Here is a 168,527-nt window from a genome sequence, read left to right as displayed (position 1 = left end):
TCAATCCTTCAAATCTATGAGCCTTAAGCCATCTATATTCAATTGGTAGTTTCATATTAATTGCCCATAACGAATTTGCTAAACTGCGAGCGAGGACGTGTCGGCCGAGACTTGCTGTTTTAGCTGGTGTTGCCCACTGTTTAGGTGTTTTGTGATTTAATATGAAAGATAATATTTTATTAAAAGTTTATCTTCATCTCTCCATTTAATCCATGCTCTGAAATTTTTATTTTCTTGGACTTCCATATCTTTATCAAAGGGTGAATATTTTACTTTAATCCAATTTCCTTTAAAATCTAAGACTACCCAGCACATTTCTTCCTCAAAGACAATATTTGCTGAAGAATCAGCTAACGCTCTAGCAGGATTATTTTTTATACTAAGTTGACTTACACATATTGTGCTTTTCAAATATTCCGTCCATGTTTCAAAAACAAATTTATCAGATTCCTTTATCCATAAAGTTTTGTGTGATTTTTCATTTACAACAACTTCATAAAAACCATTTTGATAACCAAGACAATTAAAATGAATTATGTAATCTGGTTCATCAATATAGTAATCAGTGATTTTTATAAATTTGTTACCTTTTACTTGAACATAACCTCTGTTCTCTTCATTCCAATTTAACTCTAACTTTTCTGATGGTTCAGTAGTAGAATTAGGAGATTCATAAAATTCTAAGTGATAACTATTCCCTCTATGAAGATCGCCATCATAACTTAGTAATACCTTTCCAATTCCGTAATTTGATGTTACAAAATTTGAAGTATCTACTTCAGTAAGTATATTATCTTCTTTTGATAAATCTGTATGATTTTGTCCAATAGTTTCATTTATTTCTCTAGTCTCTTGTTCATCGTTTTTAGATACACAAGAAATTATAATAAAGGACAAAAATAAATATTTTATCAAATTCATTTTATTAGTAGATCGACTTTAATAGTGGGCAACGTAAATGCTAAACTACGACCAGCGGGCGTGTCGACCGATGGATGGAGGTTAGCTATTGTTAGCTTGCGTTTATTCTAAGTTTAATTATCTTTTTGTCTATTACTAGGTTTAGTTCCAAGTTTTGAAGTATTTGAGTCTTGAAAATCAGATGAAACTTGTTTAACCATTTTATAAATAGACAATACTTCTTTTATAGAACTCCATTCATCATAGAGTTTTGTTGTATTACCTTCATCACTCTTCGTCCTACCACTAAAAAATCTTATTGTTCCAACTTTAAAAATATTATCAATAAAATTAGTTTTAGTTTCTAATTCTAAAATTTTATCCAAATCTATTGTCTTGAAATCAACAAAAGAATATCCTGAACTAAACATTACTCTTTTATTTGTCAAAGCAAATGATGTATTAGAGTAATTGAATATGTTATAGAAGATTTGATATAAACCAGAAATTATTGGAGCAATAAAAACAACCATTAAAAACCAATAACCAGAATCCATATTTCTATCAAAGTCCCCAAAATAATTAATAATCAAAATAACTCCAGGAATAATCAATCCAGATAAAATCTGATACAAACCAACTAATATAAAAGGTATAAATTCAGGTTTATTTTCCCATAAAATTTGTTCATCATTATCTTTTACTAAATCAAATTTGCTTTTAGAGTTTTGTCTATTCATTTGGTTTTTATTCTATTGAAGATTTTTTTGGTTATAAAGCCATATGCAAGCTAACATTATGTAAGAACAATATTACATAATATCGTAATATTTTATGTTATTGTGTTATTGCATTTATGCAATCTTATGCCTGATGGGTCTTAGTCCAAAAAACTAAACTCCCATCATACACATATTTAAAAGTCATCCAATGGACTTTTAATATCACTAACTACCTTGGTACTCACATGAGTATATATTTGAGTAGTTTGTGGAGAATTATGTCCAAGAAGAGTTTGTATATACCTTAAGTCTACCCCATTCTCTAATAGATGTGTGGCAAAGCTGTGTCTTAATGTATGGACTGTAACCTTCTTCATAATTCTGGATTTATTTATTGCTCGTTTATAGATTCTCTGAATACTCGTTCTGCTATATTTCCCTCCTTTATCTCCTTCGAAAAGATATTTCTTCGGTTTGTATTGCTTAAAATATTCTCGTAGTATCTCTAAGTTCTTTTTAGAAAGTAGTGTATTTCTATCTTTATTGCCTTTTCCTCCTTCTACCCTAATTAACATACGCTGTGAGTCTATGTCTTTTAACTCCAAATTGATAACTTCTCCTATTCTTAATCCAGCAGAGTAGATTGTCATTAATATAGCTCTATGTTTTAGGTTTTGAATATTTAAGAAGATGCTTTTTACTTCTTCAGTGCTTAAAACAACAGGAAGTTTTTCTCTTGGTTTGGGACGTTGGATATTATAGAAGCAATAGTCTCTTTCCAACACTTTTTCCAAATAAAACTTTACTGCATTTAATGCTTGGTTTTGATAAGAATCCGAACAATTTTTGACTGAAACTATATGAAATAGAAACTGCTCTAATAAATTTTTCGATTTCTGACCTTCAGTAATAGTCCGTATATCTTCACAGCCATTTTTTCGAGCATATTCAAGAAACCTTAAAAGCATTGAAGTATATACATTTGCTGTGTTTAATGAATATCGAAAAACTTCTAGTTTTTTAACTAGAGCAACTAAATGTACTGCATCTTCTTTGGCATATTGTTTTTGTATTTTTTTATACAAACTCTGATAATTATTTTCCTCATGGATTGTAAGTACTTCTTTATTGCTGCTTTGAAAAAGTGCTTTAGTATCCACCCATGCTATACCTTTAAAAGTAGTGAATACTGAATCTATGTTACTTCGATCATTCGGTATATAAATACATTCTAAGTTACTATCCCATTTTACATTGGGCAGTGTTTTTATCAACTTCTTAATCCCGTCTGTCATGGGAAAACTTAGCTTAATTACCTTTTTATTCTGAATCTTTATCGGATTTAGCCGAATAGTAGCTTCTGTTTTAATCATTTTGAAAATTTTGATTTTGTGTTTGTCAAATCTTCAAAAAAAATTACCTTTAGCCGTATATTAAACGTTTAGAAACGTTTATATACACATAAATTAGAAACTGACTTAACGATTAACGATGAACTCTTCAAATAATAGGTTATGCAAAGAATGTAACCAGCCCATACTATATGGTCGAAAGGATAGGAAATTTTGTTCAGCTGAATGTAAATCTGCTTATCACAATAAAAATTATCAGATTAAATTTAGAAATAAAGCAATACATGAAAAGATCATTCAAAATAATTATCATATACTAAAGTCCTTCTTTAAAGAAGGTAAAACTGTTATCAGAAAATCATCATTTGATGAATTAAACTTTGAGTTTAATTACTTTACGACAATCTATAGATCTAAAAAAAGTATTTATTTCTTTGTTTATGATATTGGATATGCACCAATAATAGATCACAACGGCATCAGAAAATTACTAATCGTTGAATATCAAGAATACATGAAAACTTATCGTTTTGATGCTTGGCGAAATATCAAATAATCTTCACTGATTAAATGTATAATTGTAATACGAATAAATATTTCAATTCACCGTAATTTAAGTATATCAGAAGAAAACCAACTAATACGAAATAAGTCCTACATGACTTAAATAGTATATGGAATCTATCTGAGTAAAACGTTTACTTTTTGAAATTAGGAACGGACTTGTAGTTTTTGTTCCAAAGTGTAGATATCAGGGTAATTGTTACGTATACAATCACACCTGAAAAAGAACATTGGTATTAGATTTCAATATTCTGTTAGTGTATACTTCTTATTTGCTTCTATAACGCCTTTTTCATATTTAAAGCTAGTCCTTCAACTAGAATAACAAAATTCTATAGTTGCACTTTAAATTAAGTAATCTGTTGAGAGTAATAGTTTGTTGAATAGCTTGATGAGAATTGGTAATCAGCATGATAGATTAGTTTATTACTATTTTTTGAAGTATACAAAAAAGTTTGCGTTTGTAATTTTGATAAAATAATCAGTTTGCTTTTGACACAGCTTCGCCATGTCAGTCACACAAGGTATAAATTTTTTGACTTTTATTAAGAAGTATTTTCAACTTTTTGATAAAATGAAACTTTATCATAGAAAAAATTAAGTTTCAATTTCAATCAACTCTACCTTTATATCATTAACTATACAGTTTCAACTGCTAATAATAAATACTTTCTATTACTTCTTAAATTAAATATGCTAACTCAAAACAATTTCTTTTGCTACCTTTTATTTGTTTGTTGTTTGGGGTGTACCTCCAAAATTGACCAACAACCTTTTGATTTTGATGAAACGAGTGTAGAAGAAGCATTTACGTTAAGTGCACCCAATTACCATGACAATAAGTTCTATAAAAAACCACAATACTTTATTGATGAACGTAACCAAGAAAAATACCCAACTGTACAAATAAAAAATTCGATTTGGCTCGCCGAAAACATACGGTACCCGTTAAAAGGGTCGATTGAAGTTGAAATAGAAAATCAGAAGGATAAGGAAGTATTGTATTTTAACCATCATATAGAAAAAGTCTGCCCGAAAGGATGGCATGTTCCTACGGATGAAGATTGGGATTCTTTGGAAATCTTTTTGGGATTAGAACAAAATATTGTGGAAGAAACTGGTTGGAGAGGTCATCATTCTATAGCATTAAAGGCCGCTCAATATTGGCCAGTTAAGAAAGAGAGAAATAAGTTTTCTTTTAATGCCATCCCTACTGGTTTTTACTTACAAAATAATGGACATTTGGGTCGACAGCATTGTACTGGTTATTTTGCTATAGATTTAGAGGGCAATGTTTGGGAAAGGTGGATTATGAAAAATGTTAGCGGAGTATCCAAAGTAGCTGTAAACGAAAATAATACTACGGCATTACCCTGCCGATGCGTCAAAAATAAAGAAAAAACGGGTGTATGACATAAAACCATACACCCGTTTTATTATTTTAATTTATTGCTTAACCCAAATCATTAAAGATGTTGATGGAAGGGTAAATGAGGTAGTTTGACCTCCTTTTAACTTCATCATAGACTTTTTGTCTTTGACACCTTTTTTGATGTTCACTTCATTTGTATTGGCAATTAATTTCCAATTTCCTTCTGGTAAAGTAATATCATTAAATGATCCTTCTTTTTCTCCAGAATTCAGAAGTACAAATACTTTATTATCGACAATATACCCTAATAAATTATCTTCTTTCGGTGTGATAAACTGGTAATATCCTTCTGCAACTTCACCTCCTGTTCTAAAAACTTTACCATATTCTGACAGGCGGAATTCGTTCATGCCTTTCCAGAATTTATACATGTTTTTATAATCATTTGTATTGCCCTCTTTAGGCATCTGCCCTACGGTCTCCCACTTATATTGGTTGGCAGTTCTGTGGTTATAAGTATCTCTATATCCATGCATATACACCTTATATCCTTTATTTGTAGTTTTTACTACTTCTTTTAAAGGAGCATCCGCTTTAGAACGCATAATTTCTGAACCACCGTTAGTAACGATTGGTCCTAATGATGTATATAATAAAGTAACGGCTATCTTATAATTATCTTGATCTACACTTGTACGACCGTCAAATTTTTCGCCACCAAATTGGTCAGATAATGCAAAGTTATCATGAATATCCAAGTAGGTGATACCTGAGTTAGGAGTTTTATCTTCTTTGTTTGAATTTTCAAGACCTCTCATTACAGCAGCTCTTTCATCAAACTTACCTCCAGCCCATCCTCTATCTGTAGCTCGATCCGTTAGTTTAAAGACTGGTCCTTTGTATGCTCCTCTAGAGTCATCTTGGAAGAATGTTATTGGTGAATCTTCTTTGTACCAATCCCAATCTGGGTTTGCTTCAAACTCAGGGTCATTAGAACCAATCCAAGGCTCACCATATACGATTTTGTCTTCACCAATAGCATTCTTTAATGCGATTAATGTTTGCTGATCTACTTGACCCGCTAAGTCAATTCTAAAACCATCAATACCAAATTCTTTGATATAATATTGGCATTGATCAATCAACCAACGTTGTGTCATCGGACGATTTTCTGTTTTCACCTCGTTACCATAATCCCCGATATGTTCCAAGTCTTTTGTTCTGTAATAATACTGTTTATCGATACCATTGAAGTTGAAAATCCATGAATTCCCATCCATATTTTCTGCAGTATGGTTCGGTACAATATCAATAATTACAGCAATATCTTTGTCATGGAAAGCTTGAACCAAATCTCTGAATTCATTACGCTCCTCACCTGCTTCTTTACCTAAAGAACGGTAACGAGTTTCTACGGCCATGGCATGAGATGTTCTATACCCCCACTGGTAGTTTTCTTCGCTTACTCCTTGAGAAATCATGTACTCATCATCTTTAAAAGAAGCTTTCCAATCGTCTGTTGGGTAATGAATATATTCTTGGATTGGCATTAAGTGAACGGTGTTAATTCCTAAATCAACTAAGTAATCAAAACCAATTTTTTCACCTTTCTTATTTTTCAAACCTGCTTTATGCATCGCTGGTAATCTACCTTTAATGCTTTCGTCAACCGGTAAATTATCGGTAAAGTCCTGAACATGTACTTCATAAGCAATTACATCTTCCATTGCTGGAATACCCTGAGCTAATGGAGTTGCAGGTACTGTACGGTGCCAAATTCTACATTTTCCCCAAGTATCATCACTTACTCTAGCATATGGGTCTGATACGTGAACATTTGTAGTCTCATAGAATAGGTTACCTGGATCTTTGTGTCCATGGATAGTAAAATCGTACCACACACCATGTAAATCCTTATCAAAAAAGGCTTCCCAAACACCGTTGATATCCTCTTTCATTTCAATGGTTTCGTAGGCCTTTTTATCGTCTTTTCCTTTATATAAGTATAACTTCACCATAGTTGCTCTTGGAGCAAAAAGACGAACCGTTGTTTTTCCATTATCAATATTTGCACCTAACTCTTTCGTTGAGAAAGTCTCTCTGAACCAACCATCAAATGAACATAGTGCCGATAATTCTTGCGATGGGATGTGCAGGTAATAAACTCTCTTTTTATTAAGGGGAGTCTCTGGCGTAATTAAAGTTGTTGTAGAACCGTTGGGTAAAACTCCTGCTACTTTTATTGTATCTCCTGCAGCACTAGTAATAATATAATCAGAAGGATTTAATGGACGGTCGCCCACAACATCAGCCCAGATCAGGTTTTCACTTTTTAATTCTGCTTTTAAACCGGGAAGTACGGCATCTTGCATAAATACAAGGTTACCACCTTTCTGATTGGGTGAAACGGATGCAGGTGATAACCATTCTCCATCATTAATTCTGAATTTAAATTCGGCCTGAGGAGAAATAACCTCAAAATCTTTGTTATTGAGTGTAAGAATCCACTGACCACCAATTTTTTTAAGTTGCCACTGCGAATCGTCCATGTCACTGCTCCATCCTCTAAATGAACCTGTAACGGTCACCTGAGTTGGATGCTTATCATAAATTTTCTCATCGAAAATAAAGGTGACATCATCACTAAATATTGCATATCCTTGGTTGATTTGTTGACCAGTAAACGACTGACCAAAAGACACAGTAGATATCAATAAGAATGTAAAAAGTAGGACTTTTCTTATATCCATTTTCATATACTATAATTGAATTGAAAGGTTATTTTCACTCAAATATAATTTAATTTTGGCAATGAATAGGGTAATTTAAATCACTCAAACCACATCAAAAAATATCATTTTTGTACTATTCTAAGAATAAATTTTCAATGTATTAAAATCTTATGTTTTTCAATCGGTTGTGATATTTCTTCTACCATGTTTTTTTGAAGACGAAAAAAATTTAATCTTACATAAAATTTTATTTTTTTATAATTTTTTAATCTGTAAAACATGCTTCGGTGAAAGGATGACGTCACAAAATAAAAGAAGCCACCTTTCTAGAAATTATTCCAAAAAAGTGGCTGGATTCATTTTTAATTTAATCCGTTAGATTACACGGTAGTAGTTTGAAGTTAGTTCGTTGTTAAATGTCCGATTGCGCGTAAGTAATAAGTATATTGTATTTTCGTTTTCAATTTACTTTGGATGTACTCAATGACAGCTTGTTCTAAGTATAACTGTGCATCGATTACTTCTAAAATATCAATTAACCCTTCATCAAACCTTTCTTCTAATGTAGCTGCATTTTCTCTTGCCTTCGCAACAGATGTTTGAGCAATTTCTGTTTCCTTAATACTATTTTCCCAGGCTACTCTTTTTTGTGCTATTTCCAAATCATGAATTTCTCTGGTTCTCTGTAGTTGCAACTCCTGATTACTTCTTTTCAACTTAGAAGCTGTCACCATTTGTTGTTTTTTCCCTGCATGATAAATAGGAATACTCAACATTAAACCTGCTTGTACATTGGGAACTGCACCTGGCTGAAAGTTATACCCTGGAGAAGAAAAAGAACCTGTTCCGACTGCAGAAAGTTGTGGTCGATATAACCCTTTGGTGATATTGATATCAGATTCTGTCGATAACAACCTTTTTTCTTCTAAATGATATTCTGGTCTATCGATAGCAAGAATTACGTTACTTATTGGTGGCTCATGAACGATCGAATCACTAAGCTCCAACATCGACTCAAATTCTCTACCTAATAGTCTATTCAGTGACATGGTAAAGACTTTTAAATCGTTTTCAGATTGTATCACTGCAAGATTTGCTCTGTTCACTCGTACTTCGGTCATTAAAAGATCACTGCGGTTTACAGTACCTACTTCAACTTTGTGAGCGACCAACTTCTCTATTCTAGTAAGATCATCTCTGTAGCTATACATAGCATGAACAAGTTCTTTCTGTGCTACAGATTTCCAATACTGGAGATCGGTCATTTGTACCACATCCAATTGAGTAATTTTCAATTGATCCAATGACATCTCTTGTTTTATTGCTGCCTTATCCTTTCTTTCTTTTAATACTCCACCTCTATAAATAGGTTGAGTAACGGAAGTATACAAACCATATTGATGATTAGCGCCTTGTCCAAGTTCTGCTCCTGCAAGATCCCCTAATTGTTCAATATCTGGCAATGTCATCATCATTGGGTTTTGAACATACCAATAATCGGCAGAAGCATTTACCTTAGGCATTAAATCTGCCACACTCATTTTATATTGTCGGTAGCTGATTTCAACATTGTTTTCAGCCATTTTTATATGCTGTTCATGATCCAATGCTTCTTTTCTGTATTCATTTAGAAATGGATCTTGGAAGTTCTGAGCAAAACCAACACTCGCTATCATCAGCAAGTGAATTATTAGATAATTCTTATTCGATAACATGCTTATTTGATTTTGATTTGATAGAATAATGCGTAGAAAACTGGAACGGCTAATAAGGTTAAGAATGTTGCAAAGCCTAGACCGAAAATAATGGTTACAGACATGGCTCCAAAGACACTATCTGGCAGTAATGGGAACATTCCAAACATAGTTGTAATCGCTGCCATTAATACCGGTCTTGTTCTTGAAATCGTTGCATAAATAATAGATTCCAAATGCGATTGCCCCTCTTTTCTTTGAATGTTTACCTCATCGAGTAAAACGATAATGTTTTTGATCACCATTCCAAGTAAACCAATCCAACCAATAAAAGACATAAAGTCAAATGCTTTACCCAACCCTACTAATCCGAAGATTACTCCAATAAGAGATAAGGGTAACAATAAGATGACAATCATTGGTTGTTTGTAGTTTCCAAATAAAGCGATCAGGATGGCAATAATTAGCATAAATGCTAATGGGAAGAAAGTAACAATCGCAGACACTGCTTCAGATTGGTTTTTCTTTTCTGCATCCCACATTAAACTATAGCCGTCTGGCAATTCGATGGCTTCGATTTTAGATACAATATCATTCTGTAGTTCAGCTGTAGTTATCCCATCTTTTGGATCACATAACGCTGAAATGGCTCTTTGTCTATTGTATGTTTGAATAATAGGGTATTCATAATCTACCTGCATTCCTGTTGTAATCTGCTGAAGTGGAACGGTTTTATTTCCAGATAAAACACCCATATTTTCCACCTTAGTGATATCAGCTACTGTCCCCTCATTCGTTTTTAACATGATCGGCATCAGCTCATTTTCTTCTCGGTAAGTACCTACCGGGATACCATCACCCATAATTCTAAATGAATTGGCAATATCAGTTCTTGTTACCCCTGCCCTTGCTGCTTTATTGTTAGAATACATTGCATTCCAATTGGGAGACATATTAAACCAAGAACTATGAACATGTCTTGATAAAGGACTTTCCCTCATAATATCCATCGCTACATGGTGCAGAGAGTCTAATACCTGAATGTCTTTACCCATAAACCTCGCTTCAACTTTACCATCTAATGGAGACATCACAGAATATAATTCAGGACGTACAAAAAGCTCTGGGAAAAGGTCGTATTTCTCTTCTTCTAATCGTTGAAAGACTTTTGATACATTATCAAAATCATCACATTCAACAATAAAACTTAAAACATTGGATTGAGGACCATAAGCAGAAGATGCTAAGAAATATCTCGGTGGAGTCATACCAATGGTCATAGTCACGTCATTAACTTCCTCCTGAGCTTTTAACCAATGGTATACTTTGTCACCTTGTTCTTCAGTATATAAAATATACGATCCTTCGGGAGCAAATGCATTGATTTTAAATAACCGTTTCTCTAATTCGGGCATAAATACAATTTTCATGTATTTCGCGGTAAATAAAGAAGATGCAAATAACCCAATGATAATGGCTAATGAAGCGTATTTATATTTGATTGAAGTTCTTAGAACCGATCGGAAAATATCATAGAATTTTCCTTGGTATAAACTCCCCTCTACCTGTGCATTATTATCATCTTTGATAAAATCATCACACACTAAAGCCGATTGAGTTAATGCGAAGATCCAACTTAGTGATAACGATATGGCCAATACTGAAAATAAAGATGATAGATATTCACCAGTTGCATCTGGTGAAATACGTATTGGTAGGAAAGTCAGAATTGCAATTATAGTCGCCCCTAATAATGGCCAAGCAGAAGATTGTGCCGCTTCTAAAATGGCTTGACGCTTAGGTACTCCTTGCTTGATTTTCATTAAGATTGATTCTATCACAACTATAGAATTATCTACCAACATACCCATTGCGATAATCAAGGCGGCCAGTGATACTCTTTCCATATTGATTCCGAACACTAACATAAAAATAAGTGTACCGAGGATGGAGAATACCAACCCAGAACCTACCAATATGCCATTTTTTAAACCAATAAAGAACAGTAAAATAAGTACCACTGTACCGACTGAAGCGATCAAATTAAATATAAACCCATCATTTGCCTCCTTTGATTCAGCTCCTTGATTATAGATATTCTTTAAAAGAACTCCTGCGGGTAAATCCTGCTGTAATTTTTCCAATCTTTGTTCTACCGCAGCACCCACTTCTACCACATTAGCACCGGCTGAGGCAGAAACGGCAAACCCAACTGCTGGTAAACCTTGAATCTTCATTTTAGAAGTATAGGGAGTAACATAGCTTTCTTCTACAGTTGCAATATCTTTTAACTTTATCTGTTCTCCATTCTCAGTACTTACCAAGAAACTTCCTATTTCATTTACTGTGGAGAAGTCCCCACCGATTTTAACTCTTAAGCGTTGTTTTTCTGTATTGATGAACCCTGCATTCACCAATTTATTTTGTTTATTTAAGGCATTCATCACTTGTTCTAATGAAATGCCCAATTGGTTCATTGCTGTGTAGGACAGTTTAATATCGATGCTTTCTTGTGCCTTTCCAAAAAGGGTTACTTTCGCAACATTTGGCACTTTTAATAATTCTTTCTTAAAATCATCAGCGATATCATTCAGTTCTCTGTAAGAATATCCTTCCCCATAAATACCATAGAATAATCCCAGTACATCTGCAAAGTCATCATTTACAATTGATGGGTGTGCACCTGTGGGCAATTGAGGTTGAATGTCGCCTACTTTTCTTCTTAAAACATCCCACATTTGTGGAATTTCATCTCCTGGAACAGTTTTTTTGAGTACTACCAGAATTCTTGATACTCCCGGTCTGCTATCAGAATCCAAGTAGTCTAAACCATCCATTGCCTGAATCGCTTCTTCCAACTTGTCTGTTACCTGTTGTTCTACTTCTTCAGCAGAAGCACCCGGATATTGAGTTAATACTACAGCCTGTTTAATGGTAAAAGGTGCATCCTCTAACTTTCCTACTTTTTCGTAAGAAATGATACCTCCTAACACCACCAAGGCTAATACAAACCAACTAAATGGTTTGTTCTCTATGGTGAATTTCGTAAGGTTCATATTTGATTAATTGGCTGTAATGATAGAATTGTCTTGTATAGTTCTTACTTTCTGTCCATCTGATAAGAAAGTTGCTCCAGCGGAAACAATAAAATCTGCAGGTTCTTCTATTTGAACCATCATCTTATTATCGTTGAGTAGCTTTTCGATTTTTACTTGAACTGGAGATAATGTCTGATGATCAGGATGCACCCCCCAAACGAAACGTTGTCCATTCGGGGAAGCCATCACTGCGTTAGTCGGTAGTATAGCAGTATTGAAATTGATAGTAGTTAGATTAAAATATAACTCAGCAGTCATACCCGATAAAAGTGATGTTTCATGATTATCCACCTCTAATATCATTGGATATGCGTAATTAATATTTTCTGTATCGTTTGAAATTTCGATAATTTTCGCCTGGAAAGTTTTCTTCGGCATACCATCAAAAACGACTTGAATATGGTCTATTTGTTCTTTGTTCAGCACCATCTCTTCTGGCACATTACACAATACTCTTACCTTAGAAAAATCTTGCAGAGTAATTATCCTTTGTGATGCTCTAACATGTTCGCCTTGTTCTACAGATGTTGTCTTCACATAACCCGAAAATGGGCTAACCAAACGCGTATCCTTCAATGCATTTTCCGCATTATTAAGATTTACCTTTGCCGTTTCGAAATTTAGGATAGCTTGGTCGTAATGCTGTTTTGATATATTATTGCTTAGAAAAAGCTTTTTTGCTCTTTTCTTTTCAAGCTTAGCCATCTGAAACGAAGCCTCTGCTTTTTGTACTGCTAACTGAAAATCTCTTTGGTCTATTTGCCCGATAAAGTCGCCCTTTCTAATGTATTGACCTTCTTCCAATGTAAATTTTGACAAAGGGCCACTGACTCTAAAAGATAAGTTAACTTCTTTATTTGGTGCGGAAACACCTGTTACAATTTTTGTTTTGTATTGGTTGGATTCGTTGAGTTGAACCACTTTTACCAATTGTGGTTTTTTGTTCTGTTCTTCTTCCTTTTTGGAAGTACAGCCCACGAGAAATGTTATCAAAAGTAAGATAATGCTGTAGTAATTGTTCATCTGAGATGGAAAATAAGGTCATTGATTATGTACATTTTGTTATACACCAATATGTTCATCAATGATGCTGATTCTTACTCAATCCACTTTTTTGGGCTTTGAAGCCGACAATCTTACAGATGAAGCCGTATCATTTTGGTATAAACTTCAGGTTAAAAAGCGTTTAATTTTCTTCAACTTCATCCAATTCGGCTATCTTGTAGTACAATTTAAATATTTAAATCAACCATAACGACTTCCAATGAAACTAATTTCAACTTTATTCATTCTATTGTCCGTCTCTCTTTCTACTTTCGCACAAGGTATCCAATTCTTCGAAGGAACTTGGGAAGAAGCCAAAGCCGAAGCAAAGAAACAAAACAAGCACATCTTTATGGATGCTTACACTACATGGTGTGGTCCTTGTAAAATGCTAAAGAAAAAGATATTCCCTCAAGATGAAGTTGGGAAGTTTTACAATGAAACTTTTATCAGTGTTGCCTTTGATATGGAAAAAGGTGAAGGTATTGAGTTGGCCAAAGCTTTTGATGTTAAAGCCTACCCTACACTTTTATTCTTTTCAGCAGAAGGAGAATTAGTCCATAAATCTGTTGGAGCCCCAGAAGCAGCGAAATTTATCGAAATAGGAAAAGATGCTGTAGATCCTTCAAAACAGCTTTATGCATTAGAGAAAAAAGCCTTAAAAGAGAATGCAAAACAGGAAGATTTACAAAACTATATCAAGGCTGCAGGCCAGGCATTTACGTCTAATGATGTGATCTTGAATAAATGGCTGAAAACATTGTCTGATGATGACTATAAAAATGAGGAGATCTCAAAACTTATATTAGTAAGTAGCTATGATGCTGATTTGAACTCTGCTATCATTGATGTCTTACCAAAACTAACAATTGATACAGATGAAGCTTATCAATCGATGGCATACAATACCATGAGACCATTGATAAAAGGTGAAGCTTCTAGAAAAGAATGGGAAGCTTCTTTTGATGTGATCAGAAAGAAAGTACCAAGCCACCTTTCAGAGAAAATTATCTCAAATTTCAATATCAATTATTATTTCAAAGCTGAAGATTATCAGAATGCAAGTATTGAAATTGATAAAGCTGCTGCTGCTCTTAAAGTAAAAGAACCACTAATGGCGAGTAATATGCTCAATTCTTTTGCATGGAGATATTATGAACTAGGTCTCGACACAAAGTACATCAAAAAGGCACTTACATGGGTCAACCAATCGGTAATGATTGAAGAAAATTATTACAATCTAGATACCCAAGCTCATATTTGTTTTTCACTTGGAAAATATGATAAAGCACTAGTAGCTTGTGAAAAGGCCATTGAAGCCGGAAAAAAGAAAGGTGATGATGTAAGTGGTACCGAAAGTTTATTAGCAAAAATCAAAAAAGAGATGAAGTAATTTCTCTTATATACCATAATTAAAATAGGAATCTAGTAGTATTATTGGATTCCTATTTTTTTTCAATCGATTGCGGCAACGGTTTTTTCATTTCTCATTTTTACATTAACTGCAAATCTATTTACTTGTAGTCATAAATAAGCCAGAAAACAGAGCACTTTATTAATCGCGTTATTATCAATGAAAAGATTATTATTACTACTCCTTTGCGTTTGTAGTTTATCCGCTTTTGCACAAACGTTTAAGAACCCTATTTTACAAGGTGGTTACCCAGATCCATCTATTACCACGGATGGTGAATATTATTATATCGTCAATTCTTCTTTTGAGTACTTCCCGGGACTACCCATTCATAGAAGTAAAGATCTCGTTAATTGGGAGTTTGCAGGCTATGGCCTACATCGTATCGACCAATGTAATGGTAAGATGAATCTAGTGGACGTTCAGCAAAATGGTGGTATACATGCTCCAACGATTCGTTATCATAAAGGTAAATTCTATATTATCACTACCAATGTGTATTTACCGAATAAAGAAGGTGCTCCAGCAGAAATGATTAATTTTATTATTACAGCTGACAATATTGCTGGTCCTTGGTCTGAGCCACATATTATAGAGGGAGCTCCTGGAATTGATCCCGATATTTTCTTTGATGAAGATGGTACTGTTTGGTTTACGGGTACTCATTCTCCAGAAAACCCTAACTATGAAGGAGAAGGAGAAATATGGACTCAACAATTGGATATCGTCAATTGGAAATTAAAGGGAGAAAGACATTACCTCTACAGAGGTGCTTGTGGTGGCGTCTGGGTTGAAGGGCCTCACCTTTATAAACATGATGGCCGCTATTACCTAATGGTTGCAGAAGGTGGTACTAGTTACAACCATGCCATGATGATTGCTGTTAGTGATCATATTACTGGACCGTATGTATCCAACGAGAGAAACCCTATTCTTACAACAAGAAATCTTTCCTACGACAATTGGGTAAATTCTACTGGACATGCTGATATTATTCAGTTAAAAGATGGTCGTTGGTATATGGTGGCTTTAGGTATCCGAGGAGATGAAGAAAGAGCATCAAATATGGGTAGAGAGACATTTCTGATACCTGTTCAATGGGAAAAAGAAACTTTTTGGTGGAAAGAACCTAAATATGAATGGCCTGTTGTTGCTCCTGCCACTGGTAGAGTAATGAAAGAAGAAGCCTTACCTTTTGCGGATCAACCACAGATGAGAAATGATGCGTATGAAGACAACTTTGATCAAGCAATTTTAAGTTATGAATGGAACTTCAGAAGAGTACCAAGAGAGAAAACGTATTCCTTAGATACTCGAAAGGGATATTTACGTTTATATGCCCATCCACAAAAGATCGCGCTAAGAGAAAGAGCTTCTTTAATGGGTATTCGCCAAAAAGAAACAAAGTTTGAATATTCTGCCAAAATGAATTTCAAACCTAAAAAACAAGGTGTTGAAGCAGGTTTAAGTATTTTCCAAAAAGATGATAACTATATCAATTTTACTATCGTCAAGAAAGACGGTGTTTCTATGATCCAGTTAACTGTTGCTGAGAAAAAGCAGGCACCAAAAGTAATCAAAACTACGGCACTTGATAGTTATGAAGGAGATGTAATTCTAAAGATAAATGCTAGAGGAAATGAATATCAATACTTATATTCATTAGACCAAGGTGCTACATATCACCTTCTAGGTACTACACCTACGAATATACTTCTCAGCTATGGTTGGAATAGTGGCTATACAGGAGCATATGTAGGCATTTATGCTACTTCTAATGGTGGTAACGCAAAAGAATATGCTGATTTCGATTGGGTTAATTACAAAGGGTTTGAGCAGGAATGAGTTCTGTCATAAATCTGATGATCACAGCTTTTGTCTATTGATGAAGGCTGTGATTGTTTCAAGAAATATGTGACAAAAAGTACTTGAACATAAGTACTTTTTAGTGGGTAAAGAATCATGATAACAGTCACATATATTTATCTTTTTAAACTACTTTATTCTTTTCTCCAAATATATCATAATAATGTATTTGAGAGTATCCCCCTTTTTGGTGATTTTGTATAAATCATACAGTTATCTAAAAGTAAAAGCCTCAATATGAGGCTCTACTAAGCTAAATAACTTTATTAGAATTAAGGATACAGCTAAATAGGTGTATCAATAACTCAGATAACTAAAATTATACTGTGTATTCAGAGTAAAGAAGTCATAACTAAGTATAACGGTCATTTATGTTTTATTTTAAGAGAAGATATCAGAGAGAGCCGATTTACTAATACAACTTAAATCCGTATGATTTGGATAGAAAAATGATTAAACTTTTATCAGATGAATAGATCCCTGAAATAGGAACAGACATACTACAACATTAAGAACTCACTTTCAAAGTGCAGTATGCTGTTCGCTACTTAGGTTATTAAGCAGTGTTACGATAAAATAAAATTTATCGATTTTGTCAGTTGAATATTTCTGAAATCTCCTGTTGTTAATCTCCGCTATTTTTGTTCATTTCAATTTTACTTGTAAGACAAATTTAGAAGTAACACTAGGAAAGATCAATGCAATGGTTTGCACAACTATTATCGTTTTAGAACCTGATTTAACAGCTTTCTCTCAGTACTAATGATGTTTTTGTTTTAATTGTCTGATACTCTATTGGTTTTTTGTTTTTCAGACATGAAATTTCATTTAATAATAGGTCTACAGCACTTTTACCCATATCCCCCGAAGATTGATCAACACTACTTAGTTTAGGAGTGGTATACTGACACATGGGAGCATCTGAGAAACCAATAACGGCTACTTCAATAGGAACCGGTATATTCCGCTGTTGTGCAAATTCAAGGTATTCAAAAGCGTAATAATCATTAAAGCAGAAAACAGCATCATAATGATGTTCCAATGCTATTAATTTATCTTTTACCACCTTTTCTGATTTACACTGAATGATATAATTTTCTTGAATCGGTATTCCTTCACTTCTTAGGGCTTCTTCATACCCCTGCCTTCGGAAAAAAGCTGTTGATACTTCTTCTGGACCTTCTAGATGTATGATATTTTTTCTTCCAGAGGCTATAAGATGCTTAACAGCATTAAACGCACCTATGTAGTCGTCGGATATCACAAAGTTGGCATCTACAGATTCTAATACTCTATCTAAGAACAACATAGGAATCCCTTCATCATTAATATCATTGATAAAAGAGATGTTTTCATGATCAAAACTTATGGCAGCAATTATTCCATCCACATGACTTTTTGCCAGTTCCCAACAGGCTTTTTTTTCCTGTTCAGCTGTTTTACCAGACCGGACAATAATCATTTTATAGCCTCTAACGAAAAGCTCTTCCTCTATACTTTCCAGTGTTTTAGAAAAAAAGACATCTCCGAAAGTGGGTATAAGGACACCGATGGTTTTTGTCTGTTTCTGAAGTAAACCTTTCGCAAAAGGATTCGGATGATACGATAGGTCTTTGGCCAAAGCCTTTACCTTCTTTTTTGTTTCTGTAGGAATTCTAGGGTGATCGTTTAAAGCCCTAGATATGGTTGATGTGCTCAAATTGAGCATAGACGCAAGGTCCGATAATTTAATTCGTTGGTTAGGTTTCATTTAGCTTAGTATAGAATCGATTGACAGAGTCTGATTTAATATTCGAAGTAAAGATACCAAATTCCGTTATTCCTCTATAATCCTCCTTCTTAATGATTTCCAATAAAAAAGAAACTTCTCCCTTTTAAGAAAAAGGAGAAGTCTATCAAATCTAATCTATTTATCAAGAATACTATCTTAGTATTGATATGATATTCAGTAATAAAAAAATGGTAGTGGGTTAATAAATTATTTTATTCTCTCTCTATAAATTATGCTACAAATGTAGGAGGTTAAAATTCAGTGGGCAATGCAATGGTTTGCACAAAAAATTCGGCTGTAAATAATGATTCCCTATATTTGTAGGAACTTTCACAAACTAAGATTACGACAATACTTCTTTTCAAAATGAAGAACTTTCTGTACATTTTTTTTACTGTCTCCCTATTTTTTATCCATATCACATCAAAAGCTCAGATTCTGAATGTTGAGAAGTCACGTTTAGATGTTGGTGATTCTTCTAGATGGGTTGGTAATATTAATGTCAACTTCGAACTGATCAACCAACAAATTGAGACTTATGGTGGAGGTATTAAAGGAAACTTTGCCCATGTCGGTCAAAAACATGATTTTATCGTTCTAGCTGACTTGTCATTATTAAATTCAGAAGGTTTTGACCTTTTACAGAATGGTTTTATTCATATTAGATCAAAGTTTAGAAAACATAAGCGTCTATCATTTGAAGCTTTCACACAAGCTCAGTATGACCAAGTAAAAGGTATGAATGAAAGGCTGTTATTAGGAGGAAATGCCCGATGGAGATTCTTCAGAAAAGAACATACTGTACTAATTTTTGGCGTAGGTACCTTTTATGAAATAGAAGATTGGCGATGGGAAGAAGTGACAGATACCGAGACGATCATAACAACTGCCAGTCCTAAATTATTCCGTTCTAATCTATATCTAAAGTATAGACTAGACTATAATGAAACAGTCTATTTAAACTTTATCGTTTACCATCAGAGTAGCTTTACTGATGCTCAGAATTACAGAATTAGTGGAGAGACAAATATCAACTTTAAGATATCTTCTTCACTTACCTTCAACAATAAATTTACATTATGGTATGATAATCAACCCTATGTACCCATCGACCAACTCAATTATACTATGAAAAACGGTATCATTTATAAGTTTTAAGGTAAAATTCAGCACCTCATCATTTTGCCTGTTTTATACCAATCGAATCTTGGAATATAACAGTAATTCACTTGTCTTGTAAGCTACATTTGTACTATCAACAAAAACAAAAAGTATGTTTACAAGAAGATTACGAAAAAGTATTAGTGCAATTGTATTAGCTGCTGCTTTGCCACTTACTTCAACAGCTCAAGAAGTAAAAGGACTTACAGTACATGAATCCAAAGATTCTGCACCAACACAATTAAACTTTAGAGAAAATAACTTAGGTGAAGCTCCTAACATTGTTCTTATTTTATTAGATGATGTAGGTTATGCCCAAATGGGACATATGGGTGGACAGATTGAAACACCTGCTTTCGATGAAATTGCAGAAAACGGTTTAACCTATTCTCGTTTTCACACCACTGCTTTATGTTCGCCAACAAGAGCCTCTTTATTAACAGGTAGAAATCATCATAGAGCCGAAACAGGTGCTATTATGGAAATTGGTACCGGTAACGATGGCTATACTATGAAACTACCAAAAGAAGTTGGTTCTTTTGCTAGAGTTCTTCAACAGAAAGGATATTCTACCTCTTGGTATGGTAAAAACCATAATGTACCCGATTGGGAGGCTTCTTTTACTGGCCCTTTTGATCGTTGGCCCAATGATCTAGGTTTCGATTATTTTTATGGATTCTTAGGTGGTGACACTGACCAATTCCACCCTGCCTTAGTGGAGGATAGAAAAAGAATTGAAGCTCCTGAAACTAATGTTGACGGTTCTCCTTATCACTTAACCACTGATATGGCTGATAAGGCGATCAACTATATTCAATCGGTCAATGCTGTAGCTCCAGACAAACCCTTTTTCGTTTACTTTTCACCTGGTGCAGTTCATGCTCCACACCAAGCACCTGCAGAATATATTGAAAAATATAAAGGTAAATTCGATGCCGGTTGGGATGTTTACAGAGAGCAAGCTTTTAACAATATGAAAGCAAAAGGTATTATTCCAGCAGATACTCAATTGACTCCACGTCCTGAATCGTTGCCTGCTTGGGACTCTTTAACGGATGAACAACGTATGGTTTATGCTCGAATGATGGAAGTTTTCGCTGGGTTTACTGAGCATACCGATACCCAAATCAGAAGGTTATACGATGCTGTAGAAGATATGGGCAAGATGGACAATACTATCTTTGTTTACATTGCTGGCGATAACGGTGCTTCTGCAGAAGGTGGAATTGAAGGCTTATTGAATGAGATGGCTTTCTTTAATGGTGTTCCCGAAAAATGGGAAGATAAAGTGGAGGCTGTAAAAAGTAATCGATTAGGATCTGAAGATTATTTTAACCATATGCCTGCTGCTTGGGCTTGGGCAGTCAACTCACCTTATCAATGGACCAAACAAATTGCTTCTCACTTAGGTGGTGTACGTAATGCTATGGCTATTTCTTATCCGAATGGTATTGACGAAAGAGGTGAAGTAAGAACTCAGTTTGCTCATGTTACTGATATTGCTCCTACTCTATTAGAAGTAGCTGGTATTGAAATGCCAAAAGAAATTGACGGTGCTCCACAAGAACCAATTGATGGAACATCTTTAGTGTATTCATTTAATGATGAAGATGCCGCTGAAACACATACCACTCAATATTTTGAAATCCTTGGTAACTTAGGTATCTACCATGATGGATGGTGGGCAGGTGCAATGCGTAATATCCCTTGGGAGTCGAATTCAACGGGTCAAGTGAATATCACAGATATGGAATGGGAGTTATATGACCTTTCTAAAGATTTTTCACAATCCGAAAACATGGCTGAGAAAATGCCAGAAAAGCTTGAGTACATGAAATACTTGTTCTTCGCAGAAGCAGCCAAAGGTAATGCCTTACCAATTGATGATAGAAGAACTGAGCGTTTCCGTTCATCATTTAGACCATCGCTAACGGCAGGGTTAAATGAGTTTAGATATCCAAATGGCTTACGTATTCCTGAAGGAGCTACTCCATTTACGAAATTCCAATCACATACTTTAGAAGCGAATTTAGATGGTTACAAAAAAGGAGATCAAGGTGTATTAATCACTCAAGGAGGTCGATTTGCAGGATTTGTATTAAGAGTAGATAAGTCGGGTTATGTATACTATGAGTATTGCAATAGTGTAGACAAATTCTCCATCAAATCTAAAGTAAAAGTACCTTCTGGTGTAACAAGTATAAAGGCGGAAATAGTAATGGATGAAAAGAAACCATATACTCCAGCTTCAATTAAATTGTTTGCAGATGGTAAAGAGATAGGAATCGGTAGAGTTGATAAAACTGTTCCTAACCTATACTCACTGGATGAAACATTAGATGTAGGTAAAGATTCTGGTACAGCAGTAACAGATAATTATAAAGTAAAAGGGTCACAGTATTCAGGTATTCTGAACTATGTTCAGTTGAATATTATTGATAAGTACGGTAATACTTTAAGCAAATAAGTAGAACATATCAATTTATTAAAGGTCAAACTCGCAGTGGTATTCTATCGCTGTGAGTTTTTTTATTTGAATAACACCTCTTCTCTCAATTTTAAAAGTCCTTTCTGAAATAATGGAACCTGATAATACCCTGATTTATTTTCTCCAACATTGATCTCTCCTTCTACTGTATTATCTGAGTAAATGAAAATTCTTAGTTGATGGTCTACAATTGCAGCAGATTCTACATTGTGATTTAATTTTAAATGAGATTGTTGCACTCCATTCTTATCAATCACATAGATATTGTTATCTACTACTCCTGTAAACAGTTCATGTTGGCTATTGTAGTTTAAAGTCGTAAATGCTACATTTTCATTGATATAACTCAGCTTTTGCTCTTTTGAATAGTCAAAAAAGAAAGATGATTTTTTATTTTGTAATACTATTAAATTATCACTCTTATATACTACCTTTAAAACATCTTCTTGGTTATTTAATGGTAAGGTAATTTCCTTCAGTACAGAATCTTTAAAGATCCACTGATAGCCAAAAGAAGAGTTTTGGGAATTTCTTCGGTAATATTCCTTGACTAATTCCACCGTATTTCCCCTAACTTTCAATTTAAATTTATTGAGTTTGGTTAGACTAGTTTCTTGTTCGATCGGTAATAATTTCTGATTTTCAATATCTAATTCATAGAGGTAATGATTTGTTTTTAGTAAATATCTTTTACCATCATATATTAGATCTTGCAATGAAGGAGAATACTGTTTTGTTCTTCCCTTACTGTAATAATAGACCTCTTTCTCGGGTTGAATCAAGGCTACTTCTTCTAATGAGTTGATAGTATTCACCTGTATAAAATCTTGGTCAGTTTTATGAGCAATCAATTCATGATCAAAAATAATATTACTCGCAGAATAATTAACTTCCAATTTATTGTAATTAGTCAGGTTGATAAAGATTGATTTCTTACCACTTCTCCAACTAGTAAGGAACAAAATGTTATTGGCTACATCATAATTAAATTTGAATTCATCCGGATGGTATTGATCCTTAAATGTATATATTTTCTGGGCTGTATTGATGTTATAGATCTCAACTGTACTCTTTTGTAGCTGAGGTTTAGATGAATTGAATAGAATAATTAGGCTATCATTAATATGAATATAATGTTCAATGGGAGTATAAACATTAGTCTTTTTTCTATTATATGCTTTTACTTCATCTGAAAGAAGAATTGGAATATACTCTAAGTTGTTTTGTATAACATTAGACTTTTGGATGGGTACTTCTGAAACTCTAGAAAACTTTTCTTCAATACTATCCCGTTGAACAACATTCATAGCAAATTCGTCTTTATTACTTCCATAAAAAATCGAATCACTGATTGTATTGAGGAAAGCTGTTGATGGTGTACCATCTAATGATAAAAACTGAATAGTCTGACTATCTTTTAAAAAAATTTTCTTGATATAGGGCCCTTTTGATTGACCATCTTTATTCAACAGATAGATAAAATGAGAATTACTGTTCCAAGCATCTAACTGAAAAGAGGTTTCTATGTTTTTGGTTGTCAATAAAGAATCAGAATTGATGAGTTGAATGTTTGTGATATCTATCCAATGTTCACCACTCCAATGATAAATTTTTGTTGTATTCTGATCACTGTAAACAAAACTTGTTTCATCTAACTTATAGATATAATGTTCCATCTGATCTGTATACTCAGGCATGGCAAACTGGTGGGTAATATCTCCCTTTTTATTGATTTCATAAAGTAAAGGTGACTGTTTTTCACTATCAAACGCTGCAATTATACAGTGGTTTGATTTTATACTTTCAATGGCATTTATATACTCTGTGGTTATAAACACCTCTCCTTTTAATCTTTTAACTATCTGACCTTTATGATTAAAAATTCTCGGACTTCGATTGAGCATTTCAGAAGACTCTATACCTATATCACCATAAATAAGATAAGTATCTTCAGTCAGAAATTTCACTTCTCTTACAATATGAGAGCCATTTAAAATGGGGTCTGATTGGAACAAATATGCCTCATAGATAAAATCATTATTTATTACTGAGAAATAGTAATTTTCATAGGCAATTATCAGGTGCTTGTCATTAGGGCTAGCAAATAAATAAAGGGACTCATTCAGGGGAGTTTTGATTTGATGAAGTACCTCTCCTTGGCTAGAAATCTGCTGTAGAAATCCTTTGGTTAATAGGAAGAACGACTTCTCATCTTTACCAGCCAACATTTTCACATAGTCTGTGCAACGAAAACGCTTTATTATTTTATTTGAATATAGGTTTGTGAGTGTAATATCATTCTCATGAGCAATAACAACAATACTATCCTCTAGCACTATATAGTCTTTTGGGTATTTATTTTCGGTAGTAATAATTATCCCTTTAGAATTGCTTTCTACCTTTTCTACTCCTGTGGTATCGTTTTTTAGGTGTTCCCTTACAAGTTCGTTAGATGAGTTGGTATAAAATATATCACACAACGTATCTGAATTGATAATAATATGAGCCTCCTTATCACTATTTTTCACTTCAAATACTTCTTGACCAAAATTGTTATAAATAGTTTGGTGAGACAAACGATAGTTTTGAAGTGTATTGTATTCGTTGGTTGTTTGCTGTCCTTTTAAATTATAGCTTTTGAAATAAATGGGTGGGTCTGATGGGTAAGTACTCAGGTCATCTTTATAGTATTCGAAAGTGATATGATTCTTATTAGTAAAATCAATGGAACGAAGAGCCGTTATATCACCTATCTGAATTTCAGTAACTAACTTTTTTCCTTTGTAGAGTGTATGGTGATTTAAAGAAGAGGGAAGCAGGACATATTCATTATCTTTTGCTACTTTAAAATTTAAATGAGAAGGTAAATTTAAACTTGATTTCTGCTTCAACGGTATTGAATATTTCTCATCTAAATTTCCATCCAAAACAATAAAACTACTGCCTTTATGAATATAAATTTGGTTGTTTTGAAACGTAACCTGTAGTATTTTCTCCGCTTGTGTATCTGTTCTTGATGTAAGTAGATTTCCATCAAAATCAATAATCTGAATTTGTTGATTACTGATTAATACAATTTTTTGATTATCATAATCGACATCAAATAATCTAATTGGTAAATCATTAATGACAGCAGACGACTCACTGACTAACCGTTCCTTTTTTAAGGGTAGCTTACTTAATACTTGCTCAAAATAAAGGGAATCATTTTCGAGCATCATTTTGTAATAAATATCCTGTACGACAGTATTACTAGAATCTAATTGGTATGCGTCATCTAGGTATTGAACGACCTTACTATAATTTTTATGGAAATAAGCTTCTCTGGCTTTCTGAACAAGTACCAAACTTCTTGATTCTCTCTCTTTCTTTTCTGCTTTTTGTTTAAGGTTTTTCTCTTCCAGGATTTTATTTACTAGTGACGAATTGTCTTCACTTTTAATACCGCCTATGATAAATTCACTTCCGGGTTGGTTATCGCCGAAATATCCATAAAGTGATTCTGTGATATTTAGTTGTGCCTGCTGATGTAGCCAAGATAAAGTAATAGGGTGCCCTTTATTATCTCCATGTTCCAAAGCATCTAGTAATAGATAACAAAACGGTGAATGCTTTTCAGCGTATCCATCAGGAACGGGTTCTAATGCCCCTGAAGTCAAGAATAATCTAGATTTTTTAGCTAGTTTTTGTCGGGCAAAATCTTGACTGCTTTTCCCTTGATATACTTGAGTATTACCAGACCGATAAGACCCCACCTTACTATTAAAAGTCCCTCCAAAACAAACATCCAATATAATACCGACATGTTTTGATGGTAAAGCATTCAAGATATTATTCAGTTGTTGATACCCAAGATAAGTACTTCTAGTTAAGTCTTCAGAAGGAATTTTTGAATCTTGAAACACCAAAAATCCATCATCATAAATTGTTTTATCATAATCTCCATGGCCAGCAATAAACAGAAGAAACCTATCATTACTTTTTAGCTTTTTATGGTAAGAGATTAATGCTTTGAAAACGTCATTCTTAGTTGGAGATAATAATAACTGGGTCGTAAAACCATACTTTACATTTAGAATCTCTTTGATACTTTCGGCATCATATTCAGCATTTTTTAAATCTCCCCAAACTGGTTTTCCTTTGTACTCGTCTGTTCCGATTACCAAGGCATATTTTTTACTATCGATATCAACGGATTGTGAAGTCGATTTCAGTTTAATACCTCGATCAGGGATGGGCATTTCCTGAGCAAAAGTAAGTAGTGTAAAAAAGGTAAATATATAAGTTAAAGCGTAGTTTCGAAAGTCCATTCTCAGCGTTCATTTTGGAACTTTAAATGTATAAAAACTAATCGTCACTTAAAATAGTTACTTGTTAACTCATTAGTTTATCTTCCGATGGTCGAACTCCAAATTGCTTTTTATACACTTTACTGAAATGAGAAAGGTCTGAAAAACCTAACTCTAGTGCAATCTGTGTAAGGTCTTTGGTGTTTTGTTTCACCATCTTTCTTCCTTCTGTGATTCTTTGTGTGTTAAAAAACTGAAGGATTGGTTTCTGGAAAACTTTTTTGAATGTCCGCTGTAATTTCGATTCGCTAATACCAAACTTCTTACATAACTGATCCAAATTAGGTTGATGACTGTAGTCCTTTAGAATTTCATCCTTTACCTCAATCATTAACTTCAGATCATCAGAATGTATATTGTAGACGATGTTTTTAAACTGATTTTTATCCCCATGTAATCTTAATTGAGTAATCAGTTCTATGGACTTTGACAGGAAAATAGCTCTACGGATACTCTTATCTTCTAAACATAAATAGATGTCTTTTAATAAAGTTTCAATCTGTGGAAGAATAGGGCTGTAGTAAAACCAAGGTTCATCATTAGAAATCAACTCATATAATTTGGATTGAGAATCTTCCGAAAAGAGGTCATAAAAAGCCAAAGGAAAACGGATAAATAACCATCTCATATTGGTATTTGCAGGGTAACTTATTTCGAATTCCTGGAGATTATTATAGATATAAATACTATCTCTTAGTAAAGCCGTTTTGTTGTCAAAATTACCTGCTTGACCAATTCTGATACTTACATATTTATGATCATGCAATGGTTTATTTTTAAATGTAAGATCCTTATTTAGATTTATATCCGTTACGCCAATAAATAAGGCATCCATGTACTTATATAGAATAGAATGGATTTCTCCTATCTCTTCATTTTTCAGATGGAATTCATCATTTATTCTCTCTCCTCCCACTTCTTCTCCAAATCGATCGAAGAAATTAAAGGGGTTATATTCATCACCTAAAAAAGAATCATCCTTTAACATATTATTCTGTAATGCTTATTTTATTTCTGTTTTCCTCTACGGCTTCATTTTGACCATTTAATTTCAAAATAATAAGTTTATTAAAAAATAATGCACTTAAAGAGAAAATGACGACGGTTGAGATCGTTCTTACCATCATAATAGGGTCTTCAAAATCAAATTCATTGGTCTGTGGAGCTCCATTTAGTTTTAATAATTGTATAAACGTTATCCCATTCTGAAATATATGGAGGATTATTGTATAGGAAAGATTCCTTGTTTTATAATAAATCCAACCCCAAAAAAGCCCATAAACAGCCGTAAATATAAATTGAACAACTGAACCATTAATAATATGACAAAGACCAAAAGCTAACCCTGAAACTGTAATAGCTATCCATGGAGAATAGTTTTTTAATAGGCCTCTTTGAATAATTCCTCGAAATAAGACTTCCTCCAAAAAAGGTGCAATGAATACTACAATTGCTGCTTTTAGTGGAATATTCGTTTCTAAAGGTACTGCGATTTCTTTTAACGCTTCATTAAACCAAGGAATCAATGTAAGTGGACCAATAGCTATTATTATACAGAAGTGAGCATATATAGAAAAAAGTACGATCATCGCATTAACTTTACTTATCTCAAGCTTTGTATTGCTATTTCTATACTGCTGATATCGATAAACAAGATAAGTGATCAAAGAGAGAAGAAGGATATTCTTCATCGTCAAAATTAAAAATTCAGGAACATCACTTGATTTAAGAAAATCACCCAATTGTTTACTCAGGTATACTTCACCTAAAAGAAAAATAGTGAACAATAGCGTTTCCCATATATTGGGAAAGAAAGTCTTTTTCAATAGTTGCATTACTTAATTAGAAGTTAGTTTTTGCGGTTTTAATTACCTAACAAATCTAGTAATATTTCTATTGAAACCAACTCTCCGCTGTTACTTTAATTCTCCTTGATGTGACTCTGGTAAGAGGTTATAATCAAGAAATAATAGTTCTTTTTCATCCTCAGTAACAATACCTTTCCCTCGTTTTTGATCATTTTCCATTTCTAAGAATACATCATAATTAAACTTTGTCAGAGGTCCTCTTATTGCATTATAGTATTCTTTCTCATATTTTTCTCTATTACTCTTATAGGTACTAGAATTGATATCATGTTGTAATAGATTCTTACGTTTTTGGACTGTGTATGTAAATAAAGCATCGTACCACATCGCCGTTTCCTCACTGCTTAATAAGAATCTACTTTTTTGGTTTTGAATATAATTATTGATAATTGACTGGGTATATTCCTTCCATAATTTTTCATCAGCTGTCGAAGATGAAAAATAGATCGTATCTGAAAACTCCCTTTTGGGAATTTGTACTAGTTTTTGTTCGAAAACTTTAGTAGCACCTCTTCTAACTGAGTATTTTTTTGCTTTTGCTATTTCTGATGGATAATCAATTACAGTTAACCCTGATTGCAATACTTGATAAAATTGACCATTGATATATAAATCAGCCGGTGAATTAAGCAATGTCACCAACTCAAAAGCAATCTTATCTGCAACCTCATCTACTGTTCCTAAATTATATGTTGACGTAGTAGAGTATTGATTGATATGGCATTGTTCTGTTACTTTTGTAAGTTCGTTTCTCCAATCAGAAAGTTTGAATTTTAGAATCTCACTCAAAGAAAACTGTAGATGCATTTCTGGAGCTATGTGTGATCCTTCATCATAATTATTCCATGATGTTAAGTCGATAAAGTCTGCATCTCTTCTGATTGCTTGATCTAATGTTTTTACAAAATTCTTACTAAAGTCTTTAGGGTTTGGATTGAGATAAACATCATTTGGATCAAGCTCTTCTTTGTATGCTTTGCCCACATATTTGTTATTCGATTTCCATTTTAATCTATTATTGTGAACTTGGTTGTACACTGGTTGAATAAAAGGAATCATCTTGCGTTTACAGAAAACTGAAATATTATCCATCTCTTTTTCCCTGAACTGTTTTAAAGGAGGGTAATACATCAGTGAAAAGTAATTCGATACTTTCTTTGCATAGTTCAAATCCTTGATATAATTATTGTAATACACAATACTACAAGAAGCATTCACTTTAGAAAGTACTTTATTAAATTGCAAAGAAATATCTTCCAACAAACCTTTTATTTCTTTAGCATTCTGTTGATGTTTTTTAGTGTAGAAATACTCTTCTATATATTCTGGATTTCTGACAAAAAGCATAATATTTCCTTCCTTATCCCTTAACCATGAAGTAGAGTTTTGTCTGCCTTCAAAGATTTTCCCCAATCGGTCCGTCAACATCTTTTGATAAAATTGATGACTGATCTGTTTGTTATTATTCCTCAGAATCACTTCGATTGAAAACTGAAATTCTAGTCCTTTCTCCTGTGCTGTAGTAAAGTATTGGTTGAGTACTTCTAAAAAGGCTTCATCATAACTAGGATTAGCCATGATATAGTAAGGAAAACGAAATGCATTAATCCCCATTTTACTTGCAGATTCCATCTCGAACAATACCGCATCTTGTAAATTTAATGGATAGGATACTTGAGAAATTAGTGGTACAAAAGTCCTTAGTTTACCTGCATTTAACTGATTGACTTTATAGCCATTAGATAGACAGTTCATGCTTTTTAGATAAGCACTATTCTGACTATAATTATTAAATGGATTACATTCAGCAATGACTATTTTTTTCGTCTGTCCAAGAAGTAAATAAGTATTCAGTAATAGTAAAGTTAATAGTTGTAATTTCATCTCTAAATCAGTTATTTAATATCATTCATACGGTAAAATTAGGTTTTAGATCAATGAAAAAATGAGAGAAATATTAAAATTATAGGGGGATATATCTACTATTTGGGATTCATTGTAGTATAAAAAAAGCTGCTCCAAAAAAGAATTGAAACAGCTCCTATTATATTAAAAGAGTATAAGTATTTCTACCAAGTTTCGAACACTATATTTCTATCCGCAAAGATTAAAGTGTCTGTCGATTCATAGACCAAAGTGTCTCTTTGAAAAGAATACGATAAATAAATTTCCTTCTTGTCATTGGACAATGAGGCACTTTTAGATATAAAGTTCTCTTCGTCGGTTGCTGTAACAAAAAGTGAATGGTCATCATTTAAGTCAATCTGTAAGCTTCCTTCCAAATAGCCAATACCATTACTTTCTACTTTTGTTGATGTAAGGGAATTCAATACCCAAGTATGGTTTTTCTCCAATGTGGAATGAGTATATGTTCTTACCCAAGTGGAATCGGAATTTAGGTTTAAACCTTTTGTTATTCCTTTATGGTACCAAGTTCCATCAAGATTTGCGATATACTTGATGGCTATAATAGTACTATTCTTTGTTTCATGAATTCTGTCTAAAGAAGTAGATGTAATTGTTACAGGCAATGCATATTCTGTAACAGGTTCATCCAAAGAAGCCAGTTGTTCCATATTAAAAGAAACCGTGATATCTCCTTGCATTTCACCTTTAGGTATAATAATCTCATGGTCATTCTCAAGAGTATATACTTCACTTGGCAAAATTTTATAGGGTGTCCCTGCCAATAATTCAGGTGTTATTTCAAAATGTGCCCATTCATCTACTTTATTTTCTCTCTTGCCACCCATGGCAATCCCTAACTTGATGGCCTCATATTCACCAACAATTAATGTACGAATAGGAGTTTGGAAAGAGAAATACACTGTTGTGTAATCATAGTCATTTATGTATTCTTCATACTTACAGCTCGTCACTGTAAGAAGTACTAATACGATTAAAATATATTTTTTCATTTCTGTTATATTATTTACCAACCATCATTTTGTCTTAAGCCTAAAGTCACCTGTTTTAAGGGAATAGGACCAAATCTCATATGTTCTGAATAGTTTCTTTGTTCAACCATTGGGTAATCATATTGGAATTCATCCTCTCCCATTTTTGTAATTCTTACTCCTGATATGGTTGTACTTAGAGGATCGTTCCATCTTCGAATATCCCAGAATCTATGTCCTTCAAAACAAAGTTCTATTCTTCTCTCTCTATGAATCAATTTTCTAAATTCACTTTGTCCCATTGCAGCTACCTCATCGACGTACTCTGTGCTTTTAATTCCTGCCCTTCTTCTTACTTCAATGATTGCTTCTTTTGCACTCATCGATAGTCCTCCAAAAGATACTTTGACATCGGGGCCAACCCATTCATTTATACTCTCAGCAAGGTTTAGAAAAACTTCTCCATACCTGAAAAGACCATAATAATGTAAACCAATACTAGAATCCACTTCATCTGTTCCCGCTCTGGAAGTCATCCATTTCCTTAAATAATACCCTGTTCTAGTCGTAAATATATGTTCACCTTCTGCGTCAAAAGCACCAATATAAGTTTCGATAGTACCTCTGAAATTTGATCCATTGTATGCGATTGTACCATTGAAACGGTTCGACCTGTTCTTGTATGGATTGTCTGGATCATAATTACTTAATGGGTGGTCGATCGGGTAACCATCACTTCCAAAAAATATATTGACAAGGTTTTGTGATGGAGATGTTCGACCTTCTCCATTTAAAGATGGAGGATAGTTTTGTTTAAAGAAGTTATTATTACGATCAAACTTTCTCATAATGATTTCATTATGATTTTGTGTGTTGTAATAAGAATCCAGGTTATCCCAATTTATTTTTGGTAGTGATGTTCTGGTTTTACTTAATAGCTCTAAAGAAACTCTAGCCACTTCACTCCAATCTGATTTTGAAAAGGCAGGGCTTGCTGCATACAATAACACTCTTGATTTTAATGCCATCGCAGCAATTGCATTTGCTCTACCCACATGAGTTTCACCAACAACATGGTCATTACCATCATAATCTTCAGGAAGTTTTTCAATAGCAATATTACAGTCCTCTAGGATAAATTCCAAGACTTCTTCATAGGTAGATCTTTTGATTTTATTGGCCTTATCAATATTCCCTTCTAAAGGAAAACGGTATAAGGGAACTCCCATCATTTCTCCATCAACTATACCTGCAAACGACTGTAGTAATTTAAAATAATACCATGCTCTTAGGAAATGAGCCTCACCTGTCAACCTCTTTTTGATTTGCTCATTTAAATGGCCATCAGATAGGTAATAATTGGCTTGGTCACCATATTTTAACCAAAGATTGATGTATTCGACTTGCATATACCAATTTTCCCATTGTCCCAGGTTATTGTTGTCACTTCTCCAACCTCCATTGGCATTCTGATAGATCAGGCTACCATAGTCGTTAGTAACTGCATTATCTGTTGCACAATCCATAAAGGTTCCATTCTCTACACTGTAGTTATCTGGTATTGCTTCATAGGCATTTAACAACACACCTTCAGCGTATACCGGGTTGGTCCAAACGTTTTCATCAGAAACAGAACCATCAAAGTTTGTTTCCAAATAGTTACTACATGAACCCAGCATGAGGCTAACAATTATCCAATATATATTCTTTTTCATCATACTAAGTTCTGTTTATAGTGTTACATGAACTCCTACAACATAGGATGTTAGAAGTGGGAAATTGGTATAACCCGAATTCAGATTAGATGGGTCTACATTTTCTAGTTTTGACCAAGTGAAAAGGTTGTTTCCTCTTGCATATACCTTCATTCCACTGACCACATTATTTGTCCATTTCTTAGTTGGCAATCGATAAGTCAGTTGTAAGTTGTCTAAGCGGAGGTAGTTACCATTTTCTATCCAATAACTATTGTTCTGAAAGTTATTTTGGTATTCTTTGGTGGTTAATCTTGGGTATGTACCATTAGGGTTAGATTCTGACCATCGATCTAAGGCAACATCAGAATATTTTCCTTCGCCATAATTCCAGTAGTAAGCATTATTCAATACTACTTCCCTTCCTATCACCCCTGAAAATTGAGCAAATAACTCAAAGTTTTTATAATTCAGTTTAATGGAACTGTTCAATACAAAATCGGGAAAACTATCTCCAATCAATACCTGATCTTGTTCGTTGATTACGCCGTCACCATTTTGGTCTATGTATTTGATATCTCCTGGGCGAACTGTTCCATACATTTGTTGAGGGTGACTCTGTATTTCTTCATAAGACTGAAATAAACCGTCTGCCTGTAGGCCATAAATCCCATTTACAGGTTTACCTATTTTATTCATTCCGTCTTCTTCATAACGAATAACATTACCATCCATAAGAATGGCTTGAGAGTACATTCCCCCAACACCAATAGCATATCTAAAATGCTTGATTTTGTTTTGGTAATTTAATGCTACTTCTACTCCTTGGTTTTTCACCTCTCCATAATTTTCATACTGAGCATAAGGCATACCATTGATCATTTTATTATCCACTTGTTCAGGAATATCGTAACGGTAGTTATAAAAATAATTACCAAAGAAGCTTAATCTTCTAAATATTCTACCTTCGATGCCAACATTTAATTCCTTTTGCTTTTCCCAGTCTAAAAGCTCTGTTCCTGTATGCTCTAGTTCAGTAGGCTTTAGTGTCGTATTGTTGTTACTCCCAAAGTATACATTGCCCGATTGACTCCAAACATTTTGATGTAACCTATGATTCATAAAATTCCTATCAGTAGCCATTAAACCATAGTTAGCTTTTACCTTTAGATAGTCAAAAATGCTATTGTACATAAAGTTTTCTTCCGATAATACCCATCCCAAACTTGCTACATAGTTTAAATGACCCGAGTTCTTATCCAATCTGTTTGTACCATAATGACTTACCACCCCCTCAATAATGTACTTGTCTTTAAACCTGTACGACGCCAAAAAGGAAGCTGTCATATTCTGAGGTTCCTGCACCGAAGATTTGTATTCCTCTCTAACAAAACTGTACATTCCTTGTAGGTAGATATTATGTAGATCGTTCCAAGATTTATCATATTTAATTCTACTGTACATGGCATATCCTCTAAAAACATCGTCAGAGGTCTTGCTTTGTTTACTTAGTTCTGTTTTTCTTCCTTTTTGAATAAACTGGTTTAAAGTATCTCCTTTATATACCGGTAAGTAGGCATTATAACTTGCATTTTGACCATATGTAACGCTATTATAAGTATCCAAAGCAACATTTACATCAGCTGATAGTCCTTCAGTAATCTGCTTTAAATTAAAATCTAATCCCATATTGGTTTGCCCAATAATACGTTGCTCCCTTTGATACCCTCGTTCTGTCACTTCAGCATAAAGGTTTTTATTGGACAGCCTTGACACCCCAAAACCTGCCGCTTCTCCTTCCTTGATCATATTTTCTTCGACATAGATTGGGTAATCCATAGGTCTATGGGTCGACATCATATCAAAGAAGTCTCTTCCTGTTAATGTACTGGTATTGATAATTTCGGTTCTTGCTGAAATGTTCGCATTCAATGTAATCACTTGATTCATTCTTGCTTTTAGATTGGCTCTGATATTAAACCTATCTAAACCATTTTTTGGACCTTCTGTAACCATTCCTTCTTGATTTTGGTAACCAAGGTTCACAGAATACTTACTATTTCTTGTCGCTCCAGTTAATGTTACATAGGCCTTTTGATATTGTGTCTGATCTTTAAGTAGTAATGCTGAAAAGTCATTGTTTGGATATCTAAAAGGGTCTGAACCATCTTTGAACTTCTGTAACGCATCTTCAGAATAAAAGGGAGAAAGTCCATCATTAGCTCTTGCCTCATTGTACAATAAAGCAGAGTTGTAGCTATCTAAATAATGGTGTGATGTTGTAGGTGTTTGAATCCCACTTTCGTAACCAACATCGATTTTTCTCTTCACAGCCTGCCCTTGTTTCGTTGTAATCCAAATGACGCCATTTACAGCAGCAGGTCCTACTAAGATCTTAGCTCTAATATCCTTTAAGTATTCAATAGATTCTACCTCTTCAATATTCAGTTGATAAATACTTCTTTCGAAACCATCGATAAATACTGCCGGTGCATTATCACCTGTTGTACTTAGACCTCTGATAGTGATATTGGAAACATCCCAACCAGGATTACTTGTTAATTGCTCAACCAATACACTTGGGTCTGTTCCCGTTAAGGAAGTTCCTACATTGATACCATAAGTATGACTTAAATATTGGTCATCAATTTTTGTCGAGAAAGTCGTTGCATCTTCTCTTTTTTGGATTTGATACCCTCCTTCTAATACTACCTTTTCGAATGGTAATTTTAATGGCTTCATAAAGAACCCCTTTTTCTTTTCAGTAGTTTTCAGAATATATTTTAGCGATTTCATCCCTTCTGCTTCAATGGATACTTCATCACCTTCTAAGCCACTTACTACTACTTGGCCATCACTATCCGAATAGAAAACATCTTCTGTTCCGTCTAATAAAGTTACCGTTAATATAGCTCCTCGAATCGGGAAGTGTCGTTCATCTAATACTCTACATTTTACTTCAACATATGATTTACTTTGAGCAACACTTGTCAAAGAAGTAATCAATGTTATCAGCACCCCAATTATGAAGCTATAAAGCGGGTATTTTTGAATTGCTTTTCTCATCATTCAATATTTTTACCAACCAGGGTTTTGTTTAAATTTTTCAGTCATAAAAATCACATCTCTAGAGAAAGGGTACCAATAGTGTTTCTCTTCAAAAACTCTTGTTGTACCCGTGACATCAACTACTGTGAATGTTTCTTTTCCAGTAGTATTATCCCTAACAATGTGCATTCCTTTTATCTCTTTATTTTCTCTTAGGTGGGCAATGTGCCACCTTCTCATGTCGAACCAACGTTGGAACTCTCCATTTAACTCAACATTCCTCTCATTCCAGATTCTTTTTCTGAAAGTGGCTTTATCTGTAAGATACATTGCATTAACCGCTGGCATACCCACCCTTTCTCTTACAATATTAATAGCATCTACTGCTGTTAATGAGTAACCGTCAGCTGTACCATAAGGGCCATACGCTTCATTGACTGCTTCGGCATAATCCAAGTACACCTGCGTTAGTCGCATGTAATTCCAATTCATATAATAGTTACCATCCTGTTGCCAAGGGTTAGCAGTTTCTGGCCAGAATTTTCGCATATAATATCCTGTGACGATATCGGGCCCAGCCCCCCTAATATCAATGCCATTTAAGTCTGAGTTTCCTTCACTATCATAAGAAAAGTCTAATACTCTAGGCTCTCCTTTACCATCTATACCATGTGAGTGACCATGGTATAATACAGAATAGCTTAGTCGAGGATCTCTATTTTCATATGGATTTTGAGGATCATATTCCGGATCATCTTCGATCGCCAATCCATTAGTAGTCTCGAATGATCTCACTAAATTGTGAGTCGCTAGCGTATACCTATTGTTACTTAAGCCAAAAGATCTTGGGATATATAATTGCTTCAGTGTACTTCCGTATGTAATGAAATTTTTCTGAATTAATGGGAAAATACATTCCCTAGAAGCTACATTATTTCTACTATAAAAAATCTCTCTGTACTTTTCAAAAGTGGTTCCGTTCACTAATGATAAACCTGCTTCATCAGCCATTTGTAGTGTGTTTGCAATCTCAATGGCTGCAACTCTACATTTTTCTTCATTGTATTCTTCACCGTACCCATTGGCAATATTCATGGTAGGGCTAGCATCATATAATAGTGCCATCCCTTTTAGAAACTGAGCCATTGTAGCTGTTGCTCTCCCATAATTTGGTCCAGATCTGCTCTTTGATAAAAGTCCAATTGCTATATCACAATCCTGAATTATTCTTTGTGTAGTTTCTTCGTATGAGAGTCTTTCAAAATCAAGATCTTCATCTACTTCATACACCCTATCGATATAGTGAATACCACCATACCTTTTAATCAATTCAAAATGGAAGAACGCTCTTAAGAAATAAGCTTGTCCGGAGAGGTCCTTTTTTTGTGATTCAGTAATCGCTGTAGATACTTCAGCTTGCTCAATAACATTATTTACAACTCTCAAAGCAGTCATGGCATTGTAAAAAGTGGATGCTTCACCATAACCATTTCCTTTTTCCCAACCAACTTCAAAAGCTCCAGCAGAGTTATCGTAGTTTCCAGTATTTACGTACTGAGCATAGTCTTGCCAAGCAGTATTACTTGGACATTGAAACTGATCAGAAACAGTACTTACCGCTGTATTTTGCTTATATAAATGATAGTTGAAAAGTCCTTTATAACCATAATCTAAATGGGCTCTAAAGTCGTTATAGTTAGAGAAAATATCTTCGTCTGTTACTATCGATTCTTCAACACCATCGAGATAAGATTCACAAGAGCTAAATCCTATCATGCTTATCAAAATTAGTAATAATCTCTTTTTCATATCATTTAGAATTTAACCGTTAAACCAGTATTGTAGCTTCTAATTAATGGATAGGAAGACAGTGTAGCTGCCTCAGGGTCAAACCTTTTATCCATTTTAGTGAGCGTAAATAAGTTGTTTCCACCAACATACACTAGGATACTACCTATACCCATGGTCTTCTTCATTCGTTTAGAACGGATCATATAACTCAATTCCACTCTCTGCAAGCGTAAATAATTAGCATTCTGAAATTGATAATCACTGTACTGTTGGTTGTGTAACCTTGTTGTATTATTTGATCTTAAAATAGGTACATTCGTATCCGTATTGGTTGGTGTCCAAGCATTTAAATTATGAGGATTGGCTTGTTCATAATCTGCACTTGTAAATTCATAAAGTAGTGCATCTGGTACTGATTTTTGAACTCCTGAAGCTCCTGTAAATAAACTAGTCAACATGATTCCTTTATAAGTGAACCCCAGTTGTAGTGAATAAGAAAGCATAGGGTAATCTTGATATTCTGCTACCACTTTATCTAAATCATCGATGATACCATCCCCATTATAATCGACATATTTCTGATCTCCCGGAATACGGTTTTCTTGTCCCCAAATAGAACCTGGAGAATTGTAAACATCATCCCAGTCTTGATACAAACCATCCGTTTTTAATGTATAATCAGACCCAATAGGTTTACCTGCATCTTTTAGGTAATCGGGTGTTTTTGCAGGATCATCTCTGAATACAACTCTGTTTTGTGAGAAACTGGTAATTGCTTTTGCATTGATGTTGAAATCTTTTCGGATATTTTGATTCCAACCCATTGTCATTTCAAAACCTCTCGATTTTGTCTCACCAATATTTTCATAAGGGTTATCCAAACCAAACCATGGTGGAATTGTCTTACGTTCCATTAGTATGCTTGAGCGATGCTCATTAAATACATCCACAATTAATGTCAGATGAGAGAACATCTCTAATTCGACCCCAATATTAGCTTTTAAAGCTCTCTCCCAAGTTGCGTTAGGGTTCGCCGCTCTTCCTTCTTTATTGGTATAGAATTTTGATGGTGGTGTACCGAAGTAAACATCACTTCCTCTTTCATATAGCTCTAGGTATGTCCATCTATTAACCCCTTTATCATAACCTACTTCTCCGTATGAAGCTCTAATCTTAAAAAGATTGATTTGATCACTTAGACTAGAGTTTTTAAAGAATTTCTCATTGGATACCATCCATCCCCCTGCAAATGAGGGAAAGAAACCAAAACGTAAACCTGGAGCAAATTTTTCAGAACCATTGTAGGCTCCATTCATTTCTATGAAATAACGTTGGTCATAATCATAGGTAGCTCTACCGATCCAGCTTTCTTCATAAGCAGGCCAACTAATTCTGCTGATATTCTCACTTCTCATGAAAAGCCCCAAACCCGATACGGTATGTTTTCCAAACTTTCTGCTATATCGAAGTGCTGCCTCATAATACAAGTTTCTTTTATAGGCACCTAAGGATTCGTTTCCTACCGTAACAGGCCCCACTACATAATTGTCTGAAGGAAAACGTAAAGTATCTGTTGGAGTATAGAGATATGTAGGCACATTAAATCCTGTGTTTCTACCACTCTTGTTTGAAATCGTCTGCTTATAATCAAAAGACGTATTGTAAGAAAGCTTACCTGTGAGTGATAAACCTTTTGTAATAAAATCTAACTTTTGCTCTAACTGAATATCTGATGCCTGAGTGTTTTTTCTGTTTTTATGTGCACCACTATAATTTAATAAGAGATATGGGTTAGACCCACCACCATCATCACCTAAATTACCATCTGAATATTGGATTGGATAGACATAAGTAGGTGCTTTGTAATACACTAATTTAAAGAAATCTGATTTTGCCCAATCATCATCACTGCTACTACCATATGCTGCCTGATTTTTAAATGACATACTACCAGCAAGACCAATTTTGATGTTGGTAGAATTGGTTAGTTTCACTTTAAAATTGGTTCTGTAGTTGTATTTCTCATAGCTAAAGCTAGGATCATAATATGGGTTAGGCTCTGTCTTAAAAATATCTCCATCGTTAGAGTAACCTAATGAAACGAAGTAGTTTATTCTTTTACTACCACCACTTACATTAAAGTTATAGTTTGAAGTAACACCATAATCTTTTACTAACTCATTATACCAATCTACATCAGGGTATAAATCTGGATTTACTTGATGCGCCCAGTTATTAATATCTTGTTGAGAATAGTAGGCATTCGGATCATAGATCTTATCATTTCTTAATGCCTGGTTTTTCATTTCCATCACTTCAACTCGATCTGCCATATAAAAATCTGAGATCGGTTGTTTGAATGAAAAATTCGTTGAGAAACTAAATTTTGGTTTCCCTTCTTCACCTTGTTTTGTAGTAATTAGAATAACACCATTGGCTCCTTTTGTACCAAAAACGGCTGTCGCTGATGCATCTTTTAATACCGAAATACTTTCGATTTCATTTGGGTCAATATCCTCGTAATCTCTTTCAATACCATCTACCAAAAATAACGGTGAGTTATCCACCCAAGAGGCTTTACCACGAATAAAAATTTCTGCTGCATTCTCTCCAGGCTGACCCGATGTCTGAATGGAAGATAAACCAGAGACCAAACCTACTAAAGAGTTCGTTAAACTAGTAGAACCCCTATTCATTAATAATTCATCGCCATTTGTTTGTACAATGGCACCAACTACACTTTCCTTTTTCTGCGTATCATACCCTACTACTACTACTTCATCCATAACCGTATTCTCGGCCTTTAATGAAATATGTAAATTAGTTTTGTGGGTAATATTCACCTCTTTCTTTTTATACCCTAAATAGCTAATTACTAGTATTTTTGAAGAAATGGGTGTCATTAATTTGAACTTACCGTCAATATCAGTTGTCGTACCAATACTGCTGCCTTTTACTAAGACACTGGCTCCTATTAAAGTCTCTCCTGTTAGCTCATCTTTAACTACACCAGTAATTATAGATTCATGCTCTTGTGCCAGAGATGGTATCACAAAACCCAACAATAAAACACTTAATAAGAGTATTTTTATTGAAAAGGATGTGAGTATTTTATTTATCGTTAGTTTCTTATTGTCATTCATTTCATTATAAAATCAGAAGTCCAATATTTATTTCTTTATGGAATCACTATGATATCCGTTTGATGATCAGATGAAGCTTTTATTTTGATAATAAATTCCCCGGAGGGCAGGTCATGCAAGTCTATGATGGGATCTTGTTGAGGAACATCTTCAGCTTGAAACATCCTACCTTCGTAGGTCATGACCTGATAAGTATATTTTCCGCTTATTTCGACCTTATATTTCTTATCGTAAAGTCTGATTAGTCTTTTTTTTTTCTTCTTTTTCTTGAATTTATCTATAGATGTGACTTGATCTCTTGCTTTAGTGTATTCGTAATAAGACTTAAGAATACTAGCATTAAATGCTCTTTTGTTACTCCCTACATCTAATAGGTTGAAGTAATGACTTCCAATGTAAAAAATATCACCTTGACCTAGTGTCTGAATACCAATAGCAATTCCTCCGTTATCCCAAGTGGCTAAAACTTCTAAATCATCTGTTGGCGATAGTGATATCTGATCATTTTTAGGTGTATAAGAACTCTTTGCTCTAATGGAATAAAAGTCTTTTTGGAAGGTCAATTTATGTTTATTTGTTCCCTCTACTAATGTCTGGAAAGCCAAACCTAAATTGCTATCTAATCTTCTTACACCTTTGTTTTGGACCTCTTGTTGATTACTAAATGTATACTGATTGAACCTACCCGCTACAAAAACATGTAAGCCATCGTTCTTGATATGTTTTTTTAATGTGTTTCCTACTTTTTTGTGCGTCATCGGCATCGGAGGAACTAAAAGTGGCAGGGACTTATCATAATCTCCATTAATTAATTGCTTTTCAGTAATGACATTAACAGGTAAATCGTTATCTATATTTCCATAGTTAAACGCCGAAACATAAAGGTTTAAGTTAAAATCTTCCTGTAAGTAAGTATATATTTTATTCATCTGAGGCCACAAGACGTTTAACATCGGTTCGGGTAATGGAGCATTTAATATTTCATCCTCATTCCCTTCGACTTCAGTCTTCATATAGTTTTGTAGCTCATAGAAAGCATCTTTCTTTTTTCTATTTCGGTCCAATACTCCGTAATGCTCAATACCATATTCTTCTCCACCTTTTTCTGCCTGCCCATTATAAGTAAAATAGACAAAACCAGTACACCCTACTTCAAAGGCACCACTCAACATATCCGATAAATCCTCCTCTGTTGGGTTACCACTTTTGATACTAAATTCACCTAACCAAACAGGTTTCTCATTTTGAAACATTGAACGAATAAAATTGACAGAAGCTCCTACTTTGTAAGCATTTTTAGGATAAGGATAAACATTGATTCCAATGATATCGGCATAATCATAATTGATCTCGGGATCTAAGGCTACATTTACACCATATTTTCCAGACCATTTCCACATCATGTTCTGGGTGAATAAATGGTTCTTATCAATCTTTTTACAGTCTGAGATTAGTCCACTGATAAAGTCCGCTTTTGCTACACAATTCCATAAATTCCAATCGGCAAAATGTTTTCTTTCACTATCTGGCATTTGGGTCCAGTCACTTTCTGGAGTTTTTTTGTAAGGCTCTACTTTATCAAAACTCCCAAAAGTGGTATTCCAAGCTTCATTTAACTGATCAATCGACTCATATCTTGTTTTTATCCAAGTTCTAAAACCTTGTCTATTGTATTTATTATAATCCAACCATTGTTCTTTATCAGCAAAGTGTGGTTCAGTATAAACAGAGTACGCAATTATAGAAGAACGGTTTTTGACATGGGCAACCGTATTACGAACATAATTATAATAGTGCTTTTTATAAGGAACAGATGAGAAAGACAACCTTCCGTATTGATGTTTACCAACAACATCCTTTACTAGTAATTCTTTGCTTGAATATTTTTGTTCAAACCAACTTGGTTTCCACTCATGTGCTGATTGGTTAAACTGAAGTACAACAGTTAAATCATTCTTTTCTAAAAGATCTAGAAGTCCATCCAATTGATCAAAAGTGAATACCCCTTCTTGAGCTTCAATATGATCCCAAGCAATGTTTAAACGGACACCATTTAAACCCAGCTTCTTGATATTTTTGATATCTTCCTCCCAATACCCAGTATTCCAATCGTCTAATCCCCAATATTGTATTCCTTTAAAAAGAATAGGATCACCATCCCTTAACACCACTGGTTTGTCTCCAATTTTCCCAATGGTTGTAGGTCGTACTTGAGCTTGTAGGAAGTTAGATAGAATTAAAAAAATTAGTAGATAAAATAACTTCATTTCATTTACATTAGATAGTTTTGATACCTCCCCAAATTCAAAACGAATACATGGGGAGGTGTACAATGATCCTTATTTCAATTGTTTTTTCTGGCCTATCCCTTTACCCTTTCCTTTCTTTTTCTTCTTCTTTTTGGTAAAGTCTCCAGGCTTCTTTAGTTCTTCAACTTTAGCTTTCAAGAAATCGTATTGTTTCTGCTCCTTTGAGGACAAAGCCAACACATCTAATTTTTTCTTTTCTGCAGGATCTTTCTTTGTGTTATAGAATTCGCCAGTCGAGTAGTATTTATATTTTGTATTGAAAGCGTATTGCTTTACAGGATATGTTTTCTTTCCGAAATAACTGATAAAAACAAAGTCTCTTATTTCTGTAGGCTCTTTACCAATCAACTGATCATGGAAGCTAATTCCATTTAATTTAGTATCTGGCATTTTTGCTCCAGTGATGTCCATTAATGTAGGATAGAAATCTGTTAGATCTACAAGATTGGTATTGACATTAGGTTGGATATACCCTGGGCAATTGGCAACAAATGGAACATGAGACCCTGTCGTTAACGACTTTCCTTTCCCTCCTTTGATTTGTTGGCCTTGCCAATTAGTCACTACTTTTGAAGACGTACCGTTATCTCCAATCAACATGATGACCGTATTTTCTCTGATCTTGTTCTTTTCCAAGTTCTTTACAATCTGACCAATCATTTTATCCATGTATTCTACATTACTTTGGAAGTACTTTGGATCGTTTAGTGAAAGATCTTTTAATGTATCGTACTCAGCCATTCCTGGAACTGGTTGGAATGGATCATGTGTTAACATCATAGTGTAGTAAACAAAGAATGGTTTTTTCTTATTCTTTTTCACAAAACTATTGACGAACCCATTGATTACATCAGGACCATAGATATCCTTATTTGGAAGTTGTTTCCCATTTTGTGTTAAGACCGCATTTTTAAATCTTGCTTGTCCTTTTTCCACAACATTCCAAAGACAATATTCATCAAATCCGAAATGATATGGATCTTGTAAGGCTTGCTCTTTATCTCTGTTGTAGCTCAGTTGCCACTTACCAGCGATCGCCGTCGTATAGCCTTCTTTCTTTACTGCATTGGCAAATGTTTCAACATGCTGCGGTAGGTAACCAAATCTCTCGTAATTGTGAGAATTGTATTTTCCAGACATAATTTTCACTCTCGAAGGAGTACAAATTGGTGTCGCATGTGCATTTTCGAATTTAATCCCAGATGCTGCAAGTTGATCGATGTTCGGTGTTTTATAGTCATCAGTACCGTAACAACCAACGGCCTCAGCACCAATATCATCTATTAGAATAAGTATAACGTTCTTTTTCTCCTGTGCTTTTACGCCAAAAGCTAAGATGCACAACGAGATCGAAATGAATATTTTGAGAAGTTTTTTCATCGTTGCTTATTATTTAGTCTCTTTGAGTTCTGGTTCGAACTTGTTAGTATTTAATTTCTTGTTAAAGGATTTCATTCTCTTCAGATATTTCTGATAAGTTTCTTCCTTTTTATTTATAATGTTTTCTTTTTCAGAAGGATCTTTATCCAAATTAAAAACTGACGCTTCCAATTCTTTTTTAAATACCTTCAATTTACCTGATTCACCATTTATCACCACATTTTCAGGGTATGAACTTCTGTATTTATGAAGTTTGTGAATCTTAATATTTCCTTTTCTATACGCTTCTACCGTCTTACCCTGAAAATAAAAGAACTCCCTTCTAGGTGAAGTCTCGCCTTCCTTCAAGGTGGACAACATATTTACACCATCAATTTTATACTCTGGTAGTTCCGCTTGTACCATTGCTGCAATTGTTGGAAAGATGTCAATCTGAGAAGTCATATCTGTTACAATCTGCTGTTTAACAGTACCAGGCATGTAAAAAATTCCGGGGACTCTATGTCCTCCTTCAAAGGTAGTTCCTTTACCTTCTCTAAAAATTCCTGCGTTACCAGCATGATTGCCTTGCTTCAAAGATGGACCGTTATCCGAAGATACTATTATTAGCGTATTTTCTTCAAGCCCTTGTTTTTTCACTTCTTCAAGTACCTGATTAACAGACCAGTCAATTTCCATGATCACATCACCATATAGTCCATTTTCTGACTTACCTTCAAATTTAGAAGATACTGCTAATGGGGTGTGAGGCATGTTGTGTGCAAGATACAAAAAGAATGGTTTATCTTTATTTTTTTTGATATATTCTACAGCTTTTTCCGTATATCGAGTTGTTAATTGTGCCGGATCAGGATTACGTTCAATGATTTTCTCATTTTCATAGAACGGAAGTTCACCATTTACCTTCAGGTCATGAGAGTGAGGTAAACCATAGAAGGTATCAAACCCATGATTTAATGGAAGAAATTCATCATGATACCCCAAGTGCCATTTCCCGATTAATGCTGTTGCATAATCTTTTGTCTTTAATAATTCTGCCAGTGTTGTTAGCTCATAATTTATCCCTTTTGGTGTATCTAAGTATACTCTAGGAACACTTGCTCTTGGTGGGTACATCCCTGTAAGAAGCGCAGCTCTTGAGGGAGAACAGATGTTTGAACCCGCATAAAAACTAGTAAAAATAGTTCCTTCTGAAGCCATTTTATCAATAGCTGGAGTAGCATTTAGGGAGCCTTCATAGCAACCTAAATCTGCATAACCCATATCATCCATATAAATGATAATGATATTTGGTGTTTTTGATCGGTCTTGTGCCTGGATTGAGAACAAGCTCCCAATTATAAGGCCTAAGACAAGTAATAATTTTGTTTTCATTTCTTTCATTTATGATTGTTGTGTGCTATTGACCACTAGTTCTTTAAGTCTAAAATTATTTGAAGGGTTAATCTCGTTATTGACTCTTACCTTCACTTTATATTTTCCTTTCTTTAAGAATAATTTACCCATTTGCATCGTTCCCCAAGTAAACTCATGCACTTCTGTTCTTGCTTCTCTATCAGGGCTTACCAACTGTTTTGTTTCAAATGGTTTTGACATCTTTTTGGTAATGACTTTTTCACCCACTTCAATCATAATGTTAAAGCCAATATATTCTTCAGAACAGCTATATAACATGTCAAAGTTATACTCACCATCTTCTACTATTTTCACATCCCATTGGATGACACCTTTTTTATTCTTGAAGTTCTTTGCCCATTCATTAGACCAGCCTTTACCTTCATATCTCACCTTATTTTTAGTATTCCCATCCACTGCTGTTAATACCGTTTTTGGTGCTTCTTTGTGTCCTATTTGAATACGCTCGGCGGCTGGTTCTTTCCCTCCGTTCGTAATATCCATAAACCATCGGTGATAATCTGATGTCATTTTATTGACTACTTCAGCGTTAGATGCACTAAGGTCATGGAGTTGAGAAGGATCGACATTCATGTCATATAAAGTAGTGTCGTTTTCCTTGCTCATCACTAATCTATATTGTTCCGATCTTACTGCTGCAGCTGGAGTCTCTTCAAATTTCCAAGGTTGGTTATGAGTATAAATAACTCTGTCTTCCCATTGCTTATTTTTTCCATCTAATAATGGCAAAATGCTTTTACCATGCAGTTGGATTGAATCAGGAACTTCTATATCACATAGTTCAGCTAAAGTAGGGAAAATATCAATATGAGCTGTTAATTCTTCTACTTTAGTCACATGATAATTTGGTGCTTTAATGAACATAGGAACTCTTACTCCTCCTTCGTGAACTGTCGCCTTTTTTCCTTTCATCTGTGCATTATAACGCTCTCCATTAGGTCCGTTATCTGATGAATAAATGAAAATCGTATTGTCCCATAAACCTTCTTCTTTTAATGTCGCAATCAATCTACCGACATTATCATCAATATTTTCACACATTCCGTAGACTGCAGCAGTTCTTTCATCAAGTCCCATCTTTTCATACTTTTCATAGTACTCATCACCTACTTGGAATGGTGCGTGAGGTGCATTATATGGTACAAAACAGAAGAAGTTCTCGTCTTTGTTTTCTTTAATAAAATCGATGGCATGGTCTGTTAAAACATCTGTGATATAACCTTCTGTCTTGACAAACTCACCCTTTTCATTTTCTAATTCTGTATCAAAATAATTGTTCCAATGACCTGCACAGAACCCAAAAAACGTCTCAAAACCTTGTCCTACAGGATTATGTGGATAAGTAGACCCATTGTGCCATTTTCCAAATAGGCCTGTTTTGTAGTTATTACTTTTAAATAATTCAGCTAATGTTACTTCATCAGCGTTCATTACCTCTTTTCTTCTCGTTACCCAATTTACGCCAGTAGCTAAATTGTACCTACCTGTAAGTAAACTTGCTCTAGTTGGAGCACATACAGCATTCACTAAGAAATGATCTAAAGTGATATTCTCATTGGCCAACTTATCAATGTTAGGTGTAGAGATATGAGGGTTCCCTGTTACACCAAGATCACCATAACCTTGGTCGTCTGTAAGAATGAATACTACATTTGGTCTACTTTGACCAAATACAGCAAAGGAGGAAAGAATTAAATAAAAAGCTAATAATCGTTTCATTTTCTTGAAGTTTAAAGAGATATGGGCAGCATTAATATATAAGTAGTCACTTGCTGCCCTATATCGCTTATGCTTAAAATTAAAGTTGACTTAATACTTCAGCAGGTTGATCTTTAAGTACCTTGTTTAACGTCTGTACTTTAAAGTTCACCTTATCCATATTTTTGTCCACAGGTTGCCACACAATCACTTTTTTATTTCCTGGTAATAGATCAAAGTAATTATCAGTCCATTTTCCACCTTCTACTGAGGCAGAAATTTTAACACCTCTAAGTACTTTGTCTGTTGTTAACTCAATGATATAAGAACCATCTTTCTGAGCTATAACATTTTTTGTCAACTGATAATCGGTTGATAAAGTAAGGTCTTTGTTTTTAGCTAAGAAGAATTCGTTTTGATCAATTACTTCATTCTTAGCAATAATCGTTGTTACTACCACTAAGTTATTTTGCTCTACCTTGATATCTGAAGCCGCAATTTTTGCATAAATATCAGATGTGTTTGGAGCCACTTTTATATTTTCTGTTGATGTTTTTACTACCTGACCACTCAGATCCATTACTTCCACTTTCAAAGTTGCTTTCATCTCTTTTAGAAGATCTGAAACTACGTATACATTGAAAGTTTCATCATCAAAAGATACTGAACTAATCACCGGTTGATAAGCTTCTTGAATTCTATAATGTGATGCCTTCCAGTTACCTAGATAATCGATACTTGCCCATGAAGCTACTGGCCAACAGTCATTTACCTGCCAGTATAGAGAACCCATACAGTGAGGCATTTTTCTTCGGTGTGTTTCAATCGCAAACTTTAGATCATATGCTTGATACAGTTGAGATGCATAAACTACTTTTTCAAAGTTCTTTCCGTTGACATCAAATTCTTTGGTTACGTTTTTCATAATTCTCTTATTACCAAACTTCGCTTTCTGATGATTTCTCATCCCTTTCGACCAAAGATTTAGCTCGTCTTTTGCAACATATTTTGCCATCACTTCTACTTCAGGATAAGATTGGTATCCGTATTCACTCATAAATCTTGGTACATGCGATTTATAGTAGTCCCATGATTTTGGTCCTTTCCATACATCCCAAAGGTGACGGTCACCTTTTGTCTCTAAATGATCTCCATACTTTCTAAAGTAAGGTGAAGAAGCCCAGTAATCTTTGTCATCAAATTGATGTAAGACATCTGGAATTTCTTTGGTAAACAATCTAAAGTAATCATTGATGATTTTTGTTGAATCTGCTTCAGACCAGTTCATTTGCTTTTGGATACCCCAACCGAACCAAGCCCATTCAATTTCATTATTACCACACCACATCGCTAACGAAGGGTGATTTCTTAAGCGGATAACGTTATCTTTTACCTCTGCCTTTACGTTTTCCACAAACTTCTCATCGCCTGGATATAAACTACAAGCGAACATGAAGTCTTGCCATACCAATAAGCCGTACTTATCACATAGATCATAGAATAAGTCTTTTTCGTAAGTTCCTCCACCCCAAACACGAATCATGTTCATGTTTGCTTCTGCACATGCTTTGATCGTTTCTTCCATTTTTTCATCAGAAACTCGGTCTAAGAACATATCTCCAGGAATGTAATTTGTTCCTTTCATAAATACATCATGGCCGTTTAATCTGATTTTGAAACTTTCACCGATATCGTCTTTTTCAGTGATTAGGTTTACAGTACGAATACCAATGTTTTGAACGTTCTCATCTAAAATTTTATCCCCTTGTTTGATCACAACTTTCATAGGGTATAAATGCTGATCACCCAAACCATTTGTCCACCATAACTTTGGCTTTTTGATATTGAAAGCTAACTCTTGAGCAGCATCTCCTTTCTTAACTTTCACTACTTTAGAAGTATACTTTTTACCTGATTGAGCATCTAACACATCAATAGTAACATTAGTATTTTCTAATACATTAAGTTGAACCGTAGTAAGGATATCTACATTTTTTTCAGAAATATTCTTTTGCTGATAACGGATATTATCTACTGATACCGTATTCCATGTTTTTAGGTAAATTGGACGGTAGATACCAGAAGTTACCAAACGAGGGCCCCAATCCCATCCATAGTGGTAACCTGCCTTTCTTGTCATCACAGACAATTTTCTTTCTCCTGTATTTCCAGTCTTTGCATCATCATTGATAGCATAAAGTGGATATCCTACAGCATCCCAAAGTGGTTCAGCGGTTTTGATTGGACTGTGGAAATAAACTTTTAGTTCGTTTGCTCCCTTTTTAAGTTTTCCAGTTACGTCTACTGTCCAAGATCTGAACATATTGTCTGCTGTCAATATCTTCTTATCATTTAAGTAAACATCAGCATAAGTATCTAACCCTTCAAACACTAGTTGCTGCTTTTGGTCTTCGATAGAATTTACTGTGAAAGTTGTCTTGTACTCCCAATCTTTCTTATCGATCCATTGTACTTTCTTTTCGTTTTCACCAAAGTAGGGATCCTTGATCAATTGGTGGTTCAATAAATCTGTGTGTACACACCCAGGAACATAAGCTGCTCTCCAATCTTGTTTATCTGATTGTTTGAACTCCCATCCTTTATTTAAAATATATTTGTTGACTTGTGCTGATGTCTTGCCGTAGAATCCAACGACAAGAATACTAAAAAATAAAAGCCTTTTGATTGAATTGCTCATATACCTTTCTATTAATACTTGCAAAAAATTTCATTTCAGTTCTTTGATCAATAATGGGTATCATTTCTTTACCTCCCCATTGAAGACACTTCAAATTTACAGTGAAAATTCCCACCTCAGAGGGGGGATATATTAAAATGAGAAGGGGATATATCTTTGAAAACCTTTATTTTTGATATCACTAGGGTATATTATTGATATGTACCCCGAATACAACTCTTGAAGTGAAGTAATGAAATAATTTTAACTCAGATCGATCTAGAATGAGATAATTTATAATTAAGTGATTACTCAGTCGTTATCCTGATTCAAAAATAACTAAAAGTAGATTGTGATTGATTATAGTTCTCCAATAGCACATCATTCTATTATATCAATGATTCATTTTTAACAAAAAAAACCTTGAAAGGATAAAATCCAATCAAGGTATGCTTTGAGTAAAACTATTATTGTAAACTAATCTGTAAGTAGGTTTTGCCAGGATACACCTCCTGAATTGACAATGTGTTTTCTTAGTATCTTATCAAAATTCTTTTTCTTTTTCGGTAGATCTGAAGCAGGAATTGGATGCATCTCTTCTTTATCTTTACTCATGTTATAGAAGACATAAGGTTGGCAAGCTGAATTCTGCATATATTTCCAGCCGTTTTTTTGTACACTGTAGAAGATAGTTCCATCAACACAATCACTACGATTTCCTCTACGGACACCAATATCCACTCGGTCTTCTTTGGCTACTTCTCCGTTTAACAAATAATTTTTCTGATCGATCCCTGATAAATCTTCAACTACTTCAGCACCAATGATCGACGCCATTGTAGGAAAAATATCAGTTACTGACATATACATATCGGTCTTTTGAGGTTTTATATTTTTACCCCATCTAACGATAAAGGGAACCCTTGTACCCCCTTCATACAGATCGCCTTTCTGTCCTTTAAATACTCCGTTGTCTGCACCATGGTTTTCTGCTCCCCCATTATCTGATAAGAACATGATCACAGTGTTATCCAATTGTCCATTCTCTTTAAGTTTCTGAACTACCCTTGCAATTTGATCGTCCATATGTTCTACTAACCCAGCATATTTTGCTCGCTTTTCTGAGATACCTTTCTCTCTGGCTATAACTTTATCATAGTATTCAGCCGGTGGTTGTAAAGGAGAATGTGGTGCAGTATAGGTTAAGAATAAACAGAAAGGTTGGTTGTTTTGATCTAAATATTTTAAAGTCCAATCTGTAAATAGATCTGTACAATGTCCTTCTGGTTCAATTTTTTGATCATTTTTTCTCATCCAATTTTCATTGTATCGGACGTGTTTATAATAGTCCGTCATACCTACTAGCCAACCTTGGAAGAAGTCAAACCCTCTTTCATTGGGTAGGTTTGGTGATGCGTGGCCTAAATGCCATTTCCCAATTAATGCCGTAGTATAATCAGATTGTTCTTTAAAGACATTCATTATGGTTTTGCCTTGTGGAGCAAAAAATCCAAAACTATTAGATTGATTTACTCTTACCACTCCAGGTACTCCTACTAAGTCTGGATATTTACCCGTATACATCGATGCTCTAGATGGAGAACAAACGGAAGATGTCGTATGGAAATTGGTAAATAAAGCTCCTTCACTCGCTAGTTGATCAATGTTAGGTGTTTTAATATCTTTCGCTCCATAACAGGAGAGATCCCCATATCCTAAATCATCTGCCACAATGATCAGAAAATTTGGTTTCTTTTGGGCATATGTACCCCATGACATCATTAAAAAAATGCCTATAAGTAGTGCTTTCATTATTTTTTCTGAATTTTAACCGGTTTGCTTTCCGAAGACTTAATAATATAAATTCCTCTAGGTAATGAGGTTAAGGATAGTACTGTTTTATTCTCTGTCAGTTCTTGTTGATATACCACTTGTCCCGTTAAATTAATAATCTGAATAGACTGTGGTTTTGTAACAAGGATATTCACTTCAGACGTAAATGGATTGGGATAAACATTGATCCATTCATCCGTAGGGTCTAAAGAAGAAATGGTACTCTTTTTAAATGTAGCCGAGATGGAATAGTTGTTCCATACATTCTCAAAGGTATGAGCATATGCAGTTTTATCTGTTTCTAATGTATCAATACTGTTGTCATCTCCTACAAAAACCAGATCAATTTCGTAACCCGGGTCAGGAATAATATCAAAAGTAATATCCTCACCTTCACTCACTTCTCCTAAAAGTGGAGTAATGCTTCCGTTTTCTCCTGCAATAGCTGGAATGATAAAAATAGTAGGTTCATACTCTTTAAACCTAGCTGAAAAACTATAGGATTGCGTTACCGCTTTAAAAGTATATTCTGTAGTAGCTAAAATGGTATCCTGATCCACAAGCAGGTAATCTACTTCATAACCATCATCTGGAACGATCTGAAATGTAAAATCATCATTGTGGAAAACAGTTGATGTACCTGGAGTAATTGTACCGTTATCGGATTGACTTACTTCAATGATATACTCATCTGCTCCAAGGATAGCTTTGTATTCATCATTATGATTAGCAACTACAATTTCTACTGATGATTCTGTTGATAGAAATTCGCCATTTTTTTGCCATTCAATAAAATAATGACCTGCAAGTGTTAACGCTTTGATCTTTACTTTTTCTCCTTCAAGGTATCTACCATTACCGGTCAGTACACCCCAGTCTCTTCTATTGGCTGTCACATTAATCCAATGTTTTTGTAACTCAAAGGGATAAGGTCTCTCCACTTGATCATATTTTGTGTTTATTAAAATAGACCAATTGACTTCTGATGATGCCCAACCTACAAAGTTATCCAAATCACTAAATGCTGAAGTCGACAAACCAAATGTATCCTCTTGTAAATGTGAAGACGTAAGTCCAGTAGTTTCATGATCCCAATACGCATTAGTAACACTCACAACATCTTCTTTGTGTCCATTACCAATTAATCCACCTGAATTTGATGCATTCTCCACACTCCCTACAGCATAAACTTCGTTTACTGATGATCTATTGTAGATTGTACCTACTAAACCCCCAAGGTTTTTCCCGCCTTCAATCACACTTACATCAACGAAAGAGGCCGATTGAGATAAGTGACTTCCTTTATTCAATTCACCAACTGCTCCACCTATTAATCTTTCTGCTTCTACTTTACCTGAAACGACGATATTTTCAATATTTGTACTGTCAGCTTTACCAAGGAGTGCACCTACATATCTATCCCCTTTGAAGTCTACATTTAAGATCTGTAAATTCCTTATTGATGCACTATCTTTACTATAACCGAACAATCCAATATATCTTTCTTGTTCTCTTTGTGATACTAGATCATGAATCTCATAATGTTGTCCATTAAAATGGCCTCTAAATGGTTTGGATTCAGTACCAATTGGGAAAAAACCTAATCCTGCATTCCAATGTTGAGTTTCTTCTGCATAAATATTAGCATCCAATATCACATGACTTCTCCAACGCGTACCTTGTCCAATACCTGTGGTTGTATCTCCTTCTGAAAACCATCTTAGTTCTTCTAATGTTCGAATAACATATGGGCTTTCTGCAGTCCCCTCTCCCTCAGGTAATTGATAGTCAATACTTTTATATTTCACTTCAATAACTATATCTTCGGAAACTCCCGATAATGTGATATATGGTACTGTTCCGATTGAATTTCCATTTAGAAATACTTCCTCAATTTCGTAGGCTGTCTTTGGAGAGATGGGTAATTGTACTGTTTCAAATGAGGTAACCTTTAATGTATCATCTCCGATTACCTTTCCTCTTGGAGAACTTATTTCGGTAATTAGATATTCGGCAGGTTCAAATGATGCTTCAAATACCATATGTTCTTCCACAGTAACGTTAACTTCTGGTTGATCAGAATATACCTCATTGTTGAGTTCCCATTGTACAAATTCTACATTTTGATTGGGAACTGCTTTCAATGAAATCTGCTCTCCAATCGAATAATATCCTTCCCCTTGGACTGCTCCCCAATCTTCATTTTCATTTTTCACTTGAACGAATACACCGCCAATCCATGAAAGATAAGGTCTACTTGTTTCCGAAAAATCACTATTTGTATCCATCTTCCAAATGTTTTCAAAATCAAGATCCAAAAAGCTATCTTCTGTTTTAAATTCTTCCGTTGTTAAACCATAGGAATCTGCAATACCTTCATTAGAGTTTAGTCCTGTAATATCCTTGTCCCAATAACTTTCTTTGATTGACACCAATTTGTCTTCACTACTGGCAAAGTGACCAGCGCCTACTAATGGTCCTACACTTGATGATCCTGTAACATCTGCTGCTACATAAGACTGTGAAATTGATGATTTATTGTATATAACTCCTGCAATACCACCCACATTTTTCTCTCCATCAATTACTGATGTTGCTACAAATGATTGTATATATGATACTTCAGACTTGTTATTGATCTCACCAATAATACCTCCAATACCTCTTTCACCATGTACAGTACCCTTCGCAATGATATGATGAATGATGGTGCTTTCATCAATTTTTCCTGCCAAAGCCCCAATAAACCTTTCTCCTGAAACATTAACATTATTCAGTTGCAAATGATGCACTGTTCCCGATAAAATAACACCAAACAAACCCAAGTATCTAGATGAAGACTGGTCAATACTTAAACTTGAAATTGTATATCCTCTTCCATCAAAAGTTCCTTTGAAAGGCGTTTCTGTTGAACCAATAGGCACAAAGTCCACATTGGTTAAATCAATATCTGCCATTAAAATGTAATGATGTTCAAGTCTATTGAGTACATCATCTGTATCCCCTTCTGCTTTGGAAAGCCATAACAGGTGAGACACATTTTCAATTTGATATGGATTACTTATTGAACCATCTCCTTCCAATGGTTTTTCTTGTGAAAATCCAGTTTGAAAAAAGAAGAGAATACATATGATAAGTATTAAATGCTTAATCATTTTAATTTCTTTGTTAGTTGCTAGGGCAAACAATTCCCTAGTTTTTATTTAAAAGTATGCTTCTATTTTCTACTCTTTGTGATAAAAAATAGAAGCATATGTATTAAAAAGTTTCCTTATTTAGTTTATTCCTTAATGATCTTAAAATTACCAATATTTTCAATGTGGATCACATATATCCCAGAGTTTAACAAACTCATATCTATGGTTTCTTTTGAAAACTGAGTAGTGTTAGAATAAACTATGTTTCCTATTAAATTATAGATGACCACTTTTGTATTTATTGGAACACCTGCTAACGTAATTTTGTCTGATGTTGGGTTAGGTCCCACTTTTACCTTGGCTAATAATGATGGATCTAACGAGGTTGGAAGCTCTTCTTTGATGAAAATCACTTCCAATGAATTTGAAGCACTTACCTCTTTGAAAGTGTAACTTTCCAGACTTCCCATATCCTCACCATTTACAAGTATTTCAGATACTATATAGCCTTCATTTGGAGTAAATACAAAGGTTTGGTTTTGCCCTTCGACTACATACATTGAAGATGGAGTAATTTCACCATTAGTTGGTTCAATAACAGTAATATAATGTACCTTATTATAGATCGCCTCTATACTATGGTTGCTTTCAACATTCTCAAAGGTATAAGTAGTCACACTTCCTTTTGATTCACCGTCTACTTGAACATCAACTAGCATATACCCTTCATTTTCTTCAATGCTATAAGTAATTGATTCCCCTTTAGAAACTTCAGTTGTACCTGGTGTTATGTTACCTCCTTCGTTCTCTATTACTTGAATAGTAAAAAGTACTGCCTCTTCTTTAAAGCTTGCTGTTATCGTATGATCACTCATCACATCAGTAAATGTATATTCATCAATCACACCTTGAGATTCTCCATCCACCAATACTTCACTAATCTCGAAACCTTCGGATGCTTCGATTATAAAGGTCTGATCACTTCCTTCATCTACTACGGTCGTTGATGGAGTAATCGTACCATTGGAAACCTGAACTACTGTTAATGTGTATGTTGGGACAACAACTTCTGTAAAGCTTGCTGTTATCGTATGATCACTCATCACATCAGTAAATGTATATTCGGCGATTACGCCTTGAGATTCTCCATCCACCAAAACCTCACTAATCTCGTAACCTTCTGAAGCTACTATTGTAAAGGTCTGATCGCTTCCTTCATCCACTACTGTAGTTGAAGGAGTGATCGTACCATTGGAAACCTGAACTACTGTTAATGTGTAGGTTGGGACAACAACTTCAGTAAAGCTTGCTGTTATCGTATGATCGCTCATCACATCTGTAAATGTATATTCGGCCATTACGCCTTGAGATTCTCCGTCTACCAATACATCACTAATCTCGTAACCTTCTGAAGCTACTATTGTAAAGATCTGAGAACTACCAGAATCAACAACAGTAGTTGATGGAGTGATCGTTCCATTAGTTCCTTGAGTAACCGTTATTGTATATTTCTTAAGCTCAAAAACAGCCTGATAATCTACATCGTTTGTAATTTCAAATGAATACTCAGCATCTGTAGAAACGATCGTTTCGCCATTTAACCAATGTATAAAGTTATATTCATTTGCAGGTGTAGCAGTTATGGTAGCATTATTTCCTGCATGATAAACACCATCTCCTTCAACACTACCAAATGAATCATCATTTGTTGACAAACTAACTGTTCTTGCACTTAGACGCTGTAAATAAGGTCTGAATTGGTTATCATATGCTGTTAATTTGGCAATTGCCCAAGTGGCATCAAAATCCCAAAGATTAAAGTTATTGGAATCACCAAACTCTGCTGTGGTTAAACCTTTGATATCAGGAAATTTATTTTCAGAATCAGCAATATCGATACCTGAAATTTCTGTATCCCAATATGAGTTTTCGATAACAATGGAAGTTTGTGATAAAGCCACTAATCCTCCTTTGTTAAGGCTAACATTAAAGTTATTGACAGCATATGAGTTTCTTATCACCGATTTATCATAAAATCTTCCTGCAATACCACCCGCTGCTCTATTGTCATTATTCGATGCTTCGCCTGTACCTGTAAGTGTTACAAAAGTAATTGTATTTTCAATCACAGAACTCACATTACCTTCACCAACAACTCCTCCAAAAAACCTTCTTGCTGTAACGTTTCCCGTTAATAAAATATTGGATAATGTACTGGCATCATTTAAATAGCCTGATAAACCACCTACATAACGGTCACCTGTAATATCCATATCAGTCACCTGAAGATTCTTAACTACACCATTCTTGTCTATGTAACCGAAGAGACCTACATAATCTACAATTCTATTGATATATAAATTTGAGATAGTAAAGCCACTCCCATCATAATTACCTTTAAATTTTTTGTTGGTATTACCCATTGGTCTAAAGCCTTCACCTGTATTCCAATTCTTAGTATCTGCAGCATCAATATCGGCAGTCTGTTTATAATATAACTGCCACCTTGAGCCGTCACCCAGACTACTTCCATCTCCACCTTCAGAGATCCATCTTAAATGATCTAAAGATGAAACTAGATAAGGATGATCTACTGTACCATCACCCTCCGTTGGCATTATTTGAGCAGATGATATAGAATAAATGCAAAAAAATAACAGGTAAAAAAGTAGATGTTTTTTCATTTCAAATCAAAATTAGTTGCTGTTCTTGTATTACTTCAAAATTAGAGAGTGTTACCTTTACTTAAGGTGTCATATATTAAAATGAAGGGGTGATATATCTTTAAAAAACAGCCTCAACTATCTCTTATACACCCTTTTTGCTTCATCACCACATTTTATAAGATACCACCCTGAAGTGACTGTATTTAGAGAAACCGTTCTGAAAATATCTTGATCAGTCACAATTATTTTATCAGAAAAGTCTTGACCTTGCATGTTAAATAATTGAATGGGATAATTTTTCTGACTAATAATTTTTATATATCCATCAGTAACTGTTGGGAATACTTCTAAGGATTTATCTAATGAGGTTTGATACTTTAAAAAAGTAGAATAATAGTGTGTCGTTCCATCAAAATCGACTTGCTTCAATCTATAGTAAATATGATCTGCTGTGAAACCATTCAACCTATCTATGTACTCATATTGTAAAGTAGTATTTGAATTTCCGCCACCTTCAAGTTGTTCTATAACTGTCCAATTGATTTTATCTGATGACCTTTCTATTTGGAAATAATCATTATTAATTTCCGTAGCAGTGGCCCATTGTAATACTACATTATCACTATTTGCTTTAGCATTAAAATACAATAATTCCACTGGTAAATCATCGCTGATTCTACTTACACTTCTCATATAAGGACGATCTGCACTATTGTATTTTGTAAGAGTTCCTATCTCCCAATTATTTGTGAAATCAAAACCAGAAAAATTATCTTGGTCATTGAAATCGGCAGTAGTTAATGGTGTTACCTCTGCCTCGTCTTTATCGCTTAAATCAACCCCTGCATCAAAGGTGTCATCATCAAAATAAGTCTTGGTAATAGTACTACTGTTTCCTATTTCACCAACAATACCACCAATAGTTGGCGAACTGACAAGACTTCCACCCAATTCTACCGAAAAGCTGACTACAACTGCATAAGCTCGATCTACCTCTGAATTATAATTTCCACCAACTATGCCTCCGACATAATCTCCCTCATCCAAAACAACAAGATCAGTAATAATGGCATTTACATTTTTGATTTTGCTACTTGTATTGCTATCACCGGTTATACCTCCAATTCTTCTTTTACCAGAAATTTTACCATGTACCATCGATAGTTTTATTTCACTACCATCATTTTTTCCGACTAAGCCACCAACATATTTATCTGTAATTTCTATATCTAGGTTTGATACAATACTATTACTGATTTTTGAACTACTATTATAACCTACAACCCCTCCAGCATATGATTTTGCAGTAATTGTTACATCATCAATATCAACATTGGATAAGTTGGTTTGTGATTCAGCTAACCCTATAATACCTCCAACATTCGAATAACTAGAAGAAAGAGTTAGATCAGAGATATTGAAATTAGTTAGAACTCTATTTCCACTAGAATTCTGATTGTAACCAATGACCCCACCTAAATTTGAAATTCCATCTACTGCTGAATGTTGTACGGATACAGAATTAACGAAAATGTTAGATAAAGTTGATTTAATATTCTGTCCAACTACTCCACCAACATTGCTTTGTCCTTCTACACTACCATTGGAAATACTAATTGATGAAACCTGACTTGAATTCTTTATATAACCAACAATAGCACCTACATGATCTTTTCCAATGATATCAAAATCCGTTAAGTCAATATTGGTGATTTCTGTAGAATACACACTGATATAACCAAAAAGGCCTACATGATCACTATTACCTCTATCGATATGTAAATTTGAGATGGCATATCCATCAGCTGATCCACCATCAAAATACCCTTTAAAAGGGTTTGACTCAGATCCTATTGGTTGAAATCCATTGGTCTCAAACTCTGAGTCATCTGCTTCGATATTAGCCACTACCTTAAAGTATATATCATCACCCCATTCACTTGGATTGTCAGAGACCATCTTCAAATCATCATAATTTGCAATTTCATAAGGGTTCAATGATGTCCCTTCTCCATTGAGTGTGAATTGAGCTAGTAAGGTGTTTATGGTAAGTAAATTCAATAAAAAATAAGTCAGTAATGTATAATTCATAACATCTTCGATTTGTATATCTCAAAGGTGTTATAAATACAATTAAAGAAGAGGGTCGTATATTAAATTCCAGAGGGTGAAATCTCTAAAAACGGCCTTTCAAGCTTACAGTGACTCTTTTACATCTACTTTTCTAAATTTTTTCAGGTATTCTGAAGGAGTAATTTCAAAGATCTTTTTAAAGTTGGTTCTAAAGTATTTCGCATCATTAAAGCCCACTAAAAATTGTATTTCTTTGATCGAGTGGTCCGAGTTTGCGATCAATTCTGCTGCGCGTTGTAGTCTAATTTTTCGAATATAACCTGTAGCAGATTCGTTTTCATATTTCTTTAATCTATTATATAAAGTAGCATACGTTAAACCCATTTTTTTGGCAAACATTTTCGAATCAAACTCTTCTGTAAGTAAATTATCTTCGACCGTTTGTTGTGCCTTTTTTAAGAATTTATCCTTTTCAGGATCTTCTTGTAATTGTTGCACTTCTTTTTTAGCTGCGTAGAATTGTTTTGTTGCCCTTCTTTCCTCTATCAAGTTCATCACTTTAGCTAATAAGAACTCTGTTTTGAAAGGCTTAACGATATAGGCATCGGCACCACTTTCTATCCCTTCCAATTTATCTTCGTCAGTATTTTTTGCCGTAAGAAGTATCACTGGAATATGATTTAAATGAGGGTTTTTCTTAATCTCCTTACATAATTCCAGACCGTTCATTTCGGCCATCATGATATCAGAAATAATAATATCTGGTTGATTTTTTACTACAAACTCATACCCTTCTTTACCGTTTGGTGCTAAAGTGATATTAAATTCCGATTGAAGTTCTTTTTTTAGATAAAGAGCAATATCCATATTGTCTTCTACAATCAATACCTTTGGAAGGTCTTCTGAAACAATGGTAGTTGATTCAATTTTTTCATCTTCCACAGAGACCTCCTCTATCACCTTTTCTTCCTCTTTCATGAAGTAATTTGATAAAGGTAAAGTAATGATAAACTTCGTGCCTTCTCCCTCTTTACTTTCGAAGGTAATCTTACCATAATGGGCTTCAATCAGCCTTTTTACTAAAGACAACCCTAAACCTGTACCTCTATCTGTCTTATTTTGTGTTTGATAAAACTCTTCAAAAATATGTTTTTGCTCTTCCTCTGATATACCATTGCCTGTATCAGAAACAACGATAGTGAAAAATTTATCATCTGATGTTTTTGCTAACTCCACTAAAATATTCCCCCCTTCATCTGTATTTTTAAATGCATTGGAAACCAGATTATAAATTGATTTTTCAATGATGTCTTCATCAATCCAAGCTTCCTGAAAATCCAAATGAGAATGAAAAGCATAGTTTATCTGATTATCTTTTGCCAAGGTATTGAATGAGGACGACACCAATCTGGTAAAATTGACAATATCTCTTTCTTTAAACTGAACCTTATGATTACCCGTTTCTATTTTTCTAAAATCTAATAACTGATCGAACAATACTAAAAGACGGTCTGAATTGCGTTTCATAATATCCAGATACTCTTTCATATGATGAGTGAGGTTACTGTCTTTCAATAATGTTTCTAGAGGACTTGAGATTAACGTTAATGGAGTCCTTAATTCATGAGAAATATTGACGAAGAATCGGATTTTCATTAATGTAAGTTCCTCATTTTTCTCCATTTTGAAACGTTCTAGCTCTAAGGTTTGCTCCAACTTATGTCTATTGATAATCATCCTATTGACTTTATATATGATCAGACCAATAAGGACTAAGTAGATACAGTACGCAAGATCAGTTCTCCACCAAGGCGTTAGTATCGTGATATGTAATTCTTGTGCTTTTTCTTCCCAAATTCCATCACTATTCGCAGCCTTCACTTTAAAAGTATATTCTCCAAATGGTAAATTAGAATAGACCACCCTTTTCCTGGAAGTAGTTATCCACTCTTTATCAAAACCATCCAATTTATACTGATAAGTATTCTTTTCTGCACTACCATAATGCATCGCATTGTAACCAATTTCAATATTGTTTTGAAAATGCTCTAAAGTAATTTCTTTGGTTTCTTCGATGGGTTCAGAGAAAATTAATTGTCCCCCAATGGTATCTCCTTGGTGCACCTCTCTTCCATAAATATAGAACTTGTTGATAATGGTCTCAGGGGTAAATTTATTTGCTTCGATTTTACCGGGAAGAATAAAATTTAGTGCTTGATCCGAAGCAAATACCATTCGGCCATCAGACAGAAGCTTTGCACAGTTTACTCTAAAGTACCCTCCTTCAATTCCATCTTTTGTATTAAAAACCTGAGTTGTTTCTGTTTTAGTATCTAATAAAGTCAACCCATTACCTCCAATCCAAAGATTTGTATTGATAGCATCGTATACTAATGATTGAATCGAGTTAGAAGCCAACCCATCCTCTTTAGTAAAGGTTTTTACGGCTAGTAACTCTAAGGTTTTAGGATCAAATGTTAGCCTAGATAAACCATTTTCAATAGTTCCAACCCATAGTTCTTCTCTCGAAGTTCGCAAAATTTCCCAACAAAATGATGGAGTCATCTGTCCGTTGATGTTGGTGATATTATACTGTTTATAAATCACTTTCTTTCCTTTACGTTTTACTTTCTCAAGACCATCTGGAGTTGATATCCACAAACATTTTTCAAAAGGATCTACATATAGATAATTTACTGTATTACTGATCAAGCGAAATTCTTTTCCTTTTCGCTTATTGTAATTTTTTGTACTTAAAATATCTCCTTTAGGGGAAATTTCGAGCTTCACCAACCCTTTTCTAAAGGTCCCTACATATAGTGCATTATCAAAATATGCAATAGAAGTGATAGTATTAGAAGTGAGAAACTTACCATCTATTTTCTTGAAGTTGACCTTACCTTGTTGTTCTTTTTCCAATGAAATCATAGTGAGTCCACCTCCCCAACTACCAATCCAAAGGTTTCCATAGGGATCTTCAAATAACGACTCGATTCCTCCGTATGTATTTAAACGATAACCAGACTTAGGATCATTTTTGTAAGTGACCACCTTGTTATTGTGGTATTTTAAAAGTGTTCCATTTTTTAGTCCAAACCATATCTGACCACGACTATCTTCGTAAACCACATTGACATTTTCTTTATGTAGTTCATTTAAATGCACCGTTGATAACCCAATAGATTGAAGGTTTGCATAACAACTACCTGAAGTGGTTCCTACCCACAATACATTTGATCTATCAATTAGAATTGTATTGACATTATCATTAATCAAACTGTTGACTACCTGTTTATCACTTTGGAAATGTATATGTTGCTTTGGTTGCTGTACATCAACTTTATAAACCCCTTTTTTTGTTCCTATCCATAGAAAGTCATTCTTAAATAAGATCGATGATATCGCATTGATACTATTAGGTAATGGGAATTGTTCAATCTCAGCTAAGTGATTGGATCGAATTTGAAGAGACAATACTTTATCAAAACAAGCAACGAGAATTGCACTGCCATTCGTTTGAAAACCTCGAATAGTTTCTGTTGTTAAATCGAGTGTACTCTTTAACCTAGAATATTTCTTCTGTTCAATATTAAAAATATAGATTCCATTTCCTCTAGTACCAATAAGAAGCTCATGATCATTTAACTCATAAATATTGGATATTATAATCTTGTTATCTAAAGGTTGGTAATAATTTGCTGTTTCACTTTCTGTGTCTAATATGCCTAGGCCTTTTCTGAGTTCACCAAACCATAACTGATGTTTTCCATCTTCTAGGATGGTAGTTACGTTATGTCCTTTTCCTAAGAAGTGCTCAAATTCATCATTCCCTGTTATATATTTATTTAACCCCGCATCTCTTGTGCCTACCCATATTTCTCCTGATGTAGTCTCATAAATTGTTGAAATTCGATTACTACTCAACCCTTTACTATTCCCTACATTAGAATTAAAGTTTTTTACAGTGAACCCGTCAAATCGATTGAGTCCATTATTAGTACCCAACCAAATGTAACCATGACGATCTTGTAATAAACTAGTAACGTTAATATGTGACAGCCCTTTTTCTGGTGTAAGAGGCCTGAAGTTTAATAATTTATTGGCTTCACAATTATTCGTTAGGATATATAAGAATATAAAACTGAATGTTATAAATAGCTTCTTCATGAACAAAGAAATGGTAGTCATTTAAAAAAGTGGTTCTTTCAAAACCAAAGTAATATTTCATTTATCTCTTCAAATGTAACTCAATTAATTTAATTTATTGAACATGATAGTTCTAATCTTCTTGAATTAGATATATAGTACCCTACACGCTGAATATATGTCCCTCTATAAATTAAAATATGACCTCATTAAAAATAAGTCGAAATTGACGTTTCAGTAAACAAAAATGGCTATCGACAATAATCGATAGCCAAATACATATACTACAATTTACTAATTATAAGACTACTCTTTAGTAATTCTGAGCCCCAATGGGTGCACCCACAATTATTGAGTTAGTCACAGTCAGATGACTATAGTTTGATGCTTTTAATCCGTTTTGAAACTGAGGATCATACAACCCTTCCGATAGATATAAAGGACCTACAGCTGTTACATTTGAAAATACACAGGCAGTCTCAGGAACGGCACTAGAATTTTTTGAGGAAGTCGATTCAAAACATTTAGAACCTGATATATCAGCCGCCAATTCGTTTCTTAATATATAGGCATATTGTACTGATCCAGAAAAGCCTGCATCAGTATCAAAATCATCGTCTAAAGTATTGAAAGCTACTAGATGATGCAGGTTTACAGTTCCACCAAACCACTCATATGCATCATCTCCAGCATAAGATGTGATAATATGGTCTATTTTGGTTTTACTGCCAATACTACCTAAGGTTAATGTATTTATTTCATTACCGGGAGAAAGTGCTATTCCTGAATATTCTATTCTTACAAACCTCAGGATACCCGAATCATCATCAGGATCATTTCCACCATATTGACCATTATTGCCTGTAGCATCAATCCCCTCAATCGTTACATTTTCTCCTTTATTATTGGGGGATTTTCCTAAGAGAACAATGCCTCCCCAATCTCCTCTATCTCTTGCCCCAACCGATGCTGAAGAAGTAAATACAATAGGATTTTCGGGTGTTCCTTCAGCAAAAATTTTAGCACCCCTATTGATGATTAATACACCAGGTTCTGTATTTCCTGTTCTACCTGCCCCAAAAATAACTGTACCCGGATCTATAGTAATACTATATCCTTCTTGAATAAATACTTGTCCAACTAAAAGATATTGATTGTTCGATGTTAGGTGTAGGTTCTCAGCAATATTTCCTGTCAGCTTAATCACTTGAGAGGAATTGTAATTATAGTCTTTTTGGATCGGATCTATTAAAAACCATTCTGAATCTGAATACCACTCTTTGTCTACCGATTTTCCAAAAGCACCAATATGTGACGGGACCTCCATGGATTTAGGCAAATTATTGTCTATCTGAATACCCAAAAAAGTATCAGAAGTTAATACCGCTAACTCCTCTCTATGGCCTTCTTTTCCAAAACTAGTGTTTGAAAATACATCCTCAACTAATAAATCTGATACATTCTCTGTGGTATCATCCATCTGCATATAAGTCAGATCATTTTCCACCATGATAGAGCTTGTTAGCTTTGCAAAACCCGTAATCTCTACCGTAGTGTCACCAAATTGTGGTTCTGAAGGGTCAACATGAAAGGACTCTACTTGACATCCAAATATCAACAAGGATATTAAAAGGTATATATATTTATGCATTCTATTTTTTCTTTTAAAATTATAAGCAACCATCACTAGTGATTAGAATTTCACACTAAGACCAAATGTAAACGAAGGTCCAACTTCTACTTCTCTAATTAGTTTATCTGCACCATTTCCAGGATTTATCTGCCCATCCATATTGGCATCTTCATAGAAAGTCGCTTTCGCATTTAATAAGTTCTGAGCGGTAAAAGAAAAGTCTAACTTATCCGTTACATTTCTTTTTAGTTTGAATCCTAAATGGTGCACAGGCATCAAATACCAAGGGTATGTTTCTTGTCCGTCCCCAACCGTATACAGACTCATGCCTTGTGTATAATACATTAGACTGAAAACTTGTTTTTTCCAGGTATAGCTAAGTGCCATGTTTACTGTATAGGGAGCCTGCCCTTGCAATACTCTGGTGGATGAAGCTTCTTGAGATTCTTCAGATAATGCTACTTGTGAGTATACATACGAAGCATTGGTCATTAATGTAAAATCGTTAAGCCAATGATGTTTATTGGTACTTAATGGTGTGACCCATTGCACTACCACACCATAAACCTGAGCAGATTCTGAATTCTCATAAGTAAACATTGGGCTTTCAGAACGTATACGATAGGCCTTTTCAATCGGGTTATCAAGGTATTTGTAAAATGCAGAGGCTGAAAACCTCATCCCTGATTGAAAAGATTTGGAGTACCCAATTTCAAAATTATGTATCTCCGTATTCTCTAAATCAGGATTTCCAGAGATATCTGTTCGCCACTCAAAATCATAATAGGTAAAAGGTGCAAGTTCTCTAAAAGCAGGACGATTTATGGTCTTGGCATAAGATGCAGTCCAAGCTCCTCCCCAATGGTCTTTTTGTGTGATATTTATATAAGGAAGAATATCTGTTGAATTATTATTTACTTGAACGGTATCACTATTTAGAGTCTGATCAAAAGTTTCTATTCTTACTCCTGTAGACATAAAAGTTGATCTAGAAATTGGTAATTCAACACCAATGTACTCTGCCATAAGCTTACTATTTGCATAGTATGAATCAGAGGGACGAGTACCATCAATCAAATAATATCCATTTGGACCAAAGTTCTCTGGAGAAAAGATACTGCCAATCTCACTAGCTGAAGGATAACGTAACTCGTATGCAGTGTTATCGTCTTGAGCAAAAGATGTCAATCTACTATCAAAACCTCTTTCGGAATATTCTGCATATAGCCCTGCCTTAAATGTGATTTCATTGGTTAACTTTCTTGCAAAATCTGTTCTTGCCGAATATGTGTTTTCTTTTAGTTGTGAAGCATAACGAGAACCTGCATCTGCTTTCGATGAACGAGGAATTAATAAATAAAAATCTCCGGTAGTTCCAATTAATCGTTGTGCTCCAGATACTCGGTAATCTGGTTCATTTCTAGTGGTATGGGAATATCCTAAAGCCCATGTTACTGAGGTCTTTTCATCCACACCAAGTAAGTGTTGACCATTGATTCTACCCATATAAACAGAACTTGTAATATAATCCGTAGCATACATTAACCTTTCATATTGATCATCATATTCTAACCCATGTCTTAGAGAAAACATATTGTTTGCATGATGTAAAAAGTAATTGGATACAGAAATCGTTGATTTAGGGTTAAATTCAAAGTTCCAATTAGAAACCATATTTAGTTGTGTATTCTGTTGATAAATATGGTCGTTATTATAATATTTTGTTCTACTTCCAACAACAGTACCTGATGCATCCGTTTCATAACCAGAATAACCATATCGATCGGAATAAGCCGTTTTAGATGATTTATCGAAGGAAAATCCATTGACTGTAGATACTTTCACTCTACTGCCTCCGAGATCTCTACCCATATAATAGGACATTCCCATATTAGGCAATGCTGTTGTTTTGTTTATTCCCCAAACATTTTCCAATTGAGCAGCTTGAGCAGCAGATTCATTTCTACTCATATTTTGCAATTGATCTGGAGAGGCTATATCATTTGAAAAGTTTCTTTTGTCTACACCAAACCCAAAAAAATCCGCTGCACCTCCATAATTTATCGGTTGATAGAAATCTTGTCCCGTTGTTTGAGGTAGATACCCTAATTTTACTGAAAATGTGTTGAAGTTTTTAGAGACTTTATTTTTTGAATGCATCGCTATTGCAGCTCCACCAAACTCTCCACTAATACCAGCTGCTCCAGTAGTATAAATATCCATTTCTGATATTGCAGAGGATGGAATCATTTTGAAAGAAAATGCTTTGGTACTTGTTTCAGTACTAGGTGCTAGTATTCCATCAAGATAGACCGCATTATACCTTGGAGATAGTCCCCTAAAAGAAAGTTGAGACTTACCATTTAATTGAGCTCCAGGAGTCATCACTAAGGCACCAACAGGACCTCCCAAAGTACCTAATTGTTGTTGATTTAGATGGTAGCCAACCACAATATTGGTAGGTTCTGTAGTTGAAATGGATGCTATTGAATCATTTATAGTTTGAGCAGATAAAGGCCCCCCAAACAATATCATAAAGAACAATGAGCTATTATAAAAACTCTTCAAGTTCATATTTGTATGCAGTTCGTCGTTGTTATTTAATTATCACGACTCAAAAGTACACATTGTTATTTGTATGAATTTGAACTGTTTATTGTCAATCATATATCTAATATTACCTTTGTGTTAACTTAAATAATTTTTAAAAATCAGTAAATTAATTTAACACTATTCTTTAGTAATATTATTTATCAATGATATAATTTTTATAGAATTAGTTAAGTATAGTTTTACTAATACAGCTGCTGAAAACAAGTAGGATTTCAATTAGGAACTAAGAAATATAGTTTTACATCAACCATAAAAAACCTCACCTCTCAAGAAAATAATTCTAAAAGAGATGAGGTTGCTTTATTTATTTCAATTCGACTTTCATAGTACCACCGATTCCATTAAAAATCAAGTTCCCTTCTTTGTCATATTGAATCAGTGCATATGCACCATTACCATAAGATGTTTTTCCAAAATTCACTTCATGAACTTGCATTCCTGTATTCCAATCAAAACCTAAAATCTCCCATCCTTTTTCTGGGTCATAAGTATTGACCAATACAATATTTGAAGTGGAACTTACTGATGGAACCATACTTGTTGATGCAATGGTAGCATTCGACCATTGACGTGTCCATTTGTTTTCTTTAGTATCCCACTCAAATTTCTCGATACCTTTACCCGCTTCTACAATCGGACCAACAGCCAATACATTAAAGATCAAATCATTTACTCTATTTATTGGATCAAAATCTCTTAATCCACCTGCATTAGGAGCAATGTTATTTACAACGAAGGCACCATACCCCAAAGTTGCTACAGACTGTTCCGACTGAATAAACTCAGGAGATGATTCTCCATAGCCACAATTCACTTCAATAGCATCTGCCAATTGTTTTCCATTGTCCTGGCGTTCTCTCCAAAAAGCCGTAAGATTCATTTTATTTGCTCCATCCGTAATTACAACCAGTTGATCTTCATCCTCACCAAATCCCATTAAAGTCGGTGTTGATCCAGTACCTGTTCCATATTTTATCGTCGGCGTCAACTCTCCTGTTTTATAAGGAACAGACCATGCTCCATCTTCTGACCTAGTTGAGAATGAATTACCGTTCCAAATAATTTTGTTCATCATTACTCCACTTGCCAAGTAAATAGCATTTTCTTCATCCATAGCAAATGAGTTAGAGATAAACTCAGGACTTGTATTGCCTTTTGGAGGATAAGTACTATAAAAAGCTTCAATTGGTAAAGCTAAATTATCTTTTATTTCAGTAAGATTATTGTCTAGTGCAATTAAACCGAAAATAGTACCCACAATGATTGTTCCGTCATAAGCAATTTGGGCTCCGGTAATTCCACCTGGTACCAATTTCATATCTATATATTTTGCCAGTTCCTGAGGTATAGCCATTTGGTCTTTTACATTCATAACACTTACTTCATCTACTGTCTCTCCTGTAAATCTAAGTTTATGAATGTGCCCGGATGCTGTAAAATATAGGTTACCATCTTTGTCGACGAAGGCATAGATACTATTGCCCGTAAGCATTCTTAATGTTGGGTTCTGAAGCTTTGTTGGTGCCCAATTTTTATCATAGTCTTTCGCTAATGATGCACTATCAGAATATGATCTACCAATCACAGCTTCCAATTTTTCATCACTAATTTCAGGAACCTTTGGTAGTTGATATGCCGCTACTTTCTTCCAATCGCCCTTACGACCATCGATATAAATGATTTTATCAGTTGACAAAGCCCACCAAAAACCATCCTCTTTCGCCTTTAATGTGATAATATTCACAGGACCTGCTGTTATACTTTTTGCAGTTAAAGGATCCACTTTAAAAACGCCTTTTTTTATTGGTGCTTCAAAGTTGTCAGATTGTGCCATATCAAAATGAGTCGTAGCCATCTTATCTGATACTAACCATGGATTTATTTTGGGTTGAGAAATCTCTTTTTTTTCGGAATAATGCCTGTCTATCTGTTTTTGTTTACTTGCATTTGTTGTTGTACATGCTGTAAAAGCAGCACATCCTAAAGCCGTAATTATAATTCGGTAGATCTTATATTTCATTTGTTGAATAGTCTGTTTTTCTATTGATATCAGAGAAAACGTTGAGGATGATCTACTGACTATCAAAATCCTATAACAGTTTTTTAAATTCTGCTTATTGATGATATAAATGCATCTTAAGACAAATCGTGGTGTAATTCCTATCGAATTTATAGTTAAATGAAAATAAAAACCCATTTCACTTGCATTTTACAAGTATTATTCAATACATTTGTTTACTTGCATTTTGCAAGTGTATGAAATTACTCTAAAATTTATAACTTATGGAAACTCTTCAAATCAACTTAGATCACTTAAAAAAAGAGCATTGGTCCAACGTAGAACTTGAAAATGCTACTATTGTCGTTGACTTTATTCAGAACATCATGAATAACCATGACTTTGACTATGTCAGAAAAACCTATGGGGGTAACCCGTATAAACAACACAACCAAAGTATGACAGATGGACTAGACGGTGTATTGGATGTTGTCTCAGATTTTGCTAAGCAATATCCAGATTATCAATACGACGTTAAGCATATCTATGTAGATGGTGATCATGTTACGGTTCATTCTCATGCTACCAACAACAAAAAACATAGAGGAAACCCCAAAAAAGGGTTAAATATCATTGATGTGTGGAAAGTTCAAAATGGGAAAATTGTAGAACATTGGGATGCTGTTCAGCCCATCAACGGGTTCCTCCGTTTTCTCTTTTGGATGATTGGAGGAAAGTTCAGAAATGCCAATACTTATTTTTAAAGTAGGATACTTCTTACAAAGCTTTTAGATTGCAAGCATTAATTCATTTCAAAATAGAACAATATATGAGGTCTGAATGTCCTATAAGTTTTGCGTTAGATTTTTTTGGTGATAAATGGACTTTATTGATCATTAGAGATATGATTTTTGATCAAAAAAGATTCTATAAAGACTTTCAAAATTCAGGTGAGAAAATCGCTACCAATATTCTTTCTGATCGATTAAAGAAGTTGGAACAAAATGGTGTGATCCGCTCTGAAGTTTATGCACTGAAGAAAACCCAGAAAGAATATTTTCTAACGGAAAAAGGAAAAAGCCTGCTGCCCGTTCTATTAGATATGATGGTTTGGTCTTTTGACTACAATAATGAGTTAAATGTTACAGCAGAGTTTATTCAAAAAGTAAAAAATAGTCGCGAGGAAGTAATTCAATATTTTGAAGAAAAATTAAGTGAATAAATTCATTATTTATCCACTCAAATATATTGAAGAAATAGGTTAAAAAGGTTATATTCAAAACATATTGATAACATCCAAAACTTAACTTATGACTATTCAAGAAATTGCTAACCGCTTGGTAGAACTTTGTAGAAAAGGCGACTTCGAAACGGCTCATGCTGAGCTATTTGCTGATGACTGTGTAAGTATCGAACCCGATGGTGCTCCCGTAAAAGAAGTAAGAGGAAAAGAAGGCCTCGCAGCAAAAGGAAAACAATTTATGGAGATGATGGAACCTCACAGTTATGAAATATCTGATCCTGTAGTTGCCGATGATTACTTCTCTTGTTCAGTAATGATGGATGCTACATTTAAGCCTACGGGTCAACGCTCTCAAAGTAGCGAAATCGCATTATATGAAGTAAAAAATGGAAAGATTGTCCGAGAGGAATTCTTCTATATCCCCAATCAAGGATAATATTATTTATCAATACGCTATACATTATACCTGTATAGCGTTTTCACTTTAACCTAAAACTAAGAATGAAAAAAGGAAGAATTGTCACAATAATACTAGCCATTACGGTTATCATCGGACAACTTACTGTTGTCGATTACTCCAATTTAAGTTGGAAAAATAATATGGGTAGCTTCCTAGGTATCCTTTCTATGATCCTCCTAATTTTAAGTACAATTTTTTCGATATACAAGACGCAAAACAAGCAAGAACCTCTTTAACCAATTGAAAAATAATATGGACTCTGCCCAACTTTTATTAGAAGAGATCATTAACTCAGATATATGTAAAGGTTGTTCCCCTCCAGATGCTAAACCTCTATTAAATTTTTCATCAAAGTCTAAGATATTAATTATTGGACAAGCTCCTGGAATTAAAGCCATAGAATCGGGTATTCCATGGAATGATGCAAGTGGAAGAAGACTTAGAGAATGGATGGAAATTTCTGATGAGGATTTTTACGATAAAGAGAAAGTGGCAATTGTTCCAATGGATTTTTGTTTTCCCGGAAAAGGAAAATCCGGTGATCTGCCCCCACGACCTATTTGTGCTAAACAATGGATGGGGAAGATCATGAAAGAATTACAAAATATTGAACTGACACTTTTAATTGGCCAATATGCCCAAAAGTATTTCTTAGCTGAGCGAAGACAAGATACCTTGACATCAACTGTCAGAAATTGGAAAAGTTACTATCCACAGTATTTCGTTATGCCACACCCCTCTCCCAGAAATAATATATGGCTTAAGAAGAACGACTGGTTTGAAATAGAATTACTTCCTGTATTAAAAAGTGAAGTGAAAAGAATATGTAAATGATGATTATTTATTGTAATACTATTATAATAATAAAGTATCAACCTCTTGTTTTAAAAGTCAAAATTTGCGTAATAACTAAAACTATAAATACATTTTTTTCATTTGTAGTTAGATTAATTTCGATAGAGTACTTGTTAAAACTGATTTATATAATCATACAAATTCGTCCCTTTTTCTAAGTTCATTTTCTTTCTTAACCTATACCTCTTCAAATCAACACTTTTTGGGGTAATATTAAAAATAGGTGCAAGTTCTTTTGTTGAAAGATTGATTCTGATATAGGCACATAATTTCAGATCTTCCTTCGTAAGTGCAGGGTGCGTATTTTTTAAGTCAGAAAAGAAGTTTTGATGCATTTTTCTAAAAGTGGACTCGAAAGTAAGCCAGTCTTTTTTATCATCAAACTCAGTGGTAAGGATATGATCAAGTTTGCGAATTACTTGACTCTTATTGACCGAGTCAAAATGCTTGGCGTTATCTACTTGATGCTTTAGTTGTTGGATAACGTCTTTGTTTTTAGAGCTTTGAACGAGCAACTCTGATAAACTTTCGTTCTTATCTTTCAGTTCTTTTTGAAGTTCATTGGCTTGAAGGATAGCAATTCTTTTTTCGTTGAGATCTCTTTGAGAGTTAAGATCTTCTCTCTTTTTCAAAAGAAGAGCCATTTTTTCTTTTCTCAACATTAAACGATAATACTTATGGAGACTCCATACAGATAATAAAAATGCTAAAACATATACTGTTAGCATTAAGTTGGAAAAATAGAATGGTCTATCTATTTCGAACTTATAATGGGAGATTTTATTAGAAGCAGTGTCTTTTACTTCAAAGGTGAACTTACCATAAGGAAGGTTTTGGTAAGCGATTTCGTTCCTTTCTCCTATCTCCACCCAATTACTGTCATAGCCTATCAGACGAACAGCATAATTCGATTTTTCATAGTAATTCTTGGAGCTAAATTGGAATTCAACTGAGTTGTAATCAAAAGGTATTTTATCTACAATATTACTGAGTTGTTCTTGATTTCTATGGTACCAAAAGGTGACTTTTCTAATGTCAGGTTGATACTGTTTAAAATTATAGTTTTCGATGGCTGGCGTTGAGAATAAACCTGCCCCTTGGGTAAAAGTGATCAAGAAATTATCCTTGATATTAATGATATTTTCGTAATTGTAGATTTGATTATTACCTAGTTCTGCAATTGATTTTCGTACATGAATAAAATGTTCTTCTTTGGCATCATAAAGCATCAATTGTCCTTCTATTTTCATTACGGAAACATCATCAATAGGATGAGAAATGAAAGTCAAGCCTTTTAAATCTATATTGGCAGGTAAGTTATTTTTAAAAGTGACAATGGTGTCATTAGTGGTTAAGAGTTTGTTATCTCCTAAATCAAAAAGCCTGTACTTATAACTATTAGCCAATGATTTTTGTGTAGAAAGGTTTTCAATAAATTTGAGCGAACTCAGGTCTTTTGATAGTTTTATTTTATAGATATTTTTCCAAGAATCTGTCAGTAAGAGCGTACCATCATTGAGTTCAATAATATCTCTGGTCAATGAATTGATCTTTTTTATGGTATGACTGTATTCCCACTGATCATGTCTCTTTTTCCAGATATTCAAACCATAATACGAGGTTTGAAACATAATATCTTGATGTAATCGACTTTTCAAGAAGGTATAACCTCCTCCAGTATTATATACTTTTTTGAAGGTCTCTCCCACTTCAAAAATCCCTTCATTATGTCCACAAAACAATTGATTATCTGCAACAAACAAGTTCCAAACTTGCCCTTTTGAATAAGGAAAAAGTTGTAGTTTAAGAATGGGAGCATTAATAGAGTCTGAGCTAAAATAAAGTCCTTGGTTTGTGCCTATGTATAATGTTCCTTTATGAATTACCACATCATAAACCGGCCCTATTTCCGCTAAGGGATCATTAATAAAACGGACCGGATATTTTAAGTTTACATTGGTAACACCTTCTTCACTACCCACCCAAAGTAATCCATCGTAATAATGCAATGCATGAACTCTGTTGCTAGGTAACCCATTCTTGGAATTGATATAATAATCTATCACTCCTGTATTGATATTTCCAATAATAATCCCCTTATCCAATGTTCCGAAAGCAAAACCGCCTTTATCATCAATAGGTAGAGCAACGTTTAATCTTGCTTCTCTTAGAAAGATTGAAATCTTATTTTCGTAAGGGATAAAGTCTTTACCATCCCATAGAAATAAACCATTTTTATACGTTCCAATCAATAGTCCTTTCTCTACTTCATGAATAAATTTCACCATCCAATGGTTAAGTGCTGGATGAGTTATATTATCCACTTCTATCAAATCCTTTGTAATATTAATATGATTATAAAGTACCTGATAATAGAACGTAGTTTCTGTTTTTGACTTGAAAGCAAAGGAAATATTACCTTCGGTAAGACTTTTACGGGTAAGATCTTTTGTGTCGAGGTCGTAGATATAGAATGTATTAAAGGATTGAAAAACAATCTTGTTACCGATCTGAATGGCTTTCCATATTTCATCATGAAAAGATTTTTCAGGCATCAATGACTTGAATTTGAAAACTCCATTTTTCTTTTCAAATACACCTATAGTATTCATCCCTCCTGCAAAGATTTTATCTTCGTGAATCAATAAACACCTTAATGGTTCACTAGTGGGAAAAAGATTCCAACTTTCACCATCAAATTCTAATAAACCTAAAGTATTGGCAGTATAAATCAGACCATCATCAGATTGTGTGATATTCCAATTTTGGCTTTCAGCATTATAATCTGATTTGCTATAATTGGTGATTTTTGTTGATGTAAATAACTCTATGGTTTCTTGTGTAAAACCAAATTGAGATAGAAGTAAAAAAAAGGTGAGAAGTATTTTAAATCTTAGTAGCATCATTCATAAAAAAGTACAGTGAAGTTAAGATTTTTTTAATATCAAATCCACCTTATGTCACCTTATGTAATACACACTTATGAAAAAACACTTTATATCATACAACTTTTACACTTAATGCTTTAGACGGCATTTTTTAGAAGCATCTTTTGGTAGGAAAAGTAGTTCATGGTGTACGTGAGATGTAAACTATTGTATCTCAAGTACACCATAAAAACCACTTTCTTTCATGTCTAATTCACCGAAGTGAAGGACCAGTTTAAGGTTTCAATTCCTCTTTGTATATCTTTATCCATCATAAAATACTTCCAAAGGACACCTGATCGATAATTTTCAATCATAGTGATGATAGGACCTTGATCAATAGCTAAGTAAGATTCTGCATACCAATCACCTTGCGAAAGATTATAAGCATCTTTGAATCCATATTCTCCCCATAATTTAGGTTGTTCCTCGTAGAAATAACGCATTGCGGCCAACGATTCTTCTGGTGTATAAACAATCGAAGATAGAGCGGCAGTAGGTGTAATAGTACCATTGTCTAAATTTTGTGATGGTTCATGTGCCATATATCCTTCAAATGGATCATCACTAGCCGTTAAGCCCCATGCGTTTTCTCCGTAATAAGGGAACTTCACTTGCTGTTCAATACACCAACGGCGGTTTTCTAAGGTACGTTCTTTAAATAATTCAAAGTAACTTTTACTTGTCGTTCCATCTGTGAAATGAGGTTCTAAACCAATGTATGAATAATGTACCCAAAATAGTGGTTTTGCTGTATCTACCGTAAGACTTTGTTCGTATCTGTGCTCTCCATTTTTAAAACATGTTTCATACGTAGATGCAGGAACTGGATACGTTGGAGAAGCGACTGCTAAAAGATGTGTGATTTGGGTTTCCTCAAACCCATAAAGAGGCATATTCATTTGGAAATCATATTGTGGAGACCAGTGCCAATACAATTTATCTGTTCCGTTTCTATACCACTCCCAATCTACCCCTTCCCAGAGTGCTGTGGCTAATGTTCGTAGTTTTATTTCTGTTTCATTATCACCATCAAAATAGTTTCTTGAAGTGATAATTCCCTCAATTAAGAAGGCAGTTTCTACCAAATCACCTCCATCATCTTTTTGAGAGAAAGGCTTTACTTTACCTGTTGAACCATGGTACCAGTGTGGAAATGCTCCGTGGAATCGATCTGCATTTTCCAAAAACTCATACATCTTCACTAAGCGTTGAGCGGCTTCTGCTTTTGTAATATAACCTCTTTCAACCCCCACAATTATAGCCATAATACCAAAACCTGTTCCTCCAGTTGTTACGATTTCATCATCACCATTACTTCTCTCTCTTGATAAAGCAGATACAGGATGTCCATAATCCCAGAAATATTTAAAGGTTGTTTCCTGCACTTTATCCATTAACTCTTCATCGGTTAATGATACTTTTTCCTCTTCATCATCATAGATTGGTAATTCAGGAGAAATTTTTACAGTTTCTGAACAACACATCAATGAAAATAATAATAATGTTAGAATGGTTTTAAAGTTAGTATACTGCATTATAAATAAGGATTATAGTTTGATTCGTAATTATAGAATGTCTTTACTTCTTCGTCTGTCATGGCTTCTTTGAAGATTCTGAAGTCATCAATTCCTCCATTAAACGACTCTTGTAAATTGGTGTTATCGTTCTCTACTTGAGCACCGATAATGAGGTTTGAGCCAACTCCTGCATTAAAATGAACAGGACCTAACGCTTCAATCTCATCTACTTTTTCACCGTTATAGTATACCTTTCTCACTAAGCCATCTACGGTTATTGTGATGTTGGTCCATTGTTCAAATTCAATTTCATCTGTAAAGAAATCAACCGCACCCCAATTTGAAGTTTCATGGAAGTACATGTTTTTGATACGGCCATCACTCTCTCTTTTCATACTGAATCCTTCCCAACGTTGCATAGAGTAAATCCATCCTACATTCGATAAATCTGTTGGGCGTACCCAAACTGAAACCGTCATATTACCTGGATTGAGGTTTTCATGATAGGAAATAATCGCTGCCGTCCCTGTTTCTATTGCATCTGAGCCATTGAAAGCACTGTTTGTATTTCCAAATCTATCGTTTGTAAAACTTGTATTGTGGTCTTCTACTTCATACAAATTGTCATCTTCCTCCACAGAGTTATTAAAGGATAAGCCCATCACTTTTCTTTCAAAAACGGATTTTAATGAAACGTTAGAAGTGATAAATACTGATGGATTTGAAATAAGATAATTGGCTTCATCATTTCCTTTCACCAACCAGCTGTATTCTGTGTTTTCTTCTAAATCAGTGATCACAAAGAAAGCATCTTGAAGACCACTCACTAAAGGTTCTTCGGGCATTTCTTCAGAAGATTTCCATAAGAATATTTCATAAGTCAGGTCTATTTTCTCTGCAGTCCAAGTTAGCTGTACTTCTTTGTCAAACGTTAGATGTGCTTGTGCATTAGAAGGGGAAACTAATTGAATACCTTCAATAGGTTCAGGCTCCACATCAGTTGTATCTTCAACTTCATCTGTTGGAGGTAAAATAGGTTCTGACTCCACATTAATTGTATCTCTTGCATCATCTGTTGGAGGTGAAGTAAGGGTTTTTACTTGATCTGGATTTAATCCACAACTAGTAGCAAAGGCTATGATCAATAAAAATAAGAAGTGCTGTTTCATAATATTTCTTTTTTGGAGCGTACACCATGCTTTGTATCATGGGAAACCATTCAGTTTCCATATTAAACTGAGGTGTTATAATTGTCTACCCATCTTTTTAACAATGGTGTACGCTAGTTTAAATATCTTTATTAGTAATTCGGATTTTGCTTCAAAATGTCGCTTCCTACAGCATTAATTTCAGCTTGTGGAATGGGATAGACCTTATTTTTAGCAACATCAAAAACGTTATCACCATTCTCAACTAACTTGCTTTTGGCGTAACCTGGAGACACATCATCCATCCTCATCAAGTCAAAATACCTATGCTGTTCCATGGCTAATTCGACACGTCTTTCATTCCAAATAGCTTCTCTTAATTGTACTTGATCAGACACTGTTACATCCGGTAAAACATTTAAACCTGTACGGGCTCTAGCTCTAACACTGTTCAAGTAACCTAAGGCCTTTGACGAATTACCTAAGGCATTAGATGCTTCTGCCGCTACAAGGATTATATCTGAATATCTCAACAATCTAATGTTCATTGGGCTATTGTTATTCCCTCCATTATGTGAAGGAGAATAAACCTTATAACTATAGAATTCGTTAATGGGGTCTGAATTATCTCCGAATATTCCATCTTCTGGTCTTGGCATTACTTCACCGTCATACAATGTTTGACCTGCTGTGATGATTGTGGCATCATAACGAGGATCATTGGCTTCAAATGCATCTCTAAGTGATTTTGATGGAATATTAAAACCCCAACCCTTATTCAATACATTCGAACGGATACCCTGAATTTCAGTGAATTGACTACTCCCTCCACCTTGTTGGAAATCATGCGTTTGCACCTCAAAAATAGACTCAGAGCAGTTTTCACCTTCCAATCTAAAGATCTCAGCAAAGTTCGGGTACAAGCTATACTCTCCTGACTGAATTAAAGCTTCCGCCGCGTTCAATGACTTTTGGTAATCTTCATTTGAACCTGAAAATGATGCTTGGAAAAGGTATACTTTTGCCAATAATGCTTGTGCTGTACCTTTAGTCACACGACCAAGTTCAGATAAATCATATTGTGATTTTGTGGGCAGAATTTCCACTGCTTCTTCCAAATCCTTGATGATAAAAGCATATGTTTCCTCTTTTGTCGAACGTGATACTTTGTACTCTTCTGGGTTTAATAAACGATCCACAATAGGCATACCTCCATACGCTCTTACTAAGTTGAAGTAGAAAAATGCTCTAAGACATTTCGCTTCAGCAATATATCTTGCTTTCAAGTTTTCATCAAACTCACCCTCAGGAACATTAATAATTACTTGGTTAGTACGATTGATTGCTTGATAATGCTCATTGTAATACCCTTGGATGGTACCGTTGTTGGGTAAATATGAAGCATTATTCAATTCAATCATATCATAACTGTCCGTTGATGTTGATCCTTTATCGGCATCATCAGAAGCAATATCTACTAACCCTATTGGGCCCCAAGCAGTTGTATTCCAACCTCTCAAACTTTCGTAAATCGCATTTGTAGCTTTTAAGGCTCCATCTTGAGTTTTAAAATAATCCGCAGATGTTTCCTGTCCTTGAGGTGTTTTTTCTAATAGGTTTGAACAAGAACCTAAAAGTAAAAGTGTAATGGTATATAAGAATAATTTTTTCATTTCAGTACAATTAGAAGTTCACGTTAATACCTAATGTGTAAGTAGCAGTCAATGGATAAGTATTGAAATCAATTCCTGCATTAAGTGGTGAATTTGAAATGATTTCTGAACTATACGACTGATAAGGTTGGTATAAATAAATATTGGATGCGGCTGCAAAAATTCTACATTTTTCAATGAATATTTTATTGGTCACATGCTCTGGCAAAGTATACCCTAAAGTGATATTTGCTAGTTTAAGGTAAGACCCGTCTTCAATAAAGCGATCTGATACTTCATAGTTTACACCTCCATTGGTTACTCTTGGCTCGCTGTTGCTTGTGCCTTCTCCTGTCCATCTTTCTAGGAAAGACTCTTCGAAGTTAGTCGTACCCCAACGTACTGCTTTTTTTGCATTGTAGATTTGATTGCCTGATTGTCCTTGGAATAAGGCTGACAAGTCAAAGTTTTTATAAGCAATCCCTAAGTTAATACCATAAATTAAGCTTGGTATTGGACTTCCGATAAACGTTTTATCATTCTCGTCAATCACACCATCACCGTTGATATCCTGATATATAATATCACCTGGCTGTGCTCCTGGCAATGATGGCATGTTATCAATCTGTTCTTGATTTTGGAATACACCATTTGTTTTATAGCCATAGAATGAACCAATTGCTTGACCTGGTGTAGTCAAAGAAACTTGCTGACCATTACCTAAATCACCTCCATAGATAAAAGGGTTGTTAGGGTCTAATGCGATTACCTCATTGTGAATTGTAGATACATTGGCTCCGATATTATATTGTACTTTTCCGATTTTATGATTCCATTGGATACTTAAATCAATACCTTTATTCAAGATTTCACCAATATTAGAAGGCACAGCACCTTTTGATCCTACTAAACCAGGAGGAGTAATATAAACCAACATGTCTTTTGTCATTTTGTGATAGTAATCTGCATCTATCGTTAATTTATCGCCCCAGAAACCTACTTCTATACCAATATCTAATTGTTCTACAGTTTCCCAACGAAGGTTAGCATTGGCCATATTAATTACAGTACCACCCGGTTGGAATGTTTGATCAGAACCAAAAACGGGATTTAAGTTATTATTGATTAATGAATACTTACTGTAATCCCCAATCTTGTCATTACCAATTCTACCCCAACTCGCTCTTAGTTTCATGTTGTTGATCAAATCACTAGATTTCAAGAAGTTTTCTTCCGAAATTCTCCAACCTAAAGCCAATGATGGGAAGACACCAAACTTATTGTCTTTTCCGAAACGAGAAGAACCATCCGCTCTAAATGAGGCTGTTGCAAGGTACTTATTATCGAATGTATAATTCACTCTACCAAGGAAAGACAAATAGGAGTTTGAGGCCCCTTCTTGAATAATATTTCTACTGTCTACCAATCCAGTACCCAAGTACCACATATTGCTGTTATTAGGTACTCCATTTTCTGAACCTTCCCACTTTTGCATTGTATTATTTTGAGTGGTAATACCTGCTACAGCATTGATGCTATGCTTACCGATCTGCTTCATAAAGCTCATCGTGTTTTCCCAGAGTAGTGCATTGAATACGTTTTCTTCTTGCGACAATCTACTTACATCATTGAATTGCTTACCACTTACGAAGAATACAGGAGTATATCTCGTTCCTTTGTTTGTCGCTCGATCTACACCTAAGCTTGTTTTGAAAATTAAGCCTTTAGTGATTTTATAGTCCAAAAAGAAGTTACCTACCAAACGGTCTCCACTACTGAAGTCGTTTTTGTAATAAGAAGAAGCGATAGGGTTACCAATATCATTATTATTAGAAGTACCAAAGTAACCATTCTGATCGTAGACCGGCATTGTTGGGTCTGCTTTATAGGCATCTCCTAAATCCACACCTTCATTCGTACTGTTGTAAGTAGAGTAAGCGATATTATGACCTACTTTTACTTTCTTCGCTAATTTGTACGTATTGTTGATTCTTAAGTTGAAACGGTCGTAACCTGATCCTTCTACAACACCTAACTGATTGAAATACCCTGCCGTGATATTGTACATCATGTTATATGATCCACCTGAAACACCCACTTGGTAATTTTGGATTGGTGCGTTTCGTGTTGCTTCATCAATCCAATTTGTACCGTTGTCCATGTTCCTGATTTGTTCTTGTGTGTAAATCAAGTCTGAACCTTGGTTGTTCATGATCTCGTTTTGAAGCATAGCATACTTTTGTGCATTTACCATATTGGGTCGCGCCGCTACTTGTTGCATACCTACATAAGAGCCCAAAGTCACTTTTGCCTTTCCTTTCGAACCTTGTTTTGTTGAGATAATGACCACACCATTGGCACCTCTTGAGCCATAAATTGCCGTTGCTGAGGCATCTTTCAAGACTTCCATTGATTCGATATCATTAGAACTCAAGAAGTTGATATCATCCAAAAGCATTCCATCCACAACATACAGCGGGCTCGAATTACCTGTGGTGCCGACCCCCCTGATCTGTACCTTCGGTGAACTACCTGGTGTGTTACCTGAAGTAATCTGAACACCTGATATTTTACCTTGTAAAGATTGTAAAGGGTTTGAAGCTGGAATTTTCTCCACATCTTCACTCTTCACACTCGATACGGCACCTGTTAGATCACTCTTTTTCATGACACCATAACCGATAACCACCACTTCTTCAAGTTGTTCCATGTCTTCATTCAAGAACACTTGAATAGGTGAAAAACTAGAGATTACTCTTGTCTCCGTTACATAACCAATAGAGGAGACTTGAATGGAATCGTTGAGTTGAATTCCATCGATTTTAAAATTTCCTTCGAAGTCAGTAATTGACCCTTTTTGAGTTCCAATAATTTGGATTGTAGCTCCGATTACGCCATCTCCTGTACTATTTTTCACCTTTCCAGAAAGTGTATTTTGGGCGTACAGAGATATACAAGAAATACTAAAAAATAGTGTTAGTAATAACTTTTTCATAGTCATTTTATTAAGATAATAATAGTTATTGCAGTAACTTCATTCTTGAGTTCTAACTTTACATGCAACACTTTTATAGCATATTTTCGAGAGAGAAAATTGAATCAATATGCTGATATGATGATTTAAAACTTTCCTTGGTCTATTATTAATTTTATATTCGACAGTTCCCCTGTAATTGTATTAATAGATTAAATTCTTGGGAAAATATTGACGTAATAGACCATTTTCATTTGTACCTATTTGCCAACTAAATATAGAAGTCAACAAAATAAGTATTAATCGATAAGTGGACCGGTGAGCACTTATTAGCAATGATATTTCGTTTTGATAATCCTTTACCAAGATATCCTTCAGTTTTACATCTTTGTTCCAGAGAGCGTAGTTTATTCATCACGATTAAATATTGATTTGGTCGGATTTCCAATGTACAATTCTCTCTTTTTTAATACTATTTATTGTTACATTTTAACTTAGAAAGTAAGATTTAGTGTTTGAATGAAAAAATAGCTTCATTCTGAACATTTGAAGAGTTAGGAGCAATCCAAACTTTGAACTTCCCTTCTTCAGTTACTATGTTTTTGTTGATATCAAGAATTGATAGCATATCAGGAGTGATATCGAATGTTACTTTTTTCGATTCTCCTTTCTTGAGTTTAATTTTTTGAAAGCCTTTCAGTTGTTTTACTGGTTGAGCAACAGATGCAAAGATATCTTGAGTATAAAGCTGAACTACTTCTTCTCCATCATATTTGCCAGTATTTTTCACTGTAATAGATGCCTGAATTGTACCTCCTTCCTTTAATTCATCAGTTGATAATTGCATATCAACATACTCAAATGAAGTATAACTTAATCCGTAACCAAATGGATAGAGAGGAGAGTTTTCTACATCTAAATAGAATGATTTATAATCCTGAGGGTTGTTTTGGTCGAATGGCCTACCCGTATTTAAAGCATTATAGTAGATAGGCACTTGTCCTACATTTCTTGGGAACGTCATGGTCAATTTTGCTGAGGGATTGTACTTTCCTGCCAATACATTCGCAATAGCATCACCAGTTTTAATCCCCAAGTACCACGCTTCAACAATCGCGTCCACATTTTGATCTTCCCATGATAAATCCAATGGCCTTCCATTCAATAAGATCAAAACAATAGGTTTTCCCGTTTTCTTTATCGCGTGCATTAGCTCTCGTTGGGCTTTTGGAATACGAATATCCGTTCTGCTTGCCGCTTCACCAGACCAATTGAAATCTTCGCCCAAAGCCAAGAAAACAATATCACTGTTTTTGGCTACTCTCACAGCCTTCTGAATTTCTTTGGCGTCACTTCCTCCCATCAAATCAGCACCTTTAGCATAGCTAAATTTAGCATTTGAAAAAAGGTTAGTGACGCCCTCATAAACAGTCACACTTTTAGAACGGTCACCTTGAATTGCCCATTCTCCATTTAGGCTTTTTCTATCTTTGATCATTGGACCGATCAAACCAACACGTTTATTTGTATTTTCAGCTAACGGTAATAGCTCTTTCTCATTTTTCAATAATACGATAGAACGTTCCGCTCCTTTCAATGCTTCTACCAAGAACTCTTCTTTCATCGTGTTTTCCGCTTCACGCTTGGTATTCATATATCTATAAGGATCTTCAAACAATCCTAATAAGAATTTCAATTCTAAAATTCTAGCAACCGCAACATCAATTTGACCTTCCGATACAGCACCTTCATCCACTAATTTTTTAAGGTTTTGAATATAAGCAGCTCCATTCATGTCCATATCAATCACAGCATTTAAAGCTTTCTCTGCCGCTTGTTTGAGGTCTTTAGCATAACCGTGAGGAATCATTTCATTGATGGCCGTATAGTCCGTTACTACCATACCTTTAAAATCCCATTCGCCTCTCAAAATATCTTTGAACAAGTATTTGTTACCAGTGGCAGGTACTCCGCTGACTGTATTAAAAGAGGTCATAAATGTGGCTACCTTATTCTCAACTGATGTTTTAAAAGGAGGTAAATACGTTTCTCTTAATACTCTATCAGAAACATCTACCGCATTATAATCTCTTCCTGCTTCTGCTGCACCATACCCAATAAAATGCTTCGCACAAGCCAACATGGTATGCATTTCACTAAAGTCCTCATAACTTTTGATACCTTGAAAACCATTGACTCTTGCTTTTGCGATTTCTTTTCCTAAGAAAACATCTTCACCGGCACCTTCCATCACTCTTCCCCAACGCGGGTCTCTAGCAATATCAATCATGGGGGCAAACGTCCAGCTGATCCCTGCCGAAGTCGCTTCAATAGCAGCAATTCTAGCACTTTTCTCCATCAAGTCTAAATCCCAGCTACAAGACTCTGCCAATGGCATTGGAAAAGTTGTCTTATATCCATGCACTACATCTGCTGCAAATAAAATTGGAATTTGAAGACGAGAATGCTTCATTGCCTGCTCCTGTAGTTTACGTAACCCTTCCGCTCCAAAAACATTGAACATACTTCCTACTTGTCCCTTCTCCAAGTACTCTTTAAAGTCGTCATTGATCTGCGGTCCAGTTAGTGTTCCATGTCCAGAGAACTGTGTCATTTGTCCTATCTTCTCCTCCAAAGTCATCAAAGATAACACTGAGTCCACCTTCTCTTCAATCAATGGATCTTGGCTATAACTTTCCCAATCGAAGTTTTTTTTCTTCTGTTCACACGATAATAAAATGGAACAGCCTAAAAGTAATAATATTGTCTTATTAATAAATTTCATACAGATAAGAGAGTAAGTTGATTTCACCAATTCAGATGATTTGCTTAGTGAAAAATAGAGTTCAGTTTTACGATTGTTTTGTGATTACAAATATGGAGGGGATTCATTATGAAAGTGTAATTTTATATATCATCAAAAAGACATCATCATTCAATTAAACATATAACTTGCTGTATATCTGTATTTTGAAAATGTTAATCACCTCATTTCACTACAATGATAAGATGGATTGATGTGATAAAATCACATCATTGAAATGGGAATATTTCCATGAAAATTAGAGAGGAAAGGGATATAACATGATGATTGTGAAGTTGATTTGTGATTTGGGAGTAGCATACCACAATTTATATTTAGAAGAAGCTTGTTATTTCCCTACCTCATCAATTAGTTAATATGAAAGTTTATAGAATAGGGTTAGTCTATCATATATTTTTTGATCTTCTAATTTGGTAGTCAGAAGATTCCTGAAATTGATGAAGAAATAATAACAGTATAAAACCTTATACATACATTTCTTATTCCTACAAGCGATCTTAGAGCAGATCACATAAAATTGGAATGCTACATTTTCTGATCTTAGAATTTTTTCAAGTTCTGTTCTGAGCGTGAGTCTATCTGTTGGGCGGGGTTAGAAAAAGAAAATAATGGGTGGTAAAAAACTTAAATAATCAATTATATTTCCAACCGTTATCTCCCTTTGATGAGGGTTGCTTTAACGAAATGGGTAACAAATTATGGATTGGTAGCAGTCTAAAAGAATGTAAGTCAAGATGCTTAGTAAGAAGTTTGATTTTGGTTTGAATGAGCGGAGTGAAAGATAATGACGAACTAATAAGGGGTAATGTTATTTAGGGAACATTATAGTTTGCGACTTTGAACCACTATTTAGTTAACTTCACCCTACTCCAAGTCATCATCACAACAAATAAAGTAGCTACTCCTACCTAAGAAAGAATGATGAATGAAATAAAGTGAAGTAAGGTTGGGTGCGTGAGAAAGAAGTAACGGAAAGTTTATCATCAACTCCTCCAAACCTTGAAATTTATAAATTTAGATACTATTCCTTCTTTCTCTTCCAAGAAGGAGTATTTACTAAACATAGGGAAGTGATGACTATCCTTTAACTGGTTAAACTTTAATCTATCGAATTGAACTCTTTCATTAAGTGTGTAAGTACTATAATACTTGAAATTGATTCAAAATTACTCCCCACTTTCTGATCGGCATAGTCTATTCCTTTGTAGCTTCTAACAAGGCTAAGAAAACTGATTTTTTTCTGCATCATCTGTAGGGAAGGATAATTTATTCTTTGTGTTTTTTCTTATTTCTTTTTCTTTCCATTTAGCATAAACATAACATTGAACTGGAACATCCACTCAGATTTTGCCATAGATTCTGGTCTAACGGCATTGTAGTAACCAGCAGTAGAAAGTCTCATCATTCTACCATTACCTAATTTAAACATTTGACCTACTCCAAGACCTACAGGAACCACCCATTTAGTATCACCTTCAATTCCTGAGTTATAGTTTATTGTTGGCTGAGAACTGATAGAGAATCCACTTGGAAAAGAGTAACTCAAAATATAATATAGTTGAGATGCCTGTATATCATTACCTGCTACACTCCAAGTATGTGTATAGTTTAACATAGCATAAAATCCTTTCTTTTTATATGCTACTGCTGTTGCAAGTCCTAATCCCCAGAAATCATCACCATGCATAGCAGTTTCATTAAAATTACTAGTATATAAATTTGCTGATGGACCAATACCTACTACCAAAGAATTACCAATTGGTTTACTGTTGGTTAAAAATGCTTGATAATTGATATTTCCAATATTTGTTTCACTAATATTTGATTTAGCATTATATCTAGTAGAAATAGGTATTGTAAATCTATTGATCATTTTTATGTCATCGGAGATATCGATAGGTACGGCAGGATTGATCCATAGTGTGTTGCCTGCATTTTCACCAATGTTCATGTTGTTTTGAATCATCAATTTATATATGTTGGCAACAGGGTCTAAAGCTTTAATAGATTCTTCTTGCATTGATGTTGTATTTTGGGCTTTTACATTAGGTAAAATGAATAAAATCAGCAATGTTATAAATAATAGTATAGGTTTCATAGTAATTATTTTATTAGATTATTATTTTTTGATGATACAAATATATGGCATCATTTAGTTTAATATTGTACAATATTTTTATGATTTTGTATAAAATTTTTAGAATTAAAAAAGAAGCCTAATGGACCCTTTTTTTATATCATGTCTAATCCTATAATGACGATGCATTAAAATATTCGCTATCATAGAAGAAAATTAAAATCATCAGAACATTAAACGCACATAGAAAAATTACTCACAATCTTTAAAACTTCAATTAATCTTTAAAGATGAAAATGGCCCACTTAGTCTAAAAGCAGCTCAACAAAAAAATGGAATTCAGGATAACAGTATAATGAAGTCCTGATTGCAAAAATATGGTGATTTTGATTGGGACCATAAAGTGAATACCATGAAAAAGAAAACACCAGAACAAGTATTATTAGAACTAAAAATGGAATTAGAAACTACTAAGAACAAATAATCATTTAGAAAAAGAGACTCAAAAGTAGATCATAACGAGTATGAAAAAAATTATATAAATATTATTAAGGAAAGAATAAATAGGACCATCAGTCATGATTGTAATCTCAGCAAAAATGTAAACTACGTAATAATATTTGAGGCTTATTTAAAAGATTGTATTAAATCATATAATTTGGTCAGAACTCATATGTATTTTTATATAAAATTCCTTCTCGAATGCATAAAACTAGAGGCCTTAAGAGAAAAACATATAAAAAATAAGACCCAATAATTAATCAATTACTGAGTCTTGTATTAATATATTTTACACTGAAAAATTGTATCGTTATTTCAGGGCATTACACTTTTTAATGGTCTAGATTTAGTGATTTGTGTATACATTTTTTTGGTTTTAGTGTCTTGAATTTTAATTAAACTGATTCAGTCTCTTTTTCTACCTTTGCATCTTTTTGAAAACTTGGTTCAAGAACTCTTGAGAGTAAGTACCATCCGACCAAATGACATAAAGTATGTAGTGCAATGGTATTTTGTTGAACTGCTGAATTAGTAGAAGACGTTATCCAGTTTAAAGCAATAAGTATAAGTACACAATCACATTAAAGATTCTGAAAGCTGTTGTAGTATTCAACATGAAATTTTAGATTATAAAGGTTTAAGTGAAAATCTATTTTTGATGATATAAACGAGTTTTATTATTCTATCGATTACTTTAATAAGGCCAATAATTACCTTATTTAGCTCTTTTAAAGTCATTTATATTATTATAGCTTCTTGAAAGAAACTTAGTATATATACTCTACTTAGCAGAGTAAAAAATGAAACAATCCACACCATCCCTGACATCAATAGAAACTGAGCTTCAGAACTTATTACCCAAAGAAAAACGCTCTTGGAAGAAGAGTTGATGTTAATCGTAAAAAGTCAGCAATTATACTCCGAAAACTTTAAGAATTTTCAGCATGGGTGGATCATGTATCTTACTCTACCAACGTAGCGGTCCTATATTTGGCGAATCTTCAAAGCTTCTAAAACCTAGCTGGGATTAACGAATCCAAGAATCCAAGCGACTTACAACAGGCCACTTCAACACCATACCAACTAGAAACCTTTGCTAAGATAGAGAAGCATGTCCCCTAGCCATATCATCAACGATCAAGCACAGAAGATCTTGAGTGGAGAGGTACAAACCAAAGAGATCAGAGAAACCTGGAACAAGATCAAAGATGAGCAACTTACCGATCAAGACGTTCAATTCAATGAAAGGTATTCTGTATCACTAGGAGAGCATCAACAGGCACTTACCGCTGAAGAAGTTTATGATGCAGTGACACTAAAAACCGAGTGAGTGAAGGAACTATGTATGAGGCATTATCCTTTTATCGCCAAGATTAAAACACCACCAGAGAATAACGCTTTTAAAGAAGTAACGGTAAGAATAGCAACAGAAGAAAAAACTTGATTTGGATAACCAAAACCACAGTGTAGAAGATTCGATGCTATCATGACTATTAAGCCACATTACCCTACTTATGGTGATGAACTGATGACTGCCGGAATTGAGAGCAAAGTTTCTAAGTCAGATCTGATGAATGATACCAAATTCACTGAGTACCTATGCTGCACAGACAGACTTCTTCTTTTTTACAGTACCATTAAAGCCAATGGAGTTCGCTATTGAGAAGGCTGAACAACAAGAGCAAGCTGAAAGGATTGGTATTGTAAATGCTGAAACAGGGCAGATGATTAGAGTACTTGAGAGACAAGTGGTAGAGGTTGCTGAGAAGATGGAAGTGTTTAGGGAGTTGGTGTTTGTGAAGGTGTAAAAGATGAATTGATAAGTAATTTTATATTACTATTTAACATAACCTAAGTTATCGAAATAAGGTAGTTCTTTTTTAATTCATCCATATTTAATGCATTAAATATAGTTTGCTCCATTTCAGTTAAAGCCATTGGAGGTTTCAAGTCTTTCCACATAAATACAATATTAACAGCTTTAGAACGCACCTTATTCTCTTTGTATTATCTACAGTCAAATGGTATTTACCAAATGATTTCCAAGACAGTATAGTTTCATATAAACTTTTTTCTTCAGACAATAGGTTTTTTTATCAGGATTTTCCCTTATATAATTGAAGGAGTAAACAAACACTCCAAAATGGAAATTTAAATTACAAAAGTATAAAGAAAAGAGCAGAGGTTCACTGGGTGTTCCAACTTAGAACTGAACTATAAAACAAATACGAAAATGAAAACAGTAGTTATATCAATCTTAGTAGCTTTAGTATTATCTTCATGTAGTTCTAAAAATGAACCGACTCCACAACCTACGAGAATTGTAGAGTATATGGAAATGGAGTGGAATGTCACATATGTAAATACATGGGATGCTAATGTTAAACTAATAAGACATTACGATAATAGGCCAAAGGGCATGACTGCTACAGTAGATGGTAATAGTTATAGAGTAGGAATATCATCTAGGTCAAATAGTAATTTGATCATCATAACTGATGTAAATGACAATAACAATAGCATCGAAGTAGTCGATAAATGGACTAAAGAAGCAAAGTAAATAATAGACTAAATAGAGTTATGAAAATAATAATCAAAGCAATAACCAACCCATTCATAGTAGTTCATTTCGGAGAATCAAGGTGTAGCTTCTCCTGAAGACTTCTTAGAATTAGATAACCTTCCAGGTAAACTTGGTCAATATGAGTGGATCAAAATCTCAAGAGAAGATGCAACTGATCTTGCTACAAATGTTGTGATAATCAACTCCAAAGGACTCATCGGTTTGGATACATTCCCAGTAATTAACCAACAAATTAGAGACTAGTTCGGTAGCAAGGTAATTGAACTACCTCAACATAAGTGAATTTTTGAAGGTGCAATGAGATATACTTACCAACCAATCAGAAGAAAATAAATTCTGTGTAGTTGTAATTGATTAATTCGGGGAGAAGATTTGTACTTGGCCTTCTCCCAACTATAAAAAAACTAAAAATGGAAAATTTTAAATATTATATCGGAACATTCGTTTCAGTATTCATTATTTCTATAACATGTATCGCAGGATATCATGTTTACAACGACATCTGGAATGAGTTCCTTGAAGACATCGAAGGTGTACTTACAATAGCATCACTAATTGGTATCAGCTTCACCTTTAAAGCCGTTAAGTATTTAAGAACAACAAAAGAAAACTAATCTCCCCAACAATAACATAAACTAAAATGAAAAAGGTATTAACTTTAATCACATTGCTTTTTACGTTAGTTGCTAATGCGCAAACAACCATCAAAAATAGAACCCTTGGAGAGTGGGGTATTGAAGAAACTGGAGAAGTAACAGTTGCTGGTTATGACATGATCCTTTCAACTAATGTTGTAGATAATAAAGTGTACAAAATTGTGATCGGCACTGGTATAAATTATGACTCTAACACAGGTTATTTTGATAATGCTCACATAACCTATTCCGAGGCACTTGATTTAAAACAAGCACTTGAAAACCATTTGGGGGTGAGTTTTCAATTAATAATTGATGACGAAAAAGGAAAAGTTTATTCAGGTTCTACTGAGCATGAGTATTACGGATTCATAATCAATTACACTAAAACAAAGGGTCGTTACTCGGTAGGTGCTGTATTTGAAAATAAATTCCTTGTTGCGTATGAAAAAGACTTAAGACATAGTGATATATAAACTAAAGATGAAAAGAGTATTAAGCATTTTCGCACTATTAATCACATTAGTATCTTGTTCAGAAAAAAAAGAAGTTTTTCCAGGTGCACCTCAAACGGGCATTTTCAAAAATGGAGTTTACTTTTCGTCAAAAACAAAATATAGAGGTATCCAAGAATACACGTATTACATCAATGGTGGTGAAGTACGTAGATATTACACATCTTCCACAACGACCAATCCATTTTTCAATGTTCAAGTTGGGAGAATTGAAAACGACTCAATGGTCGTTTGGCAGCAAGGTTATCAAATGACAAATCATGAGAACAAGTTTCTTATTCAATCGGGAGATAATGAAATGTATGAGGTCAACAATTTAAAAACAGAGTTAGAAAAGAAAGATTTAACATATTCTCCAAACTTTGAAGATCAACTTGTTTGGTTATCCCATATTGAGCAAATCTTCGATTACAATGTACAACAGAAAGAAACGAATGGTGTATATGTAAATACAGCAGGGAATTTGACAATTAAAATCAATAATGGTGTTTTCACTGCTCCTGAAGGATGGACACCTTATAGAGAACACCAGTTTGAAGATTTCCACAATCACTTCCTTAGATACCGCAATGTGAGTGATCAAATTGTATTGGTTGATTTCAGACCTTTAGAGAAAACAGATTACATCATTTGGAATGGTTCTATATTTAAGAAACAATAAACAAAACAATGAAAAATTTAATTATATCAATCGTAATGCTTTTATCATTTCTTGCAGTAACAAATGCACAAGATTATCACAAGACATCTTTCTGTAAAAAATTTCTCAATGACTATTCATACTTTGGTCATGTTGATTACTATAAAACGGAGATCAATGTTTATAAACAATTCTTTGTACCATCTGTATATGGTTTGTCAAACGTAGATAAAGATCATGTACGTGAGTACGTAAGAAAGAACGTACTAAATGATTCTGTTGTTAGAGCAAGATTAAGAGCGGCCGGATTCCAAGAAATGGTTGTTCATGTCTATGATAAAGAAGGAGTTTCTATACAAGTGACATCCTTTTGGATATATGAATAAATACTTAAAATTTACGAAAAAATAAACCGGTTTAATTGAGGTCCCTCCCATGATTCCTATCCGATGTGCCATATTGAAATTTATAAACTAAATAAACAGTTTTTAAAGTTGAGATGAATTTACAATTGATAGAAAGGTGTGTTTTTTATTAATTCATTATTAAAATAATATTTGATACTCTTTCACTAAGTGTTTAAGTATAATTGGAAAGATTAGGATTAAAGCCTAATTTTTTCTTTGTATAATACATGAAATTGATTCAAAATTACTTCCTAGTTTCTGGTTAGTGATTTCTTTATAGCCTTTAGCAAGGTTAAGTTACTATATCATTCTGTTATAAGGATAATTTGTTCTTGATGTATTTTACGCATAGACTATGATGTCAATTCGATAATTCTCTTTGTAATGCTTAATCATAAAATCATCTATTTTAATTTTTTGATTATTAATCTTCTATTCTATCCTTGAATTCTGTTTTCGGTAGTACTTAATTTAAATCTTCTGTAATCTGATTTAATGTCTTTCTTAATTTTTCTATACTGCTTTAACATGATTATGATTTTTTGTGAGCAGATTAATTAAGTGCGTTTTTTTTCTTCACATTGATCTTATCTACTTGTTTTTTAAAACCATAGTATTTATAGTCGTTAACCATAATTGAATTTATGTGATTTAAAACTGAGTGGAATATTTTTCACTAACTTTCTACTTTACGATGTTTCACTATTCTTTAGTACTAGTTCAACAGATTTTTCTTTAAGTTCTACAATCAATAAAACCTTCAGAAATTCTCAAGAGTTTACTTCTTTACCAATATAGCTTCTACTTTTACTGATAGGTATACAAATACTACAATAAGTATTATTAAATTTTTTATAAATGTGGTTGAGAAAATATTATACTCTGTTATATTTCAATATTAGTGATGAAAAAGACGACCAAAAGTATCTTGATAAATTATGTATATATTATACCAATTTTTTTAATTTGCTTTTACTTAAATAACATGAATTTCTAATGTTTTATTTTTGATTAATGACAAGAGATACTCGCTATATTATACGAATCTTAAATATGATTCAAGAACTTTCAAAATATGAATACACGGTTAAAGAACTTATCAATAAATATGAGATCAAAAGATCTCAGATTTACAACGATTTCGATACCATAAAAGAGTTACTTGGACCAGAGTGTTTTAACAAAACGACAATTCTAGGCACAAGAACTTTTACGTATAAATTAAAACCGTACTATAGTATCGATATTGGAAACGCACTAACTAAAAAAGAACAAGAAACTATCCTTTCACTAGCATATTCCTCCACAAGTCATGAATACAGAAAACATTATGACAATATCAAACGAAAAATTAAATCACTCACAGAAAGTAATTGGGCTCATGTTAATTCAATTATTGACAAAGAATTTAAGGTTACCAATGCAATCACTTTTGGCTATAGAATCAAATTAATAGATTACGAATCTCCAAGTAGTAATAAAGTAAAAGATTATCATTTAGAACCCACAGCTTTGTATGACTATAACCGAAGGTTGCACGCGTATGACTTAAATAGTAACAAATTCAAAGACTTCAAGATAACACGAGCAAAAGCAATTCTAATTACAAAAGAAAAATGTAGTTTAAAAGACGGATACAAACCTAAATTTTTTGATTGCTTTGGTTTTTCTTGTATCAAAGAGAATGAGATTCAAATACAATTCGAAATGACAAGATTATCAGCCAATATTCTGAAGGAGTCTTACCCCGATGCTATTCGTTCAATTAATCATACACAACACGAAGACTTCCCCTATATTTTTAAAGGGCATATTGCCGATTATATCGGTGTCGGTCAATTCATATTAAGCATGCCTGGAAAAGTAAGAAATATTCAACCTCCAACATTAATAGAACACCTTATTACAGAAAAAAATAAATTTTTATTTTAACTATCCATTAATATTGGATAGTTAACCATTATAATTGTAGTAACATTAATCAAAACGACCAATTTATGAGACTACACGTATCATGTACTACTAATACCGAAAAAATACCTCGGTATTATAAACCTAAATTAAAAGGTACACTTCACAAGTGGCTTGGCAATTACCAATCACATGATGGAAAATATTCCACTTACTCAATTTCAAATATTGATGGAATTAAGTTCAATGGTGACTTTGGTACAGCAAAGAAATCAGGCTTGAAATTCTTTATCTCTTCTATTGATAAAGAGTTTATAAAAAAGATAATTCTCGGTATCAAGAAAGACAACACCATGTTTTCAGGCATCACCGTAGACCAAGTAAGTGTTGAGGCAGATCCCGTTTTCGATAAAAAAATCGAACACTTTTTTGTGGATTCTCCAGTACTGGTCAAAAGGGATAATAAATACTTTTTTGCAGGTGATAAAAAAGCAGATGAATACATGACTGACCTCATGAATAAAAAATTAAAGGCAGCAGGATATGATGATGAGGTTCAGATTATGTTTGACCCTCATTATAAAAAAAGCAGTACCACTGAAGTAAAGTACAGAGATATAAGAAATATATGCAGTATATGTCCTGTATACATCAAAGGTACACCTGAAGCCATTGCTTTTGCATGGAATGTAGGTATTGGAAATTCAACAGGTATTGGTCTTGGAGCTATAAGTAAATAATTATGTTTGCAGTAAAATATAAAGGAGACTTTGGTTTCATCAAACCTTGGGATGCCGTAAGAAATGATAAGATTGCCTCGCAGCAATTTCTCACACCATCTATGGTGATGGGAATGGAAATTATGCTATTCGGTGAAGCAAACGGAGCAATCAAAAGACATCGAATCAAGTTTGATATTCTCACCCCTCAACAGGAGACTGTCCAAGGAAGAGGTTTCTTTGTGAAGAATAAAATGAATCAAAAAGAAACAGGAATAGCCACTAGGTACACTATGTTAAATCCAGAACTTTCACTGTTATTCGAGACGAAAGAAGAGGCAGAAGTAGCATTTAATTCTCATTTATTTCTCGCACGTAATGAGGATATCATCTTCCCCATTCACATAGAAGAGATAACTGAAGAAGAGTTCGATCTCCAATACGAAGGTTTTGAATTGGTAAAAGGGGACACTATTGTAGTAGGATATAACAGGTATACAGGTGATAAAATGACTGGTAACTTGGAATATTTTGAAAGAACAACTTAATAAACTAAAAGCCAAGTCGGAAGACTATAAAGGGCATCAGCTAAGCCTTTTTGAACATACAGAAGATGTATATCATTCCATTATCAAATTTGCTCAATACCTCAATGTTGATGTAGAAATCTGTAAAAAAGGTGCTGTCTTACATGATATGGGAAAAGCCCACCCTTGGTTTCAGGAATCTTTAAAAGGTATTCGACCAGAAAAAGCATATCGGCATGAGTTGGGGTCTTTATTTTTCCTTCCATTATTTCCAAAAGAAGAGTGGGACGTACTTATTGAGTTAGTCGTATCGCATCATAAATCTATACAGAATGATCCTAGTAACAGAGGGATATTAGATTTATTGAAAGAAGACGAGGAATTCATCGATTGGCACCTAGAAGGTTGGGAAATATGGTCAAAAGAAACAGCCCTTATATGGAAAGAATTTGATATTGAGTACAGAGATATTTCTGAAGATGAAGCAAGAGAAGCTTTTGATTATGTTTTAGACTTTTGTGAAAGTATTGATTTTGGTGTATCAGCATGGAAAGGCATACTAATGGGCGCTGATCATATTGCATCTGCAATGGTAGACAATACAGAACTCTCATTGGAGAGAATGTTCAAAACTCCTGATCTTAGGTTTTACAACACAACCCACCCGTTATATCCAATATCTGAAATACCTCCATCTGAGAAAAAGCATACACTATGTGTAGCACCAACAGGAGCAGGCAAAACCAATTTTATGATGAAGCGAACAAAAGGCAGAGTTTTTTATACACTCCCTTTTCAAGCCTCCATCAACGCCATGCTTCACCGTATTGGTAAAGACTTAAGAGCAGATAATCCTGAACTCGACCTAAGAGTACAGCACTCTGCTTCTAAAGTAGTGCGAAGAGGTACTGATTTCGAAACAGAGCTTCAAGGAAAAGTGGGAGCAAGTATTACTATCTTAACTCCTCATCAACTAGCAGGTTTGATCTTTGGGCTGAAGGGATATGAGGCTCAACTGTTAGATGTCAAAGGATGTGATATTATCCTAGATGAAGTACATACTTATAATAGAGCATCACAAGCAATAGTCTTGAAGCTCATAGAAGTATTAAAGGGTCTAGGGTGCAGAATTCACGTAGGTACTGCCACTATTCCAACAAAGTTGTATGAAGAAATCTTGAAAAGATTGGGAGAAGATACTTATGAAGTTTCATTTAATGATGAGACTCTATCTAGCTATGACAGACATACAATTCATAAGGTTGATGACTTTGAAGCAACTTTTCCAATACTTCAAAAAGCAATAAAAGCCAAACAAAAGGTACTTGTAATATGTAATCGAGTGGCTAATGCACAACAGATGTATACTACCCTATCAGAACTTTACCCTGATGTAGATACTATGTTGGTGCATAGTAAGTTCAAAAAAGGTGAACGAAACCAAAAAGAGCAAGACTTGATCGACCATTACAATACGATGGAAGAAGCATGTATTGTAGTTTCTACGCAAATCGTTGAAGTTTCTCTTGATATCAGCTTTGATATTATGGTCACAGAAGTAGCTCCATTAGATGCACTGATACAGAGACTAGGCAGAGTACACCGAAAAAGAGTTGCTTCGTCTTTAGATGCAAAGACAAGAATTCATAAACCAATTTACGTCATTGCACCTCCAGAAGATGAAAAAGAAGCTCTTCCTTATGAACTAAAAATACTAGACAGAACCTACGAAATGCTTCCAAATGACGCAATTCTTCACCAGACGAGTATGCAGGAAAAAATTGATTATGTCTATCCAGAGGTGGATCTTATGGATATTGATACACACTGTATTTTCAAAAGTGATCAATCCATCAACATAGAAAAACTCTGCAGTAATACTAAATCTACCTTCATAGAACTTCTTGAAATTGATTCAGTAAAAGTAATCCTTGAATCAGAAGTAAGTCAATATGAAAAAGCAAACTATGAAGAAAAGATGCTGATGGAAATTCCTGCTAGCACCTATCATGTTAGTGATTGCGCTCAGCTAGAAACAGGAGCGAGACCATTTGTAATACCTGATAGAGCTTATTCAGAGTTAGGGTTAAATACTAAAATGATAAACGATGATAACAACAGATACGGGTCGAATTTTATATAACACCCAAAAGAAGTCTTTAGAAGATTTTTTTAAGGAATGTGTTCATATTCTTTTTGATGATGGAGTGAATAATAACCTTATATATTGTATTAATTCTCCATTTTCAAATGCCGCATTTAAAAATAGAAGTCTAGCCGATCATATTGCAGATTATGAAAGTAAAGATTTTGAAGTTCTTGATGATGCTATAGCACCTGGGTTTCCTGCAAGTGATGCGAAAGCATTAAAAGCTACATCTTTTGGAGTTTCTAATATCTTGATGAGAAACGGAAAAGAAGATTCAATGCTAGCTTTTATAGGCTATTCATTAGAAGTTGGAATGGCTGGAGGTCAAAATTTATATTTTTCTGAACCCGAAGTACTCACCATAGTATTTGAGGGATGGAAAATTTACAGACAGCTTCTTAATAATGAATCTACAAACTTGCAACCAAATAAGTTAGCATCTTGGAATGGTCAATGGCTGAATTATAGACTTTCAAATCACTTTAAAGGTCAAACAGACTTTCAAACTTTAGATAGAGAAGGGTTCTTTAAACCTGATAAAAAAGGAGTAATGGTAGAACCTATCTATTGGTCAGAGCTTTACTTTACACTGAACAAGTACTTCGGTAAAGAATTAAACAAAGTAACCCCATCTATGGGAGCTATTGGACAGATGAAATCTACCATGGGATTTTTAGTTCTTGATTTCAAGTACTGTAGATCTCTGAGCAAAATGTATGAGCACTTGACAGGTAAAAAGTTAGATAGTAAAGAGTTTAGAGCATTATTTGGATTATCATCTATGAGAATTGTAGATACTATGCGTGTAAGTATGAGAACCCTACAACCTCCTTCTTTAGAAAAAATGCTCGAAATGCAGAAAGCATATAAGTATGATGAAAAAAATTATTTTCAACTAAAAACATATCTATTAGTAATGTTAGGAACACAACTGGAAAAAGCACAGAAATTAATAGAAGAAACAGCTAAAATGTTAGTGGAATATAGAAACTCCACAAATAAAACAGATCGTAAAAACAAGGTGGAAAAAGGTCTCTTCGGTAATAATACCAAAGCAAATTACATCGATACACTTTGTGAAATTATTCCTGATCTAGAAGGTGATTATAAAAACCTAATCACTGAAATTCAATCTGTTTTACTGAAACTGAATAAATCAGACTTCAAGATGTTTGCATTACTGGTAAAACTAGAATATGCCAAGCTGGAAAAATTCAACTAATCAATTAAACCAAAAAAATAAAAAACATGAATACATTATATATCAGCATCGCTAAAAAAGTGGACCATTCTATTTTCAATGTAGCAGATGGTCAAAAAACCTACTGGGATCCTACTTTTAATAAAAGACTACCTTATTCTTCTGGCCAACAAGTAAAACGTTGTATCATCGAAGAAATAGCCAACTCCGGAAATTTTCAGCTTGCTCCTACCACTTTTGAAAATATCGTTTCCAAGAAGAAAGGTAAAACTGAAGTATCAGAAGGTGCAGTTTCTACACCATGTGATCCAACTTATGTTGATCAATTACTTGGTGGTTGGATGAATATCAATAAATCTTCAAATATCAAAAGAAGGTCTCCCCTATCCATTTCTGCTATGAGACCTATTCACCCTCTTTTAGCAGGAGTAAACGAAACAACAGGGACGTTCGATAGAAGAGATAGAAACAACAATGTAGTGGTATTCAAAGAAGGAGATAATATCTTGGATGAAGAAGCAGTTGATCAGTTATTAGAAGAATTTTCTTCAAGATCTTTCACTACTAAGTTTCTTCAAGAGCAGAGATCTGCAACAGGTATTTTTATATTTGATGTAGCTATAGATCTCAACCGTCTTTTCAGCGTAAAGTTTTCTAAAATTGACTCAGAACTTACAGAAGAAGTGAAAGACAAACTTCTAGAGCAAGGTTGGGAGCAGAAAGACGATCAGCTGATTCTTCCAAAAGAGAAAAGAGAAATGCTTATTCCTCATATTGTAGATGGTATTTTGAACTGGAGAATTACTTCCAATCAATCTCGTAACTTCTCTATGATGGAAATATTGGCGGTTGCAACATCCACAAACGTACATGAAGTATCAGGAGCAATCAGAGCCGAACTTGACCAAGAAGAGCACGCTCAATTAGTTTTAAGTGATGATGCATTTATTACAGAGTCTGCAGCTGCTTATTCCAATAGTTTTAATGCTTCTCCAACGGCTATCAATGATGCTAGATCAAAAATAATTGAGCTATTATCAAAGCACAATCCAGCACAAGAGAAAGTCACTCTTTAACCCTAAAGAGGTCTCTTAGTTGAAAAATTAAGAGACCTCTTTTCCTCATGTCAATACAATGACCATAACACCAACTATCGTTTCTTACCTTCACCTATGTCACAGAAAACTTTGGTTGCACGCTCATCATTTAAGAATGGAAAGTACCTCTGAGCTTGTTGCTGAAGGTAAATTGATTGGAGAAACGACCTACCCACAAAGAGCACTAAAATGGCAGGAATTAGATTTAGGAATAGCAAAAATTGACTTTTTTGATCCGAAATCAAATACAATTCATGAAATCAAAAAATCGAATAAAAAATCATTCGCTCACAATGCTCAAGTAAAATATTACTTATATCTATTACATAAGATCGGAATAGCGGAACCTACCGCAATTATCGAATATCCTAAATTGAGAATCACAAAAACAGTAGATTGGGATACAGAGGAAGATCAAGACCTTGTTGAAAGTTGGATTAACCAAGCAGATACAATAATCAAAGGTACTTGTCCCGACAGACTACAAATAAGTAAATGTAAAAAGTGTTCCTATTTTGACTTTTGCTGGAGCGGAGAATAGCAATATTATGAAAAAATCATTTTACTTATTTAATCCTGGTAGACTTAGCCGAAAAGACAATACCTTGAAATTTGTACCTGTAGATGAAAATGTAAACGAAGGACAAGCAAGATATTTACCCATTGAGCAAGTTGCTAATTTATATGTGTTTGGAAGCCTTGATGCCAACTCTGCACTTTATAACTTCCTCGGTAAAAACGGAATAGGAGTTCATTTTTTTGATTATTACGAACATTACACCGGTTCCTTTTACCCTAAAGAGTATCTACAAGCAGGGCAGTTACATGTACAGCAAAGTCTCCACTATAGTGATCCTATGAAAAGAATCACCTTAGCCCAAGAGTTTATCAACGTTGGAGCATTCAACATGCTTAAGAATTTGAAATACTATCAGAACAGAAATAAAAATACCGCAGAAGAGATTCTCATTATTGAGGAACTGATAAAACAAATCAATCACACTACTAAAGTAGATGAGCTAATGGGAATTGAAGGCAATATCAGACAAGTCTATTATTCAGCTTTCAATAAAATTATACCTACATTTCCCTTTAACGGAAGAGAAAGACAACCTCCAACAGATCCAATTAATGCTTTAATCAGTTTTTGTAATATGATCTGTTACACAGCCTGTCTAGATATGCTTTATCACACACAACTAGACCCTACAATCAGTTTTCTACATGAACCAGGTGTCAGAAGGTATTCCCTCGCGTTAGACGTAGCAGAGATATTCAAACCTATTCTTGTAGATAGATTAATATTCTCATTGGTCAACAAAAAACACATTCAGGTAAAACATTTTAGGAATGAAGTAAATGCTTGCCTACTCAAAGAATCAGGTCGGAAAATTGTGATGAAAGCATGGGATGATAAACTCACAGATACTATCAAACATAGAAAACTTGGACGGCATGTAAGCTATAAGCACCTCATAAAACTGGAATGTTACAAACTCTCCAAACACCTAATGAGCATCGAACAGTATCAAGGTTTTAAAACATGGTGGTAAGTAGGAAAACATTAGTAAAATAGAAATAGTATGTATATAATTTTAGTATATGATATCAATACAAAGCGAGGTGGAAAAATGCTTAAATTGTGTCGAAAATATCTCAATTGGATTCAAAACTCAGTATTTGAAGGTGAGCTTACAAACATTCAATTAGAAAACTTAAAGGCAGATGCAAATGAGATTATGCAAGAAGGTGACTCATTAATTATCTTCAATAACAAAAGTAAAAAATGGCTAAACAAAGAAATCATAGGACAAGAAAAATCATCCATAAATAACTTCCTTTAGTCGTCGAGGAAATTAAAATTTTCAGTGTAACTTGACAAACTCAATACTGACATGTATAAATATCTAATTTTCAACAATTTAAACTAGTCGTCGTAAACGGAGGTAAATCTTATTAATAAAGGTCGACGACTTTAGATGTAAAATTCATCAAGTTTTTATGCCTTTTGGGCTATATTTACGAAAATTTTGAGACTTTTTTACGGGGGTTTTGCTCTGAACTATATTGAATTGAAATTTCACTGTAAGAGTAGATTGGAGTAGTGCTACTGATTGTTTTGCTCTGAACTATATTGAATTGAAATACACCTTGTCTTACGATCTTTACTTTCTTAATGAAAGTTTTGCTCTGAACTATATTGAATTGAAATTAGTAAGTTGCTTTGTGGTTATTTGCTGCCCAAGGGTTTTGCTCTGAACTATATTGAATTGAAATTTTTCTCTTTGATATCTCCAGGAAGGAATCCTAGCTGTTTTGCTCTGAACTATATTGAATTGAAATATTATTCACAGATCTTTACGTGTAAGACAATTACTGTTTTGCTCTGAACTATATTGAATTGAAATTGTCGTGCCACGCGTTCAATCGATGCTTGAAATGAAGTTTTGCTCTGAACTATATTGAATTGAAATAGACAAAACACAGAATGGGCCGTGAATATTGCTTAGTTTTGCTCTGAACTATATTGAATTGAAATAACGCATGGCGATACAGAAAGGAAGGAGATGTCCATGTTTTGCTCTGAACTATATTGAATTGAAATTTCCGTGACTTCATTTGTTCTATGGCAGAAGCTGCAGTTTTGCTCTGAACTATATTGAATTGAAATAAGTGTAAAGTAGATACTCCAATTCTATCAATGAAGTTTTGCACTGAACTATATGGAATTGAAATGTGTATAACACCTATTCAAATAAAGACCTTACTAGGTTTGTACTAAACTAATTTTTTATTTACATAAATGTAAGCTAATATAAAGGGCACCAACACCAAGGCAAGAAACAAAGCTCTCTTCATTTTATCACTGTCGCCACATGAAATTGTTTATACATTTCAATGTATGAACAGGTGAATTTGATTGCAGATATAATTCCTTATATCTGCAATAGGACTGCCGACAGTATCAAAAAAGAGTCTACCTCCCAAAGAAGATAAACTCTAAAACTACTGATCATCATAACCTATTTCCTAAACAGCAGACCGGCATTTTCCTCAACAATACGATTCCGCTTATAATCTACCACCCGATACTTCAAACCGTATCTTCTTGCCAACTGAATCATACTTTTTGAGCCTGGACTTTCACCATCCCAAAAGCAAATCAAATGAGTGGCATATTCTGCCATCTGCTTATTTCTTAAAGGACCCGCCTTTTTTCCCTGAGACCAATCCGGTAGAAACTTCTTTAGCTTAAAACCATTTCTAATTGCAAACTCCTCTCCTAGTTCATCCGCACCTCTGCCACCACCAGACACCAACTGCGTATTAAATTGGTGCAAGTTGTTAGACTCAATAAACTCCTTAGTGAAACTATCCATCATTGTATGGTTTTGGAAGTATCTTGTACCAGCAATTATCAGCTTGTTCTTAAAATTTATGATATCCATAATTCTATGATTCATTTTTCTTGTTTTTAGTATTTAGATAAAACACCCTAAAAGCTGTCAGAAAGAAATAGAATTGAAAAATGAGTTTTTGGATTTTGCGATGGGTTGAAGAACAAGCTAGCCGAAAGAAAGAGATAGCTTGGTAAGAGAAGGTTTGATTTTAAAGACCATTTTCTTGTAAAGCTATTGAAGGGAATTAACCAATAGGCTAAGCTCTGCCTTTTAATGCGGATTATGTTTTGTTGTCAAGCGTTTTATTTTTTTAAATCTTTTATTATGTAGTCCTGAAAATAACAAAATAAGAGGTAAACTGTTTATCAGTGTAGGATCATTTATTTGATCAAATTTAAGCATTGAATTGATTAATATACTATAGGAAATTAATGGAAGATAAGGTTTACATCATCGGAGCGGGGGTTAGTGGTCTAATTGCAGCATATGAACTAGAACAATATGGCTACCACCCCATAGTTATTGAAAAATCCTCTGAAGTTGGAGGAAGAGTGAAAACTCTCCAGGAAAATGGTTTTGTGTTAGACGTCGGCTTTCAGGTATTACTTAGTGCCTATCCTCTCGCACAGAAGTATTTGGATATGGAAAAACTGAACTTAAGAAAACTAGCATCTGGAGCTCTGATATATTCCAATGGTCAAGCTTATCGTATTGGTGACCCACTAAGAAATTGGAATATACTTTTCCCTACTTTATTGTCTGATATTGGATCTATTTATGACAAACTGAAAATTCTACAACTCAACCTGAGTTTAAAGAATAAATCATTGAAAGATATCTTTAGTTCTAATGAAAAGACAACTTATGATTACCTTGTTGATTTTGGCTTTTCTACAAAAATTATCAATCGATTCTTTAAACCTTTCTTTAGCGGAATATTTTTAGAGCCTGATTTAAATACCTCAAGTAGAATGTTTGAGTTTGTATACAAAATGTTTGGAGAAGGTCATGCAACTATACCTCAACTAGGTATTGGAGAGATAAGTAAACAACTGAAAGGTAAATTGAAACATACCGAGTTCGTTTATAATACAGAAGTGACTGAAATGACAAATGATTTTATTACACTTGGATCTGGTGAGAAGAAATCACATCAAGGTGTAATTATTGCTAGCAACACTCCTTCTCTGATTAATCAAGAAGAAGTAAAGTGGAAATCTTGTATGTGCATATACTTTGAAGTAGATCAAACTAATATCCCTCAGGAAACCATTGCTTTAATTGCCGACACTGAAAAATTTGCCAATAATTTATATGCCTACCGAGATCATAGTACAAATAAGACTATTCTTTCCGTTACTTCATTAGAAATTCAGAATCACACAGATCAAGAAATTATTGATCATGTAACAAGAGAAGTGAAACATTATACTGGAGCATCTACTATAAAATATATAAAGCATTACAGAATAAATAAAGCTCTTCCAGATCGTAAAAACTTAAAAATGACAGTCACTGAAAAAGAAAACAGGTTATCTGAGAATATATTTATTGCAGGTGATTCTCTATTGAACGGTTCATTAAATGCTGCCATGGAATCGGGTAGAAATGCAGCTATACAGCTTATTAATTACAAGAAAAAGTCATTAGAGATAAGTCAATAATTTGTGAAGCATTTTTAGATTCATCATTTGTGTTAGTATTTCAGTGTAGTAATTTTAAATATATCGAAAGATCCATTTTAAAATTATTACCTTAGACTTTATAGTTTCTCTGCTACCATAACTCAAATAGACTTCATCCGAAATGCAAAAGAAAAAAGCAAAACAGCTCTTTAGAATCATACTACTTGTTAGTACTGCAATTTCATTATTCTATGTCCCTTGGATTTTAGTAAGGGCTTTGATCGTACCACTTCCAAATACGATTCAAGAACAAGTAAATGAAGCAATAAGTTACGGGTTCGATGGTATGATTGTTTATGTTGATAAGGCGGGTCACCCTCCTGCGTTTTATACTGGTGGGTGGAAAAATAGAGAAAATAAAATCCCTGCTGATCCTAGCTCATTGTTCAAAATTGCAAGTATCAGTAAATTATATGCTGCTGTTGCTATCACCAAGATGGTAAAAGAAAATCGCCTATCGTTGGATGAAACATTAGCGGATAACTTCCCAGAACTTGTAGGTAGAATCGAAAATGCTAAACAGATTTCTTTAAAGATGATGATCCAACACCGTTCAGGAATTCCCAATTTTACAGATAACCCTGCCTATTGGGAAGATGAACAAGAAAATGGAAAAAGAGCTCTCGATTTTGCCCTTGATTTACCCGCTAGTTTTGCTCCAGATCAAGGTTATGAGTATTCCAATACAAACTATTTATTGTTACGCCAATTGATGGATAAAAAATTGGGATATAGTCATCAACAATACATTAAAGAGAAGATATTATTACCACTAGGTTTAAAGGATACTTATTTCTCCATTCGCGAGGTAGATTTAGAAGATGTGATGAGCGGATATTATGTCGGATACGAGGAGGACTTTAAAGCCAATGACTATGGTATGCTAGCTACAGCAAAAGACGTGGGTACTTTTTTAAGAGCACTGAATGATGGTTCTGTTTTCGAAGAAGGTGAGCAAGAAATTTACCCATATGAATATAATCATGGCGGGTTAGTCATTGGCTATCAAAGTTTAGCTGAATACCATAAAGATATTGATGCTGTTGTGATACAGTTTATCAATACAACAGATTTTAATGGTTATGAATGGAATCTATCCGAGATCATTATTAACCGCATTGTCAAAATATTAAAAAAGCAGAACGAAAATTAAAGTGCTATGGTCATTTTATACACTCAACAATTTCTTTCGTTGAAAAATAAATGACGTTAGTTGAAAAAATTTTGATGAGAGTGATAGATTTCAGACTTTTTCGATGATTAAAATTTGAAATGAAATATCATAAGTGTGAAACATCTAACAATTATCAGTTCTTTTATTATTCTGTTGGCTACTTCCTTAGTTTCTAATGCTCAACAAAGTAAACCGGTACCTCAATTACAAAACATCAAGTACGGAGAACATGAAAGAAATGTAATCGACATTTGGTTTGCTGAAACCAACAAAAAAACACCATTAGTTTTATATATACACGGCGGAGGTTTTACCTCAGGTAGTAAAGAAAAGTTAGGTGCAAAAACTTTAAATTCATTGCTAAATGCAGGTATCTCCGTAGCGGCAATCAATTATCGGTTAATTGCCGATGCACCCCTTCCAGCAGCCCACAATGATGCAAAAAAGGCACTACAATTTATTCGGTTAAATGCTGATCAATGGAAAATTGACAAGTCAAGAATTGGCCTTCATGGAGGTTCTGCGGGTGCTCAAATCTGTATGTGGTTAGCATTTAGTGATGAAATGGCAAATACTGAAAGTGACAACCCTATAGAGAGAGAATCTACTCGAGTAAGTTGTGTAGCCCCTTTTTCTGGACAAACAACTATGAATTTAGAGTTTTGGGAATCACTTTTCAAAAAGCATCTAAATGAAGGTGCTAATACTCAAGCAGCTTTAGATAATAACTCAAAGTTAGTAAAGAAGCGAAAAAGAATGTACGGAGGTAAAACAATGGAGGAAACTAATTCAATTGCGAATAGTTTATCTGCCATCACTTTAGCTTCTTCAGATGATCCTGCCGTTTATATGAGTTATAATATGTCTCCTAAGTCAAAAGCACCTAAGAACCCTAAAAAAATGAAATCTTGGATCATACATCATGTAGATTTTGGTATTGCATTACAAGAAAAATTAGATCAACTCGGTGTAGAGAGTGATTTAAAATATCCAGGTGCTAGGACTAAATATGTTTCTGTTGTAGAGTTTTTTAATGAACATTTACAGAAAGAGAATTACTAAAATGAAATCATTATATACAATACCTCTTTTTATTTTATTATTTACACAATGTACTACCTCAACAGACGAAGGTGTTACCCCGAATGATACCATTGTTGAAGATGTTGTTATTGAAGAGGAGACAATACTTGAAATTCAGACAGGAAAATCCATTGATACAGTAGAGGTCAATGGTACGAAAAGAGAATATACTATTTATATACCTTCTACTTATGATGGTACTTCACCCCTTCCTATACTTTTATCATTTCATGGACTAACCAGTAATATGGAGTTTAATTATGGCTACACAAAATTTCATGAACTGGCGGAAGAGGAAAATTTCATTGTGATCCATCCGAATGGAATTTCAAATAAATGGGTACTTACCAATAACAATAATATAGATGTTGATTTCGTCCAAATCTTATTAGATCATGTTGAAAGCAGCATGAATGTCGATATGAATCGAATCTATTCTACAGGAATGTCTATGGGAGGCTTCTTTAGTTTTCACCTTGCCTGTCATCTGACAGATAGAATTGCTGCCATTGCTTCAGTTACAGGTTCAATGTATCAACCAACGATAAATACTTGTACTCCTTCCCGTTCTATTTCTATTCTACAAATACATGGAACGGAGGATAATATCGTACCTTATTCGAGTATTGAAGGCCTACTTACATTTTGGACCAATCATAATCAAACGGATCTTTCTCCTGAAATTGAAAGTGTTCCTGATATAAACACCGAAGACGGAAGCACTGTAGAAAGGTATACCTATTCGAATGGAGAGCAAGGCACAGAAGTACATCACATAAAGATCACAGGCGGTGAACATGATTGGCCTGGCTTTAAAGGAAATATGGATATTAGTGCTTCATTAGAAGTGTGGAATTTCTTGAAGAACTATGATCTGAATGGCACCACTAATTTCTAATAAAATGCTTAGAGAAAAGATATTATATACCTATGTTGAATAGTATTTTCCTAACAATATTTGATTGACTTTTAAAGGGAGGATTAACAAAGTATAGACAAAAGAAAAGGGGGACAAATTTGTCCCCCTCAAACAAAAGAATTCCAAAGCAAAACTCGGAATTCTAAATTGTGTTGCCCCCACCGAAGAGGGGGCACACTGCTTAACGATTCATATGATAAAGATGTACTGTTTTTTTTGTTTTTGCAACATTTTACAGAATTATTTTAAAATATTTTATAACAATTTCTAGTTCGATATGACTATTGAAAAATAGAATATTACAATTCCATCATTTAAAACATAACCTTATACGCAATGTTTGGTAAGATTAGTACATCTTTTTTATCAGTAATTTCTCCCGTCTTTTGGTCCATTTGGTAACCATAATATTCTGGAGCGCCCAATGCATTTATAATTTGTAATGTCCACTGTGATGTATATTTAGGCTTAATAGTTTTATACAATGCACTTACACTTAATATCTGACTTGACGGGTATTGTTGAGAATATGCCGCATCATTATTATAGACAACATCTCCAGTTTCTTCTGTTTTTTGCTCATCTAATGGATGTCTTCTATCCCCACCCATAAATGTGAATTTTCCGTTAAGAGAAAACACTTTATTTTTCGCTGCTCCTATGTACCATTCTTTGCCTCCTAACACATTAATCACATAGTTTTTATTGAATTGAGAATTTCGTTCTACACCATCTCCTCCTGTATACTTTGAATCAAAAATTGATGAGGTTAAAGTATAGTAAAATCCATTCTTCAGAAATTGTTCAAATGTGAGATCTATACCAACATTTCTACCTGTTCCTTCATTCACAAGGGCACCGTTAACATAAAATTCATGCGTTAGGTTTAACATAGAAAAGTAACTACCCTCGATAACAGGAATATTGTATAAATCCTGATAGAAAATTTCTGATTTAAATCGTAATGAATTATTGATATTCCAATTGTATCCTAAGACATAATGGTGTGCTTTTGAAAAGTCAAGATTCTTATTGGGATAAGTCAATTGATCTCCATTCTGTTGAGGCAATAGATAATAATGAAGTGCTTCAGTTTGACTATGTAAACCATAGCTAAAAGATAAAGAATGCCAAGGGTTCAACTGATACTTCACAGAAGCTCTCGGTTCTATAGAATACTGTTCATTCCCCTCAAAATATTGTGCATATACACCAAGGTTCATTGACCAATTACGTGATAATTGAAACTTCGATTGTGAAAAAGCTTGCAAAAACATAGCATTCCCATTTCCAACAGCAAAAGTTTGCATCGGATCACCTGCATTTTCTGCTTCTCTCATATTGATATCATAATGCTTTTGAGAAATTGTGATTCCAGATCTATGCGTATGCTTTGGACCAAATTTGTAATGAACGTACGACTTATATGTAAGGTCATATTGCACATTTTTATAATCTTTTAATGGGTTTTCTACTAAAGATGAATTTAACTCTGAAGACTCCCAATAAGTGGCATTACCTGACATTCCAACAATATTTTTCCAATATCCATTTTTATTGATGGGTAATTGATAGGAGATACCAGAACCACCAAATAAAATATTTGTAGAAAAACTCTGATTCGCATCATCAAAAGTCCACTCAGTCGAATCCATAGACGCATTTCTGTATTGTCGATCAGCACCACCTACAGCCCATACATTCCATTCTCCACCATTTTTAGTAGGAACTACAACTTTAAATGATAAATCTTGATACCCTAAGAATCCCATTTCTTCTGGTAAAATTGGTGCTAATACTGCAAATGTAGAATACCTATAGTTAAATAAGTAAGTGGCGTTTCCTCCTTTTTTAAAAGGACCTTCAGCACCAAAATCGATACCATTTACACCTAACTGAGCTTGAAAAGAACGCTTCTCCGCATTACCTTCTCTTAAGGAAAGATCAAATACACCTGCCATTGCATTACCATAATCTGATGTAAAAGCACCAGTATAGAAATCTGAATTATCTAAAACATAGGTACTAAGAGCTGTGACACTACCTCCTCCAAATGCAACAATATTCGATAAGTGATTGGGATCTGGTATAGGCATATCCTCTACTTGCCATAAGACTCCTTTGGGAGCATTACCTCGAATAACCATACCATTACTACCCGTAGACCCAGCGACCCCCGCAAACGAGGTTGCCATTCTTGCAGGATCATCAAAACCACCTGCATACCTACTCGTCTCTTCTACCGTAAATTGTCTACCCGAAGCGATGGCCATCGTATTTTGTGGTTCATCTTTGGATGAGGTATACACCACTTCAACCTCACTCAATACGGTTTCATCTTCTTGTAACGAAATATTTAATTGATCATTACTTCCGTTGGGAACAGCTAATTCTTCAAAAATAAATGACTGATAACCCAACATTTTAAATTTGACATTGTACCTCCCAGCTTTTAAAGAAAAAGAAAACTTACCATCATAATCTGTGGTCGTAGATATGGTAGAATCTCCTAATTCAGTAAAAACTAAAACCCCTACTATTGGCTGCTGATTATCTTTATCGATGACTTTACCATTAACCGTATGGAATATACTTTGGGCATTTAGATGCGTACAGGATAAAAACAAGATTAGCGAGATAATTATTTGTCTGATATTTTCTCTCATTATTATTTAGTAGATAAAAATTGATTGAATATGTCAGTAGCTTAAAACACACAAAAGACTGATAAACTGAAAGTTATTTAATTGAAGTATTATCTCTTTTGTATGATTTGTTTTGTCTTACAATACTACTTTACAATGTCAAACTTACGCTGTAGTTGGGTTTTTCTCACTAGCATAACGGGTGGGGCGTTATATATATCTACTGAGTTGTAGAATAAATTATCTGAATCGTTATCGATGAAAAACTAGCCAAAAGGCCAGCATTTTAGTCCGTAATAATTTCTTAACCTACTAAAAATTAAAATTATATTCTCTAACCGGAATGAGTAGATAGCAATATCACAAGATGGGTTACATCTCTATTTTATTAAAAAATCACTGAAAACTTACAACACTCTATCAATAAAGTGCAATTTCTAATTCGATATAGTCATGATAAATATGTATATTGATTGTGAATCCTGTAACCATTATATATTTTTTTTGAAGTGTCTAATGTGACACTCCTATAACTAAGATTCAATAAACAACGTACACTTCATTATTGATTATTCATTTAATGTTATCTGTGAGTTCACTTTTAGTCAACTCCTACCTATTACTTTTGTAGTATTAATAATGCTGTGCCCATTTCAATAGTACTATCATGAAATTTAATGACCATATATCACATTTCGACAACAAATATACCACTAGTGGTATTGAATGTTATGTAAAAACTGAAGAGCAAAAACTAGTAATTGAAGTTCACCCCTCAAAGAGTATTTTCCCATTATTTGTTACTCGCTTAAAGTACCAAAAAAGCGATGGCTTCCATAAAGGGTATCTTAAGTCATTTAATGCAATAAAAGCTCAATTTGATGTGGATTTCCACTATAAAATATCTCAATATAATGATATTCAGATCACTGGTTTTAGTATAGGCGGAGCCATCTCTCAGATTTTTGCACTATACTTATACAACGAGTTTAATATAAAATCAACGGTCATTACTTACGATAGTCCTACCCCCTTCAACACAAAAAGAAGAAATGAATTTGATGCAGCGGTTCTTCACCAAGAGCACTATGTATTTGGTATTGATATCTTTGGAGACTTCCCTCTGAAATTATTTGGCTATGAATTCCCGAAAAATCAGAAGGACTATAAATTTGTTTAGCATACGAAACTACAGTTAGGTCTAAACTATATCAAAAAATTAATTGTCTCTATATTCTTTTGGCGTTTGTCCGGTCTTATTTTTAAACAAACGACTAAAGTACTGCGGATATTCAAAACCAAGGTCAAATGCAATTTCTGAAACTGATTTGTTTGAATTGACTAAGTTGTTTTTTGCTCTTTCTATGACAAAGAAATGGATAAGGTCCTGTGTGTTTTTACCTGTTTCCTTTTTTAATAAATCACTTAGATAGCTATCGGAAAGATGTAGCTGTTCTGCGAAGTAATGAACTTTTGGTAATCCATTAACAACAGATTTCCCATCTTCAAAATAGTCTTTCAGTAATTTATTAAAAGAGCTTACTATACTAGTATTTTGCTTTTTCCTTGTGATAAACTGTCTACTGTAAAACCTTCTAATATAATTGAATAACAACTCAATATTGGATACTAAAACATCTTGGCTAAATTCATCCAAGTTAGACTCATATTCTTCCTTAATCTTAAAAACAATATCATTGAGTGTTTTCTTTTCTTTTTCAGACATATGTAAAGCTTCGTTCACTTCATATGAGAAGAAGCCATACTCTGATATTTTTTCTAAGATATTATATCCTCTAATTAAATCAGGATGAAAAAATAATGACCAACCTTCTAGATCGCCTATTTCAGAAGTTTCATCGATCTCAAAAATTTGATTAGGAGAAAGACCAATCAAAAACCCTTCACTAAAATCAAAATACCCTCTTCCATACCGAAAGGGATGAGCTGTTTTCGACTTAAAAGTGATGTTATAAAAAGGTGTTCCTACTTTAAAATTCAGAACTTCATGTGGAATCGCTATGTCAGATAAATTAATCACTGAAATTAACGGATGACTAGGCTTATCACAACGAAAAGCATCATGAAGCTCTGAAATTGAATTTATTTTTAAGAATTGACTCATACTATTAGCTCAATTGGAACGAAGAGTTTGTTAATTGCTCTGAGATCTCCCAAAGTTTTCTTCTTTCATTCAAATCTAATGCTTTTTTTGATGGTTTGTTTACCACAGGATATCCTCTCCAGTTTCTCATATTGGCAGGACCATAATATTCACCTCCTTTGACACTTGGATCCGTTGCCGCTCTCAACGAAGGTAGAATTCCCATCTCTACTTTTTGAGCCAAAAAGAAATTTAAAATCATCCCTTGTAACCCCATGTGTTGCTGTAAATTGGTAGCCGTATACCCAGGATGTGCAAGTACAGAAATTGTTTTACTACCATTTTCTCTTAACATCTTATCCAACTCCAAACCAAACATCATATTGGCTAATTTACTTTGGGAATATGATTTCATTTTATGATAATCTCTCTCAAACTGAAGGTTATCCCAATAAATATCTGCATCCCCCATCTTAGCCACTAAACTGCTTAGTGTTACTATTCTTGCCCCTGGTGTATTATCTAAAAGATCAATCAGTTCTCTTGTTAGTACAAAGTGCCCTAAATGATTAGTGCCAAATTGTCCCTCAAACCCTTGTTTCGTTTCAAGACGTTCTTGTGGCATCATTACCCCAGCATTATTGATTAAAGTATGCAATTGTGAATACTTTGCCTTCAGCTCAATGGCAAATTGTTTGATTGTATTTATATCGGATAAATCCAATTGCATGAGATCTAGACTTGCATTGGGTGTTTCTTTTAAGATCTCGTTGATGGCTGATTGGCCTTTCTTTAAATTTCTAGCAGCTAGAATAACATGCGCCTCTTTTTTTGCCAAAGCTTTTGCAGTTCCTAGTCCTAGACCACTGTTTGCTCCAGTGATTAGAATTGTTTTGCCTTTCTGAGAAGGGATGTGCTGAGTATTCCACTTTTTAGTCATCATTGTTCTATCTGTTTTATTAATGTTTTGATAGTACAAATGTAGAGACGGCACTCCCTTGAATATGTATACAAAATCTGACTATTTGTATACTTTTTGAGAATTTTGATACCAAGCGATGATTCATCTCAAATATTCCGTACCATCATATGATATTTTTAGAAATAAAAAGAGAATTTATCAAAACTTACCTTCTGATTTTGAGTTCCATTACTAGTATTTTTATTAAATTTAATTGAGTGAAGAAGAAGTGTTACTTCATTTACTCACTCAACCCAAAACACTGTCTAAATTCAATTGATAACCATAAAATATTTAACTATCCCTAATTAAAAGTCTGAGAACCATTATGGACAAATCAAACCCTAGCAAATGCCCATTTAATCATGGAGCAAACACAGAGCAACAAAAAAATGTAATGGAATGGTGGCCAAAATCCCTTAATCTGGATATACTCCATCAACATGACACAAAAACAAATCCTTTTCATGGATTCAACTATGCAGAGGCTTTTAGCAAATTAGACCTTGAAGCCGTAAAAAATGATTTAAAAAATCTAATGACGGATAGTCAAGATTGGTGGCCTGCAGATTGGGGACACTACGGTGGTCTGATGATTCGTATGGCTTGGCATGCTGCCGGAACTTACCGTACAGCAGATGGCAGAGGAGGAAGTAATACAGGAAACCAACGTTTTGCTCCTCTAAATAGCTGGCCTGATAATGCCAATCTCGATAAAGCCCGACGTTTACTTTGGCCAATTAAAAAGAAATATGGTAACCAACTCTCTTGGGGTGACCTCATAATATTAGCAGGTAATATGGCTTACGAATCTATGGGTTTCAAAACCTTTGGTTTTGCTGGCGGAAGAGAAGATATATGGCACCCAGAAAAAGATATTTATTGGGGAGATGAACAAGAATGGTTAGGAAAGGATAGATATAAGAACAGTGATAGCGAATCATTAGAAAATCCTTTGGCCGCTGTACAAATGGGATTGATTTATGTGAACCCCGAAGGAGTTGATGGAAAACCTGACCCGTTAAAAACAGCACATGATGTTCGTACTACTTTTGGTCGAATGGCAATGAACGACGAAGAAACATGTGCACTAACCGCTGGAGGGCATACGGTTGGTAAAGCTCATGGTAACGGAGATGCTTCTAAATTGGGTGCAGAGCCTGAAGGTGCAGACATCCAAGAACAAGGGTTAGGCTGGATCAATCCAAAGGGAAATGGTAACGCTGGAGATACTGTTACTTCAGGATTGGAAGGTGCATGGACCACTACCCCCGACCGATGGAATCATACTTACTTCCACTTACTTTTAAACCATGAGTGGGAATTAAAGAAGAGTCCAGCAGGAGCCTGGCAATGGGAACCCATTGATATGAAAGACGAGGACAAACCTGTAGATGCCCATGACCCAACTGTAAAACGAAATCCTATTATGACGGATGCAGATATGGCCATGAAAATGGATCCTGCATACCGTAAAATATCAGAAAAATTTTATAACGATCCAGAATACTTTAAAGATGTTTTTGCCAGAGCTTGGTTTAAACTTACGCATAGAGACTTGGGCCCAAAATCACGCTACCTAGGAGCAGATGTACCTCAGGAAGATCTTATTTGGCAAGATCCTATTCCAAAGGTAGACTACTCATTAACGGATGACGAAATCAATCAGTTAAAGAAAACCATTTTAGAAAGTGGTCTATCAGACAATGATTTAATCTCGACAGCCTGGGATAGTGCTAGAACATATAGAGGTTCGGATTATAGAGGTGGAGCCAATGGCGGACGTATTCGTTTTTCTCCTCAAAAAGATTGGGAAGGAAACGAACCAGAGCGCCTACAAAAGGTCATCTCTAAACTGACAGAAATTCAGGACAGTTTAGGAAAAAAAGTAAGTCTAGCCGACTTAATGGTATTAGGTGGTACAGCTGCGGTTGAAAAAGCAGCACAAGCAATTGATCCTTCTATACAGGTTTCATTCTCAAGTGGACGAGGTGATGCATCCGAAGAGATGACCGATATAGACTCTTTCGATGTTCTGGAACCTGTAAGTGATGGTTTTAGAAACTGGATGAAAAAAGAATATGCTGTCAACCCCGAGGAACTTTTGCTCGACAGAAGTCAGCTTTTAGGGTTAACTGCTCCTGAAATGACAGTATTAATTGGTGGCATGAGAGTATTGGGTACCAATTACGGAGGAACAAAACATGGGGTATTTACTGACAATGTTGGTCAGCTCAGTAATGATTTCTTTGTTGAGTTAACGGATATGAGTTATTCTTGGAAACCTGCAGGTGCAAATCTCTATAATATAGTTGAACGTAAAACTGGAGAGACAAAATGGACTGCAACAAGGGTTGATATTATCTTTGGATCTAATTCAATTTTGAGATCTTACAGCGAGTTTTATGCTCAAGATGACAACAAAGTGAAGTTTGCTCAAGATTTTGTAAATGCTTGGACTAAGGTAATGAATGCAGATCGGTTTGATCTAAAATAATGCATTGATATATATAAAAACAGGCGACCTCTTTAATTACTGAAGTCGCCTGTTTTTTTATTCGTTATAATCGACACTTTGTATATCACCACCAATTATCTGAATAGAAAAAGGAGGAGTAACAATCAATAAGTTAAACGAGCCTTTCTTCTGAAGAAGTTCCAAACGATAAAGATCTCTTAACCTAGATAATAACTTCCCTGCCAAGTTCATTCCTCTCAACATACCATTAGGTTCCACTTTTGTTCCCCAAAAAGTATCTGGTTGTCGTTGATCTAATGAGATTTCTACAATTGGCGACTGTTTCACAGCCCCATTTTTTAATAATACTTTACCAAACTCTTTACGGTTGTTCCCTAGTTTCATTAATAAAGCATACCAAAGGGCATTGACCATTTCTGTTACAGCTACCCAGTGTTTCTCCTTGTATTGATTTGTTGGTAAATCTCTCATTTCCCAATCTTTCATCACCCAAGCAGAACGCCAAAACATACGCATATCATCCTTCCTATCACCCATTAACTTTGCTCCCTCACCAGAAGTTTGATCGATAATCAATAATTGCTTCTCAATGATTTCATCCCCCTTAGCCTGATCTAACTTAATGCATTGGAATAGATGTTCAGCAGTCCTAAAATGTGGGAATTTGGGAATTTTAATTGGAAACCCTTCAGAAGTATTCGTTAATAAATTAGCTTCTTTTGATAAAATATGAAGTCTAGAAGTATTCTTTCTTACAAAACCATTAATCGATTCATTTCTAATTCGTCCTTCCTTTGCCATATCAAACAGCACCTGAACATTATAAGGAAATACCTCCTTTTGATCTAAGATATATTCTTTAAAATGATAGGTACTATTGTAGCACATCTCTTTTACTTCTTGAACCGATAGGTAATGCATTTTTTATTCAATTTAGTTTTGTGATACAAACATATCAGATCGATTGGAAAATAAAAAGCAGGAGTTTATTCGGTTACTTTCTAAGATTATTTTTGTGATTGAATTCTTTCTATTAATTTCGCGACATCATTCTGTTTCAATCCAATTAATTAAACTATTAAATGTTCGCTAACACACCTACCCCACCTTATTATGCTGTTATATTTACTTCCACTTTAACTTCCAAAACCGAAGGCTATGAAGACATGGCAAATCTTATGATTGACCTTGCAAGCCAACAAGATGGGTTTCTTGGTGTTGAAGGTGCAAGAGAAGAAGTAGGAATCACAGTTTCATATTGGAAGGACCTAGCATCTATTAAAGAATGGAAGTCCAATACAGAACATCAGGTGGCACAAAAGTTTGGTAAAGAGAAGTGGTATGATCATTTTATTACTAGAATTGCCAAGGTAGAAAGAGAATATTCTAAATAAGCCAACAACTAAATACAATAATTTCCGTATTTCATTATTAATATATTACTTAAATTTCACAACTCATGAGAACTATTTTTAAACTGACAACTCTGCTTCTATTTATAGTCGGTATTAATGTCCATGCCCAAAAAAAAGCGTCATTAGGTCTTAATTTAGAGACAGGTAAAACCTATTACCAAAGCTCTGTTTCTAATATCGAAATGAAACAAAATATTAATGGCCAAGAAGTGAATATCACGATGGATACTGATACGAAAACCGCTTTTCAAATCTTAAACGAAAAAGAAGGGGTGTATCAGATAAAAGTAACTTATCCATTTTTAGAAGTAGGGATGTATGTAGGTCCTAACCTTCAATCTTTTTCATCAGCTCAAAATGAAGATCCTTTCTCAAAAATTTTATCCGCAATGTCTCATTATTCTTTTGAATTAAGTTTATCAAAGAAAGGTAAGATTACGGATATCAGAGGACTTGATGACTATTGGAAAAAGATCGATGAAGAGACAAAAGATATTCCAGCAATGCAAAAGTCTCAGATTCTAAATCAGATCAAACAATCTTATGGAGAAAAACAGCTGAAAACCAATATGGAAATGCTGACGAATATTTTCCCAGAAGAAGCCGTAAAAAAAGGAAGTACTTGGAGTAAGTCTTCACAATATACGATTTCATTTACAGCCAATATCAAACGTACTTTTACTGTTGAGAAACTGTCTAAAACTGAAATCATAATAAATGAAGTAAACCATATTGCTACTGACAATACTAAAGAAGAATATCAAGAAATTAATGGTATGCAAATGCGCTATGAAATGGAAGGTGATAATGAAGCTACCTATACCATTGATAGAACCACAGGGTGGATTAAGAATGTAAATTCCACAATGAAATTAGATGGTTTTACCCATATTAATGCAGGTGGTCAAGTGATGAAAGTACCTTTAGAATTTACTACCATCACTTCTACCAATGACAATGGTTTAGTGAAATAAATAAGAAAGTCTCTCATTAATGGGAGACTTTTTTACTTTTAACCTATGAAGAAATATGTATATTTGATGGAACAATACCAATCAAATTACTTCTATGAGACATATTACTATACTATTTACGACTTTACTTTTAACTATCATGGGTTGTCAAAAACCAGTTCAAAATGAAGTTACTTTTTATGGTGAAGAGTTTAAAAGTGAAGAGCCTGTAGCAAGCAAAGAACTAATTCATTCTATTACTTCAGACGAAGTACAATCTATCCAAGTCACTGGGGAAATCACCGGTGTTTGTCAGAAAAAAGGATGTTGGTTGAAATTACCTATCGAAAACGATCAAGAGCTTTTTGTGAAGTTTAAGGATTACGCCTTTTTTGTTCCTATGGATGCTGAAGGAAAAGAAGCTACCATCAATGGAACATTAAAGAAAGAAACAATAGATGTTGCCACTCTAAGACATTATGCTGAAGATGCTGGTGACAGTCCTGAGCAAATCGCTTTAATTACAGAGCCTGAAGTTAAATACACTTTTATGGCTAGTGGTGTTAGCATTACTGATTAATAAAAATCCCATCAATACTTTTACCTATTGATGGGATTTTTTTATACTCGAAGAGTTGAATCTCTTTCTATCACTTTAGTCGGCAGCACTTTATTAATAACCCCCAGAGTTTCTCTGTCTTCAGACTCCGCCTCCATGATCACTCTCCTACAAGCTTGAACACCAATTTCAAAAGCTGGTTGTTCTACAGTTGTAATTGTAGGATCCATAAGATCAGTAATTGGGTCACCGGCGAAACCTGCTAATGCAATATCTTCTGGAACACGAATCCCTTTATCTTTTAATACTTTCAATACCTGGATCGCGATATAGTCACTCATACAAAATACCGCATCTGGTCTTTTCTTTAATGATAATAGTCTTTCAGTGGCGTCTTTTGCATCCAAACTTAAATTATCACATTGGTACACATGGGCATTGGAGGCACTTAAACCCGCATCTTTCAAAGCATCTATAAAACCATTGTATCTTTTTTGACTTATAGAAAGTGACATTGGTCCACAAAGATGTGCAGGGTTGGTATATCCTTGATGGATAAGATGCTTGGTGACATCATACGCCCCTTTATAATCATCTACCGTTACCTGTGATAATTCCATTTCGTCTGCACCTCTATCAAATAAAACGACAGGGATATTTCTATCTATGGCAAATTGTAGGTGTTCGTAGCTGTCCGTTTCTTTAGATAAAGAAATCAAGATTCCTGCTACTCTACTATTCACCAAAGCATTTACTTGATTAATTTCTTCTTGTAATTCCTCGTTGGATTGACAAACCATTACAATATACCCTTTCTCTTTTGCTACCTTTTGAATTCCGCTTAAAGCTTGAGCAAAAAAATGCTGGCGAGCAATCTCTGGAATCACTACACCAATTAGGTTCGTATTTTTTGAGGCAAGATTGGAGGCTAATATATTTTTCTGATAGTTCAGTTTTTTCGCCATCTCAAAGACCAACTCTTTCGTTTCTTTACTTACATCTGGATGATTTCGTAAAGCTCTTGAAACGGTAGATTTTGAGATATCTAGACGAATTGCAATATCATGAATAGTGTATACCTTGCCCATATTTTATTAGCTGCTATTTTCAAGAATAAATATAAAGATATTTTATTGCATTTTTCTAACACAGATCATACCTATTGGAATTTTCTACTTCCCATCGATATTTATAAATAACAGTTTCTTCCATAAAGAGCTTCCAAACTCCCTGAATAACAAGGCAAACACTAGACTTCTTTCCTCTATTTCACATTCATCAGAATAGAATGTATGTTTTAACGTACAGAACTAATATTTTATTTGTAAAAAGTTGGCAACAACGTATCCAATTAAAAAAGGTTTCAAAAACGCTATTTAAAAAGTGTCAATAAAATACTTAATAACAACTTGTTTTTGTTATTTCTGTTAAGGAGATTAAATAAAAGAGACGAATATGATACAATGTTTCAAATTTCGTGTTAAGTATTCATAAATGGGTTAAACAAAGGTAAATTGTAACATTCCGTTAATATTGAATGTATTTTTTTGCAGCAGATTTAAAAATAAACCTAATCAATCAAATCTAATTCTATTAAGAATGTTTACTAAAAAAATGTCTTTCATTGTAGCTTTGATGACGTTGTTATCGAGCTCAGCATTTGCTCAAACCATCATCAAGGGTAATCTTTTTGATGCTACAACAGACGAACCTATTATTGGTGCCAATGTTTCAGTGGCGGGTACAACTACTGGTGCCATCTCTGATTTCAATGGTAATTTTTCATTTCAATCAAAAGTATCTGGTGAACAAAAAGTGATCATCTCTTTTGTTGGTATGAAACCTGTAGAACAACAGGTAACACTTAATGGCGGAACTGTCGACTTAGGACAGATTTCTTTAGAAACTGATGCAATTGGTTTGCAAGAAGTTGAAGTAATGGCTTCTGTAGCAGTTGACCGTAAAACTCCTGTAGCAGCAGCTACGGTATCTGCTGAAGAAATTGAAGCTAAAATGGGTAACCAAGAATTCCCTCAAGTATTAAAATCTACTCCAGGTGTATATGTATCTGGTGCCGGAGGTGGATACGGTGACTCAAGAATTGCTCTAAGAGGATTCTCTTCAGAGAATGTTGCGGTTACTATTAACGGTGTACCAGTAAACGACATGGAAAATGGTAGCGTATACTGGTCAAACTGGGCTGGTCTAGGTGATGTAACTAGAACAATGCAAGTACAAAGAGGTTTAGGTGCTTCTAAATTAGCCCTTCCTTCTGTAGGCGGTACAATCAACATCTTAACTAAAACTACTGACGTTGAAAAAGGTGGTAGCGTTTATATGGGTGTAGGTAACGATGGTTACTTCAAGCAAGGTGTGTCACTTTCATCTGGTTTAATGGATAACGGATGGGCAGTTTCAGGTTCATTCTCACACACTGCTGGTAACGGTTATGTAGATGGTACATCATTCGAAGGATATTCTTATTTCTTCAACGTTTCAAAACAAATTAACGAAAACCATACCTTATCATTCACTACTTTTGGTGCTCCTCAAGAACATGGTCAAAGAAGAACTTACCTTCATGAAGAGGATTATGACAAGTATGGTAAAAGATATAATGCTGACTGGGGTTACAAAAATGGAGAAGAGTTTAGCCAAAGAACTAACTTCTACCACAAGCCTCAAATGTCATTAAACTGGTACTGGACAATCAGTGATAAAACTGAATTAGCAACAACTGCTTACGTATCTATCGGTAAAGGTGGCGGTACTGGTCTTACATCAAACGCTTCTTACAACGACCGTTTAAATGTAAATGACTTCAGAACAGATGCAGGTATTATTGATTGGGATGCATTTACAGTAGCTAACCAACAACAGTTTGCTGAAACTGGTAACGGTTCTGTACTTTATGCTTCTAACAACAACCACTTCTGGACTGGTGGTGTATCTACTTTAACACACAAATTCAATGACAACTGGACATTAACTTCAGGTCTTGATTTAAGATACTACAAAGGTGAGCACTACCAAACTGTAGAAGATTTAATGGGTAACCCTTACTACACAGATTACAACAATAAGTCTGCAGGACCAAGAGATCTTCAACAAGGTGATATTATGGGCTACCACAACGATGGTTTAGTTCAATGGCAAGGTGTATTCTCTCAAATTGAATACTCTCAAAATGATTTAACGTACTTCCTATCAGCTGCAGGTTCACACCAAGGATACAAGCGTATCGATTACTTTAGCTATGACCACGGTGTGGATGAAACAGATTGGGTTAGCTTCTTTGGTGGTTCAGTAAAAACAGGTGCGAACTACAATATCAACGATCATCATAACGTATTTGCTAACGTAGGTTACATTTCTCGTCAACCTTATATGAGAGCTGTATTCTTAAACTACAAAAACGATGTTAACGATCAAGCAGTAAACGAAAAGATCTTATCTGGTGAAGTGGGTTACGGTTACCGTACTAAAGGTTTCAAAGTGAACGTGAATGCTTACTACACTTATTGGCAAGACAAAGCATTTACAAAAACTGTGTATGATGATGCTGGACAGTCTTACTCTGCCAACTTGTTAGGTGTAGATGCCCTTCATAAAGGTATTGAGTTAGACATGACTTACCAACCGCTTAGAAACTTAGTATTCAATGCAATGGTTTCAGTGGGTGACTGGAGATGGATGAACAACCTTGAAAATGTAATTATCTATGATGATCAACAAAGACCTGTTGACGAAGTAAACGTTTACATGAAAGATGCTCAAGTAGGTAACTCAGCACAAACAACAGCAGCAATTAATGCGACATACGAAGTAATTCCTCGTTTAAGAATTATGGCGGATTGGAACTACTACGGTAGATTATATGCTAACTACGATGTTACGAAGTTAGATGATCCAAGATATAATGAAACAGATATGTATGAGCTTCCAGCTTATAACTTATTCGATATTGGAGCTTCATACAGCTTTGAAATCTGGAAACTTGATGCCTTAGTAAATGCTAAAGTAAACAACGTATTCGATACAGATTATGCTGTTGAAGGTCAACAAGGAAGTTTAGATGCTAATGGTAACCCAACATTAAATGGTTACTATATGGGTGTAGGTAGAACTTACTCAGTAGGATTAAAACTAAACTTCTAATCTTAGATTAGATTTTGATGAATGGAAGGGTTACTTATTCACTTAAGTAACCCTTCTATATTTTACAACATTTTTTAACGTCTTGAATTAATCCAATTAATCTATTGTATTTTAGGAAGATAAAAATTAATAAATCTTTATAAGGTTACATTCCCTTTGATTTGTATCGTAAAATAAATATGTTGCAGAATATTAACGACAACAGATTCATCTAATATATAATTGTTACCCAACCGTATGAAGAAGATATTAACTCCATTAGTACTATTTATTTTTACTTCGCTATCTATATTAACCATGAGTTTTCATTTCATAGGAGAAGTTGAAGCAGAACCAGCAAATAGTACAGAACCGAATCAAGAAGTTGTAAAAGCAAAAGAGGTAGTTGAGCAACTAAATCAGCGTTTACAGGACAATCAGCAAGAAAATATCAAATGTGTTTTCAAAGATGGAGACATCATGTTTGAAACAGCAACTGAGATCTTGTGTACTTTCCCTTATGACCAAGGAAACAAATACGTCACTGGTTTCGACAAACATCGTAAATTGAAATATTTATATGTTGTGAAAAATGATGGTTCTCAAAAAATCATAGATTTCCATAAATTTATGTAATAAAAACTACACCCTTTGACTACTAAACTTGAAGTAAGTTTTTACTTTGAGTTCAAGAAATTGTCTATAAAAAGAGAGATATCACTCGATGGTATTTCTCTTTTTTATTTTATAACCAAAATGCAAATCATTAGATAAATCAAAAAAGAGATATATCGCAAAACGATATATCTCTTAATAAATTTCTTGTATTCCTTTTTGTCGAATACAATAATATTTGAGTAGAACGTAATCTACGTACGTTCAAAATTTATTTTCAGTTTTATTGAATCTTAGCAACACCAATGTAAAAGTTCTTGTCTATTTCTACTGAAGATACTTTTTGTTTTGTTTCAATAGTCGACCATTGATTGGTTACTGTAACTCTATTGTTTTCATTATTAATAATAAGATCTACGGGCATCTCAAATTCATCAATGCATGATGTAAATCTCACCATCACCTGATTGTCTATCACTTTGTATTCAAGAATTGGAATATATTTCTCTCTAAGGTATTGATCAAAAACCTTTGACAAATCAACTTTTAGATCCTTAGACATAAAGTCTTCAATCTGTTTAGTGGTTACTGTCTGATGATAAAATGTTTTATTCATTCCCCTTAACATTCCTAACCACATCTCATCATTATTCACTATCTGACGAATTGTGTTTAGCATGTTAGAACCTTTATAATACATATCTCCAGATCCTTCAGCATTAACATCATAATCACCAATAACTGGAATGTCGTTACTAATATTCATTCTAGTGCCTCTAACATATTCAGTACCGGCATCTTTTCCGTAATGGTATTCTACAAATAAACTTTCAGAATAAGCAGTAAAACTTTCATGGATCCACATATCAGCGATATCCACATTTGTAATATTGTTGGCAAACCATTCATGCCCTGCCTCGTGAATAATGATAAAATCAAATTTTAAACCCCACCCTGTGTGGCTTAGATCTCTACCTAAATAGCCATTCTGATACTTATTTCCGTATGTCACTGAACTTTGATGTTCCATTCCTAAATAAGGAACCTCCACTAGTTTAAAACCATCTTCATAAAATGGGTAGGGACCAAACCAATGTTCAAAAGCTTCCATCATTTCTTTCGTCTGGACGAATTGAGCTTTAGCTTTCTTTAAATTCTGTTTTAATACATAATAGTCTAATGATAACTCTCCTTTCTCTCCCTCGTATTTTTCGCCAAAGTGGGTATAGTTACCAATATTTACGTTTACCCCATAATTATTAATTGGGTTCACCACTTCCCAATGGTATGTTTTTGTTTTCTTCTTTTTGTTCTTATCTACACCAATCAATCTTCCATTCGATACGTCCATTAAATCTTGTGGTACTTCTACAGAAATTCGAATACCATGATCTGGTTCGTCGTACATATGATCTTTATTAGGCCACCAAACAGATGCTCCTAAACCTTGGCAAGAAGTAGCGATAAAATCTTTTCCCTCACTATCTTTTCCCCAAGTAAATCCACCATCCCAAGGAGCTCTCACAGCCTCTCTCGGGTGCCCTTCATAATACACAGTAACACTATCTAACGTCCCTTTCTTCTGTTTTTTTTCTAGCGTAATGAAAAAAGCATTGCCATTTCGCTTAAAGTCCAATTCCTTTTCCGCTTGAACCACTTTGGTAATGTTCATTGGCTCTTGTAGATCTATTTGCATGATCTGATTTTGCTCTAAAACCTTGTAGGCAACAGTATTTGAGCCCTTAATAAATTTCTCAGAAGGTATAACTTCTACGGCAAGTGTATAATGTTGTAGATCCCACCACACTCTTTCTTTTGTAATGGATCCTCTTAGTGTATCCTGTTCTGTATAATGCTTGTGATGATGTTGAGCAGAAACAGCTCCTAAACTCATCATTTGGATAATAAATAAGGTGATTATTTTTCTAATCATAAATGAAATAAAGCTTGCTGATAATTGTATTGATTCTATTTCGATGTAAATGTATTTCAGTAATTCTGAAAGAAACGATATCATCGATCAAAACAACCTAAATACATTTCGGTGAAGATAATAAATAAGAAATAGTATTAAATATTTTAGTAAAGGATTCAACAGAATTAATAAAAAAAGCCAGTAACTCAATTTAGAATTACTGGCTCTATCTATTTCTTTATGACTTACCAATCTGAATCATCAGAACCAAAGTCGAAATCGACTCCGCTGTCATCATCGTTATAATCTACTCCAGAGAAATCAAACCAACTGCTAGCATTTCTATTATCTGGATCATCTAATGTTGATTCTATACCAGACAATTGGAACTCTTCAAAATCACTTTCCACTTCGTCGTTAAAAATTTCATCGTTGGCGATAATCTCATCCCTAAAGCCTAAGTCCTCTCCTATTTCTGTTTCGAAATGCGTATCATATAATGTAATATCATTATTATATGACATATTAGACCACAGCATATTGTAGAATAAGAAATCACCAAAACCGAAATAACCATAATGTACACCATATTCACCATAGGTCTTATGGTATTTTAATTCACTTTCTTCTTGAATTTTATCGTTCGGTAAGATGATTTTCGATTTGATATCTACTTTCACATCATCTACATGCATAAGCTTAATAATACTCAGCTTTAAGTCATTTAAAAACTGTTCAAAATTATGTTGTTGTGTAGATTTAAAGATATTGTATGATTCCTGGTCTTTGAAGATGGATTTCATTTCCTCTTCAATTTCACCTCTAGATTTATTCTCTTTCTTGAACTGTTTTAAGAGCCCAGTTACTTTAATTTCAATAGGGTATTCTCCAACATCATGTGTTCTATTGATATCAATTTCTAAGAGGTATTTGAAGTTATGGTCTTCATGTTCCATCACCATTACCAACTTATTAAATTGTGATGACATGGAATGATCGATTTCTAGATCATATTGATCAAATGCCTCTTTGAGGTCTCCTTCTTTACCTTCTACATCTAGGTAAAAATCTATACCATCATGAGAAAGCCTCACAATGTTATCTATTCCATTATGGATTAATACATTGTTGATTTGCTGTAAAATGGATACAGCCGTGAATGTTTCTTTTTCAACCTGATCAGATACATTCCCTAATGTCATATAGTAGAATATTCTTTTGAATGCCTTGGTCGGTTTTACCCTTTCAATCTGAGTTAGTTGTGATGGATCGATAGTAATTATTCCTTCGAAATACATGATTCTATTGTGTTTTCTTAATTTATAACGTTGAGAAAAGAGTTATATTTTCACTCCCTTTGTTGTTAGATAGAATTATTATAGGATACGTATTACGAATAGAAATTGTTGTGCAAGGAGAATGTTTAGTCCACTTCAAAACTTCGACCATGCCAAGCAAAATAGATTTGTCCGTCTCTTTCATAAACTCTAACGAAGATGCTTTTATCTTTCTTCACCCTCCAAACTATCTCAGGTTCACCTTCCACCAAATAAGCTTCTAGGTTCTCAAGACTTTCATTGTACTCTTTCAGATCATCATCTATAAAATCTAATTTCATAGTAGATTGCTCTCTAATATAGGTGAGCACACACTCAGGAGTGTGTATATTGACATCCCCTAATAAATCATAGACCATGTCATCACCATTCGAAAGACGGCCACCATCGTAGTAAAAATCAATCACTTTTTTCTGAGCAACTGTAGATAGTGAAATAAGAAGGAATAATAATAAGCTAGAATATTTCATGATGTTTGTTTTATAATCCAAATCGATAATTGAATCCCGTCAACATAAATTTACTGTATGCAGAAACTCCGTATTCGCCACGGACCATCCATCGAGGAGAAATTTGAAATTGTCCACCAAACTGAAAAGTATATTTTTGGATAAGGTCTTTCTTAATATAATATTGGATACTGATGTCGGCTAAGGCGTTTCCAGAACCAATATCAATACCTATTTGATCACCAACGGCATCCATTATTCTTTTTTGAGCATCTGTCAACCCCTCGTACCAACGATTTACATCTTCTTCGAGGTTTGGAGCAATCTCACGGACAGAAATATCTCCTTGATTACCGTTAGCATTTGTGAAGTTTCTATACATAAACCCAACATAAAAGGCCAAGAACCTTTCTTTCTTAAAGAAAAAACGTCGACCTATTCTTCCTGACCCTGTAATTACACCAACATTACCTTTTAGTAATTCGGTTCTTGTTGCTGAATAATTTAAATCGCCTGAAATGAAGTAATTCCCGATACCATACATTAATGTACAACCTCCACCAAATGCTATGGCTGTAAACTCAACACTGGAGCTAAATTCTGGAAACTTCTCATTACCAAAATTGGGTTGTAACGATACTTCAGTTCCCCCTGCCACTTGTGAAAACAAACCATATACATCTAAAAAAGGTAATGCAAAAAGATCTACCCTTGCATTATAACCATGAGCAGTCGCTCTTGTCTTTTTAAAACCCAGTGTATTTTTATTGAAAATTGGGTTGTACCCATTGTGATTAAAACCGAGTTGAAAATCGGTAATATCCAAAAACATTTCGTTGTATACATAATGTAGAGAAATACCACCGGGTAAAGGAAAATTGATTCCTCTGTCTTTTACCTCCTGTCCCCAAATTGGGAAACGATAAGGCCAAATACTATCATTTTCAGCTAATTTGGTCTGTTGTGCAAAAGCAGTTATTTCCAATAGTAATAAAGTAATGAGGAATAGTTTTTTCATGAAGAGTTAATATATAGAATAATAGTACTATTAAAATAATAGCATATTCCCCTAAAACCAACTATATCTTAGATGCTTATCATATAATTATTAGTAATGTTCAAGTAGACTAATTTCAACATAATCATTTTACTTTCAGTAATTTAGACAATCTACAGCTAGACGCTTAAATAAATATGAAATTCATAAAAAAATTACATGCTTATTACTTTTTTAGTAAAATTCACTAGTAATATTTAAAAATGACATCGTATATTGCATGATTAATATCCAAACCACAGGGCGATTGTGGATTTACTAACATAAACTTTAGGACAGATGATACTTTCCACAGAAAAAAAGAACAATGTATTAAAAGATTTAGCATCATTAATTCAAGATTATTCTGCAGATATTATTTCAGCAAATAAGAAAGATTTAGAATTAGCTAATGACCTAGACCCCACTCTAGTTGACCGTTTAAAGGTTGATGAGAAGAAAGTGAAAGGTATGGTTGCATCTGTAGCTGAAGTTTTAGAGTTAGAAGACCCCGAGGGCAAGATATTAAGTGCATATAATCATCCTAACGGCATGTTAGTAGAAAATAAGGTAGTTCCTTTTGGAAAGATCTTAATTATCTATGAATCTCGTCCGGATGTAACTATTGAAGCTGCAGTGAGTGCATTTAAATCTGGAAATAAAATTTTACTCAAAGGTGGAAAAGAAGCACGCTTCTCTAACCTTGCATTAGTAGAATTATGGAAAAAAGCTTTAGAAATGAATAACGTTTCTACCGATTATGTAGAATACCTTGATATTGATAGAGCAACAACTCAAAAATTATTAGCAGAAAATACACATAACCTTGATCTAATTATTCCAAGAGGAGGAGAAGGGTTAATTAATTATATTAAACAAACCACTAATGTGCCTTTAATGATTAGTGGTAGAGGTAATAACTTTATTTATATCCATGAAAATGCAGATTTTGATATGGCTGTAGATATTGTATTAAATGGTAAAAGCCGTCTAAGTGTTTGTAATGCATTAGATAAGGTTTTACTAAGCAAAGATTTGCCAAATCTTGAAGAGAAAGTGCAACAACTTGCAGCTAAAGCTGTTGAGTTTGGTCTAGAAGTGGTTGGTGATGATAAAATTGCCAAGTTCTCAAATCAAATTACTGCAGTAGATAGCGAATCGTTGATGCCAGAAGAGTTTTTATCTGAAAGAATTTTGTTCAGTGTTACTGAAAGTCTTGAAGAGGCAATTTCAACAATCAATAAATACTCTGGTGGTCACTCAGCTGTGATTGTGTCAACTGATAAGGAATCTGCTACAGCATTCCAATACAACGTTGATTGTGCCGCAGTATACCATAATGCATCTTCTAGATTTACTGACGGTGGACAATTTGGTTTTGGTGCGGAGATCGCTATCAGTACACAGAAATTACACTTTAGAGGTCCAGTAGGTTTAGCACAATTGGTAACGAATAAATGGTTTATCTCTGGAAACGGACAAACTAGAAACTAATATGAAACCAAGAATAGTGGTTAAAATAGGTACCTCTACACTAACAGCAGGTACCAATATGATATCAAGGGGCAAGATTGAGAACATTGGTCGACAAATTTTAGCCCTAAGAGATCAATATGATATCATTCTCGTTTCTTCGGGGGCAGTTGCTACTGCTAAACAATTTATCAATATCAGTGGACTAAAAAATAATATGGTCCACTCAAAGCAAGCATTATCTGCTATTGGGCAACCTAAATTACTTCAGATTTATGCTGAGGTTTTTGGTGACTTTGACTTAAAAGTGGCTCAGTGTCTTATGACTTATAAAGATTTTGATAACGAAGAATCAAGAAAAAATACGCGTAACACTGTAGACGAATTATTGAACCATGGGTTTATTCCTATCTTCAATGAAAATGATACTGTTGCAGTAGAAGAACTAATTCTTGGTGATAATGATAAATTATCTGCATTAGTTGCCTCATTACTAGAAGCAAACCTATTGATTATTGCTTCTGATATTGAAGGATTATTTACTAAAAATCCAAACTTACATGAGGATGCTGAGTTAATTCCAGAGGTAACAGATCTAGATAGTATTAGTCAGTTTATCGAAGAAAGAGAGAATGGATTGGGAACAGGTGGTATGACTTCCAAGATAAGTGCTGCTAGTATCTGTTTCGATAAAGGTATTGAAGTGTACCTTGTTAATGGAGCAAGAACCAACTTTATTGCAAGAAGCATAAAAGGTGAGATCAATTTTACTAAGTTCACACCTTGTCCAGTCAAATAAGATATATCGTTTAAGAACAAAAAAGGATTGAATGCACAATACATTCAATCCTTTTTTTTAATGTTGACCTACATAAAACTCAAATGATTTGGTTGACTCATTTCCTAAGTTGTCAATAGCCACTACTTTGATTTTATAATGCTGATCTCTCTTTAAATGTTCTTTTTCAGATATATCTAAATTACTACCACTAGAATAAAGGGTTAGTGGACCACCATTTATCGAATATTTAATTTCTTCTGTACCCACATGTTTATCGGTTGCCCCTAAATAGACTTTTGTAAATGCTGGATAAACGTCAAATTCTCCATGCTTACCGATAGGCTCAATACTCATATTATGATATATTTCAGGCCCTTCATTATCTACAAAGAATGAGACTTCGTTACTTCCCTCTTCATTATTGACATGATCAATTGCATGGTATGAAAGCGTTTGAAAGCCATCTTCATTTACATTAAAGGCTCCACTATATGTTTTGTCACTTTCACCATTCAAAGCAAAAAACGTTTCTCTCACTTTTGAATGTGTATCCGATGAAGTTAATTTTATCTGCGTTTTCGAAGTAATAAACAGTGTATCTCTATGTTCAAATTCTTCACCAATATATTCTAAAGAAGTAGATGGGGATATATTATCCATAAATAGAATATCAGAACCTTCAATGGTTTTATTCCCGGTTTTATTATTTACATTATCTGAAGCATTATAACTAATATGATGTTCGCCCAACTCGTTCTTTAGAGTAAATTCATTAGAATATGGTGTGAAGTTATGCCCACCATTAGTACTGTAGAATACTTGTTTTACACCTGCTTTATTATCACTTGATGTAATAGAAAAAGTTGTTCTTGGTGAAACATAAATCGTATTTCCATCTATATATTGATCTCCATTAATCGTATGGTTGATCTCTGGTGCAATTTTATCAACATAAAAAGAGATGGTCTTTTCTACTTCTTCATTATCCACTAAATCAATTCCTTTGTAATGAATAACATGTTCTCCATCCTTCAAATCTTTAACGGAAATAGGTTGATATTGAAAGACATCAAAGGCACTATTATCATACGCAAATTCTATATGATCTAACCCTGACATTGCATCTTCAGAATATAAACGTAATGTAGTGTTAGGTGAAATAATATTTTCATTGTAAACTAAGCCTTTCCATTCTGCCCCAGACTCTGGTGAGGTAAGGTCAATTTTAAATGTAGAAGTTCTTACCTCTTCAGGATTACCTACATTATCTGCAGAATAATAATATACAATATGTTGCCCCTCCTGACTTAAAGGAACTGAATAGGTATATGGATGAAATGTCTCACCATCTAAAGAGTAATAGATATTATTAACGCCAGAATAAGTATCGTTGGCTACTAAATGCATCATCAAGTTCTTGCCATAAAATGCCTCTACCCCATTATCATGTAACTTAGTTCCATCAAAAGATATCTTCGATATAGGAGCTTTACTATCAGCAATTACTTCGTATTTTACTTCTCTTTTTGGAGATAGGTATTCCTTGGTTTCAGGGTCCACCATCCATTTCGATCGGATATAATTCGGGCCTTCTGTATCTAAAAACAAAGGATCTTCTTCATGTACTTCTTCTTCATTATTGAGTGAATACACTGCTGCACCTTCTTCTTTAGATGTTGTAAAATTTAAATATAAGGGTAATGATTTATTGACGTACGTACCTGAGTTATCTACATAAACACTTTTCTCATGATCTAATGGTGTAGGTATATGGGTATTACTAGCCATCAGATTATCTATTGATGATGGTTCTTCTAATATTATTTCTGTATTTAATGTCTGAGGGGATTGCCCATATAAGAATAGGGAACAAAGTCCCAATAAGGTAAGAGTGAATAGTATTTTTTTCATTTTCGGGTAAAATTAGGATTTACAAACATTAGCTAATTTTACTCTTAAAACTCTCAAAAGGTTACAAGAAATGATTAATTGATTTTCAGTACATTACATGATTATTAGTCATTTTGAGAGGATCATCATTGAAAAATACAATCAATCGATGGTTTTAGCATTGAAAACTTAAAAACCTTACATGTAAAAAAGTGAATAGAAAAACGAATTTTAAAACCTTTATATATTAAAATGTAAATCTACGGTACCCCATTTAGGGTAATACGGTGGGAAATTATCTTCCGGCTGATAAGTGATTCTTTGCCAAGTATATTCTAATGATCCAAAATGATAATTAAAGACCACTCCTACCATTAATCTATGTTGCCACTTCGGGATTAAATCATAATCTATTGTATAAGGTGAATGCTCAAAGGAGATCAGACTACCTTGCATTTCTCCGTCATATACATTTAAGATCCCTCCGGATATAAACTTCATATATACTTGATAAGGTCTAAAATTGCGTGATAACCATGATCGTACTGCTTTTTCTCTTAATGTAGGATCTTCGGACCACATCACATCTTCGAATTTCATCTTAGCGAAACCTTTCCCTTTGAGTCTATTCATATAAGAAGTATCCGATTTTTTGGAGTAAGGACGATCAGCATTAATAAAGTAATCATTAAACAGTCCTAATCTTAAATAGACGAAGCCTTCAAACGAAATATCCATGGTACCCATAGTCCCTCTAGCTCCCAAAAATGCATCAGCAAATCTTATATTAGAAACAAAGCTTCTTAATATTGTGGCGGTGTAGTTGAGGTAAAGCCCATTGCCTATCTGATTTTTCCAACCATCAATACTACCATTCCCTATTGCCGAGTGAAAACCATTTTGGAATTTCTCCGCACCCGAAATTTGTCCAACCACCCCAACATCTAATTGTGTCATTAATGCTGTACCTGAAGATGGACTTAATGAATTATGGCGAATAGATAAGTAGGTCTCTCCACAATAAGGAATATCTGAGGAATCTACTTCAGCCATAGAAACATTTCTAGGAGTATACATTTTGTGGACAATACCAATATCAAATAATTGGTGACTTTCAGATAACTTTGGTAAGAAACTGTTGGTAAAATTATTATCTAATCCATCAAACCCAACCCTGATATTTGCTCCAAAACTATAAAATTGATCTGTACTCTTGAGTAGAAATAAATCTTCATCAACATTAATACTTAAATACACAGGACCTTTTGTTTTTTCTTCGTCCTGAGCATAAGTTAATGTGATGGTTGAGAATAGAAGTACAATAAGAAAATAATAATTTTTGAGCATCCGAGCATAAGGGTTATTGATATAATTAAGTTAGTGATTTTTTATCTAAAATTAAACTGTCGAAAATAGTCATTCTTCACCCTTTAACTGGTTTCTATATTCCTTGGGTGTAATATTAAAATGTTTCTTGAAGACCATCGAGAAATGACTGGCACTAGAAAAGCCCAAATCCATTGCAATAGTAGTATTTGTCTTTTCTTTTTCTTTTAACATTCTCTTGGCTTCATCTAGTCGTAATTGGATATGATAATTATGAATTGTAGAATCAAATACTTTTTTAAATAAAAACCTTAATCGACTCTCACTCATTCCTATTTGCTTAGTAATCGATGCTATATTTAATTGTTCATGAAGTGAGTTACGGATGATTTCTTGTGCTTTAAATATTGGTTCTATATTAAATGGATATTTCCTTTTTTCTGTTGTATCATTTCTTCCAGAAAGTTGTTGAAAAAATGTGACTATTAAGTATTGCGACAATGCCTCTAATTGGTCAATAAAAAATATATTCTCTGGGTTTAACTTATTAATCTTATCATAAGTCTCCTTCATATTTAGATCAAATTCTTCAAATACATAAAAGTCTTCTTTCCCATTAAACAATTGTTGTAAGACGGTTGATCTGTCAATCAAAGATTGATAGTACCCTTCGGCAATTCTTATGATGACAATCTTATACTCTACATTAGCAGGGTAACTCCAAATTAGATTTTGTGTAAGATTTGTTGAAAAAGCACCAAGTTCGAGCAATGGGAGTTTCTTTTCAACTTTATATTTATTCTCTCCTACTTTTGTCACCACATTTATATCTGTATCAATGTGTCTTCCAAAATAAATTGCTTTTTTTTCTGATATAGGATGGATCGTTTCAGTTAATACTTCTACCCTTTCTTTTAAAATAAACTGAACACTTAGTACTTCGATGTCGCTATTCACTTCATATCCAATAACACTACCCACACCAATTGCATCAGGCATAATAATTTTGTTATCGACAATCTTTCCTTGAAAAATATTATTCCAATTTTCTAAGGATAATGTTAAGGTACTTTTGCTCATTAAATTTTTCTTTTCATAGTATTTATATTCATCAAAAACATCAGAATATAGTTAGTTAAAGATTATCATTTTTTAGAATACAGGTTATAATTAATTAAAGATAAAATTATCATTTTTAAATAATCGAATCTTGAAGATCTATTATTCACGCTCATTAACAGTGATAATTCTCTATTCATAAATCACTTAAGTAAATTAATAATAAGTAACGACTCAAATTTTAAGACAACCAATAAAAAGTATAGTAAAAAAGTTAAGCTATTACAAGTCAAAAGATTACTTACGTTAGGAACAGTATCATTCAATACATTAACTCATGAAAATTGGAATTCTCGGTATAGGCGGTATCGGCGGATTTATAGCATCAAAAATGCTTCAATCTAAAGATAAAGACGAAATAATTTTAATAACAAAAGAAAGACAAAAAAGGGCTATTATCAGTGAAGGGCTTACATTACTTGATGGTGACAAATCGGAAAAAGTACATGTAATTGATGTGGTTAGCACTAATGATAAAATTGAAAAATTAGACATTCTTTTCATAGCTATTAAGTCTTATGATTTAAAAGAAAGCCTCAAAAATATAAGGAGTAGTATCTCTGATAAAACACTAATTATCCCACTATTGAATGGCATTAGTATTAAAAATATAATCTGTGATACTTTAAACTTATCAGAGAGACAAGTAATTGATGGATGTATTTACATTATCTCCAATAAAATCAATGATTCTACCATTAGGCATGTCGGTGGTCCTGGAAGAATTATTATTGGAGGGGAAAATCAAACGGCGTTAAATACACTTCAAACGGTATTAGAAAAGTATGATTTAGATATCGGATACCATAAAGATATCAAGGAAATATTATGGAAAAAGTTCCTTTTTGTTTCTCCAATATCTGCAATATCAACAGCAAATGGAGTTACTTTTGGAGCTTTACAAGACGATGCTTACCTGATGATTCAATGTCAGAGTTTAATGGAAGAGGTTATTCTAATAGCAAAAAAACTTGGTATAAATTTGAGTCATGAAGATATAAAGAATACTATCGAAATGTTGAAAAAATTCCCTTATGAAGCAAAGTCCTCCTTCCAATTGGATATAGAGAAAAACCAAAAAAATGAGAAGAACATATTAATTGATGACGTTATCTCCCTTGGAGAAAAACTTGACCTCGATGTGATCAATTACATATCCATTAATCAACAGATTATGGATCGTTACCTTTGTGTTCAGTAAATATGATCGTAAGCTTTGATGTCCCCGTCAAAGCTTACATTTTTTATCGGGCAGATGATTTAATAAATTCTTTAGGACTCATCTTAAACCTCTTTTTAAAGGCTGTAGAGAAATGACTAGCACTTGAAAAACCATAGTCCATTGCAATCATTAAACTTGTCTTTTTGCCTGCTAACAATTCTTCTTTGGTCTTTTGCAGACGAACATCTTGATGAAACGTTGAGATAGTAGTTCCAAAAACCTGCTTAAATAAAAATCTTAACCTACTTTCACTTAATCCCACCTCTCTTGAAAGTTCATCTAATGAAATAGCTCTATTCAATGTATTTTTCAACATATTGTAGGCTTGAAAAACAGGTTCTACATTAAATGAGTATTTATTTCCTTCAGTTAGCACTTCTCTTTCTGAAACATTGGTAAAAAATCTATGAATTAAGGCAATGCTTAGGTTTTCTATTTTTTCGTTGTAGAATATCTCATCTTCTTTTAGTTCGTACAACCTGCTAAATACTAGTTTCATTAAAGGGTCAAACTCTTCAAATACCCAAAATATTTGGTCTAAACTCATCAACTTCATTAGTCCTTCTGATTGTTGGACATATTTATTGTACAAGTCAATGGATACCCTAACGACAAGAAGTTTTACTTTACTATTCTTTTTATACTCCCATTCTATATTTTCATCTGAATTGGTGCAAAACGACCCGATGGAGTTGTAAACGAATTCATTTTGTATCACCTCCCCTTTTTCTTCCTTTTCTTCAAGGATATACTCAGCTGTATTCTCTCCAAAAGATATCGTAACAAAATTGCTTTCCTCAACTTGTTTTGGGCGATTAAATTTCAATTTATCGTATACAACAACATCGAATTTAACTACTTCTAAATCATCACTACAAGTCACTCCATTAATTGTTCCTTTACATGCAGAACTATCAAGATGAACGGTATTCTCTACTCGTTTTCCATTTAGTAGAGTAGTCCATTTATTTAATATTTCATTAACTTTTCTAATTGCCATATCTTCATTAAGTATTCAGTTTACAAAACTAAATTACGCACTTTTACCTTCTTGTTGTTGGATAAAATCTCTTGGAGAATAACCAAACTTCTTTTTAAAGGCTGTAGAAAAATGACTCGAACTTGAAAAACCATAATCCATTGCAATCATTGATACTGATTTTTCACTATTCAGCAAATTTTCTTTTGCTTTTAATAAACGAATATCTTGATGATAAACGTTCAGGGTTGTTCCAAAAATCTCTTTAAATAACACCCTAAGTCTACTTTCACTAAGTCCCACACTCTTTGTTAACTCATCAATGCTTACAATCCGGTTTAGATTTTCATTGAGCAGTTGTTTGGCCTTAAAAACTGGTTCGTAATTATAACTGTACTTATTGTTATCCTTTACTTCTTTTCGATTTGTGATGTTCGTAAAGAAGTTATACAATAAAGCTTCAATTAAATTCTTAATTCTTTTGGGGTAATATAATTGATGACGATCTAAAGAGAATATACGATCAAAAATTATTTTCATCATTGGATTGAGATCTTCAAGCAAATAAAAGCTCTTAGATAGATCCATCATTTCTTTAAGGTTGCTGGTTTCATTAGTAAAAGATTCAAAATACGATTTACTCATTCTTAAGTGGAGTAATGTATTCTCATTTTTCTTAGACAAATGCCAATTTAAATCTTCATTATAGTTGGTACAGTAAATTGCAAACAAACCTTTTTCAAGTTTATGCTCTCTATCCACTAAACTTTCTGGAATTCTATTTTCCACAAAAACCGCGACGGGAGTACCCACTGTAATTTGGATATACTTTTGGTTTTCAGGCATTTTTTTGCTGATAAGAACAATATCTTTGTTCAGCTCTAAGTCTAACTTTATAACATCTAAATCTTCATCGCAATTTATAGCCTCGAGTGTGCCCGTAGCATTGGCCTCATTAAATTCTTCATAAAAGTTATTCTTACTGTTTGATAGGGATAACTCCCATTTTCTTAATTGGTCATATAGTCTTGCATATTTCATAAAAGGAATGGGTTAATAAAAAAGGTTTTGGGGATAGTTAATATTCCAATGATCAATTTTTTGAATTATTCTGAAACTCTTTAGGACTGATTTTAAATTTCCTTTTAAATGCGGTTGAGAAATGACTAGCACTGGAGAATCCTAAGTCCATCGCAATCATCAACATGGTTTTCTTGCCTTCTAACAGAAATTCCTTTGATTTTAATAAACGTACATCTTGATGGTAATTATGAATTGTTGTACCAAATATCTGCTTAAAAAGGTATCTCAGTCGACTTTCACTTAATCCAACCTCTCTTGTTAATTCATCGATAGTTACTGGTCGATCTAAAGTGCTTTTTAAAATGGTTTGTGCTTTAAATACAGGCTCAACATTAAAAGGATATTTATTGGTTTCTGTGATATTCTCTCGTTTTGCGACATTTGAAAAGAAGATATTAAGAAGCATTAGACCAAGACTCTTAATCTTATCCTTATAAAATAACTCTTCAGATTTAATGTCGAAAATTCTTTGAAAAACCAACTGCATTGCTGGATCCAGTTCTTCATATACAAAGAAGCTACCCTCTAAGTTCATTAAATTAGACAGCACTTCATCTTGCTGTATATAATAATTAAAGAAATCTTCGGTAACTCGTACATTGACTAATCGTATAGGTAGATCTGCGCCATAACCATAACTGAGGTTTTCATTCGAATTAGTGCAAAATACGCCCAGGTTTTCATAAGCATACTCATATTCCACTTCTTTGCCATCTTCAATTTTCTTTTCGACAACAGTATCGGTAGATGGACTACCAAATAAAACACTAATGAAAGGTGATTTGATATCCTGCTTTGGGCGTTCCAGTTCTAATTTTTTTTTGAAATGAAGATCAAACTTCATCACATCCATATCAGCCCCACACTGGATACCTTCAATATTACCATCACAAATTTCTCCATTAAATCTTAATTTTTCTCCATTGCGTTTGGTTTTGAAAAGCATTCCCCACTTATCTAATGTAGCATGAATGATACCTATATCCATTAATTTCTGTCTTTGGTTTTCTGAGTTATCTGTTATGTACTTCAATCATTTATTGCAATACATATAATATTGAAAATCAAGTTAAGTAAGTGTTGTAGATTACTTAAATCAATTTACCATTATTGAAAATACGTAATTTATTTCAATCAAGTAGTTTGGAGGTGGGAATACTTATATATTTTCTTGAATAGAATATGATTTTTATCTAAATGTAGATCACATCTAAATCAAGTACTTTCTCTTTCAATTAATTCAATGGGTAAGGTTTTTAGGATAGACATTGGGATAAATAGTTTCCCTTCATCTTTTGCTTTTTTCATGGCAGTTACTCTATCAATAAGTAGATTTGCAGCTACAAAACCCATTTCCTTTGCAGGTTGGTTAATTGTAGTAAGAGAAGGGTAAAAAAGTTCACCCATGGCATCTCCAGATATTCCCATCACAGCAATTTGTGTCGGTATTTTCACTCCTCTTTTATGTAATAAGCTAATCACTTTAAAAGCAATTGGGTCGTTAAAAGCAATAATGGCATCAGGCTTATCTTTTAAAACCATTAGTTTATCGAGCGCTGTACCAACACTACGTCTTAAATCAGTTGCTGGAACTATATACTCCGCACTTGTAGGCCTACCGTTTCTTTCCATCGCTCTAACATACCCTTCTTGTCTCTTTTGAGAGATGTACATATCTACAGGCCCTGTTATAAAAGCAACTCTTTTGTACCCTTTATTGATAAGGTGTTGGGTTGCTTGAAAACCTGCATCAAAATCATCGACAATCACTCTTGGTATAGGTAGTTCGGAGTTCGGTAAAATTCTATCGAAAACAACTAATGGAATTTCTTCTTCCATTGCCCGACGGAGGTGATCATCATTTGTTGTATTCATAGATAATGAAATGAGAATACCATCTACCTGTCTGTCTATTAGTAAATCGATACAATCACTTTCATTTTGTGCGTTTTCATCAGAATGAAGAATGATTAAGTCGTACCCAAGAGGTTTCAGAAATTCTTCTATTCCTAAAATCGCCGTTCCAAAGAAAGGAACCGTTAATTCTGGTATAATAACACCGATAAGAAATGATTTCTTACTCGCCAAACCTGCCGCTAGCACACTCTTTTTATAACCAATTTTTTCGGCTAATTCTAATACCTTTCTTTTGGTAACAGGGTTAATATCTTCTGCTCCTCTTATTGCTCTTGATACTGTAGATACCGAAATATCTAGTTTTCTAGCAATATCCTTAATGGTTGGCTTTCTCTTCTTCATAATCACAAAATGAATAAAAACTTCGTGAATATACAAGATAAAAAATTACCGAGAACGTTACCGGTAACGTTATTTTAAAAATATCGGAAGTGTATCTTTGGCATTTAAAAAAAATCCCTTCAGATTTGAATCATCGAAATGAAAAAAAGGAATTAAACTTAAAAACTTTTTATACCATGCAAACAACAGCAATTGTAGCAAAATTCGAAGAGCTTTTTAACAAAGAGCCATTAATTTCAAGAGCTCCAGGTCGTGTGAACATCATTGGAGAGCACACTGATTACAATGACGGTTTTGTATTACCGGCATCTGTAGATAAAGAAATGGTTTTCGCTATTGCTTTAAACGATACGAATACTGTAAATGCTTTCGCTCTTGATTTAAATGAGCAAGACTCTTTCGAATTAGACAATATTGTTCCTACTGAAGGTTGGATCAACTACATCAAAGGTGTTGTTGCTGAAACACAAAAGAAAGGTTTAGAGCCTAAAGGTTTTGATGTTGTATTTGCAGGTGATGTACCTCTAGGAGCTGGTATGTCTTCATCAGCAGCATTAGAATGTGGTCTTGCAACTGGCTTGAATAAATTATTCAACGGTGAGTTATCTAAACTTGACATCGTATTAGCTTCTCAGATGTCTGAGCACAACTATGCAGGTGTGAAGTGTGGTATCATGGACCAGTTTGCTTCTACTTATGGTCAAACAAACAAAGTAATCAAATTAGATTGCCGTACTAAAGAATATGAGTATCACACGCTTGATATTACAGGTCACAAACTTGTATTATGTAACACGAATGTAACTCACTCTTTAGCATCTTCAGAATACAATACTCGTAGAGAGCAATGTGAAGCTGGTGTTGAGGTAATCAAAGAAAAATATCCTGAAATCATCAACTTACGTGATGTATCAGTAGAGCAAATTAAAGAGTTCGAAGGTACAATGGATCCTGTTATTTACAACAGATGTTCTTATGTAGTTGAAGAAAACGATCGTTTAGAAAAAGCATGTGAATACATGGACAAAGGTGACTTAGTAAACCTTGGTAAAATGATCTACGGTTCTCATGAGGGTCTTTCTAAGAAATATGAAGTTTCTTGTCCTGAATTAGACTTCTTAGTAGAACAAACTTTAGAAGATGACAACGTATTAGGCGCTCGTATGATGGGTGGCGGTTTCGGTGGTTGTACTATCAACCTAGTAAAAGAAGAGGCTGTTGATACATTCATTGAGCGTATGACAAAAGCATACAAAGAAGGAATGGGTAAAGATATGCTAGCTTATGTAGTAGTAATCGGACCTGGTGCTAGAACTGAAGAAGCAGTTGAAGCTTAATCCCTTCTACTTAAACTAAATTAGACAAATAGTTAGTTCGGTGAGGCCACAACCTCGCTGAACTAACCTACTAAAAGACTTAAAAGACCTTACAAAAATGGAATTCAATTTCGAAGATCATCCACATAGAAGATACAACCCTTTAACAGGTGAATGGATTCAGGTTTCTCCGCATAGAGCGAAAAGACCTTGGCAAGGACAAGTTGAGAAGATTGAGGAAGAGCAGCGTCCTGAACATGATCCTGATTGTTATTTATGTGCGGGTAACACCAGAATTGGTGGCGAAGTGAACCCTAATTATACTGATACTTATTCATTCCAAAATGACTTTGCTGCTTTATTAGAAGATATTCCTTCTGGTGAAGTAAATGAGCACAATGGATTGTTTAGAGCTAAAAGTGAAAGAGGTCTTTGCAAAGTAATCTGTTTTTCTCCACGTCACGATTTAACTATTCCTGAAATGGAAGTAGGTGGAATTCGTAAAGTGGTAGACTTATGGTGCAAAGAATATGCTGAACTTGGAACGAAATCATATATCAACCACGTTCAGATTTTTGAAAATAAAGGTTCAGTAATGGGCTGTTCTAACCCTCACCCTCATGGTCAGATTTGGGCACAAGAATCAGTTCCTTTAGAACCAGCTAAAAAAGCTGAAAACCAAAAAACATATTTTGATACCTATGGTAAAACATTATTGTCAGATTATGTAACTGAAGAAATTAAGCAAGGTACTCGTGTCGTATATGAAAACGAACACTTTGTAGCTCTTGTACCTTATTGGGCAGTATGGCCATTCGAAACGATGATTGTTCCTAAGAGAGCTGTAGCTAGAATTACAGATCTTACAGAAGAGGAAAAAGATGCTTTCGCAGATGCTTATAAAGCACTGACAGTAAAGTATGACAACATATTTGAAGTTTCATTCCCATACTCAGCAGGTATCCACCAAGCTCCAACTGATGGAGAAGACCACCCAGAGTGGCACATGCATATGTGCTTCTACCCTCCTTTACTACGTTCAGCAACAGTAAAGAAGTTTATGGTAGGTTACGAGATGCTTGCTAACGCTCAAAGAGACATTACTGCAGAAACTGCTGCTGCTAGAATTAGAGAGCAATCTCTAGAACACTACAAGCAGCGTTCTCTGGTTGAAGATAACAATCGTTAGTTAGTAGTTTAATTGAAGCAAATCATAGTTTATTTCTATGATTTGCTTTCTGTTCAAAAAGACATTTTTAGTGTATAAGTAAGCATCCTTGGTGTTTTGGATGTTTGCAGTGTGGCGATCTTATGAAGGGAAAAAGGAAAACATCACTTTATCATTTTTTAATGGTTTAACAATGCATTAAACTGTATTGTATAGTGATGTTTTCGTTTCCCAACATTAATTTTAGATTTCAAACGAAAACAACAACTAATAAAGACCATGAAAAAGAAGATTTTAGTAACTGGAGGATTAGGCTATATTGGCTCTCATACTTCAGTTGAATTAATTAATAAAGGATTTGAAGTTGTCATTGTAGATAACTTATCCAACTCTGAAAAAGGTGCATTAGACGGAATTGAGAAAATTACAGGTGTAAGACCTTCTTTCTACGAATTCGATTTATTGGATAGCGTTCAACTGAACGACCTTTTTGCAAAAGAAAACCTTGATGGTATTATTCACTTTGCTGCCTCAAAAGCAGTTGGTGAATCTGTAGATAAGCCTCGTTTATATTACAGAAATAACCTTCAAACGTTATTAAACCTATTAGACATGATGGTAGAGCATGGTGTAAATAACATCGTATTCTCTTCTTCATGTACTGTATATGGTCAGCCTGATGTATTGCCTGTGACGGAGCAAACACCTGTTCAACCTGCTTTATCTCCTTATGGAAATACAAAACAAATCTGTGAAGAAATTCTTCGCGATACAGTAAAAGCTGATGCCAATGTTAAAGCGGTTGCTTTACGTTACTTCAACCCGGTAGGTGCTCATGCTTCTGCTGAAATTGGAGAGTTACCATTAGGTGTACCTCAAAACTTAATGCCTTTCATTACTCAAACAGGTGTAGGTAAAAGAGAGCAATTGAGTGTATTTGGTAGCGATTATGATACTAAAGATGGTACTTGTATCAGAGATTACATCCATGTAGTCGACTTAGCACAAGCTCACATCGTAGCCTTGAACCGTATGATTGAAAATACTCAAAAGTCTGAGTACGAATTCTTTAACGTGGGTACAGGTACAGGATCTACTGTATTAGAAGTGATTCAATCTTTTGAAAAAACTTCTGGTCAAAAATTAAACTATAAAATTGTAGACCGTCGTGAGGGTGATATTGAAAAAATCTACGCGGACACTACATTTAGTAATAAAGAACTTGGCTGGAGCTCTGAGAAGACTCTAGACGACATGACTTCTTCAGCTTGGAAGTGGCAATTGCACTTAAAAGAAAAAGAAGCAGCAACTGTATAACTCAAAAAGGGAGGCTTTGACCCCCCTGTATATATTCTTCTATGAGACAACATTGGCTTGTCTCTTTTTTGTATGAAATGACATTATGGAAACTGTAGCATTAAAAAAAGAAAACTGGGGTACACACGAAGGCCAAGAAGTCTTCTTGTACACACTGACTAACGCTCTAGGGTCAGAGTTGCAAATTACTAACTATGGAGGTATCATGGTTAGCTTTAAAACTGCTGATAGAGAAGGAAACTTTGCCGATGTTCTTCTTGGTAAAGACTCTTTAGCTGATTACTTAAAAGACAATGGCTGTTACTTAAGTGTAATTGCAGGTCGTTATGCCAACCGTATTTGCAAAGGACAATTGTCGGTAGAAGGTAAAGATTACCAATTGGCTATTAATAATGGTGAAAACTTCCTACATGGTGGAGCTAAAGGTTTTGACCAAAAAGTTTGGGATGTTACCGAGGAAGCTGATCAATCGATTACTATTTCTAGAGTTAGTCCTGATGGTGAAGAGAATTTCCCTGGTGCTGTAACTGTTTCAGTTCAATTTACTCTAACTAACGAAAATGAAATCGTATTAGAGTATAAAGCTACTACTGATAAGACGACAGTAATTAACTTTACATCTCACCCTTACTTTAACCTAAAAGGTGAAGGTAATATTGAAGATCATGAGTTAACATTAAACTGTAAGTACTTTACTCCTATTGATGAGACTTGTATTCCTACAGGTGAAATCATTTCTGTAAAAGGAACTCCGTTTGATTTTACTTCACCAAAACTAATTGGCAAAGAAATCGATGCCGATTACGAGCAAAATAGAATTGGTGTAGGTTATGATCATAACTTAGTTATTGATAAGCCACTAGGGGAATATGGATTAATTGGTGAAGCATATGAGCCTGCTTCTGGTAGATTCTTACAAGCTTACACCACTGAGCCAGGTGTACAATTATATACTGGCAACTGGCTAGAAGGTGATATGGGTAAGAACCAAACACCTCATATCAAACGTCAGGGTTTCTGTATGGAAGCACAACATTACCCTGATTCTCCAAATAACCCTCACTTCCCTTCAACTGAATTGAAGCCGGGTGAGACTTATACTCAGAAAACGGTCTACAAATTTTCTGCGAAGTAGTTTGTAGTTTGTTATATAGCTAAAGAAAAAGAGGCCGTCTCATAACTCGTTTATGAATCAGCCTCTTTTTTCATATCTCAACTTTTTTCACTTCAGAAGCCAAAACTAAGATTTCAAGCAATACTCTTTGTAACTGTAGTGAAAATGTAAAAATATCAGCAAATATGAGTTGATTTAGTCCTTTTTGAGGTTCCTTGTATATTTCAAGATATTCATAGACAAGAAGACCAACCCAAGTTTTACTTCGATTTTATCTAGACCTTTCATGAAGAACCTCTTGAACCCTTTATTTCCTTTTAACTGACCGAACATTTCCTCTACTTCAGCACATCGTTGTTTTCTCTATTTTTATACCTTTTAAAGACTTGTGCTGTCCCATCGGATTGAATAAATAATTTTGTCATTCAATTATCATGATTACTTGATGATGACTCCATCCCAATCAGCGTAACCATTTTCATCACTGAAAATTACTGTTCCATTGTAAGAGAAACTTGAAACGTAACTATATGTCATTTCATCAACTATTTCTACAGAGATTTCATCAATCACTTCATCAGAAAGTTTTAGATAACAACTGCCATATTTTTTTGAGTTGTCGGGATTTTTTTCACCTTGAGCAAGGATTGAAATTTTAAACATCTCTTTACCATTCTCTTCCCACTTATTGATTTCCATTTTTCCATCAATGTCCGAAGACCATTCCCTTGTAACTTCTTTTGTAAGTTGAATATCTTCATACAACCCAATATCCTCATGTTTAAAACTTAATGGATTGTCTGGGTTCAACAGATCAACACCTTCTTTAGATTGAATTGAAAAAGAAATGATGACGTCTGGACCCGGAATACTTTCATGTTGTACTTCCATTTCGGTGTCTTTATGACAAGCTGTACAAAAAAGAATTGCTAAAAGTAAAAAGTTTAGTTTGAGCAAATGTTTAAAATTGAAGTTCATCTTCTATTTAATATTTATAAACCTACTTCCATTTATTGTATGGCTTAGTATATTCTGACTATGAGCTATTAATTATTTAAAAGTTATGAATAGATAAACAGCTGTTTTGCTTTCAAACGAATTAATAGTTATTTGAATTATGATTCAATTATATATTGCGTTATTTTAATTTTAAAGAATTTAATATTGTTTTTTGAATTATTAATAATTAATTAATATATAGCTGTTTTAAAAAAATCACTCAACTAAATCCCATTTTCACCTCACACCCCTTCTAGAAAACCATCGATTTACTTTTATGAATAAATTTTGAATTTGAACAACCCAACCGTTCCTTCGTACAAGTGCGTTTTTTGGAGACGATTACTACTTAAGGGCAGAGAGTTTGGATAGGTACACCCTCTTTTTTATTCTATACACTCTTCTTATCTTTACTTATTACTTGAGCAAACATTACTAAGATGACTATTGTACGACTAATTCTAATTCCACTTCTTCTATTTATCACAATACCCTCCTTCTCACAGTCTGTATTTACAAAAGGTAAACTGATTACTAAAGACTCAACAATTGAGGGATATATAAAAATAAAAACGGTAAAAAAGCCTACAAGTACACATGCAACAAATAGAGAAATTAAAAAAACAGGAAGGTATAAAACCGTCAGCTATACTATTGGTGGGGCCAATCCGAATACATATTCGTACTTGATTCCTTTGGGTGTAATTGAACAAAACATTCTATATAAGAAAAGAATTACAGACCCATCAAAAAAGTATCCAATAAAAGTAGTAAAAGCAATAGACTATGATAGCTTGGGTTATTTTCAAACTATCCACCTCAATGAATTATACAGTGGAATGACATTTACTGATTTTTATGAGGTTCCTTCTCGAGATGATTACTACAAAGTATACAAGGGAAAAAAGAATGTCTTTGTACATGAAGAAGATAAATTTGATCCCAACCAATTTAAATACATGGCAAGAAGGATTGTCAAAGGAAATATAACTGCCTACAAAACAAGATATGATTACGAAGAATACCTTATTCTTGAAAAAGATGGAGAAGAGAAATCTGCAAAATTTGAAGTGGAGCCGTTAAAAAAGTTACTTCTCCATTATTGCACTGGTGACTCCTTGTTAAGAGGGCAAATTCATTTTGTAAAAGAATATCATGATAGCACAATCATACAATTACTTACTGAATACAATCTAAAATTTCCTAAGGCAGAAGAGAAGAAGCCACAATACATCAAAGGGACATTAATAGGTGAAAACTACGCCAAGAAAGGGTTTATTACCTCTCCAAAACATATTGTTTTTGATGAAACCGCCACTTACGGTTTAAGTAAAGCTGGCTTTGAACATCAGTTATTCTTTACAGATAGTATTCACCTTCCTAGAGCTAGTATTTACGCCTACGACAAACTCTCTTTTCAGGCAGATAATGGTAATTATTATGGATGGGTACGAGTTCCTATTCAAGGGAAAAATATTGATCATATTCAAAAGGAGAAAAAAGAAAAGATAGCTATTTTCCTACCTAGGATAATCGATGGAGAGGTAGAAGTTTTTATGACTGAGGTTAATGGTAAAAATCGATTTGTCATCAAAAGAGGTAGCAGAGATGAGTTTTTAACTACATATAAATCCACCTATAAACGGATTCTAAAGATGTTTTTATATGATGATCAAGAAATACTCACAGAAATTCATAAGAAAAAAGGCACCTACAAAATGGAAGAAATTTTATCATTGATTCAACGATTCAATGCTAGAAAAGAATCCATTAATTAGTAATACGAAAACAGCCTCAGAACAAATTTCCGAGGCTGTCAAATTCTTTACATCTTTAAACTATTATCATCTCAACAAAGCATTATCGATATGGGCAAAAAATCATCGATATAAAAAAATCGTTTTTGGGTTATCTTAAATCACTATTAATTGAACTACACTATAGTATACTATGGTGACGTAGATCAACTTTTTATAAACCGATTATTCTATTTCATATTCCGGTTTTCTTCATTTTTAATACATTAGTTGAGATAATTAATATTTAGAAAATCTCGAACATTAGTATAAAAAACTCCCCGCATTAAAGAGGTTATTGTTTCTCCTTCCGGAATAAAAATCTCTTCATCGGTGTGGATTCTAAGTTGCTCGAAATGCTGAACAAGATAATTCTCAAAATATTCAAAGTAAGCGACAGTCGGACAAACTACAATTGGACGAATAATACCATCATAATCCGAACCGATACATACACATTTCCATGCATTTTCATGGCCCATCTTATGAATGATATATAAAAGATTATCCAGAAATATAGCTGAATGAATCGCCTCTTTTCTTTCTATCGGCTTCAATGATTTCCAATACTCATAACCAAAGTTGTTGATCAGTATCCCTTTTATTTCTTCAACATATTGATCATTCCTTACTCCCAAAATCCTCTGGTCCAAAGAAATACCAATCATGCCTTTAGATTCCATGATGATTTGTAATTCTTCATCACATAGATTGATTTCCCAAGGATTAAACCTTCTGTACTTAGATTTTTTTATTTCATTAAACGCATTCCCTACAGTTAATGCGCGCTCCTTATTTTCCATTCCACTTACACCAACATGAGAAGCGATGATAGGTGCATAAATTGTAGATGGGGTATCGGAATGGTCTAAAGGGTTGGGCCCCTTCTCTTTAAGCATCTTATAATATTCATACCTGGCTTCAATATGAAGATGCTTAACATCAATCAATATGCGTTTATGCCTGGAGTGATCTATACATTGATTGATAATTCTTTTACCATAAATGCTTATTGGCTTCGATGGTTTTTCCAATAAGTCCATTAATGGTATTCTGATATAATTAAAAATTCCAGGCATAGGCAATGCCCAACTTTGTTTGAAAAAAGAATTATTAGTAAGATGACAAAGGGTTAATGAGAATATGGGTAGATTTCTTTCGAATTGAATATGATGGAGATTTTTTAATACTTCTTCTGCCAACTCCTCTTCAGTACATCCCATGGGTAAATCACTTAAAGCATGTATTCCTTCAATACTCAGAAAAAGTTTTGTGATTTGTTCATCTTCTACTTCTTCTTTTGTCACAGGTATTAGTGCTTTTCTCGATCCGTTTACCAAACATGTTGGGTATTCCTTTCGATAATTGTTTTCTTTCTTTAAAGACAGGATAGTCTCGATTTCTCTATTTAATAATGAAAATGCATATACACCTTCTTGTACCCAATTTCTAAGTGTTTTCATCTGAAAACCACAAATCAATTTACTCATCAACCTATTAATAAACGTCCCTGAAGCAAACCGTTCTACTGGGTGCAATGCAATCACAGCAATTTTTACGTTTGTATCGATCAATAAAGATAGACTAGATTGATCATAGCGGTCTCCTGAAGCCCTTTTTTGGCTATGTTTTGTAGGGTTATAGTCTAAGGTATCCCAGATGTTCTGTCTCCCTTTTTGGCCCTTATTTACTAGATGTTTTAGAGATAGATGAAGATGAAAGTCTGCAAATTTTTCCATTCAATAAACTTCAGAAGGTAAATAATCATGTTTTCAGAGTTTGTTTATTGGATTAGACTTTTTGTTATTGTTTAAGCTTAAAATGAAAACTACATTCTTAACACTTTGTTTTTATTACATTAGAAATATCCCTATTTTCGATGTTTACATTTTTTCAACAATTCAAACCCAATAATTAAACAACTCGTATATATACAATATAATAATTCTAAACCTGACTATATCAAAAACTAAAATGGAACTTGAAACTCTACTAAGTAATCCTACATTAATATGGTTTTTAATTGGGTTACTACTGTTACTCATCGAATTCATCGGACCAAATCTAGTCTTTATCTTCTTTGGAATAGGTGCATGGATTACATCATTGGCTTCTGTGATTTATACACCATCAACAGATTTTCAAATAATCCTTTTTATCCTTTCGTCAATAGTGCTTCTTATCACATTAAGAGGACAATTGAAAACACGATTTTTTAAATCAAAAGTAAAGGAAGAACACTTCTTAATGGAAGAATTTATTGGTCACCAAGCCAAAGTTATTGAAGATATTAAAGACAAAAAACCTGGGCAAGTTGAATTCAAAGGTACTGTTTGGACTGCAGAGTCTGACCAGCATATCAGAAAAGGTCAAATCGTCGAAATTAAAGGAAAAGCAAGCATAATACTCAAAGTTGAATTAATACAAAACTAAAATGGAAATAAGCACAATTATCTATTCCGGAATTGGAGTTTTTATACTCTTAGTCTTACTAAGGTATATCAAAGTAGTTCCACAAAGATCTGCATACATCATCGAAAGGTTGGGAAAATACCGAGGTACTATTCAAGCAGGTTTTCACATCCTCATCCCATTTTTTGATAGAGTTGCCTACAAACATTCTCTTAAAGAACAAGCTATTGATGTTGATTCGCAAAGCTGTATTACTCGAGATAATATCACCGTAGAGGTAGATGGGATCTTATACATTCAGATTTTCGATCCTAAAAAGGCTTCTTATGGTATTGAAGATTATAAATTTGCCGCTATACAACTTGCTCAGACAACCATGAGGAGTGTAATTGGTAAAATGGAACTTGATAAAACCTTTGAAGAAAGAGATAACATTAATACCACTATTGTTACAGCCGTTGATAAAGCCAGTGACCCTTGGGGAGTAAAAGTGAGTAGGTATGAGGTAAAAAACATAACACCTCCACAGAGCATAAAAGATGCAATGGAAAAGCAAATGCGAGCTGAAAGAGAAAAAAGAGCAATGATTGCTGAATCTGAAGGCGAAAAGCAAGCAAAAATCAATGTGGCTGACGGAGACAAACAAGAATTGATCAAAAGATCTGAGGGTGAAAAACAAAAAAGAATCAATGAAGCAAAAGGTAAAGCTTCTGAGATTGAAGAAGTAGCTAATGCAACCGCAAACGGGATTAGAGCAATTTCTGATGCGATCAGTTCTCAAAACGGTCTCGATGCAGTTAATTTAAGAATTGCCGAACAATACCTTAATGAATTCGGTAAACTCGCAAAAGAAAATAATTCAATGATTATTCCTTCTGACTTGGCTAATATTTCGGGCATGATTGCTACTGCAAGCTCAGTATTTAAAAACTCCCAGAATAAGAGTGAAAACAAAAAATAAATTTTAAAACAAAACAAAGGGCAACCCAATAGATGAGTTGCCCTTTGTTTTATACAGCTACTACCTTTAAAAAGGAATGTGCGAAGATATAGTATTGTATTCCGTCACGCCATAAGTAAATGATAGATTGTCTAAATAAGAAGGTATTTCTGGGTGTTCCATACCATCGCTATCTACGAAAGTATCATTATAGAAACTCACCTGACCCAAATACGTTTCATCTCCATCATAAACATTAAATTCTACATCACTGTTCTGCACATATTGATCAGCAACAGTTCTTCGTAAAATTAAATATAATTCATCTTCACCATCCTCTACTCTATTATAGAATAGGTGCTCTTTTCCAAAAATGTATAATTCGGTAGTATCAAGAGCAAAATTAGTGTCGACATAATAATCATCTTGGTGAAATCTACTCTTCAAAAGTTTCTTCTTCTCCCCATAATAGATATCATAATCTCCCTTTTCAGTAGATGTTGCATCTGAACTAACATTGACAACAAAATGATCCTCAAAGTACTCAAACCTTTTGATGTAACTTTTTCTTCTAAAATCCTGAGATACATATTTAATCTCACTAAACCTTTCTTGATTATCATAAGTATAGTCATATCTGTAACCATACTCTCCTGGGATTTCAACTACAGATACATTGTTTTGCCCATTATATGAAACATAACCATCATACGGAATGGGATAATTTTGCTCAAACCTGTCAATACCTAATGCCACTGACTGACCGCTTTCATTGTAAAATATCAATGAAAATTTTCCTCCATGTGTTTCATATAAAATACGGTTGTATGGGTCATCACTATATCTTGAAGTTTGAGTGATATCCGTAGATGAATTAATGAAAGTAATCTTGTGGGATAAATCACTAAACTCATAGGTTAAAGCTAAACTATACCCTGTTTCATTAAAAGTCACATTTGTAGATAAAACAGAATCATACTCATCCGTTAAATGTTCAAATGAGATAATGTCTTCACCGAACTTTCCGAGATGAGGCATCGAAGCAGAAGTCGTCAACAGTTTATTACTATCCATTTCAGAAGTAAGCACATAATTTCCTCCAAAGCATCCTCGCATTATTTTATTGAAGGACAGTGAAAAAGTTTGTGTGTTAAAAAGAGGTTTCTGAGGTTCCTCCTCTTTTTCTTCAATTTCTTCTTCGATCTCAATTTGTGGTATTACCTTCTCTTCTTCACATGCAAATAGTAGTGCAGATAAGGCAAAGACTAATAATAGTTTGTTTAAAAGTAATTTCATTAGAATAAAAAAAGAGTTCGCTAAATAATAGTTTACCAAATAAATATAATATGTTTCTGATAGTTAGAAAAGTAACAACAAATACATGGGTAATATAGAATCATAATCAGAATAAATTCGATAATTACTTATTCTGTATTACTAATTAAAAAACCTTAGATCTCATTTAAATTAGAAATCTAAGGTTTGATATTTATTTATCTTGTCAGTTTATTAATCGTAAACTACATCATACTTTACTTGTATAAAATCGTTGGCAAATGCTTTTGCTTCAGCATTTCGTAACTGAATATGTTGATTAGTCTTTCCAAACAAAGGGATCCCCTCACCTAATAAAATAGGTGCTCTAGAAATCGTCATTTCATTAATTAAACCTAAATTTAGAAAAGATTGGATTGTTGACCCTCCATCAATATATGCATGCTTATAACCTTCTGATGCTAATAAGTTGATGAGATCGAGTATATCACCTGAATACATCTCCACCTTACCTTTAAGATTTTCGGGAGCCTCTTTCAAGGTATTGCTCAGTGCAAAAATTCTTGTACTGCCATATGGCCATTGTTCCTCAGTAAGATTAAAACTGGAGATGACTTCCATACATTTTCTGCCCATGATCATACAATCGACTGATGAAATATATTTCTGGAAACCCATATCTGCATCCTCTTTTAAATCTGCATCTGGATTACCGGCAGTATGTAACCAATCTACGCCACCTTCTAGTGTTGCAATAAAACCATCAGCACTTGTGGCTATATATACAGAACATTTCATTTTCCTTGAACTTTTAAATGGATTAATAGTTATGTAATTGACAATTTAATGAATTAAATAAAAGTTCTCTTATAAATCTAGTAGGTATAAATATTCAGTTTTGACGAAAGAATATTACTATTTATGAATTAAGAAACTACCCAAAAATTATTAATGTATCTTCGAAGTAATCAATTCAACAACACTATGGCAACTAGAAGTGAAATCATTAACTATGTAATCACTGAATTTAGAAAGTCTATTAATGAATTTTATAAAGACAGTGAAGAATCAATTAAGAATACAATTGATACCAATGACACCAAGCTCTACGAGAATAATACAGAGGATGAAATAACCAATATCACAATTGCAAGTGATAGTATTGATATCCTCACAAACAATATAAAAACACTCGAAAAAGCCTTGGATATGGAAAATACCAACGTAGAGGTAAGAGGAGGATCTGTAGGAGATACAGGCCAAATGTTCTTAATTTTTGGCACTAACTTTCCTCCTATTAAATATGAAGGAAAACAAGTGGTCGGTGTCGCTTCTGATGCCCCTATTTATAAATCACTCCTTGGTAAAAAAGATGGAGATGAAGTAAAAATTGGAACCACAGTAAGCAATCTAAAATTATTAAAATAATTTCCAGAGGTTATAGTCTTCAAATGCTATAACCTTTTTTGTGTGCTATACTTTTTCAACTTTAACGATAATCTATAACACCTTGATCATTTTCTCTATATGATTTGAGAGGTCAACCATGACATTTGTAGTGTAATCAATTAGAAATCAAACTATAAATCACATTACAATGAAATCAAAATTTATAAGGTTATTTACCGGAATACTCCTTTTACCTTTATTTATAGTAAATGCTCAAGACTATGATCTTGTGATATTGAATGGTAGAGTGATGGATCCTGAAACTATGTTGGATAGAGTACTGAATGTAGGTATTAAAGATGGCAATATAGAAATCATTACTCCTCAAGAAATTAGCGGTAAAAAAACAATTAATGCTGAAGGGTTAGTAGTTGCTCCAGGATTTATCGATACTCATTTCCACGCTTTAGATGGACTTTCATTAAAGATGGCTGCTCGTGATGGAGTAACTACTGGAATGGACTTAGAGATTGGAGCAATAAAAGTTGATAATTGGTACAAAGCCAAAGAAAATAAATGGCCTTTAAATTATGGTACCGGTATCAGTCATGAAGGTATTCGCATACAAGTTCATGACCCAGAAGTTGAACTACCTGATTGGGCCGACGCTCCAATATTATTAGGAAAACTAAGAGCTGATGCTTGTGCTGATGGGGATTGTGGTTGGCAGGATACCGAAAGTAATTTAGAACAACTTAATGAGATTTTAAGGTTAGCAGATGAAGCCATGATGCAAGGAGCTCTTGGATTTAATTCTACGGTTGGCTACATGGTGGATGGTGTAACAACACTTGAGATGTATAAACTTCAAGAGGTAGCAGCTAACTACGGTCGTGTTTCCACAGCACATGTCAGATTTCATGGTAGTCCTAAAAACCCACAAGCTCCAATTGGATTTGATGAAATTTTAGCTAATGCATTAGTGTTAAATGCTCCATTATTACTGCAGCATAACAATGATTTTGGATGGATGGAAAATGAAGACAAACTTCAAAAAGCTAGGGAACAAGGACATAATGTGTGGTCTGAATATTACCCCTATACAGCAGCTTCCACTTCAATTTCTTCTTCATTTTTACAACCAGAAATGTTTGAAAATGTATTAGGGGGAGTTTATGAAAGAGATATTTATGACCCCATTGATGATAAATTTTTAACTAAAGAAGAATTTTTAGCTACTGAGGCAAAAGACCCAAGCCGTCTTGTCGTTATCTACAATCAAAATAGAAAGCTTTGGATGACTGATTGGTTAAAAATGCCGCACATGACTGTCGCATCAGATGCAATTTATTCTGGTTTGGGAGTTGACTCCTGGGATGTACCATTTGAAGAATACAAAGGCCACCCAAGAACTGCAGGCACAAGAGCTAAAGTGTTACGATTAGCTAGAGAAAATGGTGTCCCATTAATGTTTAGTATTGCTCAAATGTCCTATTGGCCAGCTAAACACCTTGGCGATGCTGGATTAGAGGCAATGCAAGTAAGAGGACGATTACAAGAAGGAATGGTTGCTGATATTACTATTTTTAACCCTAATTCCGTTTCAGACCAAGCTACATATAAACTAAAGCAACAAGGTACTCCTTCTACAGGAATCCCATATGTTATCGTTAATGGTCAATGTGTAGTAGAAGATTCTGAATTTAAAAAAGTTTGGGCAGGACAACCAATACGATATGAAATTACAGATCAATCGAAGCATGTCCCCCTTAACAAAGCATATTGGCTTAAAAAACATGCTATCAATAATATATCTGTAGATGATTGTTCGCTTCATAGTCATGAACATGAGCACTAAAAGCATAATCAAAGCAATAAATAGCTAATGATAAACTTTCATATGGGTTTGCATAAATAATACTCCATACAAGCCCAACAATTTGTAAACTTTCAATTTATCCATATCAGAAATCATGAAAAACCTTTTAATATTCATGTGCTTAGTATTCAGCACTCAACTTTTCGCACAAAAAAATATCATCATCAGAAATGTGAATGTTTTTGATGGTAAAAATGAACAATTAAAAATAGGTGTAGATGTATTGATTCAAGAGAATATAATACAAAAAATAGCAAAAGATATCGCAATTGATTCTTGTGAAGTGATAGATGGTCAAGGGAAAACTTTAATTCCTGGTCTGACAGATTCACATACCCATATCATGTGGAATGACAATATTGAATATTTAGTTTATGGAGCACCTGAAGGATATTCAGGAGTGTTAGCTGCAGTAAATGCAAGAGAGATGTTAATGAGAGGATTTACTACTATTCGAGATGTTGGGGGCCCCTCTTTTGGATTAAAACAACTCATTGATGATGGTGTTACTCCAGGACCTAGAATCTTACCATCAGGAGCATTTTTATCTCAAACTTCTGGCCATGGTGATTATGACCCCAAAGAGTGGTATTTATCGCCTCATTTTACAGGACAAATAGACAAAGCCTACTTGAGAGGATGGACGATTATTGCTGATGGAGTTGCTGAAACTCAAAAGGCCACTAGGGATATTCTTAGAAGTGGAGCGGCTCAAATTAAAGCTTTTGGAAGTGGATCGATCACTGGTGCTCATGATCCTATTGATGTTACTGAATATACCATTGAAGAATTAGAGACGATCGTAAAAGAAACGGATAAATGGGGTACCTATGCAACAATTCATGCCTACTCTAATGAAGGGGTACAGAATGCTATAAATGCTGGTTTCCAATGTGTAGAACATGGGTTATTTGCCACAGAAGAAACTTTCCAAATGATGAAAGATCATGATGTGTTCTTTTCAACCCAATTCCTTGCTTTTGGTCTGACTCCAAAGCAAGCAGGTCTAGAAGGTGAAGCTGCAAAGAAATATTTAATAGCACAGGCAAGTGCAGAAGAAGGATATAAAAGAGCGAAGAAAATTGGTGTGAAAATGAGCTGGGGTACCGATGCATTAGGTTCTTTGGATATCCAACGTATGCAAAGTCTAGAGTTTAAAGCTAGAGCAAAGTATTTCACTGGTTACGAAATTTTACTCCAAGCCACTTCTTACAACGCTGAATTATTTGAAAGAAGTGGTGAAAGACACCCCTATAAAGAAGCTAAACTAGGAGTTGTTGAGCAAGGAGCTTATGCTGATTTACTTATCGTTGATGGTAATCCGTTAGAAGACATCACATTATTATCTGAACCGGAAAATAACCTTCTATTAATTATGAAGGATGGTAAGATCTTCAAAAACATTTTGCCTTAAGAATAGCATCATAAACTATCAAATACTATTAACGATGAACAAGAGAAATAAAAGCCCTCACCTTTCGGCTTTCATAAGAATCAATCAAAAATATCATCCCATTCTATTTCTTTTAATGTTATTCTACAGTGTGCAAACTTATGGGCAAAAGGAAAGTAAGATCATTAGCCCTGCCTCAGTAGAAAATCAATTAGAAAGTGATGCTGAAGATAAAGGAAAAACAAGTTTATGGAATGCCCTAGACAGTGTTGACGATGCTAAAAATAAATTCTATGATAAAAGCGGCTTCATAGTAAATATGGATTATAACTCTCAAATAATGGGAGCAACTTCCGCAGTCAACAATAATATTGGAGCAAGTGGTGTATTTAGAGTCTACGGCAAATGGAATATGATTCGGAATAAAAAAGGGACCTCAGAAGGTGGTTTGGTTTTTAAGTTTGAAAACCGCCATCGGTATACAGAAAATGCATTGAGAGAATATGGTCCTATTGATATTGGTTTTGCTGGCTTTATGCAATCAGTTTACAATGACCAAAGATGGAGAATGACCAATTTATATTGGAGACAGAGTTTCAACAATAATAAAGTTGTCTTTTACGCAGGCTTTGTTGATGTAACAGATTGGGCAGATGTGCATGCTGCTGCAAGTCCTTGGACTAGTTTTAATAATATTCTATTTGCTACAGGGTCGGGTACTATGGGTGGTATGTTTCCAGATGGTTCTATGGGGGCCATGCTAAATGTATGGTTGAATGATAATGTCTATCTAGTGGGTAGTATGATTGACATAAATGGTCAAGCCACCCAATTTTGGAAAAGCTTTGATACCTTCTTCAATAAATTTGAAACCCTCAAGACCTTTGAAATTGGATATACACCAGGAATGAAGTCAGCTTTTCTTAAGAACGTCCATGCCACCATTTGGCAAGTGGATGCAAGCGAGATAATAGGAACAAAAAGTGGATATGGGATTATAGGATCTGCCAGTTGGCTAATTGGAAATAAGTTCATGCCTTTTGTAAGAGGAGGATGGGCAAAAGATGGTGGCAGTTTTTATGAAGCCTCTGTAAGTGCCGGGTTTACCTACAATATTATGGGACCAAACACTTTAGGTGTTGGTTTAAACTGGAATAGGCCCAGTGAGAGTACATTTGGACAGAAATTGAGAGACCAATATGTTTCTGAAATCTTCTATAAATTTAAATTAACCCACCATACAGAAATTACACCTAGTGTACAATTGGTAGCCAACCCTGCCTTGAATATGAATACTGATTTTACATCTGTATTTGGTTTAAGGTTCAGAGCTTTCCTCTAAAGAAAAGAAGGAGATGAAGTTATTGTTCATCTCCTTTTTATTTTTCCAATGCAAATCATTTATATTAGATGTATTACAGAAAAATTAGAATATGGATTATCAATACATCATTGAAGGAAATGAGCTCTCTCCTACAGGATCTTATGAAAAAGTAGCCAAAGACCTTAGAGGTCAATGGGATGGAGAAAACCTAAAAGTTGAAAATAGTTGGTGTGATATAGATGCACACTCTTTTAATTTTCTAGATGATATGTATGTTTCTATTTCTACTTTGCATTTTAAAAAGCCTGTCTTATTTAGAAGTAATAGAACACAGGAAGATCAACCCTATTTTGCTCTAAAAATTGGTTTTACAGGAACTTTCCATGGTGATGAGGACTCTCATGATTTTAACAACTTAGGGGTATTTTTCTACAATTCTAATCAACAATTTGAGGTGGAATACCCTTTAAATACAAAATGCCAATGGGTGTCTATTATATTCTCCCTGAGTTTATATGAAAAATTTATGGCAGCAAATATTAGTGAGATTACAAAACTTATCTATGATAAGAACCCATGGTTTAAATACTTTTCTTTAGACATAGAAATAGAAAACCTCGTTAGAGCAATTGTCTTCAACCTTGATAAAAAAAGACGTATTCCCATCTATTTTTTCACTAAACCTTTAGAGATTATAGGCCTTATCCGAGAGAAAATGGAAAAAGAAGCCAATGGCTTTAAACGTAACATACATGAAGATGATTTAAAAATCATGATGCAATTAAAAGAACAGTACCTTTCAGACTTTACCAAACAACCCAATTTATCGGAACTTAGCTTTAAGTATGGAATGAGTATCTCCAAACTGAATAGAGTCTTTAAATCAATATTTGACAAGCCAATACTACAGTTTTATAACCAGCAGAAAATTGAAGAAGCCTATCGACAGATCAATAGAACCAACAAGAGTATTACAGAAATTTCTATGGATCTTAACTTTACAAATGTCGGTTATATGAGCAAAATGTTTAAACAGTACTATGGCTTTGCTCCTTCTGTATTAAAGGAAAAGAAAATTTAAAAACCCATTTATATCAAATAAGCAAACTCATCTTTTAACACCTATCGCTAATTTATTTTAGAGATGAGGCCATTTTTTATACTCATTCGTTTACTAAAATAGTATTACTTAGATCACCTTGATCATAGAAACTACCCTAAATAATATTTCTTACCTCTACCTCCCTTTTTTAAAGAATTTCTAATTACCCATCATCATCAGAAGTATCATTTTGACGAAAATGTGTAAATCCTTAAACAAAATATATAATTGATTCTTTCTGGAAATCCGGACATTTGTAATGTGCTTAAATGAAAGATAATCCTTTCAATTCAATCTAATAATCTTCTCATACTTGCGAATACAATGGAAAAGAAAACATTACAGTCCTTTTTAGTGATCATAGGTTTATTTATTATCTCTATCCAATCTTACGGGCAAGGATCCGTTTCAAATCTAACAATAGATAATGTTTATGAAAGTTATAGAGATAGTCTGAAACAAACCGAATACCCTTGGCATTTTCCAATAATGGGAGCAAAAATCAGAAAAAAAGGGTTTGACTTACCTTTCCCCAACGGGTTTATGCTTAACTATGCTTACTCAAAACAAGACTTGATGGTAAGTAACCTAAATGTCGGATTTTCCCCTACCAATCTTGTCAATGTAGATGGATTGGCTCGCTTTAATAATATCACACCCAACGTAAATGCCGTCTCCGCAAGATACGATTTCTGGTTATTACCATTCTTAAACCTTTATGCAATTGGTGGTTATATCAAGTCAGATACACAAGTTTCTTTGGGATTACCATTTAATATGGATTTTACTGCAAGAAGTGAAGGACCTTCGGTCGGCTGGGGTACAGTGGTAGCGGGAGGTGTTGGTCCTCTTGTGGTTTCGGCAGATTTCACTCAGGTATATACTTATACAGGTAGTACTGATAAAGCCTCAAAGACCAATGTTATCAATGCAAGAATTGGACATATGTTTAGGTTCCGTAAAAATCCAGAAAGAAACATTGTAGCTATGGTTGGTGTACAATATATGGGACTGAATAAATCTAGTGGAGGTTCGGTAGATATTGAAAAATTAATTGGAATTACCCCAGAAGGCAAACAAAGAGCTAGTCAACAATTAGATGGCTGGTACAACCAATTATCAGGAACAGAAAAACAAATTTTTGAAGGAATCTATACTGGTGCTAGTAACTTCTTAAATAGTACTGACCCACATAATTTGTATTATACATTTGATAAAGCTCTTTATTATCCATGGAGTATGTCTTTAGGTATTAATTATCAACATAACAAAAGGTATCAGTTTACTGCATTATACTCCTTCCTTGGTAGTAGAAATCAAATCGTATTTGGCTTAAATTATAGATTCGGATTCAAAGGAAAAAACTTTATGAAAGGAGTAACTTTCTAATGGTTATGACCATTAAATATTCATGCTACAATGAAGTTCATTTCTTTAAATATGACAAAAAAATGGAATTAAATTTAATTATTGTTTCAATTCAAACTTAATAAGAGTTTATTTTAGTTTTATATTAAACATAGTTTTTATTTTGAAATGTAGTCTAAACATTATCATTATCATTATCAAATTAAAATGAAACTAAAATTAATCAACTTCCTAATTTTATCATTACTATCTGGTGTCAGCATAAATGTTTGTGCTTTAACACTTGAATCAGACACAGTAAAAGTAAGCCTAACAAAAAAAGAACAAAAGAAAAAAGACAAAGATGCTCCACCTGTAAAAGGTAAGCTATATTCTGCCCCACTGCCTATTGTTGCATCAAACCCAACTTTTGGTGTTTTGTATGGTTTTGCAGGTTCATTCAATATGTTTATGGGTGATCCATCTACAACGAGAATGTCAACGTCATTGGGTACATTAACTTATTCCACCAAAAATCAGTTGATGTTTACCTTTAAAAGCAATGTTTATTTGCCTGATGATAAAATCGTTTTACTTGGTGATTGGAGAATGTTCGATACCTCTCAACCCACTTTTGGTTTAGGTACAGGCCCTGCCGATCAAAAATCCTTAGCGGGAAGCTATGGAGAAGGATTTGCTCCAGGTTATGATCCTCAGCTAATGGAATTTAAATATTTCCGTTTTCATGAAACTGCATTATTCAAAATAAAAACCAATTTTTATGCAGGTGTAGGCTATCACATGGATTATCATTTTGATATTAATGACGAGTATTACAATGAGCATGGATACTCAAGTCATAAAGCATATTCCGATTATTATGGGTTTAATGATGAAGAATATATTCTATCTGGACTATCATTAAACTTTATGTATGATAGTAGAGACAATGCAGCTAATCCATATACTGGTAGATATGCACTTTTAACCTATAGAATGAACCCAGAATGGATGGGCAGTTCGAAAAACTCCTCAACCTTATGGTTAGAATACAGAGATTATTTTGCACTAGGACAAAAGAAGACAGGTTTACAGCCCAATCATATGCTAGCATTTTGGGGATATGGCAATTTTGTTACTTCTGGTATCACACCTTATATGAATTTACCTGCATTGGGTTGGGATCAATTTGGTAGATCAGGAAGAGCTTATACACAAGGTCGTTTTAGAGGAGAAAACATTGTTTATACAGAACTTGAATATAGAGCTCATCTATTAGGAACAAGAAAGAACCCTAATTTCTTAGGGGCAGTGGCTTTTGCAAATGCGACAACAGCTAGTAGTGAGCATGCTGATATTGATCTTTTCCAAAACTATAACTTCGGTTATGGTGTAGGTCTAAGAGTGATGTTAAATAAGAAATCAAGAACCAACTTAACATTGGACTATGCATGGGGAGATTACGATGCAAAAGGGCTGTTTTTAAGTCTTAATGAAACCTTCTAATCTTGAAGATTAAAAGAAATGCACAAAAAGGTAGCTTCTATAATAAGAGGCTACCTTTTTTTATGACGATTTTATGTAACCACATGATCAATACTTACAAGTCTATTTTATCGCTATCCTTGATATTTGTAGTATAATCAAATCACATAAAAAATCTTTATTATGCCGACAATAGATTTCTCTTTTATCATTGCGATGTTAGGTACTGTGGCTTTTTCAGTAACAGCTGTACTTTCTGTCTTACCCAAGAAAATAGATATTTTTGGAGCTATTGTTTTAGGTATAATCACCGCGATTGGTGGTGGTACTATGAGAGATATTATACTTGGTGTTCCTGTATTTTGGGGAAGCGAACTCAGCTATTTATGGGTGGCAATTTTCTCAAGCCTCATTGCATTTTATGGTAACAGTATCATGTCGAAGAAATACATCTACAAGTTAATGCTCTATTTGGATGGGGCAGGTATTTCATTATTTGTTATACAAGGTGCAGAAAAGGCGATACAATACGATTTCGCTTGGCCAATAGGTCCTATCCTATTAGGAGTTTTAACCGCTATTGGCGGTGGAATTACAAGAGATATTATTGCCGGAAATACTACTTTATTAATGAAAAAAGAACTGTATGCAGTACCAGTAACAATTGGTGCAATTCTATACGTATGCTTAGTGAGCTTCTTTCCTCAATACAACGTAATTATTGGTATCTCTTCCATAATTATCACCTTTTTAATCAGATCAATTGCTATTAAAAAGAGACTTAGTGTACCAAAATGGATGCTTACAAACGGATAAGTCTCTTCCCCCTTTACTTTAACGATTTTATGTAACAACATAAGTAGAATATATAAATGATTGGGACAGAAACCCAAGATATTTGTTGCGTTATCAAATCAATAATATATAAATCAATCAAAACAGTTTAAGAAAATGAAATTTAAACAGACGTTATACATTATGCTACTTTGGACATTTTGTAACCAGCTTGTTATTGCCCAAGATGAGCATAAACATGATGATCTAGCCAAACAATTAGCCAATCCTATTGCTAATTTAATTAGTATGCCTTTCCAAAATAATATGGATTTCGGCATTGGTGAATTCAACGGAACAAGAAACACCTTAAATATCCAACCGGTCTTACCTTTTAAAATCTCTGAAGATATTAATTTAATAACTCGTATGGTTCTACCCGTTATCCATCAAGAAAACATTTCTGGAATGAACGGCCTAGAAACAGGTACAGGTGATATGGTATTAAGTGGTTTCTTTAGTCCATCAAAAACAAAAAATGGCCTTACCTGGGGTATTGGTCCAGCCTTATTAATCCCTTCTGCCTCGCATGAATTATTAGGAACACAGAAGTTTGGTGTTGGTCCGACATTCGTTGCATTAAAACAGCAAAATGCACTTACCTATGGTTTCTTAGTAAATCAGATTTGGAGTGTGGCAGGTAATGATCAAAGAAACGATGTTAATCAATTTTTCTTTCAACCCTTTTTAACTTATAACTGGAAAAGTGGTGCAGGCGTTTCTTCAGTCTTCGAAATGACACATGATTGGAATAACAATGCCACAGTATTATGGTTTACACCAAGTATTAGCGGTGTAACAAGCTTAGGTGGACAAAAAGTACAATTATCAGTAGGTCCAAGATTCAATCTTGTTGCTCCTGAAAGTGCAAAAGCTAATTACGGTTTTAGGGCATCAGCTACATTTATTTTCGCGAAATAAAGATAATCCGATGTAAACCTTCAAATGATTCAAGTCCTTCAAAATTGATTTGTCATCTTAAATTCAATCTACTTCATAAATGAGATATTATGGAAAATCCTGAATTAAACTTCGTAAAAGAATACAATGCTGGTAAATTATTTGAGACCAATGGTGTCTTCATTCCAGTACTTTCTGGTTCAACTATAGAAATGGGAGAACAATATGGTGCATTAATGACAGAAGAGATGCAAAATACCTACAACTTGTTGGTTCAACCAGAAATAGAAGCTAAAACAATAGATAATACCACTATTGATCAATGGATAGATAGAGCATATACAACTGGTTCGTTAAGAACAAAACAATTTTATGAAGGTATAGCATTAGGTTCAAGTTGGCCCTTACGAAAAGTAATTCTTCTTGATCAGATCTATGAATATAGACTTTACAAATCAAAACTAGAATCATTTGCAGGTTGTACTTCTATTGTCTCTTTTGGTAAAGAATCTATTGATGGAAAAATGTACGTTGGCCGTAATCTTAATTGGAACCCTATTTTGAATACATTACCATTAGTTTTGACCATCAGAAAACCAATCGATGGTTCTTATAAATTGGGTTCGATAGGTTGGTCTGGTATATATAATAGTCTCACTGCCTTAAATGATAAAGGAGTTTATATGGATATTCATGATGGGTCCAGTATGGGTGGTGCTATTGTAGCTACAGAAAGACCTCCTATTTTAAATACTGTCGTAGATATACTTAGTGAGGTAAATTCTTCTGATGAAGTGAAAACTAAATTTAATGGGCTGTTATCTAGTATTTCCATTATTCTAACAGTTGCTGATATTAATACTGCTTTATCAATTGAATGTTCTTCATTAGCAGGAAATAGCGTAAAACACACTGCAGATGATTCCCTTGTAGTTGCCAATACATTTACTAATGATGATTGGGGAATTGGGCGAAGAGAAACGGTAAGTCATTCCCTACAGCGATTTACAAACATAGCATATCATCTGAAAGAAAATAGAGGCAAAATAGACGTTGGCCTTATGAAGGAATTAATGGATTTAAAGCTTTTCAATGAAGACCATGCTCTTATGAAAAATAGAGATTGTACAAAACCTCAACTTATTGATAGTGATATCACTAATTATCAAATAGTATGCGACATCAGTAACCTTTTACTATGGGTGAAAATGCCTGTACCAGAATTCTATACAAAATGGACTCCTATTTCTTTGAAAGAACTCTTTGCATAATGTGCATCACTTTTGACGAGATTGTATAAATCCTTAACTCTTTCATACAACAGTTTTGCCTCTATTACATAGACCTTTGTAAGGTCATCAGTTGATAAAATCATTAAATCAGAAGATAATAATATAATGGAAATCAAAGGTCTACACTTAATTCAAGAATATAGTTTAGGTAAATTATATGAAGCAAATGGTTTTTTAATTCCCGTCATCACTGGCTCTAACATCGAAATGGGTGAGCAGTATGGAGCTTTAATGGTCAAGGAAATGCAGAAAACATACGACACTTTGGTTCAACCTCTAATTAACACTGATGTGCTTAATGATTTAAGTATCAAGTTATGGGTCAATAGAGCCTATTATGGAGGTTCGTTAAGAACAAGGCAATTTTATGATGGAGTGGTATTAGGTAGTGGCTGGACTTTAAGTAAGGTGGTCATTCTAGACCAAATTATGGAATTTGGAATCTACACCGCTCAATTAAAATCTTTTGCTGGATGTACCTCGATAGCTTCTTTTGGTAAACACTCCAAAGATGGGAATATGTATATCGGTCGTAACCTTGATTGGAGTCCAGAATTTAATCAATTCCCAACAGTATTTACAGTAAGAAAACCTACTGATGGATCATTTAAAATTGGAACAACTGGATGGCCTGGTATGTATTGCACCTTTACTGCTGTCAATGACCATGGAGTTTATCTAGATATTCATGATGGTACGAGTATGGGAGGCTCCATTGTTACTTTGGAAAGGCCTTCAATATTAAATACTGTGATTGACTTACTTAGTGAAACAAATTCGCTACCCGCTTTATCGTCAAGGTTCAACGGTTTACAAACTAGTATATCGATCATATTTACATTGGCTGATAAAGCTAATGCTATTTCTACTGAGTGTTCTTCTTTAGCAGGAAATCGCATTCGTAATGCAAAAAAAGACTCACTTGTTGTTGCCAATACCTTTATTAATGATGATTGGGGATTAAGAAAAAGAGAAACTGAAAGTAATTCTTTAAAGAGATTTTCAAATATGAAAGAACGTCTCCAAGAACAGAAAGGACACGTTGATGCCTCTATCATAAAAGACCTAATGGATCTAAAATTATTCAATAAAGACAATTCTTTTAAGGAAAACGGAGGTTCTACTAAGCCCA

General features: G+C 34.1%; 118 protein-coding genes, 1 pseudogene and 1 CRISPR repeat array (1 of these 120 only partly in view). Of the genes and pseudogenes, 59 read left to right on the top strand and 60 right to left on the bottom strand.

The window, feature by feature from the left end; genetic code table 11:
• Positions 1–156: 156 nt before the first annotated feature.
• The 3 genes from HGP29_RS23070 to HGP29_RS23060 form a co-directional block, all read right to left on the bottom strand.
• On the bottom strand, positions 157–921 hold the full coding sequence (locus tag HGP29_RS23070; protein ID WP_168884815.1) for a hypothetical protein: 765 nt from the start codon (positions 919–921) through the stop codon (positions 157–159).
• Between the two features lie 113 nt (positions 922–1,034).
• A complete protein-coding gene (locus HGP29_RS23065) occupies positions 1,035–1,640 on the bottom strand; it encodes a PH domain-containing protein (RefSeq protein ID WP_168884814.1) in 606 nt (201 codons plus the stop codon).
• 176 nt (positions 1,641–1,816) lie between these two features.
• Entirely contained in the window at positions 1,817–2,995 is a 1,179-nt protein-coding gene (locus tag HGP29_RS23060) for a tyrosine-type recombinase/integrase (protein ID WP_168884813.1), read from the bottom strand.
• Positions 2,996–3,113: 118 nt separating this feature from the next.
• On the opposite strand from HGP29_RS23060, the gene HGP29_RS23055 reads away from it, so the two are divergent.
• Both HGP29_RS23055 and HGP29_RS23050 read left to right on the top strand, forming a co-directional pair.
• Positions 3,114–3,530, top strand: coding sequence for a hypothetical protein (locus HGP29_RS23055; RefSeq protein ID WP_168884812.1), 417 nt, complete (start codon positions 3,114–3,116; stop codon positions 3,528–3,530).
• Between the two features lie 701 nt (positions 3,531–4,231).
• Positions 4,232–4,951 (top strand): FISUMP domain-containing protein, encoded by a 720-nt coding sequence (locus tag HGP29_RS23050; RefSeq protein ID WP_168884811.1) that lies wholly within the window; start codon positions 4,232–4,234, stop codon positions 4,949–4,951.
• Positions 4,952–4,984: 33 nt separating this feature from the next.
• Here the strand turns inward: HGP29_RS23050 and HGP29_RS23045 are convergent, their stop codons facing one another.
• From HGP29_RS23045 to HGP29_RS23030, 4 genes are all read right to left on the bottom strand, one after another.
• Complete coding sequence (locus HGP29_RS23045) at positions 4,985–7,660, bottom strand: alpha-amylase family glycosyl hydrolase (RefSeq protein ID WP_235958338.1); 2,676 nt, start codon at positions 7,658–7,660, stop codon at positions 4,985–4,987.
• A 383-nt stretch (positions 7,661–8,043) separates the two neighbouring features.
• Complete coding sequence (locus tag HGP29_RS23040) at positions 8,044–9,318, bottom strand: TolC family protein (RefSeq protein ID WP_211093388.1); 1,275 nt, start codon at positions 9,316–9,318, stop codon at positions 8,044–8,046.
• A 41-nt stretch (positions 9,319–9,359) separates the two neighbouring features.
• Positions 9,360–12,392 (bottom strand): efflux RND transporter permease subunit, encoded by a 3,033-nt coding sequence (locus HGP29_RS23035; RefSeq protein WP_168884808.1) that lies wholly within the window; start codon positions 12,390–12,392, stop codon positions 9,360–9,362.
• 6 nt (positions 12,393–12,398) lie between these two features.
• Positions 12,399–13,427 carry an efflux RND transporter periplasmic adaptor subunit gene (locus tag HGP29_RS23030; RefSeq protein ID WP_168884807.1) on the bottom strand — a complete coding sequence of 343 codons (1,029 nt, stop codon included), beginning with the start codon at positions 13,425–13,427 and terminating at the stop codon, positions 12,399–12,401.
• Positions 13,428–13,698: 271 nt separating this feature from the next.
• Between HGP29_RS23030 and HGP29_RS23025 the strand changes: the two genes are divergently transcribed.
• Positions 13,699–14,871 carry a thioredoxin fold domain-containing protein gene (locus HGP29_RS23025; protein WP_168884806.1) on the top strand — a complete coding sequence of 391 codons (1,173 nt, stop codon included), beginning with the start codon at positions 13,699–13,701 and terminating at the stop codon, positions 14,869–14,871.
• A 180-nt stretch (positions 14,872–15,051) separates the two neighbouring features.
• Positions 15,052–16,737: a glycoside hydrolase family 43 protein gene (locus HGP29_RS23020; RefSeq protein ID WP_168884805.1), complete on the top strand. Its 1,686-nt coding sequence runs from the start codon at positions 15,052–15,054 to the stop codon at positions 16,735–16,737.
• A 760-nt stretch (positions 16,738–17,497) separates the two neighbouring features.
• Here the strand turns inward: HGP29_RS23020 and HGP29_RS23015 are convergent.
• The gene (locus tag HGP29_RS23015) at positions 17,498–18,508 is read right to left on the bottom strand and encodes a LacI family DNA-binding transcriptional regulator (RefSeq protein ID WP_168884804.1); all 1,011 of its coding nucleotides are present in this window, start codon (positions 18,506–18,508) and stop codon (positions 17,498–17,500) included.
• 387 nt (positions 18,509–18,895) lie between these two features.
• Between HGP29_RS23015 and HGP29_RS23010 the strand changes: the two genes are divergently transcribed.
• Both HGP29_RS23010 and HGP29_RS23005 read left to right on the top strand, forming a co-directional pair.
• Positions 18,896–19,687 (top strand): DUF481 domain-containing protein, encoded by a 792-nt coding sequence (locus tag HGP29_RS23010; RefSeq protein WP_168884803.1) that lies wholly within the window; start codon positions 18,896–18,898, stop codon positions 19,685–19,687.
• 115 nt (positions 19,688–19,802) lie between these two features.
• On the top strand, positions 19,803–22,157 hold the full coding sequence (locus tag HGP29_RS23005; RefSeq protein ID WP_168884802.1) for an arylsulfatase: 2,355 nt from the start codon (positions 19,803–19,805) through the stop codon (positions 22,155–22,157).
• Positions 22,158–22,219: 62 nt separating this feature from the next.
• On the opposite strand, the gene HGP29_RS23000 is transcribed toward HGP29_RS23005, so the two are convergent.
• The 22 genes from HGP29_RS23000 to HGP29_RS22895 all read right to left on the bottom strand — a co-directional run bounded on the left by HGP29_RS23000 (position 22,220) and on the right by HGP29_RS22895 (position 70,569).
• Positions 22,220–26,488 carry a caspase family protein gene (locus HGP29_RS23000; protein WP_168884801.1) on the bottom strand — a complete coding sequence of 1,423 codons (4,269 nt, stop codon included), beginning with the start codon at positions 26,486–26,488 and terminating at the stop codon, positions 22,220–22,222.
• Between the two features lie 64 nt (positions 26,489–26,552).
• Positions 26,553–27,515, bottom strand: a complete 963-nt coding sequence (locus tag HGP29_RS22995; protein WP_168884800.1) for a helix-turn-helix transcriptional regulator — start codon at positions 27,513–27,515, stop codon at positions 26,553–26,555.
• A 1-nt stretch (position 27,516) separates the two neighbouring features.
• The gene (locus HGP29_RS22990) at positions 27,517–28,362 is read right to left on the bottom strand and encodes a CPBP family intramembrane glutamic endopeptidase (RefSeq protein ID WP_168884799.1); all 846 of its coding nucleotides are present in this window, start codon (positions 28,360–28,362) and stop codon (positions 27,517–27,519) included.
• A gap of 81 nt (positions 28,363–28,443) precedes the next feature.
• Positions 28,444–30,279: a glycoside hydrolase family 71/99 protein gene (locus HGP29_RS22985; protein ID WP_168884798.1), complete on the bottom strand. Its 1,836-nt coding sequence runs from the start codon at positions 30,277–30,279 to the stop codon at positions 28,444–28,446.
• 185 nt (positions 30,280–30,464) lie between these two features.
• Positions 30,465–31,313 (bottom strand): DUF1735 domain-containing protein, encoded by an 849-nt coding sequence (locus HGP29_RS22980; protein WP_168884797.1) that lies wholly within the window; start codon positions 31,311–31,313, stop codon positions 30,465–30,467.
• Between the two features lie 14 nt (positions 31,314–31,327).
• A complete protein-coding gene (locus tag HGP29_RS22975) occupies positions 31,328–33,007 on the bottom strand; it encodes a RagB/SusD family nutrient uptake outer membrane protein (protein WP_211093387.1) in 1,680 nt (559 codons plus the stop codon).
• Positions 33,008–33,022: 15 nt separating this feature from the next.
• Positions 33,023–36,055: a SusC/RagA family TonB-linked outer membrane protein gene (locus HGP29_RS22970; RefSeq protein WP_168884795.1), complete on the bottom strand. Its 3,033-nt coding sequence runs from the start codon at positions 36,053–36,055 to the stop codon at positions 33,023–33,025.
• Positions 36,056–36,064: 9 nt separating this feature from the next.
• A complete protein-coding gene (locus HGP29_RS22965) occupies positions 36,065–37,810 on the bottom strand; it encodes a RagB/SusD family nutrient uptake outer membrane protein (protein WP_168884794.1) in 1,746 nt (581 codons plus the stop codon).
• 38 nt (positions 37,811–37,848) lie between these two features.
• Positions 37,849–40,968 (bottom strand): SusC/RagA family TonB-linked outer membrane protein, encoded by a 3,120-nt coding sequence (locus HGP29_RS22960; protein WP_168884793.1) that lies wholly within the window; start codon positions 40,966–40,968, stop codon positions 37,849–37,851.
• 35 nt (positions 40,969–41,003) lie between these two features.
• Positions 41,004–43,235 (bottom strand): beta-galactosidase, encoded by a 2,232-nt coding sequence (locus HGP29_RS22955; protein WP_168884792.1) that lies wholly within the window; start codon positions 43,233–43,235, stop codon positions 41,004–41,006.
• A gap of 72 nt (positions 43,236–43,307) precedes the next feature.
• Positions 43,308–44,657, bottom strand: coding sequence for a sulfatase-like hydrolase/transferase (locus HGP29_RS22950; RefSeq protein WP_168884791.1), 1,350 nt, complete (start codon positions 44,655–44,657; stop codon positions 43,308–43,310).
• A gap of 9 nt (positions 44,658–44,666) precedes the next feature.
• Entirely contained in the window at positions 44,667–46,031 is a 1,365-nt protein-coding gene (locus tag HGP29_RS22945; RefSeq protein ID WP_168884790.1) for a sulfatase family protein, read from the bottom strand.
• Between the two features lie 9 nt (positions 46,032–46,040).
• Positions 46,041–47,792 (bottom strand): arylsulfatase, encoded by a 1,752-nt coding sequence (locus HGP29_RS22940; protein ID WP_168884789.1) that lies wholly within the window; start codon positions 47,790–47,792, stop codon positions 46,041–46,043.
• Positions 47,793–47,871: 79 nt separating this feature from the next.
• Entirely contained in the window at positions 47,872–50,469 is a 2,598-nt protein-coding gene (locus tag HGP29_RS22935; protein WP_168884788.1) for a beta-mannosidase, read from the bottom strand.
• Between the two features lie 456 nt (positions 50,470–50,925).
• Positions 50,926–52,260 (bottom strand): sulfatase family protein, encoded by a 1,335-nt coding sequence (locus tag HGP29_RS22930; protein WP_168884787.1) that lies wholly within the window; start codon positions 52,258–52,260, stop codon positions 50,926–50,928.
• A complete protein-coding gene (locus HGP29_RS22925) occupies positions 52,260–55,436 on the bottom strand; it encodes an InlB B-repeat-containing protein (RefSeq protein ID WP_168884786.1) in 3,177 nt (1,058 codons plus the stop codon). The genes HGP29_RS22930 and HGP29_RS22925 overlap by 1 nt, the downstream gene beginning before the upstream one ends.
• Before the next feature lie 125 nt (positions 55,437–55,561).
• Positions 55,562–58,102, bottom strand: a complete 2,541-nt coding sequence (locus HGP29_RS22920; RefSeq protein ID WP_168884785.1) for an InlB B-repeat-containing protein — start codon at positions 58,100–58,102, stop codon at positions 55,562–55,564.
• Positions 58,103–58,219: 117 nt separating this feature from the next.
• Positions 58,220–60,175 carry an autotransporter outer membrane beta-barrel domain-containing protein gene (locus tag HGP29_RS22915; RefSeq protein WP_168884784.1) on the bottom strand — a complete coding sequence of 652 codons (1,956 nt, stop codon included), beginning with the start codon at positions 60,173–60,175 and terminating at the stop codon, positions 58,220–58,222.
• Positions 60,176–60,280: 105 nt separating this feature from the next.
• Positions 60,281–64,324, bottom strand: coding sequence for a hybrid sensor histidine kinase/response regulator transcription factor (locus HGP29_RS22910; RefSeq protein WP_168884783.1), 4,044 nt, complete (start codon positions 64,322–64,324; stop codon positions 60,281–60,283).
• Between the two features lie 292 nt (positions 64,325–64,616).
• On the bottom strand, positions 64,617–65,954 hold the full coding sequence (locus HGP29_RS22905; RefSeq protein ID WP_168884782.1) for a hypothetical protein: 1,338 nt from the start codon (positions 65,952–65,954) through the stop codon (positions 64,617–64,619).
• Positions 65,955–65,996: 42 nt separating this feature from the next.
• Positions 65,997–68,510 (bottom strand): TonB-dependent receptor plug domain-containing protein, encoded by a 2,514-nt coding sequence (locus tag HGP29_RS22900; protein ID WP_168884781.1) that lies wholly within the window; start codon positions 68,508–68,510, stop codon positions 65,997–65,999.
• 343 nt (positions 68,511–68,853) lie between these two features.
• Positions 68,854–70,569, bottom strand: coding sequence for a hypothetical protein (locus HGP29_RS22895; protein WP_168884780.1), 1,716 nt, complete (start codon positions 70,567–70,569; stop codon positions 68,854–68,856).
• Positions 70,570–70,832: 263 nt separating this feature from the next.
• Between HGP29_RS22895 and HGP29_RS22890 the strand changes: the two genes are divergently transcribed.
• The 5 genes from HGP29_RS22890 to HGP29_RS22870 all read left to right on the top strand — a co-directional run bounded on the left by HGP29_RS22890 (position 70,833) and on the right by HGP29_RS22870 (position 73,085).
• On the top strand, positions 70,833–71,312 hold the full coding sequence (locus HGP29_RS22890) for a nuclear transport factor 2 family protein (protein WP_168884779.1): 480 nt from the start codon (positions 70,833–70,835) through the stop codon (positions 71,310–71,312).
• Between the two features lie 65 nt (positions 71,313–71,377).
• A complete protein-coding gene (locus HGP29_RS22885) occupies positions 71,378–71,770 on the top strand; it encodes a winged helix-turn-helix transcriptional regulator (protein WP_168884778.1) in 393 nt (130 codons plus the stop codon).
• A gap of 88 nt (positions 71,771–71,858) precedes the next feature.
• Positions 71,859–72,227, top strand: coding sequence for a nuclear transport factor 2 family protein (locus HGP29_RS22880; protein WP_168884777.1), 369 nt, complete (start codon positions 71,859–71,861; stop codon positions 72,225–72,227).
• 65 nt (positions 72,228–72,292) lie between these two features.
• Positions 72,293–72,487 carry a hypothetical protein gene (locus tag HGP29_RS22875; protein WP_168884776.1) on the top strand — a complete coding sequence of 65 codons (195 nt, stop codon included), beginning with the start codon at positions 72,293–72,295 and terminating at the stop codon, positions 72,485–72,487.
• A gap of 16 nt (positions 72,488–72,503) precedes the next feature.
• A complete protein-coding gene (locus HGP29_RS22870) occupies positions 72,504–73,085 on the top strand; it encodes a uracil-DNA glycosylase family protein (protein WP_168884775.1) in 582 nt (193 codons plus the stop codon).
• A 134-nt stretch (positions 73,086–73,219) separates the two neighbouring features.
• Here HGP29_RS22870 and HGP29_RS22865 read toward each other — a convergent pair whose 3' ends face one another.
• From HGP29_RS22865 to HGP29_RS22835, 7 genes are all read right to left on the bottom strand, one after another.
• Positions 73,220–76,012: a triple tyrosine motif-containing protein gene (locus HGP29_RS22865; RefSeq protein ID WP_168884774.1), complete on the bottom strand. Its 2,793-nt coding sequence runs from the start codon at positions 76,010–76,012 to the stop codon at positions 73,220–73,222.
• Positions 76,013–76,242: 230 nt separating this feature from the next.
• Positions 76,243–77,571 carry a glucoamylase family protein gene (locus HGP29_RS22860; protein WP_235958337.1) on the bottom strand — a complete coding sequence of 443 codons (1,329 nt, stop codon included), beginning with the start codon at positions 77,569–77,571 and terminating at the stop codon, positions 76,243–76,245.
• Positions 77,571–78,722 (bottom strand): LamG-like jellyroll fold domain-containing protein, encoded by a 1,152-nt coding sequence (locus tag HGP29_RS22855; RefSeq protein ID WP_168884773.1) that lies wholly within the window; start codon positions 78,720–78,722, stop codon positions 77,571–77,573. Before HGP29_RS22855 ends, HGP29_RS22860 begins: the two co-directional genes overlap by 1 nt.
• A 131-nt stretch (positions 78,723–78,853) precedes the next feature.
• Positions 78,854–80,374 carry a RagB/SusD family nutrient uptake outer membrane protein gene (locus HGP29_RS22850; protein WP_168884772.1) on the bottom strand — a complete coding sequence of 507 codons (1,521 nt, stop codon included), beginning with the start codon at positions 80,372–80,374 and terminating at the stop codon, positions 78,854–78,856.
• Between the two features lie 10 nt (positions 80,375–80,384).
• Entirely contained in the window at positions 80,385–83,348 is a 2,964-nt protein-coding gene (locus tag HGP29_RS22845; RefSeq protein WP_168884771.1) for a SusC/RagA family TonB-linked outer membrane protein, read from the bottom strand.
• Positions 83,349–83,835: 487 nt separating this feature from the next.
• On the bottom strand, positions 83,836–86,112 hold the full coding sequence (gene bglX, locus HGP29_RS22840) for a beta-glucosidase BglX (RefSeq protein WP_168884770.1): 2,277 nt from the start codon (positions 86,110–86,112) through the stop codon (positions 83,836–83,838).
• 1,324 nt (positions 86,113–87,436) lie between these two features.
• Positions 87,437–88,249, bottom strand: a complete 813-nt coding sequence (locus HGP29_RS22835) for a hypothetical protein (protein ID WP_168884769.1) — start codon at positions 88,247–88,249, stop codon at positions 87,437–87,439.
• A gap of 1,591 nt (positions 88,250–89,840) precedes the next feature.
• Between HGP29_RS22835 and HGP29_RS22830 the strand changes: the two genes are divergently transcribed.
• Positions 89,841–90,059 carry a hypothetical protein gene (locus HGP29_RS22830; protein WP_168884768.1) on the top strand — a complete coding sequence of 73 codons (219 nt, stop codon included), beginning with the start codon at positions 89,841–89,843 and terminating at the stop codon, positions 90,057–90,059.
• Between the two features lie 23 nt (positions 90,060–90,082).
• On the opposite strand, the gene HGP29_RS29020 is transcribed toward HGP29_RS22830, so the two are convergent.
• On the bottom strand, positions 90,083–90,217 hold the full coding sequence (locus tag HGP29_RS29020; protein WP_262889546.1) for a hypothetical protein: 135 nt from the start codon (positions 90,215–90,217) through the stop codon (positions 90,083–90,085).
• An 86-nt stretch (positions 90,218–90,303) separates the two neighbouring features.
• Here HGP29_RS29020 and HGP29_RS22825 point away from each other — a divergent pair, with 86 nt between their 5' ends.
• The 15 genes from HGP29_RS22825 (at position 90,304) to cas2 (ending at position 102,958) form a co-directional block, all read left to right on the top strand.
• The gene (locus HGP29_RS22825; protein WP_168884767.1) at positions 90,304–90,537 is read left to right on the top strand and encodes a hypothetical protein; all 234 of its coding nucleotides are present in this window, start codon (positions 90,304–90,306) and stop codon (positions 90,535–90,537) included.
• A 425-nt stretch (positions 90,538–90,962) separates the two neighbouring features.
• Positions 90,963–91,289 carry a hypothetical protein gene (locus HGP29_RS22815; RefSeq protein WP_168884765.1) on the top strand — a complete coding sequence of 109 codons (327 nt, stop codon included), beginning with the start codon at positions 90,963–90,965 and terminating at the stop codon, positions 91,287–91,289.
• 434 nt (positions 91,290–91,723) lie between these two features.
• A complete protein-coding gene (locus HGP29_RS22810) occupies positions 91,724–91,927 on the top strand; it encodes a hypothetical protein (RefSeq protein WP_168884764.1) in 204 nt (67 codons plus the stop codon).
• A 26-nt stretch (positions 91,928–91,953) separates the two neighbouring features.
• Positions 91,954–92,424, top strand: coding sequence for a hypothetical protein (locus HGP29_RS22805; RefSeq protein ID WP_168884763.1), 471 nt, complete (start codon positions 91,954–91,956; stop codon positions 92,422–92,424).
• A 7-nt stretch (positions 92,425–92,431) separates the two neighbouring features.
• Positions 92,432–93,124: a hypothetical protein gene (locus tag HGP29_RS22800; RefSeq protein ID WP_168884762.1), complete on the top strand. Its 693-nt coding sequence runs from the start codon at positions 92,432–92,434 to the stop codon at positions 93,122–93,124.
• Positions 93,125–93,132: 8 nt separating this feature from the next.
• Positions 93,133–93,489, top strand: a complete 357-nt coding sequence (locus tag HGP29_RS22795; RefSeq protein ID WP_168884761.1) for a hypothetical protein — start codon at positions 93,133–93,135, stop codon at positions 93,487–93,489.
• A gap of 1,074 nt (positions 93,490–94,563) precedes the next feature.
• Positions 94,564–95,442 (top strand): helix-turn-helix transcriptional regulator, encoded by an 879-nt coding sequence (locus HGP29_RS22790; RefSeq protein ID WP_168884760.1) that lies wholly within the window; start codon positions 94,564–94,566, stop codon positions 95,440–95,442.
• A 65-nt stretch (positions 95,443–95,507) separates the two neighbouring features.
• A complete protein-coding gene (cas6, locus tag HGP29_RS22785) occupies positions 95,508–96,161 on the top strand; it encodes a CRISPR-associated endoribonuclease Cas6 (protein WP_168884759.1) in 654 nt (217 codons plus the stop codon).
• Positions 96,162–96,163: 2 nt separating this feature from the next.
• On the top strand, positions 96,164–96,688 hold the full coding sequence (locus HGP29_RS22780; protein ID WP_168884758.1) for a hypothetical protein: 525 nt from the start codon (positions 96,164–96,166) through the stop codon (positions 96,686–96,688).
• Entirely contained in the window at positions 96,672–98,810 is a 2,139-nt protein-coding gene (gene cas3 / locus HGP29_RS22775) for a CRISPR-associated helicase Cas3' (RefSeq protein ID WP_168884757.1), read from the top strand. The genes HGP29_RS22780 and cas3 overlap by 17 nt, the downstream gene beginning before the upstream one ends.
• Positions 98,776–100,038, top strand: coding sequence for a hypothetical protein (locus tag HGP29_RS22770; RefSeq protein ID WP_168884756.1), 1,263 nt, complete (start codon positions 98,776–98,778; stop codon positions 100,036–100,038). The genes cas3 and HGP29_RS22770 overlap by 35 nt, the downstream gene beginning before the upstream one ends.
• A gap of 26 nt (positions 100,039–100,064) precedes the next feature.
• Positions 100,065–101,093 carry a CRISPR-associated protein Cas7 gene (locus tag HGP29_RS22765; protein ID WP_168884755.1) on the top strand — a complete coding sequence of 343 codons (1,029 nt, stop codon included), beginning with the start codon at positions 100,065–100,067 and terminating at the stop codon, positions 101,091–101,093.
• A 58-nt stretch (positions 101,094–101,151) separates the two neighbouring features.
• The gene (locus HGP29_RS22760) at positions 101,152–101,655 is read left to right on the top strand and encodes a CRISPR-associated protein Cas4 (protein WP_168884754.1); all 504 of its coding nucleotides are present in this window, start codon (positions 101,152–101,154) and stop codon (positions 101,653–101,655) included.
• Positions 101,656–101,662: 7 nt separating this feature from the next.
• Complete coding sequence (gene cas1b, locus HGP29_RS22755) at positions 101,663–102,667, top strand: type I-B CRISPR-associated endonuclease Cas1b (RefSeq protein WP_168884753.1); 1,005 nt, start codon at positions 101,663–101,665, stop codon at positions 102,665–102,667.
• A 30-nt stretch (positions 102,668–102,697) separates the two neighbouring features.
• Positions 102,698–102,958, top strand: a complete 261-nt coding sequence (gene cas2 / locus HGP29_RS22750; protein ID WP_168884752.1) for a CRISPR-associated endonuclease Cas2 — start codon at positions 102,698–102,700, stop codon at positions 102,956–102,958.
• Between the two features lie 205 nt (positions 102,959–103,163).
• Positions 103,164–103,850: direct repeats of the CRISPR family, unit length 30 nt; unit sequence GTTTTGCTCTGAACTATATTGAATTGAAAT.
• A 287-nt stretch (positions 103,851–104,137) separates the two neighbouring features.
• Here cas2 and HGP29_RS22745 read toward each other — a convergent pair.
• Positions 104,138–104,578, bottom strand: a complete 441-nt coding sequence (locus HGP29_RS22745; protein ID WP_168884751.1) for an SLOG family protein — start codon at positions 104,576–104,578, stop codon at positions 104,138–104,140.
• Between the two features lie 368 nt (positions 104,579–104,946).
• On the opposite strand from HGP29_RS22745, the gene HGP29_RS22740 reads away from it, so the two are divergent.
• From HGP29_RS22740 to HGP29_RS22725, 4 genes are all read left to right on the top strand, one after another.
• Positions 104,947–106,179, top strand: coding sequence for a protoporphyrinogen/coproporphyrinogen oxidase (locus HGP29_RS22740; RefSeq protein WP_168884750.1), 1,233 nt, complete (start codon positions 104,947–104,949; stop codon positions 106,177–106,179).
• Positions 106,180–106,321: 142 nt separating this feature from the next.
• Positions 106,322–107,353, top strand: coding sequence for a serine hydrolase domain-containing protein (locus tag HGP29_RS22735; RefSeq protein WP_168884749.1), 1,032 nt, complete (start codon positions 106,322–106,324; stop codon positions 107,351–107,353).
• A 135-nt stretch (positions 107,354–107,488) separates the two neighbouring features.
• A complete protein-coding gene (locus HGP29_RS22730) occupies positions 107,489–108,436 on the top strand; it encodes an alpha/beta hydrolase fold domain-containing protein (RefSeq protein WP_168884748.1) in 948 nt (315 codons plus the stop codon).
• A 1-nt stretch (position 108,437) separates the two neighbouring features.
• Positions 108,438–109,355 carry an alpha/beta hydrolase family esterase gene (locus HGP29_RS22725; RefSeq protein ID WP_168884747.1) on the top strand — a complete coding sequence of 306 codons (918 nt, stop codon included), beginning with the start codon at positions 108,438–108,440 and terminating at the stop codon, positions 109,353–109,355.
• Between the two features lie 335 nt (positions 109,356–109,690).
• Here HGP29_RS22725 and HGP29_RS22720 read toward each other — a convergent pair whose 3' ends face one another.
• Positions 109,691–112,042 (bottom strand): TonB-dependent receptor, encoded by a 2,352-nt coding sequence (locus tag HGP29_RS22720; RefSeq protein ID WP_168884746.1) that lies wholly within the window; start codon positions 112,040–112,042, stop codon positions 109,691–109,693.
• A gap of 646 nt (positions 112,043–112,688) precedes the next feature.
• On the opposite strand from HGP29_RS22720, the gene HGP29_RS22715 reads away from it, so the two are divergent.
• Positions 112,689–113,201: a lipase family protein gene (locus tag HGP29_RS22715; protein ID WP_168884745.1), complete on the top strand. Its 513-nt coding sequence runs from the start codon at positions 112,689–112,691 to the stop codon at positions 113,199–113,201.
• 39 nt (positions 113,202–113,240) lie between these two features.
• On the opposite strand, the gene HGP29_RS22710 is transcribed toward HGP29_RS22715, so the two are convergent.
• Together HGP29_RS22710 and HGP29_RS22705 are read right to left on the bottom strand one after the other, a co-directional pair.
• Positions 113,241–114,146 (bottom strand): helix-turn-helix domain-containing protein, encoded by a 906-nt coding sequence (locus tag HGP29_RS22710; protein WP_168884744.1) that lies wholly within the window; start codon positions 114,144–114,146, stop codon positions 113,241–113,243.
• A gap of 4 nt (positions 114,147–114,150) precedes the next feature.
• The gene (locus tag HGP29_RS22705) at positions 114,151–115,068 is read right to left on the bottom strand and encodes an oxidoreductase (RefSeq protein ID WP_211093386.1); all 918 of its coding nucleotides are present in this window, start codon (positions 115,066–115,068) and stop codon (positions 114,151–114,153) included.
• A gap of 346 nt (positions 115,069–115,414) precedes the next feature.
• On the opposite strand from HGP29_RS22705, the gene katG reads away from it, so the two are divergent.
• On the top strand, positions 115,415–117,583 hold the full coding sequence (gene katG / locus HGP29_RS22700) for a catalase/peroxidase HPI (RefSeq protein ID WP_168884743.1): 2,169 nt from the start codon (positions 115,415–115,417) through the stop codon (positions 117,581–117,583).
• A gap of 57 nt (positions 117,584–117,640) precedes the next feature.
• On the opposite strand, the gene HGP29_RS22695 is transcribed toward katG, so the two are convergent.
• Positions 117,641–118,486, bottom strand: coding sequence for an NADAR family protein (locus HGP29_RS22695; protein ID WP_168884742.1), 846 nt, complete (start codon positions 118,484–118,486; stop codon positions 117,641–117,643).
• Positions 118,487–118,647: 161 nt separating this feature from the next.
• On the opposite strand from HGP29_RS22695, the gene HGP29_RS22690 reads away from it, so the two are divergent.
• From HGP29_RS22690 to HGP29_RS22680, 3 genes are all read left to right on the top strand, one after another.
• A complete protein-coding gene (locus HGP29_RS22690) occupies positions 118,648–118,959 on the top strand; it encodes an antibiotic biosynthesis monooxygenase family protein (RefSeq protein WP_168884741.1) in 312 nt (103 codons plus the stop codon).
• Positions 118,960–119,024: 65 nt separating this feature from the next.
• Positions 119,025–119,954, top strand: a complete 930-nt coding sequence (locus HGP29_RS22685; RefSeq protein WP_168884740.1) for a DUF6263 family protein — start codon at positions 119,025–119,027, stop codon at positions 119,952–119,954.
• 94 nt (positions 119,955–120,048) lie between these two features.
• The gene (locus HGP29_RS22680; protein WP_168884739.1) at positions 120,049–120,513 is read left to right on the top strand and encodes a DUF4920 domain-containing protein; all 465 of its coding nucleotides are present in this window, start codon (positions 120,049–120,051) and stop codon (positions 120,511–120,513) included.
• 41 nt (positions 120,514–120,554) lie between these two features.
• Here HGP29_RS22680 and HGP29_RS22675 read toward each other — a convergent pair whose 3' ends face one another.
• On the bottom strand, positions 120,555–121,580 hold the full coding sequence (locus HGP29_RS22675) for a LacI family DNA-binding transcriptional regulator (RefSeq protein WP_168884738.1): 1,026 nt from the start codon (positions 121,578–121,580) through the stop codon (positions 120,555–120,557).
• A 526-nt stretch (positions 121,581–122,106) separates the two neighbouring features.
• Here HGP29_RS22675 and HGP29_RS22670 point away from each other — a divergent pair.
• Positions 122,107–124,650 (top strand): TonB-dependent receptor, encoded by a 2,544-nt coding sequence (locus HGP29_RS22670; RefSeq protein ID WP_168884737.1) that lies wholly within the window; start codon positions 122,107–122,109, stop codon positions 124,648–124,650.
• Positions 124,651–124,947: 297 nt separating this feature from the next.
• Positions 124,948–125,265, top strand: coding sequence for a hypothetical protein (locus HGP29_RS22665; RefSeq protein ID WP_211093385.1), 318 nt, complete (start codon positions 124,948–124,950; stop codon positions 125,263–125,265).
• A 262-nt stretch (positions 125,266–125,527) separates the two neighbouring features.
• Here HGP29_RS22665 and HGP29_RS22660 read toward each other — a convergent pair whose 3' ends face one another.
• From HGP29_RS22660 to HGP29_RS22645, 4 genes are all read right to left on the bottom strand, one after another.
• A complete protein-coding gene (locus HGP29_RS22660; protein ID WP_168884735.1) occupies positions 125,528–127,177 on the bottom strand; it encodes a M1 family metallopeptidase in 1,650 nt (549 codons plus the stop codon).
• Positions 127,178–127,404: 227 nt separating this feature from the next.
• On the bottom strand, positions 127,405–128,457 hold the full coding sequence (locus HGP29_RS22655) for a hypothetical protein (RefSeq protein WP_168884734.1): 1,053 nt from the start codon (positions 128,455–128,457) through the stop codon (positions 127,405–127,407).
• 125 nt (positions 128,458–128,582) lie between these two features.
• A complete protein-coding gene (locus HGP29_RS22650) occupies positions 128,583–128,966 on the bottom strand; it encodes a hypothetical protein (protein ID WP_168884733.1) in 384 nt (127 codons plus the stop codon).
• A 10-nt stretch (positions 128,967–128,976) separates the two neighbouring features.
• Positions 128,977–129,963 carry a hypothetical protein gene (locus HGP29_RS22645; protein WP_168884732.1) on the bottom strand — a complete coding sequence of 329 codons (987 nt, stop codon included), beginning with the start codon at positions 129,961–129,963 and terminating at the stop codon, positions 128,977–128,979.
• A 318-nt stretch (positions 129,964–130,281) separates the two neighbouring features.
• On the opposite strand from HGP29_RS22645, the gene HGP29_RS22640 reads away from it, so the two are divergent.
• Positions 130,282–131,475, top strand: a complete 1,194-nt coding sequence (locus HGP29_RS22640) for a glutamate-5-semialdehyde dehydrogenase (protein ID WP_168884731.1) — start codon at positions 130,282–130,284, stop codon at positions 131,473–131,475.
• Position 131,476: 1 nt separating this feature from the next.
• Entirely contained in the window at positions 131,477–132,253 is a 777-nt protein-coding gene (gene proB, locus HGP29_RS22635; protein WP_168884730.1) for a glutamate 5-kinase, read from the top strand.
• Positions 132,254–132,310: 57 nt separating this feature from the next.
• Here proB and HGP29_RS22630 read toward each other — a convergent pair whose 3' ends face one another.
• From HGP29_RS22630 to HGP29_RS22620, 3 genes are all read right to left on the bottom strand, one after another.
• Positions 132,311–134,146: an OmpL47-type beta-barrel domain-containing protein gene (locus HGP29_RS22630; RefSeq protein ID WP_168884729.1), complete on the bottom strand. Its 1,836-nt coding sequence runs from the start codon at positions 134,144–134,146 to the stop codon at positions 132,311–132,313.
• Positions 134,147–134,365: 219 nt separating this feature from the next.
• Entirely contained in the window at positions 134,366–135,472 is a 1,107-nt protein-coding gene (locus tag HGP29_RS22625; RefSeq protein ID WP_168884728.1) for a lipid A-modifier LpxR family protein, read from the bottom strand.
• Positions 135,473–135,541: 69 nt separating this feature from the next.
• Complete coding sequence (locus HGP29_RS22620; RefSeq protein WP_168884727.1) at positions 135,542–136,531, bottom strand: helix-turn-helix domain-containing protein; 990 nt, start codon at positions 136,529–136,531, stop codon at positions 135,542–135,544.
• Between the two features lie 316 nt (positions 136,532–136,847).
• On the opposite strand from HGP29_RS22620, the gene HGP29_RS22615 reads away from it, so the two are divergent.
• A complete protein-coding gene (locus HGP29_RS22615; protein WP_168884726.1) occupies positions 136,848–137,771 on the top strand; it encodes a ketopantoate reductase family protein in 924 nt (307 codons plus the stop codon).
• A 43-nt stretch (positions 137,772–137,814) separates the two neighbouring features.
• Here the strand turns inward: HGP29_RS22615 and HGP29_RS22610 are convergent, their stop codons facing one another.
• From HGP29_RS22610 to HGP29_RS22595, 4 genes are all read right to left on the bottom strand, one after another.
• On the bottom strand, positions 137,815–138,792 hold the full coding sequence (locus HGP29_RS22610) for a helix-turn-helix domain-containing protein (protein WP_168884725.1): 978 nt from the start codon (positions 138,790–138,792) through the stop codon (positions 137,815–137,817).
• 33 nt (positions 138,793–138,825) lie between these two features.
• Positions 138,826–139,812 carry an AraC family transcriptional regulator gene (locus HGP29_RS22605; RefSeq protein WP_168884724.1) on the bottom strand — a complete coding sequence of 329 codons (987 nt, stop codon included), beginning with the start codon at positions 139,810–139,812 and terminating at the stop codon, positions 138,826–138,828.
• A 52-nt stretch (positions 139,813–139,864) separates the two neighbouring features.
• Entirely contained in the window at positions 139,865–140,887 is a 1,023-nt protein-coding gene (locus tag HGP29_RS22600; RefSeq protein ID WP_168884723.1) for a helix-turn-helix domain-containing protein, read from the bottom strand.
• 182 nt (positions 140,888–141,069) lie between these two features.
• On the bottom strand, positions 141,070–142,113 hold the full coding sequence (locus HGP29_RS22595) for a LacI family DNA-binding transcriptional regulator (RefSeq protein WP_168884722.1): 1,044 nt from the start codon (positions 142,111–142,113) through the stop codon (positions 141,070–141,072).
• 176 nt (positions 142,114–142,289) lie between these two features.
• Between HGP29_RS22595 and galK the strand changes: the two genes are divergently transcribed.
• From galK to HGP29_RS22575, 4 genes are all read left to right on the top strand, one after another.
• Positions 142,290–143,450 carry a galactokinase gene (galK, locus tag HGP29_RS22590; protein WP_168884721.1) on the top strand — a complete coding sequence of 387 codons (1,161 nt, stop codon included), beginning with the start codon at positions 142,290–142,292 and terminating at the stop codon, positions 143,448–143,450.
• Positions 143,451–143,547: 97 nt separating this feature from the next.
• On the top strand, positions 143,548–144,618 hold the full coding sequence (locus tag HGP29_RS22585) for a UDP-glucose--hexose-1-phosphate uridylyltransferase (protein WP_168884720.1): 1,071 nt from the start codon (positions 143,548–143,550) through the stop codon (positions 144,616–144,618).
• A gap of 258 nt (positions 144,619–144,876) precedes the next feature.
• Positions 144,877–145,914, top strand: coding sequence for a UDP-glucose 4-epimerase GalE (gene galE, locus HGP29_RS22580; protein ID WP_168884719.1), 1,038 nt, complete (start codon positions 144,877–144,879; stop codon positions 145,912–145,914).
• A gap of 85 nt (positions 145,915–145,999) precedes the next feature.
• The gene (locus tag HGP29_RS22575) at positions 146,000–147,049 is read left to right on the top strand and encodes an aldose epimerase family protein (RefSeq protein ID WP_168884718.1); all 1,050 of its coding nucleotides are present in this window, start codon (positions 146,000–146,002) and stop codon (positions 147,047–147,049) included.
• Positions 147,050–147,223: 174 nt separating this feature from the next.
• On the opposite strand, the pseudogene HGP29_RS29135 reads toward HGP29_RS22575, so the two are convergent.
• Together HGP29_RS29135 and HGP29_RS22565 are read right to left on the bottom strand one after the other, a co-directional pair.
• Positions 147,224–147,379: pseudogene (locus HGP29_RS29135) on the bottom strand (transposase); the annotation flags it as partial.
• Positions 147,380–147,466: 87 nt separating this feature from the next.
• Positions 147,467–147,919, bottom strand: coding sequence for a hypothetical protein (locus HGP29_RS22565; RefSeq protein ID WP_168884716.1), 453 nt, complete (start codon positions 147,917–147,919; stop codon positions 147,467–147,469).
• Positions 147,920–148,467: 548 nt separating this feature from the next.
• Here HGP29_RS22565 and HGP29_RS22560 point away from each other — a divergent pair.
• Positions 148,468–149,805 (top strand): hypothetical protein, encoded by a 1,338-nt coding sequence (locus tag HGP29_RS22560; protein ID WP_168884715.1) that lies wholly within the window; start codon positions 148,468–148,470, stop codon positions 149,803–149,805.
• Between the two features lie 245 nt (positions 149,806–150,050).
• Here HGP29_RS22560 and HGP29_RS22555 read toward each other — a convergent pair whose 3' ends face one another.
• Positions 150,051–151,562, bottom strand: coding sequence for an amidohydrolase family protein (locus HGP29_RS22555; RefSeq protein ID WP_168884714.1), 1,512 nt, complete (start codon positions 151,560–151,562; stop codon positions 150,051–150,053).
• A 235-nt stretch (positions 151,563–151,797) separates the two neighbouring features.
• On the opposite strand from HGP29_RS22555, the gene HGP29_RS22550 reads away from it, so the two are divergent.
• On the top strand, positions 151,798–152,256 hold the full coding sequence (locus tag HGP29_RS22550; RefSeq protein ID WP_168884713.1) for an NfeD family protein: 459 nt from the start codon (positions 151,798–151,800) through the stop codon (positions 152,254–152,256).
• A 1-nt stretch (position 152,257) separates the two neighbouring features.
• Positions 152,258–153,196 carry an SPFH domain-containing protein gene (locus tag HGP29_RS22545; protein ID WP_168884712.1) on the top strand — a complete coding sequence of 313 codons (939 nt, stop codon included), beginning with the start codon at positions 152,258–152,260 and terminating at the stop codon, positions 153,194–153,196.
• 66 nt (positions 153,197–153,262) lie between these two features.
• Here HGP29_RS22545 and HGP29_RS22540 read toward each other — a convergent pair whose 3' ends face one another.
• On the bottom strand, positions 153,263–154,471 hold the full coding sequence (locus HGP29_RS22540) for a hypothetical protein (RefSeq protein ID WP_168884711.1): 1,209 nt from the start codon (positions 154,469–154,471) through the stop codon (positions 153,263–153,265).
• A 213-nt stretch (positions 154,472–154,684) separates the two neighbouring features.
• The gene (locus HGP29_RS22535; protein ID WP_168884710.1) at positions 154,685–155,248 is read right to left on the bottom strand and encodes a dihydrofolate reductase family protein; all 564 of its coding nucleotides are present in this window, start codon (positions 155,246–155,248) and stop codon (positions 154,685–154,687) included.
• Positions 155,249–155,434: 186 nt separating this feature from the next.
• On the opposite strand from HGP29_RS22535, the gene HGP29_RS22530 reads away from it, so the two are divergent.
• From HGP29_RS22530 to HGP29_RS22480, 11 genes are all read left to right on the top strand, one after another.
• Positions 155,435–155,878 (top strand): hypothetical protein, encoded by a 444-nt coding sequence (locus HGP29_RS22530; protein ID WP_168884709.1) that lies wholly within the window; start codon positions 155,435–155,437, stop codon positions 155,876–155,878.
• Positions 155,879–156,047: 169 nt separating this feature from the next.
• Positions 156,048–157,697: an amidohydrolase family protein gene (locus HGP29_RS22525; RefSeq protein ID WP_168884708.1), complete on the top strand. Its 1,650-nt coding sequence runs from the start codon at positions 156,048–156,050 to the stop codon at positions 157,695–157,697.
• Between the two features lie 115 nt (positions 157,698–157,812).
• The gene (locus HGP29_RS22520) at positions 157,813–159,132 is read left to right on the top strand and encodes a metal-dependent hydrolase family protein (protein ID WP_168884707.1); all 1,320 of its coding nucleotides are present in this window, start codon (positions 157,813–157,815) and stop codon (positions 159,130–159,132) included.
• A 34-nt stretch (positions 159,133–159,166) separates the two neighbouring features.
• Positions 159,167–160,453: a carbohydrate porin gene (locus tag HGP29_RS22515; protein ID WP_168884706.1), complete on the top strand. Its 1,287-nt coding sequence runs from the start codon at positions 159,167–159,169 to the stop codon at positions 160,451–160,453.
• 91 nt (positions 160,454–160,544) lie between these two features.
• On the top strand, positions 160,545–161,516 hold the full coding sequence (locus HGP29_RS22510; RefSeq protein ID WP_168884705.1) for a helix-turn-helix domain-containing protein: 972 nt from the start codon (positions 160,545–160,547) through the stop codon (positions 161,514–161,516).
• Between the two features lie 345 nt (positions 161,517–161,861).
• Complete coding sequence (locus tag HGP29_RS22505; RefSeq protein ID WP_168884704.1) at positions 161,862–162,926, top strand: hypothetical protein; 1,065 nt, start codon at positions 161,862–161,864, stop codon at positions 162,924–162,926.
• 186 nt (positions 162,927–163,112) lie between these two features.
• Positions 163,113–164,390: a BamA/TamA family outer membrane protein gene (locus tag HGP29_RS22500; RefSeq protein ID WP_168884703.1), complete on the top strand. Its 1,278-nt coding sequence runs from the start codon at positions 163,113–163,115 to the stop codon at positions 164,388–164,390.
• Between the two features lie 162 nt (positions 164,391–164,552).
• Positions 164,553–165,185: a trimeric intracellular cation channel family protein gene (locus HGP29_RS22495; RefSeq protein WP_168884702.1), complete on the top strand. Its 633-nt coding sequence runs from the start codon at positions 164,553–164,555 to the stop codon at positions 165,183–165,185.
• 135 nt (positions 165,186–165,320) lie between these two features.
• Entirely contained in the window at positions 165,321–166,124 is an 804-nt protein-coding gene (locus tag HGP29_RS22490; RefSeq protein WP_168884701.1) for a hypothetical protein, read from the top strand.
• A gap of 89 nt (positions 166,125–166,213) precedes the next feature.
• Positions 166,214–167,374 (top strand): C45 family autoproteolytic acyltransferase/hydolase, encoded by a 1,161-nt coding sequence (locus HGP29_RS22485; RefSeq protein ID WP_168884700.1) that lies wholly within the window; start codon positions 166,214–166,216, stop codon positions 167,372–167,374.
• Positions 167,375–167,500: 126 nt separating this feature from the next.
• On the top strand, positions 167,501–168,527 hold the 5' portion of the coding sequence (locus HGP29_RS22480; RefSeq protein WP_168884699.1) for a C45 family autoproteolytic acyltransferase/hydolase. Its footprint extends 134 nt past the window's final position; only the first 1,027 of its 1,161 coding nucleotides appear in the window; it begins with the start codon at positions 167,501–167,503; the stop codon falls past the right edge of the window.

Origin of the sequence: Flammeovirga agarivorans (assembly GCF_012641475.1) — a bacterium.
Taxonomy (GTDB): domain Bacteria; phylum Bacteroidota; class Bacteroidia; order Cytophagales; family Flammeovirgaceae; genus Flammeovirga; species Flammeovirga agarivorans.
The sequence above is the reverse complement of the archived record's forward strand: the minus strand, read 5'-3'. Positions and strand labels throughout refer to the sequence as shown.

Excerpts from the sequence above, each read along its gene's own strand:
- HGP29_RS23070 (WP_168884815.1), bottom strand. The coding sequence starts at position 921 with ATGAATTTGATAAAATATTTATTTTTGTCCTTTATTATAATTTCTTGT.
- HGP29_RS23065 (WP_168884814.1), bottom strand. The coding sequence starts at position 1,640 with ATGAATAGACAAAACTCTAAAAGCAAATTTGATTTAGTAAAAGATAAT.
- HGP29_RS23060 (WP_168884813.1), bottom strand. The coding sequence starts at position 2,995 with ATGATTAAAACAGAAGCTACTATTCGGCTAAATCCGATAAAGATTCAG.
- HGP29_RS23055 (WP_168884812.1), top strand. The coding sequence starts at position 3,114 with ATGAACTCTTCAAATAATAGGTTATGCAAAGAATGTAACCAGCCCATA.
- HGP29_RS23050 (WP_168884811.1), top strand. The coding sequence starts at position 4,232 with ATGCTAACTCAAAACAATTTCTTTTGCTACCTTTTATTTGTTTGTTGT.
- HGP29_RS23045 (WP_235958338.1), bottom strand. The coding sequence starts at position 7,660 with ATGGATATAAGAAAAGTCCTACTTTTTACATTCTTATTGATATCTACT.
- HGP29_RS23040 (WP_211093388.1), bottom strand. The coding sequence starts at position 9,318 with ATGATAGCGAGTGTTGGTTTTGCTCAGAACTTCCAAGATCCATTTCTA.
- HGP29_RS23035 (WP_168884808.1), bottom strand. The coding sequence starts at position 12,392 with ATGAACCTTACGAAATTCACCATAGAGAACAAACCATTTAGTTGGTTT.
- HGP29_RS23025 (WP_168884806.1), top strand. The coding sequence starts at position 13,699 with ATGAAACTAATTTCAACTTTATTCATTCTATTGTCCGTCTCTCTTTCT.
- HGP29_RS23020 (WP_168884805.1), top strand. The coding sequence starts at position 15,052 with ATGAAAAGATTATTATTACTACTCCTTTGCGTTTGTAGTTTATCCGCT.
- HGP29_RS23015 (WP_168884804.1), bottom strand. The coding sequence starts at position 18,508 with ATGAAACCTAACCAACGAATTAAATTATCGGACCTTGCGTCTATGCTC.
- HGP29_RS23010 (WP_168884803.1), top strand. The coding sequence starts at position 18,896 with ATGAAGAACTTTCTGTACATTTTTTTTACTGTCTCCCTATTTTTTATC.
- HGP29_RS23005 (WP_168884802.1), top strand. The coding sequence starts at position 19,803 with ATGTTTACAAGAAGATTACGAAAAAGTATTAGTGCAATTGTATTAGCT.
- HGP29_RS23000 (WP_168884801.1), bottom strand. The coding sequence starts at position 26,488 with ATGGACTTTCGAAACTACGCTTTAACTTATATATTTACCTTTTTTACA.
- HGP29_RS22995 (WP_168884800.1), bottom strand. The coding sequence starts at position 27,515 with ATGTTAAAGGATGATTCTTTTTTAGGTGATGAATATAACCCCTTTAAT.
- HGP29_RS22990 (WP_168884799.1), bottom strand. The coding sequence starts at position 28,362 with ATGCAACTATTGAAAAAGACTTTCTTTCCCAATATATGGGAAACGCTA.
- HGP29_RS22985 (WP_168884798.1), bottom strand. The coding sequence starts at position 30,279 with ATGAAATTACAACTATTAACTTTACTATTACTGAATACTTATTTACTT.
- HGP29_RS22980 (WP_168884797.1), bottom strand. The coding sequence starts at position 31,313 with ATGAAAAAATATATTTTAATCGTATTAGTACTTCTTACAGTGACGAGC.
- HGP29_RS22975 (WP_211093387.1), bottom strand. The coding sequence starts at position 33,007 with ATGAAAAAGAATATATATTGGATAATTGTTAGCCTCATGCTGGGTTCA.
- HGP29_RS22970 (WP_168884795.1), bottom strand. The coding sequence starts at position 36,055 with ATGATGAGAAAAGCAATTCAAAAATACCCGCTTTATAGCTTCATAATT.
- HGP29_RS22965 (WP_168884794.1), bottom strand. The coding sequence starts at position 37,810 with ATGATAGGATTTAGCTCTTGTGAATCTTATCTCGATGGTGTTGAAGAA.
- HGP29_RS22960 (WP_168884793.1), bottom strand. The coding sequence starts at position 40,968 with ATGAATGACAATAAGAAACTAACGATAAATAAAATACTCACATCCTTT.
- HGP29_RS22955 (WP_168884792.1), bottom strand. The coding sequence starts at position 43,235 with ATGAAGTTATTTTATCTACTAATTTTTTTAATTCTATCTAACTTCCTA.
- HGP29_RS22950 (WP_168884791.1), bottom strand. The coding sequence starts at position 44,657 with ATGAAAAAACTTCTCAAAATATTCATTTCGATCTCGTTGTGCATCTTA.
- HGP29_RS22945 (WP_168884790.1), bottom strand. The coding sequence starts at position 46,031 with ATGAAAACAAAATTATTACTTGTCTTAGGCCTTATAATTGGGAGCTTG.
- HGP29_RS22940 (WP_168884789.1), bottom strand. The coding sequence starts at position 47,792 with ATGAAACGATTATTAGCTTTTTATTTAATTCTTTCCTCCTTTGCTGTA.
- HGP29_RS22935 (WP_168884788.1), bottom strand. The coding sequence starts at position 50,469 with ATGAGCAATTCAATCAAAAGGCTTTTATTTTTTAGTATTCTTGTCGTT.
- HGP29_RS22930 (WP_168884787.1), bottom strand. The coding sequence starts at position 52,260 with ATGAAAGCACTACTTATAGGCATTTTTTTAATGATGTCATGGGGTACA.
- HGP29_RS22925 (WP_168884786.1), bottom strand. The coding sequence starts at position 55,436 with ATGATTAAGCATTTAATACTTATCATATGTATTCTCTTCTTTTTTCAA.
- HGP29_RS22920 (WP_168884785.1), bottom strand. The coding sequence starts at position 58,102 with ATGAAAAAACATCTACTTTTTTACCTGTTATTTTTTTGCATTTATTCT.
- HGP29_RS22915 (WP_168884784.1), bottom strand. The coding sequence starts at position 60,175 with ATGAATTATACATTACTGACTTATTTTTTATTGAATTTACTTACCATA.
- HGP29_RS22910 (WP_168884783.1), bottom strand. The coding sequence starts at position 64,324 with ATGAAGAAGCTATTTATAACATTCAGTTTTATATTCTTATATATCCTA.
- HGP29_RS22905 (WP_168884782.1), bottom strand. The coding sequence starts at position 65,954 with ATGCATAAATATATATACCTTTTAATATCCTTGTTGATATTTGGATGT.
- HGP29_RS22900 (WP_168884781.1), bottom strand. The coding sequence starts at position 68,510 with ATGAACTTGAAGAGTTTTTATAATAGCTCATTGTTCTTTATGATATTG.
- HGP29_RS22895 (WP_168884780.1), bottom strand. The coding sequence starts at position 70,569 with ATGAAATATAAGATCTACCGAATTATAATTACGGCTTTAGGATGTGCT.
- HGP29_RS22890 (WP_168884779.1), top strand. The coding sequence starts at position 70,833 with ATGGAAACTCTTCAAATCAACTTAGATCACTTAAAAAAAGAGCATTGG.
- HGP29_RS22885 (WP_168884778.1), top strand. The coding sequence starts at position 71,378 with ATGAGGTCTGAATGTCCTATAAGTTTTGCGTTAGATTTTTTTGGTGAT.
- HGP29_RS22880 (WP_168884777.1), top strand. The coding sequence starts at position 71,859 with ATGACTATTCAAGAAATTGCTAACCGCTTGGTAGAACTTTGTAGAAAA.
- HGP29_RS22875 (WP_168884776.1), top strand. The coding sequence starts at position 72,293 with ATGAAAAAAGGAAGAATTGTCACAATAATACTAGCCATTACGGTTATC.
- HGP29_RS22870 (WP_168884775.1), top strand. The coding sequence starts at position 72,504 with ATGGACTCTGCCCAACTTTTATTAGAAGAGATCATTAACTCAGATATA.
- HGP29_RS22865 (WP_168884774.1), bottom strand. The coding sequence starts at position 76,012 with ATGATGCTACTAAGATTTAAAATACTTCTCACCTTTTTTTTACTTCTA.
- HGP29_RS22860 (WP_235958337.1), bottom strand. The coding sequence starts at position 77,571 with ATGCAGTATACTAACTTTAAAACCATTCTAACATTATTATTATTTTCA.
- HGP29_RS22855 (WP_168884773.1), bottom strand. The coding sequence starts at position 78,722 with ATGAAACAGCACTTCTTATTTTTATTGATCATAGCCTTTGCTACTAGT.
- HGP29_RS22850 (WP_168884772.1), bottom strand. The coding sequence starts at position 80,374 with ATGAAAAAATTATTCTTATATACCATTACACTTTTACTTTTAGGTTCT.
- HGP29_RS22845 (WP_168884771.1), bottom strand. The coding sequence starts at position 83,348 with ATGAAAAAGTTATTACTAACACTATTTTTTAGTATTTCTTGTATATCT.
- bglX (WP_168884770.1), bottom strand. The coding sequence starts at position 86,112 with ATGAAATTTATTAATAAGACAATATTATTACTTTTAGGCTGTTCCATT.
- HGP29_RS22835 (WP_168884769.1), bottom strand. The coding sequence starts at position 88,249 with ATGAAACCTATACTATTATTTATAACATTGCTGATTTTATTCATTTTA.
- HGP29_RS22830 (WP_168884768.1), top strand. The coding sequence starts at position 89,841 with ATGTCCCCTAGCCATATCATCAACGATCAAGCACAGAAGATCTTGAGT.
- HGP29_RS29020 (WP_262889546.1), bottom strand. The coding sequence starts at position 90,217 with ATGATAGCATCGAATCTTCTACACTGTGGTTTTGGTTATCCAAATCAA.
- HGP29_RS22825 (WP_168884767.1), top strand. The coding sequence starts at position 90,304 with ATGATACCAAATTCACTGAGTACCTATGCTGCACAGACAGACTTCTTC.
- HGP29_RS22815 (WP_168884765.1), top strand. The coding sequence starts at position 90,963 with ATGAAAACAGTAGTTATATCAATCTTAGTAGCTTTAGTATTATCTTCA.
- HGP29_RS22810 (WP_168884764.1), top strand. The coding sequence starts at position 91,724 with ATGGAAAATTTTAAATATTATATCGGAACATTCGTTTCAGTATTCATT.
- HGP29_RS22805 (WP_168884763.1), top strand. The coding sequence starts at position 91,954 with ATGAAAAAGGTATTAACTTTAATCACATTGCTTTTTACGTTAGTTGCT.
- HGP29_RS22800 (WP_168884762.1), top strand. The coding sequence starts at position 92,432 with ATGAAAAGAGTATTAAGCATTTTCGCACTATTAATCACATTAGTATCT.
- HGP29_RS22795 (WP_168884761.1), top strand. The coding sequence starts at position 93,133 with ATGAAAAATTTAATTATATCAATCGTAATGCTTTTATCATTTCTTGCA.
- HGP29_RS22790 (WP_168884760.1), top strand. The coding sequence starts at position 94,564 with ATGATTCAAGAACTTTCAAAATATGAATACACGGTTAAAGAACTTATC.
- cas6 (WP_168884759.1), top strand. The coding sequence starts at position 95,508 with ATGAGACTACACGTATCATGTACTACTAATACCGAAAAAATACCTCGG.
- HGP29_RS22780 (WP_168884758.1), top strand. The coding sequence starts at position 96,164 with ATGTTTGCAGTAAAATATAAAGGAGACTTTGGTTTCATCAAACCTTGG.
- HGP29_RS22770 (WP_168884756.1), top strand. The coding sequence starts at position 98,776 with ATGATAACAACAGATACGGGTCGAATTTTATATAACACCCAAAAGAAG.
- HGP29_RS22765 (WP_168884755.1), top strand. The coding sequence starts at position 100,065 with ATGAATACATTATATATCAGCATCGCTAAAAAAGTGGACCATTCTATT.
- HGP29_RS22760 (WP_168884754.1), top strand. The coding sequence starts at position 101,152 with ATGACCATAACACCAACTATCGTTTCTTACCTTCACCTATGTCACAGA.
- cas1b (WP_168884753.1), top strand. The coding sequence starts at position 101,663 with ATGAAAAAATCATTTTACTTATTTAATCCTGGTAGACTTAGCCGAAAA.
- cas2 (WP_168884752.1), top strand. The coding sequence starts at position 102,698 with ATGTATATAATTTTAGTATATGATATCAATACAAAGCGAGGTGGAAAA.
- HGP29_RS22745 (WP_168884751.1), bottom strand. The coding sequence starts at position 104,578 with ATGAATCATAGAATTATGGATATCATAAATTTTAAGAACAAGCTGATA.
- HGP29_RS22740 (WP_168884750.1), top strand. The coding sequence starts at position 104,947 with ATGGAAGATAAGGTTTACATCATCGGAGCGGGGGTTAGTGGTCTAATT.
- HGP29_RS22735 (WP_168884749.1), top strand. The coding sequence starts at position 106,322 with ATGCAAAAGAAAAAAGCAAAACAGCTCTTTAGAATCATACTACTTGTT.
- HGP29_RS22725 (WP_168884747.1), top strand. The coding sequence starts at position 108,438 with ATGAAATCATTATATACAATACCTCTTTTTATTTTATTATTTACACAA.
- HGP29_RS22720 (WP_168884746.1), bottom strand. The coding sequence starts at position 112,042 with ATGAGAGAAAATATCAGACAAATAATTATCTCGCTAATCTTGTTTTTA.
- HGP29_RS22715 (WP_168884745.1), top strand. The coding sequence starts at position 112,689 with ATGAAATTTAATGACCATATATCACATTTCGACAACAAATATACCACT.
- HGP29_RS22710 (WP_168884744.1), bottom strand. The coding sequence starts at position 114,146 with ATGAGTCAATTCTTAAAAATAAATTCAATTTCAGAGCTTCATGATGCT.
- HGP29_RS22705 (WP_211093386.1), bottom strand. The coding sequence starts at position 115,068 with ATGATGACTAAAAAGTGGAATACTCAGCACATCCCTTCTCAGAAAGGC.
- katG (WP_168884743.1), top strand. The coding sequence starts at position 115,415 with ATGGACAAATCAAACCCTAGCAAATGCCCATTTAATCATGGAGCAAAC.
- HGP29_RS22695 (WP_168884742.1), bottom strand. The coding sequence starts at position 118,486 with ATGCATTACCTATCGGTTCAAGAAGTAAAAGAGATGTGCTACAATAGT.
- HGP29_RS22690 (WP_168884741.1), top strand. The coding sequence starts at position 118,648 with ATGTTCGCTAACACACCTACCCCACCTTATTATGCTGTTATATTTACT.
- HGP29_RS22685 (WP_168884740.1), top strand. The coding sequence starts at position 119,025 with ATGAGAACTATTTTTAAACTGACAACTCTGCTTCTATTTATAGTCGGT.
- HGP29_RS22680 (WP_168884739.1), top strand. The coding sequence starts at position 120,049 with ATGAGACATATTACTATACTATTTACGACTTTACTTTTAACTATCATG.
- HGP29_RS22675 (WP_168884738.1), bottom strand. The coding sequence starts at position 121,580 with ATGGGCAAGGTATACACTATTCATGATATTGCAATTCGTCTAGATATC.
- HGP29_RS22670 (WP_168884737.1), top strand. The coding sequence starts at position 122,107 with ATGTCTTTCATTGTAGCTTTGATGACGTTGTTATCGAGCTCAGCATTT.
- HGP29_RS22665 (WP_211093385.1), top strand. The coding sequence starts at position 124,948 with ATGAGTTTTCATTTCATAGGAGAAGTTGAAGCAGAACCAGCAAATAGT.
- HGP29_RS22660 (WP_168884735.1), bottom strand. The coding sequence starts at position 127,177 with ATGATTAGAAAAATAATCACCTTATTTATTATCCAAATGATGAGTTTA.
- HGP29_RS22655 (WP_168884734.1), bottom strand. The coding sequence starts at position 128,457 with ATGTATTTCGAAGGAATAATTACTATCGATCCATCACAACTAACTCAG.
- HGP29_RS22650 (WP_168884733.1), bottom strand. The coding sequence starts at position 128,966 with ATGAAATATTCTAGCTTATTATTATTCCTTCTTATTTCACTATCTACA.
- HGP29_RS22645 (WP_168884732.1), bottom strand. The coding sequence starts at position 129,963 with ATGAAAAAACTATTCCTCATTACTTTATTACTATTGGAAATAACTGCT.
- HGP29_RS22640 (WP_168884731.1), top strand. The coding sequence starts at position 130,282 with ATGATACTTTCCACAGAAAAAAAGAACAATGTATTAAAAGATTTAGCA.
- proB (WP_168884730.1), top strand. The coding sequence starts at position 131,477 with ATGAAACCAAGAATAGTGGTTAAAATAGGTACCTCTACACTAACAGCA.
- HGP29_RS22630 (WP_168884729.1), bottom strand. The coding sequence starts at position 134,146 with ATGAAAAAAATACTATTCACTCTTACCTTATTGGGACTTTGTTCCCTA.
- HGP29_RS22625 (WP_168884728.1), bottom strand. The coding sequence starts at position 135,472 with ATGCTCAAAAATTATTATTTTCTTATTGTACTTCTATTCTCAACCATC.
- HGP29_RS22620 (WP_168884727.1), bottom strand. The coding sequence starts at position 136,531 with ATGAGCAAAAGTACCTTAACATTATCCTTAGAAAATTGGAATAATATT.
- HGP29_RS22615 (WP_168884726.1), top strand. The coding sequence starts at position 136,848 with ATGAAAATTGGAATTCTCGGTATAGGCGGTATCGGCGGATTTATAGCA.
- HGP29_RS22610 (WP_168884725.1), bottom strand. The coding sequence starts at position 138,792 with ATGGCAATTAGAAAAGTTAATGAAATATTAAATAAATGGACTACTCTA.
- HGP29_RS22605 (WP_168884724.1), bottom strand. The coding sequence starts at position 139,812 with ATGAAATATGCAAGACTATATGACCAATTAAGAAAATGGGAGTTATCC.
- HGP29_RS22595 (WP_168884722.1), bottom strand. The coding sequence starts at position 142,113 with ATGAAGAAGAGAAAGCCAACCATTAAGGATATTGCTAGAAAACTAGAT.
- galK (WP_168884721.1), top strand. The coding sequence starts at position 142,290 with ATGCAAACAACAGCAATTGTAGCAAAATTCGAAGAGCTTTTTAACAAA.
- HGP29_RS22585 (WP_168884720.1), top strand. The coding sequence starts at position 143,548 with ATGGAATTCAATTTCGAAGATCATCCACATAGAAGATACAACCCTTTA.
- galE (WP_168884719.1), top strand. The coding sequence starts at position 144,877 with ATGAAAAAGAAGATTTTAGTAACTGGAGGATTAGGCTATATTGGCTCT.
- HGP29_RS22575 (WP_168884718.1), top strand. The coding sequence starts at position 146,000 with ATGGAAACTGTAGCATTAAAAAAAGAAAACTGGGGTACACACGAAGGC.
- HGP29_RS22565 (WP_168884716.1), bottom strand. The coding sequence starts at position 147,919 with ATGGAAGTACAACATGAAAGTATTCCGGGTCCAGACGTCATCATTTCT.
- HGP29_RS22560 (WP_168884715.1), top strand. The coding sequence starts at position 148,468 with ATGACTATTGTACGACTAATTCTAATTCCACTTCTTCTATTTATCACA.
- HGP29_RS22555 (WP_168884714.1), bottom strand. The coding sequence starts at position 151,562 with ATGGAAAAATTTGCAGACTTTCATCTTCATCTATCTCTAAAACATCTA.
- HGP29_RS22550 (WP_168884713.1), top strand. The coding sequence starts at position 151,798 with ATGGAACTTGAAACTCTACTAAGTAATCCTACATTAATATGGTTTTTA.
- HGP29_RS22545 (WP_168884712.1), top strand. The coding sequence starts at position 152,258 with ATGGAAATAAGCACAATTATCTATTCCGGAATTGGAGTTTTTATACTC.
- HGP29_RS22540 (WP_168884711.1), bottom strand. The coding sequence starts at position 154,471 with ATGAAATTACTTTTAAACAAACTATTATTAGTCTTTGCCTTATCTGCA.
- HGP29_RS22535 (WP_168884710.1), bottom strand. The coding sequence starts at position 155,248 with ATGAAATGTTCTGTATATATAGCCACAAGTGCTGATGGTTTTATTGCA.
- HGP29_RS22530 (WP_168884709.1), top strand. The coding sequence starts at position 155,435 with ATGGCAACTAGAAGTGAAATCATTAACTATGTAATCACTGAATTTAGA.
- HGP29_RS22525 (WP_168884708.1), top strand. The coding sequence starts at position 156,048 with ATGAAATCAAAATTTATAAGGTTATTTACCGGAATACTCCTTTTACCT.
- HGP29_RS22520 (WP_168884707.1), top strand. The coding sequence starts at position 157,813 with ATGAAAAACCTTTTAATATTCATGTGCTTAGTATTCAGCACTCAACTT.
- HGP29_RS22515 (WP_168884706.1), top strand. The coding sequence starts at position 159,167 with ATGAACAAGAGAAATAAAAGCCCTCACCTTTCGGCTTTCATAAGAATC.
- HGP29_RS22510 (WP_168884705.1), top strand. The coding sequence starts at position 160,545 with ATGGATTATCAATACATCATTGAAGGAAATGAGCTCTCTCCTACAGGA.
- HGP29_RS22505 (WP_168884704.1), top strand. The coding sequence starts at position 161,862 with ATGGAAAAGAAAACATTACAGTCCTTTTTAGTGATCATAGGTTTATTT.
- HGP29_RS22500 (WP_168884703.1), top strand. The coding sequence starts at position 163,113 with ATGAAACTAAAATTAATCAACTTCCTAATTTTATCATTACTATCTGGT.
- HGP29_RS22495 (WP_168884702.1), top strand. The coding sequence starts at position 164,553 with ATGCCGACAATAGATTTCTCTTTTATCATTGCGATGTTAGGTACTGTG.
- HGP29_RS22490 (WP_168884701.1), top strand. The coding sequence starts at position 165,321 with ATGAAATTTAAACAGACGTTATACATTATGCTACTTTGGACATTTTGT.
- HGP29_RS22485 (WP_168884700.1), top strand. The coding sequence starts at position 166,214 with ATGGAAAATCCTGAATTAAACTTCGTAAAAGAATACAATGCTGGTAAA.